This is a genomic window from Fulvivirga sedimenti (assembly GCF_020328055.1).
On the sequence record NZ_JAIXNE010000001.1, the window covers coordinates 519,043 to 749,728 of the forward strand.

General features: G+C 45.5%; 233 protein-coding genes (2 of these 233 running past the window's edge). 128 read left to right on the top strand and 105 right to left on the bottom strand.

The window, feature by feature from the left end; all coding sequences use genetic code 11:
• Both porU2 and LDX50_RS02315 read right to left on the bottom strand, forming a co-directional pair.
• A protein-coding gene (porU2, locus tag LDX50_RS02310; RefSeq protein WP_225696788.1) for a putative type IX secretion system sortase PorU2 crosses the window boundary here: on the bottom strand, positions 1-2,580 show its 5' portion. It extends 2,433 nt beyond the left edge of the window; the window shows 2,580 of its 5,013 coding nt (coding positions 1-2,580); it begins with the start codon at positions 2,578-2,580; its stop codon lies off the left edge, out of view.
• Positions 2,577-3,647 carry a putative type IX sorting system protein PorV2 gene (locus LDX50_RS02315; RefSeq protein ID WP_225696789.1) on the bottom strand — a complete coding sequence of 357 codons (1,071 nt, stop codon included), beginning with the start codon at positions 3,645-3,647 and terminating at the stop codon, positions 2,577-2,579. The genes porU2 and LDX50_RS02315 overlap by 4 nt, the downstream gene beginning before the upstream one ends.
• A 265-nt stretch (positions 3,648-3,912) precedes the next feature.
• Here LDX50_RS02315 and LDX50_RS02320 point away from each other — a divergent pair, with 265 nt between their 5' ends.
• From LDX50_RS02320 to LDX50_RS02360, 9 genes are all read left to right on the top strand, one after another.
• Positions 3,913-4,260: a PadR family transcriptional regulator gene (locus tag LDX50_RS02320; protein WP_225696790.1), complete on the top strand. Its 348-nt coding sequence runs from the start codon at positions 3,913-3,915 to the stop codon at positions 4,258-4,260.
• A gap of 39 nt (positions 4,261-4,299) precedes the next feature.
• Positions 4,300-6,684, top strand: coding sequence for a PspC domain-containing protein (locus LDX50_RS02325; RefSeq protein ID WP_225696791.1), 2,385 nt, complete (start codon positions 4,300-4,302; stop codon positions 6,682-6,684).
• 35 nt (positions 6,685-6,719) lie between these two features.
• A complete protein-coding gene (locus LDX50_RS02330) occupies positions 6,720-7,163 on the top strand; it encodes a carboxypeptidase regulatory-like domain-containing protein (protein WP_225696792.1) in 444 nt (147 codons plus the stop codon).
• Between the two features lie 94 nt (positions 7,164-7,257).
• The gene (locus LDX50_RS02335) at positions 7,258-7,827 is read left to right on the top strand and encodes an RNA polymerase sigma factor (RefSeq protein ID WP_225696793.1); all 570 of its coding nucleotides are present in this window, start codon (positions 7,258-7,260) and stop codon (positions 7,825-7,827) included.
• Between the two features lie 2 nt (positions 7,828-7,829).
• Positions 7,830-8,594, top strand: a complete 765-nt coding sequence (locus LDX50_RS02340) for a hypothetical protein (protein ID WP_225696794.1) — start codon at positions 7,830-7,832, stop codon at positions 8,592-8,594.
• Position 8,595: 1 nt separating this feature from the next.
• Complete coding sequence (locus LDX50_RS02345) at positions 8,596-9,615, top strand: hypothetical protein (protein WP_225696795.1); 1,020 nt, start codon at positions 8,596-8,598, stop codon at positions 9,613-9,615.
• Between the two features lie 40 nt (positions 9,616-9,655).
• Positions 9,656-10,402 (top strand): hypothetical protein, encoded by a 747-nt coding sequence (locus tag LDX50_RS02350; RefSeq protein ID WP_225696796.1) that lies wholly within the window; start codon positions 9,656-9,658, stop codon positions 10,400-10,402.
• 110 nt (positions 10,403-10,512) lie between these two features.
• The gene (trxA, locus tag LDX50_RS02355) at positions 10,513-10,833 is read left to right on the top strand and encodes a thioredoxin (RefSeq protein ID WP_225696797.1); all 321 of its coding nucleotides are present in this window, start codon (positions 10,513-10,515) and stop codon (positions 10,831-10,833) included.
• 241 nt (positions 10,834-11,074) lie between these two features.
• Complete coding sequence (locus tag LDX50_RS02360) at positions 11,075-11,824, top strand: NUDIX hydrolase (RefSeq protein WP_225696798.1); 750 nt, start codon at positions 11,075-11,077, stop codon at positions 11,822-11,824.
• A gap of 1 nt (position 11,825) precedes the next feature.
• Here LDX50_RS02360 and LDX50_RS02365 read toward each other — a convergent pair whose 3' ends face one another.
• Complete coding sequence (locus LDX50_RS02365; RefSeq protein ID WP_225696799.1) at positions 11,826-13,121, bottom strand: amidohydrolase; 1,296 nt, start codon at positions 13,119-13,121, stop codon at positions 11,826-11,828.
• Positions 13,122-13,253: 132 nt separating this feature from the next.
• Here LDX50_RS02365 and LDX50_RS02370 point away from each other — a divergent pair, with 132 nt between their 5' ends.
• Positions 13,254-14,138 carry a cation diffusion facilitator family transporter gene (locus LDX50_RS02370; RefSeq protein WP_225696800.1) on the top strand — a complete coding sequence of 295 codons (885 nt, stop codon included), beginning with the start codon at positions 13,254-13,256 and terminating at the stop codon, positions 14,136-14,138.
• On the opposite strand, the gene LDX50_RS02375 is transcribed toward LDX50_RS02370, so the two are convergent.
• The 14 genes from LDX50_RS02375 to LDX50_RS02440 all read right to left on the bottom strand — a co-directional run bounded on the left by LDX50_RS02375 (position 14,139) and on the right by LDX50_RS02440 (position 25,926).
• Positions 14,139-14,945: a hypothetical protein gene (locus tag LDX50_RS02375; protein ID WP_225696801.1), complete on the bottom strand. Its 807-nt coding sequence runs from the start codon at positions 14,943-14,945 to the stop codon at positions 14,139-14,141. It lies immediately after the preceding gene.
• Positions 14,938-15,837: an ABC transporter ATP-binding protein gene (locus LDX50_RS02380; RefSeq protein WP_225696802.1), complete on the bottom strand. Its 900-nt coding sequence runs from the start codon at positions 15,835-15,837 to the stop codon at positions 14,938-14,940. The genes LDX50_RS02375 and LDX50_RS02380 overlap by 8 nt, the downstream gene beginning before the upstream one ends.
• A gap of 11 nt (positions 15,838-15,848) precedes the next feature.
• On the bottom strand, positions 15,849-16,343 hold the full coding sequence (locus LDX50_RS02385; protein ID WP_225696803.1) for a DUF4252 domain-containing protein: 495 nt from the start codon (positions 16,341-16,343) through the stop codon (positions 15,849-15,851).
• Between the two features lie 63 nt (positions 16,344-16,406).
• Positions 16,407-16,913: a DUF4252 domain-containing protein gene (locus LDX50_RS02390; protein ID WP_225696804.1), complete on the bottom strand. Its 507-nt coding sequence runs from the start codon at positions 16,911-16,913 to the stop codon at positions 16,407-16,409.
• A 45-nt stretch (positions 16,914-16,958) separates the two neighbouring features.
• Positions 16,959-17,477 (bottom strand): DUF4252 domain-containing protein, encoded by a 519-nt coding sequence (locus tag LDX50_RS02395; protein WP_225696805.1) that lies wholly within the window; start codon positions 17,475-17,477, stop codon positions 16,959-16,961.
• Between the two features lie 20 nt (positions 17,478-17,497).
• Positions 17,498-18,049, bottom strand: a complete 552-nt coding sequence (locus LDX50_RS02400) for a hypothetical protein (protein WP_225696806.1) — start codon at positions 18,047-18,049, stop codon at positions 17,498-17,500.
• The gene (locus LDX50_RS02405; protein WP_225696807.1) at positions 18,036-18,554 is read right to left on the bottom strand and encodes an RNA polymerase sigma factor; all 519 of its coding nucleotides are present in this window, start codon (positions 18,552-18,554) and stop codon (positions 18,036-18,038) included. The genes LDX50_RS02400 and LDX50_RS02405 overlap by 14 nt, the downstream gene beginning before the upstream one ends.
• Before the next feature lie 67 nt (positions 18,555-18,621).
• A complete protein-coding gene (gene pdeM, locus LDX50_RS02410) occupies positions 18,622-19,263 on the bottom strand; it encodes a ligase-associated DNA damage response endonuclease PdeM (RefSeq protein WP_225696808.1) in 642 nt (213 codons plus the stop codon).
• Positions 19,264-19,279: 16 nt separating this feature from the next.
• Positions 19,280-21,727 carry a ligase-associated DNA damage response DEXH box helicase gene (locus tag LDX50_RS02415; RefSeq protein ID WP_225696809.1) on the bottom strand — a complete coding sequence of 816 codons (2,448 nt, stop codon included), beginning with the start codon at positions 21,725-21,727 and terminating at the stop codon, positions 19,280-19,282.
• Complete coding sequence (locus LDX50_RS02420) at positions 21,727-22,347, bottom strand: PAS domain-containing protein (RefSeq protein WP_225696810.1); 621 nt, start codon at positions 22,345-22,347, stop codon at positions 21,727-21,729. The genes LDX50_RS02415 and LDX50_RS02420 overlap by 1 nt, the downstream gene beginning before the upstream one ends.
• A gap of 15 nt (positions 22,348-22,362) precedes the next feature.
• On the bottom strand, positions 22,363-22,776 hold the full coding sequence (locus tag LDX50_RS02425; protein ID WP_225696811.1) for a DUF1801 domain-containing protein: 414 nt from the start codon (positions 22,774-22,776) through the stop codon (positions 22,363-22,365).
• 3 nt (positions 22,777-22,779) lie between these two features.
• Entirely contained in the window at positions 22,780-23,214 is a 435-nt protein-coding gene (locus tag LDX50_RS02430; RefSeq protein WP_225696812.1) for an SRPBCC family protein, read from the bottom strand.
• 112 nt (positions 23,215-23,326) lie between these two features.
• Positions 23,327-24,916 (bottom strand): ATP-dependent DNA ligase, encoded by a 1,590-nt coding sequence (locus LDX50_RS02435; RefSeq protein ID WP_225696813.1) that lies wholly within the window; start codon positions 24,914-24,916, stop codon positions 23,327-23,329.
• Positions 24,913-25,926: a ligase-associated DNA damage response exonuclease gene (locus LDX50_RS02440; RefSeq protein WP_225696814.1), complete on the bottom strand. Its 1,014-nt coding sequence runs from the start codon at positions 25,924-25,926 to the stop codon at positions 24,913-24,915. The genes LDX50_RS02435 and LDX50_RS02440 overlap by 4 nt, the downstream gene beginning before the upstream one ends.
• Positions 25,927-25,952: 26 nt before the next feature.
• On the opposite strand from LDX50_RS02440, the gene LDX50_RS02445 reads away from it, so the two are divergent.
• Positions 25,953-26,582, top strand: a complete 630-nt coding sequence (locus tag LDX50_RS02445; protein WP_225696815.1) for a flavin reductase family protein — start codon at positions 25,953-25,955, stop codon at positions 26,580-26,582.
• Positions 26,583-26,585: 3 nt separating this feature from the next.
• On the opposite strand, the gene LDX50_RS02450 is transcribed toward LDX50_RS02445, so the two are convergent.
• Together LDX50_RS02450 and LDX50_RS02455 are read right to left on the bottom strand one after the other, a co-directional pair.
• Entirely contained in the window at positions 26,586-27,098 is a 513-nt protein-coding gene (locus tag LDX50_RS02450; protein WP_225696816.1) for a phosphoglycerate mutase family protein, read from the bottom strand.
• Positions 27,098-27,577, bottom strand: coding sequence for a nuclear transport factor 2 family protein (locus LDX50_RS02455; RefSeq protein WP_225696817.1), 480 nt, complete (start codon positions 27,575-27,577; stop codon positions 27,098-27,100). Before LDX50_RS02455 ends, LDX50_RS02450 begins: the two co-directional genes overlap by 1 nt.
• A 97-nt stretch (positions 27,578-27,674) precedes the next feature.
• Here LDX50_RS02455 and LDX50_RS02460 point away from each other — a divergent pair, with 97 nt between their 5' ends.
• A complete protein-coding gene (locus LDX50_RS02460; RefSeq protein ID WP_225696818.1) occupies positions 27,675-28,217 on the top strand; it encodes an HD domain-containing protein in 543 nt (180 codons plus the stop codon).
• A 64-nt stretch (positions 28,218-28,281) separates the two neighbouring features.
• Positions 28,282-28,404 (top strand): hypothetical protein, encoded by a 123-nt coding sequence (locus LDX50_RS30720; RefSeq protein ID WP_255647311.1) that lies wholly within the window; start codon positions 28,282-28,284, stop codon positions 28,402-28,404.
• A 76-nt stretch (positions 28,405-28,480) separates the two neighbouring features.
• Here the strand turns inward: LDX50_RS30720 and LDX50_RS02465 are convergent, their stop codons facing one another.
• Positions 28,481-28,909, bottom strand: a complete 429-nt coding sequence (locus LDX50_RS02465; RefSeq protein WP_225696819.1) for an FKBP-type peptidyl-prolyl cis-trans isomerase — start codon at positions 28,907-28,909, stop codon at positions 28,481-28,483.
• A gap of 176 nt (positions 28,910-29,085) precedes the next feature.
• Here LDX50_RS02465 and LDX50_RS02470 point away from each other — a divergent pair, with 176 nt between their 5' ends.
• A complete protein-coding gene (locus tag LDX50_RS02470; protein WP_225696820.1) occupies positions 29,086-29,688 on the top strand; it encodes a trimeric intracellular cation channel family protein in 603 nt (200 codons plus the stop codon).
• Here LDX50_RS02470 and LDX50_RS02475 read toward each other — a convergent pair whose 3' ends face one another.
• Complete coding sequence (locus LDX50_RS02475) at positions 29,689-30,210, bottom strand: thioredoxin family protein (RefSeq protein ID WP_225696821.1); 522 nt, start codon at positions 30,208-30,210, stop codon at positions 29,689-29,691.
• 58 nt (positions 30,211-30,268) lie between these two features.
• Positions 30,269-31,177 (bottom strand): tRNA (adenosine(37)-N6)-dimethylallyltransferase MiaA, encoded by a 909-nt coding sequence (miaA, locus tag LDX50_RS02480; RefSeq protein WP_225696822.1) that lies wholly within the window; start codon positions 31,175-31,177, stop codon positions 30,269-30,271.
• A gap of 64 nt (positions 31,178-31,241) precedes the next feature.
• Between miaA and LDX50_RS02485 the strand changes: the two genes are divergently transcribed.
• Genes LDX50_RS02485 through LDX50_RS02505 form a run of 5 tightly spaced genes read left to right on the top strand, consistent with a single transcriptional unit; the run spans position 31,242 to position 34,882 of the window.
• Positions 31,242-31,919 (top strand): Hpt domain-containing protein, encoded by a 678-nt coding sequence (locus LDX50_RS02485; protein WP_225696823.1) that lies wholly within the window; start codon positions 31,242-31,244, stop codon positions 31,917-31,919.
• 6 nt (positions 31,920-31,925) lie between these two features.
• Entirely contained in the window at positions 31,926-32,300 is a 375-nt protein-coding gene (locus LDX50_RS02490; protein ID WP_225696824.1) for a response regulator, read from the top strand.
• Positions 32,297-32,572: a hypothetical protein gene (locus LDX50_RS02495; RefSeq protein WP_225696825.1), complete on the top strand. Its 276-nt coding sequence runs from the start codon at positions 32,297-32,299 to the stop codon at positions 32,570-32,572. Before LDX50_RS02490 ends, LDX50_RS02495 begins: the two co-directional genes overlap by 4 nt.
• On the top strand, positions 32,569-33,339 hold the full coding sequence (locus LDX50_RS02500; RefSeq protein WP_225696826.1) for an MBL fold metallo-hydrolase: 771 nt from the start codon (positions 32,569-32,571) through the stop codon (positions 33,337-33,339). The genes LDX50_RS02495 and LDX50_RS02500 overlap by 4 nt, the downstream gene beginning before the upstream one ends.
• Complete coding sequence (locus LDX50_RS02505) at positions 33,332-34,882, top strand: NFACT RNA binding domain-containing protein (protein WP_225696827.1); 1,551 nt, start codon at positions 33,332-33,334, stop codon at positions 34,880-34,882. The genes LDX50_RS02500 and LDX50_RS02505 overlap by 8 nt, the downstream gene beginning before the upstream one ends.
• On the opposite strand, the gene pyk is transcribed toward LDX50_RS02505, so the two are convergent.
• Both pyk and LDX50_RS02515 read right to left on the bottom strand, forming a co-directional pair.
• Positions 34,879-36,297, bottom strand: coding sequence for a pyruvate kinase (gene pyk / locus LDX50_RS02510; RefSeq protein WP_225696828.1), 1,419 nt, complete (start codon positions 36,295-36,297; stop codon positions 34,879-34,881). The two genes, LDX50_RS02505 and pyk, sit on opposite strands and share 4 nt — an antisense overlap.
• 13 nt (positions 36,298-36,310) lie before the next feature.
• The gene (locus tag LDX50_RS02515; RefSeq protein WP_225696829.1) at positions 36,311-36,727 is read right to left on the bottom strand and encodes an IPExxxVDY family protein; all 417 of its coding nucleotides are present in this window, start codon (positions 36,725-36,727) and stop codon (positions 36,311-36,313) included.
• A 143-nt stretch (positions 36,728-36,870) separates the two neighbouring features.
• On the opposite strand from LDX50_RS02515, the gene LDX50_RS02520 reads away from it, so the two are divergent.
• The 9 genes from LDX50_RS02520 to LDX50_RS02560 all read left to right on the top strand — a co-directional run bounded on the left by LDX50_RS02520 (position 36,871) and on the right by LDX50_RS02560 (position 49,796).
• Positions 36,871-37,110: an acyl carrier protein gene (locus LDX50_RS02520; RefSeq protein ID WP_225696830.1), complete on the top strand. Its 240-nt coding sequence runs from the start codon at positions 36,871-36,873 to the stop codon at positions 37,108-37,110.
• A 41-nt stretch (positions 37,111-37,151) separates the two neighbouring features.
• Complete coding sequence (gene fabF, locus LDX50_RS02525; protein ID WP_225696831.1) at positions 37,152-38,405, top strand: beta-ketoacyl-ACP synthase II; 1,254 nt, start codon at positions 37,152-37,154, stop codon at positions 38,403-38,405.
• On the top strand, positions 38,405-39,148 hold the full coding sequence (gene rnc, locus LDX50_RS02530; RefSeq protein WP_225696832.1) for a ribonuclease III: 744 nt from the start codon (positions 38,405-38,407) through the stop codon (positions 39,146-39,148). Before fabF ends, rnc begins: the two co-directional genes overlap by 1 nt.
• 5 nt (positions 39,149-39,153) lie before the next feature.
• The gene (nadE, locus tag LDX50_RS02535) at positions 39,154-41,001 is read left to right on the top strand and encodes an NAD(+) synthase (RefSeq protein ID WP_225696833.1); all 1,848 of its coding nucleotides are present in this window, start codon (positions 39,154-39,156) and stop codon (positions 40,999-41,001) included.
• A gap of 1 nt (position 41,002) precedes the next feature.
• Entirely contained in the window at positions 41,003-41,644 is a 642-nt protein-coding gene (gene rsmG / locus LDX50_RS02540) for a 16S rRNA (guanine(527)-N(7))-methyltransferase RsmG (RefSeq protein WP_225696834.1), read from the top strand.
• Positions 41,645-41,795: 151 nt separating this feature from the next.
• Entirely contained in the window at positions 41,796-42,995 is a 1,200-nt protein-coding gene (locus tag LDX50_RS02545) for an alpha/beta hydrolase-fold protein (RefSeq protein ID WP_225696835.1), read from the top strand.
• A gap of 121 nt (positions 42,996-43,116) precedes the next feature.
• Positions 43,117-44,772: an aryl-sulfate sulfotransferase gene (locus LDX50_RS02550; protein WP_225696836.1), complete on the top strand. Its 1,656-nt coding sequence runs from the start codon at positions 43,117-43,119 to the stop codon at positions 44,770-44,772.
• Between the two features lie 267 nt (positions 44,773-45,039).
• A complete protein-coding gene (dnaE, locus tag LDX50_RS02555) occupies positions 45,040-49,272 on the top strand; it encodes a DNA polymerase III subunit alpha (RefSeq protein ID WP_225696837.1) in 4,233 nt (1,410 codons plus the stop codon).
• An 11-nt stretch (positions 49,273-49,283) separates the two neighbouring features.
• Positions 49,284-49,796, top strand: a complete 513-nt coding sequence (locus tag LDX50_RS02560; protein WP_225696838.1) for a hypothetical protein — start codon at positions 49,284-49,286, stop codon at positions 49,794-49,796.
• 46 nt (positions 49,797-49,842) lie between these two features.
• Here the strand turns inward: LDX50_RS02560 and LDX50_RS02565 are convergent, their stop codons facing one another.
• Together LDX50_RS02565 and LDX50_RS02570 are read right to left on the bottom strand one after the other, a co-directional pair.
• On the bottom strand, positions 49,843-50,775 hold the full coding sequence (locus LDX50_RS02565; protein WP_225696839.1) for a DUF4097 family beta strand repeat-containing protein: 933 nt from the start codon (positions 50,773-50,775) through the stop codon (positions 49,843-49,845).
• Between the two features lie 109 nt (positions 50,776-50,884).
• Positions 50,885-53,005, bottom strand: a complete 2,121-nt coding sequence (locus LDX50_RS02570) for a tetratricopeptide repeat-containing sensor histidine kinase (RefSeq protein WP_225696840.1) — start codon at positions 53,003-53,005, stop codon at positions 50,885-50,887.
• Positions 53,006-53,161: 156 nt separating this feature from the next.
• On the opposite strand from LDX50_RS02570, the gene LDX50_RS02575 reads away from it, so the two are divergent.
• From LDX50_RS02575 to LDX50_RS02595, 5 genes are all read left to right on the top strand, one after another.
• Positions 53,162-56,287 carry a WD40/YVTN/BNR-like repeat-containing protein gene (locus LDX50_RS02575; RefSeq protein WP_225696841.1) on the top strand — a complete coding sequence of 1,042 codons (3,126 nt, stop codon included), beginning with the start codon at positions 53,162-53,164 and terminating at the stop codon, positions 56,285-56,287.
• A gap of 141 nt (positions 56,288-56,428) precedes the next feature.
• Positions 56,429-58,459 carry a T9SS type A sorting domain-containing protein gene (locus LDX50_RS02580; protein ID WP_225696842.1) on the top strand — a complete coding sequence of 677 codons (2,031 nt, stop codon included), beginning with the start codon at positions 56,429-56,431 and terminating at the stop codon, positions 58,457-58,459.
• Positions 58,460-58,494: 35 nt separating this feature from the next.
• The gene (locus LDX50_RS02585; RefSeq protein ID WP_225696843.1) at positions 58,495-59,013 is read left to right on the top strand and encodes a hypothetical protein; all 519 of its coding nucleotides are present in this window, start codon (positions 58,495-58,497) and stop codon (positions 59,011-59,013) included.
• Between the two features lie 25 nt (positions 59,014-59,038).
• Positions 59,039-59,920, top strand: coding sequence for an SDR family oxidoreductase (locus LDX50_RS02590; protein WP_225696844.1), 882 nt, complete (start codon positions 59,039-59,041; stop codon positions 59,918-59,920).
• 7 nt (positions 59,921-59,927) lie between these two features.
• A complete protein-coding gene (locus tag LDX50_RS02595) occupies positions 59,928-60,860 on the top strand; it encodes an NAD-dependent epimerase/dehydratase family protein (RefSeq protein ID WP_225696845.1) in 933 nt (310 codons plus the stop codon).
• Here the strand turns inward: LDX50_RS02595 and LDX50_RS02600 are convergent.
• The gene (locus tag LDX50_RS02600; RefSeq protein WP_225696846.1) at positions 60,855-61,937 is read right to left on the bottom strand and encodes a glycoside hydrolase family 130 protein; all 1,083 of its coding nucleotides are present in this window, start codon (positions 61,935-61,937) and stop codon (positions 60,855-60,857) included. The genes LDX50_RS02595 and LDX50_RS02600 overlap by 6 nt on opposite strands.
• A gap of 204 nt (positions 61,938-62,141) precedes the next feature.
• Between LDX50_RS02600 and LDX50_RS02605 the strand changes: the two genes are divergently transcribed.
• The 3 genes from LDX50_RS02605 (at position 62,142) to LDX50_RS02615 (ending at position 64,240) form a co-directional block, all read left to right on the top strand.
• On the top strand, positions 62,142-62,900 hold the full coding sequence (locus LDX50_RS02605; protein ID WP_225696847.1) for a GNAT family N-acetyltransferase: 759 nt from the start codon (positions 62,142-62,144) through the stop codon (positions 62,898-62,900).
• Positions 62,901-62,971: 71 nt separating this feature from the next.
• The gene (locus LDX50_RS02610; protein WP_225696848.1) at positions 62,972-63,616 is read left to right on the top strand and encodes a hypothetical protein; all 645 of its coding nucleotides are present in this window, start codon (positions 62,972-62,974) and stop codon (positions 63,614-63,616) included.
• A gap of 81 nt (positions 63,617-63,697) precedes the next feature.
• Positions 63,698-64,240 carry a hypothetical protein gene (locus tag LDX50_RS02615; protein WP_225696849.1) on the top strand — a complete coding sequence of 181 codons (543 nt, stop codon included), beginning with the start codon at positions 63,698-63,700 and terminating at the stop codon, positions 64,238-64,240.
• Between the two features lie 17 nt (positions 64,241-64,257).
• Here the strand turns inward: LDX50_RS02615 and LDX50_RS02620 are convergent, their stop codons facing one another.
• Positions 64,258-65,790, bottom strand: coding sequence for a SulP family inorganic anion transporter (locus tag LDX50_RS02620; protein ID WP_225696850.1), 1,533 nt, complete (start codon positions 65,788-65,790; stop codon positions 64,258-64,260).
• Between the two features lie 210 nt (positions 65,791-66,000).
• Here LDX50_RS02620 and LDX50_RS02625 point away from each other — a divergent pair, with 210 nt between their 5' ends.
• From LDX50_RS02625 to LDX50_RS02640, 4 genes are all read left to right on the top strand, one after another.
• Positions 66,001-67,185 carry a DmpA family aminopeptidase gene (locus LDX50_RS02625; RefSeq protein WP_225696851.1) on the top strand — a complete coding sequence of 395 codons (1,185 nt, stop codon included), beginning with the start codon at positions 66,001-66,003 and terminating at the stop codon, positions 67,183-67,185.
• A 73-nt stretch (positions 67,186-67,258) separates the two neighbouring features.
• Complete coding sequence (locus LDX50_RS02630; protein WP_225696852.1) at positions 67,259-69,712, top strand: S9 family peptidase; 2,454 nt, start codon at positions 67,259-67,261, stop codon at positions 69,710-69,712.
• A gap of 30 nt (positions 69,713-69,742) precedes the next feature.
• Positions 69,743-70,267 (top strand): GNAT family N-acetyltransferase, encoded by a 525-nt coding sequence (locus LDX50_RS02635; RefSeq protein WP_225696853.1) that lies wholly within the window; start codon positions 69,743-69,745, stop codon positions 70,265-70,267.
• 12 nt (positions 70,268-70,279) lie between these two features.
• On the top strand, positions 70,280-71,929 hold the full coding sequence (locus LDX50_RS02640) for an amidohydrolase (protein WP_225696854.1): 1,650 nt from the start codon (positions 70,280-70,282) through the stop codon (positions 71,927-71,929).
• Here LDX50_RS02640 and LDX50_RS02645 read toward each other — a convergent pair whose 3' ends face one another.
• Positions 71,930-72,598 carry a hypothetical protein gene (locus LDX50_RS02645; protein ID WP_225696855.1) on the bottom strand — a complete coding sequence of 223 codons (669 nt, stop codon included), beginning with the start codon at positions 72,596-72,598 and terminating at the stop codon, positions 71,930-71,932.
• Positions 72,599-72,661: 63 nt separating this feature from the next.
• Positions 72,662-74,365, bottom strand: coding sequence for a sulfatase-like hydrolase/transferase (locus LDX50_RS02650; protein WP_225696856.1), 1,704 nt, complete (start codon positions 74,363-74,365; stop codon positions 72,662-72,664).
• A 97-nt stretch (positions 74,366-74,462) separates the two neighbouring features.
• On the opposite strand from LDX50_RS02650, the gene LDX50_RS02655 reads away from it, so the two are divergent.
• Positions 74,463-75,119 (top strand): peroxiredoxin family protein, encoded by a 657-nt coding sequence (locus LDX50_RS02655; RefSeq protein WP_225696857.1) that lies wholly within the window; start codon positions 74,463-74,465, stop codon positions 75,117-75,119.
• A 7-nt stretch (positions 75,120-75,126) separates the two neighbouring features.
• Here the strand turns inward: LDX50_RS02655 and LDX50_RS02660 are convergent, their stop codons facing one another.
• Genes LDX50_RS02660 through LDX50_RS02675 form a run of 4 tightly spaced genes read right to left on the bottom strand, consistent with a single transcriptional unit; the run spans position 75,127 to position 82,925 of the window.
• Positions 75,127-76,773, bottom strand: coding sequence for a dipeptidyl-peptidase 3 family protein (locus tag LDX50_RS02660; protein ID WP_225696858.1), 1,647 nt, complete (start codon positions 76,771-76,773; stop codon positions 75,127-75,129).
• A 53-nt stretch (positions 76,774-76,826) separates the two neighbouring features.
• Complete coding sequence (locus LDX50_RS02665; RefSeq protein ID WP_225696859.1) at positions 76,827-78,218, bottom strand: DUF2231 domain-containing protein; 1,392 nt, start codon at positions 78,216-78,218, stop codon at positions 76,827-76,829.
• 8 nt (positions 78,219-78,226) lie between these two features.
• Positions 78,227-79,657, bottom strand: a complete 1,431-nt coding sequence (locus LDX50_RS02670) for a DUF1501 domain-containing protein (RefSeq protein ID WP_225696860.1) — start codon at positions 79,655-79,657, stop codon at positions 78,227-78,229.
• 1 nt (position 79,658) lies between these two features.
• Positions 79,659-82,925, bottom strand: a complete 3,267-nt coding sequence (locus LDX50_RS02675; protein ID WP_225696861.1) for a DUF1553 domain-containing protein — start codon at positions 82,923-82,925, stop codon at positions 79,659-79,661.
• Positions 82,926-83,245: 320 nt separating this feature from the next.
• On the opposite strand from LDX50_RS02675, the gene LDX50_RS02680 reads away from it, so the two are divergent.
• From LDX50_RS02680 to LDX50_RS02705, 6 genes are all read left to right on the top strand, one after another.
• Positions 83,246-83,638, top strand: a complete 393-nt coding sequence (locus LDX50_RS02680; protein WP_420828558.1) for a pentapeptide repeat-containing protein — start codon at positions 83,246-83,248, stop codon at positions 83,636-83,638.
• Between the two features lie 91 nt (positions 83,639-83,729).
• On the top strand, positions 83,730-84,227 hold the full coding sequence (gene lspA / locus LDX50_RS02685) for a signal peptidase II (protein ID WP_225696863.1): 498 nt from the start codon (positions 83,730-83,732) through the stop codon (positions 84,225-84,227).
• A 92-nt stretch (positions 84,228-84,319) separates the two neighbouring features.
• Positions 84,320-84,721: a hypothetical protein gene (locus LDX50_RS02690; RefSeq protein ID WP_225696864.1), complete on the top strand. Its 402-nt coding sequence runs from the start codon at positions 84,320-84,322 to the stop codon at positions 84,719-84,721.
• 216 nt (positions 84,722-84,937) lie between these two features.
• A complete protein-coding gene (locus tag LDX50_RS02695) occupies positions 84,938-85,495 on the top strand; it encodes a GNAT family N-acetyltransferase (RefSeq protein ID WP_225696865.1) in 558 nt (185 codons plus the stop codon).
• 85 nt (positions 85,496-85,580) lie between these two features.
• A complete protein-coding gene (locus LDX50_RS02700; RefSeq protein ID WP_225696866.1) occupies positions 85,581-87,041 on the top strand; it encodes a cryptochrome/deoxyribodipyrimidine photo-lyase family protein in 1,461 nt (486 codons plus the stop codon).
• Between the two features lie 9 nt (positions 87,042-87,050).
• On the top strand, positions 87,051-87,191 hold the full coding sequence (locus LDX50_RS02705; RefSeq protein WP_225696867.1) for a DUF2256 domain-containing protein: 141 nt from the start codon (positions 87,051-87,053) through the stop codon (positions 87,189-87,191).
• 42 nt (positions 87,192-87,233) lie between these two features.
• On the opposite strand, the gene LDX50_RS02710 is transcribed toward LDX50_RS02705, so the two are convergent.
• Positions 87,234-87,830 carry a hypothetical protein gene (locus tag LDX50_RS02710; protein WP_225696868.1) on the bottom strand — a complete coding sequence of 199 codons (597 nt, stop codon included), beginning with the start codon at positions 87,828-87,830 and terminating at the stop codon, positions 87,234-87,236.
• Between the two features lie 140 nt (positions 87,831-87,970).
• Here LDX50_RS02710 and LDX50_RS02715 point away from each other — a divergent pair, with 140 nt between their 5' ends.
• Together LDX50_RS02715 and LDX50_RS02720 are read left to right on the top strand one after the other, a co-directional pair.
• A complete protein-coding gene (locus LDX50_RS02715; RefSeq protein WP_225696869.1) occupies positions 87,971-89,881 on the top strand; it encodes a sialate O-acetylesterase in 1,911 nt (636 codons plus the stop codon).
• Positions 89,882-89,965: 84 nt separating this feature from the next.
• Entirely contained in the window at positions 89,966-90,667 is a 702-nt protein-coding gene (locus LDX50_RS02720; RefSeq protein ID WP_225696870.1) for a hypothetical protein, read from the top strand.
• 91 nt (positions 90,668-90,758) lie between these two features.
• On the opposite strand, the gene LDX50_RS02725 is transcribed toward LDX50_RS02720, so the two are convergent.
• Positions 90,759-91,826, bottom strand: a complete 1,068-nt coding sequence (locus LDX50_RS02725; protein ID WP_225696871.1) for a hypothetical protein — start codon at positions 91,824-91,826, stop codon at positions 90,759-90,761.
• Between the two features lie 159 nt (positions 91,827-91,985).
• Here LDX50_RS02725 and LDX50_RS02730 point away from each other — a divergent pair, with 159 nt between their 5' ends.
• Positions 91,986-92,759: a hypothetical protein gene (locus LDX50_RS02730; RefSeq protein WP_225696872.1), complete on the top strand. Its 774-nt coding sequence runs from the start codon at positions 91,986-91,988 to the stop codon at positions 92,757-92,759.
• Positions 92,760-92,952: 193 nt separating this feature from the next.
• On the opposite strand, the gene LDX50_RS02735 is transcribed toward LDX50_RS02730, so the two are convergent.
• From LDX50_RS02735 to LDX50_RS02745, 3 genes are read right to left on the bottom strand one after another with little or no spacing between them, the layout of a single operon-like run.
• A complete protein-coding gene (locus tag LDX50_RS02735; protein WP_225696873.1) occupies positions 92,953-93,615 on the bottom strand; it encodes a DUF2306 domain-containing protein in 663 nt (220 codons plus the stop codon).
• Positions 93,615-93,983 (bottom strand): VOC family protein, encoded by a 369-nt coding sequence (locus tag LDX50_RS02740; RefSeq protein WP_225696874.1) that lies wholly within the window; start codon positions 93,981-93,983, stop codon positions 93,615-93,617. The genes LDX50_RS02735 and LDX50_RS02740 overlap by 1 nt, the downstream gene beginning before the upstream one ends.
• A 9-nt stretch (positions 93,984-93,992) precedes the next feature.
• Positions 93,993-95,261 (bottom strand): aminotransferase class V-fold PLP-dependent enzyme, encoded by a 1,269-nt coding sequence (locus tag LDX50_RS02745; protein WP_225696875.1) that lies wholly within the window; start codon positions 95,259-95,261, stop codon positions 93,993-93,995.
• Positions 95,262-95,379: 118 nt separating this feature from the next.
• On the opposite strand from LDX50_RS02745, the gene LDX50_RS02750 reads away from it, so the two are divergent.
• The 5 genes from LDX50_RS02750 to LDX50_RS02770 all read left to right on the top strand — a co-directional run bounded on the left by LDX50_RS02750 (position 95,380) and on the right by LDX50_RS02770 (position 99,184).
• Positions 95,380-96,393, top strand: coding sequence for a hypothetical protein (locus LDX50_RS02750; protein ID WP_225696876.1), 1,014 nt, complete (start codon positions 95,380-95,382; stop codon positions 96,391-96,393).
• A 172-nt stretch (positions 96,394-96,565) separates the two neighbouring features.
• Positions 96,566-97,264 carry a hypothetical protein gene (locus LDX50_RS02755; protein WP_225696877.1) on the top strand — a complete coding sequence of 233 codons (699 nt, stop codon included), beginning with the start codon at positions 96,566-96,568 and terminating at the stop codon, positions 97,262-97,264.
• A gap of 45 nt (positions 97,265-97,309) precedes the next feature.
• On the top strand, positions 97,310-97,951 hold the full coding sequence (locus LDX50_RS02760; RefSeq protein WP_225696878.1) for a hypothetical protein: 642 nt from the start codon (positions 97,310-97,312) through the stop codon (positions 97,949-97,951).
• A gap of 16 nt (positions 97,952-97,967) precedes the next feature.
• A complete protein-coding gene (locus tag LDX50_RS02765) occupies positions 97,968-98,531 on the top strand; it encodes a hypothetical protein (protein ID WP_225696879.1) in 564 nt (187 codons plus the stop codon).
• Positions 98,532-98,791: 260 nt separating this feature from the next.
• A complete protein-coding gene (locus LDX50_RS02770) occupies positions 98,792-99,184 on the top strand; it encodes a DUF7670 domain-containing protein (RefSeq protein ID WP_225696880.1) in 393 nt (130 codons plus the stop codon).
• A 38-nt stretch (positions 99,185-99,222) separates the two neighbouring features.
• On the opposite strand, the gene LDX50_RS02775 is transcribed toward LDX50_RS02770, so the two are convergent.
• From LDX50_RS02775 to LDX50_RS02785, 3 genes are all read right to left on the bottom strand, one after another.
• Positions 99,223-99,663, bottom strand: a complete 441-nt coding sequence (locus LDX50_RS02775; protein WP_225696881.1) for a DinB family protein — start codon at positions 99,661-99,663, stop codon at positions 99,223-99,225.
• Positions 99,664-99,686: 23 nt separating this feature from the next.
• On the bottom strand, positions 99,687-100,625 hold the full coding sequence (locus LDX50_RS02780) for an NAD-dependent epimerase/dehydratase family protein (protein WP_225696882.1): 939 nt from the start codon (positions 100,623-100,625) through the stop codon (positions 99,687-99,689).
• A gap of 101 nt (positions 100,626-100,726) precedes the next feature.
• On the bottom strand, positions 100,727-101,686 hold the full coding sequence (locus LDX50_RS02785) for a TolB family protein (RefSeq protein ID WP_225696883.1): 960 nt from the start codon (positions 101,684-101,686) through the stop codon (positions 100,727-100,729).
• A 222-nt stretch (positions 101,687-101,908) separates the two neighbouring features.
• Between LDX50_RS02785 and LDX50_RS02790 the strand changes: the two genes are divergently transcribed.
• A complete protein-coding gene (locus LDX50_RS02790) occupies positions 101,909-102,145 on the top strand; it encodes a hypothetical protein (RefSeq protein ID WP_225696884.1) in 237 nt (78 codons plus the stop codon).
• Between the two features lie 21 nt (positions 102,146-102,166).
• On the opposite strand, the gene LDX50_RS02795 is transcribed toward LDX50_RS02790, so the two are convergent.
• Positions 102,167-103,513, bottom strand: coding sequence for a transglutaminase-like domain-containing protein (locus LDX50_RS02795; RefSeq protein WP_225696885.1), 1,347 nt, complete (start codon positions 103,511-103,513; stop codon positions 102,167-102,169).
• A 201-nt stretch (positions 103,514-103,714) separates the two neighbouring features.
• Here LDX50_RS02795 and LDX50_RS02800 point away from each other — a divergent pair, with 201 nt between their 5' ends.
• Positions 103,715-103,885, top strand: a complete 171-nt coding sequence (locus LDX50_RS02800) for a hypothetical protein (protein ID WP_225696886.1) — start codon at positions 103,715-103,717, stop codon at positions 103,883-103,885.
• A gap of 399 nt (positions 103,886-104,284) precedes the next feature.
• Here LDX50_RS02800 and LDX50_RS02805 read toward each other — a convergent pair whose 3' ends face one another.
• Positions 104,285-104,539, bottom strand: a complete 255-nt coding sequence (locus LDX50_RS02805) for a hypothetical protein (RefSeq protein ID WP_225696887.1) — start codon at positions 104,537-104,539, stop codon at positions 104,285-104,287.
• A gap of 232 nt (positions 104,540-104,771) precedes the next feature.
• On the opposite strand from LDX50_RS02805, the gene LDX50_RS02810 reads away from it, so the two are divergent.
• Complete coding sequence (locus LDX50_RS02810) at positions 104,772-106,007, top strand: TCR/Tet family MFS transporter (protein WP_225696888.1); 1,236 nt, start codon at positions 104,772-104,774, stop codon at positions 106,005-106,007.
• Between the two features lie 21 nt (positions 106,008-106,028).
• On the opposite strand, the gene LDX50_RS02815 is transcribed toward LDX50_RS02810, so the two are convergent.
• Positions 106,029-107,222 carry a VOC family protein gene (locus tag LDX50_RS02815; RefSeq protein ID WP_225696889.1) on the bottom strand — a complete coding sequence of 398 codons (1,194 nt, stop codon included), beginning with the start codon at positions 107,220-107,222 and terminating at the stop codon, positions 106,029-106,031.
• Positions 107,223-107,342: 120 nt separating this feature from the next.
• Positions 107,343-108,410 carry a ribosome small subunit-dependent GTPase A gene (rsgA, locus tag LDX50_RS02820; protein WP_225696890.1) on the bottom strand — a complete coding sequence of 356 codons (1,068 nt, stop codon included), beginning with the start codon at positions 108,408-108,410 and terminating at the stop codon, positions 107,343-107,345.
• Between the two features lie 386 nt (positions 108,411-108,796).
• Between rsgA and LDX50_RS02825 the strand changes: the two genes are divergently transcribed.
• A complete protein-coding gene (locus tag LDX50_RS02825) occupies positions 108,797-109,099 on the top strand; it encodes a GIY-YIG nuclease family protein (RefSeq protein ID WP_255647312.1) in 303 nt (100 codons plus the stop codon).
• Between the two features lie 94 nt (positions 109,100-109,193).
• Here the strand turns inward: LDX50_RS02825 and LDX50_RS02830 are convergent, their stop codons facing one another.
• The 7 genes from LDX50_RS02830 to LDX50_RS02860 all read right to left on the bottom strand — a co-directional run bounded on the left by LDX50_RS02830 (position 109,194) and on the right by LDX50_RS02860 (position 114,116).
• On the bottom strand, positions 109,194-110,231 hold the full coding sequence (locus tag LDX50_RS02830; protein ID WP_225696892.1) for an endonuclease/exonuclease/phosphatase family protein: 1,038 nt from the start codon (positions 110,229-110,231) through the stop codon (positions 109,194-109,196).
• Between the two features lie 110 nt (positions 110,232-110,341).
• Positions 110,342-111,016 carry a hypothetical protein gene (locus LDX50_RS02835; protein WP_225696893.1) on the bottom strand — a complete coding sequence of 225 codons (675 nt, stop codon included), beginning with the start codon at positions 111,014-111,016 and terminating at the stop codon, positions 110,342-110,344.
• Between the two features lie 328 nt (positions 111,017-111,344).
• Positions 111,345-113,156: a translational GTPase TypA gene (typA, locus tag LDX50_RS02840; protein WP_225696894.1), complete on the bottom strand. Its 1,812-nt coding sequence runs from the start codon at positions 113,154-113,156 to the stop codon at positions 111,345-111,347.
• Positions 113,157-113,447: 291 nt separating this feature from the next.
• A complete protein-coding gene (locus tag LDX50_RS02845) occupies positions 113,448-113,606 on the bottom strand; it encodes a hypothetical protein (RefSeq protein WP_225696895.1) in 159 nt (52 codons plus the stop codon).
• Between the two features lie 22 nt (positions 113,607-113,628).
• Positions 113,629-113,769: a hypothetical protein gene (locus LDX50_RS02850; protein WP_225696896.1), complete on the bottom strand. Its 141-nt coding sequence runs from the start codon at positions 113,767-113,769 to the stop codon at positions 113,629-113,631.
• A 32-nt stretch (positions 113,770-113,801) separates the two neighbouring features.
• Complete coding sequence (locus LDX50_RS02855; protein ID WP_225696897.1) at positions 113,802-113,942, bottom strand: hypothetical protein; 141 nt, start codon at positions 113,940-113,942, stop codon at positions 113,802-113,804.
• Positions 113,943-113,975: 33 nt separating this feature from the next.
• Entirely contained in the window at positions 113,976-114,116 is a 141-nt protein-coding gene (locus LDX50_RS02860) for a hypothetical protein (protein WP_225696898.1), read from the bottom strand.
• Positions 114,117-114,276: 160 nt separating this feature from the next.
• On the opposite strand from LDX50_RS02860, the gene LDX50_RS02865 reads away from it, so the two are divergent.
• From LDX50_RS02865 to LDX50_RS02875, 3 genes are read left to right on the top strand one after another with little or no spacing between them, the layout of a single operon-like run.
• Positions 114,277-116,460 carry a tetratricopeptide repeat-containing sensor histidine kinase gene (locus tag LDX50_RS02865; RefSeq protein WP_225696899.1) on the top strand — a complete coding sequence of 728 codons (2,184 nt, stop codon included), beginning with the start codon at positions 114,277-114,279 and terminating at the stop codon, positions 116,458-116,460.
• A complete protein-coding gene (locus tag LDX50_RS02870; protein ID WP_225696900.1) occupies positions 116,453-116,809 on the top strand; it encodes a hypothetical protein in 357 nt (118 codons plus the stop codon). Before LDX50_RS02865 ends, LDX50_RS02870 begins: the two co-directional genes overlap by 8 nt.
• Complete coding sequence (locus LDX50_RS02875) at positions 116,810-117,205, top strand: response regulator (RefSeq protein ID WP_225696901.1); 396 nt, start codon at positions 116,810-116,812, stop codon at positions 117,203-117,205.
• Between the two features lie 44 nt (positions 117,206-117,249).
• Here LDX50_RS02875 and LDX50_RS02880 read toward each other — a convergent pair whose 3' ends face one another.
• The gene (locus tag LDX50_RS02880) at positions 117,250-119,076 is read right to left on the bottom strand and encodes a beta-N-acetylhexosaminidase (RefSeq protein WP_225696902.1); all 1,827 of its coding nucleotides are present in this window, start codon (positions 119,074-119,076) and stop codon (positions 117,250-117,252) included.
• Between the two features lie 168 nt (positions 119,077-119,244).
• Between LDX50_RS02880 and LDX50_RS02885 the strand changes: the two genes are divergently transcribed.
• Together LDX50_RS02885 and LDX50_RS02890 are read left to right on the top strand one after the other, a co-directional pair.
• A complete protein-coding gene (locus LDX50_RS02885; protein ID WP_225696903.1) occupies positions 119,245-120,348 on the top strand; it encodes a copper resistance protein NlpE N-terminal domain-containing protein in 1,104 nt (367 codons plus the stop codon).
• Between the two features lie 82 nt (positions 120,349-120,430).
• Complete coding sequence (locus tag LDX50_RS02890) at positions 120,431-121,252, top strand: DUF6090 family protein (RefSeq protein ID WP_225696904.1); 822 nt, start codon at positions 120,431-120,433, stop codon at positions 121,250-121,252.
• Between the two features lie 39 nt (positions 121,253-121,291).
• Here LDX50_RS02890 and LDX50_RS02895 read toward each other — a convergent pair whose 3' ends face one another.
• From LDX50_RS02895 to LDX50_RS02910, 4 genes are all read right to left on the bottom strand, one after another.
• Complete coding sequence (locus LDX50_RS02895; RefSeq protein ID WP_225696905.1) at positions 121,292-122,587, bottom strand: acetyl-CoA hydrolase/transferase family protein; 1,296 nt, start codon at positions 122,585-122,587, stop codon at positions 121,292-121,294.
• Positions 122,584-123,159 (bottom strand): hypothetical protein, encoded by a 576-nt coding sequence (locus LDX50_RS02900; RefSeq protein WP_225696906.1) that lies wholly within the window; start codon positions 123,157-123,159, stop codon positions 122,584-122,586. The genes LDX50_RS02895 and LDX50_RS02900 overlap by 4 nt, the downstream gene beginning before the upstream one ends.
• 82 nt (positions 123,160-123,241) lie before the next feature.
• Entirely contained in the window at positions 123,242-124,519 is a 1,278-nt protein-coding gene (locus tag LDX50_RS02905) for a hypothetical protein (RefSeq protein WP_225696907.1), read from the bottom strand.
• Positions 124,520-124,545: 26 nt separating this feature from the next.
• The gene (locus tag LDX50_RS02910; RefSeq protein WP_225696908.1) at positions 124,546-125,115 is read right to left on the bottom strand and encodes a YceI family protein; all 570 of its coding nucleotides are present in this window, start codon (positions 125,113-125,115) and stop codon (positions 124,546-124,548) included.
• 251 nt (positions 125,116-125,366) lie between these two features.
• On the opposite strand from LDX50_RS02910, the gene LDX50_RS02915 reads away from it, so the two are divergent.
• Genes LDX50_RS02915 through cysM form a run of 4 tightly spaced genes read left to right on the top strand, consistent with a single transcriptional unit; the run spans position 125,367 to position 129,387 of the window.
• Complete coding sequence (locus LDX50_RS02915) at positions 125,367-126,374, top strand: haloalkane dehalogenase (RefSeq protein WP_225696909.1); 1,008 nt, start codon at positions 125,367-125,369, stop codon at positions 126,372-126,374.
• Between the two features lie 60 nt (positions 126,375-126,434).
• A complete protein-coding gene (locus LDX50_RS02920) occupies positions 126,435-127,631 on the top strand; it encodes an alkaline phosphatase family protein (protein WP_225696910.1) in 1,197 nt (398 codons plus the stop codon).
• Positions 127,632-127,682: 51 nt separating this feature from the next.
• On the top strand, positions 127,683-128,504 hold the full coding sequence (locus LDX50_RS02925; RefSeq protein WP_225696911.1) for a serine O-acetyltransferase: 822 nt from the start codon (positions 127,683-127,685) through the stop codon (positions 128,502-128,504).
• A gap of 1 nt (position 128,505) precedes the next feature.
• On the top strand, positions 128,506-129,387 hold the full coding sequence (gene cysM / locus LDX50_RS02930; RefSeq protein ID WP_225696912.1) for a cysteine synthase CysM: 882 nt from the start codon (positions 128,506-128,508) through the stop codon (positions 129,385-129,387).
• Here cysM and LDX50_RS02935 read toward each other — a convergent pair whose 3' ends face one another.
• From LDX50_RS02935 to sppA, 3 genes are read right to left on the bottom strand one after another with little or no spacing between them, the layout of a single operon-like run.
• The gene (locus LDX50_RS02935) at positions 129,388-130,011 is read right to left on the bottom strand and encodes a hypothetical protein (protein WP_225696913.1); all 624 of its coding nucleotides are present in this window, start codon (positions 130,009-130,011) and stop codon (positions 129,388-129,390) included.
• 58 nt (positions 130,012-130,069) lie between these two features.
• Complete coding sequence (bioB, locus tag LDX50_RS02940; protein ID WP_225696914.1) at positions 130,070-131,068, bottom strand: biotin synthase BioB; 999 nt, start codon at positions 131,066-131,068, stop codon at positions 130,070-130,072.
• A 43-nt stretch (positions 131,069-131,111) separates the two neighbouring features.
• Positions 131,112-132,839: a signal peptide peptidase SppA gene (gene sppA, locus LDX50_RS02945; protein ID WP_225696915.1), complete on the bottom strand. Its 1,728-nt coding sequence runs from the start codon at positions 132,837-132,839 to the stop codon at positions 131,112-131,114.
• Between the two features lie 71 nt (positions 132,840-132,910).
• On the opposite strand from sppA, the gene folK reads away from it, so the two are divergent.
• Positions 132,911-133,393, top strand: a complete 483-nt coding sequence (gene folK, locus LDX50_RS02950; protein WP_225696916.1) for a 2-amino-4-hydroxy-6-hydroxymethyldihydropteridine diphosphokinase — start codon at positions 132,911-132,913, stop codon at positions 133,391-133,393.
• A gap of 10 nt (positions 133,394-133,403) precedes the next feature.
• On the opposite strand, the gene LDX50_RS02955 is transcribed toward folK, so the two are convergent.
• On the bottom strand, positions 133,404-133,844 hold the full coding sequence (locus tag LDX50_RS02955) for a RidA family protein (RefSeq protein ID WP_225696917.1): 441 nt from the start codon (positions 133,842-133,844) through the stop codon (positions 133,404-133,406).
• A 257-nt stretch (positions 133,845-134,101) separates the two neighbouring features.
• Between LDX50_RS02955 and LDX50_RS02960 the strand changes: the two genes are divergently transcribed.
• From LDX50_RS02960 to LDX50_RS03025, 14 genes are all read left to right on the top strand, one after another.
• The gene (locus LDX50_RS02960) at positions 134,102-135,811 is read left to right on the top strand and encodes a serine hydrolase (RefSeq protein WP_225696918.1); all 1,710 of its coding nucleotides are present in this window, start codon (positions 134,102-134,104) and stop codon (positions 135,809-135,811) included.
• Between the two features lie 175 nt (positions 135,812-135,986).
• Positions 135,987-136,514, top strand: coding sequence for a YybH family protein (locus LDX50_RS02965; protein WP_225696919.1), 528 nt, complete (start codon positions 135,987-135,989; stop codon positions 136,512-136,514).
• A gap of 62 nt (positions 136,515-136,576) precedes the next feature.
• On the top strand, positions 136,577-137,365 hold the full coding sequence (locus tag LDX50_RS02970) for a DUF6090 family protein (RefSeq protein WP_225696920.1): 789 nt from the start codon (positions 136,577-136,579) through the stop codon (positions 137,363-137,365).
• A gap of 33 nt (positions 137,366-137,398) precedes the next feature.
• Positions 137,399-138,136, top strand: a complete 738-nt coding sequence (locus tag LDX50_RS02975) for a hypothetical protein (protein ID WP_225696921.1) — start codon at positions 137,399-137,401, stop codon at positions 138,134-138,136.
• Between the two features lie 30 nt (positions 138,137-138,166).
• Entirely contained in the window at positions 138,167-138,451 is a 285-nt protein-coding gene (locus LDX50_RS02980; protein WP_225696922.1) for a DUF6958 family protein, read from the top strand.
• Positions 138,451-138,912: a hypothetical protein gene (locus LDX50_RS02985; RefSeq protein ID WP_225696923.1), complete on the top strand. Its 462-nt coding sequence runs from the start codon at positions 138,451-138,453 to the stop codon at positions 138,910-138,912. The genes LDX50_RS02980 and LDX50_RS02985 overlap by 1 nt, the downstream gene beginning before the upstream one ends.
• A 121-nt stretch (positions 138,913-139,033) precedes the next feature.
• Complete coding sequence (locus tag LDX50_RS02990) at positions 139,034-139,327, top strand: DUF6958 family protein (RefSeq protein WP_225696924.1); 294 nt, start codon at positions 139,034-139,036, stop codon at positions 139,325-139,327.
• 100 nt (positions 139,328-139,427) lie between these two features.
• The gene (locus LDX50_RS02995; RefSeq protein ID WP_225696925.1) at positions 139,428-140,156 is read left to right on the top strand and encodes an SGNH/GDSL hydrolase family protein; all 729 of its coding nucleotides are present in this window, start codon (positions 139,428-139,430) and stop codon (positions 140,154-140,156) included.
• Between the two features lie 66 nt (positions 140,157-140,222).
• Positions 140,223-141,593 (top strand): APC family permease, encoded by a 1,371-nt coding sequence (locus LDX50_RS03000; RefSeq protein ID WP_225696926.1) that lies wholly within the window; start codon positions 140,223-140,225, stop codon positions 141,591-141,593.
• Between the two features lie 90 nt (positions 141,594-141,683).
• Positions 141,684-142,424, top strand: a complete 741-nt coding sequence (locus tag LDX50_RS03005; RefSeq protein WP_225696927.1) for a DUF6090 family protein — start codon at positions 141,684-141,686, stop codon at positions 142,422-142,424.
• A 10-nt stretch (positions 142,425-142,434) separates the two neighbouring features.
• The gene (locus tag LDX50_RS03010; RefSeq protein WP_225696928.1) at positions 142,435-143,196 is read left to right on the top strand and encodes a DUF6090 family protein; all 762 of its coding nucleotides are present in this window, start codon (positions 142,435-142,437) and stop codon (positions 143,194-143,196) included.
• Between the two features lie 71 nt (positions 143,197-143,267).
• Positions 143,268-144,206 carry a helix-turn-helix transcriptional regulator gene (locus tag LDX50_RS03015; RefSeq protein WP_225696929.1) on the top strand — a complete coding sequence of 313 codons (939 nt, stop codon included), beginning with the start codon at positions 143,268-143,270 and terminating at the stop codon, positions 144,204-144,206.
• Between the two features lie 88 nt (positions 144,207-144,294).
• Complete coding sequence (locus tag LDX50_RS03020; protein ID WP_225696930.1) at positions 144,295-144,879, top strand: nuclear transport factor 2 family protein; 585 nt, start codon at positions 144,295-144,297, stop codon at positions 144,877-144,879.
• 159 nt (positions 144,880-145,038) lie between these two features.
• Positions 145,039-145,671 (top strand): hypothetical protein, encoded by a 633-nt coding sequence (locus tag LDX50_RS03025; protein WP_225696931.1) that lies wholly within the window; start codon positions 145,039-145,041, stop codon positions 145,669-145,671.
• Between the two features lie 288 nt (positions 145,672-145,959).
• Here LDX50_RS03025 and fabD read toward each other — a convergent pair whose 3' ends face one another.
• The 3 genes from fabD to LDX50_RS03040 form a co-directional block, all read right to left on the bottom strand.
• Positions 145,960-146,832, bottom strand: a complete 873-nt coding sequence (fabD, locus tag LDX50_RS03030; RefSeq protein ID WP_225696932.1) for an ACP S-malonyltransferase — start codon at positions 146,830-146,832, stop codon at positions 145,960-145,962.
• Between the two features lie 82 nt (positions 146,833-146,914).
• Complete coding sequence (locus LDX50_RS03035; RefSeq protein ID WP_225696933.1) at positions 146,915-147,346, bottom strand: thiol-disulfide oxidoreductase DCC family protein; 432 nt, start codon at positions 147,344-147,346, stop codon at positions 146,915-146,917.
• On the bottom strand, positions 147,325-150,210 hold the full coding sequence (locus tag LDX50_RS03040; protein WP_225696934.1) for a T9SS type B sorting domain-containing protein: 2,886 nt from the start codon (positions 150,208-150,210) through the stop codon (positions 147,325-147,327). Before LDX50_RS03040 ends, LDX50_RS03035 begins: the two co-directional genes overlap by 22 nt.
• Before the next feature lie 177 nt (positions 150,211-150,387).
• On the opposite strand from LDX50_RS03040, the gene LDX50_RS03045 reads away from it, so the two are divergent.
• Genes LDX50_RS03045 through LDX50_RS03060 form a run of 4 tightly spaced genes read left to right on the top strand, consistent with a single transcriptional unit; the run spans position 150,388 to position 154,055 of the window.
• Positions 150,388-150,624, top strand: coding sequence for a hypothetical protein (locus LDX50_RS03045; RefSeq protein ID WP_225696935.1), 237 nt, complete (start codon positions 150,388-150,390; stop codon positions 150,622-150,624).
• The gene (locus tag LDX50_RS03050; protein WP_225696936.1) at positions 150,581-151,294 is read left to right on the top strand and encodes a hypothetical protein; all 714 of its coding nucleotides are present in this window, start codon (positions 150,581-150,583) and stop codon (positions 151,292-151,294) included. The genes LDX50_RS03045 and LDX50_RS03050 overlap by 44 nt, the downstream gene beginning before the upstream one ends.
• Before the next feature lie 33 nt (positions 151,295-151,327).
• Positions 151,328-153,022, top strand: coding sequence for a 1-acyl-sn-glycerol-3-phosphate acyltransferase (locus LDX50_RS03055; RefSeq protein ID WP_225696937.1), 1,695 nt, complete (start codon positions 151,328-151,330; stop codon positions 153,020-153,022).
• Positions 152,994-154,055, top strand: a complete 1,062-nt coding sequence (locus LDX50_RS03060) for an NAD(P)H-dependent glycerol-3-phosphate dehydrogenase (protein WP_225696938.1) — start codon at positions 152,994-152,996, stop codon at positions 154,053-154,055. The genes LDX50_RS03055 and LDX50_RS03060 overlap by 29 nt, the downstream gene beginning before the upstream one ends.
• Here the strand turns inward: LDX50_RS03060 and LDX50_RS03065 are convergent, their stop codons facing one another.
• The 6 genes from LDX50_RS03065 to rsmA form a co-directional block, all read right to left on the bottom strand.
• A complete protein-coding gene (locus LDX50_RS03065) occupies positions 154,056-154,448 on the bottom strand; it encodes an HIT family protein (protein ID WP_225696939.1) in 393 nt (130 codons plus the stop codon).
• The gene (greA, locus tag LDX50_RS03070; protein WP_225696940.1) at positions 154,448-154,921 is read right to left on the bottom strand and encodes a transcription elongation factor GreA; all 474 of its coding nucleotides are present in this window, start codon (positions 154,919-154,921) and stop codon (positions 154,448-154,450) included. Before greA ends, LDX50_RS03065 begins: the two co-directional genes overlap by 1 nt.
• 127 nt (positions 154,922-155,048) lie before the next feature.
• Entirely contained in the window at positions 155,049-155,891 is an 843-nt protein-coding gene (locus tag LDX50_RS03075; RefSeq protein ID WP_225696941.1) for a pentapeptide repeat-containing protein, read from the bottom strand.
• Between the two features lie 99 nt (positions 155,892-155,990).
• Positions 155,991-156,932 (bottom strand): NAD(P)-dependent oxidoreductase, encoded by a 942-nt coding sequence (locus tag LDX50_RS03080; protein ID WP_225696942.1) that lies wholly within the window; start codon positions 156,930-156,932, stop codon positions 155,991-155,993.
• Positions 156,929-158,278, bottom strand: coding sequence for a magnesium transporter (gene mgtE, locus LDX50_RS03085; protein ID WP_225697568.1), 1,350 nt, complete (start codon positions 158,276-158,278; stop codon positions 156,929-156,931). The genes LDX50_RS03080 and mgtE overlap by 4 nt, the downstream gene beginning before the upstream one ends.
• Complete coding sequence (rsmA, locus tag LDX50_RS03090) at positions 158,278-159,054, bottom strand: 16S rRNA (adenine(1518)-N(6)/adenine(1519)-N(6))-dimethyltransferase RsmA (protein WP_225696943.1); 777 nt, start codon at positions 159,052-159,054, stop codon at positions 158,278-158,280. The genes mgtE and rsmA overlap by 1 nt, the downstream gene beginning before the upstream one ends.
• 80 nt (positions 159,055-159,134) lie before the next feature.
• On the opposite strand from rsmA, the gene pdxA reads away from it, so the two are divergent.
• The 10 genes from pdxA to LDX50_RS03140 all read left to right on the top strand — a co-directional run bounded on the left by pdxA (position 159,135) and on the right by LDX50_RS03140 (position 166,651).
• Complete coding sequence (gene pdxA / locus LDX50_RS03095) at positions 159,135-160,169, top strand: 4-hydroxythreonine-4-phosphate dehydrogenase PdxA (RefSeq protein ID WP_225696944.1); 1,035 nt, start codon at positions 159,135-159,137, stop codon at positions 160,167-160,169.
• A 98-nt stretch (positions 160,170-160,267) separates the two neighbouring features.
• A complete protein-coding gene (locus LDX50_RS03100) occupies positions 160,268-160,654 on the top strand; it encodes a TerB family tellurite resistance protein (RefSeq protein WP_225696945.1) in 387 nt (128 codons plus the stop codon).
• A gap of 100 nt (positions 160,655-160,754) precedes the next feature.
• Positions 160,755-161,276: a YceD family protein gene (locus LDX50_RS03105; RefSeq protein WP_225696946.1), complete on the top strand. Its 522-nt coding sequence runs from the start codon at positions 160,755-160,757 to the stop codon at positions 161,274-161,276.
• A 27-nt stretch (positions 161,277-161,303) separates the two neighbouring features.
• Positions 161,304-161,495: a 50S ribosomal protein L32 gene (gene rpmF / locus LDX50_RS03110; protein ID WP_225696947.1), complete on the top strand. Its 192-nt coding sequence runs from the start codon at positions 161,304-161,306 to the stop codon at positions 161,493-161,495.
• Positions 161,496-161,507: 12 nt separating this feature from the next.
• The gene (plsX, locus tag LDX50_RS03115) at positions 161,508-162,449 is read left to right on the top strand and encodes a phosphate acyltransferase PlsX (protein ID WP_225696948.1); all 942 of its coding nucleotides are present in this window, start codon (positions 161,508-161,510) and stop codon (positions 162,447-162,449) included.
• Between the two features lie 12 nt (positions 162,450-162,461).
• Positions 162,462-163,460 carry a beta-ketoacyl-ACP synthase III gene (locus tag LDX50_RS03120; protein ID WP_225696949.1) on the top strand — a complete coding sequence of 333 codons (999 nt, stop codon included), beginning with the start codon at positions 162,462-162,464 and terminating at the stop codon, positions 163,458-163,460.
• A gap of 45 nt (positions 163,461-163,505) precedes the next feature.
• The gene (gene efp / locus LDX50_RS03125; RefSeq protein ID WP_225696950.1) at positions 163,506-164,072 is read left to right on the top strand and encodes an elongation factor P; all 567 of its coding nucleotides are present in this window, start codon (positions 163,506-163,508) and stop codon (positions 164,070-164,072) included.
• A 22-nt stretch (positions 164,073-164,094) separates the two neighbouring features.
• Positions 164,095-164,574 (top strand): acetyl-CoA carboxylase biotin carboxyl carrier protein, encoded by a 480-nt coding sequence (gene accB / locus LDX50_RS03130; protein ID WP_225696951.1) that lies wholly within the window; start codon positions 164,095-164,097, stop codon positions 164,572-164,574.
• Positions 164,575-164,613: 39 nt separating this feature from the next.
• Positions 164,614-165,957: an acetyl-CoA carboxylase biotin carboxylase subunit gene (gene accC / locus LDX50_RS03135; RefSeq protein WP_225696952.1), complete on the top strand. Its 1,344-nt coding sequence runs from the start codon at positions 164,614-164,616 to the stop codon at positions 165,955-165,957.
• Between the two features lie 16 nt (positions 165,958-165,973).
• Positions 165,974-166,651, top strand: a complete 678-nt coding sequence (locus tag LDX50_RS03140; RefSeq protein ID WP_225696953.1) for an outer membrane beta-barrel protein — start codon at positions 165,974-165,976, stop codon at positions 166,649-166,651.
• On the opposite strand, the gene LDX50_RS03145 is transcribed toward LDX50_RS03140, so the two are convergent.
• Complete coding sequence (locus LDX50_RS03145; RefSeq protein WP_225697569.1) at positions 166,648-167,214, bottom strand: DUF3109 family protein; 567 nt, start codon at positions 167,212-167,214, stop codon at positions 166,648-166,650. The two genes, LDX50_RS03140 and LDX50_RS03145, sit on opposite strands and share 4 nt — an antisense overlap.
• A 118-nt stretch (positions 167,215-167,332) precedes the next feature.
• Between LDX50_RS03145 and LDX50_RS03150 the strand changes: the two genes are divergently transcribed.
• From LDX50_RS03150 to LDX50_RS03165, 4 genes are all read left to right on the top strand, one after another.
• On the top strand, positions 167,333-169,588 hold the full coding sequence (locus tag LDX50_RS03150) for an ATP-dependent helicase (protein WP_225696954.1): 2,256 nt from the start codon (positions 167,333-167,335) through the stop codon (positions 169,586-169,588).
• An 8-nt stretch (positions 169,589-169,596) separates the two neighbouring features.
• Positions 169,597-170,238 (top strand): DUF4290 domain-containing protein, encoded by a 642-nt coding sequence (locus LDX50_RS03155; protein ID WP_225696955.1) that lies wholly within the window; start codon positions 169,597-169,599, stop codon positions 170,236-170,238.
• Positions 170,238-171,545 (top strand): UDP-N-acetylglucosamine 1-carboxyvinyltransferase, encoded by a 1,308-nt coding sequence (gene murA, locus LDX50_RS03160; protein ID WP_225696956.1) that lies wholly within the window; start codon positions 170,238-170,240, stop codon positions 171,543-171,545. The genes LDX50_RS03155 and murA overlap by 1 nt, the downstream gene beginning before the upstream one ends.
• A 65-nt stretch (positions 171,546-171,610) precedes the next feature.
• Positions 171,611-172,426, top strand: a complete 816-nt coding sequence (locus LDX50_RS03165; protein ID WP_225696957.1) for a mechanosensitive ion channel family protein — start codon at positions 171,611-171,613, stop codon at positions 172,424-172,426.
• A gap of 60 nt (positions 172,427-172,486) precedes the next feature.
• Here the strand turns inward: LDX50_RS03165 and LDX50_RS03170 are convergent, their stop codons facing one another.
• Positions 172,487-173,377 (bottom strand): SDR family NAD(P)-dependent oxidoreductase, encoded by an 891-nt coding sequence (locus LDX50_RS03170; protein WP_225696958.1) that lies wholly within the window; start codon positions 173,375-173,377, stop codon positions 172,487-172,489.
• A 115-nt stretch (positions 173,378-173,492) separates the two neighbouring features.
• Between LDX50_RS03170 and LDX50_RS03175 the strand changes: the two genes are divergently transcribed.
• Positions 173,493-173,816: a cupin domain-containing protein gene (locus LDX50_RS03175; protein WP_225696959.1), complete on the top strand. Its 324-nt coding sequence runs from the start codon at positions 173,493-173,495 to the stop codon at positions 173,814-173,816.
• Positions 173,817-173,823: 7 nt separating this feature from the next.
• Positions 173,824-174,837: a DUF481 domain-containing protein gene (locus tag LDX50_RS03180; RefSeq protein WP_225696960.1), complete on the top strand. Its 1,014-nt coding sequence runs from the start codon at positions 173,824-173,826 to the stop codon at positions 174,835-174,837.
• A 193-nt stretch (positions 174,838-175,030) separates the two neighbouring features.
• On the opposite strand, the gene dnaN is transcribed toward LDX50_RS03180, so the two are convergent.
• The 5 genes from dnaN to gldA all read right to left on the bottom strand — a co-directional run bounded on the left by dnaN (position 175,031) and on the right by gldA (position 180,519).
• Positions 175,031-176,155: a DNA polymerase III subunit beta gene (gene dnaN, locus LDX50_RS03185; protein ID WP_225696961.1), complete on the bottom strand. Its 1,125-nt coding sequence runs from the start codon at positions 176,153-176,155 to the stop codon at positions 175,031-175,033.
• Positions 176,156-176,236: 81 nt separating this feature from the next.
• Positions 176,237-177,190, bottom strand: a complete 954-nt coding sequence (locus tag LDX50_RS03190; RefSeq protein ID WP_225696962.1) for a DUF4340 domain-containing protein — start codon at positions 177,188-177,190, stop codon at positions 176,237-176,239.
• Positions 177,174-178,880 carry a gliding motility-associated ABC transporter substrate-binding protein GldG gene (gene gldG / locus LDX50_RS03195; RefSeq protein ID WP_225696963.1) on the bottom strand — a complete coding sequence of 569 codons (1,707 nt, stop codon included), beginning with the start codon at positions 178,878-178,880 and terminating at the stop codon, positions 177,174-177,176. The genes LDX50_RS03190 and gldG overlap by 17 nt, the downstream gene beginning before the upstream one ends.
• The gene (gldF, locus tag LDX50_RS03200; RefSeq protein WP_225696964.1) at positions 178,874-179,602 is read right to left on the bottom strand and encodes a gliding motility-associated ABC transporter permease subunit GldF; all 729 of its coding nucleotides are present in this window, start codon (positions 179,600-179,602) and stop codon (positions 178,874-178,876) included. Before gldF ends, gldG begins: the two co-directional genes overlap by 7 nt.
• 2 nt (positions 179,603-179,604) lie before the next feature.
• Positions 179,605-180,519, bottom strand: a complete 915-nt coding sequence (gldA, locus tag LDX50_RS03205; RefSeq protein ID WP_225696965.1) for a gliding motility-associated ABC transporter ATP-binding subunit GldA — start codon at positions 180,517-180,519, stop codon at positions 179,605-179,607.
• Positions 180,520-180,622: 103 nt separating this feature from the next.
• Here gldA and LDX50_RS03210 point away from each other — a divergent pair, with 103 nt between their 5' ends.
• Positions 180,623-182,044 carry a thioredoxin-like domain-containing protein gene (locus LDX50_RS03210; protein ID WP_225696966.1) on the top strand — a complete coding sequence of 474 codons (1,422 nt, stop codon included), beginning with the start codon at positions 180,623-180,625 and terminating at the stop codon, positions 182,042-182,044.
• A gap of 9 nt (positions 182,045-182,053) precedes the next feature.
• On the opposite strand, the gene LDX50_RS03215 is transcribed toward LDX50_RS03210, so the two are convergent.
• A complete protein-coding gene (locus LDX50_RS03215; RefSeq protein ID WP_225696967.1) occupies positions 182,054-183,028 on the bottom strand; it encodes a polyprenyl synthetase family protein in 975 nt (324 codons plus the stop codon).
• A gap of 64 nt (positions 183,029-183,092) precedes the next feature.
• On the opposite strand from LDX50_RS03215, the gene LDX50_RS03220 reads away from it, so the two are divergent.
• The 3 genes from LDX50_RS03220 to corA all read left to right on the top strand — a co-directional run bounded on the left by LDX50_RS03220 (position 183,093) and on the right by corA (position 185,978).
• On the top strand, positions 183,093-183,956 hold the full coding sequence (locus LDX50_RS03220) for an alpha/beta hydrolase family protein (protein ID WP_225696968.1): 864 nt from the start codon (positions 183,093-183,095) through the stop codon (positions 183,954-183,956).
• Positions 183,957-184,030: 74 nt separating this feature from the next.
• Positions 184,031-184,915: a mechanosensitive ion channel family protein gene (locus LDX50_RS03225; RefSeq protein WP_225696969.1), complete on the top strand. Its 885-nt coding sequence runs from the start codon at positions 184,031-184,033 to the stop codon at positions 184,913-184,915.
• Positions 184,887-185,978, top strand: coding sequence for a magnesium/cobalt transporter CorA (gene corA, locus LDX50_RS03230; protein ID WP_225696970.1), 1,092 nt, complete (start codon positions 184,887-184,889; stop codon positions 185,976-185,978). Before LDX50_RS03225 ends, corA begins: the two co-directional genes overlap by 29 nt.
• Here corA and LDX50_RS03235 read toward each other — a convergent pair whose 3' ends face one another.
• The 8 genes from LDX50_RS03235 to fahA all read right to left on the bottom strand — a co-directional run bounded on the left by LDX50_RS03235 (position 185,979) and on the right by fahA (position 195,198).
• Positions 185,979-186,998, bottom strand: coding sequence for a mechanosensitive ion channel family protein (locus tag LDX50_RS03235; protein ID WP_225696971.1), 1,020 nt, complete (start codon positions 186,996-186,998; stop codon positions 185,979-185,981).
• Position 186,999: 1 nt separating this feature from the next.
• On the bottom strand, positions 187,000-189,996 hold the full coding sequence (locus LDX50_RS03240; protein ID WP_225696972.1) for an ATP-binding protein: 2,997 nt from the start codon (positions 189,994-189,996) through the stop codon (positions 187,000-187,002).
• 36 nt (positions 189,997-190,032) lie between these two features.
• A complete protein-coding gene (locus tag LDX50_RS03245; protein ID WP_225696973.1) occupies positions 190,033-190,974 on the bottom strand; it encodes a succinylglutamate desuccinylase/aspartoacylase family protein in 942 nt (313 codons plus the stop codon).
• Positions 190,974-191,885, bottom strand: a complete 912-nt coding sequence (gene rimK, locus LDX50_RS03250) for a 30S ribosomal protein S6--L-glutamate ligase (protein WP_225696974.1) — start codon at positions 191,883-191,885, stop codon at positions 190,974-190,976. Before rimK ends, LDX50_RS03245 begins: the two co-directional genes overlap by 1 nt.
• 1 nt (position 191,886) lies before the next feature.
• A complete protein-coding gene (locus LDX50_RS03255) occupies positions 191,887-192,333 on the bottom strand; it encodes an ATP-dependent zinc protease family protein (protein WP_225696975.1) in 447 nt (148 codons plus the stop codon).
• A 92-nt stretch (positions 192,334-192,425) separates the two neighbouring features.
• A complete protein-coding gene (locus LDX50_RS03260) occupies positions 192,426-192,935 on the bottom strand; it encodes a DUF2911 domain-containing protein (RefSeq protein ID WP_225696976.1) in 510 nt (169 codons plus the stop codon).
• 98 nt (positions 192,936-193,033) lie between these two features.
• On the bottom strand, positions 193,034-193,918 hold the full coding sequence (locus tag LDX50_RS03265) for a flavin reductase family protein (RefSeq protein ID WP_225696977.1): 885 nt from the start codon (positions 193,916-193,918) through the stop codon (positions 193,034-193,036).
• Positions 193,915-195,198, bottom strand: coding sequence for a fumarylacetoacetase (gene fahA, locus LDX50_RS03270; RefSeq protein WP_225696978.1), 1,284 nt, complete (start codon positions 195,196-195,198; stop codon positions 193,915-193,917). Before fahA ends, LDX50_RS03265 begins: the two co-directional genes overlap by 4 nt.
• 124 nt (positions 195,199-195,322) lie before the next feature.
• Here fahA and LDX50_RS03275 point away from each other — a divergent pair, with 124 nt between their 5' ends.
• Positions 195,323-197,959, top strand: coding sequence for a valine--tRNA ligase (locus tag LDX50_RS03275; protein ID WP_225696979.1), 2,637 nt, complete (start codon positions 195,323-195,325; stop codon positions 197,957-197,959).
• On the opposite strand, the gene LDX50_RS03280 is transcribed toward LDX50_RS03275, so the two are convergent.
• Genes LDX50_RS03280 through porX form a run of 3 tightly spaced genes read right to left on the bottom strand, consistent with a single transcriptional unit; the run spans position 197,960 to position 201,180 of the window.
• Positions 197,960-199,186 (bottom strand): alanine dehydrogenase, encoded by a 1,227-nt coding sequence (locus LDX50_RS03280; protein ID WP_225696980.1) that lies wholly within the window; start codon positions 199,184-199,186, stop codon positions 197,960-197,962. It lies immediately after the preceding gene.
• A complete protein-coding gene (tsaE, locus tag LDX50_RS03285) occupies positions 199,179-199,625 on the bottom strand; it encodes a tRNA (adenosine(37)-N6)-threonylcarbamoyltransferase complex ATPase subunit type 1 TsaE (RefSeq protein ID WP_225696981.1) in 447 nt (148 codons plus the stop codon). The genes LDX50_RS03280 and tsaE overlap by 8 nt, the downstream gene beginning before the upstream one ends.
• Complete coding sequence (gene porX / locus LDX50_RS03290; RefSeq protein ID WP_225696982.1) at positions 199,615-201,180, bottom strand: T9SS response regulator signal transducer PorX; 1,566 nt, start codon at positions 201,178-201,180, stop codon at positions 199,615-199,617. Before porX ends, tsaE begins: the two co-directional genes overlap by 11 nt.
• A 64-nt stretch (positions 201,181-201,244) precedes the next feature.
• Here porX and LDX50_RS03295 point away from each other — a divergent pair, with 64 nt between their 5' ends.
• From LDX50_RS03295 to LDX50_RS03320, 6 genes are all read left to right on the top strand, one after another.
• Positions 201,245-202,474, top strand: a complete 1,230-nt coding sequence (locus LDX50_RS03295) for an HD domain-containing protein (RefSeq protein ID WP_225696983.1) — start codon at positions 201,245-201,247, stop codon at positions 202,472-202,474.
• Between the two features lie 23 nt (positions 202,475-202,497).
• Positions 202,498-203,556 (top strand): UDP-3-O-(3-hydroxymyristoyl)glucosamine N-acyltransferase, encoded by a 1,059-nt coding sequence (gene lpxD / locus LDX50_RS03300; protein ID WP_225696984.1) that lies wholly within the window; start codon positions 202,498-202,500, stop codon positions 203,554-203,556.
• Positions 203,553-204,947: a bifunctional UDP-3-O-[3-hydroxymyristoyl] N-acetylglucosamine deacetylase/3-hydroxyacyl-ACP dehydratase gene (locus LDX50_RS03305; protein ID WP_225696985.1), complete on the top strand. Its 1,395-nt coding sequence runs from the start codon at positions 203,553-203,555 to the stop codon at positions 204,945-204,947. The genes lpxD and LDX50_RS03305 overlap by 4 nt, the downstream gene beginning before the upstream one ends.
• A complete protein-coding gene (lpxA, locus tag LDX50_RS03310) occupies positions 204,944-205,723 on the top strand; it encodes an acyl-ACP--UDP-N-acetylglucosamine O-acyltransferase (protein ID WP_225696986.1) in 780 nt (259 codons plus the stop codon). Before LDX50_RS03305 ends, lpxA begins: the two co-directional genes overlap by 4 nt.
• Before the next feature lies 1 nt (position 205,724).
• Complete coding sequence (locus LDX50_RS03315) at positions 205,725-206,351, top strand: ABC transporter ATP-binding protein (RefSeq protein WP_225696987.1); 627 nt, start codon at positions 205,725-205,727, stop codon at positions 206,349-206,351.
• 105 nt (positions 206,352-206,456) lie between these two features.
• Entirely contained in the window at positions 206,457-206,924 is a 468-nt protein-coding gene (locus LDX50_RS03320) for a hypothetical protein (RefSeq protein ID WP_225696988.1), read from the top strand.
• A 47-nt stretch (positions 206,925-206,971) separates the two neighbouring features.
• Here LDX50_RS03320 and LDX50_RS03325 read toward each other — a convergent pair whose 3' ends face one another.
• Positions 206,972-209,347, bottom strand: coding sequence for an endonuclease MutS2 (locus LDX50_RS03325; protein WP_225696989.1), 2,376 nt, complete (start codon positions 209,345-209,347; stop codon positions 206,972-206,974).
• 1 nt (position 209,348) lies between these two features.
• Positions 209,349-209,735: a DUF4296 domain-containing protein gene (locus LDX50_RS03330; RefSeq protein WP_225696990.1), complete on the bottom strand. Its 387-nt coding sequence runs from the start codon at positions 209,733-209,735 to the stop codon at positions 209,349-209,351.
• A gap of 79 nt (positions 209,736-209,814) precedes the next feature.
• Between LDX50_RS03330 and LDX50_RS03335 the strand changes: the two genes are divergently transcribed.
• Genes LDX50_RS03335 through LDX50_RS03345 form a run of 3 tightly spaced genes read left to right on the top strand, consistent with a single transcriptional unit; the run spans position 209,815 to position 212,630 of the window.
• Entirely contained in the window at positions 209,815-210,693 is an 879-nt protein-coding gene (locus LDX50_RS03335) for a DUF58 domain-containing protein (protein ID WP_225696991.1), read from the top strand.
• Entirely contained in the window at positions 210,686-211,585 is a 900-nt protein-coding gene (locus LDX50_RS03340; RefSeq protein ID WP_225696992.1) for a hypothetical protein, read from the top strand. Before LDX50_RS03335 ends, LDX50_RS03340 begins: the two co-directional genes overlap by 8 nt.
• Positions 211,578-212,630 (top strand): vWA domain-containing protein, encoded by a 1,053-nt coding sequence (locus LDX50_RS03345; RefSeq protein ID WP_225696993.1) that lies wholly within the window; start codon positions 211,578-211,580, stop codon positions 212,628-212,630. The genes LDX50_RS03340 and LDX50_RS03345 overlap by 8 nt, the downstream gene beginning before the upstream one ends.
• On the opposite strand, the gene LDX50_RS03350 is transcribed toward LDX50_RS03345, so the two are convergent.
• A complete protein-coding gene (locus LDX50_RS03350) occupies positions 212,605-214,173 on the bottom strand; it encodes a GH3 family acyl-acid amido synthetase (protein ID WP_225696994.1) in 1,569 nt (522 codons plus the stop codon). The two genes, LDX50_RS03345 and LDX50_RS03350, sit on opposite strands and share 26 nt — an antisense overlap.
• A 64-nt stretch (positions 214,174-214,237) precedes the next feature.
• On the opposite strand from LDX50_RS03350, the gene LDX50_RS03355 reads away from it, so the two are divergent.
• The 3 genes from LDX50_RS03355 to LDX50_RS03365 are packed head-to-tail and all read left to right on the top strand — an operon-like array spanning position 214,238 to position 215,756.
• Entirely contained in the window at positions 214,238-214,906 is a 669-nt protein-coding gene (locus LDX50_RS03355) for a YggS family pyridoxal phosphate-dependent enzyme (protein ID WP_225696995.1), read from the top strand.
• A complete protein-coding gene (locus LDX50_RS03360) occupies positions 214,903-215,289 on the top strand; it encodes a DUF423 domain-containing protein (RefSeq protein WP_225696996.1) in 387 nt (128 codons plus the stop codon). Before LDX50_RS03355 ends, LDX50_RS03360 begins: the two co-directional genes overlap by 4 nt.
• A 5-nt stretch (positions 215,290-215,294) precedes the next feature.
• A complete protein-coding gene (locus LDX50_RS03365; protein WP_225696997.1) occupies positions 215,295-215,756 on the top strand; it encodes a YybH family protein in 462 nt (153 codons plus the stop codon).
• Between the two features lie 54 nt (positions 215,757-215,810).
• Here LDX50_RS03365 and LDX50_RS03370 read toward each other — a convergent pair whose 3' ends face one another.
• The 3 genes from LDX50_RS03370 to LDX50_RS03380 are packed head-to-tail and all read right to left on the bottom strand — an operon-like array spanning position 215,811 to position 218,116.
• Complete coding sequence (locus tag LDX50_RS03370; protein WP_225696998.1) at positions 215,811-216,233, bottom strand: DUF1573 domain-containing protein; 423 nt, start codon at positions 216,231-216,233, stop codon at positions 215,811-215,813.
• 48 nt (positions 216,234-216,281) lie between these two features.
• On the bottom strand, positions 216,282-217,670 hold the full coding sequence (locus tag LDX50_RS03375; RefSeq protein ID WP_225696999.1) for an ATP-dependent DNA helicase: 1,389 nt from the start codon (positions 217,668-217,670) through the stop codon (positions 216,282-216,284).
• Positions 217,671-217,687: 17 nt separating this feature from the next.
• Positions 217,688-218,116: a PaaI family thioesterase gene (locus LDX50_RS03380; protein WP_225697000.1), complete on the bottom strand. Its 429-nt coding sequence runs from the start codon at positions 218,114-218,116 to the stop codon at positions 217,688-217,690.
• Positions 218,117-218,175: 59 nt separating this feature from the next.
• On the opposite strand from LDX50_RS03380, the gene LDX50_RS03385 reads away from it, so the two are divergent.
• The 4 genes from LDX50_RS03385 to coaD all read left to right on the top strand — a co-directional run bounded on the left by LDX50_RS03385 (position 218,176) and on the right by coaD (position 220,901).
• The gene (locus LDX50_RS03385) at positions 218,176-218,655 is read left to right on the top strand and encodes an NUDIX domain-containing protein (RefSeq protein ID WP_225697001.1); all 480 of its coding nucleotides are present in this window, start codon (positions 218,176-218,178) and stop codon (positions 218,653-218,655) included.
• Positions 218,656-218,737: 82 nt separating this feature from the next.
• On the top strand, positions 218,738-219,547 hold the full coding sequence (locus LDX50_RS03390; RefSeq protein WP_225697002.1) for a hypothetical protein: 810 nt from the start codon (positions 218,738-218,740) through the stop codon (positions 219,545-219,547).
• A 2-nt stretch (positions 219,548-219,549) separates the two neighbouring features.
• A complete protein-coding gene (locus tag LDX50_RS03395; RefSeq protein ID WP_225697003.1) occupies positions 219,550-220,440 on the top strand; it encodes a DUF3822 family protein in 891 nt (296 codons plus the stop codon).
• A complete protein-coding gene (gene coaD / locus LDX50_RS03400; RefSeq protein ID WP_225697004.1) occupies positions 220,440-220,901 on the top strand; it encodes a pantetheine-phosphate adenylyltransferase in 462 nt (153 codons plus the stop codon). The genes LDX50_RS03395 and coaD overlap by 1 nt, the downstream gene beginning before the upstream one ends.
• Here the strand turns inward: coaD and LDX50_RS03405 are convergent.
• Positions 220,898-221,593, bottom strand: a complete 696-nt coding sequence (locus tag LDX50_RS03405; RefSeq protein WP_225697005.1) for an NUDIX hydrolase — start codon at positions 221,591-221,593, stop codon at positions 220,898-220,900. The two genes, coaD and LDX50_RS03405, sit on opposite strands and share 4 nt — an antisense overlap.
• A 93-nt stretch (positions 221,594-221,686) precedes the next feature.
• Between LDX50_RS03405 and pyrE the strand changes: the two genes are divergently transcribed.
• Positions 221,687-222,328, top strand: coding sequence for an orotate phosphoribosyltransferase (gene pyrE / locus LDX50_RS03410; RefSeq protein WP_225697006.1), 642 nt, complete (start codon positions 221,687-221,689; stop codon positions 222,326-222,328).
• A gap of 1 nt (position 222,329) precedes the next feature.
• Here the strand turns inward: pyrE and LDX50_RS03415 are convergent, their stop codons facing one another.
• Genes LDX50_RS03415 through LDX50_RS03425 form a run of 3 tightly spaced genes read right to left on the bottom strand, consistent with a single transcriptional unit; the run spans position 222,330 to position 224,891 of the window.
• Positions 222,330-223,106, bottom strand: coding sequence for a TIGR02757 family protein (locus tag LDX50_RS03415; protein ID WP_225697007.1), 777 nt, complete (start codon positions 223,104-223,106; stop codon positions 222,330-222,332).
• 1 nt (position 223,107) lies between these two features.
• The gene (locus tag LDX50_RS03420) at positions 223,108-224,112 is read right to left on the bottom strand and encodes a LysM peptidoglycan-binding domain-containing protein (protein WP_225697008.1); all 1,005 of its coding nucleotides are present in this window, start codon (positions 224,110-224,112) and stop codon (positions 223,108-223,110) included.
• Between the two features lie 2 nt (positions 224,113-224,114).
• The gene (locus LDX50_RS03425; protein WP_225697009.1) at positions 224,115-224,891 is read right to left on the bottom strand and encodes a hypothetical protein; all 777 of its coding nucleotides are present in this window, start codon (positions 224,889-224,891) and stop codon (positions 224,115-224,117) included.
• 60 nt (positions 224,892-224,951) lie between these two features.
• Between LDX50_RS03425 and LDX50_RS03430 the strand changes: the two genes are divergently transcribed.
• The 3 genes from LDX50_RS03430 to LDX50_RS03440 are packed head-to-tail and all read left to right on the top strand — an operon-like array spanning position 224,952 to position 227,605.
• Complete coding sequence (locus tag LDX50_RS03430) at positions 224,952-226,292, top strand: NfeD family protein (RefSeq protein WP_225697010.1); 1,341 nt, start codon at positions 224,952-224,954, stop codon at positions 226,290-226,292.
• Complete coding sequence (gene kdsB, locus LDX50_RS03435) at positions 226,289-227,038, top strand: 3-deoxy-manno-octulosonate cytidylyltransferase (protein ID WP_225697011.1); 750 nt, start codon at positions 226,289-226,291, stop codon at positions 227,036-227,038. The genes LDX50_RS03430 and kdsB overlap by 4 nt, the downstream gene beginning before the upstream one ends.
• A 36-nt stretch (positions 227,039-227,074) precedes the next feature.
• Positions 227,075-227,605: an NADPH-dependent FMN reductase gene (locus LDX50_RS03440; RefSeq protein ID WP_225697012.1), complete on the top strand. Its 531-nt coding sequence runs from the start codon at positions 227,075-227,077 to the stop codon at positions 227,603-227,605.
• Here the strand turns inward: LDX50_RS03440 and LDX50_RS03445 are convergent.
• From LDX50_RS03445 to LDX50_RS03465, 5 genes are all read right to left on the bottom strand, one after another.
• Complete coding sequence (locus LDX50_RS03445) at positions 227,602-228,387, bottom strand: exodeoxyribonuclease III (protein WP_225697013.1); 786 nt, start codon at positions 228,385-228,387, stop codon at positions 227,602-227,604. The two genes, LDX50_RS03440 and LDX50_RS03445, sit on opposite strands and share 4 nt — an antisense overlap.
• Before the next feature lie 24 nt (positions 228,388-228,411).
• On the bottom strand, positions 228,412-229,251 hold the full coding sequence (locus LDX50_RS03450; RefSeq protein WP_225697014.1) for an aminotransferase class IV: 840 nt from the start codon (positions 229,249-229,251) through the stop codon (positions 228,412-228,414).
• Positions 229,252-229,306: 55 nt separating this feature from the next.
• The gene (locus LDX50_RS03455; RefSeq protein ID WP_225697015.1) at positions 229,307-229,726 is read right to left on the bottom strand and encodes a DsrE family protein; all 420 of its coding nucleotides are present in this window, start codon (positions 229,724-229,726) and stop codon (positions 229,307-229,309) included.
• A 64-nt stretch (positions 229,727-229,790) separates the two neighbouring features.
• Entirely contained in the window at positions 229,791-230,465 is a 675-nt protein-coding gene (locus LDX50_RS03460; protein ID WP_225697016.1) for a twin-arginine translocation signal domain-containing protein, read from the bottom strand.
• A 162-nt stretch (positions 230,466-230,627) separates the two neighbouring features.
• On the bottom strand, positions 230,628-230,686 hold the 3' end of the coding sequence (locus LDX50_RS03465; RefSeq protein WP_225697017.1) for a DUF3052 domain-containing protein. 331 nt of this gene lie beyond the right edge of the window; the window shows 59 of its 390 coding nt (coding positions 332-390); the start codon falls outside the window, past its right edge; its stop codon occupies positions 230,628-230,630.

Genomic DNA, 230,686 nt, shown 5'->3' on the forward strand with positions numbered 1-230,686 from the left:
GCCGTTTGGAATGAGAACCCGCAGGGTATCCTGGAAATACACCGGCGCAAAAACCGAATCATAGGAAAGAACTGAATTATCAGGCAATGTGCGCGTCACACGTACCGCAATGGAATCGTTATAGGTCTTACCAAAATTTCGGGTAATAATATTCATGATCAATTCAGGCGTTCGGCTGGTTACAGGTGCCCCATCGGATGCCTCAATGAATAACTGGTTGCTGTTGGTTTCATAGTCAGGCTTTTGCGCTCCAAAGATGGATGCAGCAGGGTCACCGAGCAGAACCATTTGCTGCACTTGTGTAATGGTAAGCGGCGATTCCGCTGTAATATTCATATACCGCCGTGCCACTTCCTGCTGAACGTTCCCGATTGGTTTATTAAAATAAAGTGAGTCCCCAAATGCCGTCTGATAGAAAATATCCGAATAACGACGGAGTGCATATTGAAATCCGAATGAGCTGTGGGCGATAAATCCGATGGCACCCAGGTTACGGCTGGTGATCCAATCCTCCCCAAATACAATATCGGACGCAAAAAACTGGCCTGCCTGACACCCATTTACAAGGAACATGGGATATTTATCGGGGTTATTATATCCAAAATTAGGATCCGTCACAAACCCGATATCAATGTCGGTCACCGACGGGGCCGAATGCCCGAAAAATGTCACAAATCCAAGTCCCGAGTTGATCTCTTCATTGATGTTGATCTCAAATTCGAGATCAAGCCTGTCCTTCTGAATCGTTTGAACATCTCCTCCAAGATAGATATCTTCCGCCACGGCTGCGAACCCATCCATAAAGCTCCTGAACACGAGTAATTCGGTAGCCGAGATCCCTCCGCTCAGATGCAGGAGTCTTTTTCTGAACAAATCATCAAATGGCTGAGATTCCATTGCGATTACCTTTTCGAGGTAGGCAGCCACATCCAGGGATGTATTGGCTGGCAGTCTTCCGGTGGCCACGGCTGCTTCGTAGGTGGTCCCGGCAAGTCCTGCGGTAAAAGCGACATCTGCTCCGGGTGTACCGGCAGTGGGTACAAGGTCACGAATCTGATAGGTACGGCCATTGTCATCCTTGGTCACCTGAAAAAATCCATTCGGATTACGATAAAAATTTTGCTGGGGCTCAAGTCCCTTCCCGGCCAGGAAAAGATATTCAGGCCGGCCTTCAGCCACCAACTTCTTCATGAAATTATAAACCGCAAGCGGTGTGGTTTCCCCATAGCTGAATTGGTCAAACAACTCACGGACATTCACGATCATCGTATCATACCCCCCTCCGGCCTCACTCGCCCTGTAGGTTCCGTATGATTTTACGGGATCCTCATAGCCTAGTGCCGGTGAACGCAAAAAGGAATTTGTTATAATGATGTAATTGGCAGATTGCGGATCCAGTCGACGCATTTTAGCAGGACGTACAAATACAGGCCTGAAATTAGATGTAAGCAAAAGTGTACGTTCAGCCGAGGCATTCTGAACTATCGCATTGATCCCGGATGCGGTACGATTGAACCGGACAATTTCCACGTTTGCAGGATCAGTTACATCAAACATTTCAGAGCCATCAGGAACATTTGCTATCTCTACGTAGGCCTTCGTTCCGGAAGTGGCCGTGAACCGGAACTTACGCTGACCGGCATTTCTCATGTCGGGAGCCCTTGCATAAGAAACACGGGCATAGGAAAGGCTTACCAGGTCATCCTCGCCGCTAACCCCCCGGCAGAATACTGTGATTACCAAATCCCCGGAAGCGGAAAAATCACTCACTAAAAGCGGTGCGGTAATCATTCTTGATTCGTAATCAGCGAAAGTCACAGAACCCAGATTTCGCTGCGATGCGGCTGTAGGGCCGGCACTGATCTCCACTACATGTGTTTCATTATCCCTGCCGGTAATGAGAACTTCCAGTGACGGGACAAGATCAGGACGAGGATCCTGGATTCCACTTACTGAATATAGTACATTCTGACCTTCCTGAATAACCCTTCCCGTCCATCCTTCACCCTGATCAAAGGCCGTAAGGCGTGTTACATCACGCGAATTGAACCGTCGCCCGGGGGCATAGTCATCGGTGATAATACGGCTCAACTCATCCCTGGCATAGTTTTCTGCAGGAAGGTTCGACGTATTATTCTCCTTGTACGCCCGCATGCGCTTACCCTGTTCAAGCGGTGAGAGAGTATAAGTTAAAAAGTAGGCGGTGGAATCAGAAAAGATATTATAAAGTTTGTGGGGCTGAAAAGTGCTCGGGGAATATAAATTTGCATCCAGCGTCCCATCATTTTTGGTTCCATAAAATTCAATAAAGTCGGTGGGATTGAAAACCGCATCCGCCTGTCCCTCCACGTATATAGCCACCTGCGTTCCACGGTGATAGAGCTGAATTCTTCTGGGATCAAGGGATGTCACCGGGAAGCCTGCCAATTCCAGATCGGTATACGAAATTCTGTAAATCCCCTCTTCAGCGGTTTGAATGCGCCAGTATTGCTTATTGTAATCGATCCATTCATCACCATAGGGCTGAGCAAAAACTGAAATACCAGTCAGAATGAACGCTATAATACCGATGCACCTCATTTTTTATCGAATCGAATTGAAATGGAAAACACATGGGAATAAAGCGACTCTGCCTGATTTCCGATATCGGTGAGTGCATAATCGATCTGCACGTTGTTCAGGCGGGCACCTACTCCGAAATTAGGTTGATAGCTGGCATATGTTGAACCGTCGAAATCCTTTATTTGCTGATAATCCCCAACGCCGAGCCGAAGGAATGCAGTTTGTTTGTAGCCAACTTCTACACCCAGGGCCGGATCAATCGAGATGGGGTCCGATTTAATGAGTGTATTTCTCTTACCGTCGAAAGTAGTTATGAAATCGGCCGAAACCAACAGGCTGAAATTGGACAGATCGAAATTCCTTGCTACTCCAAGTATCATTTTAGGCAAGGTGATCTCAACAGAATTCTGGGGTATTTCATTGCCGGTTTGCGTATAAATGCTGGTTACCAGTTCAGCATTGTGCGACCATGCGTTGAATGTACCGGTGATATCCTGAAGCATTACACCGAATTGCCAGCCGCCCGTTTTATACTGCGCACCCAGGTCAATTCCAAATCCCCATGCACTGGCAAAATCCCCGGCGATACGATGTATGACTTTCACATTGGCTCCCAGCTGAAGATTATTCCATTGGGGGATACGCCGTGCATAGCTGAGCAGAAAGGCATAATCCGCAGCAGAGAAAAACCTTATTCGGTCATAGTTAATCGCTCCATTCGCATCATATAAAAAACGCGTATCGGGGATATCATCCACGCCGAATCGGATCACCGACGCGGCGAATGTACTCAAGGAATCCACACGAATTCCAAACCCCGCATAATCGTACTTGGCAATCCCTGCAAAATATTCAGCATGCATCAGCGATACCTGGAAATCCCCGGTCATAGCTGTAAGCCCCGCCGGGTTCCAGTATGCGGAAGTTATGTCTCCAACATGGGCAGTCTGACTTCCCGACATTGCCAGTCCGCGTGCCCCTACACCAATAGAAAGAAATTCATTGCTGTATTTGGGGGTATTGTCCTGACCGGATGCCAGTAAAGGAATGGAGAGAACCAGGAATAAAAATAAATGCTTCCGCATGTGAAAACCGCACAGTCTTTAATGTAAATATATCAATATTTCACAGATCATTACTACAAAGATATCGTCAGTCTCACGTCAATTCAGGGATTTTTTTTCATCGTCACCTCCCCTCAATTCATTGATTTTATATAACTATTACAATTTATAATATAATCTTTCGAATAAAATACAATACAAGCTAATTTTTTTTACTTAGTACTTGGCCATACATAGTACCTTTTACGTATACTTGTATAGGTCAAAAACTTAAAACAATGAAAATATGAATCTGGAGAATACACAAGTGCAGATGCGCAAAGGTATTTTGGAATACTGCATACTGCACATTATCTCGAGGGGCGAAGTCTACGCCTCAGACATGCTGGAGGAACTTACATCCGCCAAGATCATGGTCGTTGAAGGTACCCTGTATCCCCTGCTCACCCGTTTACGGAAGGCAGGGTTAGTCGAGTACAAATGGGTGGAATCGAATGCCGGTCCGCCACGCAAGTACTATACATTAACCGAAAAAGGAGCGGAATTCCTGAGAAGTCTTGATTCCACCTGGAATGAGCTTGTAGGTTCCACGCAGCAAATAACTGGAACATCAAATGCAACGGTTAACGATTAAAGGGTTTCCAAACAACAACAGATCAAAATCTCAATCAAAATGAAAAAGAACATCAGCATAAATATAAGTGGTATCATCTTTCACATCGAAGAAGATGCCTATGAACAATTACGCGATTATCTTCAGAGTATCAACCGGTATTTTTCAAACTTCGATGACAGCGATGAAATCATCGCCGACATTGAAAGCCGGATTGCAGAAATCTTTCTTGCCAAGCTCTCTGAAGAGAAACAGGTCATTACCGCGGAAGATGTCTCCTCTCTGATATCCACCATGGGTAATGTAAGTGACTTTCAGGCCATGGAACAGGATGAACCCGTCGATAGCAGCGCGTCGTCATCTTCTTCATCCTCATCATCAGGAACCTACGAAACAGAAACGAGGCGTTTATATCGCGACGAAAAAGGCAAGATCGTAGGAGGTGTTTGTTCCGGACTTGCTTATTATTTCAACATTGATCCCGTATGGATTCGGCTTCTCATGCTTATTCTCGTACTCGGGTATGGCGTCGGTATCCTTGTCTACATCGTCCTCTGGATCGTTGTACCCGGCAAATACGATCTGCCCGAACAGAAAAGTTATAAGAAGATGTACCGGGATCCGGAAAATCGAGTCCTGGGTGGAGTTTCATCCGGAATCGCTTCCTATTTCGGGGTGGATACCATCATCATCCGGCTGCTCTTTGTGATCTTCACTATTGCCGGCGGCACAGGTATCCTGGCTTATATCGTATTGTGGATCGTCCTGCCTGAGGCACGGACGATCTCCGATAAAGTAAGGATGAAAGGCGATCCTGTAACCCTTTCCAACATCGAATCAAGTGTAAAAAAAAATTTGAATATCGATGAGAAGAAGGAGGAAGATACCATCACCAAAATCCTGCTTTTCCCATTCCGACTGATTGCCACCGTCATTAACGGTATCGGTAAGGTACTCGGTCCCATACTGATGTTCCTGGTGGATGCCATTCGTGTGATCATTGGTATATTCATGGTTTTCCTCGGAGTTGTACTCACCTTCTCATTCATCGTTTCAACATCCGTTGTTTTTGGACTCCTTCAGGATGGCCGCTGGGGTTCAGAGGTCCTTCGGATAAATGATCTCGGCATTCCACTGGATGTGATCAGCAACAGCTTCCCCGTACTTACCGTGATCGCTGTCGGCATCGCTGTGATCATTCCAAGTGTGTTCGTTATCCTGCTCGGTATATCGGTCATTGCCAAGAAGATAATCTTCAATGCCACTACCGGATGGACGTTACTTGCCCTGTTCGTGATCAGTTCGATATTCCTGAGCATTAATATTCCTGCGATCATTTACCAGTTCAAGGAAGAAGGATCCTATGAGGTTGTAAACGAATACAGGCTGGGCGATAAGACCGCTGTGTTCAAAATCAATGAAGTAGGACTGGATGACTACGACGGTGCAGGATTGCGAATCGTCGGAAGTAATGACAGCCTCTACCGCATAACCACAACATACCGCTCTCAGGGCAGCACGCGCAAGCTCGCAGAAGAAAATGCCAGGATGATTTCTTACGGAATCAATGCGGAGGATTCGGTATTCACATTTGATTCCAATATAAAATTCGATGAAGAGGCCATATTCCGCGGACAGCGGGTATTCACAAATGTGTATGTTCCCTATGGCGCTCGTTTCATGATGGATAATTCCCTGCGGTATATTCTTCGAAACAGCCTCTACTCCTATAATTATAACCGTTCGGAACTTAACCAGATGGTTTGGACCATGGATGAAGAAAAAGGACTCGTATGTCTTACCTGTCCGGAGCCGGAGCCTGAACCCGAGCCGACAATGGATGAGGGCGACAGTAGCTCAGAAGGCTTCAGCATCATCCAGCCCGTATCCCCTTTCCGGGAGCTGGAAGTAAGCGGTCCTGCTGTGGTAAATATCATGCGCGGAGATGAGTTTAAAATCCTCATCAACGAGGGAAGTGACGAGGCCTGGAATGAAACGAAAATGGATCAGGATAATGTGAGACTTCGCCTGGAAGTTGGTGAAACAAACGAATCGCTGGCATTCACCATTACAGTCCCCGACCTGGAAAGCATCATTCTGGCCGGATCATCCCGTGCCATTGTTACGGATCTTCAGCAAAACTTCTTCCGAATTGTGATGGAAGACAACAGTTCACTGATTGCCGATATCGATGTTCAGGAAGTAGAGATCGAACTGGAAGACAATGCTACAGCAGAGCTGCATGGCTCCGGCAGGGATCTTGATGCGGACATCCAGGGATTTTCAGAACTGAATGCATTTGAATATACCGTCAACACAGCCACAATACGGGCCCGTGGAAAATCAAAAGGTGAAATACTGTCAAACGGCAGGGTATATCTTGATAAAAATATGACCAGTCAGGTAGATGTTCAGGGAAATGCCCAAATAATCACCGAAGATTAGGTCATCAAACATTTGAAATACATTAAATTAGGGCTATGAAAATCGCAATTTACATAGCCCTGATTTTTTTTATGTCGGCCTGCCATCCGCCCCAATCAAAAAATGACGGTATTCTTGCCGGACAGCTTGTATGGATAACGGGCAACCAGATGCCCGGACCCGATAAAAAACCGTCCTCCGGAAACGGGGTCCAACGGGTTGTGCTCATCTACCCGCCCACTCTTCGGAGCGATTGCGAAATGAATCCGAATGGATTGTATACACAGGTTCCAGGAAATCCCGTCGCTACCGTTTTGTCGGATACCGACGGCACCTTCATCATTCACCTGCCTGAAGGCACCTACAGCGTTCTTACCCGTGAGGAAGAAGGCATGTTTGCTGGCGTTTTTGACGGCAACGGAACTCTGAATCCTGTGCTGATTGAAAAACGCGACACAACAGAACTCCGTATCGAAATCAACTATAGCGCCGCTTACTAGGCCCTATCCGGGTTGATTTGAAGATTTCATAAAAAGTTTTGGTGCCCGTGCAACCTACCCATGCTATATTGCATCTTCCCCCTGAAGCACCATTATGAAACTAAAGATTTACCAGTCTTCAGAAGAAAAACTCATCATGAAATGCCGGGAAAATGATCCGGCATCACAGCGTATGCTGTATGATCAGTATGCTTCTAAAATGCTGGGGGTTTGCCGTCGGTATATTAACGATGCAGACCAGGCGGAAGATGTGATGATCACAGGTTTCATCAAGGTTTTCAAAAACCTGGCACAATTCAAATTTGAAGGAAGTTTTGAAGGATGGGTTCGCAGGATCATGGTGAACGAATCATTGTCCTTTATAAGAAAGAATAAGAATATGTACCTGGAGGTTGACATCGAATATGCACAGCGTGAACCGGATTATTCCCAGCTTGATCATCACTTGCAGGCAGAAGATCTGCTGGCACTGATCGATCAGCTACCGACTGGCTACCGAACCGTATTCAACCTCTATGCGATTGAAGGCTACTCCCACAAGGAAATAGCTGACCAATTGAAGATCAGTGAGAATACCAGCAAATCGCAATTGAGCAGGGCGCGCGCATTATTGCAACGTCATCTGTTGAAAAGTGAGGAGCTGCTGGAAAAAAAATTAAAATAGTTATGAGTGATCAGGATTTAGATAAATTATTCAGGAGCAAGCTGGAGGATATTAAAAAGGATCCTTCACCACGGGCCTGGGATCAGATAAGTGAGGCCCTTCCCCAAAGGAAACGAGGCGGCTTCTTCTTCCGTATAGCAGCTACGATCCTTTTACTGATGGCTGCAGGATCGGTAATGTGGTACCTGGGCCAGGACAGTCCTGAACCAACACTTGCCGTCAACACACCGGTCTCAAGACCTGTGGAAATTCCTGCTATCAGCGAGGATTCAGCGAACACAACATCGGAACAAACCGAAGAAACCGTTCAACGGGAAATATCAAAAGCAGACGTTCCATCCGGACAGAAAACCCAGGCATCATCCAACAAGCCTGCTGATACTGCGCCCTTGCTTATTGAAGAAACTGATTCACCAGAAAAAATTACAAAAAAGGAAATAGTTCCGGATCAGACAGTAGAAGTATCAGAGCCTTTGATCGCTTCTACGGAAACACCTGAATTGAACAACGCGGGGACCGCCTCCTCAGAAACCACGGTAACGGGTCAGACACTCAGTTTCAATATCGACGATTTCGAATCGGCAGAGAAGACGACGGCCGTCATGGCCAGTGCAGAACCTGCAGCCCAGGATCCCGATGAAGAGGGTCTTAAAAAATTCTGGAATGTGCTGAAAAAAGTAAAGGAACCCGAAGCGGGCCTCGGGGAATTACGGGATCTGAAAAATAATCTCCTTGCATTTGGTAAAGAAAAAAATGAAACCGATTAACATGAAAAAGATCGTAATCACTGCGCTGATATTTGTCCTGGCAGCAGGCTTGCAGGCGCAATCGACAGAATCATCACCAGCAACGCCGGCAACACCTTCCATACCTGCAGCTCCATCATTGGAGAAAAGTGATACTGTGAAGGTTGATACCGTAGTGATCGAGGTAGGAAAAAGCAGTATTCTGTTTATTATCCGCGATAAGAAGGATCTGGAAAAACTGCAGACGTATGATCTGAATAAAATTGTGGATGACCTCCAGCTTCGACTGGACCCGGAGGCGCAGCAGCAGGTGATCATAGCGGCGGATACGCTAACAGAAATGGAGGAACCCGAAGTTTCCAATACTGAATTCAGCTACGAGAAGCCCAGGGGACTTCGCCATTATTTTAACATTGATCTCGGGTTCAACAATTACCTGGGACCTGACGGCTTCCCGGATGAATCAAATGCACCATATACTGTACGGCCATGGGGTTCCTGGTATGTAGCACTGGGTTCGGTGAACGAAGCCTATCTCAGCCGCGGCGTTTCGCTACAATTTGGGGCCAATTTGAGCTGGTATAATTTCAAATTCCAGAATGATGCCATGTATGTGATCCGCGAAGCTGACGGTGTCGATTTTGTCGAGAATCCTGAGATGCTGGATGCGAATTTTAAGAAAAGTAAACTCACCGTTGCCTATATCAACGCCTCACTTGTACCGGTCTTTCACTTCGGCAGGAAGAAGTACCGCGACGGATGGAGGGTATGGGATCACGGACCGCAGGCAGGATTCCGGCTGGGTGCCGGCGCTTATGCAGGATATCGGATCGGAAGCTATAGCAAGGTAAAATACAGTATGGATGGCACAGAGAAACGCAAGGATCATGACAGCTTCTACCTCGAAAATTTCCGTTACGGTGTGCGCGTTCAGCTTGGATTTGGTGACACAGATATTTTCTTCAACTATGATCTGAATAACCTTTTCCAGGAGGGCAACGGACCCGAGCTCAATGCTTTTAGTTTTGGAATCATCTTTTAATACATCAAATAACAAATAACAACGTCAAAAACTCAATATTATGAAAACTACAATGTACTTCATTCTACTGCTTGTGCTGTCAGGTCAGGTCGCCTTTGCGCAGGATCAGGAAGAAAACAAACACGAATACAAACATCGCGGAGGAACGCACAATCATTTTGATATCGACCTGGGGTTAAATAACTGGCTGGAAGACGGCAGCAATCCGGGAGGTGCCGCTTACGAGGTAAAACCCTGGGGATCGTGGTATGTTGCTTTGAAATCAATTAACGACACCCACACCGGCGGTAAATTCCACCTCCTTTGGGGACCGGATGTGAGCTTCTATACCTTCAAATTTCAGGATCCATCCGTTCGTTTAACAAAAACAGATAATGAAGTGATCTTCAGCCGCGAAGATATCTCCGGGGCACGAAAGAGTAAACTTGAAGTCATCTATCTTGGCTTCAGCGTGGTGCCTATGTTACAGTTTGGTGACCGGCACGGTCATTCACACTGGGATCATGGTGATTTTGCCTTCGGCTCAAATTCCGGCGGATTCAGGGTCGGAGTGGGCGCGTATGGAGGGTATAGAATCGGTAGCAAGGTAAAATACGTGGTGAATTCAGATGGCAAAAACAAAGACAAGGATCACGATAACTTTTTTCTGGAGAACTGGAGATACGGGCTGCGTTTCCAGGCAGGATTCAGGGAAGTGGATTTCTTTTTTAATTATGATCTGAATGAAATATTCAGCGAAGGTCGCGGACCAGCACTCAATGCGATCAGTTTTGGCGTCATTCTTTAGCGATAGTTGTCACCTATGAGACCATCAATATTAATTATAGGATGAATGCGTCCCGCAGGAACCAAAAGTTTTTATATTTGCGTTCTCAGTGTGTAACAAAATATCAAAGAATGAAACCTTTAGAAATAACAGATGCCAACTTCGAGGAAATCATAAAGAGCGACAAGCCTGTATTGGTTGACTTCTGGGCAGAATGGTGCGGACCATGTAAAATGATCGGGCCGGTTGTAGAAGAACTTGCCAATGATTACGATGGCAGAGCAGTAATCGGCAAAGTGAACGTCGATGAAAATCCGAACGTATCTGTAAAATTTGGCATTCGCAGCATCCCTACCCTCCTCGTTTTTAAAAATGGCGAGATTGTAGACAAACAAATTGGCGCGGTTCCTAAGGGAGTTCTGAGTCAGAAACTGGATGCACAGTTGGCGTAAAACCCCGCGAGCACATTAAAAAAGGCCATCCATATGGATGGCCTTTTTTTGTTGGTTAAGGTTTCAAAAACCGGCCATCAAGTCAGAGAATCAATGGCCGGCCAGTAAATCGACAATTTAAGGTATACTGATATTATGTGGTTGATTTACTCAAAGTTATGGTATATTAACACTCTGTGTCAATAGGACGCAATGTATTATTAATTTTGGAATATTGCTATCCGGTACGCATATTTATTTGGTGAAATCCTGTTTAGAAAATTCCGGGTACATACCCAACTTATCGGTTGACTGTGTGATTTTTGGTTTTGATCATGAAAACCTGAATGTGCTCCTCCTTAAAATAAAGGGGCAGGCTGATTGGTCCCTCCCGGGTGGCTTCATCAAATATGATGAAGGTGTGGATGGAGCTGCCAAACGTGTCCTGATAGAGCGAACAAAGCTGAAGGATATATTTCTCACTCAATTTCACCTGTTCGGATCAGCGTCGAGGGACAACAGCAGTTTACTCGAAAAAATGAATCAGAACGATCTGCTTACCGATGATATGTTTAGTTTTCTGAATACACGGTTCCTGACAACGGGATATTATGCCCTGGTAAAGCAACAGGATGCAGATATTTCGGCAGATGAATTTACTTCGGAATGTGCATGGTTTAACGTGAATGAACTTCCGGGTCTGATTATGGACCACCGGGAGATTATTAATAAGGCGTTGATGTTTCTGCAATCGGGATTAAATAATCAACCAGTGGGCCTGAACCTTCTTCCGAAGAAATTCACCATGACCGAATTGCAACGCCTTTATGAGGCCATCCTTGGGAAGCCTCTCGACCGAAGGAATTTTTCACGTAAGATATTACGTTTTGGTATCCTGAAAAAATTGAATGAACGCAGAACCGGAGTGGCACATAAGTCACCCCAGCTCTACGCTTTTGATTTGATTCCTTACACAAAGGCCCTGGATGAGGGCCTGACTCAAACGTGGTAGGTTAATCTGCGCTGTACAAATAATTGAGCGCAAGCATTGAAAGCGCCTTCACCCCAACTTCCAGTCGGCTATCGTCCACATAAAAATCAGGTGTGTGGTGCGGAGCGGCATCCTCAACAGCAACTCCTTCGGGCATTCCACCCAGCCAGAAATACAACCCGGGAGCTTCCTTTGCAAACAGGGCAAAGTCTTCAGCTCCGGTTACAGCCTTTCTCAGTTCAACGTTTTCTTTGCCTGCGGCCCACTCCAGGGCAGGCAGCATCCTTGCCGTCAATTCAGGATCGTTGTAGGTCACAGGGTTTCCGGGATAAATGGTTACTTCAGCCGTCGCTCCCATGCTTTCAGCGATCTTGGTCGCTTTGAGCCTGATCTGCTCCTCAATTATAAGCCGCATGTCCTCATCAAGTGAACGGAAAGTGCCATCCAGCATCACCTCCTCCGGTATAATATTATTCCTTACACCCCCGTGAATACTACCTACAGAAACCACGGCTGCCTCATTCACCAATTCCATTTTCCGGCTTACAATGGTCTGAAGGCCGTTAATAATTTGGGCTGCGGTAACGATGGGATCTGTACCCTCCCAGGGATAGGCACCATGAACCTGTTCGCCTTTAACTTTAATCGTATACCGGTTGGAACTGGCCATTGCCCCGCCAGGTTTGTAGGTTAGCTTACCAACTTCTGTTTGCGAGTTAATATGCAAACCAAATATTGCACTTACTCCCTGCATCACGCCTTCTTTGATCATCAGTTCGGCTCCACCTTCTTCGCCGGCCGGTGCACCTTCTTCTGCCGGCTGGAAAATGAATTTTACCGTTCCGGGAATATCCTTCTTCATTCCAGCGAGAATTTCTGCCACTCCCATTAAAATGGCTACATGGGTATCATGTCCGCAGGCGTGCATTACACCCACTTCCTGCCCTTCGTATTCGCTTTTCTGTACAGATTTAAATGGAATATCAACCCGCTCTACCACAGGCAAGCCATCCATATCTGCACGCAAAGCTACAGTAGGCCCGGGCTTATCTCCTTTTAATATTCCAATAACTCCCGTATGGGCCACTCCCGTCTGAACTTCAATTCCCAATGATCGCAGGTGCTCAGCCACTTTCTCAGCAGTCCTGAATTCCCGGTTGGAAAGTTCTGCATTCTGGTGAATATCACGTCGCCATTCAATCACCTTAGGATCTACACGATCCGCTTCTGCACTCACCCTTTCGTAGAGTTTCTTATTCTGCGCCATGGCAGCAGATGTTAAAATGAATGCCAGAAAGAAGTAGAAATATTTTTTCATAGGGTTCCTTTTTTTGGAGAAATTTAAGGGTTTGCATCGAGAATTAAATCGTATGGTTTGAATTATTTGTACCGGTAAACAAATATCCTCCATGAATCAGTAACTCTTGACACACTCCTGTATCTTTGCCGCATGGCAGAAAATCAGCAAAAAGCCATACGCACCACCTATTTCAGCATTGTTGGAAATACGTTGCTTGCCGGTATAAAATTCCTGACAGGATTTTTCGGCAACTCCTATGCCCTTATAGCCGATGCTATTGAATCTACCACAGACATTTTTTCATCACTGCTGGTTCTGCTGGGTCTTAAATATGCCAGTCGTCCAGCTGATAAAAACCACCCGTACGGCCATGGCAAGGCAGAACCCCTGATCACTTTCGTCGTCGTTCTTTTCCTGGTGGTTTCAGCACTGATCATCGCACATGAAAGCATTCAGCACATCAGAACACCCCACAAAACCCCGGAACCTTATACGCTGATCGTGCTGGGGATCATCATCGTTATCAAAGAAATATCGTATCGCGTTGTGGCACGAAAAGGGAGAGAGACCGGAAGTACTGCCCTTACTGCGGATGCATGGCATCACCGCAGTGACGCGATTACATCATTGACGGCTTTTGCGGGTATATCGATTGCGCTGATATTCGGCAAGGGGTATGAAACGGCCGACGACTGGGCGGCCCTGGTTGCGTCGGGTTTCATAATTTACAATGCCTATCTGATCTTCCGGCCTGCACTCGGCGAGATTATGGACGAACATCAGTATGACGATTTTGTGGATGACATCCGCAACGAATCGGTTAAAGTGCGAGGGGTTCTGGCTACGGAAAAATGCTACGTACGTAAATTAGGCATGACCTATCATGTCGATCTTCATGCGATTGTTGATGCGAACATAACGGTAAAGCAAGGACACGACATTTCACATGCCTTAAAAGATCACCTGATGGCCAGATTTCCTGAGATCGCCGACGTGCTCATTCATATTGAGCCAGAAGGGGCCTATCACAGTTAGTTATAAATCTGATTTCCTCAGATTCCGGTAAAGCAGAAATACAAACAGCGAAATATAACCTAGTACGATCACGAGAGCCGTATAAGGAATATAATCGGCAATTTCCTGGAACCAGTACCTTGGAAACGGCACATCGATCAGGTTGGCCGCCGCCTGCATGGGCAGCAGATCACCGATCCAGGACACCTCATCCGGAATATTGGCAATAATGATGAATTCGATCGGGCGCCAGATCAGCAGTATAAAAACCGTAAGCGCTGATCGCTTCAGAAATGTAGTCAGGAAAAAAGCCAGTACCAGGTACAGGAGCATGTCAAGGAAATAGGCAAACACAAACTCCATCCCGTCCAGTACATATTTCATTTCAATTTCCGGCGTGTAAATCATCCCCGTAAGCAACCCGGTAATGAAGACCACTGCCGAACCCGCTATTGCCAGCAAAACGACAGTGGATAACTTGGATACCAGGAATTCCCATCTGCTGAACCCATCTATGATATTTTGCCTGACAGTCTTGTAGCTGTATTCATTCGATATCGAAATAATCACAATAATCGCCAGGAAGATCTTCATGATGGGCAGCGTATATACATAGGTTATATTCTGCCAGATATCCGGAAAGTACAGGATCGGAATACGCATGGGGTCAAACCCGTCGAAATCTGCACCCTTGGTCTTGAGCCATTTCAAAAATTCAATGACTGTAATGGGAATGCTGATAATCAAAAACCCATACAGGAGCGTCAGAACCCAGAATGGTCTGTAGTTAGCCAGTTTTCTCAGGTCAATTCGTAGCAGTCTAAGCATGATCGGATTCGGCTAAAAGTTCAAGGAATTGTTTTTCGAGGCTCTTACGCTGGGTAACCAGGTGATTCGCCGTAATACCCTGCTGATGCAGATAGGCGTTAAGATGTCCGGCATCGTGTCCTTCGGTGAGCGTTACCATATAGCCATGAAGATCGCGTTCGGTTTTTGAGGCACCCTGGTAGGTTTCCAGCGCCTTTTCGAGTTCCGGAGAGTCCGACTTTACTTCCACCTGAACCAGGCCGGCACTAACTTCCTCTACCATCCCTGAATAGAGCAGGGATCCTCTTTTCAATACACAGAAATGACTGCAAACTTTCTGTACCTCATCCAGCAAATGACTTGCGAGGATGATTGTTTTGCCTTCCAGGGCGATCTGCTTGATCAGTTCACGGATCTCCGCAATACCCTGTGGATCAAGTCCGTTTGTAGGCTCATCGAGTATCATCACCTCCGGGTCGCACAACAGTGCCGAAGCAATAGATAGCCGTTGTTTCATACCCAGGCTGTACGTACGGTATTTATCATCCCGCCGCTCGTATAACTCAACCTTTTTAAGCACTGGCTCGATGTTCGAAGTGGGAGCCCCCTTAATGTCGGCAACAATCTCGAGGTTCTTAATCGCGGATAGATAGGGGTAGAAAATGGGTGTTTCCAGGATGGCACCGATTTTTTTGCGAACCTGGTTATTCCCCTGTTCGCCGAACCAGAGGTATTCGCCGCCGGTACGGTTGATCACATCCAGAATAATGCCCAATGTGGTGGTCTTACCGCTCCCATTGGGACCCAGTATGCCAAATACACTTCCTTTTTCAACCGTCAGCGACAAATCATTCACGGCCGTGATCCGGCCGTAACGTTTGGTGAGGTTTTTAATTTCAAGAACAGCAGTCAACTTATTTGATTTTAATCCCAGTTTAAATCCAGATCTTCTGTTGAACGCACATAATTCATGAGTTCAGCGACGCGATCCAGCGGTACAGCGCCTTTTATGTCAAGAATGGCAAAGTCATCGTCATTATCGAGAAGAATTACCAGCCCTTTAGTTACCTTATCTTTCTCCTTAATGAATACATTCAGGTTGGAGCCCTCCGAACGAATGGTCATCAGGTCCTCAAACTCTTCATTATGATATTTCCCAACCAGGTCCTTATACTGGTTTTTGTCAAAATCCGATTCCGACTTTGAGATCCTGAGAAACTTCATTTTCTCAATATCCCGGATCAGTTCATCCAGCTGGGGGTTGTCCTTCATGTTAAGCATCCGCAGCGAATTACGATAGAAGAAAAGTGCCATCGCCTCTTCATGATCTTCGTGGAATTGGTTTGTGGTCTCACTCTGAGCCATCAAAAGGGGCATCTGAACAAGGAATGCCACAGCAAGAAGGAATAATCTTTTCATGATTTCCGGTATAACAAGAACAATCCCTCCTGGGAGGGATTGCCTTAATTTAATGAATTAATTTTAATCGATGTCGATATTGCCGTGGTTGCGGGCAAGGTAGGCCAGGTCCGACATATTCAGTACCCCGTCGATTTCCAGCATGGTGAAATCATTCTCCTCCTGGATGAGGACATACATGTTGCGCACCTCTTTCTCGTCGCCCTGTGCAAGGAAGTATACGTGATCCTGACCGTCACGCACCTGCATCAATTCATCGTATTTCTCGCTGATAAGATCCTTTCTTAGTTTCAGGATTGCATCAGGCTGAAGGCCCGAGCGATAAACAGGTACCGAGATGATCTTCATGGAATTGATGTTCTTGGCAATACGCGCCATAGCCTGGGCTTCTTCATCCCCTTCTTCTGCAGCCTCAGCAATATTGGCAAACAGGTTAAACAGGCTTCCGCTGATACTTACCACGGTTGCATCGCGATCATCCTTATACTTTTCCTGGAATTCGGCAGCGCTTTTACTTTGTGAATAAACTGCCGTTGATGCAAAAAGAAGTACTATTAATAAATTTTTCATGGTTGTCGTTATTTTATTTTGAGTTGTAATTATTTTCTGTTGTTGTTAGTTTTTGTCGTTGAGCTTCTCAAGGCCTTCAAGCCCGTCGATATCCATGCCTTTTGAAAGGCGGGCAATTTGTTTCAGATCGATATCCCCCACCAGGCTCATGATGAAGAACTCTTCATTTCCGCCCATGACCATTAAAAGTTCATTGATAATGCCATTCTTTTCCTTGATCATGAATTTCATATCTGTATCCTCATCACGAACCGACATCAGTTCATCATATTCTTTTGCCGGAAGCAATGAAAAGGCTTCTTTATAAAGTGCTTTGCCATTGGTGATATCATCCTTTGCCAGGATTTTCAAACCATCAAGCTTCGAGATGGCTTCCATCAGTTCTTTATCATCCGGGTCTTCCATATCCAGGTCTGTAAATAAGCTGAACATTCGCTTGGTGATTTGTACATGTGTAAAGCTGTCGTCATCTTCATATTTGCTGAAGAACTTTGTGATCGCGTCCTGGGCGCTCAGCTGCAGGGCCATCATCATTACTATTGAAAGGGTTACTATCTTTTTCATCGTTTTTATATTCTGAGTTTTTATTTCTTAATATTTTTCTGATCTGCATCTTCATTGCGGACCATTTCCTGTGCTTCATTAAATACTGCCATTTTTCCAACCTGCTCGGTTCCCTTATTCATTGACTTGGAAAGCATCAGGAGGGCAGCCTTGGTCTGTTCGTACGCTTCGCGTGCTTCCTGGACCGACTCACTTTCGGCAATCGGCTGATTTATTTCCTCACGATTACTGAGGTATTCGTCACGGGCAAAGTAAACAGCCGTTACGAGTACAAGGATTACGGCGGCCACTTTGCTGATATCCTGCCACATCCGGCGAACCCGGCCAGACTTCTGTACCTCGGTTTGCCCCTCAATTTCATGTACCTGTTCCAGGATCCGGTGATCAAAAAACTCACCAAGACGTCCTTCCTCCCGTTCTTCACGGAAGTAGGTGAACAATACCGCTTCTTTTCTCCATTTCTCAGGAACATTCCCGGACTGAAAGAAGGCTTTCAGCTCGCGTTCCTCCTCAAGAGTCGTTTCGCATTCCCAATATCGGGTGAGCAGTTCTTCTATTCTATTGTAGTCCATATTCTGTCGTATTTATCAGGTGTTCCCTGATTTGTTTTCTTGCGCGGAAGAGATTTACTTTCACCTGGCTCATGTCGAGCTCCAGGATATCTCCTATTTCCTTATAGCTGTATCCTTCAATATCCCTGAGCTGCATCACATGCCGCTGTTTATCAGGTAGTCTTTCCATTAATTTCCGGATCATCCGCATGGTATCTTTTGTTTCTGCAGATTTGTAAGGTGTCGCGTCGTCCGTGGCACCGATATCAAATCCTTCCTCGAATGAATCTGTCATTCGCCGTTGTCTGGATTTCAGCTTGTCGTAAGAGAGGTTACGCGTAACCCGCATACACCAGGCTTCCATATTTTCCAGCTCATCCATTGTGTCATGCCTGTCCCAAACTTTTATGAGCACTTCCTGCACGACATCCTGTGCTTCTGAATCATCACCCAGCAACCTGTAAGCAAACCTGTACAGTTTATTCTTTACAGGTAAAACACGTGATTTAAAAGCTTCTAAACTCATGATTCAAATAGGAGACGACTGTAACAGAGAGATGTTACAACATAATAAAAAAAAATTTCAAAAAGGCCTATTTTACCCTGATTACGCGGTTTTCAGCGATAATAAAAATTTGATCCTCCTCTTTCGGTTTCATGGGATGCGTACCGGTAAAGGCACCAAATGCCGGTAAGATCCCCTGTCGGCTCCCGAAAAAGAAGCAGGGGAACCTCAGTCGCTGTCTGCCCTTTCCAAACATCCTCACACCCGGATGGATATGTCCGGCGATATTGTATCCCTCAAAATCTTCCAGTGGTTCATGTGAAAGCAGAAACGGACCGATTTCCAGGGTAGGGTCATGCAGCTTCAGGCGATGCTTTTCATACTGATGCCGGCTCATGATATCATGATTGCCCATCACCAACTCAAAGCTGATCCCGGGATAATGACTCAGTACCTGTCCGAACGCTTCCCACTCATCATTATAATGGCTATGGAAGAGGTCGCCCAGAAACAGTACGCGGTCGGGCTCACATGACCGAATGAGTGAGATCATACGGTTTAAGTTCTCCTCATTGGGTTGATCGGGTAGCGCCACTCCGGATCTCCGGAAATGGTTGATCTTCCCCAAATGCAGGTCTGCGATCATCAGAATCTTCTCTGGTTGCCAGAAAAGTGCCTTTTCGGGGAGCAGTATACACTCAGTTCCTTCCAGTTCAACCCTCATTTCCATTGCACAAAACTAGTTCTCAGTCTTCAAATTGCAACTCCATTCTTCGGATTCTGTCTTCCAGCTTTTCGGAGGTCAGCTTATCCCTGCTAAGGCGGTCTACCATGATCGGGAAGGCGAAGGGCGTTGCTTTCCTGGGTTCACGGACAATAATGCGCTGCTGATTTATACGATCCAGCGCCTTGCGCATACGTGCCTCCTCAAGCTGAAAATCCATGACCTCCTCGTAAGCTTGCAGCAACAACAGGTTATCCGATTCATATTCGTGGAATACATCGAAAAACAACTGTGAAGATGATTGCAGGTGCCGGTCCTTCAGGGGCTTTCCCGGATAGCCCTTAAATACAAGTCCGGCAATAGATGCAATATCCCGGAACCTCCGCCTGGCCATTTCCACAGAATTAATACTGGCCTGAATATCGGCCCAAAGGTTATCGGTGGAAAGGACGTCCGTTTCAAGTGCCTCCAGGTACGGGATTTCCTGGTCTGAAAGCAATTCAAACCCGTAATCATTCATGGCAATACTGAAACTGATCGGCGCCATACGGGAAATGCGATGGGCTACTACAGCGGCGATACCTTCGTGGACCAGGCGTCCTTCGAAGGGGTACATCACCAGGTGATATCCCTCTTCACTCGCAAAGTATTCAACCAAAAATTCATCCTTTGCCGGCAGGTGGGATCTTTCTTTCTGAATTTGCATCAGGGGCTTCAGAAAAATAAGTTCCTCGTCGGTGAGGGAATCAGGTCTTGTAATCTCATCAAGTTTCTTGCGGAGCATAACCGACATCTGTGAACTCAGCGGCATCCGGCCACCCTGCCAGGAAGGAACGGCTCCCGATTTACGATTGGAATTGCGCACCTGGGCGGTCATTTCCTTGATACGCACCAATTCAAGATTCCGGCCGGCAAACCAGAAAACATCTCCCGGGGATAAGCGGGAAATAAACCATTCTTCAATCGTGCCGATATATTTACCCGAAAGGTATTTCACATGGATGGCCGAGTCGCTCACGATGGTACCGATAGACAGACGGTGACGGTAGGCAATTCGCCGGTTGTTAACCTTATATTTTCCATCTTCCCGTTCAACCTTCCGAAATTCGTCATAAGCCGTAAGTGAATTACCACCCGTCGTCACAAAGTTGAGAAGCCAGCGCCATTCCTCTGGCGATACGCTTTCAAAGCTGAAAGTAGAGGTAATCTCCTTGTATAATTGTTCGGAATCGAATCCTTCAGAAACCGCAAGGGTTACGAGATACTGCGCAAGTACGTCAAAAGAGCGAATATAGGGAATGCGGTCCTCCACCACACTTTCATCTATTGCGCTGCGCAGTGCGGCGGCTTCTATGAGCTCAAGGGAATGGGTGGGCACAAAATAGATCTTGCTCCTGGCTCCCGGCTGGTGACCTGACCTACCGGCGCGCTGCATGAAACGGGCTACTCCTTTCGGACTGCCTACCTGGATAATCGTTTCCACAGGTCTGAAGTCAACTCCCAGATCCAGCGAAGAGGTACAAACTACGGCTTTAAGCTGTTCCTCGTGAAGGGCATTTTCAACCCAATCCCTCAGTTCACGACTAATACTTCCGTGATGCATAGCCATAACACCGGCCAGCTCGGGTGCACGTTGCAATAGCTTCTGATACCATATTTCAGCGAATGATCGTGTATTGGTGAATATCAGGGTACTTCGGCTTTCCTTGATTATTGGAATAACCTTGTCAATCAACTTTGCTCCCAGGTGTCCGGCCCACGGCAGCTCTTCGACAGAATCAGGCAACACAGACTCTACCTCTATCACCTTGCGAATGTTAGCTCTGATCATCCTGAAGGGCTTATTATGCATATCAGTGCCCAGCAGGGCGTGCAATGCCTGGTCCATATTTCCGATTGTAGCAGAAATACCCCAGATACGCAGGCCTGGAGCAACATGTTTAAGGCGGGAAAGTGCCAGTTCCATCTGAACACCCCGTTTGGAGCCCAGTAATTCATGCCATTCATCACAAACCACTGTTTTCAAATTCTTAAAGTAGTTGGGATAACCTTTCTGGGCAAGTAAGAGATGAAGGCTTTCAGGGGTGGTAATAAGAAAGTGGGGCGGGTTTTTTTTCATGCGTTCCCGTTCTTTTGTGGACGTATCACCGGTGCGAAGCGCCACATCCCATTCAAGGTTCATGCCGTGTGCAGCTCTTTCGACTGCCAGGAATATTTCACGTGCCAGTGCCTTGATAGGTGTAATCCAAATGGCCACCAGTCCTTTCGGCTTTTCTCCCCTCATATAGTCCATCATAATCGGAATAGCAAGCGAATAAGTCTTACCACTGCCGGTTGGGGCATTCACAAGTCCGTTCTCCCCATTCATATAAGCATTCCATGCTTCTCTCTGAAAAGGAAAAACCTCCCACCCTTTTGACGAGAACCAGGATTCAGCAGGTTTCAAATAAATTGCATTGTTTTCCTTCACTAATCCCACTCTTTTTCCTCTTGATCAGGATTGATCAGTTCACCTACTACATTGTCCAGCTTTTCAACAGCCGAACACAGGTGTTGGAGAAGATCCTGATAGTAATCCTCAATCATACCCTTATCCTTCATTAAATTCGTAAGTCCCAGAATCGAGGCAACCGGTCCTCTGAGATCATGCGCATTGCGATAGGAGATTTCATCCAGCTGTGCTACGCGACGCGCAAGTTCTTCCTGTATAGATACCATCTCTGTTACATCCTGGGCAACGGAAGTGATTTTTGCTGGCTTACCATTCTCATCCCATTCCGAAACCAGTTTCCTGGTATATCCCCAAATGTACCTGCCATCCTTTCGTTTATACCGGATGATCATTTCTATGATCTGCCCAGGCCTGCTTGCCATAATTTCCTCCATCTTGGCATCCGCTACCTCGATATCATCCGGATGAATGATCATTCGGTTGAAATCATGAGCAAAGGATTTCATTTCAGCTTCCGAATAACCCAAAATTTTACCGGCAAGGCCGGAAGAATATAGTAATGCGTGATTTTTAAGATCATATGAAGCAAATTCGATGTGGGATACAGCAATGACGGACTGAATGAAATTTCGGGGCATAACAGGAGTGGGTTGTCAGGAATATTTCTTTTTCAGATCGGCAACGGATTCTCGCAAAATAACTTCAAGCACATCGATGTCGATATCTGATAAACGTTTAACGTAAAGACATGAAACACTGTTCTTACTTTTACCAAGCTTTTTGAGCTGCCGCTCATATTTGGAAAACCCATCCATAATATAAATCGTCAGATTCTGTTTTCGGGGTGAGAAACCGGTGAGGAACCAATCCCCTTCACGGCCGCTGGCATAAACGTAGTGGTACTTACCGAATCCAACAATACTGTCGCCCCACATAACCGGTTTAGAACCAGTAATCTGCTTCATCAATTTTAGTAATACTTCTGCGTCAGCCCGCTTTTCAGGGTCCACTACAGAACCTATGAACTCCTTCACGGAACCATCATTTGGAGTTGTTTTTAATGACATATGCTATTTACTTTCAACAAACTCCTTGAACTGCTTTAAATATTTATCTGATTCCTTCTGAAACGAACCCGGCATAAGCCAGCCCATAATCTTCATGAATCCGGAAAGTTTAAATTCCTGTTCACTGGTGTAGCGCGTTCGTTTTTCATTGATGGGTTCAAAAATATTTTTTGAAATATTAACGACCCCATTCGTTTCATAGGTACCCGTAAATTCATGGGGAAGATCACGTTTAACTACTGTTTCTATCATTTCGATATCCCGTTTACCCATTTTGTAATGAAGTTTTGCCCTGGCACCCGGCTGCCCGGGTGTTCCGCTTATATGTTCATAACTGAGTAATCCTGGTTGCCAATACTTCAAATTATCAGGATTATCGAATAAACGAATCACTTCCTCGATCGGCTTATCGATATCAATGCTGCATGTGTATTTCATGATTTCAGGTGAATAGTTCATAAACAAAATACAATATTTTGGCCAAAAAGCATATCACAAAGGCCGTATTTAACCGGCACCACAGGGACATCAGGAGGGGTGTAAATCTGGTCTAGTCGGCGTATAATTTCAGGAGATCCTGCAAATCGGAGAGGGTATTGGCCTCTGCCGCCTTTTTGTCACGGCGCCAGCGCTTTATCCTTGGAAAACGTAAGGCAATCCCTGATTTATGTCGGGCGGATTTATGTATACCTTCAAAAGCGATCTCAAAAACAAGCTCGGGAGTTACACTTCGCACCGGTCCGAATCGATCTATCGTATTTTTGCGGATAAACGCATCGACCTCTGCAATTTCTTTATCTGTAAGTCCCGAATATGCCTTGGTAAACGGAACAAGTGAAGAACCGTTCCAAACCGCGAATGTGTAATCGGTATACAAATTGGCCCTTCGGCCATGGCCCCGCATTGCGTAAATCATCACAGCATCTATGGTAAGCGGATCCACTTTCCATTTCCACCAGTCCCCTTTTTTTCTTCCATCACGGTAGGGAGCATCGAGATGCTTGAGCATAAGTCCTTCACTTTGGAAGGAGCGGGCGCTATTCCTTATTTCTGCCAGTTCACCCCAGGAAGAAAACTCAACCTGTTCCGAAATCTTAACCACCTCATGGCCGGGGATAATCAAATCTTCAAGTAATGCTCTCCGCTCCCTGAAGGGCAGTGATCGGATATCGCGCCCTTCGAATTCGAGTAAATCATAACACTTAAAGATCACCGGGGTTGATGCAAGTATTGCGGCCGTCAGGTTTTTTCTCCCAATACGGGTCTGTAACTTTTGAAATGATAATGCCCTGCCGTTTTTAAAGGGGAGAATCTCGCCGTCCAGTACGGTTCCGCCGGGTAACATCGTAGCGAGCATATCAAATTCAGGATACTTTTCTGTCACCAGCTCTTCACCCCTCGACCAGACGAAATGCTCGCCTCCCCGAATAATGATTTGTCCCCTGATTCCATCCCATTTGAATTCGGCAGACCAATCACTTGCAAGTCCAAGCTGAGCAACCGGGGTCTCCAGTGCATAGGCCAGATAAAAGGGGTATGGTTTCGAAAGGTCATCGCCGGGATCAGGGGTAAGGATTAGTTCCTCAAAGGTGGTGGTCTCCGGATCCCAATTACCCATCAGACGATGGGCAAGCACACTTTCATCGATACCGGTATGCGCATGCAGCGCACGCACGAGTAATTTCTGTGAAACACCCACACGAAATCCGCCGGTAAGTATCTTATGTAAGGTAAATCGTTCCATCCGATTCAACCTTCTCCATGCATCAAGAAGAGCCGCTCTTCTATCATCCTCCTCCATTGACTTCATTTCTATCACGCGACGAACCCAGTACGACAGGCTTTCGGCCGACGCTTGTTCGGGCTCAGGCAATATTCCCGCCACGGTTTCTGCAAGATCACCTACCACATGATGTGTTTCGTCAACCAACCAGAAAGGAAGTCCGGCAACTTCGGCCGCCCACTCCTTCAACCGGGTTGAGTTCACCGGTCTTTTTGGCCGCCTGTGAGACAGAAGGGCGATTGTCCATAGTTTATCGGTTCCATCCACGCGGTCAAAGAACTGCCTCAACGCTGCAATTTTTGCCAATGTGCTATTGGTCTGATCGAGTTCGGTATAGAGGTCGGCAAATGCTTTCATGTAACATCATTTACTTCCCCTTCAAATTCGGTTTTCGCCTCCATGGCATCCAGCCCCTGTTCAACCAACCAGCGGCTGTAGAGGTTTGTATACCCGTGGGTAGTAATGATCCGGCTGGCACCGGTGGCACTCACGGCTGCATTTAATCCGTCCCAATCGGCATGATCCGAGAGAACAAACCCACGGTCTGCGGCCCTTCTCCTGCGGGCACCTCTCAGGGCCATCCACCCGGAAGCCATCGCCACTGAATAGGGTTTGAATCGCTGAAGCCAGGAAGTACCGACGGATGAAGGTGTTGTAAGAATCAGTGAACCCTCAAATATTCTCTTTTTCATATCCGCCTCCACACGTTGTGTTTCCGGAAGCGTAATTCCCTGTGCACGAATGATTTCGTTCACATTTTCTATCGCACCATGTGTGAATACCGGTCCGATAGACTGATCCAAACCAAACAGCAGGCGCTGAGCCTTCCCAAGTGCATACCCTGTTAAAATACTCACCTTTCCTGCATCCTTGTTTTCCTGCCACCACTGGTTGATCTCAGCGAATACTTCTGCCTGATCCTTCCACTGATAGATTGGCAAACCAAATGTACATTCGGTGATAAAAACGTTGCACGGTACAGGCTCAAAAGGCGTGGACAATCCGTCATTTTCCAGTTTATAGTCACCCGACACAACCCACACTTCGCCTTTATATTCTACACGTACCTGTGCTGATCCGATTATATGTCCTGCGGGATGAAAGGAAAACTTTACGCCATTTATGGTTTGGGCGGAACCGAATGGCAGGGTTTGTATCCGGATCTCATTTCCAAGTCTGTACCGTATGATTGGCGCGGCTTCAGGCGTGGCAAGATAATATTGATGCCCGGGACGGCTGTGGTCGGCATGCCCATGGGTGATCAGTGCCTTTTTGACCGGTTTCCAAGGGTCGATATACACATCGGCATGTGAACAATAAATTCCTTTTTCTGTAAATTCCAGTAAACCCATTTGAAATATAAACAAGGCCTGTAATTTAATGTTAAAACGCTATGGATCTCAAATATTTCGACTTGAAAGCGATTCTGGATATGGACGACATGTTCAGGAGGTATTTCATGAACACGGCCGAGGGCTTTAAAAATGCCGCACTTCTTGGAACTGCGAACAGTGACGGGTTAACGAACCTGGCAATTTTTAATTCTGTAGTTCATATCGGCGCCTCGCCGCCCCTGATCGGCTTTATTCACAGACCTGTTACAGTTCCCAAGCAAACATTCACCAACATTCAGCAAACGGGATCGTTCACTATCAACCTGATCACAAAAGGCATCTACAAGAAGGCGCATCAAACATCTGCGCGGTATGCTCCCGATATCTCAGAATTTGAAGCCACTGACCTGCAGGCAGAATTTGGAAGAAAAGTGAAGGCGCCCTATGTAGCTGAAAGTCCGGTTCGGTTTGGTATGTCTCTCGAGGAGATTATCCCGATTCGTTCGAATGGTACGTATCTGGTGATCGGTAAGGTTCAGGAGATGTTCATTCGGAAGGATCTTATTGCAGATGATGGCAATGTTGAGTTGCACAAAGCCGATATCATTGCTGTGAGCGGACTGGACAACTATTATCTACCTGAATTAATTGAGCGTTTGCCGTATGCTAAAGTTCCGGCAACCACGTAGACATCATTTCACACCATCGTCAGCACCATATTTCAGGGGTAGAACCTGAACAACTCCCCCATGCATAATAACAAAGAAAAGGTTATCATAATCGGCATCTGTAAACGGCTCGTAATTCGTTGTACCGGTGAGCATGTTCAGCATGGCAGGCACGGTATTAGAGTGGCCTGAAAAAAGAATGGTCTTTCCCTGATTGGATTCAATGATCTCTTTGATGGCTGCTTCGTCGAAAGGAGAATACTCCAGTATTTCCAGGTTCCTGGCCGACGCAATGCCCTGGATGGTGTTCCTTGTACGAAGGTAGGGAGTTGAATAGAGGACATCGATATCAACATTTTCAAGTGCATGCGAAAGGGCTTGTTGTCGGGCTTTACCTTCCGGCGACAGGTCGGGATTGTTCGTAGATGCGGTCATATCCTTCTCAGCATGCCGAACCAGAATAACCGTTGTGAAATCCTGCGCTCCGGCAAAAAGAGAGCTCAATACAAGCAGTAATACTATTCCAACAATTTTCATCAATTTTCTCCCTTCACATAATCCGGAATATCACACTCCTTACGCCGGGTATCCGACACATGAAAAACCTTCCATGCATTACCATCATGGTAGAGCTGAAAGGCATCTACCCCGCAATGACTGTAATTTTCACCAACATACAATGCATAGCTGGTCCATACCGTCGCCAGGTTGTCATCGATCTTCACTTCTGTATCCCAGATGCGCTCATCAAGCATTTCTTCACGTGGGGTGCCAATGGCGTTCAGCCACTGCTGCAGGCTTCCCTCCCTGAGGGTAGATTTGCCGTCCTTATCGTAAAAAACAGATAACATAGTTGCGTCACGCACGAAATGAGATGCAACTTTTGAAGAATCCCCTTCCCTCATACCATCAAAAATACTCAGAATGATGGCCGAAACTTTTATCTCTTCAGACTGTGCGAAGGTGCTGCAGAAAGGAGTATACAGCATAATGATTATTATGAAAAACTTTTTCATTGGGATGAATTTATGTGTTAGATACGAAATTAACAGAAGAGTAATCTGTAATTTTCCGTTAACGGTACGATTTGATGTTCAACGTAAATGTAAAAAAATGACCATTCATGATGCGGAAAAAATACTGGAAGAAATGACCGAAACGGAGAGCCTCCTCCTGCATGCACAAACAGTGGCGCATGTGATGCAGCAGTATGCATCAAGATTCAACGAAGATCCTGAAGAATGGTATGTTACTGGTCTGTTGCATGATGCCGACTATGAAAAGTACCCGGAACAGCACCCTTCTATCATTGTGGAGAAATTAAATTCGTTGGGTGAGGACAAAATAGCCCATGCAATTTCGGCCCATTATACAAAGTGGAACGTCCCCTATAACAATACCCTTGACAAGGCACTGCTGGCATGTGATGAACTTACCGGTTTCATTATTGCATGCGCCCGGGTGAGGCCTGAAGGGCTGAACGGATTAACACCGAAATCGGTCAAGAAGAAACTGAAGCAAAAAAGCTTCGCCGCCAAGGTAGAGCGAGACGAAATTGAAGCGGGCATAAATATGCTGGGGGTGGATATGGATGAACATATCCGCTTTATCATCGAGTCCCTTCAGAACTGCGATGCGGTTAAAGAAGCCCTGTAGACTTTCGGATTATTCAAATATTCTCCTAAATTTGACCCAGCATTGAATTAAAAGAACAGGATACATGGAACAGTATGTCGCAGACGGTGCAAACCTATTTATAACGATTGTCGCATGTCTTATTGGCTTTGCCGCAGCCGTGGGATTCCTTGATTTCAAGAAGACCGATAAAGAGCAGGAGCATTAATTGCATAGAAGATTGGGCCTCAGGGCCAAAAAAAAGCCGGACGTTTGCCCGGCTTTTTTATTTTGATCCGTTTTGATTAGTTGATCTCTACCAATTCAAGATCAAAAATCAGGTCTTTTCCTGCAAGTGGATGATTCGCATCTATTTCAATACTCTCAGTTTCTACTTTAGTAACGCGAACCGGAATGGACTGACCATTTGGCTGCTGCATTCCAAGCTGCTGACCAATTTCAGGATTAAGTCCTTCGGGAAGCTGCGTTTTAGGAACAGAGATCACCATCTCTTCATTGTGTTCGCCATAGGCTTCAGCACTGGGAATTTCAGCTGTTTTGCTTTCACCCACTTTCATTCCGGTAACGGCTGCGTCAAATCCTGCAATCATCATACCTGCACCTAATTCAAATTCCAGGGGCTCACGATCTCTCGAAGAATCGAAAACTGATCCGTCTGTGAGCTTGCCGGTATAATGTACTTTTACTCTGTCGCCTTTCTTTGCTTCAGACATAATAATATTTTTAAATGATATATACTTGTTACCTTGATTTTCAAGGAAATGCAAAGTTACGGAATCAGGCCGGCTGAAAAAAATATTATCAGCTCCTGATCACCTGAATCGCCATAAATCGGGGATAATCTCAGCTGAGTATTTTTATTTTACCGAATTGGCGCTAAACTCGCACTATGGATTTTCTGTACGCCCTGGAAATGATCGGTACCTTCGTTTTCGCCATCAGCGGAATTCGGCTGGCGGCAAAAAAAGACATGGATCTTTTTGGGGCGGCGGTAATTGGTTTTGTCACCGCTGTTGGCGGGGGAACTACACGGGATGTGATCCTGGGAGCTTACCCGGTAGTTTGGGTGGAAGACCTGAACTATCCACTGGTTATTTTTCTGGCGCTTCCGTTTACGCTCCTTTTCAGAAAATATTTGGTGCAGATGCACCGGACTATTTTCATTTTCGATACCATTGGTATCGCATTATTTACGATCAGCGGAATGCAGAAGGTAATTCTACTGGGCTATCATCCCTCTATTGCTATTTTGATGGGAATGGTCTCAGCCACGGTAGGAGGTGTAATACGGGATATTCTTTGCAATGAAATTCCCCTCATATTCAGAAAGGAAATATATGCCACCGCCTGCCTGGCAGGGGCATTAACATTTTATATACTCGAGGAATCGGGTAGTCCGACAAATTTGAATTTTGTGATCACTGTATTACTCATTGTTGCTATCAGGATCATCGCCATTAAAAAGAATCTTGCTTTCCCAAAAATGAAATGATCATTTTGTATAATTCTTCTCGAATTCCTTCCAGGAGGTTTCCTGGTAATGATCATCCCCAAAATACGTAACTACCTTCTGGAAAAAATCAGGTTTGTGGTACCCGGGAACCGGACTGATGATACGGAAGTCTTCATCCAGAAATACGACCGTAGGAAAACTTAATTTATTATTTAACAAACCAGCGGCCAGCTCATGGTACCCGCGACTTCCGGAACTTACGAAACTGTAGGTTGCCCCACGGAATGAAACATCTTCCTTCTGTTCTGCATTGAATTTTACCGGGTAAAAATTATCGTTCAGGTAAGCGGCTATTTCCGGATCGCTGAAGGTATTTTTATCCATTACCTTGCACCATCCGCACCAGTCGGTGTAGACATCAATAAATATTTTCTTCTTTTCAGTTTTCGAAAGTTCTACCGCTTCTTCAAAGGTAAGCCACCGGACCTTTTCTTGCGAAAATGCCACGGTACTGCTGATGATTAAAATGAAGGCAGCGACTAAAAGCTTTTTGCAGGTCATAAAGTATTTCCGTTTACGGATAAAGAACGCCAGAATTATCCAAAAAATTTCATTGAAATTACGTTAAACCTGTCATTTGTGTTACATACCGGTGTATCTCATCCTTATTTTCGGGATGAAACCAGGTCATATTTCCGTATTTGCGGAACCAGGTAAGTTGTCGCTTGGCATAACGGCGACTGTTCTGTTGAATCGCCTGAATTGCTTCTTCCCTTGTCAGGCTCCCGTCTATGAAGTCAAAAATTTCCTGGTATCCCACGGTCTTCAGCGCATAATGATTGCGGTAAGGGTATAACGCGGCGGCTTCATCGAAAAGGCCATTTTCCACCATCCGGGTCACCCTGCGATCGATCCGCTCATACAGCCATTTACGATCAGCATCCAGCCCGATGGATACTATCCTGTGCGGAAGCGGGTCTCCCTTATCAGACCTGAATGAACTGAAGGGCTTGCCGGTCCCAAGTGTAACTTCCAGTGCACGGATTATTCGCTGCGGATTATGGGTGTCTGCTTCCTTCATAAATTCGGGATCCAGGGTAGCCAGACGTGCTTTCAGCGGGGCCAGTCCGTCAACATTAAACTCCTCATTCAGTTCTTCCCGAATAGCCGGGTCTATATTAGGAATATTCGGAATACCTTCCAGGAAAGCCTTCAGATAAAGCCCTGAACCTCCCACGGTGATCACCACCTTATGATGTTGAAAAAGCGCTGCCAGGCGGGCACGCGCAGCACGACTAAAATCGCCAGCGGTGAAAAGATCGGTAATGCTATGACTGTTTATGAAATGATGCGGGATCCGGGAAAGCTCTTCTTCCGAAGGCTTTGCAGTTCCAACTGTCATTTCCCGGTAACACTGCCGCGAATCCGCTGAAATGATTTCTGTATTCAGCCATTCCGCCAACTCAATGGAAAGGTCGGTTTTACCTATGGCGGTGGGACCACCAATCACTATAAGAATACCCTCCATTACACAAAGTAGTCTTTTTTTCTCCTTACCTGCAATTTCCCATAAACTTACTATCTTAGAACATATGGGGATGATTTCAGATAAAAAACTCTTGTATCACTTCGAGAACGATGAACTCAGAACTTTCTGCGAAGAGGCCCTGGGTGCCTCAAACCTTGAAGCATACGACCCGGGTTCCCTTAAAACCGCCGACGTTGTACTATCTGATCTGGGGCTGCATAAAGAAGTAACACTACCCGGATACGTGCCGGTAGTTTTATTTATCGATGATGAGACACCCTTCCCTCCTACATATTATACGCGTGAAATTGATCCTGCCATTACGGTTGATCAACTAAACGAGGAAATTGAATCGGTGATTTCCATGGCAGGCATTGGCCGGTCAATTGGCCTTTCAGATTTGCATATTCTGAACATGGATATACTGGAATCACTTTCGAATCTGGGTTCTACAGAAATGGTTGTGAACGGACTGAATCGATTCATTAAGAATACCACATTACAGCTAAATGAGTGCCGCTCGCTTCACATGCGTGGAGAATATGAGCAAATCCGGTTTATCATGCATGCCATGAAAGGGAATGCGGCCACGCTAGGCGGGGAACAAATCACGCGTCTATGTGGATTCATGGAAGAAGAGTTGAAGTCGGAAAATTATTCTAACTTTGAAGATAAGCTGAACCTGGCCTACACACTGCTGGCTTCTTTCAGTTTTATGTCGAATGGTTGGTATGAAAAGTGATTCATTATGGGGAAAAGAATACTACTTGCCGACGACAGCCCGGTTCTTCAGTCTCTGACAAAAAAGATTCTAGAAGTACAGGGGTATGCATTTCAAGGTGTGAAGAATGGAGGAAAGGTCATTGAGCTGATTGAAACCGGTGACTTTGATCTTTTAATACTGGATATCATCCTTCCGGATGCCAACGGAATGGAACTAGCGCGTGAAATCCGAAAATCAAAAGACCCACATGTGGCATCTTTGCCCATCATAGGTATTTCCGGGAATTACATGAATTATTCGGATGCTGATTTCGCCGATGCCGGAATGAACAAATTTCTGCTAAAACCGCTTAATTACGACGAGTTGCTTGTCGCCATAAAAACACTTATTGAGGTATGAATATTAAATATTCCAATCATTTTCTCCGAAAACTGGAAGAACTCATTGGTGAAACCGACTATATCCTGCGATATGAAAAGGGAAATTTCAAGTCGGGCTGGTGTGTACTCCGGGACACCAAAGTGATTGTCGTAAATAAATTCTATGCCACCGATGGCAAGATCAATTGCCTGCTGGACATCATTAAGTCGGTCGACCTGAACGCAGAAAAGCTTTCGGAGAAGAACAGGAAGCTTTACCAGGAATTGGCACAAATAGAATTGGAACTGTGAGAATAACCTTTCTCGGTACCGGAACCTCCCAGGGCGTTCCAGTGATTGCCTGCAATTGTGAGGTCTGTGCGTCACTGGATTTTCGGGATAAGCGGCTGCGCACATCCATCCACATTGAAACAGGAAATAAAAGTATCGTGATCGATACAGGTCCGGATTTCCGGCAACAGATGCTGCGGGCACGTATCGATCACCTCGATGCCGTTGTATTCACACATGAGCATAAGGATCATACTGCAGGTCTGGACGATGTTAGGGCATTTAATTTCCGGCAGGGTGGTGATATGCCGATATACGGTACAGACCGGGTGATCCAACAACTGAAGAAGGAATTTGGCTATGCCTTTGCCGAAAAGAAATATCCGGGTGTTCCACGGATCAAAACCATCGAAATCAGGAATGAGGCATTTTCTGTAGAGGGTGTCAACTTTTTACCGGTGGAGGTCCTCCATTATAAACTTCCTGTATTTGGCTTCAGGGTCGGTGATTTCACCTACATCACCGATGCCAATGCCATCCCGGCAGAGGAGTTTGAAAAAATTCGAAACACCAGGGTGCTTGTGCTGAATGCACTGCAAAAAGAATCACACATTTCTCATTTTACCCTGGAGGAAGCACTGGAAATTGCACGCGAAGTAAATGCCGAAAAAACATATTTTACCCACATCTCACATCGGTTGGGGACACATCATGAAATATCCGCTGATTTACCAGCCAATGTGGAACTGGCGTATGATGGTTTAACCATTGAAATAGACGGTGCATAACAATTATTTTTTTCTGAGGTCACTCGTCCCTGCTCTGGAAGGAAAAGTAAGGGGCAAACAACTTGTTTCCTGCTATTCCCAGGAAAAGGATGAATTGATGCTGGTATTTAGTGACCAGTCGGAGGAGTTTATCATCCGCGCGCACTTTTTGCCCTCGTTTTCCTGTCTGTATTTCCCTGAGCAGCACGCACGTGCAAAACGAAATACAATCGATCTGTTTCCTGAAATACTACACCAGACGGTTGAAAAGGTACGATGCCATAAAAATGAGCGGGCACTAACCCTTTTTCTCAGCGGGACCTGGAGTATCACTTTTAAACTTTTCGGAAACCGCGCCAACGTCATTATTCATTCGGGAAATAACCCGGTTCGGATTTTTCGAACTGTATTGAAGAATGATATGGATGTTCAGCTTCCTGATCTGGACCGGGATCTTGATCTGTCGTTCGATGCATTTATGGCTGTCGATGGAAATCCCACAAAATTCCTTCCCACACTCGGTAAAATGGGCAGGGAATATTTATTCATGCAGGGTTACAAAAAGCGATCCCTGGAGGAGCAGTACAGGGAAATTATGGATTTGATCCATTCACTGGAAACACCGGTTTTCCATATCACCGACTGGCAGGAACAGATCGTCCTTTCACTTTTCAGACTGGGCAATGTAAGAAGAACCTTTAACGATCCGATCGAGGCACTGAATGAATTTTATCTGACCTATCAACGGGAAGGAAATTTATTGCGGGAAAAAAGGCGTGCAGGAGATGTGCTGAGAAAAGATCTCGAACGTTCTCTTCGGTACATTGAGAAGAACCAGATCAAACTCATTGAAATTCGAGATCAGACGAATTATCGTCAGATGGCTGATTTGATCATGGCCCATATGCATGAAATCCGGCAAGGCGAGAAACTGATAACTGTTCCTGATTTCTACCAGAACAACGTACCGGTCGAAATAAAGCTTAAACCCGATCTTTCGCCGCAGAAAAATGCCGAGAACTACTACCGCAAGGCAAAAAATCAACATCTTGAAACTGACAGGCTCGAGAAGAACATCCGGACGAAAAAGCAACAGATGGAGGAGCAAAAAGCGCTGTTGGACAAAATTGAATCCGCCGAAACGGTGCGGGATCTAAAGAAGATCGTATCCCGCGAATTGCCTGAAAACGACAATGACGGCCATTCCAGGCCTTTTCATGTATTTACATATATGGGTTTCCAGGTCTGGCTGGGCAAAAGCGGCAAGGCAAATGACCAGATGCTCAGGTTGAGCCATAAAGACGACCTGTGGTTACATGCGAAGGATGTTGCCGGCGCACATGTCATCATTAAACACAATCCGGGAACAGGATTTCCTGCCGGCGTAAAAGAAAAGGCCGCCTCCCTGGCAGCCTTTCATTCCAAACGGAAAAATGATTCTATGTGTCCTGTAATTGCAACCCCCCGAAAATTCATCCGAAAGCGGAAAGGTGCACCCGCCGGGGAGGTGGCTGTGGACCGTGAAGAGGAAATATTACTCGTTTCTCCGGAAAACTGGGATTAATCCGCCACGTTTAGCTTCATTGCATTCGTCCTGCCCCGATCGTGGAGCGGCATACTTGCGGTGGTAATGAAAACGTCTCCCTTGGTAATATGTCCTTTCTGCATCAGAATATTTTCAATATCCTCGAAAGTCTTGTCGGTAGATTCTTCTGAGTCGTAATAGCATCCCCGCACTCCCCAAATCAGATTCATTTTATTCAGTAAGGGTTTGTTATGGGTAAAGATGAAAATATTTGCTTTCGGCCGGTGCGATGCCAGTTTGAATGCGGTGTAACCCGATGCAGTCATTCCAATGATCGCTTTTGCATTTGAAATTTCAGCAAGCTGGCAGGCCGATTTAATGATACTGTCGTTATAAAATAAGGGATCCTCCTCATCTAGCTTGTAATGCTTGAAATAAACGTTGGCTTTATTCTCCACATTAATGATCGTTCTGATCATGCTTCGTATCACTGCAACCGGATAACTTCCCGCGGCTGTTTCTGCCGAGAGCATCAATGCATCTGCTCCATCCATCACTGCGTTGGCCACATCATTGGTCTCAGCACGTGTAGGTCTGGGGTTATCGATCATACTCTCCATCATTTGTGTTGCGATAATCACTGGTTTTGATGCGAGGTTACATTTTTGGACGAGCATCTTTTGAACCATGGGCACTTCCTCCATCGGAATTTCAACACCCAGATCACCGCGGGCTACCATAATGGCATCAGTCACTTCAATAATTTCATCGATGTTCTTCAATGCCTCGGGTTTTTCAATCTTTGCCACGATCCTGCAATCCTTTCCTGCGGCACGTATACGTTGCCTAAGGTCGTGAATATCCTCAGCGGAGCGAACAAATGAGAGCGCAATCCAGTCCACATCCTGTTCCAGTCCGAATTCAAGATCTTCAAGGTCCTTTTCCGTTAGGGAGGGTGCTGAGACATGCGTATTGGGAAGATTAATTCCCTTCCTGGGCTTGAGTTTACCTCCGTGAATCACCTTTGTGATAACATCATTACCTTCTTTGGCAGTTACAACAAGTTCGATCTTACCGTCATCGATAAGAATTTCATCTCCAATTGACACGTCTGTAGCCATGCCTTTATATACAGTGCTTGCCTTTTTACCATTTCCAACCATTTCCTCGGTCGTGATTGTAAATGCAGCTCCTTCAACTAATTTGGCTCCTTTCTCAACCTCTCCCACCCGAATTTTTGGTCCCTGCAGGTCCTGAAGCAAACTTACTGTCAGGTCAAGTTCTTCATTCAATTCCCGTACGAGACGGATTACCTCACGGTGCTGGTCATGTGTTCCATGCGAAAAGTTGAGCCTGAAGACATTCACTCCGGCCTTCATTAACGCTCTCAACATTTCTTTGCTGTTCGACGCAGGGCCGACAGTCGCAACTATTTTTGTTCTGTTAAATTCCATATTTGTGGTTCTTCTATTCGAGGAAATTATCCCTTGATTTCAGGGTTTTCACATCGAGTGCGCCAATATATTCAATCAAATCAACTTCACGGAGGACTTTAACCATTTCTTTTAATGCAAACGATTGCGAATCGGAAGGTAATTTAATAAGATAATCGAAATGGGGATATTCCGGTATGAGGAATTGGGAGTCCTGGCTGACCGACCGGTTTCGGTATAACCAGAATTGCGTATCGGGTTCTCCGTGTGTGTATACTTCAAATGACAGGGGTTCCTGAAGCAAATCAAGCCTGTAATCAGCTCTTTTAATAAGGTTTATTGCAAGTTTCTGATTAATCGCCCAGGCCAGTTTATAGAACTTCACAGAAGAAGATATTCCAAGCAGGTGGAAGGCATAATCGTATTCAATTACCAGTCTATTCTTCTTCATTCTGTAAAAATAGTCACAAAATCGTAGTAAAACCCCCAATTTTGTGCCTATTTGGGGGGTCGATAAGTTTAAAAAAATTGTTTGACATTAAACCATAATATGCATTTCTTTGCAGATATTTTAACAATTAAATTTTTACAAGTATGTCTGAAATAGCGCAAAAAGTAAAGTCAATCATCATTGATAAGCTGGGAGTTGAGGAATCTGAAGTTACTCCGGAGGCAAGTTTCACAAATGACCTGGGAGCAGATTCGCTGGACACGGTTGAATTGATTATGGAATTCGAGAAAGAATTCAATATTTCAATTCCGGATGATCAGGCAGAAAACATCGGCACTGTAGGACAGGCCATCTCTTACCTGGAAGAAAACGTTAAAGGATAATTCCTTTCAGAAATAGCACACACCCCACCTAACTTTTTTTTATGGCACTGAGGAGAGTAGTAGTAACAGGAATAGGTGCATTAACGCCCGTTGGAAACACCGCCCCGGAATATTGGGAAGGTTTGATCAATGGAGTAAGCGGTGCCGCACCCATCACCCGTTTCGACGCTTCAAAATTCAGAACACAGTTCGCTTGTGAGATCAAGGACTATGATGAACTGAATTACTTTGATCGCAAAGAAGCCAGAAAAATGGATCCTTTCACTCAATATGCATTGGTTGTGGCTGAGGAAGCCATGAAGGATTCAGGTATTGATACTGAGAAAATCGACCTGAATAAAGCCGGTGTTATCTGGGGGTCAGGTATAGGTGGTTTGAAAACATTTCAGGATGAAGTAAAGAGTTATACCTTGAATGATTTTACGCCAAGGTTTAACCCTTTCTTCATCCCGAAAATGATTGCCGACATCAGTGCCGGGTACATTTCTATAAAATATGGCTTTCACGGGCCAAATTTTGTAACTGTATCGGCGTGTGCGTCGGCTACCAACGCCATCATTGATGCGTTGAATTATATCCGGTTGGGGCATATGGATGTAGCCATTACCGGAGGCAGTGAAGCAGCCGTTACCGAAGCCGGTATCGGAGGATTCAATGCGATGAAAGCCCTTTCGGAGCGAAATGATTCGCCCTCTACAGCCTCCAGGCCCTTTGATAAGGATCGGGACGGATTTGTACTTGGTGAAGGTGCAGCCGCACTCATACTCGAGGAATATGAGCATGCAAAAGCGCGTGGAGCCCGTATTTATGCAGAACTAATCGGGGGTGGTATGTCGGCAGATGCCTATCATATAACAGCCCCTCATCCTGAAGGTCTTGGTGCGACCAATGTAATGATCAACGCCCTCAGGGATGCGAACATAACCCCTAAGGACGTGGATTACATCAATGTCCATGGTACCTCTACCCCACTGGGTGATATCAGTGAATCACTGGCGATTAAAAAAGTTTTCGGCGAACACGCCTATAACCTGAATATCAGTTCAACCAAATCGATGACAGGCCACCTGCTGGGTGCAGCCGGAGCCATTGAAGCGGTTGCCTCGATCCTTTCCATTACAGACGGTATCGTACCACCCACCATCAATCATTTCACAGATGATGAGGGGCTTGATAATAAACTGAACTTTACCTTTAACAAGGCACAGAAAAGAGAGGTGAATGTTGCGCTGAGCAACACCTTTGGATTCGGAGGACACAATACCTCTATTATATTCAAGAAATTTGCTGAATAGTGCTGCGAAGGGTGCGAAAGCTGCACAACCTGTTTATTATTCGGTCACCCGAAGACAAACGGCTGTTGCGGGCTGTTCGTAATATTACTGGTATCACACCTGTTCAGCTTGATCTCTATCATTTGGCAGTACGCCATAGTTCCACGGCGCGGGAAAACAATAAGGGCATCAGGGAATCCAATGAACGACTGGAATACCTGGGTGATGCCGTACTTGGAACCGTCATAGCCGACTACCTCTTCAAAAAATACCCCTTTAAGGATGAAGGTTTTTTAACTGAAATCCGGTCGCGTCTTGTAAACCGCGAATCACTTAATGTGCTCGGGAGAAAAGTGGGTATCGATGAGGTATTAAGTTTTGATAGCCGGCACCAGGGCCGCTTTTCCCATAAATCACTTTACGGAGATGCGCTGGAAGCGCTTATCGGAGCGGTTTATCTCGACCAGGGATATCGAAAAAGTCAGAAATTCATACTCAATAAGCTGATTCTTCCTTACTTTGACATAGAAGAAGTGGTTCGAATGAACCCCAATTTCAAAAGTACGTTAATCGAGTGGTCCCAAAAGGAGAACAAAGTCCTGGAATTCCGCATTATTGATGTTAAACATCATGGAAACCATCGTGAATTTACGGCATGCGTATATATCGATGAAGAAGAATACGGAACCGGTTTTGGCTTTAGTAAAAAGAAAGCAGAACAGGACGCGGCTCTGAAGACCTGTGAATTGCTGAAATTAATCTGATTCCTGTGCCTGAACTCAAACTTGCCGGTGCGACGGTAAATCAAATTCCCATCAATTGGGAAAATAACCGGAAAAACATCCTGGATGCCATTGCCATGGCAAAAAAAGAGAAGGTAGATATTCTTTGTCTTCCCGAACTGTGTATTACCGGATATGGGTGTGAGGACTTATTTCTCGGGGAATGGATCTATGACCGTGCCTTCAGCGAACTCGAATCCATTATTCCACACTGTACAGGGATCACGGTTGCCATCGGATTCCCTCTCGCATTCGATACCCGACATTACAACACCACGTGCGTGGTTAAGGATGGCCGACCGGTTGGCGTATATGCTAAACAGTTTCTGGCCAATGACGGCGTTCATTATGAACCGCGCTGGTTCTCCCCCTGGCCGGTTGGGGAGGAGGCTACAGTACGTATTTGCGGACAGGATGTTCCTTTAGGCGATGTTACCTTCCAACTGCATGGTGCACACATCGGTTTCGAGATTTGTGAGGATGCCTGGCGACAGAACCGGCCCGCATGCCGATTGGTGGAGAAAGGTGTGAATCTTATCCTAAACCCAAGTGCCAGTCATTTTGCCTTTCATAAGACACTGCTCAGGGAAGAATTGATTGTTTCGAGCAGTCTCGACTTCAAATGCACCTATGTGTACGCAAACCTCCTCGGAAACGAGGCTGGCAGAATGATCTATGACGGGGAAATTCTGATCGCCCACCATGGACGTCTTGCAGCACGCAATAAATGGCTGTCATTCCAGCCGGTTGAATTGCTCACAGCAACGGTAGATGTAGGAAATCCGGATGCAGAATTTCCAGGACCCCGGGAATATGAACGCAGGAAAGAATATGAATTTGTACAGGCAGAGTCACTGGCATTATTCGACTACATGCGGAAAAGCCATAGTCAGGGCTTCGTCCTTTCGTTGAGCGGCGGTGCCGACAGCTCTACCATTGCTGTTCTGGTTCGTGAGATGGTGAGGAGAGGTATTGAAGCACTCGGACTGGAAACATTTCTACTCCGGTCGGGACTGCGCCTACCTGCCACCAGTTCCGAAAAGGACATCATGGAGTATATTCTTACAACCGCATATCAGGGTACGGTGAATTCTTCCCAGAGCACGTTTGATTCTGCCAGGATGCTGGCTGCAGAATTGGGTGCCACCTTTCATTCATGGAAAATTGATGATGAAGTAAAGACATATACCGGGAAGATTGAAAAATCGATCGGTCGCCCGCTTACATGGGCCCAGGATGACATTACTTTACAGAACATCCAGGCACGGGCGCGTTCTCCCATTATCTGGATGCTGGCAAATATCAACAATGCACTGTTACTAACCACCAGCAACCGCAGCGAGGGTGATGTAGGCTATGCAACGATGGATGGAGATACCAGCGGAAGCATTGCTCCGATCGCTGCTGTGGACAAGGCTTTCATAATCCATTGGCTGAAATGGGCGGAGCGGGAGCTGGGATATTCTTCTCTCTCACATGTGAACAACCTTCAGCCCAGTGCAGAACTCAGGCCGCTGCAGCAGACCCAGACCGATGAGGACGACCTGATGCCCTATACGATCCTGGTTGAAATTGAAAAGCTCGCCATCCGCGACCATATGTCACCCGTTGAGGTATACGACATCCTGAAACTTCAGAACCTGGAACCGAATGACCTGCTAAAATCCCATATTAGCAAATTTTACCGTCTATGGAGCCGAAATCAGTGGAAGCGTGAACGCATCGCACCCTCTTTCCACCTCGATGATTTCAATGTTGATCCGCGCACCTGGTGCCGGTTCCCGATTTTATCGGGCAGTTATACCGAAGAATTAAAGCAACTGCAGGAGGCCTGATATGGATAGTTCAAAAATAGTCGAAAGGTATTTTAATGGCTTATCTGATGTTCAAAAGGATCAATTTCAACAACTGGGGGCTCTTTATGCGGAATGGAACCAGCAGATCAATGTGATCTCGAGAAAAGATACCGATCATTTTTACGAGCACCACGTACTGCATTCACTCGGAATCGCCAGGATCATTTCTTTCGAACCAGGCACAAAAATCCTGGATGTAGGAACTGGTGGTGGATTTCCTGGAATACCACTGGCCATCCTTTTCCCGGATTGCCGATTTCACCTGGTTGACAGTATCGGAAAAAAGATAAAAGTAGTGAATGCCGTTGCCGACTCGCTTGGTTTATCGAATGTTAGCGCAGAAGCCATCCGGGCAGAACAGGTGAAAGGGAAATATGATTTCGTGGTAAGCCGTGCTGTAACTCGGATGAAACCTTTTCTTCAATGGGTGTCCAATAAAATCTCACATGAACAACGTAATGGGTTACCCAACGGTGTGTTGTATCTGAAAGGTGGTGACCTGTCGGATGAAATGAGTGAGATTAAACGGAATTTCGAGATCTTCGATTTGTCGGATTATTACACCGAAGACTTTTTCGAAACGAAAAAAGTGGTGTATGTGCAGCTCACCAGCCATAAATAACCAGATGACTTTCATTTGTCCGTCCAGGAAACGATTTTCCCCAAATTAAGGGGTTTGGGGTGGACGATGTAAAATCTATTTTATTCATGAGGCATTTTGTTTCCGTTATTTATGAATAAATTTTGTAATTTCTCCGCAAAAAGCGTCTCATATGAAAACCCGTATTCTTTTCCTTTTACTATTAATAATTCCCGCCGGCATTCAGGCCCAGGATCCGGAAGAAATCATCATTGGCGAAAAGCTAACTGTTCACTCTAATATTCTCAACGAAGACCGCAAGATCTGGATCAGTACCCCGGAGAGTTACGAAGGAAACACCAACCTTTATCCGGTTATGTATTTGCTCGACGGTGACGGTCATTTTCATCATACAACAGGGATTGTACAGTTTCTGAGTTCAAACGGTATCATGCCCGAAATGATCATTGTGGGCATTACAAATACCGATCGCACAAGGGATATGACTCCCGCACTTGATGAGCCTGATTCCATGATAGCACGTATGTCCCCAACAGCTGGTGGAGCAGATAACTTCCTTGCTTTTATCCGGGATGAGCTCATGCCATTCATTAACAAGGAGTATCGGACAGCACCCTACAAAATTTTGGTTGGTCATTCATTGGGCGGACTGGTTGCAGCTCATACCCTGATCACGCAACCGGAGCTGTTCAACGCCTATATCGCGATCAGTCCGAGTTTATGGTACGGAAATCAGTCGTTGATCGAACCAGCCGAAAAAATGTTAACAGAGCGCGAAGAACTCAATGTGTCGTTCTTCATGACCATAGGGGATGAAGGAGGCAGCATGCTGGGCGGGGCTATGAAACTGGCGGCACTTTTTGAAGAACATCCCATTTCCGGTTTTGAACACAAATTCATTCCAATGCCGGAAGAATCACATGGATCCATTCCACATCGCAGCACCTATCAGGGCCTTGAGTTTATTTACAATGATTTCCAGCCACCACTGCCCCGAACTTATGAAGAATTCCAGGCTTCGCTGGCCACAGAAGGGGCAAGTGGTCTCATGAACCGGGTAAGTGATCATTATTCAAAACTTTCAAAAAAGTATGGCTATATGGTAAGTGATGAGGCTACCATTAATCAGCTTGGCTATATTTTTATGCAGGAACAACGGATGGACGATGCATTACTGGCATTCAGAATGAATACGGAAAAGTATCCTGACTCCGCAAATGCGTTTGACAGCCTTGGCGACGGGTACAGGGCAGCGGGAGATTCTGAAAATGCTATTGAAAGTTATAAGAAAGCAGTATCACTTGCGAAAAAGAGCGGTCATCCCGTTGGGGCCATTTCAGCAGTCAAACTGGCAGAGGTTAAGGCAGAATAATTCATCAAAAAAATACTCACGATCAAATAGTTAGATTATTTATTAGATAAATTTTGTACTTTGTTGGACGTAACATCTCCTCCAACAAGGGGTAAATCTTCTACTAACCTAACTCAACCCAATGAATCTAATGCATTACCGTGTGAGCAATTTGAATTTTCTAATTGCTGCAGTACTTCTTTGTGTTTTCGGCTGTAGTAGTCCGCCGGAAATCACTGAGCTAACCCTGATCAATAATCCAAACGAACGCGTTCCGCTTGCCGGAATCCTGAGTTTTAATTCAGATAAACCAGTCGTAGCCACCATTACCATCGATGACGGAGAACATCGGCAAACCATCACTCCCGATGAAACGCCAATGACATCCCATACCATTCCGGTTTTAGGTATGCGGCCCGATAGAGAGTATAGTGTCATTTTATCAATTCATGAAGACAAAGGAGAGGTGATCACTGTCGATACACTTTCAATTAAAACACCTCCCCTTCCGGATGATTTTCCTCCAATAACTCTCACCACAAGTGAAAAAGAGTCTCTTGAACCCGGCGTGACCATGATGAATTTGTTCCGATGGACCGGGCCTTTTGATGATGATACTGATTGGGGCCTCCTTGTTGCACTTGACTCAGAAGGTGAAGTTGTGTGGTACTATCAGACAGATTACGGCATTAGCGAAGGACGCAGAATGCAGAGCGGTAATTTATTCTATTATGGTGAAGTTGACGGAAGATTGTTTGAGATAGATATGTTGGGCAATACGGTGAATGAATGGCATACAACAGGTGCCATGGTAAAGCCGGTTTCGGAAAATAGCCGGGCGGTGGACACGGATAGTTTCCATCATGATGTACTGCAGTTACCCTCCGGAAATTTCCTTGGAATCGGACTGGAAGTAATTGAATTTGAAGATTTTCCAATCGAATACCCACCGAGCACAAAACGGGGTAAGGTAAATGCGGCAAGCGATGTGCTTATTGAATTTGCGCCGGACGGAAGTACGGTTCGCAAATGGTCGGTCGCCAATATATTAGACCCCGAACGTCTCGGAACCGGATCGTTGGGTACTGATTTCTATGAAAAGGTTTATGAGAATAAATACGATTCTCTGTCGCTGCCAATCGACATTACCCATTCCAATGCAATTTATTACGATGAAGCCAATGACGCAGCAATCGTATCATCCTATCAGCAATGTGTCATATACAAGGTCGACATGAAAACAGGTGAACTGATTTGGCTATTGGGTGATTCCTATGGATGGGATGAACCCTGGGCAGAAAAGCTCCTGAAACCTGTAGGAGATGTTACCTGGCCCTGCCATCAGCATGGCCTGGAGCTGACCCCCCGCGGTACACTATTGCTGTTTGATAACGGGGCGGGCAGAAACATTGCCGGTCAGCCCGGCCTGACGCCCGACAAAATGTACAGCCGTGCTGTTGAATATAAAATAGACGAAGAGAATGGGACGATTGAGCAGGTTTGGACATATGGTCCGGAACAGGAGCACTTTAGTTCGGTATTTATTTGCGATGCCGACTACATGCTGGAAACGGGCAACGTCCTGATTACGGATGGAGGCCGTTTCATGGATGAAAATGGTGAACCCATGAATACATTTGGTGGCCATCAATGGGGCCGGGTTTTTGAAGTTACCTATGGTGATGATACCAGAAAGGTATGGGAAGTGGTAATTAAGGATCCTGAAAAACGCTTTTCAATCTACCGGGCACAACGACTAAAAAGTCTCTACCCAAAACATGATCGTCCAATAGGATAAAATAAAAAAGCGGGCTCAGGCCCGCTTTTTAAGCAAAATGATCTCTTCAACCAAGGTTGAACGGTTAGTGCGTCAAAGATTATAAAATTTCCGGCCAATTTCATACCTGTTTCCGGGTATTATCCTGATTAACACTTATTTAGAATTTTCTAAATACCGTCGGCTTTTTTTTGAATAAAATGACGAGTCAAGTCCGCCCGATTTCCGATATTAGAAGTCAGGTTCGATTCAATTCGGGCACTCATCTACCACTACGAAGACGCGGGCATGTATTTAGTATTTGACACGGAAACTACCGGTTTACCACACAATTATAACGCACCCATTACAGATCTGGACAACTGGCCCAGGCTTGTTCAGATCGCATGGCAGCTGCATGATGCCACTGGAAAACTCATCTCGAACAATAACCTGATCGTCCGTCCGGACGGTTTCACAATTCCGTACAATTCTGAAAAAATACATGGCATTTCAACCAAGCGAGCCCTTGATGAAGGTCTTCCCCTTTCGGATGTACTTGCGCAGTTCTGGACGGATTTCAACAAAGCCGAATTTGTAGTTGGACACAATGTTGAATTTGATCAGCACATCGTAGGTGCCGAACTTGTGCGGGTTGACCGCCAGAAAGATGGAGACGCATTGATGGAAAGTCCGTCAATTGACACCTCCCGTGTTTCTGTTGAATACTGCCAGCTTCCGGGAGGAATAGGAGGCCGTTTAAAGGAACCCAAGCTCATCGAACTTCATGAAAAGTTATTCGGTGAGGGATTTGGAGATGCACATGATGCAGCATATGATGTAGATGCTACGGCCAAATGCTTCTTTGAACTGATCCGAATACAGGTGGTTGATCCTGCTCCGGGTCTTACGGCAGATGAGGTTATTTATGAAGCCCCTAAGCTGGACGATGCGAATTTTGCCCGGCAAAAAAAGGTATCACGAAAAAACATGGGGGGCGATGAAGAGGCTGCCCGGGAAATTGCAGCACCGTTTGCCCATCTGCATGTTCATACGCAGTTCTCGGTTTTAAATGCGACTCCGAATGTAAAGGCTCTTGTAAGCAAGGCAAAGCAACTGAATATGCCTGCCATAGGCATCACAGATTTGGGCAATATGTTCGGTGCCTTCAAATTTGTCCGTGAAGCTATTAACAATGACATAAAGCCTGTCGTAGGATGTGAATTTTATGTTGCAGAAGAGCGTCAGAAAACCAAATTCACGAAGGATAATCCTGACAAGCGTTACAATCAGGTTCTGATCGCTAAAAACAAAAATGGTTATCACAACCTCGCCAAACTCAGTTCGCTGGCCTATACGGAGGGGTTGTATGGCATTTACCCCCGAATAGATAAGGAGCTTATCAGGGAATATTCAAACGACCTTATTGCTCTTACAGGAGGACTCAACAGTGAAATTCCCTATCTGATCCTGAATGTAGGTGAACACCAGGCTGAGGAGGCCTTCCAATGGTACCTGGATATTTTCCGTGATGACTTCTACATAGAATTGAACCGACACCAACTTGAGGAAGAAAACAGGGTTAATGAGGTCCTGCTCGATTTTGCCAATAAGTACAACGTGAAGGTAATCGCGGCAAATGAGGCCTATTACCTCGACAGGGATGAAGCAGAAGCGCATGATGTTTTATTATGCGTAAAAGAAGGCGAGTTGAAGTCTACTCCTATTGGTCGTGGAAGAGGCTTTCGGTATGGTTTCAGCAACAACGAATATTATTTCAAATCGCAGGAAGAAATGAAAACGCTGTTCAGCGATCTGCCTGAAGCCATCGAGAATATTTCCGGGTTGCTGGATAAAATTGAGGTTTATAAGCTGGACAGGGAGGTATTGCTGCCCGCCTTCGGCATACCGGAAGAGTTCATGGATCCGCTGGATCAGGAGGATGGTGGAAAACGTGGTGAAAACGCTTATTTGCGTCATCTTACTTATGAAGGGGCTGCCAGACGTTACCCGGAGGTTACCGATGAGATTAGGGAAAGGCTCGATTTTGAACTTGAAACTATCAGGAATACAGGCTATCCGGGATACTTTCTTATCGTTCAGGATTTCACCCGAAAAGCTCGGGAAATGGGCGTTGCTGTAGGTCCTGGCCGGGGTTCTGCCGCTGGATCGGCGGTTGCCTATTGCATTGGAATCACCAATGTGGATCCCATCGAATACGACCTGCTGTTTGAGCGATTTCTTAACCCCGACCGGGTTTCATTACCTGATATTGATATTGATTTTGATGATGAAGGCCGTGATAAGGTAATCCAGTACGTGATTGACAAATATGGCAAAAATCAGGTAGCACAAATCATCACCTATGGAACGATGGCAGCCAAGTCATCGATACGAGACGCGGCACGTGTAATGGAATTGTCATTGCCGGAAGCCAATGACCTTGCCAAACTGATTCCGGAACGGCCGGGCACTTCATTGGATAAGGCATTTAAGGAAGTTCCGGAGCTGGAGGAAATCCGGAAAGGAAAGGATTTGAAGTCCCGGGTATTACAGCAAGCACGTGTACTCGAAGGATCTGTGCGAAATACCGGAACCCACGCCTGCGGAGTTATCATAACACCGGATGATCTCACCAAATTCATTCCTGTATCCACTTCGAAGGATTCCGAAATGCTCATTACGCAATTCGATAACAGCGTCGTGGAAAGTGCAGGTATGTTGAAAATGGATTTTCTGGGTCTGAAGACCCTCACCATTATCAAAACGGCTATTACCAACATTAAGCAGCGACACGGTGTCGAGATTGATATTGACAAGATTCCTCTTGATGACACGCTTACCTATGAATTGTATCAGCGTGGGGAAACGAATGGTACTTTTCAGTTCGAATCACCCGGAATGCAAAAACACCTGCGCGGATTAAAGCCCGATAAATTCGAGGATTTAATTGCGATGAACGCCCTTTACCGGCCGGGTCCGATGGAATACATTCCGAACTTTATTTCCCGAAAGCACGGTGAGGAAGATATTACTTACGATATCCCGGACATGGAGGAATTCCTGGCAGAGACGTACGGGATTACCGTTTACCAGGAGCAGGTTATGCTGCTGTCACAGAAACTGGCAGGGTTTTCCAAAGGTGATGCCGACGTTCTGCGGAAGGCAATGGGTAAAAAGATCTTTGCCCTCCTGGAGAAACTCAAACCAAAGTTCATTGAAGGCGGCAAGGAACGCGGCCATGACCCGGAAGTACTTGAGAAAGTATGGAAAGACTGGGAAGCTTTCGCTGCATATGCGTTTAATAAATCACATTCGACCTGTTATTCACTTGTTGCATATCAGACCGCTTATTTGAAAGCGCATTATCCGGCCGAATACATGGCGGCGGTGCTCACCCATAACCAAAGCAACATAGAAAAAATCACCTTCTTCATGGAGGAATGCCGCAGCCTGGGAATCAAGGTTCTTGGTCCGCACATTAATGAATCCATGGTGAACTTTGCTGTTAACAAGGAAGGTGAGATTCGTTTTGGGCTGGGAGCCATCAAGGGAAGTGGCGAGGCAGCTGTTGAATCGATCATTGAGGAACGGGAGGAGAACGGGCCATTCAGGGATATCTTTGATTTCGCGGAACGCATCAACGTTCGAAGTGTGAATAAGAAAACTTTTGAATGCCTTGCAATGTCAGGTGCATTTGATTGTTTCGGCGAATTTCATCGCAGACAATACCTGCAGGCGCCGGAAGGCGATCAGACACTGATAGAAAAGGTGATTAAATACGCCAACAAAATGCAGCTGGAAGCTGAGAGTGCTCAGGCCTCACTTTTTGGCGGCGATACAGGTGTGGCAACACCAAAGCCCAAGATTACACCCATTGAACCGTTTGGTGAGATCGAAAAACTGAATATTGAGAAAGAGGTAGTCGGACTGTATATTTCAGGGCACCCTCTGGATAAGTTTTCCTTTGAAATCTCAAACTTCTGCAATACGCAGCTCTCTGATTTGAACGATCTTGACTCACTGCAAAATAAGGAAATCCGACTGGCCGGAATCGTGGCAGATTTTGCCCACCGGACCACGAAGGGAGGCAAGCCATTTGGAACACTTACACTCGAGGACTATAATGGTAGCTTCACCTTCTTCCTCTTCGGCGACGACTACATCAAATTCAAGGAGTACATGATGAAAGGGTGGTTCCTGTTTCTTCAGGGCTCAGTTATGGCTCAGCGGTGGGGTAACAACCGTCTTGAATTTAAAATTCGGACGATAGAACTCCTGAACGACCTTCGTGAAAAACGAACAAAGGGCATTGAATTAAATCTTCATGTTCAGGATGTAAACCTCCGTGTAATTGATCAGATTGAAAAAATTTGCGAAAATCATAAGGGGCAATGCTCTGTTCAGGTGAATATTCTGGATGAAAAGGAAGAAATTCAGGTAGGTCTTGTATCACGCAGGTTTACCGTAGATCCGAATAATGATTTGATATCCGATATCAAGAAAATTCCTGAAATAAATTGCCGTTTGGTGCTTTCGTGATAATTTGACGTATGGGAAGGAATATAACATATACACTGATGGTCCTGATGCTTCTTTCAGCCTGTACTCCGACTGAAAAAGAAACGGAAACGGAATCTCCCCCGCCGCCTCCACGTGAACGAGCCATCATTTATGATTCTACGGGCATCGCGATAGATTCGGTTGATATCCCGGTAACGGAGCAACAGCTGCCGGTAAAACTGGATTGCAGAAAAGTGAGCCAACCCGATGCGGATTTCCCCCTTTATGAGGTTTCCCTATATGCCCTCAATACACGGATACCATTGGATACAATTCATTCCTGCACCAGTTTCAACGGTGACCAATATGATGAATTTGAGATACCGTCTGAAGCACTCTCCGCCTGCGGAGGCTGGTTCAAAGGAGTGGGCGAATATTTTTACCTGATGGATGAAAACACCGACCTTGTTGTTTATGCCGTTTGGCTCAAAGAGGAGCAGACAACCAATCGATATCCATACAGGGAAGTATACCGGTTAAAGCTGCCTGCCCTTGAACAATAAAAGGCGAACAGTTAAACTATTCGCCTTTCAATATGAACAATGTTGCTTATTTTATCTGAGCTGTTCCAGATCCTGTTCCAAGTGAAATTTCAACCTTGTTTCCGCTTCCCAGAGACGCGTATTTCTTCATAATAATTCGATTTCCCTCTTCAACCTCCTCTTCCTTGTCGAATTTAAAGGGAGCTGTGATCTTCCCGTTTTTCTTGCTGGCAGACATCACGATATCAGCATTTAAGGCATGGCCATTCCTGTCAAGAACCGAATTACCCGAACCGCTATTCATGGACAATGCATGAGCTGGTGTTGCACCAAGCTTCACACTTACATCTCCTGATCCTGAGTTGAATGCACTGTTTCCCGCCAGAATAAAATTGGTAATCCGAATGTTTCCGCTTCCAACATTTCCTTTTATTTCGGCCTGAACGTTGTTGAATGCAATAGTACCTGAACCACAATTCACCTTAATCGTACCTTTGACCTCATCGCCTGAAATACTACCGCTTCCGGTATTGGCTTTGAAGTCCCCGTTGAAATTATCAAGTTCTATATCACCTGATCCCGTTGTCGAGGTTATATTTCCGGAAACATTATTCATTTCAATATCCCCTGAACCGCTGATGGAAGTCAGGTCAATTGTAAGGTTTTCGATCTCGATATCACCCGAGCCGGCAGTATATTTGAGTTTGGTATTATCCGGAATGCTGAGTGTCCAGTTCATATCACCCCTGGGTCTCTTATCATTATCACGGATCACCAGTTTGCCATTGCGATGTTCAACAATCGGTTCATAATCAGAACCCAATGTATGATCCAGCGTTACCGTGACACTTGTTCCGGAAGATTTGACAACACGGCAGTCTGCGCTACCTGTTGTTAACTGAATTTCATCTATTCCAGAGAAGCTCTGTTCAAATTTTTGGCCGTAGATCATTGCAACGCTAATGAGCATCACAAATAGAAATGTCGTTGTTTTTTTCATTGTGTCGTTAAAGATTTTGAGTATTCCCCGTAAAGACAGAATAAAGATTTCGTGGTTGCACGACAATGATAATTTTTTTTGAAATACGCCTGGAACAGAAGACGTGAGATTACTTATTGCGAAGTATTTCCTCCTGTTTCTTATAGGCTGGGAACCGTATGATAAATTCACTGCCCTCTCCGGGCTTGGAAATCAATTCTATCTCACCTTCCAGACTATCTACCAGTATTTTAACAATCGCCAGTCCAAGGCCGTTCGAAGATTCGCCAGCAGTAGGCTGAGCACTCAGGCGGGCAAATTTATGATAGAGATTTTCCCGATCCTTTTCGCTGAATCCCGGCCCAAAATCCTTTACCGACACATAGGGAACACCGTCCCGTTTGCCGCCGCTTAAAATAACCTCTTTACCGGGGTTTGAGAATTTTATAGCATTTGAAATTAAATTATCAAGAATTCTGGACAGGTAGGAAGGATCCGCCGGAATAAAGATATCATCATCGAGCAATACCTTTAATTTGATATGCTTGGATTCAGCTTCTGTCCGGAAATTCTCCTTTTTCTCATTAAGTTGATTAATAAGTGATAACTCCGACATGGAAGGTTTTCTCTCCTCATCACTGAATGCACTCACCTCCAGCAGATCTCGTATCAGGTTTAAACCGTTGATGGTAGAATTGTCCAGCATGTGTGTATATTTCCTTTGCTCTTCGGTAAGATCGGTCAATTCCATGAGCTGCGTCAATCCCTTAATGCGATTAAATGGCGCTTTCAGATCGTGCGCCAGGATATTCATCAATGTATCCTTCTCATTATTCAACGCCTTGAGCCGCTCATTGCGTGATCTGAGTTTTTCATTCTGATGTGCGATCTGCTCATTTTGATTCTTAATTTCCTCACGTTGTTTTGCGATGAAATTATTCTTCTGAATTAATTTTCTATTCGCATCAAGGCGTTTTTTATTCATCAGGTACAAAATGAGCACAATAATAGCCGCTGCCAGAATCCCTACCAACAAGAGAACATTTTGCATGCGGAGCCGGGCTTCTGTGGCTTCATTCATGGCATTTTCTGCCATTAACAACTGATTTTCCTTCTCTTTGGACTCTATCTCAATGCGTGCTTCCAGTCGTTCGATAAGGCGCGCATTTTCAGCACTTTCCAGCGTTTTGTCCAATTCATGATGCCGCCTGAATTTATCAAAAGCAAGTTCATTCCGTCCGGTCGCCTTGTAAAGCATTGCCTGATAATAGGATGCCTCCCTATCGAGAGAGAGATCATTCGAATTTTCCAGTTCCACCATCAATTCGTCGAAATATGCTTCCGATTCAGCAAATCGGTTCAGCCGGAACAGCAATTTTCCAAAAATCAGATTGGTACGGTTTTCCAGGTCCTGATTGTTAATCTGCCGCTCAATTTTTTGCGCCTTCCTGGCTTCTGCCAACGCAAGTTCATACCGATCCTGCATGCAATACGCATCCGCCATACCGAGATAAATATTCGACATCATCGCGAAATCCTGAATGGCTGAAGCCCTCAGCATCGACTCTTCATAATATTGGACAACCTTCTCGAAATCACCCTGCTTCATATAGATCTCCGCCATTTCATTCAGTACGGAGATCTGTCCGTGCGTATTATTCACCGATTCGCGCAACTCAAGGGCTTTCTGAGTCATTTGAAGTGCCTTATCATAATTACTCTGCGAAAGGTATAATTCCGCAAGGCTCTTATAACCATAGGACATGGCATCCTTATCATTCAGCTTTTCAAAGATCTCAATAGCCTTGATATAGTCATCATATGATCTGGCATGATCGCCCTGAAGGGAATAGAAGCGGCCCATGTTATTCAATGAATGCGCTACCTGCATCGAATCCCCCTGGTTCATCGCCAGATCGTATGCTTGCTGGTAATATTCATAAGCCTTCAGGTCATCACCTTTGTAGTGATATGCCACCCCCATGAAATTAAAGACTTTCGGAAGGTCTTCACCGTTTTCCTTATCGTCCACCATAGACATGATTTCCCTCAAATAGTACAGGGTGCTGTCGGGCTGTGATTTTCTGTATTCCCAGGAAAGGGAAAACAGGATTTCCCGTCGATTTTCATTTTCCGCATAGATTAATTCTTCCTTGAGGCTGTCTATAACCAGATAATCCTGTGGAAATCCGACGAACGGTATTGCCAAAAAAATAAGCGCTAAAAAATACGTACTAACAGCTCTGGGCATTTTCTGGATAGATGAAAAATCATTGGGTCTTACCGACCTGCAAGATAGTAATCAGATCACGAATATAAAATTTTAATACCGTTGATATAATTCAATCAACCGGTAGCGTAATTTTCGCTAAATTCCGTCTGATTCACAACTAAAACAGAGACCCAAATGAGAATAATATTACTTCTGTTGAGCATTGCATTATGTTGCACCGAAATCAGCACGGCGGATGCGCAACGAAAGAAACAAGATAAAAATCCCACATTGCGGTATGATACAAGTCTTTACCATGGCATGAAATGGAGGCTTGTAGGACCTTTCAGAGGCGGACGGAGCGCGGCTGTAACCGGAGTCGCCGGTAAACCAAATTTATATTATTTCGGATCTACCGGCGGTGGGGTCTGGAAAACCACGGATGCTGGAAATTCCTGGGAAAACATTTCCGACGGCTATTTTGGAGGGTCAATTGGTGCTGTAGCAGTAAGCGAATGGGACCCGAACGTTATCTATGTTGGTGGCGGAGAGAAAACAGTCCGTGGTAACGTCTCATCCGGTACGGGGTTATGGAAGTCGGTGGATGCTGGTAAGACCTGGAACTCTCTCGGATTTGAAAATGCGCGGCACATTCCCAGAATTCGAATTCACCCTAAAAACCCGGATATAGCTTTTGTAGCTGTGCTGGGTGATTTGTATAAATCCTCTACAGATCGTGGCATATACAAAACAACAGATGGCGGAAAGTCCTGGGAGAAAAAACTTTATGTAAATCCCGACGCCGGAATCGTAGACCTGGTCATGGACCCGAATAATCCGCGAATTCTGTATGCAACCAGCTGGCGAATCCGCAGAACACCGTACAGTCTGGAGAGTGGCGGCGAGGGCTCATCCATCTGGAAAAGTACCGATGAAGGAGAAACCTGGACGGAATTGAAGGGTAACAGCGGTCTTCCGGACGGAATCTGGGGTATTTCAGGAATTACCGTTTCACCTGTTAATTCAAATAGGGTTTGGGCTATCATCGAAAATCTTGAAGGTGGCGTTTTCCGGTCTGATGATGCCGGAAAAACATGGAGAAAAACGAATTCCGACAGAAGCCTGCGTCAGCGTGCGTGGTATTACACCCGGATCTATGCGGACACCGAAGATGAAGATATGGTTTATGTATTGAACGTTAACTATCATCGCTCAAAAGACGGTGGACGGACGTTCCAATCATTCAATGCCCCGCACGGGGATCATCATGATCTTTGGATTGACCCGAATGACCCGTTGAGGATGATCATCGGGGACGACGGCGGAGCGCAGATTTCCTTTGACGGCGGTGAAAACTGGACGGATTACAATACTCAGCCCACTGCTCAGTTTTATCGTGTGACGACCGACAATCATTTTCCATACCGCATTTACGGTGCTCAGCAGGATAACTCAACTGTACGCATAGCTCATCGAACCGATGGCTTCGGGATCGGAGAACAGGACTGGGAATCAACCGCAGGAGGAGAAAGCGCTCATATCGCAGTAGACCCGGAAAATAATGATATTGTTTACGGCGGCAGTTACGGCGGATTTCTGACCCGCGTAAATCATTCCACCGGAGAAGTTCGTGCCATCAATGTCTGGCCGGACAACCCGATGGGTCATGGCGCAAAAGACCTGAAATACAGGTTTCAGTGGAATTTCCCAATCTTCTTCTCACCTCACAATCCTGATAAGTTATACGCAGCCTCGAATTATCTGCATGTAACATATGATGAAGGTCAGAGTTGGGAAACGATCAGTCCTGACCTTACTGTCGGAGACACATCCAAACTGGGCCCTTCAGGAGGACCTATTACAAAGGATAATACAAGCGTGGAATATTATGCCACCATATTCGCAGCAGCGGAATCAACGTTGGAAGAGGGGGTGATCTGGACCGGGTCTGATGACGGTAAAATTCATATAACCACCAATGGCGGCCAGGAATGGAAAGATGTAACACCTGCAGGAATGCCTCAATGGATGATGATTAACAGCATTGATCCCCACCCGACATTAAAGGGAGGGGCATATGTTGCCGGAACACGTTATAAACTGGGCGACTATACTCCCTATTTGTATAAGACTACTGATTATGGACAAACATGGACACGCATTACCAACGGCATCGGAAATGAGCACTTTACCCGGGTTGTCCGTGCAGATCCTGCACGTCAGGGGCTCCTGTATGCCGGAACAGAGTATGGCATGTATATCTCGTTTGACGATGGCGCATCCTGGGAACCGTTTCAACTCAACCTTCCTGTTGTTCCCGTTACCGATCTGACGATTAAAAACAATAACCTCATTGCTGCGACACAGGGCCGGAGTTTCTGGATGATTGATGATCTCAGCATTCTCCACCAGTTGAATGATCAGACAGCCTCTTCCGAAGCATTCCTCTTCAAACCAATGGACGCCTACCGAATGGATGGCGGAGGTGGCCGTGCATCCCGAACCCGGGGAACGAATCATCCCGGTGGTGTACTCGTTAATTACTATTTAAAGGATACGGTAAGCACAGACACCATTCGGATCGAGTTCCTTGAAAAGGGCGGAAAAATGATTGCCGCCTACAGCACTCATCCGGATAAGAAGGCAAAGGAGAATAAGCTTTCCACAGTGCCCGGACTGAACAGCATGAGCTGGAACATGCGCTATCCCGGTGCGGATGACTTCGATGGCATGATCCTCTGGTGGTCATCCCTGAGTGGCCCGAAAGCATTGCCGGGTGAATATACCGTTCGTATGACCCGTAACGGAACATCACTGGATCAGTCATTCAAAATTGTAAAGGATCCAAGGTCTGGTGCCACGCAGGAAGATTTGCAACTGCAGTTCACGTTTCTGAATGAAGTTGTTACCAAACTTTCGGAAACCAATAATGCCATCGCGGATATCCGCAAGGTGCGCAGCCAGATAACTGATGTGAAGAGCCGTATGGAGGGAGATGAGTTCGAGGAGATACGCAAAAAGGCAGACGAAATCCTGAAAGAAATGAAAGGGATCGAAGAGCGTCTTTATCAGACGAAGAACCGGAGTGGTCAGGATCCACTTAATTATCCGATCCGGTTGAACAATAAGCTCGGCCATCTGAATTCGCTCGAAGGTTTGGGAGATTCCCGTCCGACCGACCAGGCCATTGCATTTAAAAAGGAGGTAACGGCGATGATCGACGAGGAGCTGAGCAAGTTTGAAAAGATCAAAACTACCGATATCCCGGAGTTAAACAGGCTTGTCAAGGCCCAACAGGTTGATGCGATAAAAATAGACTGATAAAAGGGCCCCGAACGGGGCCTTTTTTAATTTGGAATAAAAACTTTTTATCTGCCTATACCCTTGAGATTTAAAGTATTAGTCAGTTCATAAATTATATTGTAGCAAGTTTTGTATCTTTATTAGTGTCTAAAAAATGTGATGTTGAAACTCGCCATCAATATATTTTTGTTAGCAGCAGTTTGTGCGCTTTCCAATGTATCTGTCGCACAAATTAATTTCGTTGAAAAATCCTGTACGAATTGCGGCACCTACCAGGGAAGATATTTTATTTATCTACCCAGTGGTTATGACATTAATAAGCCCGGGGGTTACCCGTTAATTGTCCATCTTCATGGACAAAGCCAGGCTGAAAGAGTAATTAACAACGTTACTTACCCGCCAAATCCGTTGGGTGTTGGACTGGGATATGAATTACGAAACAACAGAAGGACTGTATTTGATCAATACGAAGGAGATTTTATTATTGCCCTGCCAGCCGAACAAAGCACTGAAGACTGGGATGTTGATAATAATAAGTTATTCCTGGATTACCTCAAGGGAAATCCGGCCTACAACATCGATGAAAACCGTGTATTTTTTGTCGGGGTAAGTATGGGCGCAAAGGGGTCCTGGGATTATGCTATGAAATATCCGGAAGATGTTGCAGCTATTGTCCCATTAATGGGAGGATCAAACCCGATTTACGAATATTGCAACATGGTAAATATTCCTGTATGGGCATTTCATGGTACTTTTGACGGGAATTTTCCGATCGCAGGCGACAGTCCGGCCGGCAGGTATGGTCCGATTAAATCATTCAACACAATTGAATCTGAGTGTACCCCTAATGTGCCCTATGAATTAGTCGTACTGGAAAGTATACGACACCAGGGCTGGAATGAAATTGCTGGAGGTACGAGTGGATTTGACATTTTTGAGTGGCTACTTCAGATTAATGGAACAATAGACGACAACGGACAACGAGCTGTGCCTATTATAGAAGGCTCACCCATTATCAACATAGGTCCTGACAGAACTTTTGTCGCCCCTATTTCAAAAGTTACTGTGGATGCCTATGTGTTTGACCCCGATGGCGGACCTGTTACTAATCTGTCCTGGAATATTACCCCGTCAGCTACGATAACACAATTTGGCCGAAGGGTAGAAATTACAGATCTGGCCGCTAATGATTATACACTTACTTTAACCGCAATTGATAATGATGGCCAATCGAAGAGTAAATCTGTAACTCTTTCTGTTGTCAATAGTGTCTCTCCAACAACTCCCCTGATAGATCGGGTTGAACTATATGAACAAGTCGGAAACACGAATAATTTTCAATTTGTCACTAACTTGGGTGACTATCAAAATCTTGTGCTCAACAATTTGGGTGAATTCAGATTGCGTGTATTTGGTAATAGTGAAACTACAAGGGCTACCGTTGGATTAAGCGATAATCACAATCTGACTTCATGGAACACCCCATTCTATATGGGAGGTATTAATGGCGGAAATCCTGTTTTCATACCAGAAGAAGGTCGTTTCACACTTAATGTATTCGGCAGAACAGGGAACAACGAATTCAGTGAGGGAACTCCCGGACCCACCCGACAATTCATCATGGAAATTTCATTGAATCCGCTGCCTGTAAAATTCATCGGTTTTAACGGCAAATCTACCCTGAATGGTGTCAACTTAAAATGGCTTACTACCGATGAAGAAAACAATAGCCACTTTGAGGTTTATCGCAAAAGAGAGGGTGGTGAATTTCAAAAACTTGGCGAAGTCCCCCGAACCTCAAACCCCTCCTTGATCAATGAATATGGCTTCACCGACTATGAAGCGGAAGGAGGCATCTTCTACTACCAGGTAAAAAGCGTAGATTTCGACGGCCATTTTGATCTGACGGAAATCATACGTGTGGATGTTGAATCTGCAAAAAACCAGTATTATCTGTATCCAAATCCCGTGGTTAATACAACCCTTTCGATCCGTATACCAGACGCGAAAGTAGGTAAGCCCATACAAATCACGGTACGAAATGCTTCCGGAAAGGAAGTGGGGCTGATGGAAACCAGCGGCATTAACCAGGTTCAGCAATTGGATGTAAGCAACCTGCCTTCCGGATTATATCATACCCGCATCTTTCAGGACGGCGAAGTTCATACACTCCGCTTTATCCGAAAATAAAGTAAATTGCCGCGTTCGCGGAAGCAATCTGATGCATGGATAGTAAACCCAAAATTACCCTTCGTCTCACCCAGTTCGACTGGTTATTGGAAACATTGGCTCTCACCGCATTGCTGATCTGCATCTCATTTACCATCTACATTTATCCAAGCGTTCCGCAGATGGTCTCCCGGTATATCGGTATTTCCGGGGCTCCCGTAGGTTATTACAGCCGAAACCTGCTGTGGACCTTCCCGTTACTGAGTATTCTCCTGTATTCACTTGTTTCGTGGGTCAACCGACGGCCGCACCTGTATAATTATCCCAGGGAAATTACGGCGGACAATGCAATTCACTTCTACCTCCTGGCATGCCGCTGGGTACGGCTGGTAAAGCTAATTTTTATGGGTGGGTTTGCATATACAACTTTACTGGTCCTACGCTCCTATTCCCGAATGGAAAAACTGCCCGACGACTACTGGATCCTGGCAGGAGCTGCTCTGATTCTTGCTGCTGTAATCATTCAGATCCTTCGGTTCAGGCGGAATAAAAAAACTTCCGGACAACGGAGGTAATACTTTATAATGAATAACTTTAACTATGACGAACATGAAAGGAATGCTTCAGGAAGATAGCCTGAAAGGCAAAAATATCATTGTTACAGGTGGAGGGACAGGATTGGGCCGGAGTATGGCCACATACTTCCTCGAACTTGGCGCGAATGTAGTGATCACAAGTCGGAAAATGGAGGTGCTGGAGGCAGCTGCTGAAGAAATGAAAGCTGAAACCGGTGGAAATGTATTACCCGTTGCATGTGACGTACGCGCCTATGATCAGATCACCGATATGATGAAGACGAGCCGGGACACTTTTGGGAATATTCACGGAGTCCTAAACAATGCGGCAGGGAATTTCATCAGTCCGACCGAACGGCTTTCCCACAGAGCATTTGATATTGTGATCGATATCGTATTACGCGGAACATATAACATGACACTGTCGGCCGGCAAACACTGGATCGAAAACAAACAAAAAGGTGTATTCCTGAATATTGTAACTACTTATGCATGGACAGGATCAGGATACGTGGTGCCTTCTGCCTGTGCTAAAGCAGGCGTACTTGCACTTACCAGGTCGCTGGCATCGGAATGGGGCAAATACGGCATCAGATCAAATGCTATCGCACCTGGTCCGTTCCCTACCAAAGGTGCCTGGGAACGTCTTTTCCCCGGAAATGTCGCCGAAGAGATCGATCCGCTAAAACGAATACCGTTAGGCCGGTTTGGCGAACATCAGGAGCTTGCAAATCTTGCCGCATATCTGATGTCTGATTATTCCGCCTATATCAACGGAGAGGTAATTACCATCGATGGAGGTGAATGGCTCAAAGGTGCGGGCGAGTTCAATTCGCTGGATGCCATAACCAGCGAGATGTGGGATAACCTGGAAGCCATGCGGCGAGACAAGAAATCATCCAAATAATTTTACTATGCAAACGATATTAGGATCCGGAGGGGCAATCAGCACTAGCCTGGCTAAAGCGCTAACACGTTTTACAAAAAAGATAAGGCTCGTCTCCCGCAATCCAAAAGCTGTCAATGAATCGGATGAAATAGTTGCAGCGGATCTCACCAATGCAGAACAGACATCCCTTGCTGTTGAAGGAAGCGAAGTGGTTTACCTGGTGGCCGGTCTGCAGTATGACATCAGCATATGGAGGGAAAAATGGCCACTCATCATGCGGAATGTGATCAATGCCTGTGAAAAACACGGGAGCAAACTTGTGTTCTTTGATAACATCTACATGTATGATCCAAATTCACTTTATTTCATGACAGAAGAAACCCCGGTAAATCCTTCGAGTAAAAAGGGGATGGTTCGGAAAAAAATTGCAGAAATGGTTCTTCAGGCCCACAAAGACGGAAGGATTGAGGCACTCATAGCCCGGTCGGCAGATTTCTACGGTCCGGGAATCGACAAAACCAGCATGCTTAACGAAACTGTGATCAAACCCCTGGCACAAGGTAAAAAAGCCAATTGGATGGGTGGATTGAACTTTAAACATTCTTTTACCTATACTCCGGATGCCGGAGCAGCCACTGCCCTGCTGGGCAATGCGCCATCGGCATACGGACAGGTATGGCACCTTCCTACCGCATCAGAGCCTCCTACCGGAAAGGAATGGGTCGAGATGACGGCCGCTGAATTTGGGGTAAAGCCAAGAGTTCAGGCTGCTCCGGGCTGGTTGATTTCATTGATCGGACTCTTCAATCCACTCATGAGGGAACTGGCCGAAATGATGTATCAATATGATCGGGACTATGTATTCAGCAGCGCGAAATTTGAAGAAGCGTTTGACATGCAACCCACACCCTACAAGGAAGGTCTGCGCAAAGTGATTCAACACGATCACAAATTATAACTCCTCACTTACCGCAACTGCAATTCTGGAATCGGCCGTACCGTAATAAAGAAACCATTTGCCGTTGAAATGAACCAGGCCCTCCACAAAGCAAACCTGGTTTACTTCCCCTTCCATCTCATAGGGCTTATCGGGATAAATAAAATAATCATCGGTCCGGTTGATGAGCTTCCATGGCTCATCAATGCTGAACAGGGCCTGACCGGCAGCGTAGGTAAATTTTGGCAAGTCCGGGTCATTATTATTTGCGGCATTACTGGCGTTATAAATTAGCAAAACCCCCTCATCCCTAATCAATGCATACGGACCGGGTTCCACAAGGCGGCTGTCAAAATATCCCGGGCGTGGATTCAATACTGAGAACAATTCACCATTTTCTTCATTAATCAGCGGGGACCAGTGTATCCCATCCGGAGACCGCGCCATAAAAAGGTCGGTATCCCCGAAATACATCCAGTAATAATTATTAATTTTTGTCGCAATCACCTCATCTCCTTCCAGCCTGGAAACTACCGCGCCTGATTTTGACCAGGTATCACGATAAACGGAATCTGCCAGCACCGGACCATGACGCTCCCATGTAATGAGATCACGGGATGAGGCGAGGCACAAGCGTGCCGTTTTACCATCATAAGCCGTATAGGTGAGCAGGTATCTTCCGTCACCACCTTTAACAATTCTGGGATCTTCCACACCTCCCGGCCATTCCAGCGATGAATACTCATCCATTTCAGGAAAAAATACCGGCTCAGCAGGTCGGCTAAAATGAAGACCATCTGTACTGGTCGCAATCGCAATTCTGGATGTCATTGCCGAATCCTGTGCCCTGTAAAAAAGGTGGACAATACCATCCTTTACCACAGCCGCCGGGTTGAGTACGTTACGTTCTTCCCAGTGTACAATTGCATTGGAGATGGGACATTCAAAAACAGCAATTTGAGATGGCTCAAGTATTGGATTCAGGCTGTCGGCTTTCACAAAGCCCAATAACCAGGGATCCTGAGAATTTTCCCTGATCCCATTACACGAAAAGACCAAAAAAGCGACCGCCAGAATAAGAATTTTGTTTACAGACATGGTAAATGCAAGATACACCTGCAACACCTGAATGCATAGTCCAGGAGCATACTTATTACAACTTACATGAGGTTACATTATCCGAAGTCATACGATTAAACAGTGATCCTGCTTTGTGATTTTACTTACAGAAGCGAATAAAATTGCGTATATTTGCGCTTTAATCGGCATTTCGCCACATGTTTCACCCAAAAATACAAGTCTATGGTTCTCGGCACGGAAATCGCCCACAACTTTCACTTACATGCCTATGCGGTACCATCAAGAATGAATGGTGTAGAGGTGATTCATGGTAACAGTCTGACTCAGACGCTGAGCGGTCTTGCCTCCGACACATTCAATATAGTTTACATTTCAAATGGCAACCGGCTGACATTACCAGAAATGAAGGAAACCCTGGGGAAATATAATGGTCATCCTTATACGATCTGGGTGAATGAGCAGGAAATGATCAAGAAGGTGAGAGCCATCATAAAAGCTACCGGCCTTAAGGAGGTAAGTGAAGAGCCGGGTATGCTGCTCGAACTGGATTCTTACAGCACTGTAAAAATCAAGGATAAGATCGAAAAGGCGACTACGACCGAACAAATCGAATATGTTGGTCGAAACCTGGCAAAATCAGTAAAACCTGTTGACAACGAAATCAAGAAATACTACAACAAGGCTTCGGAAGTCATTCTTAACGGTTTCGAAACCGACTTTTATCTGTACTATGATAACAACGAACCTGTAGGGGTGATTGAGGTATTTCCATCTTCAAGTGAAACGGTTGGCATATACAACCTGAGTGTTGAAAAGAAGCACCGTGGTAAGGGAATCGCCACCCGTTTGTTGCAATACGTACTGAATGAATTGAAATCGGCCAATTATAAATATGCAGTCCTCCAGGCGGAAGACGAGGCGATTTCCATTTACGAGCGTATTGGTTTTCGTCCGGTTACAAGATTTTACGAGTTTCGTTAATAATTCCCCCCGTTTGGGTGATTCACAGCTTACCTGTTACCTGTAGCTTTACGGGTCATTAAGGTAGTGTCATGTACCGTAAAATAATCTGCGTCCTTTTCCTTTATATACCTATAGCCTCCTACTGCCAGACAGGAAATTATTCGGCTGAAATTCCACCAAATGCCGTATTCGTATCCGGAGTCGTAAAACTGAATGACGCCACCCCAAAACCCGCAATGCTCTTCTTTAGCCGCACAGAACAGCGGCTATATGTTCTGAAAGAAGACAAAGTCTCCAAATATTCAGCAAGTGAAGTGGCTTCATTCCTCCTTCAAACAGATAGGGGGACCGTACATGAACAGGAAAAACTATTCATTTCATGGAAATTTAAGCGTGATTGGCCCTCCTATGAGAAAATGACATTTTTCGAAGTTCTGGGTGATTTCCACAGATGCGCCCTGGTTGCCGCCGACCGGTATCCACGGGTAACAGATGCCTATCCTGATTCAAGTGAAGTGTTTGTAGCGCAGATAACGCAGGGAATTTCATATTATATCATATTACCAGGAGGCAAGGTGGTACCGTATGAACGCAACACAATAGACCACTACCTGGAGATCATTCTGGAAAGTGATTACAGTGATGTAATGAGGTATGCATTTGAAAATGGATTGAGATCAACCCGGCTGGAGGATCTCATAACCATTCTTCGGTTTGCCGCTCAACTGCAGTAAGAGGAATAATGCCAGCCATTTTAGAGAATTGTAGACGATTATTGGTGGATTTTTAATAATTTATAGAACCAGAATAAAAAGTTGAATCAGAAAGAACACATCCAATACGCAGTCATCACTTTTTTGGCTGTGATTTTCATTTTCCTCTCACATGAATTTATTCACTGGCTGACAGGTGAATTGCTTCAGTATGAAATGGGTATGTCACTCAATTCGGCATTTCCGGTCGACAGCAAATACAGAACACCAGGCGATTATCAGTTAGTATCTCTGTCAGGACCTATTCTCACCTTGCTGGAAATGATATTATTTACATATTTAATGATCAAGACCCGCAACTACTGGTTTTTCCCCTTTGTTTTCCTGTGCTTTTACATGACATTGCTGTCGGGCATATTTAACCTTTTTAACCCGAACGACCTGGGCCGCGTGAGCCGGTATATAGGCATCGGTTTGTACACATTGCCAGCCATAGCTGTGATCATCCAGTTTTTCATTATGGACTATGCCGTGAAAAAGGCGGGAATCATGCAAAAACTAATCTTAATTACGGTCTTCTGGGGAATTCTGTTCAGCTCCATTCTTATCCTGGTAAATCAGAATTTTAAAATCCGAATACTATAACGGGGACCAGTCCTGCCCTACTCCACCTTATCGATTACAAGTTTATAGGTGGGATCTTCCATTACATTCACGTCGATTATATCTTCCGCATTGTTCAGGAGTTTCCGGCAATCCGGACTAAGATGTTTCAAATGCACCTTTTTCCCTACTTTCAGGTAGCGTTCGGTCAACTTACTCAGGGCTTCAATGGCCGACATATCAACCACGCGACTTTCGGCAAAGTCAATAATAACCTCATCAGGGTCATTCAATACATCAAATTTATCATTAAACACTGCAATTGAACCAAAGAAGAGAGGTCCGTAAATCTCATAGTGCTTCACTCCGTCTGCATCCACATGTTTTCTCGCCCGAATCCTCTTCGCATTATCCCAGGCAAAAACCAGGGCTGCAATGATCACGCCGGTAAGAACTGCCAGTGCAAGATTATGCAGCAGTGCCGTTACAAGAGTCACTGTAACCATTACAAATATGTCTGACTTAGGCATTCTGTTGAAGGTGCGTAAACTCGCCCATTCAAACGTACCGATTGCCACCATGATCATCAGACCAGTGAGAGCTGCCATGGGCATTTTCTCTATCAAATCGGCGCCAAACATAATAAACACAAGCAGCATAACTGCCGCTACAATTCCTGAAAGCCTTGCGCGCGCACCAGCGGAAATATTGATCAGACTTTGCCCGATCATCGCACATCCTCCCATTCCCGAGAAAAATCCGGAAAATATATTTGCCAACCCCTGCGCAACAGCTTCCTTGTTTCCGCGTCCGCGTGTTTCAGTGATTTCGTCAATTATATTGAGGGTAAGAAGACTTTCAATCAGACCCACTCCCGCCATAATGCCTGCATATGGAAATATGATTACCAGTGTTTCCCAGCTAAAAGGCAGATCCGGGATATGAAAAGGAGGAAAGCCTCCGGAAATTGACGCGATGTCCCCTACTGTGCGTGTATCGATGCCAAGAAAAACCACCAGCGCAAAAACGGTAAGAATGGCTGCAAGTGAAGCTGGTACGGCCTTCGTCAGTTTCGGCAACCCCCAGATAATAAGCATCGTGACCAATACGAGGGCCAGCAGGATGAACAATGCATCACCCGTTAACCAGTTTCCGGATGTATCTTTAAACTGATCGAGCTGTGACATAAAGATGATTATGGCCAGGCCATTCACAAATCCGAAAATTACCGGCTGAGGAACCAGTCTCATGAATTTTCCAAGTCTCAAAAACCCTGCTCCCATCTGCATGATTCCGGCAAGGATCACGGTTGCAAAAATATATTCCGGTCCGTGTGATGCTGCCAGAGCCACAAGTACAATTGCTACCGCACCCGTTGCCCCCGAGATCATACCCGGCCGGCCTCCAAGGATCGATGTCACAAGTCCCATCATAAAGGCTGCGTACAATCCTGTGAGCGGCGACAGGCCGGCGATCATGGCAAACGCAACTGCTTCCGGTATCAATGCCATCGCCACGGTGAGACCTGAAAGGATTTCAGTCTTGTAGTCTACCTTCTGTGTAAGATCAAAAAGATTAAAGTATTTTTTCATGGTCAGCTGTTTCTCCACATCCCTGTGAAATTCATCCCCTGTATTGAGTTGGATAATTTTTGAAAAAGGGTGCAAAGGTAGACCAATCTGTGCGCATTCGCACCATGCACGGAAAAAGATCTCTGGTGTTGAGGAATATCCTAAACCTGTCGGAAATTTTGATTAATTTCCATCAACCACATTTAATTTCATTTTAACAAATTTACCGCAATGCCAAAGAGCCTCCTGACCGTAGGTCTACTCCTGTTCATACTTCCATCTTTTCTTTTTTCACAAAAACCACGGGCCAGAGACCTGGGTATTCCTTTCACAGGTGAAACCGGACCTTTGAATGCCATCACCGATGTAGCCGGCGTCGAAGTGGGGCACAGCACCATCATACGCGGGACAGGTGAAAACAAGGTGGGCGAAGGTCCTGTACGAACCGGTGTAACCGCCATTTTCCCACGTGGAAAGGAAGGAAAGTTTAACCCGGTCTATGCCAACTGGTATAGCCTGAACGGAAATGGCGAAATGACAGGAACCACGTGGGTAACAGAATCCGGATTTCTCGAGACCCCAATTATGATCACCAATACCAACAGCGTAGGCGTTGTTCGGGATGCAGTTTTAAAATGGTTTGTTGAAACCGATTGGTATAAAGGTGAGGACTGGTGGTATACCTACCCCGTGGTAGCGGAGACCTATGACGGTTTTTTAAATGATATTTATGGGTTTCATGTAAAAGAAGAACATGTAAGTGAGGCGATTACCAACGCCAAAAACGGACCCGTAGCTGAAGGCAACGTAGGAGGCGGCACTGGCATGATGTGCCTTGGGTTCAAGGGAGGAATCGGAACATCCTCACGAATCATAACAATGGGATCCGAAACCTATACGCTCGGGGCACTGGTCCAGTCAAATTTCGGGTCGAAACGAAACCTCACCATTGCCGGTGTACCTGTTGGCATGGAACTCCTTGATACCCTGAATTATGTTTTTAATGCTCCGCCCCAATCACGCCGTCAGGAGGGTGACGGATCAATTATCGTTATTGTAGCAACAGATGCCCCTTTACTTCCGCACCAGCTAAAACGGATTGCGCAGCGTATACCGCTGGGAATAGGTGTTGTTGGCGGTCGTGGAAGTAATGGATCCGGTGATATTTTTCTTGCATTTTCTACTGCGAACAGCAATGCATTCAGCAGGGAACCCGGCACAGAATCCGTAGAAACACTTTCCAATGATCGAATCACGCCGCTATTTGAGGCAACTGTACAAGCAGTCGAAGAAGCAATCATCAACGCCATGGTCGCTGCAGAAACCATGGAAGGCATTAATGGAAATAAAGCTTATGGATTACCGCACGACCTTTTGATAAAGGTCCTGAAGAAGTACAACCGGATCAGTGAGTAACTTACCTGCATTATTGCGTATCTTTATTTCTGCAAACGATCTGTATTTTGAACACCAAACCACACGCTAGCTCATGAGAATCGTACTTACTTTGCTTGTTTTAATTATCTCCTCCGGAATTTATGGCCAGGAGGCCCTCACCTATCAAAAACCACCGAAAGAAATACTGGATCTTGTTGATGTACCCCTGGCTCCTTCGGTCCTGCTGGATGAAAAAAAAGAATATATGGTTTTCCTGTATCGGGATGCGTATACAACCATTGCAGATCTTTCACGGGAAGAGTTGCGGTTAGCGGGCTTACGCATCGATCCCAAAACCAATATTGGAAGCCGCGTTCGTTATGTGAATAATGTGAGCGTTCAAAAAATTAAGGACGGTGAGGCCATTCCCGTGAAGGGTCTTCCTGAAAATCCGAGGCTCACCAACTTCAGCTGGTCTCCGGATCAGACTATGATCGCTATGACCCACACCACCGATGAGCATGTTGAATTGTGGGTTTTGGATCTGAAAAGCGCATCAGCGCGACGTCTCACATCAAAACCCGTCAATGCTAACATGGGTGATGTGATCAATTGGTTTGAAGATGGCTCATCATTATTGGTAAAATTCATTGCTTCAGACCGTAAGCCCCTGATCAATACCGAAACTTCCACCCCTTCGGGACCAACCATTTCGGTGAATGATGGAAAGAAGGCACAAAACAGAACTTATCAGGATCTCCTGAAAAACAAGAATGACGAATTTAATTTTGAACAACTCGCACTTTCGGAATTATGGAAAGTGAAGATGGATGGTACGACTGAAAAATGGCTGGGAAGTAACATGTACAGCAGTATCAGCTTTTCTCCGGATGGAAATTATGTGATGGTTGAAACAGTAAAGCGGCCTTTTTCCTATCTGGTGCCATACTACCGTTTTCCAGCCACGACAGCGATATATGCAAATGATGCAAAGATGGTTTCCACTGTTCTTGAGGTACCTCTCATTGAGGATCTCCCGCAAGGATTTATGGCAACCCGTACCGGTCGCCGAAATATGAACTGGAGGGCCGACCGTCCGGCGACACTTGTCTTCGCTGAAGCACTGGACGGGGGAGATCCGGAAAATGAAGTTCCATTCCGTGACCAGGTATTCACGCTCGAAGCGCCTTTTAATGGAAAGCCCACTCCTTTGGTTAAGACCATCAACCGCTTCAACGGAATCATGTGGGGCAATGAAAATATTGCCCTTGTATATGATAATTGGTGGAATACCCGGAATACGAAGACCTACATTTTCGATCCTTCCAATCCGTCAAAGGATCCGGAAATTCTTTATGACCGAAACTATCAGGACCGGTACAGCGATCCAGGAAGGTTTGTTACAGAACAGAACGAATGGGGAAGCTATGTGATGGCAATAGACGGTAACGACGTTTTCCTGATCGGTGACGGATACTCTGAAGAAGGGCAGTTTCCTTTCGTTGATAAGCTGAATCTCAAAAGCAGGGAGACCACCCGGCTATATACTTCCACCTTTACCGATAAACTTGAAAACCTGAGTGATTATTCACCGGGAAAAAACAGGCTTCTCGTGCGAATTGAGTCGCCTACCGAATATCCCAATTACTATTTCAGGGACCTGAAAAGTAACAAGACCGAACAACTGACTAATTTCGCGAATCCGTTCAAAAGCCTCCAGGATGTGCATAAGGAGGTCATCACATACAAACGGGCCGACGGACTGGAATTGTCCGGTACATTATACCTGCCGGTGGGTTATGACAGAACCAGTGGAGAAAAGCTTCCGATGATTCTGTGGGCGTACCCACGGGAATACAAGGACAAAGCAAGTGCTGCCCAGAATACGCAAAATCCCAATGAGTTCACCTATCCGTATTGGGGATCCCCCGTATACTGGGTAACCCGGGGTTATGCAGTCCTGGATGATGCGGCTTTCCCCATCATTGGAGAGGGAGATGAAGAACCAAACGACTCTTTCCGTGAACAGCTGGTCTCGAATGCAAAAGCCGCCATTGATGCGGTGGATGATATGGGATATATCGATCGAAACCGTGTAGCCGTGGGTGGTCACAGCTACGGCGCTTTCATGGTGGCAAACCTGCTTTCACATTCAAACCTGTTTGCTGCAGGAATTGCAAGAAGCGGAGCATACAACAGAACCCTCACCCCCTTTGGTTTCCAAAGTGAAGAACGATCGTACTGGGAGGCGCCTGAAGTTTATTATACCATGTCGCCATTCATGCATGCCGACAAGATGAAAACCCCGCTGCTGCTGGTACACGGAGAAGCAGATAACAACTCCGGAACTTATCCCCTGCAAAGTGAGCGCTATTTCAATGCCCTCAAGGGCCTTGGGGCCACTGCAAGGCTTGTGATGCTCCCAAAGGAAAGTCATGGATATCAGGCAAAGGAAAGTATTTTGCACCTTTTGTGGGAACAGGATCAGTGGCTTGAAACCTATGTGAAGAATAAGCCCGCAGAGCCTGTGCTACCTGAAAATACCGATGTTACCAACGATCAGTAAACAAGTGCAGATTCTGTTGATTGTCGGGGTATGTCTAACATCCATTTGAAACCTGTACTTGCCAGCGAAATAGGGGAATTGGCGGAAATCAGTTACCGGACATTCGATGAGGCCTTCAGGCATTTGAACAACCCGGATGATTTCAATGCCTTTATCGCTGAAGCGTTTACTATTGAAAAGATTTCCCATGAGTTTCACAATCCTGAGGTGGAATTCTATTTCGCAAATGCCGGCGATGAGCGGGCCGGATATATGAAGCTCAATCATGGTAATGCCCAAACCGAACATGAACTTGACAATGCGCTTGAAATTGAACGCATTTATGTGGACAGTAAATTTCAGGGAATGAAAATCGGCGAATTCATGGTAAACTTTGCCATTGAAAAGGCGCTTCAAAAAAAACATGACTGGATTTGGCTTGGGGTCTGGGAAAAGAATACCAGGGCCATCCAATTTTATGAACGTCATGCATTTATCAAATTCAGTAAGCATACCTTCATCATTGGAAACGATCCGCAGACAGATATCCTGATGCGGCGGAGCCTTAACCTCTAACCTAAAGCCTGAATGAAAAATCATCTTAGAAGTACCATACTTATCCTCACAATATTCTGTACGATCATTGCCTGTAAACCGGATCCTGCAGAAACAGTTGTATCCGGAAAAATATGGACGGGCAATCCGGAAATGCCTTTTGCTGAATCCATGGCCATAAAGGATGGTAAAATCCTGGATATTGGCACCAAAGACCAAATAACAAAGTATATCGGGGAAAAAACCGGAGTATTCGACCACCCTGAGGGCCTGATCACACCCGGGTTCATTGATTCACATGTTCATTTTTTAACAGGCGGTTTTCGTTTGTCTTCCGTACAGCTCAGAGATGCACAAACCCCGGAGGAATTCGTCAATAGAATTCAGGAATATGCGGCAACAGTACCGGCCGGTACATGGATCATGGGCGGAGACTGGGATCATGAAAACTGGGGCGGAATCCTGCCCTCGAGGGAATGGATTGATTCGGTTACTGCAGATCACCCCGTCTGGATTACACGCCTCGACGGACATATGTCACTGGCCAATTCAAAAGCACTGGAATTGGTAGGAATTGATAGAAGCATTCAAAATGTGGAAGGCGGAATGATCGTTCGCAATGAAAATGGTGAATTAACAGGTATCTTTAAGGATAACGCCGCTTTTTTGGTAGAAGAAAACATCCCGGAGAGATCAGCTGCCGATAAAGACAGGGCGCTTCAGGCAGCCATGCGTTATGTAGCTGAGAACGGTGTTACCACCGTCCATGATGTGTCTGCAGATCCTGAAATTTACCAGCGGGCAATGCAAAACAATGAGCTGAAAACAAGAATCTATGCAATAACATTCCTATCCAAATGGCAGTTACTGAACGATTATATTAAAGATAACGGCCGCGGCAATGAATGGCTGTACTTTGGAGGATTGAAAGGATTCGTTGACGGTTCGCTCGGGTCGCATACGGCGGCTTTCTTTAAGCCATATTCCGATTTACCCGCAGATTCAGGTTTGCTGCTTAATCCGGAAAAAGATCTGTACAAGTGGATTTCATCTGCCGATTCCGCCGGACTTCAGGTAATGATCCATGCCATAGGGGACCGGGCCATCAATACCCTGCTGAATATTTATGAACGTGTTGCGACTGAGAACGGGCCTCGTGACCGCCGGTTCAGAATTGAACATGCCCAGCACATAGCTCCTCAGGATATTTCCAGGTTCGCAGAACTGGATGTTATTCCGAGCATGCAGCCATACCACGCGATTGATGATGGCAGATGGGCGGAAAAACTTATCGGACCTGAACGGATCAAAACTACTTATGCCTTTAAATCCCTGTTTGATTCTGGCGCACAGCCCGCTTTCGGCAGTGACTGGTTTGTCGCACCTCCTCTTCCTTTAGAAGGAATTTATGCAGCAGTTACCCGACGCACCCTGGATGATCAGAATCCGACCGGCTGGGTACCGGAACAAAAAATAAGCGTAGAACAAGCGCTGACTGCTTATACCCGAAATGCCTCCCGAGCAGGATTCAGTGAAACAAGAACAGGAATGCTGGCAACACAAATGCTGGCTGATTTTGTCGTAATAGATCGTGACTTGTTTTCAATTGAGGCAGAAGAAATCCGCGATGCACAAATTCTCGAGACCTGGATTGATGGTAAACCAGTGTTCACCCGGGAATAATTAATACAACCGTACCATAATGCCCACCTGCGGGATCAGCATACGTGGATAAGTTGTTCTGTAGGAATATTCCAGCTGGTCTATATCGGATGTGTCGATGGTATGCGGATCCACGTGTTTTACTTTGCCACTGAAGATAAGTTTGCAGCTTGCCCTCAGGACCACCGAACCTTTCCCCCACTGGAAACCAGGCACGAACCCAATATTTGGCGTGACTTTCGATTTGTGATAGATGATCTCATTCTCAAAATCATTGAATAATAACTCAAAAAATGAGCGGTTCGACTTTGTTGAAACATTGAGTACACTCAATCCTGCCATCATTCCAATAAAGGGCTCAAATTTTCCCAACCGTGGCACATATACTGCAATGGCATCAACCGTGGTAAAATGGAAAACAGTCTTTACATCAAAATCATCTCCATTGATGAGCATCTCATCCCTGACCTTCGCATATCGTATTGTACCAACATCCAGTCCGAACGACCATGCTCCGTCCACCGAAGGAACGTAGGTTGCATAAACTGAAAAGCCGGGAGAAGACTGTAAATCCCCCAGCTGATCCCGGAATGCGCCAAGAGGGACACCATAGGACATGTCAACACCGAAATGAACGCCATCCTCCCGATCCTGCGCAAGAAGATCAGCTCCGGTCAGAATAATCAGCATTGGTATCATCACGAACCTTAGCATCTCATATTAGTCGGTTGTATCTGCGTTTATTACAGCAAATTAGTTGCCAACATTTTTTTTGAACAGGATAATTTCACTTCGTAAAAATCCGGGTCTGTGAGCTACAGCCTCAATTTCAGTTCCCGGATTTGAAGGGAAGGGTTTTGAATAAATTTCCCAGGCGGAATTTACTTCTGTTCCACCGGAAATCCTATAGCCCACCGAGGCTCCCGGAGTGCGGCATTGTATGATAATTTGTCCGTCCCTATCCACGCCGATCTCCGGGTTTGCTGTTCGGGGCTGTGCACCATCCGGCCAAATCTTAGCAATCAGATCACTTTCCTGAATCAGGCCGGTATCTTCAAACCCGGAAAGCCATGTATCCATGGCAGTTCTCATTTCTTCAAGTACCGGCGCATAGGATTGATCCTGCGCCAGGTTTGTCAGTTCAAAGGGATCGTTCTTCAGATCATACAATTCTTCCGGCTCCTTCACAGGATCAAACCAACGGGCCTGTTCCGGAGTAAGATTTCCTTCTTCCCTCAGCCTGAGTAATTCCTGCATGATGGACATTTGCTTCCTGTATGAAAGGTCAAGATAAACCGGCTGATCGGTCATATAATTTCTGATGTATTTAAAACGGTCATTCCGCACGAATCTTCGCCTGTCATATTTTTCATCAAATCGGTCGGCAGCGCCAAAAACGAAAGCAGGCTCTTCAGTACGCGCATATTTCCCCATGAAAGCCGTACCATCCATGTAGGCTGGTGGTTGGATCCCTGCAAGACTTAGCATCGTTGGCGCCAGATCAATGAAACTAATCATTCGGTCATCCCGCATTCCGGCAAACTCGCCGCCCGGGAATCGTATGATCATTGGCACCTTAACACCGCTTTCGTATAAAGCCCGTTTTTGTCGTGGCAGCGGCCCGCCATGATCAGAATACCAGATAACTATGGTACTGTCAAGTAAGCCGTCTGATTCCAGCTCTTTCAGCACCCTGCCAACCTGGAAATCCATCTCCAGAATATTGCTGTACATTCTTCGCACATCAACTTTCGCAGCCTCAGTATCGGGAAGATAGGGCGGGACTGGCACCTTGAGCGAACGGGCAACCCAAAGACTGTCTTCTGCCTTGGCCCAGATCCGTGACTCATGGGTTACCTCGAAATTAATAACCGAAAAAAAGGGCTGTCCTTTTTTCCTGTTCCGCCAGGTGGCTTTCCGACTGTTATCATCCCAGGCAGTCATCGTCTTCCTGAATTGATAATCCTGTTTATTGTTGTTGGTACAGTAATAGCCTGCCTCTCTCAGCAATTCACTGAACATCTTAACTCCCTCCATTGGGATTGCTTCATACGCCTGAAGGCCCGGCGGCATGTATTGGGCATAGGCTGCGATTGTTGCCTGTGGAATATCATCTGAATACCACGGACCGGTACGCATATGGCTCGCACCGATGTGGTTTGCGTACATGCCCGTTATTATTGCCGCGCGGGCAGGAGCACAAACAGGATGAGGCGTGAAGAAATTATCATAAACCACTCCTTCTCCGGCGAGTTGATCCAGGACCGGTGTAACAATGGTGGAATCTCCGTACGGCGGAATAGTTGGTGACATATCCTCCGCGACAAGCCATAATATGTTGGGCCTGAAATCCGGTGAAGGGTTGATCACCTGCGCAGGAATTGTCTCATTCCGTTCACCGGAACAACCTAAAAGTAAAAATACAATCGCGAGGAGCGGAAAAGATATAACTTTCATATTTCAAGATACAAAATCATCGAGCATTGGCATCAATAGATATTTCCTTTTTAATGTGGTCTGCAGTTTGTAATTTCATGAGGTAACATCCCTGATCATGAAAATATTACTGTTATTCCTGTCAATCTTGTTTTGTACCCCCTCGTTAGCCCAGAAAGAAGTGAGAATGGCCGGCGACACAACCAATGAGAAGTTCATGAACTCGGTGAGAACCCTGGAAAAACAGGGCTGGAAGGTGGAGATCGTTTCGGAATCGGAGATAACCAACAGCCAGGCAAAGAGATCCTCAGTCAGGGAAAATTATGTTGGCAAACAGGTACCTTCCTTCATTCTTTCGGATATCAACGGAAACAATATATCTTCTGAAGACCTGAAAGGAAAGGCTGTTCACATTAATTTCTGGAGTGTCACCTGTGCACCCTGCATCGAGGAATTTCCTGAGCTTAACAAACTCCGTGAAAAATACCAGGAAGATGGCGTGGTCTTCCTGGCTATTGCCCCGGAATCAAAAACCAAAGTGAACAAGGTGCTTGAAAAGAATCCGTTAAACTATACTGTGATCGCTGATGCCGCGAATTATTTTAAAGAAGTCGGCATCAGCGGCTACCCTGTGAACTTCTTCGTGAACAGCAACGGCATCATCACCGAAGTAGCAGAAGGAAGCCGCTATAAAGGTGAAATGATTGACGGTAAGATGGAAATGATCCCTGATAATTTCAACACCTACAACAAAATCATCAAAAACCTGGACTGAGTTTCATTCAAAGCCCGAGCACGTCCACGCCCTGATTAAATACAATATCAACCGGGATTCCCAGAGCAGAAAGTCTGTCAAGATCCAACTGCAACTCATTACCTATCACGGCCTTTTCATTTACAAGCGCAGCAGCTGCATCATAATCACCATTACCCTGGATTGTGAGGATTTCATTGCTTAGCGCATTCATGGCTTCCTGCATTTTATCAAAATCAATCGAATAGTAGCCTGACTCGGCATTTTTTGAAAACGCCCCCATGTCCTGGAAGTAATTAAATCTTATCATATTGGCTTTTCCGTGTGCGCTGCTTGCACCAAATCTTACAGATCTGAAAATACTTGCCATGAAGGTCACATAATGCGACATCAGGTCCTCATCAATCTCGCCTTTTTCATGCAGGGCCGTCACCATGTATAAGCCCAGTACGTCTGCCTTACCTTCCTCCAGGGCCGAGGCATGTTCCTTGAGACTTTCACGAACGGTTCCGCTCCCATTCACGGTATTCTTTATTCCAAGTCCGTGAGCAACCTCATGAAACATTGTGTTCCCGAAAAAGGCATCAAACGAAATGTATTGCCGTTGAGAAGGATCAATGAGCTCCTTGGCTAATGGAACAAGAATCTCATCGAATTTGGCCCTCATAGCGTTTTTCAACTGGGACCGACGTGTACCTTTTTCAAGCTGCACCTTTTCATCATTGGGCAGGTTAACGGCAATGGTTTTGGAACCCGCATTGCAGTCTCCCGCATAGTAGACAACATCATAGGCATTCAGCTGTGATTCACTGCCGGGTTCCTCGGCTTTATATGTTTCATCAACGGGTAGTCCGCGCTGCAACTCAGGAAGCATAGCCGCATATTTATCCAGTCGTGCGCTCCATTCTTTATCTTTAACCAGCACATAGGTTTCGAAGGCAGCCTTATAGCCGAACAGTTGGTCTTCATAGGTTTCGATCGGACCGGTTATGATGTCGATCGAGTTGGATTTCATATCCATCCATGCAATATCACTCGCATAATAATCATTACTCAACAACGCATCCGCACGCAAAAACAAATACTTGCTGAATGCCTCGTCATCAGTGAGTTCACCTGCCTGCCTCAGCAATCCTGCCGCCTTTTGCAAAGATTCGCCGTAGGCTTGCGAGTAAGGGATCGAATAAAGCTCCCCGTTTTCATTCCGTCGTAATATGGTGTACAACGATGTTTTATCAGCAATGGAAGCCTGTTCGAATTCCTCCTTTGTCATATCCTCAGGATAGAAATTAGCCCCGGCCGGTTTCTCCCCTACTCCGTCGATGAACGGCTTATTATTATCGAGGCGATCCCACGGACCGTAATTAATTCTCGCATATTCCTGTAATCCGCCACTTACCGCAGAAATGAGTGAATCCTTCTTTCCATATGCCTGCTCCCAGAATAGCTCATCCATGATTTGCGCAACTTCGATGAGGATAGGTATGACCTTTTTATCATTATCACTGAGTACCGTCAAATCCGTCGTAAGAGACACATCGGTATACTTGGACAGAAGTGCTTCCGTACCGGAAGTTTCGGCAGGAGGTGCCTCAGATGATTGATCATTTGAAGATTCTGAGCTGCATGCGATACATGCCAGCACGATAAGCAGTAAGTAGGATATATTTTTCATGGCCTTGTTGATTTACGACCAATTTAATAAATCCTTTCGTGTTTCGGGAATGATTATTTCGATGTGGCCACTGCCGTCGAATCTATGGGAGCAAACGAGAATCCGCGTTCTATCCTGATATGGGGATATTTGCTAACAGACTGTTCCACAAACTCCTCGGTAACCTGCGTTTCCCAGACATAAATCCTGTTCAGAGATGGCAATTCCAGCAATTTTTCCAGTCCGGAATCTGTTATTTGAGTGCCATAAATATTCAGCGTTTCCAGGTGTTCAAGATTGCTGATGAACGCCGCACCCTCGTCTGTTATGGGGTTATCGTGGATGTCGAGGCGGACCAGATTTGTGAAGGCTGCCAGGCCGCTAAGGCCCTCATCTGTTAGTTTCTTTCCATGAAGATCGGCAAAAACAATGTGTGAACCTGCCCGTGAAAGCGTTTCCATATCCTCTGCAGTAAGACTATCACCGGTGAATCTCACATCCAGGAAATTATTTGACTCAGCCAAGTGATTTGCCACAAACCCGCGCGCGAAGAGCTCCTGAAGGATGGTTACATCGATACTATCGATAGTTACCCGTTCATAATAAGGCTTTGGCGTATAATCCAGGCCGTAGTCCCGGTTAAGCAAGACAGCCAGCTCTTCATTGATCTCCTGGTAATCAAACCGCATGGCACTATCGGCACCCTGTTCAATCCAATACTTCAGGATCATGATCTCTGTATAATTAAGTGGATCTCCGCTTGGGGGCATAAATTTTCGATCTGAAACAGGAAGACTTATCCGACGGAATATTTCGCTGTTGGCAATACTTTGTCCCGTCACCGGGGTACCCGTCTCCGCCTCTTCAAAAAGATAGTCATACCTGGTCGCATCAAACCCCCCGAATGCCTCCTTTCCCGCGTGGCATGAGACACACTTTTGATCAAGGATTGGCTTAATGATATCATTATATATAACAATTGAATCTGGATGCAGATCTGAAAGGTTAGAACCTTGATCTACATTTACAAGGCGCTGAACAAATGCCGGGGCATATTCAAAAAGGTAGTCTTCGCCATGTGTTAAATTTCCCCCGAAATGACCGGTCACCCCGACAAGAGTCGTAAGAGCGAGTGTCGACAGGATCGAAATGGGCGGACTTATTTCAGGTTTTCGCTTCAGAAAATAAAGAACCAAAGCACCCAACATAGTACTTATGCCGAGCCATTTGTGCAAAGAAAGGGCCTCGGTGGGATAAGCGTTGCTTTGAGAAAGAAGCAATCCGGAGATAACCGCAAACACTGCAGCAAAAAAACCGATGAGGTAGCTTAATTTAATGGGCTTATCAAGCGAATCGTTCTTTCGGATAAATCCGATCAGTTCCAGGAGAAACCCCAGAATGATCATACCAATGGGAAGATGTACGAATATCGGGTGAAACCGCCCGGCGAAAAGTTCGAATTCCATAAATCAGATCAGGTGAGAATATCTTTAACAACTTTACCATGCACATCAGTCAGCCTGAAGCGACGTCCCTGGAATTTATAGGTAAGCCGTTCGTGATCAATACCCAGAATGTGCATTAATGTAGCGTTCAGGTCATGAATGTGCACGGGGTTTTCGGTAATATGATATCCAAAATCATCTGTCTCTCCGAAGGTAAATCCTTTCTTTACGCCAGCTCCCGCCATCAGAATAGTAAAGGCGTCGGAATGATGATCCCGTCCGAAATTATCCTTGGTCAGCTCTCCTTGTGAGAAGCTGGTACGTCCGAATTCTCCTCCCCAGATCACCAGGGTATCTTCAAGAAGACCGCGTTGCTTCAGGTCCATGATCAGGGCTGCAGATCCCTGGTCAACCTCCTGGCATCGCTTGCGAATACCTTTCGGCAAATTGGAGTGATGATCCCATCCCCCGTGATATAACTGGATAAAGCGGACGCCACGCTCCGCAAGACGGCGTGCAAGAAGGCAATTGGCCGCAAAGGTGCCGGGCTTTTTACTGTCCTCACCATACATTTCATAAATATAGTCGGGCTCTTCTTCCACATTCATTACTTCAGGAACGGATGTCTGCATGCGGAAGGCCATTTCATATTGCGCCATTTTGGCTGTGATAGTGGGATCTTCCCATTCATCATACCCGTTTTTCTGCAGTTTCTGAAGGTAATCCAGCTGCTCCCGCCGGGTGGCTTCCTCAACTCCCGGAGGATTCGTGAGATATAGTACAGCATCCTTGCCACTTCTGAATCTTACGCCCTGGTATTCGGCCGGCAGGAATCCACTTGAATACAATCGTGAGAAACCGCCTTCATTGCCCTTGGTCATCAAAACGATGTAATTGGGAAGGTTCTCATTTTCCGTTCCAAGTCCGTAGCTCACCCAGGACCCAAAGGTTGGTCTCCCAGGAATTTCTGAGCCCGTATGCGTAAACATCTGGGCAGGTTCGTGCTGAACGGATTCTGTAAACATAGATTTTACCATGCATAGCTCATCGCATGTCTGTGACATGTAGGGCAACAAATCGCTCATCCACATCCCGCTCTGTCCGCGCTGTTTAAAATCGACCAATCCCTTAACGATCGGCAATGTAGCCTGTGTAGCGCTGGTAGATGTGAGACGGTCGCCCAGAACGCTGTCCGGCAATTCCTGCCCATGCATTTTATGCAGGAGCGGTTTATAGTCGAACAGGTCAATCTGCGAAGGGGCCCCAATCATATTCAGATAGATAATACGTTTTGCCCTTGGCGCAAAATGAGGTCCCCGAACTCCACTGGCAAGTGCATTGCCCAGTGCAGAAGCAGGGTTCAGCAGGGAGGCAAAAGAAAGTGCCCCAAGTCCGAGCGAGGCCTTTGTGAAAAAGTCCCGTCGTGTTATGGGTTTATGATCGTGATCGTGACAATGCATATTATCTTTTCATATAAGATTCGTCGTAATTAAGTATGGTGTTCGCCACCAGGGTAAGGGCTGCGGTCTTGTTTTTATCCAGCGACTCATCCCATTTCTTATCACCTATGGACAATAATGAATCCGCCATAGCCGGATTGGTTTCAAAACGTTTAAGCGATGCCTGATAATGCTCTACGAGCACATCCAGCTGCTGATCCGATGGGTGCATGCCGGTCGATAACCTGAAGGCATAGCTGATCTGGTTGGGAAGTTCATCCGGAGATTCCTTCTGAACCCGTTCAGAAAGAACTCTTGAGGCCTCCACAATTTGTGGATCATTCAACAAAGTAAGTGCCTGTAGCGGGGAATTGGTTATATCCCTCCTGATCAGACAATATTCCCTGGCGGTTGCATCGAAATTCGTCATGAACGGATGAGGGGCAAAACGTCGTACAAAGGTATATAAACTTCTTCGGTACAGATTTTCCGCCGAATCACGCTCATACTTCATTAGCTGGAAGGAGGTCTGACTTAACTCATCCCATAATCCGTCGGGCTGGTACGGCTTTACACTTGGTCCGCCCACGTGTTCATGAAGCAAACCGCTTACAGCAAGTGCATTGTCCCGTATAACTTCTGCAGGCCAGCGATAGGAATTGCTGTGCGACAGGTAAATATTTCCCGGATCCTGCTCAATGATATGCTTTGGCGCAAAAGAAGACTGACGATACGTTGCTGACATCACCATCATTTTGATGGTTCTGCCTACATCCCAGCCATTCTCAATGAAGTCGGCCGCCAACCAGTCGAGCAATTCCGGATGGGTAGGCCGTTCGCCCTGATTTCCAAAGTCCTCAGGTGTACCTACAAGACCCCTTCCAAAAATCATTTGCCAGTAACGGTTAATGGCTACACGTGATGTAAGCGGGTTTTGCGGGTTCGTCAGCCACTGAGCCAGTCCAAGCCTGTTCCTGGGATAATCCTCCGTAAAGGGCAACACATGTTCCGGAGTCCCGGGTTCGACGACCTCAAGGTGTTCATTGTAAAGTCCTCTGTCAAGAATGTACGTCTTCCTGGGGTTTTTCATTTCTTCCATGACCATCACCTGCTTCACACTGTCGATGATAGTGGTTCGCTGCATTCTGATTTCACGAAGTTTAGCGGCCTGCTGCTGAATGGCCGGGTCATGCAGAACGGCATACTCTTTTTCCCAGCTTTCCGGAATTTTGACAGGAACGTTGTTTGCCAGGGATGCCATTTCAAGTTGAGACAGCTGTCGGTTAAAAATCCGCACATCATCAATCATTCCCTCGAATAAACCGACATCAAAAGTCCAGATTCTTTTGCTCCTGCCCACCATGACCGGAATCGTGTCGGTCTTCATGGTATACCCTCGTACAGGTTTCATGGAACGTTTTAACCTGTCTTCCTTAAGTTTCATGGCGACCTTCTTGCCATTCAGGTAAATGGAAACTCCATCGGCGCTTTGTTTTCCATCATAGGTAAAGCCAATCTGGTGCCATTGATCAGGAGTCACCGTTTCTTCCGATACTACATGAATAAAGTCATCCGGCAGACGATGTATCAGGCGAACAGAAATATGGGCAGTTGAATCAAGTGCCAGCTCCCAGCCACGGTAATCAGCGATATAGGGCCCGCTGTTGCCAATGATGGTTTGGGTCGGCCCCTTGCCAGATCGGGTAGTATTGGCCCAGACATTTACAGAAAAAGGGTCATAATGGTTGAACTCACCTATCTCGTTTAATTCTACATAATCGTACTCGTCATTCAGAACGAGTGCGTTACCGAACTTACCTTCAGCCAGGTCGACATTCAGCGTACCCTCTGCCTTTTTATTGCCGTCGAGTAATTTAATATCCTCGTATTCCTTCTTGGCCTTTTTATTTTTCTTTTTGATCTCCTTTTTGTAATCCTCAATCTTGTCAAATGGATAATGGCCTATTTGTCCGTCGATCTTTCCATCCGGATCAAATGATGCGAGGTACTGCCGGATATTTTCGATTTGTTCAGCGCTTTTATGAAGCGCATCCTCTTCTGCATTGATCACGAACTCCAGGGAATCAAATTTCTTCTTCTGATCCTCGTCGAACAACAGCAAGGTAGGTGCACGGTCTGCATCGGTGGGTGACAATCCACGCTCTTCGGTGGTATTGAAAAAAGCAGAGAGCTGGTAGTATTCTTTCTGACTAATCGGATCAAATTTATGATCATGACAACGGGCACATTCAATGGTCAGCCCGAGGAATGCCGTACCTGCCATACCTGTCCGCTCCGCAATATATTCAACCCTGAATTCCTCATCAATGGACCCCTGTGATACTTCCAGCGGGTTCATGCGGTTAAAGGCTGTGGCAATACGTGTCTCGCGGGTAGGGTTTTCAATCAGATCCCCGGCAAGTTGATAAGTGATGAATTTGTCGTAGGAAAGGTTTTCCTTAAAGGCTGAAATCACCCAGTCCCGGTATGGCCATGAGGTACGGGCGCCATCAAAGGAAACACCCTGCGAGTCGGCATAGCGGGCCACATCCAGCCATTCAAGTGTCATTCGTTCCGCATAGGCATCCGAGGCCATCAGCCGGTCGACTACCTTTTCATAGGCATCCGGAGATTCATCGGACAGAAAAGCATCTATCTCCCCGACGGTAGGAGGCAGACCGGTAAGATCAATTGTTACCCTTCGGATTAATCGTTCACGTTCAGTTTCATCGGAAGGTTCAAGTCCCGCTTGTGCAAGTTTCTCCTGAATAAACTGATCGATGGGGTTCACGGTTTTCCATCCTTTTTGAGCAGTTGGAATCTCCGGTTTCTCAAGTGGAATCAGGGACCAGTGCGGTTTCCATTCAGCCCCCTGATCAAGCCATTTGGCAATGATCGCAATTTCTTCTGGTGTCATGGATAACTCCGAATCCGGCGGAGGCATCATGTATTCAGGATCGGAACTTATGAGACGGTGAAAAACTTCGCTCTTCGACAAGCTTCCTTTAACGAGCGCGTAGTTGCCGCTTTTGAGTTTTCGGAATGCTTCCTCTTCAATATCCAGCCGGAGATCAGCCTTGCGGGAATTCTCATCCGGACCGTGACACTGATAGCACCGGTCTGAAAGTATGGGTTTTACATCAAAATTATAATCGATGCGTTCCGGAAGGTTTTCATAGGCAAGGTCCACTTCTTCCGGAAGGTCTGGCTTGCAACCAGTGAGGACATAAATACAGATGACAATGGACCATAAAAATGATCCTCTGATGGAAAGGGAAGGGTTGATCATGTTAGGTGTTAAGGCCAAAAAAGCACTATTGAATACAATGTAATGATTTTTTTCAGGATTACCATCAGGAAATTATGAGTACTAAACTTTTATTTTATTCATAATCAATCAGTTCCGCGATGGTATGCTGTTTTATAAATTTGAGTATGGCTGAATATTATACGGATAAAATTTTTGATGGAACCGCTTTTCCTGAGCCCCCGGCGGGCGAGTTCGATTCTTGCACGTTTCGCAATTGCAACTGGAGCAACAAAATACTGAATCAGAATGTATATACGGATTGTCAGTTCCTGGATTGTGACCTTTCAAACATTCATGTTATGGACACTACCTTTTCTGATTCGGTATTTACCCGCTGTAAAATGATGGGGGTCCGTTTCGATGAGTGCAACAGCTACCTGTTCTCTGTTTCTTTCCATGAATGCCGTCTCGACCTGTCTTCCTTTTTCAACAGAAGGATGAAGCGCACCCCTATCCAGTCGTGCAGCCTGAAGGAATGTGATTTTTCAAGTGCGGACCTGAGCGAAACCGCATTTCATGAATGTGACCTGGAAGGAGCCGTATTTGAAAATTCCATTCTCGAGAAATGTGACTTTCAGACAGCAGGGAAGTATATAATTGACCCGGAGAGGAACCGATTGAAAAACGCAATCTTTTCTGCTCATAACCTGGAGGGCTTGCTGATGAAGTATCATATCAGAGTTAAAAGATGAAGTGCATGATTTTGCCCGGCGGGTAATTGATTCAATTTTATAGGGCTGAATTATCGGGAAGTTGTATTTTTGAAACTGTCGAATTTACTGTATGAATCAACTTACCCGCAATATCATTCTTCTCCTCCTTTTACTGGCTAATGTAGGCTGTGATCAACTAAGCAAGGGCATTGCACGTGAACAACTTGATTATCACCGGCAAACAGAAGTTTTAGGAAGTTTTCTATCATTAATCAAGATTGAAAACACAGGAGCCTTCCTGAGTTTAGGTCATAACTGGCCGGAATGGATCCGTCTTACCCTGCTTACATTCCTTCCCATATTTTTTCTTTCGGCCGGACTGTACATTTTACTGACAAACAGAAAAATGAGCCTGTTAACAGCATCCGGACTGGGATTCATGCTGGGTGGTGGCATTGGAAATATGATCGACCGGTTGCTTTATGGATCCGTTACCGACTTTCTGCACATGGACCTGGGCCTTTTTCGCACCGGTATATTCAACCTGGCTGACGTTTCCATTATGGTGGGTGTCGGGCTCATGATCCTAGATCAGTTCATCACTAAAAATAAGGTGGAAACTATTTAAGTTTAGTTCAGGGAACCCGGAAAGACCTGTAAAAACACGATTCACTTCTGGCATTTTATTTGTGATTACTGGAGTAATAAATCACACCGCTTATGAAGGCCTTCACCCTACTCATCATAACCTCTTTCTTTGTTTTTGTTGCTAATGCCCAGGTGTTCGTCAACCAGACCAACATTAACCTCGAACCCGCTACGTATTGTTCAGTAAGGCTCGGTAGCGGCCTTTTCATGAACGGTTACCATGCCTTTGTAGATTACGGACAGTCTGTTCAAAACTCAAGGAATCGCGTCATGACCGATGAATATGGAGAAAAAATGGTATTACATTCGAAAATACATCTACTGAATTTCATGGCATCCAACGGCTGGAAATTCGTGGAAGTCCTTGAGGATTCTGACGAAGATGGAACCTCATTTAACTATGTCTTTCGCAAGGAAGACACCCTGATCACCAAACTGAGCATGGAGGAATGGGACTGCATTCCCCAACTTTAACGCTCAGCAACTGCCATTTGGTAAAGACCTCAGATAAGTCAACCCACACAGAAGAAGATCTGATGGACTCAATTTCAACATAGCTAAACCTCGCAATGCCGACACATGAGTTGATTATGGAAATCCGGGAAAACGATAATTTTTTTCAGGTCCGTTGCAATCAGGAACATTAATAACATTAAATTTTACTGAAGAAGAAACAAACCCGTTTGTCAAATGAAGTACTTACTGGAAGGCAAGGAAAGTGAGCGGCTGTTTTTCCGAAAGGTTGATCCGTCCGATTTTGACATCTGGCTGGCATTTCATGAATCACCGTTGACGCATATTCACTGGAATGAGCACCGGGAATCACCCCGCCGACAGTGTGAACTTTGGTTTGAGAAGCAGCGACACCGATACGAAAATGACCTCGGAGGCATGAATTCACTCATCGAAAAAACAAGTGGAAAACTCATCGGTTATTGCGGATTACTGGTTCAGGAGGTAGACGAGACCACCGAGCTGGAGATTGGTTATTCATTGCTGCCGGAATACTGGAACCGGGGCTATGCATCGGAAGCTGCCATATTTTGTCGGAACCAGGCTTTTGAGAATGATTGGTGGGGGTCTGTTATATCCATCATTGCCCTCACCAATATTCCTTCGCAAAAAGTTGCCATGAAAAATGGCATGCATCTGGAAAAAACCACGAAATATAAGGACAATGCCGTTTATATTTTCAGAATTAAAAAGAAGGAATGGCAGGACTTGTCAACACATCCTGCTGAATCCTGAACTTCTCCGACTCTCTTCAGAATACAACAAGTTAAGCCAAACTATTTTGCAGGTTCAATGTTCCAAAATCGGATAGGAACAGAAAATGAAAACTCCGCTAAATATCGTCTGGCTGAAAAGGGATCTTCGATTACAGGATCACCTGCCATTCAGTGCTGCTGAAGAGGCCACTGAGGAATACATTGCTATCTATATTTTTGAGCCCTCGGCAATCGCACACCCGGACTGCTCCCTGCGGCACCTGCAATTCATTTATCATTCAATACAGGAAATGAATCAAACCTTAAAGCATTTTCAACGAGAGGTTTTGATTTTCCATGCCGAGGCATCTGTCGTATTTGCGCACCTGAGTGAAATATATGATCTACAGCGGGTTTTCTCCTACCAGGAAAGTGGAATCATGAATACGTGGGTCCGTGACCGGCAAGTCGCGGAATTTCTGCAGTCCAACGACATCATTTGGCATGAATTTCAAAGAGACGGGGTGATCCGCGGTATTCCAAACAGATCGGGTTGGGATAAAAAGTGGTATTCCTGTATGAACGAGTCGATCATCGAAAATCGGTTTACACGAAGTCGCATCGAACGCGATACATACCCATTTCAATTGGACAGCAAAATGGAAAAAGCGCTATCCGGTTACCCGCAGGAGTTTCAGAAACCCGGAGAAGTTCATGCCTGGAAATACCTGAAATCATTTTGCGAGGGAAGGGGCAACAACTATTCAAGACATATATCCAAACCGGCAGAGAGCAGAAAATCATGTGGAAGAATTTCGCCCTACCTGGCATGGGGTAATATCTCTGTAAAGCAGGCATACCAGTTCGTGAAAAATCATCCGAATTACAGCCTGCATAAAAGAAGTTTTGGCGGATTTCTCACGCGGCTGAAGTGGCGCTGCCATTTTATTCAAAAGTTTGAAAATGAGTGTGAATATGAAACCCGGTGTGTGAACCGTGGGTATGAAAGCCTGGAGCACGAGAATAATGACGCCCTGATTCTCGCATGGAAGGAAGGTAAGACCGGATTTCCGCTGGTGGATGCCTGCATGCGTTGTTTAAAGTCCACCGGATGGATCAATTTCAGAATGAGAGCAATGCTGGTTTCCGTGTTATGTTTCCATTTAGATTCTGACTGGCGAGAGGGTGTTTATCACCTGGCCAATCTATTCCTGGATTATGAGCCTGGCATTCACTACACGCAATTCCAGATGCAGGCGGGGGTGACAGGGATTAATACCGTGCGCATGTATAATCCGGTTAAACAATCACAGGACCATGACCCCAACGGCGATTTTATTAAAACCTGGGTTCCGGAATTAAAGGATTTTCCAAGAGCCTTCATTCATGAACCCTGGAAGATGTCTGAACTGGACAAAGGGCTTTTTGGGCTACAATCTGATTACCCACAGCCGATCGTGGACTTAAAAACACGAAGTGAGCAGGCCCGAAAGAAAATATGGGGGCACCGAAAATCTCCACAGGTAAAAAAGGAGAACGAGAGAATTATTCGCCTTCATACGAGAAACAGATCTCTGAAAAGTTAACAGGTTGGTATGAAAAAAAGTGATTTACCCGTTAAAACCTGTCCGGTATGCAACCGTCCCTTTACGTGGCGCAAAAAGTGGAAAAAGGATTGGGAGGATGTAAAATACTGCAGTGAACGATGCAGGCGCAATAAAAGCAAACCGGATTGATCCAATTCCATGTTGAAGAGGTTCACATGTGCGCGGTTAAACTCATAATGAGAATTGAACCGGGTCTGTTGTAATGGTCAACGCATCGACGCCTTCGCCCGAGAATTCGAACTCAATTGTAAAAGTAAATTCTTCCGGGCTTAATGGCGGTACCTCCGGATACAGTAAAAATTCAAAGGGAATAAATTCGCCCAATGCGGCCCATTCATTCACCGGCAAGGTCCCCCGAATGAATCCATAGTCATAAGCCGCCATCGTGAAAAGTGCCGAGAGATCTGCCCCGGCCGGATGACCAGGATTATAATTCTTATCGGCGATAATTCTGACAGACCGCAAATTGGTAATGATAATCGGCTCTGGTGGTGAGCAGGCATACGCCTTATTTCCCATTACCGATTCGTTTTGTGCGATCACTTCGGTATCACTTGTGAAATGAATGGCAAAAGATTCAAATGGAATGACCCCTCCACTCCATGGAAGTAATTCTTCTGCTTCAAAATCAAAAAGAGTAATCTCAGATTCAAGAGATTGTAGCCTGTATTGATACGGACCGAATTCCCCGCAGTCGTCTCCCACACAGCCACCAAGATTCAACCCGGCAAAAATCAACACATAAACAAAAATCACTTTTCTCACCATAATTGAAAATTAAGAAAATACAGCTACCTGGTAAAATCAATGTGATTCGTATTTAACACATTGAACATCAGTGTTGCTGAATTAAACTTCAAATACTCGTATAATTTATTATATTGAATTAATCCAAAAATCTCTTCCTTATGACCCTGCGATTTATTCTCATTCTGCTTTTCTCATCGACTTTAAGTAACAACTACGCCCAGCTTTCCGTCGCGGAAATATTCACCAGCAACATGGTCCTTCAGCGCGATCAACCCATCCACGTATGGGGCTGGACCGGCCCGAATGAAACTGTAACCGTTTCTTTCAACGGAAAATCATATTCAGCACTCAGCACAGCCGATGGCTCCTGGCATGTGGAGATGCCGGCATTACCTGCCGGCGGTCCGCACGACATGAAGGTCATCAGTTCTTCCGAAGAAATAAACTTTGAGAACATCCTCATGGGTGACGTCTGGCTCTGCAGCGGTCAGTCCAACATGGAATGGATTGTCGCCAATTCAAACAATGCTGAATACGAAATTAACAACTCCGACCACCCTACCATACGACACTACAAGGTAGAACATAGTTGGAGCAAAAATAAGGAAGAACATCTTGAAGGCGGGCCCTGGCAAATCGCCGGACCGTCGACTACTGGGAATTTCTCAGCCGTGGGTTATTTCTTTGCCCGCGAACTGCAGAAACACGAAAATGTACCTATCGGACTACTTAACTCTTCCTGGGGAGGCAGCCGGATCGAACCATGGATGCGAATCGAATCGGTACGTGAATTCCTTGATGAAGATCTGGACACGTTCCTGGAAAGGAAGGAGCGTGAAGCCAGGGAAATCCAGGCCCGAATGGAAGAAAAAATCCGGGGCTTTGAGAATGATGCAGAAATACAATCGGCGTTGGCAGACGGATATGACGATTCAGGCTGGGACTCCATCGAACTGCCCGGACTTTGGGAAGAATCGGGATATGACGGACTGGACGGAATCGTCTGGGTCAGGAAAATAATCACACTTTCTGAGGAAGAAGCACAAAGCGGTTTAACCCTTCACCTTGCCATGGTTGATGATGCAGATGAGACCTTTGTAAATGGCCAGTCGGTAGGTTCAATGAAAGGGTGGAATGCCGAGCGGGTTTACAACGTTCCTGCTTCTGCGTTGAAAAAGGGTGATAATATTCTCATGATACAGATCACTGATACTGGCGGTGGTGGCGGTGTACATGGCGATCCCTCACAACTTTATTATACCTCTTCTACAGGGGATCATTCGATGGCGGGTTCATGGAAATTTAATGTTCAGGAGGCACGGGCGGTTTCCGCGGGCATGGCACCCAATCAAACGCCCACGGTTCTCTATAATAAGATGATTCATCCCATCATTAATTTTCCGATCAAGGGTGTACTTTGGTACCAGGGGGAGTCCAACTCGGGTGAAGCAAGTGCATTTGTCTACCGCGATATATTCAAGACCATGATTTCCGATTGGAGGGAATTATGGGGAATGGGTGATTTTCCTTTCCTCTGGGTTCAACTGGCAAATTTCATGGCCGCTGATGAAGAGCCTGCGGAGAGCAGCTGGGCCGTGCTCAGGGAATCACAATCTGCTGCGCTTGAACTTGAGAATACCGGTGAGGCGGTTATTATCGATATCGGTGAGGCAGGTGATATCCATCCCAGAAATAAGCAGGATGTCGGACTGCGGTTATCCCTTGCTGCCCGTAAGGTGGCCTACGGTGAAGATATCGAGTACTCCGGACCTGTGTTTAAATCAGCAAAAAAGAAGGGGAATGAGGTCATTCTTACCTTCGATCATGTTGGTTCCGGACTTATGTCTAAATCAGATAACGGATCAGTAGGTGGCTTTGCTATTGCCGGTGCTGATGGAAAATTTGTATGGGCCAGCGCAGAAATTGAAGGAAACAAGGTAAGACTACATGCCGAAGCAATTTCAGACCCGGTTCATGTTCGATATGCATGGGGCAATAATCCGGATAAGGCCAACCTGTACAATAAGGAAGGGTTGCCAGCACGGCCGTTCAGAGCAGATGTAAAGTAATAAGAAGAATGCAGGCCACCCCAAACCCCTTATTGTGGGGAAAATAGTTCACTTGCCGGACATTCAAAATCCGTTTGACTTACGATGAATCGAAAGTATTTCATATTGCCAATATTTTTGATCAGTACTGTTCTTTTTGCTCAGGAGAATTCATCGTTTAACCCTCCGTATTATCTAGCGATGCTTCCAACGGATTCAATTGCATTTCCCTCGATTTACGGTGATCAGTCCTCAAGGGATTCTGTTTACGCTGATGCTAATGATTTTTTTGTAAGTGAATTCAGCCTTGAGAAATATCTTCTGAAGAAACAGACGATTGATTTTCTTCTGCGAATTGACAGCAGCTGGCAAATAAGACTAACGAATGACAGTATAGTTAACCTCAAGCCTGAGAGGGAATATGGTATATCCCATTATTTTTTTGAGCACTATTACCCCGATCAGGAACTCATTGTTTTTAAGATCCTTCAGTATGAAGGCGGTGGGTATCGACTTTATAATCGGAAAACAGGTGAAAGTATTTGGACAAACGCGCCACCCGTTTTTTCTCCCGATTTTCGATATTTCATCTGTCTTAGCGGTGATTACGGATACCTGGACAACGGAATTGAACTGTACGAAATACGTGGTGATCGGGCTAATTTAATTTTGAGCTATGATCCGGGAATGGCGCCCCTTCGTGTCAAGTGGGAAGATCCCTCACATTTAGTGCTAGAGATGTTAAATTACAGTATTATGCCACGGGAATACCAACATTTCAGGGCTGAAATCAAGAAAAACAAATAAAGGCAGGCCACCCCAAACCCCTTATTGTGGGGAAAATCATGATTCAAGCGGACATTCTGAAATGAACGGTTTGATTTATTTCAGCGGCTGACTACTTCTCAAAAAATTGTAATGTACCCTTACCGGTCCGTTCATTGCGTATCATGACCTTAAAAAAATGGACGCCTTCCTCACGGAACCGCATGATCCTGTAGGTAACACTTCCATTTTTAGCCGCATCGAATGTAAACCGGTTCGTGGTGAGCAACCGGTCCTCATCTGCGTCCCAAAGCTCGATCAGAATCGGATCACCGTTACGAAAATCAAGGTTTAAAGTAATATTATTCTCGGGTGCTTCTGCCAGCGCAATCTTATCGATGCGGGCGGTTACATTCCCCACCAGCAAGCGTTTTGATTGGCCGCTCGCCACAACCCGGTAGTCGGCCTGGTCTGTAAACAGAGTATCGATCAACAGGTAACGAAGACGGCTGTCACCCATGGCATTTCTCTCGTGGGGGAGTTGTGCCCTTAACTCAAATTGTTCACCCGTACGTTTCCAAATCTCGTAACCGTTCAATTCATTCCCCATATCCTCCGGTATTTCCCAGGTGATTTCGGCGACCCTTAAATTCATCCTCACCTCCACCTCTGTCATCTCAGGTTCAGCAACCGGCAGACCTTTCGGCGTGTCACTCAGCTCGATGGCAAAAGAACACAGGTCGTGAAGATATCCGTCGACATTCAGCAAGTACTTCACGCCTGGCGAGAGAGCTGGCAGACGGATGAAAATATCATCCTTGTTGCCGTCGGAATAGCAAGTCACCAGCTCATACGTCTTTGGAACACAGGGCTCACCGGTAAAGATCAGCACCTGTACTCCCCAAATATCCTTGCATTCCTGTCCGGATACATTAATGAAATACTCCCCGCCTTCTTCTACAGAAAATTCAAACCACTGATCATTGTGGAACTTCACACAGGAACGTGTAAGATCCTGGTTCAGGCACTTCCACTGAACAGTGGAATTAATGGTATTGGATCCGATCGGTTCATTCATGTTCAGTACCAGCCGGTTTTCAATATCATCGTTCACTACCTGCGCCTGAACACTGGCACAGGAAAGAATAATACAGAAAACAACTGCCAGCCATGACTTACAGAACATAGGGATCATAAACATTATTGGAACTTCTAAGGTATGATTTTTTCAAAATTCGGTGATGCTACTTTCGGCAGAAAGGTTACTTCTCTGATGTTTTTACTATCAACAGGTACCTGAATACTTTTTGTAACGGGCTCATAATGAGCAAATTTTATTTTTTAACAAACACTCAGGGCTATGAAAACAATAAGATTAGTTATAGGGACAGCACTTCTGCTGCTCATGATTACTGCGAATGCGCAGGACAAAAAAATTGCGGTCGTAACGTTCTATGTCGACAAATACATCAACGCCGACAAGATCGTTGAGGAGGCCCGAAGTCAGACCTATGAAATGACCAAGAACGATGATCCCCGGTTCGATCTGAGACCGGTGCTGCAGGAATTTCACACTCATTTTCTGGAGGATTATGCCCGTAAATTCCCTTTCGAGATTATCGAAGAAGACAAGGTTCTGAACCATCCCAAGTATATTGCCTATTCCGGACTCGATGGCGTTGAAGATGCCGATGACCAGGATAGCCTGGAGGAAGAGATCACAGACCGGTTTATTGCCATCGACGGTTATAACGTCCTGCTCACAGGAGGAAACCTCCTTCGCAGCTGGCGAACCGAATCACATATGGTAAAGATCCTCGAAGACCTGGATGTCGATGGAGTGATGTTCGTTTCCATGTATTATCAATGGGAGCCAAAAGTGGCTCTTGGCGGTTTGGGAAATGCGGGAATCAGGGCATTTATTAACGTGGACCTGTACAACAAGGAAGCCAAAAAAGTCTTCAGTATGACCGAGTATGCAACTTCCAAAAAAGGTGTTGCACTCATCAATGGTATTCCTGTACTGGACTACAAAAAGCTGATGCCGCTGTGTGAGAATGCCACCGAGGAACTTCAGGATGACCTGGACAAAAAACTTGCGAAGCTGGTAAATAAGGTGGATAAGAAATTATAGAGCCTTATACACAGATTGACTAATCTGAATTTATGCGACCCCCGCTGACGCAGGGGTCGTTTTTTATTCTGTAACCTGGCTCACATATTTGACCCACGCTATCGCATGGGTCATCACACAAATCCTGAAACATTTAATAATACCCGATATTGCCTGGAGTATTGCTGCACTTTTCACATGAGCGGCCGGACAACTACTTCCTGCGCACTGCTCCGGCCGGTCTGAAAGTAACCCAAATCATAAAGCCAATGATGATCAATATCCCCAGTACAGAAGGTAAAAACTGACTGTATGGTTGGTATTGATCGAGTACGGTTCCTGTAAATGCGGAGAGCAGGGCAGCAAAAGCGCTTGTCATTTTGTAAATATGTTCGTACAGCCATATCCTTTTTTCAGAATAGGTCGACTGCGGAATCAGGTACTTGCAAAAATCATATATGATCACGACCAGCAGGGCTCCGACCGTACTATAAATGATGACTGGCGACCAGATCATTCCGATTTCCCTGAAATAGTAGAGGAAATATACAAGGACCATGAGTGTTAAAATACCTACCAGGATATCAGTGATATTGACCTGATTATTCTTCAGTTTTAAAACCCGAAAGCCGGAGTAGGCCACATACCCGCTCAGTACCGTAATGACCAGCAGAAAGGTATTCCTGCCAAAAATAAAAACGCCGAGCAGACCTGTAACGATGACGACACTGATAACTTTTAGAAACAATCGGCCAGCGCGTCTGTGAAGCTTTCCTCCTTTTTTGCTTAGCAGTGCAATCGAGCCGAGCAGTAAGGCAATACTGCCGGATAAGACGTGAAGGTAAATATTCAAAGTATGCCAGGCTTCCATGTTCATCAGGCATCCTGAACAAAGAAAATGGCATTATCATTCAGATCATAGAATCCGAATTCATGTGTACCCCAAGGTGTATTCATCCGGAGCTTTTCTGGTTTGATAGTTCCGCGCTCCACAAATTCCTCGAAATATGGTTTGATGTCTGCCACAAAGATCTTCATGACAGATCCTCCCGTGATGGGGTCCTCCTCGTTACCGTGATGGAACTGAAGATGAAATTCCAGGTTCTCCCGCACCAGTCCGGCATATCCACTGTCACCGAAAACACGCCTGAACCCGGCATATTTTTCATACCATTTCAAATCGCGTTCGATATCCAGTGAAGGGAGAACAGGGACAATAAAACGGGCGGCTGAAGCTGTATTCATAATAAATTATTATCGTGATGAAATATTTCGTATCCCATCAAGAAATACGTCTAAATCCCCTGTCCCGTTATACAAATTAGGTGTGACCCGAACCACAACCTGATCTTTGAGTCGGCGGATGACTGTAAAAACACCAAAATCTTCATCGAGCAGGCGCACGAGGTCATAACTGTCCATCCCATCCATTTTAAAACTTGCGATTGCACAACTCTGTTCGGGGTCTGAAGGTGTAACAACCTCCACACGGTCAATTTTAGCCGCTTGAGACGTCCAGTAGTTTTGCAAATACCGCAGTCTCTTTTCTTTCACGGGAATGGTCACCATACGGTTAAAGTCGGCCGACGCTTTCAGCGTCATCACCACGGGTGCAGCAGGCGTTCCGAAATGGCCAAGCTTAAGTATATCATCCGGCTCATGGGAAGCATCACCATACAGCGGCCTGATCTCCGGGATCTTTTCCTTTCGGATATAAAGCAATCCGGCACCCAGCGGATTACTGAACCATTTATGGAGGTTCACAGCAATGAAATCTGCATCCAGATCAGTCATTTTATAATCAACCTGGGCAAAACTATGAGCGGCATCAACAATTACCGCGACGCCTTTTTCGCGGGCCTTCCGACTTATATCGGCGACCGGAATTATTAGACCGGTCAGGTGGTTCAGGTGCGTGAGCAATATGCATTTAGTGCGGGGCGTGATGGCATTCATGTAAATTTGTATCACCTGCTCCGGATTTTCCGGTATGAGCGGGATATCAACGTAGACAAGTTCAATGCCCTTTGTTTTTTCAAGCATCTGGTACGTTTCGATCATGCTGTGATAATCATGATGCTGAAGGATAACCTGATCTCCTTTTTGCAGGTCCATCCCCTGTATCAGGATATTGAGGGCCTCGGTGGCATTTCGGGTAAGCAATAGTTCCCCCGGATTTGCACCAGTAATTTCATAGATGGCATCCATCGAGTCGGCAAAATTCCCGGGATAGAAACGTTGACGCATAAAACGTGAAGAGTTCCTGTTCACATAATCAGCATTTTCATGGTAGGCAGCGATTACGGATCGGGGCTGGACCCCGAAATAGCCATTCTCAAGGTTGATGAAATCCCGGTTTACATCGTAATGGGCATGCGCGAACTCTCTCCAGTATGCTTCATCAGCCGGATCAGCCAAGGGATCTGCAAACGGATTTTTGTTGGGCGATGCCACCGACAATGATGGCAGTGAGAGTGCCCCGATGGTCATCCCGAGACGGTGAAGGATCGTTCTTCGGTTCATAATGAAAGGTACAAATTTTAATGAAGCATGAAAAAAGGATTTGCCCGGGATAAATCATTCATTAGGTTGTTATTCTTATAAGTGACGGGTAATTTTAACTAATCAAATGCTCCTGCCGATGCCCAACGTACTATCCTTTTCAAAAAACCAGGTCGTCGCAATTATCATCCCGACCCTGATGCTGGGAGCGCTGGCTACCATCATGACAACGGTGAATCTTAAAGGAGACAATTTGCTGCAATTAGGATTAACCGCCGATCTGCTGCTCACTGTTCCCCTGGTATATTTCCTGCTAATCAGGACCACCAACATTCCAAAAACTACAGTTATTCCGGTTATGATTATCGGACTCATATTGGGCTCTTATTTACTGCCTGCTGACGGGCAGCAATATTTATCCCTCTTCAGGACCTGGGCACTACCGGTTATCGAGCTCACGGTTCTTTCATTACTTGTTTATAAACTTCACAAAGCTTTCAGAAGGTATAAGGAATTGAAGGGCACCAGTCCTGATTTTTTCACCACGTTGAAAAGTGTCTGCCGGGAAATCCTTCCCCAAAAACTGGTATTGCCTTTTGCGACCGAAATTGGCGTCTTCTACTATGGTTTTTTCTACTGGAAGAATAAATCACACCTTGAAAATGAATTTACCTGTCATAAGGAAAGCGGCGCGCAGGTGTTACTCGCCGGACTCATCCTCATTCTTGGAATCGAAACGGTAGCACTCCATTTTTTACTGGGCCTGTGGAGCACAACTGCCGCCTGGGTCCTTACCGCGATTAGCATCTATTCCGCTATTCAGGTATTCGGAATTATCCGTTCCCTGCCGAAACGTCCCATACATATTGAAGACGGTAATCTTATGCTGCGTTGGGGAATACTGAATGAAGCGGAGATCCCACTGGAAGATATCACTGCCATTGAACTGTCAAATGCTGAGATGGATAGAAATGATCGCGTTCGGTCCCTCTCTCCACTAAGCCAGGTTGAAGGACATAATGTTATCCTCCGGCTAAAACGCGAAAATGTACTGACAGGATTTTATGGGATCAAGAGAACGTTTGACGTGCTTGCCTTGCACATGGATAATCCAGCTGAATTCAAGGAGAAACTTGAATCGGCAATGAACTGAATGGAGGGAAATACCCCCTCACTATTAAAAATTAGTTCTTTTACCCAGAACCAGATGTCAATAAATTCATTCGAAATTGGCGGAATCCAAAAAGAAGTGATTTGACGAACCCGGTACCGGAAATACTTGTTTTATATTCGAAGAAAACTCAATACGGGAAGGGCGTATCTGAGTGGACGATCGCATGTATTACCATGATTCACCCGGCGGCACAAGAAAGATAATTGTAAACGCAATACAACGTATTACTTTTTTTGCCCTTTTAATACCTGTTCTCCTTATTGCGTCATGCAGTGACGAAGAAATTTCACCCGAACCGCTTATCGTTACCGACTTCTTACCACTTATCGAAGGGAATCAATGGACATACAGGGTGGAGGGAATTTCTGAGAACGGAGAAGTTACCTCGAACTATGTTGAAAGATGGAGGGTCAACGAGCAGTCTTTCATTGAAATATACCGTGTCACTAATTCAGAAGAGGAATATACTGGTTATAAAGCCATCTTCCCTTATAATGACCAGGAGATCAGGGATATGATAGGGACATATATAAGTCTCGCACATTTAAGTGTTACTTCAGACAGCCTGGTACCAGTGGCAAGCGACAATATAAACATCTTACGACAACGCTGGATACGTGGGGGATTGATTACGTTATCAACATCCTTTGGAAAACGAGATTGCATATGCGTAAAAACTGCCTACTATTTTAGTCCGGTAGATAACTGGCAGGAACAATACGACTATTTCTGCAAAGGGATAGGTATATATCTTCGCGAGAAGAAATATTACACAATTGATGAATTCGGAAACGTTTATTCATGGTTTACGTGGAAGAGAACTATGACCAGCAATCAGTTATCCGGGTAATTGATAAGTTGGTTATCTTTACTTACATCCATAATTTCAGACGTTATGCTCATTCCAAAATATTTTCTTCTTTTCTTCATTATGCTCAACTTGCAGGCTCACGCTCAACAGAAGGTTCATCTGGCTGATATGTTTCGTGAAGATAAAATCAGCCCGGTCAACCGGGAAATCTCGCTGTATGATGAGCATGGTGTTGAAATGGATGCCCGGGACAGTGACGGATTGGGAATTATTCAGGGGGTTGAATTTAAAACGGGAACCATCGAAATCGAACTTTTAGGAGAGAACAATCCGGGGAAAAGTTTTATTGGGGTGGCTTTCAATATTCAGGATAACGAAACGTATGAAGCTGTTTATTTTCGTCCGTTCAACTTCGTTGCTGAGGAAGAAATCAGGAGAGCCCATATGGTGCAATATATTTTTCATCCTGAGTTTACCTGGCGCAAGCTTCGGGAAGAGCGCACAGGCGAATTTGAGAAAGAAATACCAGATCCCCCGGACCCTGATAATTGGTTCAGGGCAGTTATCAGGGTGAGTGAAACCCGCGTGGAGGTTTTCGTGGAAGGAAGTCCTGATCCCGTACTGGTAGTTGATCGTTTAAATTCTACCTCTTCAGGTAAAATCGCCATATGGACAGGATTTGGGTCCTCAGGGCGGTTCAGAAATTTAGTTATCAAGTCGGAATAGAAACAACTCATCCAGCATGAAAAATAAGTTTGGAGATTTCATCATACAGGTCATTACCGTCATGATTGGCGTATTTCTGGGTTTTGTGGTATCGAATTGGTCTGAAGCAAAAAAAGAACAGACCAGGGCCAGTGCGCTCATGAAAAATATCTCAACAGAAATTCAAACAAACAAAGCAAGTGTTGAAAGGGTAATTGATTATCACCGAATGGTTCTTGACAGTTCGCGGTATTATTTTAATCAGCCAACCATTACCAACTATAAGCCTGAATTTTTCAAGGGTGTGAATACGATTTCATTTTACAACAGTGCTTTTGAGACCGGCATTCAAACCGGCTTGATCAATGAAATTTCCATAGACAAAATTCAGAAGCTTAATGAAGTGTACACTCAACAGCGGTCGTATGAGGATTTTTCCAACCTGTTGTTATCGGGTTTGATCACCATGGATTTTAACAATGGCGAGGAATCAACACGGAAAATCCTGATGTACCTGTCGATATCAATGATGGATGTAGTGATCAAAGAGGAGCAGCTACTCGAAAGTTATGACAAAGCCCTGGAATTGATCCAGGAGTGAGGCTGATTATGGGAAGGTTAAAGGGCTCTGCGAAACCTTCTTACGGCTGAAATCCCCAACCTGTTTAAAGTTCCAATAAACGTTGTTCGCTCACGTAGATTAAGTGTGACCACAGGTGACAGGGTGCAGGATTATGACTCCCCCATTAGGGCAAGAATGAAGGCCTGAATACAAACTGATTTCACGTGGTAATACCAGCATTTTTTTGTAAATTATATATAGGATCTGACGGGGTTTTTTCAACGCAAAAGATGGAAAAAATGAAAAAAAAGATCCTCATATTTCACTGGCTGCCACGAATACTAGGGATTATCGCAATACTGTTCATCAGTCTTTTCGCGGCAGATGCATTTGGTCCCGGACGGAGCATATGGGAACAAATCCTCGCATTCATCATCCATCTCATTCCTTCATTCATTCTCACCGCTCTCTTAATGATTGCCTGGAAATGGGAGCTTGCAGGAGGAATTATCTTCTTGATCATCGGACTCGGATTAAGTCCGTTCGTCTTCATGCATAACTACCAAATGAATAATTCTATCTGGATGAGCCTCGGAATCATTATGCTGCTTACATTCCCTTTCGCACTGGTGGGTGCCCTGTTTATAGCCAGCTATAGGATTAAAAAACGCAATCCACCCATAAATACATAAACTCTGTCCGCTGTCTTTGCTTTGGAAAGCAATCACAATTAAACGCCTCTTTCGAGGGTAAGCGAAATCTGACCGCAATGATGTGAATTATGAAACAGGATATGCCCAAAAAGCCGGGCATTACTCACTGTACCGAAGAATGGCGTCTGGACTTCTTCCGACCAGAATGAGTCGGGCTTTTCATTGACCACATCGATCAACATCTGGTATCCATCACGGATGAGTTCCCGGCTCGTTTTAACATCGTATTCCTTTCCCGAATCGGTTTGCCCCATAGTGGTATTCTGCACATCGGTCGGAACGCCAAAAAACATACCGAACATATTCATGGTCTCACCCATATGACGCAAAATAAATCCGATCGACGCACATTTTTCATTCAGTCGGAATTGCGCATTTTCCTGCGCTACGCGGTCGAGGGCGTAGCTGCTTGTGACTCGATTCTGATGAATCAAGTCCAGTAAAACAGTTCGTTGCATTGTTAAATCTGGGGAATTAGTGACTATCCTGCAAACTCATGCAACGGAACACTGGCCGGTTTAAATTCCATGCCCAGATCCTGTTTTGCGAGCGCATTGCTGTATACGATGGCCGGTCCGATCACAGGTTCCTGATCATTCAGAATCCGGTGAATATCCGATACACGGTAACTTTCACTGGATAACAGGTATTTCTTCCCGTGCAATCCGTTTAAAATGGCTGCCTTATAAACGCCCTCGGCGACATCAGCGACATCGACGAGCGCAAAATAGATATCATTATCATAGAACATCTGGAAAAACGGGTTCGGCGCAATCTTATTCTTAAACAGGAACTGGATTCCCATCGAGGTGGAATCCTGGCGGGCCGACAGCGCATTGCCCATAACGCCCACAGGGCATACTGTGACTATTTCAAAGCTGAGATCAGGGTTTTCCCGGATGAATTTTTCAACGGTCTGATTGGCAATAAACTTTGCCTGTGCGTAGGGATGGCCTTCCTCACTCATGAACAACGTATCCTCCTCACTGATTACGTCACCCTCGTTCTTTCCATCAGGAAGCAATGGAAAATTCGTATTATGGGCCGCTACTGAAGCAATGAAAACAACTTTTTCAATACCCGGAGTTTGCTGAACAGCTGCCAGGAAATTCTCTGTTCCCTTGATGGTCGGATCGAATAATTCAGATTGTGGGTCCTGCACATCCAGCTGAAAGGGCGTTCCGCCATGAATAACGATCTGACATCCTTGCAGAAAGGGGCCCAGCTGACCTGTATTTGTAACGTCCAGTTCAACGATTTCCAGGTTTTCAGCATGGGGAAGCTGCAACAGGTGTTCATATTTCTCGGGTTTTGAGAGATCGGTGACAGATACTTTTACCTGATAACCTTCTTCCAAAAACTTCTTTGTATTGTAGCTGCCAATAAAGCCGGCGCCACCGATAATTCCTACTTTTTTCATGTTGGTTGGGTTTGATGTAACAGAACAGGCAATGGACGACTGCCTGACATTCATCAAGTTACTGAAAAATCAGGAATAAAATATCTCAGCGACAACCGAATTTAGTTACTGAATATCTGTTCGAGATTCAGATACCGGGTTTCAATAAAATAAATATCCCATTCCCTGTATTCATAATTACCCAGATTCTCGGCACGGTTGAAAAAGAAATATTTCCCATCACGTGAAAACCGCGGGCCGCTTTCTTCATTTTCTGAATTCACTACCGAAATGGGGCGCGCCTTGCTCCACCCCTCACCATTGCGTCGCGAAACCCAAAGGTCTTCTCCGCCTGCCCCACCCGGGGCGCCATACGAATTAAATACCAGGTACTTACCATCGGGCGACACAACTGCCGAATACACCCAGTATTTTTCATCATCAAAGAGTCCGGTGATCTCCACCGGCTCTGAAAATAACCCATTCCTGTAGCTGACCTGGTACAGTTTGACGGCCGAAGTTCCGCGAACCATCGTTGTATACAAAAAGGTCTCATTATCCAGGGCAAAGAAAAAGTTGTTGTTCGATGAAGGCCATTCTTCCCCTTCCTCCTGAACATCATTGATCGGGAACGGCAGGGGCTCAGGATCGCTCCATCCTTCAGCCGTCTTTACCATCATCCAGATGTTCATATCAAAGTTGCCCAAATTCGGTTTACCGGGTATGGGCCGTTCAGACCCAAAGAAGAAAAGTTGATCATCGGGCGTAATGGAAGGCGCCTCATCGCGGTCGGTTGAAAATTCTTCGATCACAGGTTCCTTCCAGGCCCCGTTCACAAATTCCGTCACATAAATCTTCTGTTTTTGCTCTGGTGCCCTACGGGCAAACCAGGCCTTCAAGCCATCGGCTGAAAACATGATAGAAAATTCGCTGTTGCCCTCGGTTGAAATGATTCCGGGAGCAAAAGGCTCCGGCTGCCGGATTACCTTATCAGCATATACAAGATCATTCGAAGTTTCGGCCGGTCCGCAACCTGCAAAAAGGAGAAACGGTAGAAAAACAGCAATTTTAACGAGGTTCATAACGAATTGAATGGTAGTGATTGAATTAAGCAATATATCAGCGGTTTTGTTCTCTTTAAACCATTTATTCCATGAAGACATCAAATATTCTGCGATCCCTTACCCGGTTCATATGGTCCATTATCCATTTATGCCTGAATAAGGCATTTTAACTAATTCATAAATTCTTATTCCATAATTCCACTATCTTTGCAGACAAATTGACACTAAACATTAATTTTTATGAAATTACCTAAACTGAAATCAATCTTTTTTGCACTTTTTGTGCTGTTGTTCGCGTCATCAATGACTTTCATCTCATGTACCCCAAAGGAAACCAATACTGAAGAGGTTGAAGAGGTGACCGTGGAAGAAGTAACAGAAGAAGCAGAGCATCCAACCGAGGCTGAAGAAGCGGGAGAAGAACACCCTACTGATAGCACAGCTTCAGAAGAAGGTGAGCACCCTTCAGAAGACTAGTCTGAATAAGTTCATAGAGCTTTAAATAACAGGCTCCGTACGCGCGAAGGTGAAGGTGGTCTCGACATAATCGGGCTCACCTTCAACTTCCAGTACAGGATAGGCCAGAAAATTAACCGGGCCGCCTTCCGGCATTGGATCAGGCTTGATGTCCCTGCCCTTGCTAAACTCAATCCTGTTCGCAGGATGATGCCCAAAATAATACGTAGCCAGCGCGCTGTATTTATTTGCTTCACTGATATCCACGGGCCACCATTTTCCTTCTGCGTAAAACTCCGCCCAGCAATGATATCCGTCAACACCCCCCTCATTTCTTTCTGATGGTATGGCCGCGCCCACGGCAAACCTGGCGGGAATACCGGCCGACCGTGCAAGTGAAATAAAATAGGAATGAAATTCGGTGCAGTTGCCCGACTTTGAATCACAGGCATAATTCGCATCGCCGGTGCCATATACACCTTCCTTCGCATAACGCATTTCGTCAATTACGTGATCGTATAACGCGCGGGCCTTGGTAAGCGGACTGTTGGCCTGTTTCTGACTGATGACATCTGCTGAAATGATCGAAAAGCGGTCTCCTACCGGCATAAGCGCCGATGGCAGAAGATATTTCAATGTATCGGGATTTTCTTCGATATATGTGCCCTTTTCCCTGCGTACCACATTATATTCAATAATAATTTCCTGGTTACTGTGTTCCGGCTTCAGGGCAATATGAAGGACCTTGTTCCCATACTCCTGTTCGGTGACAATCTCCTGGTCTCCGGGCGACTGTATCGACAGCAATTCAATATCCTGGAATTCATCGCTCTGCGCAATGGGAATCCATATATGTCCGGGTCCGGAAATATTGGCCAGCCTGGCGGAATAGGTAAAATTAAATTTGTCGGTACCCTCAACCACCCCGAGCAGATCGTTGGAGGCATTTTCAACAGCTACCGTATACCATGTCTTGTCTTCTGCCTGCTTCCAGGTGTAATAGGGCTTTCCATTGAGCTTATGCACATCCGTGCTGGTAACCTTCATATTCCCGGGCTCACCCTCAAGGAAGAAATCGACATCATATACATCACCACCCTCAGTGGCCAGATCAACACAGGCAAAGAATCTATTCTGACCGAGAACGGAGAGGTATTCGGTATGTACGCGTACGAGTTTGAGCTTCAGATCCACCGAATCATTATGAATCGGGAAATAACCATCACCCGCCTTTGTAATGGCATCGATGTTCTCCCTGATTCCGGCATCCACTTCCTGGATGGTTACCCTGGCTTTCTTTTGCGGTTTTTCCTTTTCTGCAGGAGCATTACAGGAAATAACGAAAAGGGCGAGTGAGATACAGCTGACAGCGAATGATAATCGGGACATGAGAATTGAATTAATAGGGTTAAAAGTAAGGAATCGAGCATATATCTCCATGCAACATGGGGAAATAACAAATTGACGAAGAGATTCAGGCCTGGTGGCTCATAATTTCGTAACAACCTGATGTTCATCATAGGTTAATTCAGGGAATATGTGGATTTTATAAGAGGCTTTGAACGGCCTGAATACGTTAATCACAAAATCATGAAAAATTTATCAACAGTATTCCTGGTCTTCGCTGTCATATCAGTGGTGATTGCGCTATATCAATTTATAGTTGATCACTATTTTGAAGGAATATTGAGTTTAGTCTATACCGTCGCATTCCTATTTGGCGCATATGTGAACAGGTACCGACAGCCAGGACATCATTAGAAGCTAACATGGATGCAGACTCAAGGCATTCAGGGCTGACCTATTCTGTAATTAATGAATTGAATTACTCTACAGAGTTCGAATTATATTCTTTTCAAGGGTGAAACTATATATCAAGTTTACCTGGATCCTGACGGGAATCAAAAAGCGCGATTAGTTCTATATGCTCCTGATTCACACGGTAGTAAATGATGGTCTGTTTGGTAACGAGGCATCGCCTCAAGGATTTCATTCTATTAGATTCGGGAAATATATCCGGACTTCTCGAAATTACGCCAAGGACAGTCTCAAACCTGAGATGAAATTTCCTAAGAACTTTGGCACCCCATTCGGCATCCAAATAATCAAGAAGTTTCAGCTAATCATTTTTAAATTATGGAGACCATACAAAGGGCTTACTCACAAATTATACTTTTGACGAATCTCCTGCATTACCTGATCATGAGATATGCCCTCATTTTTGTTTAGCTCTGATAATCCTTTCTTGATCGACTTTCGAGTGGTTTCATCAGTCTCATCCCACCAGTCCATTTGCCTTGATTCTTTCAACGCTATAAACTCTTTAATGACAGCCGTATCATTTAAACCAGCCAGCCATTCAATCAGACGTAATTTTTCTTTATGGATATCCATTTTTAAACCCGTTGCCTTCATACAAATTAATTATTTATTAAGACTTACTCACCAATTGTGTGGAAAAGTTAACCTATCCCCATCCGTGTCAATATCATTCTGAACTACCAGAGGTAATGGTAAAATAATTTAATCATTAACAAGAAAATTAAAATGACGGACATCAGATGCCCGAGAACCATTTCCTCCCGCCAATTCTTCTCCAGCTTCATGAATAATATACCCGTCTATTTCACTATATTCGGCCCTTCCCATGGCCAAGAACAAAAAAGCTGCCCTCGGTTTCATCTTTGTCACCCTGTTCATCGATGTGACAGGGATCGGTATTATCATCCCGATCATACCCGATCTGATCAATGAACTCACCGGGGCGTCCGTAAGTGAATCGGCGGCCATCGGCGGATGGCTTGTCTTTGCCTACGCCGTCATGCAATTCATTTTCGCGCCTATACTGGGCGGACTTAGTGATCAGTACGGACGAAGAAGTGTGATCCTGATCTCCCTGTTCGGGTTTGGCATCGACTATATCTTCACCGCACTGGCACCTACCCTGGCATGGCTTTTCGTTGGCCGGATCATTGCCGGAATCATGGGCTCCAGCTTCACCACCGCATCGGCCTACATCGCCGATATCAGCGCTCCCGAAGACCGGTCGAAGAACTTCGGACTCATTGGTGCGGCATTCGGTCTCGGATTTATCGTTGGTCCGTCCATCGGCGGCATCCTGGGTGAGTTTGGAACCCGGGTTCCTTTTTACGGCGCGGCAATCCTGACACTCGTCAACTGGCTTTATGGATATTTCATCCTGCCGGAATCTCTTGCACCCGAAAACAGGCGGAAGTTCAGCTGGAAACGGGCTAACCCGGTAGGCACACTGGTACAGCTCAGAAAATACCCGGTGATCATCGGTTTGGCTGGCTCACTCCTGCTCATTTACCTTGCAGCGCATGCCACGCAAAGCACCTGGCCATACTATACGAAGGAGCGTTTCGACTGGAACCCAGCCTGGATCGGGTATTCCCTTACTTTCGTGGGCATTATGGTGGCCTTTGTTCAGGGCGTACTCATCCGATGGCTGATGCCCATCCTCGGACAAAACAGATCTGTATTCATTGGTTTGTTTCTATATTCCATCGGATTTATACTTTTCGGCCTCGCCACGCATGAATGGATGATGTTTGCCTTTACAGTGGTCTATACGCTTGGCGGTATCGCCGGACCGGCACTGCAGGGTATCATGTCGAATGAAGTCCCCCTCAGTGCCCAGGGCGAACTCCAGGGCGGCCTCACCAGCCTGATCAGTATAACCTCCATTATCGGTCCGCCCCTGATGACCACCATATTCTACTACTTCACCAGCGCAAACCCGTTCGATATCTACCTGCCCGGCGCGCCTTTTTTCCTGGGTGCCATCCTCACCCTGCTAAGCCTGTTGCTGTCCTACCGGGCGTTGTCGGTGAAGACAACCAGATCTACCTTGATTGAATAAATTGGTTTTGAAAAAATTTAACTAATCAGATCCACCATCAGAATTTATGTGATACCGGTATCGTTCCGGACCTGTAAATGATCCAGCCGTATATTGAAAACCCATCCAGTGTTGCGCATAAGCATCAATTCTTTCAAGTTCCCGAATATTCCATTGGATTTCAACGGCCTTCTCATCCGCATAATCTTCCATGCCCCGGCGCTCGTCCACCAGTCCGATAAAGCCCGTTTCTGATGTTTGGTAAATCTTTGTCCACCCCTGATCCGCGACCAGGCGAAAACCCAGCACCTCTTCGTAAAATCGCTGCATCCCCAGCACATCCCGATGATAGGTCCATGTGATCGAACCGTAAAATGCACCTGCTGATGCCTTGATCCGCGGCAAATCAGAAAGCACCGCCATAAACAGTTCATTTTCCGGATGCTGTTTGAACTGCTCAAACTCGAGCAGGTATCCTCCCGGATCGATCGCTACGAATCCATCGTGCGGACCGCCATCCTTTGGTTTATACGTGTATTTAATCGGAACATCCTTTTGCTGAAGATGGGCATACCACTCCGGCAGCTGATCGGTGAGAAAAGCAATCGCCGTGGACTTCGGCTGATCAGCCGGGTGCTCATCACTCACCGGGTGAAGTGCCAGAAAGGCATCGGCACTTACCTGTACGGTCGTGGAATCCACCATCTGCATTCCCAGCACATCCTTGTAAAACGAAAACGCTTCCTGCAAATCTTCATAATAGAGATGCGTTACCTGCCGCTCCACTACATTCAGTGCCAGGTTTTGATAGTTGGCATTCTTGTGCAGCAAGGAATTGATTCCCTGCGGACTGTAACCCATCAGTCTTCCCAGCCGACGGGCCAGCGCTTCCCGGGCTTCATCTGATTTGGCATCGGCCTTCCACTGGAGGTATTGTTCCAGCCGGTCATCGCGGTAGATCAGAATAATCGATTTTTCTCCTGTATCAGGAAACAACATACTGCCCGGAAAGTCATCTTCCCTGTACAGCAGAACCTCGTAGTCTTCGGCGATTTCATTGAAACGATTCCATGCGGCATCTACATCTGCGGCATCCATCGGATAATGAAATGCAATGGGTTTAGCGTCGCTGGCCACCATCTCACAAAAAACCTCAAAGGCCTCCAGGTGATACGGGTCCCGGGGAGCGCACGAAATCATGACAAAGCCAGTCAGAAGGAACAGCAAATATTTCATAGTATCATCTCAGGTTTCCTGGCATTCAATTTATCAGCATTGTCAGACCTTAGCAAGGACAGTAAGAATAGAAATACATTTTTAATGTTGATCAGATTTATTGAACAGGCGAATTACTACTCAAAACTTCTTCCTTTTCCGGTGTGCCTTTACTTCCTTGAACATCTTGCCCATGATCTTATCCTTCTTGTGTTTTTCACGGATCGACGTGGTGAAACGCGCATTTTCACGTTCCATTTTGTGGAAATTTTCCAATGCCTGTTCGTCCAGTTCCCCGTTCCTTACCGCCTCGAGCACTGCGCATCCGACCTCGGAAGTGTGGGTGCAATCGGTAAATTTGCATTGACCTGCCAGGGCATAAATCGTTCCGAAGGTGCTTTCAAGTCCTGATTGTCCGTCTGTTATCCCTACCTCCCGCATACCGGGATTGTCGATGAGGATACCCCCGTTCACCATCGGGATCAGCTCCCTGTGCGTGGTCACATGTTTTCCCCGGTCAATCATTTCACTGATCTCACCAATCTCCATTCGAACCTCTCCGCTGAGGCTGTTGATCAACGAGGATTTCCCCACACCTGATGAACCCAGCAGGCAGTAAGTCTTCCCTTTGAGGATATGCTTTTTTAGGTCGTCGATTCCCTGACCGGACAGGTTACTGACGGCCAGCAACGGCACCTCAGGAATCCTTGTCCTGATCCTGTCCAGCAGCTGCTGCACTTCGGGTTGAGTTATTAGGTCGGTCTTGGTAAGAATGATCATCGGCTCAATCCCGGACGCATGGCAGAGGGTAAGGTATCGTTCCACCCGGTTGATGTTGAAATCACGGTTGACCGAAAGAACAATAATACCCACATCGATATTGGTTGCGATGATCTGTTTTTCCCCGAATTTGCCAACCGCCTGACGCTCCAGGATAGAATATCGCGGAAGGACCGCATGAATCAGCGCCTTTCCCTCATCGTAGGGCGACATAGCAACCCAGTCACCCACGGCAGGAAGATCGCTGCGGGATTCGGCCGAAAACCGCAGATTGCCCAGCAGCTCACATTCCAGCATGCCCTGCTCCGACTGCACGTGATACCGTTCCCGGTGTTCGGAGGCGACCCTGCCGATCATGAAAGGTTCGAGGTTATGGGACTTGCGGTAATTTTCCAAATCCGGGCGATATCCTAATTCTTCGAGGGTCATTATTATCTTCAGACTGTTAACTTTTCCACGTAACGAGCCTCACCATGTTCTCAGTGTTTTTAATAATTTAACACCTTTTCCAATACAATCCTGTGTTTACAGTGAATTCCATTCTCAATTATTGGATCACTGTAATTTCTGACAAAGTAATTTCTTTCGATCCACACCTCTTTTTCGTCATCCCCACCTTCGCTTTGCTATGGTGGGCACCCCTGTGATTCCCCCGAGCATAGGCAGTGAGGTAAGACCCGAGAGTTTGTGTAAAGGATGACAATCCTCCTTCCTTCGTCATCCCTGCGGTACTCCCGGGCGTACCCAATAAGGTACGACCCGGGAGTCGAGCGGGGATCTATACACTTTGTCCGTGCAGTTCTTTTATTTTGATTATGCGAGGTTATGGAGGATATATTTACATAATGAGTAATCGAAAAAGAACGGTCCTTTACACAGGTGTTTCGAGTAGCTTGTATTCTCGTGTCTCACAGCACAAATGGGGTGTAGGATCGGCCTTCACATCACGGTATAAATGCTATGATCTTTTGTATTTTGAAACATTTGGTTCTATAAATGAGGCTATCTATCGGGAGAAACAATTGAAGCATTGGAAACGGGAATGGAAATGGAATCTCATTGCTGAGAAAAATCCCGGGCTTGTTGATCTGTATGAAGAGATAAGGGGGTATGATTAGATCCCCGCCCGACTCCCGGGATGTCCAAAGGACACCCAGGAGTACCGCAGGGATGACGAAAAAATGGTGTGGCACAGGATACAAAAGACTCGTTCTATCCCTTGAGTGAATTCAGGTAATCATCCGTGTTGTTGATACCCAGTTCGACCCACATTGGCAGGTGATCAGACATTTGGTGAGTGCGCCAGTAGGTCTTGTAGTACAGCGTTTTATTCTCGCGGGGATTTCCGCTGCTGGTTGTATGATAGGCATCCCCCATATCGGCCACATAGTGCTGCTCATCTTCCAGTCGGTATACATGTTCATAGAAATCAAATACTCCGGCATCATAAAGTTTGAATTTTCCCTTAAAGGCGATCTGGTCATAAAATTTATTCTGAGGCACATTTGATCCGGGTATGGTCTGCAATTCTTCGGGGATATAAAAGGTAGAGTGTTCGAGCAGGGCCTGGTATACCTCGTCATTACGCTGGAAGATATTAAAGTCCCCCAGCATGACAATATTCCGGCTCCAGCTCTTTTTGTCATTCGCCCGGTTGGCCAGGAATTTGGCAAGGCTGATGATCTCGGCTTTCCGGACCGGATCTGTACTGCTTGAACTGCCGTACAGGATGTGCACCGTGGTAAGTATAAAATCAGTCCATCCCGCCCTGAACCCTGCGAGGTAGGGAGTCCGGACGATCTGCGCAGAAGGTACCGTTTGCCCATTCACCTTTAGTGGAGGAATAACGATCTCCCCGGCCAGGCCGGCAAAGCGGACCTTTCGTGAATCATACAAAAAAGCCAGCCTTTCATCATTTCCCGCGTCTCCTTCGGTGGTATCGGTGAAGATGTACTTCCAATCGCCGCCGAGTAGCTTTACCACTTTGTTCAGCGCCTGCAGATCCCGGTTTACTTCCTGTACGGCGACCAGGTCGAAATGACTGATGATTTCTGCGATATAATGGAGCGGTTCATCGCCCCGGTAACCATATGCTTTCTTGTCAAAATCCCTGATATTCCAGGAGGCCAGCAACAGTGAATCTCTAAGGTTGCGTGTCGGGATATTCTTGTACAATCCCTGGCGGAGGGATAAAAGTCGGTCAAGGACAAAAGGATTGTCCTTGAGAAATGAAGTGTTGTAAAAAGGCATGGCTATATTGTTTTACAACAATTTCGCAGAATATTAGGATAAATGCCTCACCTGAAATAGGTAATTCTCCAACCGGGGGCAACAATTCAAGGATGGTAAAAACAATAACCCTACCTCCCGAACAAGGACGCCGCCAGCGTCTGCCAGCTTTCCGAAAAGGCATACGCCGATCCCCCGAACATCAGTATCAGCAGGAATGCGATGGACATCCAGGTGGATTTATAGACCTTCCCGTACTTCCGGAAATCATACACCGGCAGGGCAAGGATAAAGATCAGCCAGAAAGGGAGTGTGACAAAATCATTGATGTCGAAGATCCTCAGGATTCTCACCAGTGCCGGGGAAAGCATGGCCACCGAGGCGACCAGCATCAGGCGTTTATGGATATCCGGTTTCTTCCGGTTGATGATGGCCAGTGTGTAAAATAGTCCGAAAAGGAACATCCCCGAAAAATTGCCGAACAAGGTAAGGGCTTCCCCCTCGCCCTGGAAATTGCCGATAGCGATCAGGATTCCCGAGATCACCAGGACAATGGCCAGTAAAATACTCATCAGTCCGAGTTTCATATGGACCTGAATGTTGCCGGTGCGCACCAGCCGGGTTTGCCAGGAAAAAAGTGAATACCACAGCAGCATCGAAATACCATGGGTCACGATGACGGGCATGGAGGCATCCAGGTGATAGTTCCTTAGCAGGATGTTCAAGCCGAATGCCAGCACCACAGTAAGCAGGAGAACGATACTGAAATAATAAAAGAACGGTTCTCCCCTGGTTGGTTTTTTCATGGTAGTTAGGTTGAGGTGGCAAACGGCAGCAATATAGTTTTTAAAGTGAATAAATCACTTGCCGACCGCCAATGATCGCGAAAACAAATAACAGATTTCTCCGGCCAGACCCGGGCTGATTATTCAATATTCTTCAAAAAATGAACGACCTCTTCCTCTTCCCAGAATCCAACCTTCTTATGAAATTCTCTGGACTCTATGTGGGTAAGCCATGTATCGGAACCAATTTGCGAACACCCATTCTCCTTGCACCGTTGTTCATCCATACAAAAGAAAAGCCCCGGAAATCTATATTCCCGAGGCTTTTTCTAATTATTAGTATTTAGTCCTACGAACTCAATGCCGCATTCCCAGCCCTTTTCCGCTCGTTTTCGGTTAACAAAATCTTCCGCATACGGATTGACTTAGGTGTAACCTCCAGGTATTCGTCCTTCTGGATATATTCCAGGGCCTCTTCCAGTGAGAATTTCTTTGCAGGAGCAATCTTAACGTTGTTGTCCGAGCCTGAAGCGCGCATGTTAGTCAGCTTCTTGCCCTTCTGCACGTTCACCACCAGGTCATTCTCACGCGAGTGCTCCCCGATTACCTGCCCTTCATACAGATCATCCCCCGGATCCACGAAGAATACACCGCGGTCCTGGAGCTTGTCGATCGAATAGGCCGTGGCCGGACCGCTTTCCATCGCGATCAGTGAACCGTTGATACGGCCGGGGATCTCGCCCTTGAACGGCGCGTAGTGACTAAACCGGTGTGTCATGATCGCTTCACCTGCCGTAGAGGTCAGTACATTATTACGCAATCCTATAATTCCACGTGCGGGAATATCGAATTCCAGGTGCTGCAGATCGCCCTTCGGCTCCATGATCTTCAGCTCACCCTTCCGCTGCGTGACCAGCTCGATTACCTTGCCCGACGTTTCCTGCGGTACATCGACCACCAGGTGCTCGATAGGTTCCGACTTCACACCGTCAATTTCCTTGATCAGTACCTGGGGCTGACCCACCTGCAGTTCGTATCCTTCACGACGCATGGTCTCGATCAGTACCGACAAGTGAAGTATACCTCGCCCGAATACATTGAATTTGTCTTCCGAAGAAGTTTCCTCAATCCGCAGCGCTAAATTCTTCTCCGTTTCGCGGAATAAGCGATCACGCAGGTGACGCGAAGTCACGAACTTGCCTTCCTTTCCGAAGAAAGGTGAGTTGTTAATGGTAAAAAGCATACTCATCGTAGGCTCGTCAATAGCAATACGAGGTATGATGTCTGGATTTTCCATCGTGGTGACGGTATCTCCCAGGTCAAAATCCTCAATTCCCACCAATGCACAGATATCTCCCGATCCAACACTTTCCACCTTGGTCTTGCCAAGGCCCTCAAAGGTCTGCACCTCACGGATCTTGATCCGCTTCAGACTTCCGTCCTTCTTGCTCAATGCCAGGTTGGCGCCTTCTTTGATTTCGCCTCGCTTCACGCGGCCAATGGCGATGCGGCCTACATAGTTGGAGTAATCCAGCGACGTAATCTGCATCTGCGGATCCCCTTCCGAAACTGGTGCCGGTGGAATAAACTCAACAATTGCGTCGAGCAGGGGAGTTATGGAATCCGTCTGCTGTTTCCAGTCGGTGCTCATCCAGCCGTGTTTCGACGAACCGTACAGGGTCTGGAAATCCAGCTGATCCTCGGTGGCATCCAGGTTGAACATCAGGTCGAACACCTGTTCGTGCACTTCATCCGGACGGCAGTTCTCCTTGTCCACCTTATTAATAACAACAATGGGCTTCAGGCCGAGTGACAATGCCTTGCTTAGTACAAAGCGTGTCTGCGGCATAGGACCTTCAAAAGCATCCACGAGGAGGAGAACGCCATCAGCCATCTTTAATACACGCTCTACCTCGCCTCCAAAATCGGAGTGACCGGGTGTATCAATGATATTAATCTTGATGCCTTTATAACGAACGGATACGTTCTTGGAAGTAATAGTGATGCCCCGCTCCTTTTCCAGGTCCTGGTTATCAAGGATGAGATCTCCTGTTTCAGTTCCTTCCCGGAATATCTGTGAGGCGTGAATAATTTTGTCAACCAGCGTGGTCTTACCGTGATCGACGTGGGCGATGATCGCCACATTTCTAATGGATTGCATAGCTTCTTTTTACGAGGTGCAAAGCTACGCTAATTTGTTGGATAGTGAAACCCCCGGAACAGGGGTAATTTTGATGTACCTTTTATAGCAAAAATTAACCATTTTTACCATGTAAGGTTTTAATGGTTTTTCAACTTTTCGACTACCAAACTTAAAGTATTACTTTAAATGGTAGGTGATGTAAGATTAATAAGCGGGTTACCTTCAGTGAGTTATGGTCGTTTATTTAAATTATTCACTTAATGTGAAATTTCTTACATTCTTATTACAACCGTTTTAGCTCACTGAAGATCACCATCTTACCTTATCTTCTTTAGTGATCCCGTTGGATGAAGGGACCTTAGTGATAACAGGTTTCTTTGTTTTCGTTGTTACAGGCTGCTGCTTTTCAACAAAGCCCATTGAAACCATTACCAGGAGGAGGAGTGCAGTTAAAATTTGATTTTTCATAATCGGTTTCAGTTTCAAATGGTTACCAGTTCTTTTCGTCCTTGGTTGCTCCTTTAGCCATATCCTTCTTTTCGGTGTTTGGCTCAATTGACTCTTCTGAGCATCCTGTGAAAATTCCTGAGAACAGTACAAATACGAGTGCGGCGAGTAATTTTGTCTTCATGGTTTTATTATTTAATGCTTTTAAATTGAATGTTACCAGTTCTTTTCGTCCTTGGTTGCCCCTTTGGCCATATCCTTCTTTTCGGTGTTTGGCTCAATCGACTCTTCTGAACAGGCGGTAAAAATTCCTGAGAACAATACGAAGGCGAGGGCGGCGAGTAATTTTGTCTTCATGGGTTTATTGGTTTTAGCTGAATGAAGAATGTTTTACCAGTTCTTTTCGTCCTTGGTTGCTCCTTTGGCCATATCCTTCTTTTCGGTGTTTGGCTCGATTGTTTCTTCTGAACAGGCGGTAAAAATTCCTGAGAACAATACGAAGGCGAGGGCGGCGAGTAATTTAGTTTTCATGGGTTTATTGGTTTTAGTTGTACATTTAATTAAATTCAATTTTTTAAATATTTGTACTACTTCTTACATCACTGTTATGTCCCAATCTGGGAGCCAACGTTTGTTTGTCGGCGAGTACATTTCAAAGATGTGAGGTATTTTTTTGGGAAACTTGCAAATAATGAATACGACCTTACTAGCGTTATTTCTTAAGGGGCTTGTCAAAATAAGGTGTAAACATTACTCCTTATTCATTGTAATGTTTTTGTGTAATTCTACTCAAATAATTGCACAAGAAGAACCATTTACTAATGTCGAGTCCTCTTCTTACCAGAATGACTCCGCATTGGCATACTTTCATTTTAAACGTTTTGAAGCTAATGTAAAGGCGTTAAATGACTCGGCAATATTTCATGCACGCCAGAGTAAGGCTTTGGCAGAAAAAATCAACGATAGCCTCTTGATAGTTAGGTCTGCTTATGCACTTGGATTCTTATTTAAAGAACGCGGTAATTATCAGGTTGCTCAAAACTATTACTTAGAGTCACTTAAAATCGCCGAGGGTCATAAAAATGATTTCTCCTATTCAGAAAGAGTTAAGTCGATATATAACGGGTTAGGGTTAGCGTATTATAATGATGGGATATATCAAGAAGCTTTGAGAGCCTACTTTAAAAGTATAGATATTCGAAAAGCTGAAATAAATGAAGGTCTCAGCAGGAAAGATGCAAACCTAGGTTTATCATACACCAATCTAGGGTTAGTTTATTACAAACTTGGTGACTTAGAAAGAGCAATTGATTATCAGCATCAAGCTTTGAAAGAGTATATTGATGTTAACGCGAATGATCTTGCCGAAAATTATGTCAACCTTGGCTTAGCATATTCTCAAATGGTGAATTATGCCAAACGGTATGAAGGTGATTACTCTGAGAAGATGATCATCGATAGTGCTATTTATTACTTCCAAAAAGCAAATCTAAGATGCGAGTATTTCGAAGAGTGCTCCCCAAATACTCAGTTTGAAATGTTCAATGGACTCGGTTTAGTTTATGAAAAAATAGATTTGATTGATTCTTCATTATATTATTTGAATAAAGCTGGCGAAGCATTTCCTAGTGCTCCTAATAGAGTTATTGTCCTTCACAATAAATCTCAAGTTGAGTTAAATAAAAAAAATTATTCTGAAAGTATCTATTTTGCTGATCAGGCACAATTAATAATTGACAGTGCCGAATTAAAAAGTCTCAAACCAACAAATTATTATTTATTTGCCGAAATCTACGAGAAGCAAAAAAATTACAAGAAAGCTTATAAATATTATCGCTCCTATGATTCTCTTGATCAGCTTTTGTTTAATGAAAAGGTTTTAAGTGGAACTAAATCTTTGGAAATCGAATACGCTGAAAGTTCAAATTTACAACAGATAAGGGAGCAAAAATCAAAAATTAAAGAGCAAGAAAAATCTTTGCTTCTTTCCGCTATTATTATTGGCCTTATTTCTTTTATTGGGATTATATTATATCGAAATAATCTTCAGCGTAAAAAGGCCAACAACCAACTCTTCCAGGCCAATAAAATTATTGAGGAACAGAATCAGCAATTAAAAAACATGAATAATGTGCTGGAGGAACGGGTCCGGGAGCGCACCAAGGAGTTGAAAACAGCCAACGTAGCACTGAAACAATCCAACATGGAGCTGGATAACTTTATTTATAAGACCTCCCATGATATTCGCGGTCCGCTCGCCACTCTCCAGGGAATTTGCAATGTTGCTTTGATGGATGTTCAGGATGCCAAGTCCATTGATTATCTGCAAAAACTGGGCAAAACCGCCTCTCGCTTGAATGAAATCCTGTCGAAACTCCTGGTGATCAATCAGATCAATAACTCGGTAATATCGCAGGACCCCATAGATTTCGAATTGATCGTGGATCACGTGGTACAGGATAACAGAAAGACCAATGCCGCTGATATTGCAGTTATCAAGGAAATTAATCCTCAGATGAAATTTCTAAGTGACCACGATCTTATTAAGATTATCATTGCCAACCTGGTCAATAACGCATTTAAATTCTATAATCAGTCATCCCGGGTTGAAAGTTTTGTGAAGATCGGCATTGATAGTGACCGTATCAATCTCAATATTAGCATTGTCGACAACGGTATTGGCATTGATGAGCAAGTTGGGGATAAGATCTTTGAGATTTTCTCCAAGGCTTCAGAAATGTCAGATTCTGCCGGATTGGGTCTTTACCTGGTAAAACTATCGGTTGAAAAATTGAAAGGTCGGATCATATTGAAACGAACCAGAGAAGGATATACTGAATTTAAAGTTAAGATTCCTCTGAATCAAGATGACTAATTATTTTATAAGTTACAGTCTCAAAAGGGATGAATTAATTTTTCTTGGAAAAGTTTTAGACCAACGTAGAATGTTCTTTAAGGTTTTTAATAAGTCCAAGCCATCTAAAGATCATTTAAATATTAAACGGAAAATATTAAGCGGAATAAATTTTGAAGACACAGTAAGCACTATTTCATTCCAAAAAAGGGAATTGGCATATCTAAATAATGTGCTTCTTCAATATTTCATAAGTCTTCTGAAAAATGACTTATTCCAGGACGAAAAACAATACATACATCTGTTAAAAGAATTTACCGAAAAATTGGGTGAAAATAATATTAAAGTTTTTGATGAATTATTCAACTAAATGACTCCCAGCAAATACATACTTATTATTGATGATGATTTAGACATTGTTCATACAATTAAGGATCAAATATTTAGTGTTTTTGGTACTGAATTTAAATATGAAACTGCTGGTTCAGGCGAAGAAGGTATTAGTTTGGTTAAAGAGATAATACTTGAAGAAATTGATATTTTAATAACAATATCAGACTGGTTAATGCCTGGTATGAAAGGAGATGAATTTCTCATTACTTTGCATAAAATAGTGCCTGATGCAATAAAAATAATGATTACTGGGCACGCAACAGAAGATGCAATCCAAAGAGCTTACAAGGAAGCAAATCTATATCAATTATTTGCAAAGCCCTGGAATAAAAATGAACTGATAAGTGCAATTAAAAAACAAATAGAGGATTGAACGTCAGGCTAAAACCATAAAACAAAAATAATTATATTCCTAACCTACCTTACCCGTTCAGCCAGTTCTTCCCTTGTAAGCGTAAGCATTCGTCCAAGCTGTTCTCCTTCACGGAAGGTTGCCGTACGCAGCCAGATACGCGCATCCGGAATTTCAAACGGGCCCGTGTATTTCGTGCCATGGGAGTCCGGGAAGGTGCCGTCCATCGAATAGTATACGTCCGCGCCTGGAACGACGGTCGAGATCTCACACATTAGCTTGTCTCCCTCCTTTTTCACCCGGATGATCGGTTCATACACCGCGGTACTGATCGGAATATCCCGCTGCTTAAACACATCAAAATGGGCTTCCACGCGGCGCTCAAAGTCGGCCCAGTTCTTCTTCTCCTTCGGGCTCCAGGTCGATTCCACCACAGCAAACGCGCGTGGATAGGTCATATACAGAGCATACCGAAACGTAGGGATTTGTTCGGTCCACAGGTTTCCCTGTCCGCCCATTACGAGTTCCTCCACAGCTCCTTCGGGGACGGGTTCGAATTCATAGGTCTTCTGAAGCGACAGGCTCGCGTAGATCGGAACTTCCACGCTCCGGTCTCCCTGGGTGTAGTCGAGGTACGTATGAGTTGTAGGTGACATAACCACCTTGTGTCCTTCCTGAGTGGCTTCGATACCGCCCTTCACACCGCGCCAGCTCATTACTGCAGCGCCTTTCGCCAGTCCGCCTTCCAGGATCTCATCCCATCCGATCATTTTCTTGCCTTTGGAGGAGATGATCTTTTCCACGCGTTTCATGAAATAGCTTTGGAGTTCTTCGCCGGTTTCCAGCTTTTCCTTCTTCATCAGCTTCTGGTTGGCCGGGTCTTCGAGCCAGAAGTGGTGGTCGCATTCGTCACCGCCGGCATGGATGTATTCTCCCGGGAAGAGCATGGCAACTTCGGTGAATACGTCGTCGAGAAATTTAAAGACTTCCTCGTCGGCCGGGTTGAGGGTATTTTCAATCAGCATTTTAAACTCGCCGTTCCCATACCATTCCGAAAAAGCCGTTCCGGGGTTTACGAATTTGGGCTCCTTCAGTGTTGAAAGTTCGGGGTAAGCTGCCAGTGCCGCCATGCTGTGGCCGGGAACGTCGATTTCGGGTACGATGGTGATCTGCCGGTCTTTCGCATACTGCACCACCTCACGGATATCCTCATGGGTATAGAATCCTCCATAGGGTGTGGGTTCCCCGGGCTGGGGATCTTTGCGGGAGTTGAAGTACCCGACGCGTTCCACGCGCCATGCACCTACCTCGGTGAGTTTGGGGCGCGATTTGATCTCGATCCGCCAGCCGTTGTCATCGGTCAGATGCCAGTGAAACACATTAAACTTATATTCTGCCATCAGGTCGATGTACTGCATCACCTCTTCCTTGGTGAAGAAATGACGGCTTACATCGAGCATGAGTCCGCGCCATTCAAAGCGCGGATAATCGGTAATCGTACAGGCTTCAATCTGTTTATCCCCGATCAGTTGGCGTAATGTCTGTACGCCATAGAAAGCACCTGCCGGTGTATTGGCGGTAACGGTGATGCCTTCGGGTGCGGCATTCAGGGTATACCCCTCCTCCCCGATCGCCGGATCCGCCTTTTTATTCAGCACAAAGGAGACTACCACATTTCCGTTGGTGGCGATGTCGTGGTTGGTGAAGACTCCATCCACAAAATTTTTCATGGCCGACAGCTCCGATGGCAGGGAAATGCTGACGCCGGAGGAAAGGTCGACCGTGGCGCCGCTGGCGCTGTAGGATACGGGTGCGGGAATGATGTTGTGCTGGGAATAAAGAAGGCTGCTCACAAAAAGAAGCAGTACTGCTAGGATGGCATGATGTCTCATAGGGCTTATAAAGTTCTTATTGGTAACGAATTTATAAAATACCGCAAAAATCCGCTCCTGGTTTTAGATGACCGGCGCTGGGCTTCCATGAGCAGATGGGGGTGACAGTCAGAAATTCATGTTCTGCCAACCTCCTTAAAATCTTGAAAAAATCTGTAACTTTCTTCCATGAGAATTTTCACTTTCGCATTGTTTATATGGCTCGCAGGTTGTTCCACTACCCCGGAATACAGCGAAAATCCCATGCTGGCCCAGCGCGTCGCGGGGGTGTACAGCGGCAACCTGCCGTGTGATGATTGCGATGGCATCCGCTACCGGCTGGTTCTGAAGTCGGATCACACCTATGATGCCCAGCGGATCTACCAGGGATCAACCGATGAGCCGGTGCTGACATCGGGGTCCTATGTTTTTGCCGACAGCACGCTCCGACTGGACGGAATGACGGACATGAACCTGTTTGCGGTGGGCAATGCATCACTTTACATGCTTTCCGAAACCGGGGAGTTTTCAGAAGATGAACGATATACGCTTATGAAACTTTCAAGAGATGCTGGCACGCCCGAACCATCGGCCGAACAGGCAGAGGGCAATGATCCATGGATCCGGCAATACCGGGAGGGCATTGATTTCTATGCTACCGGAAATGAGCCATTCTGGAACGTGCAAATGGATTTCGACAAATTCATCAAATTCACCCGGATGGGCGGCCCGGAAATCACCCTCCCTCCTGTCGAGGGCATCCGCGCCCAGGATGCGAATGTAATCCTGTACCGGGGCGAGACCGAGACCGGCTCACTGGACGTGACTATACTTCAGCAGAGCTGTACCGATAATATGAGCGGCGCCCAGCGTCCGTTTAAAGTGCGTGTTCGCTACAAAACGGGTGACGATGAAGATTTTACCGAGCTGGAGGGCTGCGGCAATTACGTGGCCAATCCCCGGCTGCACAATATCTGGGCGGTGGTTTCGGTGAATGACGTTGCCCTAGACCCGGAGCAGTACACGGGCGGTATTCCCCGTTTAGAGCTATTCACTGCTGAAGGGCGCGTGCTGGGTTTCGACGGGTGCAACACCTTCAATGGATCCTTCTACGAGAAGGACCAGCAGCTGTACTTCTCAGCACTAATGTCGACCCTGATGGCCTGTATGGACATCCCCGATTCACAGGTTCCGGCCTTGCTGAGTTCCAAACGGTTCGATTACGCATTTGAAGACGGGATGCTGGTGCTCACAAGGGGGAATGAGCGTGTTGTGCTCCGTAATATCGATTAGAAGGATGTGTATCGATTCGGACCGAAGATACACGTTGGAATTATTACCGTAAATTTTTCTTCAGTTTAGCAACCCCTGTCAGATGATAAAATTCTTTAGAAAAATCAGACAAAAGTTCCTTTCAGAAGGCAAAACAGGACAGTATCTGAAATACGCATTTGGAGAAATCATACTTGTTGTGATTGGGATTTTGATTGCCCTGCAAATCAACAACTGGAATCAGGATCGACTTCTGAGGCATCAAATGAAGGCAAATCTCACAAACCTGGCCTCAGCGATTAAACAGGATTATGACCTTCTGAAAGCAATTGAAGAATCGAATGACTTCAGGTCTAATTCATTAGTGCAAATACTCAAATGGACTGAAGCTCAGGAAGCAGTTTCTAATCGCAGTGACCTGGTTGTGGCAGAAAGAGATACGACACCTGTAAAACTGACGAGCACCTTAATATGGGACAAAGAGGTGCCTGAAACATTCAACAAGGATTTTTTTACGGAAACATTTATATGGATAGGTCGACCCCGGAAGATGATCGTTCAGTATTATGCGATGGAGGAATTAAAAAATTCAGGGTTGTATTCCAGTTTAGAAAATCAACAATTAAAGGACTTATTAAATGAGTACTATACCGGTTTGAAGTGGGGTTTTGGAGGAGATGAATATGAACAAAATGATGCGTTAGCCGACTTAAGCAATTATGTAAGGGATAATTATTATCTTATGCTGAGCGATATACCTCTGGTGAATGAGCCATTAGCACTTATAAAAAATGACCCGGGCTTAGTGGTAAGAATCAGGGATGTGCAGGGTTCAGCCGCCTGGAGATTAATTATGGCTAAAACCAGCAAAATCAGGGCAGAAGTATTACTGAAGGAACTACAGGCAGAAATTAACAAACTGTAGTACTGATCCGAAATCAACCGTTCAAATATCACAATTCCCTCAAAACCGCTTAAACCGTTCAAAAGCCGCCTTTTCCAGCTCCTCGCGCTTCGATGGATGGGCAATCTCGATAAGGGCCTTTGCCCGCTGTCGCAGGTTCAGTCCGTACAAATGCGCGATCCCAAACTCCGTTACGATGTAGTGCACGTGCGCGCGCGTTGTGGTTACACTGGCGCCTTCCTTCAGGAACGGCGTGATCTTGGATATTCCCTTGTTGGTAATGGATGGCAGGGCGATAATGGCCTTGCCGCCGGGTGACAGCGATGCCCCGCGGATAAAATCCATTTGTCCGCCTACCCCCGAATACTGGAACGTACCAATGGAATCTGCGCATACCTGGCCGGTGAGGTCGATCTCGATAGCGCTGTTGATCGCGGTCACCTTGGGGTTCCTCCGGATGACAGCCGTATCGTTGGTGTACGAGGCGGTCTTCATCTGGATCATGGGGTTGTCGTGAATGAATTCATAGAACTCAGCATCTCCGAGGGCGAAGCAGGCAACGATTTTACCCGGACTGGTGATTTTATTTTCACCGGTGATCACGCCTTTCTTGATCAGGGGAACGAGACCATTGGTAAACATCTCTGTATGTACGCCCAGCCGGCGCCGGTCCTCGAGCTGTTCGAGCACGGCATTGGGAATACCGCCGATACCCATCTGCAGGGTAGCTCCGTCTTCGACGAGTTCTGCGACATGCTTGCCGATCTTTCGTTCCTGGTCGGAAAGTGGAGCTGATTGCAGCACACCAATGGGATGGTCGGTTTGCACAGCAAAGTCGATCTGTCGCACCGAGATAATGGCATCGCCAAACATACGCGGCACATAGGGATTGACCTCCGCGATTACCAGGTCTGCCGCCTGGATGGCTGGCAGGGTTATGTCTACCGAAGTTCCCAGGGAGCATAATCCGTGTTTATCGGGCGGCGACACCTGGATGAGGGCAACGTTGATGGGAAGTATTTTACGACGGAAGAGCTGATGGATTTCCGACAGGAAGATCGGAATATAATCTCCATAGCCGTCATCGACGTGCTTCCGCACATTGCCTCCCAGGAAGAAGCTGTTCAGGTGAAAGCTTTCACGACACTTTTCAGCCAAATAGGGCGCATCCCCTTCGGTATGCAGGTGTACCAGCTCGACATTGCGGAGTTCATCGGCACGCGCCACCATTTTTTCAACCAGCAATTCAGGGGTCATTGCGGCACCCTGAACAAACACACGCTGATTCGAGCCGATGTGTTTTACGGCCTCCTCGGCGGTCACCCATTGAAATGAGTGCGTGGAATAACTGCTCATATAATTTTTCGGATAATGAGATTGAAGGAGATGTCGAGCATCTCGTTTACCTTGACCATACCCATGAATTTAACGGGCGGTTCGAGGTTGAAATCGACGAAGCTTACCTGGCTTTTTCCTGAACAAATAAGGGTTCGTTCGTCATCATGCACTTCCACCGGAATGCGGTACCCACTTTTAACACCGGCAAGCACAATTGCTATATTGGCAATGAATTTGCCATCACCAATGGGTTCAATTGTTTCGAGGATCATTCGAAGATAGGGATGGTCATCCGCCTGGAGGAGTTCCCTGAATTCGCGGGTCATCTGGTTGATTCCGCAGTCAAAGTCTTTCACACGGATCTTGAGGGATGCGTTGGTGAGGTGCACAACCTTATCCTCGTTAGTCATGGTTATCTCAACGGTATCCTTATCAAGGGTTTCACATTGCGCACAAAGGAATTTATTGATATTGGTCTTGCCGTGAATATTCAGCGAACTTGCCGGGTCGACCATGATGGAAACCGTTTTCTGACAGAAAGCGCAGGCTCCGGCTAATGACAGGACGACTATAAAAAGAAATGTTTTCACGGGGTTAAGGATATCTTCAGTTAAGATAACAAATCAAAGGCCGGGAATATTCCCCGGCCTTCGAAAATTTATGCATTCTATTCTAGAAACTGATGGCTGCTTCGATAACGATTCCGTCAAAGCTTGCACCGTCATATTTGGATGATTGCCATCCGTCGCCTTTGTATTCCTGGTTTACGTATTCGATTTTGGCAAGGATGTTCTTGGTAAGATACCAGCCACCACCGATATTGATCCGGTTGATCTTTATTTCAGGGTCACCTTCGTTCCGTTCGCCACTTATTGCGTTGTAACGTCCGCCGATGTAGAGTTGATCACGTCCACCGAAGCGATACAGGGCTTCTGCTGCTACCTGGTTGAAGTTACCATTACCCTGGTCTTCTCCATTGTTGATGATTTCATAGAGTCCGAAGAATTCCAATCCGCCAAGTTTGAATGAAGGAGCCAGTTGGATCGCTGTCATTTGTCGGAATCTTGGGTTAAAGCGTGGTTCGAAGTCACTGCCGCTTGCATTTCCTTCACCGTCAACCGCCCAAAGAACACCGTAGTAACGTCCACCAGCACGGTCACCACCGAAGAGGTAGGTTCCTGTAGAAGTTCCATTGTTGGTATACCATGATCCTGTGATCCGGAAGAAGTTGTCCTCGTCACCTATTGGCATTTGATAACCCAGTTTTCCGTAGAAAGACATTTTATTATCAGTATTGTCATTTACGATCACGTTCTGGTTGAGTTTACCATTGGACAAACCGAGTACCACGATGAAGTTGCCGGGGAGTAAGGTTACTTCACCAAACGCTTCAGTTGTAAAGGAGTCCATGATCAGGTTACCTACGAAGGGGTTATAAATCGCACGGGCGTTGTCTGAGCGACGGAAGTGCCAGTCGCCGTAATTAAGCTCATCGAGACCAACAGTGATTCGGGCAATCTTCATGAAGTTTTCCGCGAAACCCGGCTTAATGAAGTCCAGTTTGTCAATCTGCAGGTATCCACCCTTTACCCATGCTTCCTCGTGGTGACGAGAAGAAAGATATGTACGCAAGTGCATGCGAACACCATCATACAGCTGAACGTCAAGGTTCAGGTTGGCAGTGGGCAGGTTGAAGTTACCTCCCATGTCGGCAAGGTTGCCGGCAAGGTTATCCTGGCTCAGGCCCTGGAACTGAATAGCGAAGTCACCTCCTACGCGAACCTGCAGTCCGTCGTATCCTACGGTATCTGTTTTGGACACTTCATATACATTAAGTCCTCGCGCATCATTATATCTGAAATACTGGAGGTTGCGGTTAAACTGCGCGGTGGCAGTGCTGGCCACCATGGCCAGTAAACCGATAAGCAAGATGATTGATTTAGTTTTCATGATTTGTATTGTTATAATCTAACGTCTTATTTTTTGTAATTCACGGTGTATTTGACAGTAATTTCGTCGCCTGTTTTTATGGATCCGAACATAGCGGTCGGTGGTTCAATATTGAACTGTGTCATCTTCATCGGATAGTTTCCTTCAAATTTCACAGTGCTTCCTGATACGGTCGCCATGACGTCCATATCCACAGACTTGGTGGTTCCTGCGATCGACAGGTCACCGGTTGTTGAAACTTTGAATTTTCCTCCACCTGCGTCGGAAATTCCGTTGACTTTTTTGAGCGTGTAGGTAATGTTGGGATACTTGTCCTCGTTCAATGCCTTGTAGGTGTTTTTGTCCATACCACTCTTGTGGCTTTTCAGTCCGTCTACAACAACTGTAAAGCTCAGCGACTTAACGGCCTCGAGCTTACCGGCAGCATCAATCGAAGCGCTTCCTTTCATACCTTCCGCCTCAATCTCCCAGTCATGCAAAGTGGAAGTACCCTCGACCACGAGGGATGAGGACGATGCGTCCAGCGAATACTGGGAATAACCCCAGGCTGGCACCAGCATTAGAAATAGAATTGCGATTTGATTTAACTTTCTCATGGTGTTTCCCTGTTTGACACTTCAATATTAGGCCATAAATAATGCCAAAATCATGACACTTATCATGTATTCGGGTGATATACAACTCAATACCCATATGATATTTATTGTCTTTTCTCACTCTTCAGGAATTCCATTTTATAAATCATTGATTATATGGTATTTACACGAACTTTACTCCGTTTATAGAATATGTTGTAACTTCATTATTGGCTTTCTCGTTATATTCGCAGTAATCATTTTGTGGAAGCATGAGGAGTTTTGGTGTCTTATTGAGCTTTATATTAGGAGTATCCTGTACCCCGCGTGAATTGTCTACTTCCCTGCAGGGAGAAGTACGTATGGATTTTGAAAATCTTCAGATTCTGCGCACACCAGACGAGCGATTCGCCGATATCAGCAATTTCGACTACCCGTCGCACTACGCCGTGGTGGACGGCGACATCCGTATGCATTACCTGGATATCAATCCGAACGGTGAAAACATTATTGTGCTGGTACACGGTGAACCCACCTGGGGTTATACCTTCAGATCCATGATCCCCGGTTTTATTGAAGCCAATTACCGCGTGATCGTTCCGGATCTGATCGGGTTCGGAAAGTCGGACAAACTACAGCAAGATTCCGACTACACCTATGCCCGTCACGTACAGTGGCTGAAGACTCTGCTGTTCAACGAGCTCCACCTCGATAACATTCACTTATTCATACATGGCTGGGGCGGACTGATTGGTCTGCGCATCGTGGGCGAAGTGCCCGAGCGCTTTGCAACCGTTATCGCCAGCAATACCGGGCTCCCCACCGGCGATGAAATTCCCAATGAAAGTTTTATCGCCTGGCAGGAAGAATCTCGGAATTATGAGAAATTTCCGGTAGCAGAACTGATCCAGGAGCAAACTACTGTAGATCTTACCTGGCAGGACCTGGCAGCCTTTGATGCGCCTTTCCCTACAGAAGCACATAAATCAGGTGTTCGCTCAGCGCCCATGCTGGTACCTACCACACCGGATAATCCGGCAAGTGAAGCCAACCGCCATGCCTGGGCCCGGCTGCGGGAATTTAACAAGCCGTTCCTTACCGTTTTCTCCCCGACCGATAACTTCTCCAGCGGGTGGGCACGCAGTCTGCGGGAAAAAATACCGGGGGCAAAAAATCAGCCCCATATCTATATGGCTGGCACAGGACATTTTATCGAAGAAGATATGGGTGATGAAATGGCCCTGCACATTATCTCCTTTATCGCCAATTCGAAAGAATAATTTCACACTTCCTTTTTATAAATCGTCGCAAAAAGCCAGCAGATATTTTATAATTGCAATATGAAGTTACTGTTAGCGAGTGTCTTATTAGTTTTCTCATTGCATTTGAGCGCCCAGGAGTCCTACGTTTTACTGGTCTCTTTTGATGGCTTCCGCTACGACCACGCCGAACATTACAAGCTTCCGCATTTCCTTCAGCTCGCTAAAGAAGGCGCCACTGCCCCCTTCATGCGCCCCAGCTACCCCAGCAAAACCTTTCCTAATCATTATACGCTGGTTACAGGTCTTTATCCGGGGAACCACGGACTGGTTGATAATGCATTTTATGATCGGGAAGAACAGGTCTTCTACCGTACCAATAACCGGGACATCGTGGAAGATGCCGCATTCTATGGCGGCACGCCCATCTGGCAGCATGCACAGAATAACGGACTGCGGTCGGCATCCTATTTCTGGGTAGGCTCTGAAGCTCCTGTGCTGGGGAAATACCCCGACATATACAAGATTTACGACCATGATTTTCCGAATGACCAACGTATTGATTCGGTTTTCAGCTGGTTCGCATTACCCAAAAAGGAACGTCCGAGTGTCGTTACACTTTACTTCTCCATCGTAGATTCGGAAAGTCATGACTTCGGTCCGAACAGCGAGGAAAACCACCAAACCCTCCTGGAGGCCGACCGGCTGCTGGGCAGGCTGATGGAAGGTATACAGAAAAGCGGATTGCCCATTAACCTGATCGTGGTTTCCGATCATGGCATGTATGAAATGAAATACGATGTGGATACCTATATCGACCTGGGAGACCTGATCACCTTCCCCAGGGATGCAGTGAAAATGTCCAACAGTGAAACGCACATACACCTCTATGTGAATGATCCTGACGATACCGGCTGGATATATGACCGGCTTAAGTCGCAGGAAAAAAATTACAAGGTATACCTGCGCGATGAAATCCCTGCATTGTGGCATTATTCTTCCAACCCGCGCATCGGTGATTTACTGCTCGTGGCGAGTCCGGGACATGCCTTCCGTGTCGCCTCCCGAAACGAGACCTATGGCACCCACGGCTTTGATCCCTATACCGTACCTGAAATGGGTGCTATCTTCTATGCCTGGGGACCGAATATCAAACCCGGCTCCAGTGTTCCCGGGTTTCAGAATATACATGTGTTCCCATTCATGTGCCGTATCCTGGGTATTGAACCTCCGGAATGCGACGGCGACGTGGCAGTACTCGAACCTTTGCTGAAATAGCAAGGGAACTAAAGTGCCATTTGTACGTTTAAACTAGTAATATAACGTACTATGGACGAATCATTCATCAACCAGCTTTGGCACAGTCACCAGGAATGCACAAAATGCCCTCCTGCCCATGAGGTAAGGAATTTTTACCGTGGACTTCTGGGCCTCCTCTTTCCACCATTTGCCGAAAAATCGCTTACCGATGTACAGTCCATCCATGTACGTGTTGATGAATTACGCGTGATGCTCAGAAGGATTCTGTACCGCAACCTGCTGGAATCCGAGGAACAAAAGATTGAGAATGCCTTTTTCAGCCGCCTGCCGAACATATATGAATCGATCCAGAAAGACATCACCGCCATGTACGAGGGTGACCCCGCAGCGCGCTCGCGGGATGAGGTGATACGTGCCTATCCGGGGTTTTATGCGATCTCCGCCTACCGTATAGCGCATGCACTGGCCGACCTGGGAGTGGAAACCATTCCAAGGATGATCACAGAACATGCCCATGGCATTACCGGTATCGATATCCATCCACTGGCTGAGATCGGTGAATATTTCTGTATCGACCATGGAACGGGCGTGGTAATCGGCGAAACAACCCATATAGGCAATCACGTAAAGATATACCAGGGTGTTACACTGGGTGCGTTAAGCGTAAGCAAGGAAGACGCAAGTACCAAGCGGCATCCTACTATTGAGGATGGTGTGGTGCTGTATGCCGGCGCGACTATCCTGGGCGGAAGCACCGTCATTGGATCAGGATCTGTGATCGGTGGAAATGTCTGGCTCACCCAAAGCGTACCCCCGAATTCAAAAATTTATTACAAAGCGACCATGTCCCATACCAATGAAGGGACAAGCGACATGGTAATCATAAAATAATATGAGTACACTCTTTGAGCTCATCGGTAATACACCGTTGATAGAACTTCAGCATATACCCGTTAAAAAAAACGTTTCTATATATGGTAAGCTGGAAGGCAATAATCCCGGCGGAAGTGTGAAGGACCGGGCTGCCTATGGCATGATCAAGGGAGCCCTGGACCGCGGGGAGATCAAACGGGGCGACCGACTTGTGGAAGCGACCAGCGGCAACACGGGCATCGCACTGGCGATGATCGCCCAGACTATGGGATTGAAGATGACGCTGCTGATGCCTGAAAAGGCCACCCGGGAACGCATCCTGGCGATGAAAGCCTACGGTGCGGAAGTGATTCTCACCCCGGGCGACAAGACCATTGAATATTCGCGCGAGGTGGCAGAGAAGATGGCAGAGGAAGATGGCTATTTCATGCTCAACCAGTTCGCCAATCCCGATAATTATGGAATGCATTATAAGACCACCGGACCGGAGATCTGGCGGGATACCCATGGAAAGGTGACGCATTTCGTTTCTGCCATGGGAACCACCGGAACGATCATGGGTGTGTCAAGGTATCTTAAGGAACAGAATCCCGCCGTTCAGATCGTGGGAACGCAGCCCACCGAAGGGTCCAGTATCCCCGGAATACGGCGTTGGTCTCCGGAATTCCTTCCGAAAATATTTGAACCCGAACGGGTCGACCGTATCATTGATGTTAGTGAGGACGAAGCCACCCGAATGGCCAGGAGACTGGCGCGGGAAGAAGGTGTACTCTCTGGAATGAGCAGCGGCGGTGCACTGACCGCCGCTTTAAAACTTGCTGATGAGCTCGATGAGGGCACGATCGTCTTTATCGTTTGCGACAGGGGCGACCGGTACCTCAGCTCAGATCTTTTCGACTGATTATTTTTCAGCCAGTGGTTGCCAGATGGAATCATCCACCTCCATACCCTGCTGGGCCATGGCCATCTTCAGGAACTGGTTGAAATCCATTCCGCTCTGCTGGATGATCTGGTTCAGCTGGCCTTCACTCATGTTTTCCAGTGAGCTCATGTCAATCTTCCAGTCGGAACCCTCCTGAACAAAATTGATGCTCATCGGCAGTGCCTGTCCGTTCGCTGTAACCTGGCCCTGGGCCGTGTTATCATCCACGCTCATTACATCACCGATACCGAGCATTTGGATCTGCTGGCTATTCTGCTTGTTGTTGTCGATGTTGTAACGGAAGAAGCTTTCTCCGTCCATTCCAATGAGGTCTTCCTTGGGGATTCTTACGCGGGTTCCGAGTACGCCTATTTTCTGAATTAACGGTAAGGCTGCTACCTTGGCGCTATCGGCATACAGGACCATGTCGAGCATGTTTGAATAATACTCCATGGATGACGCAGAGGTCAGTGCCAGAACAGCATCGGTATTACCCTCAACCATGGCTGCTTTAAAGGAATCAAATGTCGCTTTTACTTCTTCCTCCTGAGCGAAGAGAACTGCCGGAAATAAAAACAACAGGGATAGTACTAACTTTTTCATATGTTTCTTTTTTGTGTCCTGCTGCAAGTTTCATTCCAGACAGGTGTGTGTGTTTAATTTATTGTTGTGGAATTTGTTCAAATTTTACTGCGGGACCATCCTTGAATGCCTTTCGGGGCTTCAGATTCAGCACCTGGAACATCTCCTTATCCTGAACCACTTCAGGGTTGGGAGTTGTGAGTAATTTATCACCTGCGAATATGGAGTTTGCCCCCGCCATGAAGCAAAGTGCCTGTTCTTCCAGGTTCATTCGCACGCGACCTGCCGACAGGCGCACCATGGCTTTCGGCATGATGATACGGGCGGTGGCGATCATACGCACCATTTCCCAGACGCTCACACGGGGTTGTTTTTCCAGGGGCGTACCTTCTACAGGAACCAGTGCATTCACCGGAACGGATTCCGGATGCTCGGGCAATGTGGCAAGCGTATGCAGCATGCCGATCCTGTCGGAATGACCCTCTCCCATACCGATTATCCCGCCTGAGCATACGGAGATTTCCGCATTGCGAACATTCTCCAGGGTATCCAGCCGGTCGTCATAGGTTCGTGTGGAGATAATTTCCTCATAATGCTCCTCGCTGGTATCCAGGTTATGGTTGTAGGCATACAAGCCGGCATCTTTCAGCTTTTTCGCCTGTTCGTCGGTAAGCATGCCCAACGTACAGCATACTTCCATGCCCAGTGAGGAAACACCGCGCACCATGTCCAGCACCCGGTCGAAGTCGCGGTTGTCCCGTACTTCACGCCAGGCAGCACCCATACAAAAGCGTGTACTGCCGGATTCCCTGGCCTCAAGGGCTTTCTGGATCACCTCTTCGGTGGGAAGAAGCTTGTGGACTTTTACATCGGTATGATATCGGGCGGCCTGAGGGCAGTACGCGCAGTCTTCCGGACAGCCGCCGGTCTTGACCGACAGCAGCGTGCATACCTGCACTTCTCCTGACTCGTGATATTGCCGGTGAACAGTTGCGGCGCGATACATCAGATCAAGAACAGGACTGTTATAGATCTCTGCGATCTCCTCCCTTGACCAGTCGTTTCTAAGTTCATTCATACCAGCAAATTAGCAGGAAAGGCTCAATTGAACCAACGTATTTCTAATGAATTTCAATTTTATATGGCAAACGCGCCTGAACACCCGTCAGCGTTTCCATTTTCTTCAATTCACGCACTACGGGGTACAGCGCTCCTAATTCCTTTTGCATGACTTCCGCCTGCGCATCCTCCGTACCCATCAGAATTTCAAAGAAAGTTTTCTGTGGCGGATAGAAACGAAGCCTGTAGTCATCGGCAACACCTGCCTTTTCTGCGGCGAGCGTAACTGCCGTATTAAAATCACCAAGTATATCGACCAGGCCATTTTGCAGGGCCTGCTCCCCGGTCCATACCCGCCCGGAAGCAATGGCGCGGATAGCCTCCTCGCTCATGCCGCGGCCTTCCGCCGCTTTTCGAATGAAAGTATCGTAGTTTTTATTGACTTCCGACTGGATAATGGCCCTTTCATTGGGCGTCACCGGCCGGTCTGAGGTATATAGATCGGAATACACGCCTGTGGACACACCATCCACGGTGAGACCGAGTTTATCATTCATCAGCTCCTGTATATTGAACAGGATGGAAAAGATGCCTATGGATCCGGTAATGGTGTTGGGTTGCGCGACGATGGTATCGCACGCCATGGCGATGTAATAACCTCCGGAGGCGGCGTAATCCGACATCGAGGCAATCACGGGTTTCACCTCAGCGGTGAGCTTAACCTCACGCCAGATCGCGTCGGATGCCAGGTAGCTTCCGCCCGGAGAGTTCACCCTGAGTACAACGGCTTTGATAGCATCATTTTCCCGAAGTTCACGGATGGTTTTTACAAACTGATCCGACCCAATCACATCCCAGTTGCCGGGTCCGCCCACAATATCCCCGGATGCAATTACCACCCCTATCCGGCTCTTTCCGGTTCCGAAGGTAGCATAGCTGTTTTGATAATCGCTGTAGGAAACAAGGTTCAGCTTTTCCACGCCGAGGGTTTCGGTAAGTCTGGTGCGAACTTCATCGGAATACGCAAGTTTATCCACCAGTCCCATGGCCAGCGCATCCTGCGGATTATGAACGAGCATGCTGTCGTTCATGGTACGCACCCGGTCAGGAGAAAGGTTCCGGGATTCGGCAACGGATGAAAGCATATGATTATTGAGGCTGGCAAGCAGTTGCTTCATCTGAAGTTCATTTTCCTCGCTCATGTCTTCACGGATAAAGGGCTCCACGGCACTCTTGAAGTCGCCTACACGGAAAATCTGGGGTTCAATGCCCACTTTGTCGAACATACCTTTCAAAAAGAGAATATTGGCACTAAGTCCGTTGAATTCCAGCGATCCCTCCGGATGGAGCATGACCTCGTCGGCCACCGAGGCCAGGTAGTAACCGCCTTCACCATAGTTTTCAGCATATGCTTTCACGAATTTGCCCGACGATTTAAATTCAGCGAGCATCATCCTCACTTCTTCGAGGCTGGCCATTCCGGCCATAAAGCCGTCCATATCCAGCAGAACTCCTTTGATCTTGTCATCAGTGGCCGCATGGTCCAGTGCTTCGCGCAATTCCTGGAGTCCGATCGACGATGAAGGACCTGGAGCAAACCCGAATTCCTCGAACGGGTTTTCCATTTCCCGTTCGGTTACAGGTTTGGTAAACTTCAGGTGAAGTACGGAATTTTCTTTTACCTCGGTAAGTTGTTCACTGTTCACAATGGATCCGATCAGAAAGAGGATGCCCAGTGAAAACAGGATCAATGCCAGCAAACTGGCGAGTAAATTTCGAAGGAATTTCATATATAAGCCTAACTTGAAGTATACAAAAGTAACGTTTCATCAATCGTTTGTTCTTACATTTATCCAATATTATGACAGACGGAATATTTCTACTTTTAGGCTGCAATATCGGTGATCGAATTCAACGTTTCAGGGAGGCGGAAGAGCAACTTGCCCTGCGGCAGGTATACGTTCTTCAGCGTTCATCAATGTACGAAACAGCGGCCTGGGGACCAATACCGCAGGATGATTTTCTGAATTGCGTGGTGCAGGTGCGCACCAAGCATCCGCCGCTGGAACTACTGGATATCATCCTGGAAACGGAAGAGGCCATGGGTCGGAAGAGAACTGAAAAATGGGGACCCCGACTGATTGATATTGATATCCTCTACTACAATGATGAGGTGATACGAACTGATGCGCTGAGCCTTCCCCACCCTTTTATTGCCGAGCGCCGGTTCACGCTTGAGCCACTGGCTGAAATCGCCGGGGATTTCATTCATCCGGTGTTAAAAAAGGATCAGCGGACCCTGCTGGCTGAATGCCCGGATCCGCTGGAAGTAAAAAGGATCTGATTTTCTGTGGTTATTCTACCGTAGCGATACATTCAATTTCAACCTTTGCCCCCATGGCAAGTCCGGTTGTGGCGAATGCGCTCCGGGCGGGTTTATGTTTTGGGAAAAATTTAACATACGCACTGCTCATTCTTGCCCAGTCGTCGATATCTGCCAGCATGCAGGTACACTTGATCACATTCTCCATGGAAGAACCATTGGCTTCGAGGATTTTCTGAATATTGAGCATGGTTTGGGTGGTCTCGGGAATGATACCCCCTTTGATGACTTCCCCGTTTTCCAGTTCACCGATCTGACCGGAGACGAATAACAGGTCGCCATAACGTACAGCCTGTGAAAAGGGCAGGTTCCGGCTGGCATGCTGATCGGTCTGGATAAAGACAGCCTCCGGCTTCTGAGTCTCGACACAGCCGGCCGCAAGAAAAATTACTGACAGTAAAATATATTTCATGGGTTATAATTTATTTGTAAACTTCAAGATAAAACCTGGAGATGAATATATCATGATAAATACAAATAAGGGAATGGTTTTGCAGCCAAAGCTTAGGTATGGGGACATATACTTCTGCATGCTAAACATGCCGGATCAAATGAGCAGGGGGCAATAGCAGTATTACCTTATAAATCTTTTTATCCGGAGCGCATACACTCCGGAAATGTTTTCATCAACGCCGGTTTTTGTTAAATTCACCAGCTAACCCCCTCAATATGAAAAAATTATTCCCTTTGTTATTTTTAACCGTTGTTGTTATCGGATGTAATACACCCACCCCTCAGGACAGTTCAATCGCCGACAACATCGACTCGCTGATGAATTTCTCCTATGAAAATGGCCTGTTCAACGGAAACATACTGGTTGCTCAGAATGACAAGATCGTTTACAGAAACGCCTTTGGATATGCTGATTTTGATAAGAACGAGCAGTTGAATCCTGAATCTTCCTTTTATTTAGCATCGGTTTCAAAACAGTTTACCGCCATGGCCATCATGATTCTGAAAGAAAGAGGCCAACTGTCCTATGAGGATAAACTTTCTGATTATTTTCCTGATTTTCCTGATTACGCAAATAGGATTACGATCAGACACATGTTGACGCATACGTCGGGAATCCCTGACTATTTCAGACTAGGTGCCTACGAACCTGGTGTAAAAAATGATGACGTTTATAAGGTTCTTATCGAACAGGAAGAATTAGACTTTGAACCCGGAACCCAATATTCCTACAGTAATGGCGGTTATGTTATGCTCTCTATGATCGCAGAAAAGGCCAGCGGGGAACCGTTTCACGAGTTTATGAAAACGAATGTTTTTACTCCGTTAGAAATGAATCAATCCCTCGTTTATGATCTGTCGGAACCCGCGGTTAATAACAGGGCTGTCGGGTACAATGCAGCCGGAGAATTGGATGACTATGACATTTTTACAACAGGAGATGGCGGTATCTATTCCAACCTCGACGATTTATTTAAATGGGACCAGGGGTTAAGAGACTACAAACTGGTTTCCATGGAAACGATGAATGAAGCGTTTCAGCCTTATATTCTCACTTCCGGAGATACATCGAACTATGGATTTGGCTGGGGAATCAATCAAAAGAAACATTTTGTGCAACATTCCGGGGGATTATCCGGGTACAGAACCTACATCAGGCGGTACCTGGATACGGGTAATGCGTTCATACTGTTGACAAATAAGGGTAATTCGTTCGCAATGCAGGAGATCAATACCGCGCTGGATAATATTCTGGCGAAACAAGAGTTCGAACTACCCGAAATTCCCCTGGCCATCCAGATTTCCGCACTCATTGAAAGTGAAGGAATTGACAAGGCGGTCGAAGAAACGAAGAATCGTTATGCCCAGCAACCCGATAGAAATGAATACGACGAGGAAGGCATTAATACGTTAGGATATACCTACCTCCGGGGTGATGACATTCAAACTGCTTTAAAATTATTCAAACTAAATACTGAATTAAGGCCTAATTCAGGTAATGCCTATGATAGTTATGCAGAAGGGCTATTAGTGAGCGGGGACACCACCGGATCAATTGAGAATTATAAAGTTTCGGTGACAATGAATCCAAATAATCAAAATGGTATCGACGTGTTGGAATCATTAGGTGTTGATACAAGTAATTTACTTCCTGAAATCGAACTTTCTGAAGAACAACTTAATGAATTTGTCGGCAGTTACGAATTGGAAGCTGACTTCATTTTACAGATTCTGAGAGAAGGCGATCAACTATTTATTCATCCAAGCGGACAAAACAAAAGTGAGCTGTTTGCTTCCTCAGAATCCAAATTTTACAGTAAGATCGTTGATGCACAGATCACCTTCAATAAGGATGCATCCGGCAAGGTTGTGAGCCTCACACTACACCAGGGAGGGGATTATGAGGCGCCGAGGATGAGTGAGTGACGATAACGTTTCAAACTTTAGTAAATGGGGCTAATTGAAAGTAAAAATAATGTAAGGATGAAAAACATCCCAACAGAACAGAAGCAGCTAAAGAGGGTGAAAGGCTCTGAGCAGGCAAGCCTGACGGCATGGTTCTCACTTCGTTGGCTGTAATTCAAATTAAAAATAGAGAATTATGAGAACAACATTATTACTAGGATTTATTGCAGTACTTACATTTTCGTGCCAAAACAATGATCAAAAGTCTCAGGAAATAGATCGAAAACAAATTGAAAATGAGTTGAAAGCATCAATCGAATCAAGATTTTTTGCATGGCAGGAAAATGATTATGATACCTATCTGGCAGGATATCATGTCGATTGGAAGCGTTGGGGAATGCGAGAGGATGTATTAAATACCTATTCTGATATGCGTGGGTTTTGGGATAATATGAAAGCCAATGAGGAGTCGCAGGAGATGGAAATTAATTTAGTAGATTTTCACCTAATTGGTGACGGTAATGCAGCGTTAGTTCATTATACGGCTACAGAAACTTTTAAATGGATTGGACCTGAGAACCAAAGAGGCTGGAAGACAGGTGATATATACAAAGGGATTATGCGTTGGAGTGACGTAATGGTTAAAGAAGATGGGAAGTGGTTATGCATTGGTGGCCATAGAGACCTGAGCCAACCAGCAGCTCAGCTTATCAAATTAAATTGAGAAACTGCCGCCAACGATGCATATAGGCAAATTGTAGCTTCATTATAGCCAACCATTAACCAATGATAAAATTCTTTAGAAGAATCAGAAAAACCCTATTCTCCGAAAACACGCCTGGCGGACCGTCAGGTAAATTCGGTAAATATCTCCTTTACGCTATCGGTGAAATTGCACTTGTGATGATAGGGATTCTTTTGGCATTACAAGTCAACAATTGGAACGAGCAAAGAAAAGCAGACAAGGCAGAGAGCAAGGCATTGGTAGCCCTGAAGAATGAATTTGAACTAAATATTGAAAGATTAGAATTCATATGTGCAGAGCGCGATTCCGCTCAGGAAGACAGGAGAGCGCACTATGATATCATTGCTAATGATACGATCCCAATAGAAACAAAGGTCAGATCAAACGTAAAGGGGTATTTTGGAGGTCGCTGGGCTATTCAGAATACAGTTCTTAATGGGTTGGTAAACTCTGGTGCAATTGATAATATAAAAAACGATTCATTAAAAACACTCCTTACCTTATGGCCAAACATGGTCCAAAGATGGATTGCCGCGGAAGATAAATACAATTCCCTGAAAGAACGGATGCAGGATTATGAAAGAACCCGATTACGGCAAGGAATACCAAATCGATTAAACGACAAAAGGGGGTACACTTTTAAGGACTCCTGGGAGCAATATTATTCACGGAAGGCATTCATCGTAAACGATTTGGAATACCAAAACTTCGTGGCATCGGATATTGAAATGTTGTATCAGCAGTCTATAATTTGTAATAGAATTATGCAGAATTACAACCAAATTATTACTGCCCTGAATTCTGAAATTCAGAATAGAAAAATCAAATAAATCCAGTGCCGGGAATATTAAAAAAAGGAGCAAATGGATATTCGAAAAATAATGAGGACCAGCAGGTCTTTACTAATCATAAAATTGACGATTGGAATTATTTTCGCTGCTTCTGGTCAAATAAAAAATGACGAGGATATTTTTTATGTGCTAAATGTCTCGGGCGCGGATTTATATGAAAATTCATCATTAGATTCCAGGATAATGGGAAAACTAAAAGTCGGAGAAATGATTGTCGCAAGTGAAATTTTAAGGACCAGGCATTCGAAGAAAATAGGTGAAGAATTTTACCTGGATGGTTATTTTATTAAAATAAGGAATGAGGATTCTTATAAATATGTATTCAGTGCAGACCTGACTAAATTCAAACCAGTAATGAGAGATGTATATAAAGGAATATTGATTCCAGATATAAATGGCGAAAAGATTAACGACCGGATTGTAAAAAGAACTGAAAAATACGGTGACGCAGTTTATGAGTTAGAAGACATAATAACCGAATACGAGAATGTAACATATACCTACACCGCCTTTGATGGTTGCTTTGACCATATTTATGCGTATCGGAATTTAACACTAAGTGAAGTTTATCACCTATTAACCATTCATCATCTGAACATTAATGAAACCGAATTAGAAATACTTTTTCCTAGATTTATTGAAAAACGTGGAAATGAATACCTTTTTCAAGGTGAAGGGGCAACTGAAGACTTAAAACTAACGGAAAATGAGGATGGCTCGCTTAGCATATCGTCTTACGATTGTACTTAAATAAAAGTCAGCTGAAAAATAAGCCTGATCATGAAAGATGAAACAATACAGACACTTCATCCTGTCGCCGGAAAAACAAATAAGCGCATTTCGCTGAAGAAGTACGAAATAATTAAGGAAAACATTCTTTCTATCCTGGCTGAATCTGAACCGACCCATACTGAGCTTATGGAAGAGTTGTATTCACGTATTAAAGACACCTTTGAGGGAGGAGTTCAGTGGTACGGCGAAACTGTTAAACTTGACCTGGAAGCCAGAAAAATAATTGAGCGTACTGAAAAAAAGCCAGAAAGGTACAGAATAATAAAAACGTGATGAATTTAGAAGATATAGTACTGATCAGTGAACTGATCGCTTCCATAGCGGTAGTGATCACTTTGGTTTATCTGGCGAAACAGGTAAGGCAGAATACGCGCGTGAACAGGGCGGCCGCCCGCCATTCCCTATCGGAATTCGCACTGGAATTAACAAAATTCAGGGCAGAACACGCCGACCGATGGGTAAAAGTAAACGAGCAAAATGATTTAAGTCCGGGTGATATAGAATTCAGAAAGTGGAATCATATGATGCTGTTGCTGCATGCGGAAACCTATTTTCATCAGCATAAATTAGATCTTATGCCCGACACTCATTGGAATAACTACACAAAATTTGTCATCGCCGGGTTAGACTCACCCGGTTTTGAGGATTACTGGAATGAAGTGGGATTCGCTTTTTCGGAAGATTTCTCCCTATGGCTGAACAAGGTATTTGAAGAACACAACATCAAGAAATGACGATTGTAAACATCGTCAATAATTTAGTTGCCTGATCAAACGGCCATTTCGGTTTTATATGAATTCACGTTGGAAAACCCACACCTCTCAGGTTGGCGTTTGTTAAATAATTCATTCAAAAATGAAAGAAGAATATATCCAGACACTTCATCCTATCGCAGGCAAAACAAATAAGCGCATATCGCTGAAGAAGTACGAAATAATTAAGGAAAACATTCTTTCCATCCTGGCTGAATCTGAACCGACCCATACCGAGCTTATGGAAGAGCTGTATTCACGGGTTAAAGACACCTTTGACGGAGGGGTCCAGTGGTATGGTGAAACCGTTAAACTTGACCTGGAAGCCAGAACGATTATTGAGCGGACAAAGACAAAACCTGAAAAATATAAATTAATTAAACCAGCACATCGCTAGGAGACTAAAAACAATGCATTACAACAGCTGTAATTCAGCGCCTTGATTGCTATGGATTTTATGACGAATTTGACCATTCCGAGTTAAAATCCACAGCATTATGAAAAGAGGTATTATCTGTTCGACCGTTCTGGTTTTGTCCGTTCTTCTTTGCACCTTCTCAAGCAGAGTTTTTTCGCAAAATAAGTCTGACTTATCACTTAAAGAATCGTTTAATTATGGAAAGTCGGTAGCCGTTTTCGGTGGCTCCGTTTCGGTGATCCCCCCAAGCGACAGTGCAAAGATCTTATGGGAGAAATACCTGGGAATGACCATCACAAATTACGGGGTTCCCGGCGCGGGATTCTCTTCATTGCAAGGGAAATCTCTTCAGCAACAGGTTGATGAAGCAGGCGTGTTTGATATTTATATCCTATGGGCATCAACCAATGATTATACCAATAAGAGGGAGATAGGATCTTACACAGATTATACTGAATTTGACGGTTACGACGAGGAAAAACTGATTACCCAGGCAGGGGGAATTAACTATTGTATAAAAAAAATATACGAAATTAATCCCCGTGCTACCATCTATTTCTTTACATCAAGTAAAGCATTCAACGACAGGGGCGCATATGATCCTTTTTATGATTATGGGATGGTTGAATATGTAGAAATGCAAAAGATGATCTGTGAACTTCACGGCATACCATTTCTTGATCAGTTTACATTAGGAGGCTATAACATATTCAATAAGGATTTATATTACAGGGACCCTATTCATATGAATGCGCTGGGCTACAAAAAGTTGGGTGAATTACAGGTGTCATTCTTAGCTTTTCCATAGAAACTTGAAATACTATTCGATTAAAACCTCAACAAACAGAATCAGGCATGGCTCACAATTTCATCAATGAATAACCCTAAGAACCCCACCCTTAAGCGCACTTTAGGTCTTTCTTCGCTCATAGCGATTTGCGTTGGAGTAGTTGTTGGTCAGGGTCCTTTAATTACGATTTTGCCGGGTGTAGGAATAAATCCTTCCGGATTTCTTGTTGCCATACTTATCGCTTTCGTGCTTGCGCTTGGGTACGTTTTTACATTTACTGAACTCGCCCTGATGATGCCTAAGGCCGGAGGAATCAGCACCTACACCGAAGTTGCGATAGGTCATCTGCCCGCTATCGTGATAACGATTACGGGCTATCTGGGCATTGCTGTTTTTGCGGGGGCAGCAGATCTCTTCCTGCTGGATTACGTTATGGATGCGCTTTATCCGGACACATTTGGCCGCTTCGGACTCTGGGTTTACATAGCCATTATTGTCTTAAATATCCTGGGCATAGAAGTATTTGCAACCGTTCAAAACCTGCTGGCATTCATAATGCTGGCTGCATTAGTTGTTATCGGTATTGCCGGAATAAGCAGTTCAGAGACTCAGGATATTCCGTTTAATGAGATGCTGGCTGGCTTTGCATCATTGGACTGGAGTATACTTTCGCTGACAGTCCTTGCTGTTTGGGCATTTGTGGGAATGGAATTTGTTTGTCCGTTGGTTGAGGAAACAAAACAACCCGAACGGAACCTGCCCAGGGCGATGATTATTTCTTGCTTCATCCTGTTATTCGTTTACGGATCGATTGCCCTGGCTGGCTACCACAAAGTTCCGGGCAATGAATTGGTGGAATCTTCCATTCCTCACTGGCTCCTGGTTAAATCCATTTTCGGGGAAAATGCCAGGTTACTGATGGCTATTCTTGCCATTACGGCCGCTGCAACCTGTTTTAGTACCGGAATAGCCTCCATCTCGCGAATGATGTATGGTATGGCGAAAAACAATCAATTACCTTCGGTATTTAAGCTCGTTCATCCCAAATTCAAAACCCCCTGGTTTGGTATCATTTTCCAGTGCAGCCTGGCATTGGCCGTATATCTGATTTTTCAGGACTCACAGAATGTGGTTATCCTGTTGATGATATCCTGCTCCGCCATTTTTCTCATGATATACATTATGGCTCACGTTGACCTGATTATTTTAAGAAAAAAATATCCGGATTTCCCTCGCCCCTATCGATCACCCTTATTTCCTATATTTCAAATACTTGGCATCATTGGAATGATCTACCTGCTCATTAACAATTCACCTTCTCCCGAAATGACCAGAAGTGTGTATCTGAATGCCGGTTTGTTCACCGGGGTCACAACAGTATTTGCGGTGCTATGGATTAAATACAGGATGAAGAAGCCCTATTTTAAAGGGGAGTCCATTGAGAAAATATTATAATTCGAAAATATAAGAGGAGCCAGTCGGCAGACAGGCCTCAAAGCCTAAAATATGATAAAATTTTTCAGACGAATACGCCAAAATCTGCTTATGGAAAATAAAAAAGGAAGTGCCGACTGGCCGGGTGGCCTGCCTGCCGGCAAGGCAGGTAGGTATTTGAAATATGCCATTGGAGAAATTATTCTCGTAGTGATTGGCATTCTGATTGCCCTTCAGATCAATACCTGGAATCAAAACAGGATCGACAGAAACGAAGAGAAAGAAATTATTGCAAAACTTCATAAAGACTTCAAAGAGAATAAAATGATCATTCAGGGCTTCATTCAAACCAACAAAGATGAAATGAATGCCCAAATGGTACTGATGGATTTGATCGGAGCATCCGGCGAGGAACTGTCAAAATACAATTTAGACAGTTTATTCTATGTTTCTTTTGGAGCTAATGAACTGGCTTTTGCCGACAATACCCTTAAAAACATCATGCAAAGTGGCCAATTAACGCTACTTAAAAATGAAGAAATCAATGTGCTGTTGTATAAATGGAATGTATTATCGGAGATCAGGAAAATCAGAATGGAGAAGTTGGATACATGGGTTAATGACAAGTTCATCCCGTATTTATTGTCCAAAATATCATTTAAGCAAATGGATGTGGCCGACAATTTACCATGGAGCGGCAAGTCCAAAGTTAAACCCGAGTATTATCCGTTATTCCAGGAAGTGGAGTTTGAAAATTTTTTAGACAATAATCTGTGGTTTCATCAGCAAATACTGGAAAGGTGTGATGAAACAGAGATGCTGATCGATGAAATTATTAATGCCACAAAATAAATCGACCTGAATGATAAAATTCTTTAGAAACATCCGAAGACAGCTATTATCTGAAAACCCGCCTGCCGGACGGTCAGGTAAATTCAGCAAATACCTTCTTTATGCAGTTGGCGAAATTGTTCTGGTTGTCATCGGAATATTAATCGCGCTGCAAATTAATCTGTGGAATGAAGGCAGAAAAGAATTCATTAAGTCGAAGGCCTTGCTGGAGGAATTCAAAAAAGATCTCGTTAGAGACACCCTGGAATCAAACTATGTAACCGGAAAATTGAAACAACAGGTAAAAATTGAAGCCTGGGCCCTGGGTTTGACCTCCTATAATAGCAATCAAACTGACAGCCTGAGACGCGTCTTTTTCGGTCCGTATTTTCAACAACCCATTACGGTTCGAACATTCAATAAATTGCAGAATTCCGAGAATCCTAACCTGACTGGTTTTGAAAACCTGCAAAATGAACTAACCAAATACTACACCGATACCAAATACCTTGTAGATGCGTACAATGATGAGGAGAAGCATTACGCATTTGAAAACGAAATAAATCAAATTATTCGGTCGAAACTGGAAATCAATTTAAACGAATTTCCCATGCTTCCTGAGGAAACCAGCCAGGATAGAAAACTCATTGACTTTGTCCAGAGTATTGAGGGAAGGAATTATATCAAGGAGAATTATATTCGCAGAAAAAGTATGATTGATTATTTTGAGAATGTAAAACAGGAAGCAACTGCATTGATACATCGTATAAATGAAAGCCTTGAATCATCCTGATAACTCAATTACTTTGCCTGCCAGGAACGCTCTCTCCAGGTAGCGGGAAAATCCAGAATAAATTTTGTGATATGGACGTCCAGATTGACATCACCCAAAACATAAAAGATCAGTTTGACCGATATTTTAATCTGACGAAAACTAAAACCGGATTTCGGCCGAATCCGGCTATTATTGATGGTGAAATGGAGTACGTTGAATTCCCTGGTGAACTGGAGTTTTACTACTTTCATCAATCCCAATTCAGGGTTCCGGTCAATATGAAATCTGTCAACCCGCCGGATACAAATTGGTTTCTGATCCACATTAATTTGTCCAAAGTTAAGCAGGAAAAAAAAGTAGGAGACGAAACCATTGAATTTTTAAGATACTCACCTATCGGCATTTTGCTGTATGGCCCTGATCTGGAAATTATCACTCCCATTCCTCCGAATGTTGATTCGGAATTGGCTTCCATACATTTCAGTGATACATTCCTGAAATCTTATTTTGAGGACTGGGAAAGCATAATAGACAGGGATAAGAGTTTGGTATATGAAGACCTGGATCCTGTACTGGAAAGCAAGCTGTCAATTGCCCTTTCAGCCATGAACAATAAAATTAAATGCCACGGGCTTCTGCTTGATTTTATGCAGCACTTTTTCGATAAACTTAGAAGTCACCAAAAAGGTGTGAATCCTGGAAAACTTCATCCTGAGGATCTCCGGAGGATCTTTCAAATATCAACGAAATTACGAAATCCCACTACCCCGCAGATTCCCACACTTACAGAGCTTGCGAACACAGCCAATATGGGAAAATCAAAATTTAAGGCTTCGTTTAAACAGGTATTTGGTCTTCCCCCCATCGAATATCATAATCGAGTTAGAATGGAATATGCCAGGATAGAAATTCAGAACAAAGGTAAAAGTCCGACCGAAGTAAGTTATATACTGGGCTATTCCCACCCTTCAAACTTCACAAAGGCATACAAAAAATATTTTGGGGTGCTTCCTTCAGAGTCGAATTGATGTTTTCGTCCAATTGCACTAATCAAGCGGCTTTTGGCATTAATGCATGATAGTCCGTGTGCCATAGTTTGCATAAAAAAAGACGATCATGAGAAAAATGGTATTATTACTGACTATCTGCCTGAGCACACAGGTGATTCATTCACAAAACAGCACCAATTCCCAAAATAGTCCTGAAGCCAACAAGGCTATTGCACGGGCATTCTACGAAGATTTGTGGTTCTCTAACAACACAGAGAATTATAAAAAATATGTTGCGGATCACTATGTGGTTCATGACATTGGTGATCGAAAAGGAGTTACAGAAGCTGCCATTGAGCAAAAAAATATTGCCGATTTCTTCTGGGAGAATGGGGAGCTTGGCGGTAAAATTAATTACCAGGTGGCGGAAGGAAATTTAGTTGTCACGCATTGGACTTCCTCGTTTGATAACCCAAAAACACTGTTAGGTCGTTTCATACTTGGTACTACAAAACCATTCAACATTATCAATGTATTCAGGATAGAAGATGGTAAAATCGTTGAATTCTGGAATCACAGGCATGATATTGAAACTCCTCAAACACTAAGATTTGTATTTCAAGGCCTGCTTACAGGGCTGGTCATTGCCTTGATCCCAACTTTCCTGTTCCTTAGAACAAGAAAGCAATTGAGAAAGGCGTTGAATTCTTAAGATCCGGATGCCAGAGTTTAAAGTGAAATAAATTAAGTAATTTGATCCGGAAAAATTTAACAATTAGATAAAGGTCTAAACCTTATTCCGTTCCTTCTTTTCAGCATATTCACATACGAAGACTTGTTCCTTTCGCTTATTGAAATGAATCCCTGATCCATGAAAAAAATAATACTGATCTCCTTCTTCATCTTTGCGAACAGCCTGCTGGAATCCTGTATTCAAAAAGAAGGCACTTTATGTTACCAGCTGGACTTTTCCTCCATCAGGAACTATTCGCTTAGCAATAACAGCACAGTCGGTTCCGGGGAAACGGTAACAGCTAATGAATATGCACTTTTGCTGGATACAAATAGCAGCGGTAAATATTGTCTCCAAAAAACCAATTTCGGGGGAAATTTGAGAGCTGATTTAGCCTATTCACTAACAGATAAAATAAAAACCATTTCGATAAGAAGTAGCACTGATCTAAACTCAACTTATCCGGCTGGAAGTGAGTTGAAGGACTTGTTCATTCCGATTTCCGTGGCTCCGGGCTGCCAGGATGCTTTGGATTGCTCGTACAATTATTATAATGAATCCCTGATTCAAACACTTGAAGAAGCACTTAATGGTGTAATGGGAGAAAATATTTTCCTCGATAGCAGATCTGAAAGCGAATCAAGCCTGTATTTATTCGCCCTCAGAACGAACGAGGTGATTACTCCGAACCAGCATCAAATCACGGTGCAAATAGAGTTTCAAAGCGGCCAATCATCCGAATTTACTACCGGGGAAATCTTGCTGAACTAGGGTATGCTTGGGCATACCCCGCAAACCCCCTATACAAGGGGCAAAATATGTTCTCATGCGGACAATTGAAACCAGTTGCCTGGAATATTATGGGCCTGGAAAATTGGCTGACCTGCCCTAAATATGACTTGTGGGTGTGAGTGCGAGAGTGAGTGTAAATTCGAGAGCGAGAGTTGATCAAAACCAGTCCACCCCAAACCCCTTATTGTGGGGAAAATACTTCCTTCAACGGTCAAATGAAAATGGCACGCATTCCGCGTGCCATCAAAATAAAGTTCCAGGCTAAATTCAGATCGATTCTACTTCCGCCTCAGGTGCGATCTTGCGGATCAGTCCCTGGAGAACCTTGCCCGGACCGCATTCGATGAACTTAGTGGCACCTTCCTCAACCATCTTCTGAACTGATTGCGTCCACCTTACAGGGGCAGTGAGCTGTATGATCAGCTGTTCCCTGATCGCCGCCACATCAGTAGACGGAAGTGCATTGGCATTCTGATAAACAGGGCAAATAGGTGTATTGAAAGTCGTCGACTCAATCGCTGCCGCAAGCTCTGCACGTGCCGGCTCCATCAGGGGTGAATGAAACGCTCCGCCTACAGGCAACGGCAGCGCCCGCTTCGCACCGGCCTCTTTCATCTTTTCACAGGCGATCTCGATTCCGGCATTTGAGCCGGAAATTACCAGCTGTCCCGGGCAGTTATAGTTGGCCGCCACGACAACCTCATCAATGCCCGCGCAAACGTCCTCCACAACCTTGTCGTCCAGACCAAGGATCGCTGCCATCGTAGACGGATTGATCTCACAGGCCTTTTGCATCGCCAGTGCACGCTGAAAAACGAGCTTCAGTCCGTCCTCAAAATCAAGGGTCTTATTTGCCACAAGTGCGGAAAACTCTCCAAGTGAATGGCCCGCTACCATGTCAGGAGCAAAATTATCAGAAGTTAATGCCAGGATTACAGAATGAAGGAAGATCGCCGGTTGGGTCACCCGCGTTTGCTTCAACTCATCTGCCGTGCCTTCAAACATAATATCCGTGATCCGGAAACCGAGGATTTCATTGGCGCGCTCAAAAAGTGCGCGTGCCTGCTCATTTTGCTCGTAAAGATCTTTGCCCATACCGGGAAACTGGGCACCCTGGCCCGGAAATACATATGCTGTCATAGGTTGGTGTTTAATCTGATGGTCGCAAAGTTAGGGATTTCTGATCCGATCCAAAAACAGAAAAACCGGCAAAAGAAGCATGTCAGATGAATCGCTCCTTCAGCTCCGGCGTGGGAAGCCGGCAAACATCCCGTTTGCCAAACCACCGGTAACGGTTACGTGCTACCCAGCGGTAAACTGCATTCCGGAATCCCCGGGGAAAAACCTTGAATACCTTCAGCGTCGGCCACGCCCCTCCCATCAGACCCGCAATCTCAAGTACCGCGTCGCTTTCGGAAAGCACCCGGCCGTCCCCTGTAAGTAAAACGACACTTTCAGGATTCTCACCCGTAATGATCTCAGGATAGGGAGCAAGTAATTCACGGGCACTGTCAGACTGTAGCGAGGAAAATTTGAATAATCCTTTAGTGTCCCGGTCGATGATGAAATTCACAAACCCGTTACAAAGGTTACATACACCGTCAAAGAAAATGATGTGAGAAGCCGAATCTCCTAGCGTAGGATCTGAACCCATCCCTTTATCGTCTGTTTGGCAGTTGAAGGATCCACTACATCGAAAGTCACCTCCGCCTGGTAATAATAAACACCAGATGCCACCTCTTTTCCGTCATCACTGATACCATCCCAGTCGATATAGATCGAATTGGAATTTTCATCGGTGCGCTCAGAATCACCAAATCCAGTATACGTGTAAACAACGCCACCCCAACGGTTGTAGATCGTTACGTCCACCCGCTTTACAAAGCGTGCACACTTGGATGCATCCACATCACCGCACCGGCCAAATCCTGATTCGTCCACACCTCCACGATCACTGTAGGCGCTGAATACATCATTGCAGCCATCACCGTTCGGCGTGAAGACGTTGGGCAGTTCATAATACGGACAGTTATCCACGCATATCTCCTCGCTGAATTCACCAACATTATTGGAGCGGTCGATCGCCCTTACTTTGTAACAACCTTTGAAAGATGTGAGTGGTTGACCGTTCACATCTGTACTGTGAATAAAGGATTCCGTAGTCGAAGTTCCGATCAAACGATACTCACTGTTCGTGTCCGGTTTGTACCAGATCTCGTAGAAACGGATATCATTCTGACAGTTACTTCCGAAATCAGTTTCCCAGTTCAGGTCGTTACTGAAATTATCAAAGCTGCAGGAAGCTGTGGCGAGAAACTCTTCGCACGACGGCTTGTCCACGGTAATCACAGGAGCACACGGAGGAATAGAATCGCTCGGCTGTGTACAGGTGATCTGGGAATAATTCAGCAGCGGTGTTGTGATATTCGGATTTCCGTAGGTACCCTTGGTTAACACGCGGTAGCAATATACCAGGTTGTTATCCAGCGGACCAGCATCCAGATACTGGAAACCGTTTCCATTCACATCAACGCGGGCAATTAATACGAGGTCTTCCTCAGAATCCCCTTCCAAACCACGGTAGATCAGGTGCTCGGAGCCCGGAGGCGAGGCGATCACATTAGACCACGGCACCTGGGCATTCCAGTTCAACCCGATCTGCTGAAACAGTGGCGTAGGCTCAAGACGAACAGTTGATGCCTGTTCAGAAAACAGTGGATCATTGCTGCCACCTGGTCCGTTGGGAATTTCCAGACGAATCCTGTAGTTGTAAACAAGATCACGTGTATTCAATCCGGTATCACGGATTCCAAGACTGTCGGTAGTCGCACTGTTAATGGTAACGGTTGCCACCTCCACAAAACCACCAGAATTATTGGCACCTTCGTTACGCTCAATTATATATCGATATGGATGCGGATATACATTCGGATCCAGATCCTGTGGAAATGGCTCACGCCACCCGACAATGATTTCTCCGTCGGTTGTACCGGTCTTGTCAATCGACACATGGGTAATGATCGGCTTGTCTGCCGGAACAAATTCATAACACACCTCGTCGGAAACAATACTGCGTGGCGCCCCGGTTGTGGGAAATACTGCTACAATCCGGTAACAGTATTTGGCCGCTGCCACAAGATTATTATCCTTGAAGCTGGTTGCGTCGATAGGTGCGGTTCCGATCAGCTCATAGCCCGCTCCTTCCCTGATCCCGGTTTCACATTCATCCGGCATATAGGGGTTCGAGTCGATCCTTCGCCAGATCTCAAAACTGCTCGCAATATCTCTTCCCAGGTTATCCTGGCATATCTGATTATATCGCTCCCAGTTCAGCAGCAATCCCTGTCCGTCCTGGGTGACGCCGGTAACTTCCGGACTCGGTCCGACCACCGTTATATTCCATGTGGCGAAACTCACCAGGCTTGGCTGTTTTATAGGCGGACTGCCGGTTCTCGGAGGTTTATCCGTGATTTTAAATACGACCTGATATGCATTGGTCCGTACATCAGCACAGGTAGTCTGCCACTGAAAATTCAATCTTGCGCCATTGGGTGAAACGGATTGGAATCTCGCTGGATCAGGAGAGATTGTAACATTTCCATTATTCAGGATTTCACTGAAAACCTCGATTTTCACACTGTCAAAATCGGGATCAAAACCCAGTATCTCGGCATCAATGAGCGTACCAGCCTCCACACAAATGTCATCGGGAATTTCCAGTTCAGGGCGCTCATTATCGCAATCTTCCACGATAATCTGCATATCCCGTGTAACATAGCCCAGCTGTACATATTCACCATCGAGCTTTCTGTATTCCTTCACAATAAAGGCAACCGTATATTCGCCCGTGATCGTAGGCGCATTCCATTCCAGATCACCTGTTATGGGATCAATGGAAAATGTAGCCGCACCGGTTTCATCCTCATTGCTGTCACTCAGATCAGCAGGATCTACCCAGTTGTCTACGTTCGTATCTTTTTCTTTTTTCGGAATTACTAATTCAAAGGCAATACTGTCACCATCGGGATCAAATGCGCCTGGATTATGGAAGAAAGCCACACCCGGACAGGCCCTGTCGATCGGTGGAATCAGCAGCACCGGACTGTTATTACACCCGACGAACGGGCTGATGATGATCTGTGTCTCAACGTAGAATGTGGTATTTACCGAATTACCAACGTTTACGATATCGTCATTCCGGTTTGGCTCGAGATAGCCAATTTTATAAACACCGGGGGAGGAATAGGTATATTCTATGGAAAAAGAAGCAATCCCGACTTCCGGTCCCAGGTCGGGCCGGGTATCCTCCTCTATGGTCGGGAGGACCACAGGATCCGTTCCGTCACCGAAAAACAGGAACCCGTCACCAAAATTGATATCCGAACCCGTATCAGTGAAAACTGTGATCGTGATCTTGACCGTCAGGCTTCCGCAGCCATCCACTTTCTCAACTGTAATTTCTCCGGCACGAAGGTGCGTCGCATAGGTAGATGTCGCCGAAATCAGTAATATTCCCATTACCAAAACGGCACGCAACCATGTAAAAAGCCTCTTGTATATCTTCAAATCAGGAAACAATGCTTCTAATCTCGCTTATGTGAACATTAAATTTAAAGAATAAGTTACAATATTTGTCTAAAGTTTTGTTGCCTTGTTGACAAATCAATGAATTAACGAATTCTATACCCTGATAGTATGCGAGTTATCGGAGATATCCCCCACGAACTATATAAAATAAGCCTTTTCGATTGGAATGGTAAATTCATCATCAAGATCGAAAGCGGCCCGTATGAACAATCCTTTAAGATTGATCAGATGGATATTAGTGAAACCGACATCCCTCAACTCATGGATACGACGTTCATGAAGGGTGTAACCCGTCGGTTTCATGAAATGCACATGGAAATGGCATCGGCAATGGAAAGACTCTGAAATGTTCGTTGAAGGATCTCCTGTTATCGCCCGCTGTCCGCTGGGACAATCCAAAAACCCGTCTTCGGAAGTATTCCTGACGATGGGTGGCATTGTTGTTCGTCATAACGGCAATAAAATGGAGGTTTTTCCGCGGGAGCAGATCAAACAACTGGTAATCCGCCACCGCATATTATGGCTTCCCCTGGTGATAGGTGGAATCATCACTCCCCTCGCACTCGTAGCACTCATCAAGACATTCGGGGCATTCTGGATCCTTCTGATGGTGGTCCTGGGCGGACTATTCCTGATGTATTATGGTTACACCGGAACCGATGCGCTTACGGTATCCACGACCGTGAAAGACTATGACTTTTTCGTCTCCTCCACCTCTCCCTACCTGAAGGCCTTTGTCCAGTTCGCCGGGGCACAGCTGCGAAATAATGATCCGTTTGTTTACCTGGCACCCGGAAAAGATGTTAGCAATGAAATTTCTCAGACCGGGATCGTTCCGGAGGGAACACAAATTTATTTGTCACGGGCTGAAGTACCTTTCGGACATAAGATCCTGGGGATGAATGCACGGGAAAATGAAATCCATCTTCGGTTTGAGATAAACGAACCCCTCACGCATGCCGCAGCCTTTCTGCAAAAGTCGATACCCGCCCACCTATTTCAAGAAGTTGAATAAAAACTACCTATATTTACTTCAAAGTGTCGTAGTATGGCAGAGGCATTAACGGACAAACCCACTCGTAACAAAAAATACAAACCCATTCTTCCCGGAACGGCCGACTGGCCCGTTGTCCGCCTGTCCAAGAACCGAAAGCAGTTCATCGAATACGTTGCACAAACAACGATTGAACGCATCATTGCGGCCAATAAGGGCAAGGAAGAGCTGAGGGAGGAGCTTGAATCTACGCTTTACCTCGAGAAGCTTCGGATAAAACAAAATCCGTGGAAAGTAGACCCGCCGGATGAATCAAAGTTTTGGTCAGGCGTAAAGAACGATCTTGTAGATCTTGTAGGGGGACAAAATACTGTTGAAAAGGAACGTAAAATACTGGGGCGGATTGTGCACCGTTATGCGAACGAGATAGCGGGTAACTTTAAGCAAAGTCATTATAAAATGGCGCGTGAGATGGTGAAATTCGGATTCGCCCGCCTCCTTAACGCCACCCGTGTAAAGCGCTTCGGCGCATTCTTCCGGAATGAATACACACTGCGCGACAAGATCCAGATCATCGGCAAAACTAAGCAACTTCGTAAGCTGGCAAAGATCGGAACCGTAGTGATGGTACCAACCCATTTCAGCAATCTCGACTCCATCCTGATCGGTTGGATCATTCACTCCCTGGGACTTCCGGCATTTATTTATGGTGCCGGTCTGAATTTGTTCAACATCAAGATCTTTGCCTACTTCATGAATAGCCTCGGGGCTTACAAGGTCGACCGGAGAAAGAAGAATCCCATCTACCTTGAAACCCTGAAAACCTACAGCATGCTGGCAATTCAGGAAGGAGCCCACAGTCTTTTCTTCCCCGGAGGAACCCGTTCCCGGTCTGGAAAAATTGAAACGCACCTTAAGCTTGGCCTGCTCGGGACAGCGATGGAAGCCCAGCGCGGCCTGTACATGGAAAATACAGCTGGCAGCCCGCGAAAGATATTTATTGTACCTGTTACCCTCAACTACAACTTTGTGCTGGAAGCACCGAGTCTCATCAAGCAGTACCTGGCTATGAAAGGGCAGGAACGTTTCTACATTGAAACAGATGAATTTTCAACTTCCTACAAAATGACCAAATTCCTTTTCAAGTTTTTTGCCAAGGGGTCCGACATATCGGTTTCCATAGGCCCGGGCCTTGATCTGATGGGGAATTATGTGGATAACAAGGGACGCAGCATCGACCGGCAGGGACGCTTCATTGATACCCGGGATTATTTCTTGACAGACGGGAAAATCACAGCCAACCAGCAACGTGAAGCTGAATATACACGACAACTGGCCGAGGTGATTGTTAAGGAATATCACCGCATCAATCGCGTTTTTGCAAGCCACCTGGTGGCTTTCACCGCCTTTACCATCTGGCGCAAACGCTATAATAAACTGGATCTGTATGACTTCCTGCGTATACCGGAAGAAGAACTGTTTATCACCTACAAGGAATTCAGGGACGAATTCGATCATATGCGGAAAGAAGTTCTCAAGCTAAAGAAACAGGGGAAACTGAATATCGCCCCTCATATGCGTGGTGATCTCGACGAGGTAATTAAGTTCGGAATCGAAAATGTTGGAATGTACCATGCCAAACGCCCGCTAATATTCAATAAACAGGGTGACATCATTACCTCAGACCTGACCACTTTGTATTACTATCACAACCGAATGGATGGCTATGACCTCGAATCAAAAGTATAACAAGCCTGTTGCTGTTATAGGCGCCGGGAGTTTTGGTTCTGTGATTGCCAACCTTCTGGCCCAGCAAAGCGAAGTACTGCTGTACGCACGCGACCCCGCGGTGGTTGAAAAGATCGCACACACCCGGGAGCACCGCGGTCAGGCGCTTAACAGGAATATTACCCCCACAGGCGATCTCATGCATATTGCGAATAGCTGTGATGTGATCTTTCCAATTGTACCTTCATCCGCCTTCAGGCAGGTGATGCAACAGCTGTCCCCCTATCTCCACCCTTATCATATCCTTATTCACGGAACCAAGGGACTTGACATAAATTTACCGGAAGGCACAAACCTGGATGATCAGCCCAAACTGAGCCGTGAATATATCCGGACCATGAGCGAGGTGATCACCGAAGAAAGCGTGGTCGTGCGCATTGGCTGCCTGGCAGGTCCGAACCTTGCCGGTGAAATGGCCGCTGGTCAGCCGGCTGCAACTGTTGTAGCCAGCCGCTTCAAAGAGGTTATTGATATCGGGGAGCAACTGCTTAGATCCGACAATTTCCAGGTTTACGGAAACTACGATCTCATCGGAATCGAGTTGGCAGGCGTACTTAAAAACATTATTGCCATAGCTTCGGGCGCGTTGAGTGGCCTTGGTTTAGGTGACAATGCGCTGGGGCTGTTGATCAGCCGGGGCATGGTGGAGATGATCTATCTCGGAAAAGCCCTGGGTGGAAATGTGGAAGCCTTCCTGGGGCTGGCTGGGATTGGTGATTTGGTAGCAACCTGCAGCAGTACCCAGAGCCGGAACTTCACCGTAGGTTACAGACTGGCACGCGGTGAGCAGCTCGATGATGTAATAGCCTCCATGGAAGAGGTGGCAGAAGGTGTAAACACCATACGTATTACCAAAAAACTCATTTCACACTATAAATTAAGGGCTCCGATTACCGAAGCCCTTCATGAAGTACTATTTGAGGGGATGCCCGCAGAACGGGCACTGCAATTCCTGATGCGCTATCCCTATAATGTGGATATCGACTTTATCTGATCAGAGGAACGACCGGATCTTCTCTGCCATAGCCGACAATTCATCGCCGGAAGGATTCATCTTGGGTCTGGAAAAATTGATGTCACCCATCGAGTTCATAGGAATCAGGTGTACATGCGTATGCGGAACTTCCAGTCCGATCACCGAAATCCCTATCCGCAGGCAGGGAACTGCCTGTTCGACAGCCAGTCCAACTTTTTGCGCAAATAACATGAGATCACCCAACGTTTTCTCATCAAGGTCAAAAATATAGTCAACCTCTTCCTTCGGGATGACAAGAGTATGACCCATGACCAGTGGATTTATGTCGAGGATAGCAATAAACCTGTCATCTTCGGCAATGATATGCCCGGGTATTTCCCTGTTAATGATTCGTGTAAATATAGTAGCCATCAGGCGCCGATTTCCATTACTTCAAATTCCATCTCTCCTCCAGGTGTCTGAATTTTGGTGGTCTCACCAGGTTTTTTACCCAAAAGCCCTTTGCCAATCGGCGACTGCAGGGAGATTTTTCCTGCCTTAAGATCAGCCTCTTCTTCGGAAACGAGCGTGTAAGTGAAAACCGCACCGTTCTTCCGGTTTTTGATCTTTACCTTGGATAGAATGCTCACCTTGGAATGGTCCAGGGTGCTTTCGTCGATCAGACGTGCATTGGCAACAATTTCTTCAAGCTGTGCGATCTTCGCTTCCAGATGTCCTTGTGCATCCTTTGCCGCATCATACTCGGCATTTTCACTGAGATCCCCTTTATCGCGGGCTTCGGCGATTTGACGTGCGATATCTGAACGTCCCTTGGTCTTCAGTTCATTTAGCTCATTTCTGAGTTTTTCCAGGCCCTCTTTCGTGTAATAAGACACTTTGCTCATTTCTCTTTTTCTTTACTCCGGCTATATAAACAAACAACGGTCTCCAGGAGAAACCGTCGCATTCAATTTCGTTTTACGTTAATACAAAGTTAATGTTAATCCGGCGATTTACAAACAGGAAGCCGATCTACTTACCCACCAGTTCCGGAATTTGATGACTGATCTGATCCATGATTTCAGGATCTAACTGGGCCAGATAGAGGGTTTTAGCTTTCATGAGTTGTTCAGCCGTCAAACCCTTGGCACCCCGAAGATCAGCCTTGTACAGACTGGCATTTTCAAAGTTTGCCCCGGTAAGATAACAGTTTTTCAACGAAGCTTCCATCAGAAATGCATTCCTGAAATCCGCCTTGATCAGAAACGCATTTTCAAGGTCGGCCTTGATCAGATAGGAGTTTCTGAAATTGGCTCCGCTGGCATAGGCTCCGTTGAGTTGCGCCTGATTCAGATTAGAATTTTCGAGATTCGTCTGGTTCATCCGCGCATTCTCTAAATTCGTCTCTATGAGGAAGGCATTCGAAATATTGGCCGAATTCATATTCGACCCGGCAAGATTCACATAATTGAGATTAGTTCGGGTAAGATAACAGTTTACGAGGTTCACCTCATTGATCCCATGACGATTGAGTCGTTTAATGTTACCTACGGTCCGGAATGCGGCTTCGTCTGATTCCCACAGGCGGAAATCATCAATTTCATCCTTGTAGGTGCGAATTCGCTGCCGAACCTCGCCGTTTTTGTTTAACCAGAATATCAGGATACCGATTACAGCAATATCGAATAGCATTCCATGCGCTTCGGCCATAACCTGTGCGAAGAAATTATTAAAATCTGCCAGGTAGTATTTGAGGCTGAAACCAATGACCACAATGGTGAGAAACAGCAATACCAGTGCCGATGTAAGAATAGGCTTTTCAATAATTGCATTGATCCGGTCTCTGATTCGCTCTCCCTGCCTCAAAAAAAACATAAAAAATAAGATGATGGTTGTAAAAAAATAACATCCGTAACCCATGGATTCAGCTACCGGACATTTTGTAACTCTTTATACCAGCAATATCTTAAAATTTTATGAAAGGCCGGGCAGGATTTCGGCCAGTTTGGCGGTTAAAACCTCGTTTATTCTTACATATGACTCAAAAGTCCAGCCTCCGACGTGAGGCGAGAGCAATACATCATCCCGCCTCGCCAGGGCTTCAAGTGTTTCCTTCTGTTCCCGGGTGAGTGTATTCAGTTTTTCGTTTTCAAGCACATCCAATGCCGCTCCCCTGAGTTTTCCTGTCTGAAGACCATTCAGAACCGCTGAGAGGGAAACAATCTCGCCCCGGGCCGTATTCAACAGGTAAACGGGCTTGACAAATGAATCCAGAAATACGTCATTAACCATCCCGTTGGTTTCTTCAGTAAGCGGAATATGAAGGCTTACAACATCTGCCTCCTCAAAGATCCTGTCCATGCCAGAGATTGTACAAAATCGGTCGGCATAGTTCTCTTTGTACTTATCATAGGCCAAAACATTACATTCCATGCCCGATAATTTCCGCGCAAAGGTCATTCCCATATTGCCATATCCAATGATACCAACTGTTTTTCCAGCCAGTTCATAGCCGCGGTTCCCTTCCCTGTCCCAGGTGAATCCGCGCACCTCCCTGTCTGCCTTCATGAGATTATTCATCAATGCCAGCAGCATGCCGAGCGTCTGCTCACCTACCGCATTGCGATTTCCTTCAGGGGCATTGATAATCTCAATTCCCCGTTGCTTCAGTACTTCCTCATCAAGGTTATCGATTCCGGCACCAGCGCGGGCCACAAATTTAAGTCGGCCGCTTCCTGCCAGGAGATCTGCATCGATACGTGTCTTACTGCGGATAATAATGCCGTCCAGTTCGGGCAGCATGGCCTTGATCTCATCACGCCGGATCTCCGGATTATAGTGATATTGAATTCCCAGACCTTCCAGCATGGGAAAAAGACTTTCATGCATCGTATCAGCAACAAGACAAGTGATCATGACAGGAAAAGATGAACGGTGTAGAAATAAATACCGAGACCCAGGAGATCATTTATCGTAGTAATGAACGGACCAGAAGCCAGGGCAGGGTTAAATCCGAAACTATCCAGAATGAGGGGTGTGATGGTGCCCATGAAAGAAGCAACCAGTACAACACAAAAAAGTGCGCAGGAGACAATGATAGAAAGACTAATCTCACCACCCGTGATCATATTAAAACCGTATACCAACAGCGCCAGTACCAGTCCGTTCAACGCAGCGACCAGCAATACCTTTAGCAGTCGGCGTACCAGGCTTTCGCTAAAGGCCGACGGATTCGCGAGGGTTTGAAGCACAATTGATGAGGACTGGATTCCCACATTTCCTCCTGTTGCCTGAATCAGCGGTATAAAAAAGGCAATGGCGGTTATACGAATCAGCTCCGCCTCGAATACGCCCATGAATTTGGCACTTACAAATCCGCCCACCACTCCGATGATCAGCCAGGGCAGACGGGCACGGGTGAGCATCCAGACACTGTCATCTTCCTCCACATCCTCAGAGATACCCGACATGATCTGGCGTTCTTCCTCGGCAATCTCCGAAATCACATCCACAACATCATCGATTGTAATGCGGCCGAGAAGTTTCCCTTGCACATTCACGACCGGAACAGCCTCAAAATCATATTTACGCATAACCTGGGCAACTTCCTCGACCGACATGTACGTTTCAACAGCGATCACGTCAGTTTCATAAATGTCTTCAACACGTTTCTCATTCGTGGCGAGAATCAGTTTCTTCAGGGATACCTTGCCGATCAGCTTCTCCTCATTATCTACCACATAAATCTGGAAGATCTTCTCCACATTTTCAGCCTGGCGGCGAATTTCTTCAATACACCGGTCTATCGACCAGTTGACATTTGCCTTGATAAGCTCCTTTGCCATGAGACCGCCGGCGATATCATCCTCATACCGCAAAAGATCCAGGATATTGGCTTCCTTCTCCTGGTTATCCAGCCCGGCGATAACCTCCTCCCGTTCTTTTACAGGAAGCTCATTCAGGATATCCACGGCGTCATCAGAATCGAGATAATTTACGATCTCCGTGATCTGCGGGGTATCGAACGCCCGGAGAAATTTTTCCCGGGTGTCCTCGTCAAGGTCGTTAATGATTTCCGCCCTGATCTCAGGGTCGAGAAGGTCTATTACATACTTGGAATCGTCGGTATCAAACTCGTTCAGAAGCGTACTAACATCCGCTGAATTAACACCTTCGAGTGTTTGCACAATAAAGGCGTCATCGTGATTATCAACCGCATGCTGCAGTCGTTCACGATACTCCTTTGATAGTTCAAATTGCATCAGCTCTTCCAAGACTGCAACTGTTTTGTGAGTTCTACAAATTCGTCGACGGAAAGTTGTTCTGCCCGGGCTCCGAGGGTCGAATCCGGAACAGAATCAAACGGTAAATTTAGAGGTTTTAATGCGTTTCGCAATGTTTTTCTGCGGTTTTGAAAGCCCTGTTTTACGATTTGCCGGAACAGTATTTCATCGCACCCGAGAGAAGTAACCGAATTCCTGCGCAGGCGTATCACACCCGAACGGACCTTCGGCGGGGGATTGAAAACATGGGGTTCCACCGTGAATAAATATTCCATATCATAATATGCCTGCAGAAAGACACTCAGGATTCCGTAGTCCCTGTTTCCGGGTGGAGAGACAAGTCGCTCTGCAACCTCCTTCTGGAGCATGCCCACCACTTCCATCACCTGGTCCCTGTGTTCCAGAACCTTAAAAAAGATCTGCGAAGAAATGTTGTAGGGGAAATTTCCGATGATGGCAAACGGCTCCTGCATCAACGAAGTCAGGTCCATCCGCAGGAAGTCTCCCTCAATCAACACGAAATCAGAATGGTCAAAATTCTTTTTGAGATACGCGACAGACTCCCGGTCGAGCTCAACCAGGGTAAGCCTCCCCCTCCATTGCTCGAGAAGGTGACGGGTGAGTACGCCCGTACCCGGCCCGATTTCCAGGACTTGTGAAAAAAGACCGTCGGCCGACAAGGAAAAAGCGATACGCCGCGCAATCTGCTCGTCTTTCAAAAAATGTTGTCCAAGGTGCTTCTTCGCTCTTACCATGTTTTTTTCTCTGGAGCAAAATCATGTAAATTGCAATGGAAATGCGGCAGATTTTGTGCGGGCTAAAGTAAGTAAAAATAATGAGCACTCATTCGAAATATAAGGAGAAACCCGTAATAGGGATTACACTGGGAGATATTAATGGCATCGGACCTGAGGTCGTCATAAAAGCGCTGGCCGATAACCGGATTCTGAATTACATGACCCCGGTCATCTATGGTTCCACCAAGGTTCTGGCCTTTTACCGGAAAGCCCTGAATATCGAAAATTTCAATTATTCCTCCTTCAAAAATGAAGTGCAGCATAAGAACATCAATGTGGTTAACTGCTGGGACGAAATGCTGCCCATCGAAATGGGGCAAGTTACAGAGTCGGGCGGCACAAGTTCATTCATGGCACTGGAACAAAGCGTAAAAGACCTTAATGCCGGTATTATCGACGCGGTGGTGACCGCTCCGATTAACAAGCATAACATTCAGCGTGACGAATTCAGGTTTGCCGGACATACCGAATATTTTGCCTCGGCGTTCGGTGCGCAGGACAGTCTGATGTTCATGGTTTCGGAAGATCTGCGCATCGGCGTGGTTACCGGTCACATCCCATTGAAAGATGTGAGCAAAAAACTCACCAAAGGCCTCATTAGCCGGAAGCTTAAAATTATGGAAACCTCACTGCGGGAGGATTTTGGGATTGGAAAGCCAAAAATTGCGGTACTCGGACTGAACCCGCATGCAGGTGAGGACGGGTTACTGGGCACTGAAGACCAGGAAGTGATTGCGCCGGTCATAAAGGAATTCAAAGACAAAGGCAAGCTGGTATTCGGGCCGTTTCCTGCAGATGGTTTCTTTGGCAAAGGGCAGTACCGCAACTATGACGGCATTCTGGCCATGTATCATGATCAGGGTCTGATCCCGTTCAAGACGATTGCCTCACAGCAGGGTGTAAACTTTACGGCGGGATTACCCATCATTCGAACTTCACCCGATCACGGTACGGCGTATGACCTTGCCGGTAAGAACGCGGCGAATGAAAATTCAATGCGTGCTGCTATTTTCATGGCCTACGATATTCTCAAAGTAAGGATGAAGAATATGCCCGTTGCTGCCGCAGATTGAAAATATTTCAATTATTTTACCACTAAAGCCCGCTGTAATCATAATTCTTGCTTAATTTTCTTTGAATTATTTATATTTAGCCAGAAATCGGTTGTCCTATGGACATTGTAACACGGAAACAACTCAACATACTCATACAACTTGCCCAGGCCGATAAGCATTTCTCTGAGAAAGAACGGGAACTGATTTATAACCTGGCAAGGAAGAAGAATTTTCCGCCTGAGGGTGTCCGTGAATTAATCCGCGAACCTGAACCTATCGGATCATTTGGCGCATTAAGTGAAAATCAGCGATTTGATTACCTGTATAATTGCATCGATCTGATGCTCATCGATAAAAAGATTTTCGACAGTGAACTGCTGTTTTGCCATAACATCGCTATCAAACTGGATTTTAAGAAATCGGTTGTCGACTACCTGAAGGATAATCTGCATCAGCATGAATATGATGAACTGAAGCATATTGTATTCAGAGATTTCACCTGAGCTTTTCTGTCTATTTTCGAGTCATTCTAATTTTTCGATTCAATATTTACTATTTCAAGAATATTCTTAACTTTGCAACCTTAAATTACCGGGAAAGGCCGTGAAGTCGAAAGAAAAGTATTCCGTTGATATTTTCCGCCTCAAACCAGGAACATATTCGTATGAGTTTGGTATTGACGCGGACTTATTTCAGCAGTTTGAGGGAAGCCCGGTAACAAATGCGTCTGGAAAAGTATTTCTGACTTTAACAAAGCAGGAATCGCTGATCCGGGCGGAAATGGACTTTAAAGTGGGTCTTCCGTTGGTATGCGACCGCAGTTTGCGTGAGTTTACCTACGACATGAACGAAGCGCATGAGGTGCTTTTCAAGTTTGGTGATGAAGAGATGGAGATGGATGATGATGTGTATATCATCACCCGCAATACACAGCGGATCGACTTCTCCGGTTTCATTTATGAGTTCATAATTCTGGCAGTCCCGATGAAAAAGGTTCATCCGGATCTGGAAGATGAATCTGAAGAGGAGATTATATATACCTCCGAAACAGAGCATACTGAAGATAATGACAGCGACGAGACGGATCCCCGGTGGGAAATGTTGAAAAAGCTGAAAAAGAATTAAAAATAACAAGTAGAAAATAACAGAGAGATGGCGCATCCGAAGAGAAAAATATCTAAAACCCGCAGGGACAAGCGTAGAACCCATTACAAAGCGACAGCAAAGCAGCTGGCGATCTGCCCTACAACCGGTGAACATCACCTGCCGCACCGTGCATTCTGGCACGAAGGCAAACTTTACTACAAAGGTAAAGTGGTGATGGAGAAGGAAGTTCTGGCATAAGAATCTGGAATTTTGAAAATTGCCGTAGATGCAATGGGTGGAGATTTTGCCCCTGACGCAACAATTCAGGGTGCAGGACTTGCCGTAAAGCAATTTGCGGAAGAGGACCGGCTGGTCCTGATCGGAATTGAGGACGTTGTCCGGCAAAAGCTGGAGCAATTTAACATCAGCGACGATCGTATAGAAATTCTCCACGCACCGGATGTCATCGATATGGGTGAACATCCGACCCGCGCAATTTCACAGAAACAGAATGCCAGCATACCTGTTGGCTTCCGCCTTCTCAAAAGCCGGGAAGTACAGGGCTTCTGCAGTGCGGGTAATACAGGAGCCATGCACGTAGGGGCCATGTTTTCAATTAAAGCAATTGAAGGTGTAATTCGCCCGGGAATCGCTGGTTTCGTACCGAAAGAAAACGGAGGCTTTGGCATTATTATGGACGTTGGGGCAAATGCAGATTGCAAGCCGGACGTCCTTTTTCAGTTTGGGGAGATTGGTTCGATGTATGCCAATCGGGTCCTGGGAATTGATGAACCGAAGGTAGGCCTTATGAACCTCGGAGAAGAGGAACAAAAAGGGACACTTCTCATGCAAGCCGCCCACCAGCTGTTCAAAATCACGAATAAGGTAAATTTTATAGGCAATATCGAAGGCTGTGACGTCTTTAATGACAAGGCCGACGTAATCGTTTGCGACGGATTTACAGGTAATGTAATTCTGAAACTCGCAGAATCATTTTTTGATATGATTCAGTCCAGGAAAATCAGGAATGAATATTTCGACCGGTTTAATTATGAAGAAATCGGTGGAAGTCCTATACTTGGTGTGAATGGAAATGTGGTCATCGGCCATGGAAAATCCAGTCCGAAAGCGATTGAGAATATGATCATGCTGACGCACAGAATGGCTGAATCGAATCTCTATCTGACATTAAAAGAATATTTTACAGACTAAAAAGGCGCACCTATGGCAAAAATAAGAGCAGCCATCACCGGAGTACAGGGATATGTCCCGGATTATGTTCTCACCAATGCTGAACTTGAAACAATGGTTGAAACCAGCGATGAATGGATCACCTCCCGTACCGGGATTAAGGAACGGCGGATCCTGAAGGGTGAAGGCCAGGGAACATCAGTTATGGCTTCGGAAGCAGCTCGCAAATTGCTGGAGAAAACCAATACCAATCCTGAGGATATTGAACTGATCGTTTGCGCCACGGTAACGCCCGATATGGTTTTCCCTGCTACTGCGAACCTGGTATCCGACAGCATCGGTGCCACAAACGCCTTCAGCTTTGATGTAAGCGCTGCCTGCAGCGGATTTATCTACGCGCTCACGGTAGGTGCGAAATTCATTGAAAGCGGCACACACAAGAAAGTAATGGTGATCGGGGCTGATAAGATGTCATCAATCATAGACTATACTGACCGTACTACCTGTATCATTTTCGGCGACGGTGCCGGCGCGGTTCTTCTGGAGCCAACGACCGAGGAAGTGGGAATCATGGATGCCATTCATAAAGCCGACGGCTCGGGAGCTGAATTTCTTAAAATGAAAGCCGGAGGAAGCCGCTATCCTGCTTCCATTGAAACGGTTCAGGCACGTGAACACTTCGCCCGTCAGGATGGGGCAACCGTATTTAAATTTGCGGTAACCAATATGGCTGACTACGCCGCGAAGATCATGGAAAGAAACGACCTTAAGTCGGAAGATATCTCCTGGCTTGTAGCCCACCAGGCAAACAAGCGGATCATCGATGCAACCGCAAACCGCATGGGAATCAATGACGACAAGGTCATGATGAATATAGAACGCTACGGAAATACGACCGCGGCCACTATCCCACTCTTGCTTTGGGATTATGAAAAACAACTCCACAAAGGTGATAACTTAATTCTTGCTGCATTTGGCGGAGGATTTACCTGGGGAGCTATGTACGTAAAATGGGCCTACGATTCAGAATAGGTTCCATTTATCAATTGATTTTGTAACTTAGTATAAACTCGTCGTATGGCTACAACCGCCGATTTTAAAAATGGTCTTTGTCTGGAATACAATAACGATCTTTATACCATCGTGGAATTCCAGCATGTAAAGCCGGGTAAGGGACCCGCTTTCGTAAGAACAAAGCTGAAAAGCCTTACCACCGGTAAGGTGATTGAGAACACATTTAATGCCGGAGTCAAAATTACCACGGCACGTGTAGAACGCCGTCCGCATCAGTTTCTTTACAAAGATGACCTGGGATGCCACATGATGGACAGCAATACCTTTGAACAGATCATTGTGGATGAATCCCTGATCGACAATTCACAGCTGATGAAGGAGGGCCAGGAAGTGGATGTAATTTATCATGCTGAAAAAGAAGCGATCCTTGGATGTGAACTGCCACCGTTCGTTGAGCTGGAAATAACCTACAGCGAACCCGGACTGAAGGGTGATACCGCGACCAACGCAACAAAACCGGCAACACTGGAAACAGGAGCAGAAATTCAGGTACCTCTTTTCATTAATGAAGGAGACAAAATAAAGATTGATACACGCACAAATTCCTATTCGGAACGCGTAAAGGAATAAATCATACCCTAACAGACTTGCTATGAAAACCAAAGAAATCCGAGACCTTATAGACTTCATTTCCCAGACCGGACTTAATGAAGTAAATATTGAGACCGAGGAACTGAAGCTATCGGTGAAACGAGAAGCGGATCACCCGCACAGCTACATCGAGGCCGCTCCGGTTCAGATGGCCGCTCCGGCTCCCGCAGCCGCTCCTGCCGCTCAGTCTGCTGCTCCGGCCGAGACAAAACCTGCAGAAGCCGCTTCAGATACCAGCAAATACCTGGAAATTAAATCTCCCATGATCGGGACATTCTACCGCTCACCTAATCCGGATTCCCCGGCATTTGTTGCTGTCGGCGATAAAGTCGAAGTGGGCTCTACCGTCTGTATCGTTGAGGCTATGAAACTCTTCAATGAGATTGAATCGGAAGTCGCGGGAACCATCGTAAAAGTTATGGTGGAAAATTCATCACCTGTTGAATATGACCAGGTGCTGTTCCTTGTTGATCCTTCGTGATCTGTAACCAACATTTAATATTCACAAAAACAAAAAACTGTGTTTAATAAAATACTGATTGCAAATCGTGGGGAAATTGCACTGCGTATCATTCGCACTTGCAAGGAAATGAATATTAGGACCGTGGCTGTTTATTCCACCGCGGATAAAGATAGTCTCCATGTCCGGTTTGCCGACGAAGCTGTTTGTATTGGACGGGCTCCCAGTAGCGAGTCGTACCTGAATATTCCGAATATCATTGCTGCGGCAGAAATCACCAATGCAGATGCCATACATCCCGGATACGGATTTTTGGCTGAAAATGCAGAATTCAGCGCAGTCTGTGAGGAATACAACATCAAATTCATTGGTGCTTCTCCCGATATGATCAACAGGATGGGGGATAAAGCCACTGCAAAAGCGACGATGCGCGCAGCAGGCGTCCCTACTGTTCCGGGTTCAGAAGGTCTCCTATCCTCGGTCGAGGAAGGACTGAAACTGGCAAAAAAGATAAAATATCCTGTAATTCTGAAAGCCACCGCAGGCGGCGGCGGCCGGGGGATGCGAATCGTTCGGAACGACGGTGAATTTAAGAAAGGATGGGATTCAGCCCGCCAGGAAGCGGGTGCCGCATTCGGCAATGATGGTCTCTACCTTGAGAAATTTGTTGAAGAACCCAGGCATATCGAAATTCAGGTAATCGGCGATAAAAATGGAAGAGTTTGCCACCTCTCGGAACGTGATTGCTCGATCCAGCGTCGTCATCAGAAACTAATCGAGGAAACACCATCCCCGGTCATGACCCCTGAATTACGTGAACGCATGGGACAAGCGGCTATCAAGGGCGCTGAAGCCATCAAATATGAAGGCGCAGGTACTGTTGAATTCCTGGTGGATAAACATGGTGAATTCTTCTTTATGGAGATGAACACGAGGATCCAGGTGGAACATCCCATAACAGAAGAAGTGACCGACTTCGACCTGATCAAGGAACAGATCAAGGTAGCAGCCGGAATCGAAATTTCTGGAAAGAACTATACCCCGAAGCTCTACGCAATGGAATGCCGTATCAACGCGGAGGATCCGGGCAATAACTTCAGACCTTCTCCTGGGAAAATCACCAACCTCCACCTGCCCGGTGGACACGGTGTACGGATCGACAGTCACGTGTATGCTGGCTATACCATCCCGCCGAACTATGATTCGATGATCGCAAAGCTTATTGTAAGCGGTCAGTCGCGGGCGGAGGTAATTACCCGCATGAAGCGTGCATTATCCGAATTCGTTATTGAAGGAATTAAGACAACCATTCCTTTCCATCTGAGACTGATGGATAATGAAAAATTCAAGGAAGGTGATTTCACTACAAAATTCATGGATGATTTCGATCTGAGTGGATTGTAAAATATCATATCAACGTATGTACCGAAGCATTCCTTCAACGAAAGGGATGCTTCTGCTTTTTCTGGTCATCCTGGGTTCTGCCCGGATTCAGGCACAGGATCAAAAAGCCGGATCATGGCTGCATGTCGGATTTGAAATACCTGCCTATGCCGGCGATCTGAATAAATATGCCCAGTTTAACGGGGCATTTGCCATGGGTTTCCGCCTGAATCACAAGGAACGGCTGAACGGCCAGTTCACCTTTCTTATCGGTACGGTGAAGGGTGAGAACCGCAGACTTGATATCCCGCCATCTGCCATCGCCCCGAACCGGTTTTTCTCTACCTCACTGATTGAATTCTCCTATCAGGTCAATTATCACCTGATCAAAACACCAAACTTTGGCCTGTACATTGGGCAGGGCATTGGACTGCTCAGATTTGATCCGCGGGATGAAAATGATGAGTCACTGTCTGGTCAGCCAGACACCCGTGCCGAAGGTGAAAGTTATCGCAATATCACGCTCATGCTCCCTACGAAAGTAGGTGTGCAATATGTTTTCGATAATCATTTTGGTGTTGGATTCGAAGCCGGATGGCATAATCCGCTCACCGACTACCTGGATAACATTTCTGATCTCGGTACCGGCGGCAGTGATAACATCCTTGGCTTCCGGATTAGTCTGCTGATCCCCCTCTCCTACGATGAACTCTAGCCCTCCTTCTCAATCAGGGCAACAAGTCCGTCAAACCACACTTCGCCGTATTTCCGCACAAGAGCGTCACGCAGAAATTTATAAACCGGCACGTGAAGTTCGTTGCCAAGATCACAAGCCGGACTGCAAATAGACCAGCGGTCATAGTTGGCTGCCTCAAATTCGTCATAGCGGGTAATCCTGATCGGGTATAAATGGCAGCTGATGGGTTTCTTAAATGAAACCTTGCCATCGTTGTACGCCTGCTCAATCCCACATTTGAGAATACCCCGATCGTCATAGATGGCATAGGCGCATTCCCTGCCCCCAATCGTCGGCGTACTGTAATCGCCGTCCTCATCAAGAATATAGGGCCCTTGCTCGAGGATAGCATTCTTTCCTTCTTCGCTCAGATAAGGCATCACATCTTCTGTAATTTTCTCCATTACCGAAAGCTCATCTGCTTCAAGCGGGGCGCCCAGGTCTCCCTCCACGCAGCACGCACCCTTGCACTTTTCCAGGTTGCAAACGAAGAATTTATCCTTCACATCATCCGATAAAATAACCTTACCATGTTCGATCATAACAGCGCAAAGATAAATCATTTGGTATTCCTGATTTTATGATGTCCGATTAAATTGGTAAACAGGGATTAATTAGTAACTTTTGCAGTGGAAATTTGTCCATGATATTTGTCGCAGAATGGAGTATTTGAAGAGTCTAAATGAACCCCAGCATGAAGGGGTCGTCAACACCGAAGGGCCCACGATGATTATTGCAGGTGCAGGGTCTGGAAAAACAAGGGTCCTTACCTACAGAATAGCTTACCTGATCGATCATAAGGGAGTTGATCCCTTCAATATTCTGGCACTTACGTTTACCAATAAAGCCGCGCGTGAGATGCGCGAACGTATTGAAAGAGTTGCCGGAAATGACGCAAGAAACCTGTGGATGGGCACATTTCACTCCGTTTTTGCACGTATTCTGCGTGCCGAGGCCGACCGCCTTGGATATCCGAGCAATTTCACGATCTACGATACCGATGATTCCAAGTCACTGATCAAGTCGATCGTTAAGGAAATGCAGCTTGACGACAAGGTGTACAAGCCAAATGTGGTCTTTAACCGCATCTCAGCGGCAAAGAACCGTCTCATATCCTGGCGGGAATACCTCAACAATCCGGTTTACCAGGCCGATGATGAGAGCAATATGAAACCTGAGCTGGGTAAGATCTATAAAACGTATTCAGAGCGCTGCTTTAAAGCCGGCGCTATGGATTTTGATGATCTGCTTTTTAATACGAATGTTCTTTTTAAGGATCATATCGATGTGCTGAATAAATATCAGCAGAGGTTCCACTACGTCATGGTGGATGAGTTTCAGGACACCAACATTTCCCAATACCTCATTACTCGGAAATTATCAGCAGTACGGCAGAATATCGCCGTGGTGGGAGACGATGCACAGAGTATTTATGCCTTCAGGGGGGCCGATATCCAGAACATCCTGAATTTCGAAAAAGACTACCCCGACCTGCGGGTGATCAAGCTGGAACAGAACTACCGTTCCACACAGACTATTGTGAATGCAGCGAATTCAGTCATAAAAAAGAATAAAGCCCAGTTGCCTAAAAAGGTCTGGACCTCGAATGATGAGGGATCACTTATCGAACTGCTGCGTGCCACTTCAGATAATGAAGAAGGCAAACTGGTGGCCTCTTCCATTTTTGAAGAGAAGATGCAGCATCAGATCCATAACAGTGAAGTTGCCATTCTCTATCGCACAAACAGCCAGTCAAGGGCCATTGAAGAGGCGCTGCGGCGAATGAATATCAAATACAAGATTATCGGTGGTGTATCCTTCTACCAGCGTAAGGAGATCAAGGATCTGATGGCCTATTTACGGTTCACCATGAATCCGAAAGACGAAGAATCATTCAAGCGCATCATTAATTATCCAAAGCGAGGTATTGGAGCCTCTACGGTAGACAAGATCATCGTTGCGGCCAATGATCACGGGATATCCGTTTGGGAGGTACTGGAAAATGCCAGTCATTTTCTGGATGGCAGGGCTGCCGCTGCCGTGGCTGACTTCCACGTGATGATTCGACGGTTTCAGCATGAGATCACACAGCAGGACGCCTATGAGGCAGCCAGTCAGATCGCCAAGAGCAGCGGCATCCTGCGGGAGCTTTATGAAGATAAAACTGTAGAGGGTCTGAACCGTTACGAAAACGTGATGGAACTCCTCAATGCCATCAAGGAATTCACAGATGATGAGGAGAAGGAAGACCGCAGCCTTGGGGCCTTCCTGCAGGAAGTCGCGTTGATTACCGGGCTGGATAATGAAAAGGACGATGATGGTGATAAGGTAACCCTGATGACCATTCATATGGCTAAGGGCCTTGAATTCAACCATGTATATATCGTGGGATTGGAGGAAGATCTGTTTCCGTCACAAATGATGCTGAACAGCCGGGCCGACCTGGAAGAAGAGCGCCGTTTGTTCTACGTGGCCATCACCCGTGCAAAATCTAAATTATTCCTGGCGTACGCTCTTACCCGGTACCGCTTCGGTCGGTTGAAAAACTGCGAACCGAGCCGGTTCCTTGAAGAAATTGACCCTTCGTATGTGAAGGTGAGCAAAAAATTCTCACGGGATACAACACCCCTTCCGAATGATAGCTATGCAAAATCATTCGTTTCGGGTATGAAGAAAACTACATCGTCTACCCCTGTAAGGAAAAAATCCAATTACCAGCCATCGGCCGACTTCACCCCGAGTGACACAAGCAACCTGCAGGCTGGCATGCGGGTGGAACATCCAAAATTCGGATACGGCAAGGTTCTGGAGATGGATGAGAGCGGTGCAAACCGCAAGGCCAAGGTTAGTTTTGATGACTTTGGAGAAAAGACTTTATTACTTAGCTTTGCTAAACTTAAAATACACGAGAATTAACGGCCATTATGATATATAACACGAGCCAGAGTCAGATAGTCCTGAAAGAATACGGACGCAACATCCAAAATATTGTTGAATTCATAAAGACAGTTGAGGACAAGGAAAAGAGAACGGAATTGGCTCATGTCACGATCGAGCTTATGAAGCAGATCGCTCCCGCAGTGAAGGAAACAACCGAGACGAACCAGAAACTTTGGGATGATATGTACATCATCGCCGACTTCGATCTGGATATTGACAGTCCGTACCCTATGCCTGAAAGGGAAGTACTGGCAAAAAAACCTCAGCGAATGCCCTACGTGAGCAACCGCATCAAGTATAAGCACTATGGTCGTAACCTGGAGCTGCTCGTTAAAGAGGCACTCAAGAAAGAAGATCCGACAGAGCGTGAGAACGCCATCATTTACATCGGTAAACTGATGAAGTCATTTTACACCAGCTGGAACAAGGAGGTTATTGATGACGCAGTGATACTGGACAACATCAAAGCGATATCCGATGGAAAGCTTGATATTGATCTTGGTAAGGTGAAAGAGGATAACCTGTTCGAGAAGCTCTACAAAACAAAACCCCGTAAGGCGAGCTCACAGCGATCCTCCCAGGGAAAATCTAAAGGCAATTCTAACCGACGCAGAAGAAGAAATTAATGAGTTCTTTCCGAATTAAAGGGGGCAGTGCCCTGAAGGGTGAAATTATACCCCAGGGAGCAAAAAACGAAGCCCTTCAAATCATATCGGCGACCCTGTTAACCGCCGAACCTGTTACACTTCATAAAATTCCCAATATCAGGGACGTAAACAAGCTCATCGAACTCATCGGTGATATGGGTGCGGAAGTGGAAAAACTGGATGAGGAATCGTACCGCATCACAGCTAAGGAAATCAACGTAGAATTTCTGGAAAGTAAGGAATACAAGGAAAAAGCCGCATCCCTGCGAGGATCCATAATGATCCTGGGGCCGCTTTTGGCGAGATATGGCAAAGCGAAAATACCAAAGCCGGGAGGAGATAAAATCGGTCGCCGCAGATTGGATACGCACTTCCTGGGATTTCAGGCATTGGGCGCGAAGTTTAATTATTCAAGCAAGGACGCCTTCTACTCGATCGATGCTACCGACCTGAACGGGAAGTACATCCATCTTGATGAGGCATCGGTGACCGGAACCGCCAATATTATTATGGCGGCCGTATTGTCGAAGGGAACAACAACTCTCTACAATGCAGCATGCGAGCCTTACATTCAGCAGTTATGCCGTATGCTCAACCGTATGGGAGCAAAAATATCCGGCCTCGGATCAAACCTCCTGCACATCGAAGGTGTTAAGCAGTTAGGTGGAACAGAACATACACTGCTTCCGGATATGATTGAGGTGGGTAGCTTCATTGGTCTCGCGGCCATGACCCAGTCCGAAATTACCATCAAAGGAGCAGGTGTTGAGCACCTTGGGTTAATTCCTGAGGTATTCCGACGGCTGGGAATCCAGATGGTGATTCAGAATGATGATATCATCATTCCTGCGCAGAAGCATTACGAGATCGATACCTTCATTGATGGTTCGATCATGACCGTTGCCGATGCACCCTGGCCAGGTTTTACGCCTGATTTGCTGAGTATCGTGCTGGTTACTGCCATCCAGGCAAAGGGAACTGTTCTTGTACATCAGAAGATGTTTGAGAGCCGTTTGTTTTTTGTCGATAAGCTTATCGACATGGGGGCTCAGATCATTCTTTGTGATCCCCACAGGGCTACCGTAATCGGACTGGACAGAAAACAAAATCTGCGTGGTATTAAAATGTCATCCCCCGATATTCGCGCAGGTGTATCACTTCTGATAGCGGCCTTGTCAGCTGAAGGGGAAAGTGTGATATCCAATGTTGAGCAGATCGATCGCGGATATCAGAATATTGACGCACGCCTCAAGGCTCTTGGGGCCAACATAGAGCGGTTGGACTAGAAATCGTGCCCTTGGCGGCAGCGGTTTGAAATTATCTGAAATTAAAATCAAACCGATACTACACTATGGATCAAATTCGAGAATTCTTTCAGAATTACGGACTTTACGAAATCGTCCTTGCCCTGGGTAAGGCAATTTTAGTACTGGTTATAGGGTTTCCGATAAGAAACTTTCTAACCAGGGCTATAAATAATATCATGAAAAAACGGGAGATCGACGAATCTCTCAGACCTTTCCTCAAAAGTCTGTTTAAAAGCACGCTTACAGTCCTCATTCTGATTACCGCCGCATCATTCGTGGGGATTGAAACAACCTCTTTCGTAGCCATTCTTGGTGCCGCCGGTCTGGCAATCGGCCTGGCATTACAGGGAACACTTCAAAACTTCGCCGGGGGCGTTATAATTTTAGTATTACGTCCATTTAAAGTGGGCGATTATGTAGAAGCTGCCGGTCAAGCAGGAACAGTTCGTGAGATTCAAATCTTTAATACCATCCTTACTACTCCTGATAACGTTCGGATCACCATTCCCAATGGAAAGCTTTCAAATGACAATATTAAAAACTATTCAGCTGAGGAAACACGTCGTGTTGACATGGTATTCGGAATAGGTTATGGCGATGATATCAAGAAAACCAAGGATCTTCTGATGCAAATGGTGAAAAGCGACGAAAGGATTCTTGCAGAACCCGCACCCCAGGTAGTGGTTGCAGAACTTGCCGATAGTTCCGTCAATTTTAAAGTGAGGCCCTGGGTAGCCAATGCCGATTACTGGAATGTATATTTTGATTTCCATGAAAGGGTGAAAAAGGAATTCGATGCAGCAGGGATTTCCATTCCGTTTCCGCAGAGAGATGTTCATCTGTTTCAGGAAACAGCGTAAACGCAATCACAATATTAAGAATGAGAATGAGAATGAGGCCATCAGTTTGATGGCCTTTTTTTATCCAAGAAATGTTCTCACTTGTTCACCACTCCAGTCCCAGAGATCTGCAGCAAGATTATCATCCAACGCATATTCACTCCATGGCCTCGTTTTGCGCTCATACCAGTATTTACCCGACGGCAAAGGTTCTTTCTCAGCAGCCAGCCAAATGGAAGTGTCTGCACCATCGTACGGCGTTTTCAGCGTCCCTGAAACATAGCCAAGCCAGGCTACAGGTTTCAGTAAGCTCTTGGCAATCTTCGGAACGCGACGATAAAAAAGATCAGAGTTTACCACACCGGGATGTACCGCTGCCGTGAAAAGAAATTCCCGGTAGATCCGGTTGATATAACGTGTTAACAGCATCTGCGCGAGCTTGGATTCCTTGTAAGATTGGAGCGGTGAATATTGATCTTTAGAAACTTTCGCAATCTCACTGAACATCTTCAGGGATCCGCTCTTTGCCCTCTCCCCTAACATGGATGTAACCTGGATCAGCCTGGGGCTGTCTGCATCCTGCAAATAGGGCATCATTAATCGCGTCAAAAGGTAATGGGATAGATAATTCACCTGGAACTGAAGTTCAAAGCCATTCTCTGTAATTGTATAGGGGGCATTCATGACACCCGCATTACAGAGCAACACATCCAAACGATCATATTTCAGTCCGAAATCAATGGCAAATTGAAGAACTGAATCAAAAGAAGCCAGATCAAGTAACATGGGAAAGGCTTTCCCGGTTGCACCGGATTCTTCACACATTGCATTGATGGTGCTGGAGGCCCAGTCGATCTTTCCCTCGAATCGACCTGTGAGGATCACATGATAACCCTGAAGGGCAAGAGATCTTGCACTTTGAAAGCCAATACCCGTATTGGCACCAGTTATGACAGCCAGCCGGTTTTCCATTTAAACAATTATGTAGAATAATAAGTTACAAATTATAATTCTAAGCATGAACCACTTATTGCGATTTTTAGAATAGACCATTAACTTGTTTCTTCGACGGATTTAATAATGAACTATGAAATACCTGATCGATTATAATACACTGGAAAAAAAGCAGCTCTTTCCCGGTATAACCGCTTCGATTGCACATGCGGATAATTTCACCCTGACACGCGTGACCCTGGAGAAAGGAGCGCATTTACCTGAACACTCGCATCCGCATCAGCAATGGACGCATGTCCTCTCAGGGGAACTGGAGATGGAAGTGGAAGGGGAAGTTCTGCAACTGAGTCCGGGAATGACGGCAACCATTCCCTCGAATGTAAAACATTCAGGCTATGCCAAAACAGAATGTATTGTGATTGATGTATTTAACCCAACACGTGACGATCTTAAATAAAATAAACATGAAAAAAAATCTACTTCTACTCACTTTTTCACTCTTTTCAATTTCCCTTTTCGCCCAGCAACCTGATAGCATTGTCTTTAAGAATGGCAATTTCATTGTTGGAGAAATAAAGTCTATGGATCGGGGAATCATCCAGATTGAAACCGATTACAGTGATTCAGATTTTAAAATTGAATGGGAAGGAATCGGTTATATGTCGACCAAATCCCTGCTGCTGGTTTCCACCACAGACGGAAGGCGTTTATATGGAACAATTGAATCTGTCGACAATAATTCGGTAAGTGTTACATCGGTTGAAGGTGAAACCACCATTGTTCCGTTTAATGAAATCGTCTTTCTCAAATCAGTTGACCAGGGGTTTCTTGACAGACTTTATGCAGCCATCGACCTTGGTTACAGCCTCACTAAGGCACGTAATCAACGTCAGTTTACTATCCGCAGTAGTGCTGGCTACATTGCAGAACGATGGTCGCTCGATGCTACCTATAACAGCCTTTCAAGTAAACAGGATGAAGTAGAAGATATAAAACGTACAGACGGATTGGTCAGTTTCAGGTATGTTCTGCCAAGAGAATGGTTTGCTATTGCACAGCTCGATTTCCTGTCGAACACCGAACAGCTACTGGATCTGCGAACAAACACAAAAGTAGGAATTGGAAAATACATTCTTCGCACCAACCAGTATTACTGGGGATTCATGGGTGGTGTATCCTTTAACAATGAGAATTATCAGATCGATGATGATGACCGTCAAAGTGAGGAAGCCTGGTTTGCTACAGAGCTCAACCTCTACGACATAGGCGACTTCAGCCTGCTAACCAAGGCCACGGTATACCCAAGTCTTTCCGAATCCAACCGCGTGCGCTTTGACTTCAACATAGATCTCAAATACGATTTGCCATTAGATTTTTATATCAAATCCGGCCTTACACTCAACTATGATAATCAGCCTGTCATGAACGCAACCAAGGCGGATTATGTATGGCAGACTACATTTGGGTGGGAATGGTGAGCGCTCACTGCCTTCAGTGGACAGTGGAGCACTGCGTTCAGTGGACAGTGGAGCATTGCACTCAGTGGGTTAGGAGTTGTTAGTAATTAAGTCTTGTATCTATTCTTTACAATACTCAAATTATTCACTATAAACTAAACAACATACTGTTCCACTGAACAAAGTGTTCCACTAAACGAAGTGTTCCACTGCTCTAAACGTAGTTATTCAGCATCACAGGCATCACCAGCATCAGGATATCCTCATTATCATCCTTTTCTTCGGGAACGATAAGTCCTGCCTTGTTGGGCTGTGATAGATGCAGTTCGATGCGGTCTGAGTGAAGGTTATTCAGCATCTCGATCAGGAACCGCGCATTGAAGCCGATTTCAATATCGCCTCCATCGTGTTCGCAGGAAAGACGTTCATTTGCTTCGTTGGCGAAATCCAGATCCTCTGCAGAAATCTGCAGTTCGCTTCCGGTGATTTTCAGTCGAACCTGGTGTGTCGTTTTGTTGGCATAGATTGCGATACGCTTCAGGGAACTAAGGAATTCCTGACGGTTGATCACCATCTTATTTTGGTTATCAGAAGGAATTACATTCTCATAATCCGGGAATCGCTCATCAATCAGACGACAAATCATGCGGATATTCCCAAAATGGAAGAATGCATTGGACATATTGAACTCCACGGAAACATTCGTATTCTCCGAGGGTAGTGTACTTTTCAGAAGATTCAACGCCTTCCTGGGGATAATGATGGCATTGCCATTGTCGGAAGCCACGTCCACCCGACGATAACGGATCAACCGATGTCCGTCGGTCGACACAAAGGTCGTATTCGTATCTGTAAGATTCATATATACCCCTGTCATTGCCGGCCTCAGTTCATCATTGCTCGTAGCAAAGATCGTATTGTTGATTGCGCTGGACAGAATTTCAGTAGACATGTTCACGCTGAAATCGTCGCTCACAGCAGGCACTTTGGGAAAATCAGTTGCATTTTCGCCAGCTAACTTATACCGACCGTTGTCGGAGCTGATCTCAACACTGTACGAATCCTCATCAATGGAGAATGTCACAGGCTGTTCCGGCAAATTCTTAAGAGTCTCAAGAAGAATCTTCGCTGGTACGGCAATGTTGCCGCTTTCACGGGATTCAACTTCAAGTTCAGTGATCATGGATGTTTGCAGGTCAGAGGCCGTAACCACAAGTTTGCCCTCCGAAATTTCAAACAGGAAGTTCTCGAGAATCGGAACTACAGGATTGGTTGTAATTACACCATTGATACTCGAAAGCTGTTTGAGCAATGCTGAAGAGGAAACGATAAATTTCATGTAGGGTTCGTTATGCAGTGATTGTTAAAACTGGGTAAAGTTAAAAATAAAATCATTTATTGGAAACGCGCGCCATGATTATTAGGGCGTCTCTTTTTCCACGAAAAATTTACGTGGTCTCAGAATCTTCCTGAGGGCATCAAATTGTGCCAGCGCATACTGTGACGAGTCGATACGGATCAGTATTTCCGACTTACCCGGAAGCGTGCCCAGAACTTCCATCAGATAGCGATTATCACCCACATCCCGTACTGTAATCTGAGCCTCAAGCTTATATTGCAGGGTGTCATATTGCGCGGCTTCCGATGGAAAAAGGAAATCATTGACATACAGCAGGGAAAGATCATCCAGAAAATTCGTAAGCTTCGTGGTATCGGTTTTTGCCAGCTGTTCAATACTGTAAAATCCATCCTTTGAGGATATATCAAAACCATTTCCTGAATTGGCCGGATATTCTACATGAACATCCTTGAGGTTACGCCAGTTGAAGTCATACACCCGGGGATACCGCCATCCATTTTCATCGAGCTCATAGATGCCTGCCAGATAACTACGGTAGCCTGGAATCTCCATAAGAAAAACAGGTTCCCCGGGAGCTGAACGGTAATACGTGATCCCGCGGTCTTCATGGCCGCCTACCTCAAATTGCTTAACCAACTCATTACCTTCATAAAAATTAGCTCGTACACTGTTTTCATCCATCCAACTCTGAAGAGAATCCAGCTGGGTACGAGCCGCCTTGCGGCGAACCATCGCCTGCTTCAATATTGCAAACAGCACACTGATCCGCTGGGGATCCGCCTTGTACTTTCCATTAAGCATCCATTGCCCGTTGACAAACGCCAATGTATCTGAAGCATTCCTGCGCTCCAGCACAACTGCATCAATCCTTGACGGGTCATCATAGGTAAAAATATCCCTGTCGACATCCAGCTTGCTTCCGGACTCACCTGTGAGTCCCAGTACGACCGCTGCGATCACGAGGATCAATAACAGGCCTAACAGACGAAGGTTTTTCTTACGCTGCATCATCATTCGTTTTAAAACCTGTGAATTTTCTCTTTCTCCAATAGCTTCTCACAATTCCGAAAATTATGAGGATAAGTACCGGCACAATCAGGTTAATGATTTGCCAGTATGTCCGCTCATTCGCAATTTTCACCTTATCGAGCGGACGTATTTCAATTTCCTTATTTCTTGCGGTGATCAGACCTTTCTCATCAATCATGAAATGAAGTGCATTCATAAGGAGATCCTCATTACCAAAAGTGGTTTGCTCAAATGGATCATAACCCAGCACCTGCGGCATTCCGTTTCTCGTGTTAATGTCATTCCGTGCAATATCTCCATCTCCGATCACCAGCAGTTTTGCATCATCCGAAGACCGGGCAATGAAAGAGGATTCATCTGTCCCTTCGGGCTTATACCGGTTTTCATACAACGATCTGAATTCACCCTCGATCAGGTAAGCCACCGGAAGATTTTTCTGGGTGAGCTTATCAGGTGAAAGGTTTTCCCGAAGATCCTGAATCGAAACCTTGACAGGTGCAGAAAGTGATCTTGAATAATCGGATGTAAACATCAGCGGGGTCTTTCGCAGACCTTCAGCTTTCACAGTGTCGATGGTGCTCATGAAACGCCCCTTTACGGCATTCAAATTGTTAGTGACGGGATGATCTGCAAACCGGTTAATCAATGGATAGAAGGGCCATTGAATCAGCTGTATCTGGGGCTGGTCTCCCATGGAACCTATTACGATAGGATATTTTGCACTCGAGATATCCTGAATGAGTGTATTATTCACCCGAATTCCATACCTGAAAAGCTGGTCATCAATATTCAGATCAAACGGAAATGCATAATTGAACTCGTTGCTCGCACTGTCCATATTGGCCTGAAGCTTATCGATGAGCATCAGAACCTTGCCGCCAGACATGAGATACTGGTCGAGGGCGTACTTTTCACGTTCATTGAAAGGCTGTTCCGGTTTGGCAATGATCATGGCCGACAGGGCGCCTAAATCGTCTGAACCCAGCCGGATGTCACGAAGTGTGTAATGCTTTTGAACCGCCAGCTCAAGTCCGGCCGATTCCAGTGAATCCAATTCACCATGTCCCTTCACGATACCAACCTGCTTTTGCTCTATGTTGGTGAGCTCAAAAATCGCCGAAGCCAGGGAATATTCGATCGACTCGATACTTTCATTCAGCTTTTCTTCAGGAGAGCTGGCCTGGTTTCCCCTGAGCAGCATGACGCCCCGTTCGGCACCGCCATAGGATATGATCGCTCCGGGGAAGATCAGGCGTTCATTTCGCTGTCCATCCTTTTCTTCAATGATATTGGTAGGCTGAATACCAAGCTGGGAAAGGGATTGCATGAATTGATTCCGCGCGCTTTCACCCAGGGCGGCACTCGGATCTTTAAATGTATACTGAACATTATTCCCCGAATAGATGCGGAACTCCTCCAGTGTCTCCCGAACCGAGCGCTGCAGGCGCTTAAACCCGGCATTCAATTCACCATCCAGGAATACCTCCACGTACACGACATCATCAAGATTTTCAAGCATCTGCCGTGTTGCGGGTTTGATGGTATATCGTCCTTCCGAGGTAAGATCGAAACGATGAAAATACCGGGATGCCAGCAGGTTGAGCACCACAAGAGCGGCAATGCCTACTGCCAGCTTTAAAATACTCTCCAGTTTTCTGCTTTCCAGACTTACCATCTTCTGCTACCTAAAATGACCCGTGTGAGTAGAAGCATTACTACAATCACACTTAAAAAATAAACTAAATCTCGTGTGTCCAGAAGACCCCGGCTCATGGCATTATAATGATACAGAATACCCAGCTGTTCAAGCCAGCCCGACCAGGCACCCCATACATTCACCGATGCCAGGGAATCAAATCCGCTGTAAAGAATGAAACACAGGAACACAGCAATGATGAAAGAAACGATCTGATTGGTACTGATGGCCGACGAGAATATACCTACTGAGGTAAAAACAGCACCCAGCAATACCAGGCCTACGTAACTGCCCATAACCCCGGCTGAATCGACATTACCCGGAGGGTTTCCCAGTTGATATACAGAAAAATAGTAGATGAGTGTAGGCGCAACGGCCAGAAGCACCAACAGCCAACCGGAAAGGAACTTACCGATAATAATATCCCAGTCGGTGAGCGGCTTTGTCAGCAGCAGTTCGATCGTTCCGGTTTTCTTCTCCTCGGCGAACATCCTCATTGTGATGGCCGGGATCAGAAACATGAGTACAAACGGGCCCAGTGAAAACAATGTCTGCATATCGGCATATCCGTAGTCAAGCACCGATGTCTCGGGGAAAACCCACATCAGCAACCCGATCCCCGTTAAAAAAACACTGATCACGATATACGCGATGAGTGAATTAAGGAATGTATTTACTTCTTTTTGAAAAACCTGAAACATATCTATGACCTGGTCAATCGCTGAAAAATCTTTTCTATACTTTCTTCTTCCTGACGCATGCCAATCAGTGTAAGGCCCTGCTCAGTTGCCAGTTTGAAAATCTGCGGACGGACATCACTCGTTGCAGATGACTCAACCACATAAATGCCTTTTCCGGCATGTGAAACAGTTAATATCCCCTCAAGCTGCTCCATTGCGGTAACGTCAATCTCGTTCGAAAACTCAACGGTTATGACGATTGTCTCGGCCGGTACCGCTTTTAACTGATCGATGCGGTCATTCGCAACAATTTTGCCTTTATTGATTACGATCACACGGTCACATAATGCCTGAACCTCCTGCATGATGTGCGTACTGAAGAGAACCGTTTTCTGCGCACTAACCTGTTTGATAACTTTCCTGATCTCAACAATCTGGTTAGGATCCAGGCCCGTGGTGGGCTCATCGAGTATCAACACTCTCGGATCGTGTATGAGGGCCTGTGCAAGACCTACGCGTTGGCGATACCCTTTCGAAAGTGCTTCAATCTTTTTATTCTGTTCCCGCGTCAAGCCGCAAAGTTCAATCATTTCACTTACCCGGTCCGATAATTTCTTCCCCCTCAGATTGTACAGACTACCCACAAATGCTAGGTACTCGCGCACATACATTTCCAGGTATAACGGGTTGTGTTCCGGAAGATATCCAATGGAACGTTTCACTTCCAGGGGTTGTTCCATCACATGGTGGCCGCATACGGTTACGTCACCGGATGTTGGTGGAAGAAAACACGTTGCTATTTTCATGGTCGTGGACTTGCCGGCACCATTTGGTCCGAGAAAGCCCAGAATCTCACCTTCCTTTACATCAAACGATATATCATCAATAGCACGCTGCTCGCCGAAAATTTTGGTGAGATTTTTGACAGATATTGACATATTCAATAAATACGGTAAAAATATTAACACGGTCTGTATACTTCAATTTTTTTGGCAGAAACATAAATTGAAAGTATCATTGGACCGGAATCCGAAAACAAAAATGAAAGATATAAAATTATTTCTTAAAGGCTGCGGAATTTTACTGGCTTTTATTCTTGGAACGGGCACAATTTACGCACAGGAAGGATATCGCATTGAAGTAGAGATCGGCGGAGCCGATTCAAATCCACTGATCATGGGTAATTTCTTTGGTGAAGGGACCTATGTGGTAGATACCTCAATTTTTGAAAACGGTGTACATGTGTTTTCCGGAAATGAATCTCTTCCGGAAGGAATGTATTTTATGGCCCGCAGTAAATCCAGGCTTTTTGATTTCATCGTATACAAGGATCAGCATTTCAAATTAAAAACCGAAGGCCCGGACATGGTGATGAACCTGTCTGTAGCCGGTGATACGGATAATCAGCTCTTTTTTGATGATATGAAATTCAATGCTGCCCGCAATGGAGAGGCTGCACCCTACCTCACGGTTCTCGAGGATTCTTCAGCTACCGCAGCAGACCGCACCGCAGCGCAGCTAAGCCTCTCAGCAATCAATGACAGTGTTTTGGAACATCAGCAAGCGATCATTGAAGCCCACCCTGAAAGCTTCATGGCCAAGTTGTTCAGGGCACAAATGCGCGAAAGACTTCCTGAAACAGAAAATTCCGATGACCCGGATGCGGCATTTAACTACTACAAGATGCATTACTGGGATCATTTCGATCTTTCCGATCCAACTTTCCTGCGGCTTAACCAGCCCCTGTACCGGGATAAGCTGGATACGTATTTCGACAGGCTTGTGATTCAAACTCCTGACAGCATCATCGGGGAGATAGACCGGCTTGCCCAGGTAGCCAAACAGAATCCCGAAACGTACAAATATTTCGTGTGGGCGCTCACCCTGAAATATCAGAACCCCAGAATTATGGGACTTGATGAAGTATTCGTCCACATGAACGACACGTATTTCGCCTCGGGTGAAATGAACTACTGGGCCAATGCCCAGCTTCGTAAAAATGTCCAGGAATACGCTGATCAGCTCCGGAATACCCTCATTGGCAAAAAGGCCCCGAATCTGGTCATGCAGGATGCCAATCTGGAAAAACGGAGCTTGTATGATATCACCAATACATATACGGTTGTATACTTTTTTGATCCCGATTGTCAGCACTGCAAAATAGCCACGCCTGTTCTTGACGAATTATATGATTCCCGTAAATTCGACATGGAGGTATTTGCTGTAAGTACAGATACGTCAATGGTTAAAATGAAGGACTATATCAAGACTATGGATTTGAGCTGGATTACGGTTAACGGCCCAAGGACTTTTACTGAGCCATACTATAAACTGTATGATGCCATGACTACGCCAACCTTTTACATCCTGGACAGGAATAAAACGATCATTGCCAAGAAATTACCTGTTGAACAGATAGAACAGTTCATCAGCAACTACGAGGGCCGCAGAAAAGAAGAATAAACCGACAGGTTATTTTTTCCGCTCAATGGTGAATTGAACGAGGTCCATCAATGACTGACGGTATTCCGATTCCGGAAATTGTGCAAGAATATCCATGGCTTCACCGTAATAACGATTCATCACATCAGTGGCATATTCTATACCGCCGTGGTCCTTCACATATGCAATCACTTCATTCACCTTTTTCCGGTTCTCATTATGTCGGCGAACGATGTTGATGAGTCGGCGTTTATCAGACCAGGACGCATGCTGAAGGGTATAGATCAGCGGCAGTGTCATCTTCTTCTCGCGAATATCAATTCCAAGAGGTTTGCCTATTTCCGTTTCACCGTAGTCAAAAAGATCATCCTTGATCTGGAAGGCCATCCCCACTTTTTCGCCGAATACGCGCATAGTCTCAATTTCTTCCGGACCCTTACCTGCCGAAGACGCCCCAACCGCGCAGCAGGATGCGATTAATGATGCGGTTTTCTGACGGATAATGTCGTAGTAAATTTCTTCGGTGATATCCAGGTTGCGGGCCTTTTCCATCTGCAGCAACTCCCCCTCACTCATCATTTTCACAGCACTGCTTACAATCTTCAGGAGATCAAAGTCACCGTTATCTACCGACAGCAGCAGACCGCGCGACAACAGGTAATCTCCAACCAGTACAGCGACCTTATTTTTCCATAGAGCATTGATCGAAAAAAATCCCCGCCGGTAATTCGCGTCGTCCACCACGTCATCATGAACCAGCGTCGCGGTATGAAGTAATTCAATGAGTGATGCACCACGATAGGTTGATTCATTGATCGCACCACAGGTTCCGGCGCTTAAAAAGACAAACATCGGCCTCATCTGCTTGCCTTTGCGCTTTACGATATAACTCATAATTTTGTCCAGCAACAGGACTTTGGTTTTCATCGATGCCCTGAATTTGGACTCGAATTCCTCCATTTGGACCGCAATCGGTGCCTTTATATCGTTTAAACTTACTGCCATTCTGACAACTTGGCTACAATTATAGTTATGAATACTCCCTAATCAAAATATAATCATTTACCCTATGAAATTGTTCAAAGAAGTTATTTTGAAAGGCAGTGAACACGGCAGACTTTTCACTGTGGACATCAGTTGGAAAACGACGAAATCCAGGAAACCCGTCATTGTCTTTGTTCACGGCTTTAAGGGATTTAAGGATTGGGGTACATTCCCGAAAGTTGCCGACTATTTCGCAGATAATGACTATGTCTTTGTGAAAATGAACCTGTCCCATAATGGGGTTTCACCTGAAAGTCCGATCGATTATGATGATCTTAATGCGTTCTCAGAGAACACCTTCACCAAGGAATTACAGGACATCCGGCAAGTCGTAGATTTTATCCAGTCTCAAAATCTGCCTGTGCCATCCGACGAAGCTGATACAAACCAGATATTCATGCTGGGCCACAGCCGGGGAGCCGCGGTGGCATTGCTGCATTCATCAATGGACGACCGCATTCGCCGGGTATGCGGATGGGGGGCAGTGGTCGACCTGGAAAGCCGCTGGCCGGAGCATTTGCTGAAGATTTGGAAACAACAGGGCGTAATGTATATTCCAAATTCCAGAACCGGACAGGACATGCCGATGAAATACGACATTGTCGAGGATTATTTTGAAAACCGAAAAAGTTATCACATTCCTTCGGCACTGGAACGGATCAAAGCACCGGTTTTACTGATCCATGGAACTGCGGACGAAACTGTGCCGTTCGGGGAAACATCAGCCGTTCTTAAAAAACTCAAAAACAGTGAACATATTCAATTCTCAATAATCGATGATGCGAATCATGTATTTGGAGCGAGCCACCCCTACTCCCAACCTGAATTACCCGAACACACTGAAACGATGATTCACATGACCAATCGTTTTTTCCGTACCGGTAAATAAATCATTTAAAAACATTTGGAATATCCCTGCGTATCGTTCACATTTATCATGCATCTTTTGATGGTTTCACATATATGGAAATAACTATTCCCGACAACTCATTTCTGCACTATTTCCTGATCAGTGCCCTCATTCTGTTTATCGCATTCCTGATAACAAGAATCCTTCGGGTTTTTCTTACCCGGTTCCTGAAAACAGCATCAGCGCTCATCAAAGTAGATCATACCAAGTACAATTTCATTAAAAATGCAGTCAGTTTCATCGTATTCCTGGGCGCATTTATTGTGATTTTCTATCTGGTGCCGGGTTTACGGGATTATGGCGTAACCTTATTTGCCGGTGCCGGCGTGCTCGCGGCCATTGTCGGATTTGCATCCCAGTCTGCCTTTTCGAACATAATCGGGGGCATATTCCTGGTTATATTCAAACCCTTCCGGGTTGATGACCTCATTTCTGTGGGGACAAATACAGGCCGCGTGGAAGACATAACCCTGCGTCATACCGTAATCCGTAATTTCGAAAACCGCCGAATTGTAATTCCCAATGCCATCATCAGTAATGAGACTATTGTGAATTCAACCATTGTTGAGGAAAAGATCTGCCAGTTTTATGAAATTGGTGTTTCTTATGATGCAAATGCCGAACGGGCCATGGAAATCATTCGGGAAGAGGCGGAGAGTCACCCGAACTGCATCGATAACCGCAAGGAAGAAGAAATTCAAAAAAATGAACCGATCGTCGCCGTCAGAATAATCGGTTTTGGTGACAGCAGTGTAAACCTCCGCGCATGGATATGGAGTAATTCGCCCACCGAAGCCTTTATGTTAAAATGCGACCTGAACAGATCTGTAAAAAAACGTTTCGACCAGGAGGGAATTGAAATACCTTTCCCATACAGGACACTGGTCTTCAAAAACAACCCCCCTAACGATGCAAGTGCATTTACCGAAAATACCTAAGACCTTTCGCAAGAAGTCGAAAACTGTTTCCAAAGCCGGTCTCCCACCTGGCACACTGGTTCACATCGGTCCGAAGAAAACGGAAAAGCAGCTGGTGGAACTCATACAGTTCGATCAAAATGAACTTATTGAGACCGATAGTAATAACGCCACGGAAATCCTGGAAAAGGTAAACCCGGAGAAAGTAAACTGGATAAACATTGACGGATTGCACAATATTGATCTTATCCAGCAATTAGGAAACCATTTTCACTTAAGTCCGCTCATGCTGGAGGATATCCTGAATACGGAGCAGCGGCCAAAGCTGGAGGAATATGATGGCGTGCTTTTCCTGCCGATGAAGGCATTGAATACGCTCAGTGGTAATCAAATTGAGTACGAACAAATAAGTTTTGTGCTGGGCTCAAACTATATTCTCTCTTTTCAGGAAAAAGAGGGCGACCTTTTCGACCAGCTAAGAAACAGAATTTCAGATCCGGCAAACCGGGTTCGGAGTAAAAATGTAGACTACCTGTTCTACCGGCTGATCGATACCGTTGTGGACAATTATTATATCGTTATGGAGCACATCGGTGAACAAATTGAGGATATAGAAGAAGAAGTTTATCTAAATCCAACGAGTCGCACGATGCAGCGAATTCAGGATGTGAAAAAGGAACTGATTATCCTTCGAAAATCCCTCTATCCAATTCGTGAAGCTATCTCAAGCCTGCTTCGAAATGATTACAAGGTAATTCTGCCCGAAAATCGCACTTTCTACAACGATGTTTACGATCATATTATTCAGCTGATCGACATGTTTGAAACCTACAGGGACCTCATTTCAAACCTGATGGACATGTACATGTCAACCATCAGCAACAAGATGAATGAGATTATGAAAGTCCTGACGATTATTTCAACCATCTTCATCCCACTTAGTTTTATTGCCGGAGTCTACGGTATGAATTTTCAGCATATGCCGGAACTCAACTGGCGTTATGGCTATTTCGCAATTCTCGGATTGATGCTCACTATTCTGGGTGGAATGCTGTTTTATTTTCGTAGGAAAAAGTGGCTTTGATCAGAACATCTCCTTTGGATCAATCAGGTGCTGCTTTAGCAGTTCCCGCATGATAATCTCCGTCATGTCACTCTTAAAGGCCATTTCATTGCGAATATCGGAAACATAGGCTTTTACTGCCATTTTCATCACAGAGCGCCGATCCTTAAGTTCGTTGGAGAACAGGACGGCAATAGGTTTATTTAAATATATAAATCTTGATACCTGGGCCGCTTCAATGGCCACCTGCCTGATCCGTTGCGTATCTGCGGTGAGCGGAAGATAAATGTCTGCCTGTACCTGACAGTTTGCTTCTCCATTATTGGCATTGCTTACCGAATTATTCATTAATTCTCCATTCGGAATCGACACGAGTGAATCACCGGGAGTTACAACCCTGGTACTGCGCAGTCCGATTTCCACCACTTCGCCATAATGATCGCCGATCTGAATCTTGTCACCCAACTGAAACGGCCTGTCGAAAAGGATCATGATCCCACCGAACATGTTTTTCAATATATCCTGTGCGGCGAAGCCTACAGCGATTGCAACAGACGCTGCAATCGCATAAATGGTGGTTGCAGGTGGTTGAATGATCGCACCGACGATAAAAACGATGATGATGATCCAACCAAAAATGCGTACGATAGGAATTAGACCCTTGATCGTGATCCTGTGATGGGCACTCCGTTCAGCAAATCGTGCAATCAGGTTCGACAGGAACCGGATGATAAGAAATCCGATGAGAACAACAACGACCGAATACAGGATCTTACTGAAGGAGATCAACCGGAAGATCTCCTTAGGGTCAATTTCCCCTTCTTCCGGAGTTTTGGCGTCCTCTTTAACTTCCGGCTCTTCCGTTTGAGTCTGTTTCGCTTTTACAGCTTTTTCGAGAGAATCATAGCGCGCGTCCAACTGTTCGTCGATAAGCGAGTCATACGTTTCAATATCAGGTTGGGCAACGGGTTCACCAGCATTCTCCTTCTTACAACCAAAGAAAAGCAGCCCTGAAAAGAGTATGATAAGTATCCGGTTCATGCTAATGAATTATGTTTTTGGCTTTCAGTAAATTGATTGTCTGACGATAGAGCAATGGGTTAACAACATATTGATCCTCATCCATGATCAGAATTCCGTCTTCGTACATGGGATGCAGAATAGCGCGCGCGCGAGGAAGCGACATACTCATGGCCTGCATGAAATTCGCTTCACTCATACCCTCATGAAGGATAAGCGTTGCAAGGCCAAAAAGCTTGTCTCCGGATATATTTTCCAGAAAACTAAAATCAAAATCCTTTAGTGAGCCAATAACGATGGCATCGTCAGTAATTTCCTTGGTGGACCTCAACCAGTAAATTAACGCAAGACTAACATTGTTCTGAGCAATGCGGTTCAGGTCGGCAAAATAACTTTCCTCGAGGAAGGCCTGCCGTTCCGGTTCGGTCATTTTCTTATATTTTTTGCGCAGAAGGTCTGAGGCCGAAGGTCTGAATTGAAGGTTATAACCGCTAACCTTATGACGTTTCCTGATGATATTCACTATGCTCTTGGCATCGAAATTCTGTAAACGAATGATATAACCGAAATGATCGGAAAGCTGTATGGTCTTATCCAGAAAATTCCATGCATATTCTGTATACCCGAGGATCCAGAAAATTTGACGGCTGGTATGTGCGATAAGTTCTGAAATGGCCCGCATGGCTTCAAAACCGCCGATCTGTTTCATAAAACAGTTTTGAGCCCCTTCAATGATGATCACACGTTTGGGATCATTTGATAAAACCATCAGAAGCTCATCAAAGGTTTTAGCGTCCGTGTCCAGGCCTTCATTTAGAAATTCCAGAAGATGATCCCGGCTGAAAATCGTCCCCGTCGCCGTAAGACGGTGTACTTTGCTTCCTGTCGCCAGCTGTTCCAGGTAAAAATTTAAAAGCGTAGTCATCCCACTGCCCTTCTCCCCAACAATGGCGGTACTGGCAAACCTGCCTTTCATCCAGTTGTTATAGGCATTATGTAATTGCTGCAGCTCCGCATTCCTGCCCGCGAAGAAATTCTCGTCGGTAAGCGCGTCGGCTTTGAACAACCGTTGGTAAACAAAGGGCAGGCGCTGCACCGACTGCCGGGTTTCGGCAAGAAAATCTGCCAGCTCTGCTGACAAAGGGACATCTGCCTGGCTGATGCCAAAACGCTTGTACTGGACATCAATCCAGCTACGTCCCTCCTGATAATATTTCTTACCTTCCTGAATCCAGAAAGGAATAAGCTGACGCCCTCTTTCCAGAACCCGCTGATGGAGAAATTTGCTTTTTTCAATGGCCGCACCTTTCATCATCCGTACACGGATGGCAGTGATGTTGTCATTATCAGTAAATTTCTTAAGCTCCTCAAAGAAAACCGTCAGGGCCGTATTCAGCTCCTTGTCAACGAGACTTTTCATCTCGGCAAAGGCAGTCTCAATCTCGGTTATCTGCTTAATGGTTCGCTCCAAGCCCTCCCTTGCGATATCCCCTGGTTCACTATCGGGATTTTCCTCTTCAAAGAGTGAAATTGCAGATTCCAGGTTAAATTCAGCGATCTGGCCAAGGAAAGAAACATTATTCTGAATGGTGCTCAGCTTATCGGTGATTTGAATCTTTATTTGTCTCGTTTGCTTTAGCAATTGGGGATACGATTCAAAGTTGATCAGTTCCCCGGGAGAAAAATTATTAATACCGGAACTGCTCGTTGGCTTGCAGAAATCCACATCACTCTTAATATGTCGTGCGGTTTCTATTTCGGCTATCAGACGATCAATCTTCGATTCAATGTTATTTACAAGAGAAGGCAGATCCTGACTTAAGATCGCATCATTAAGCACACCTAAATGCTCATCGCTCATTTCGCGCCGCAGAATAGCCCGCTGGCGTTCTATTTCAGCGCGAAGTGTTTCAGGAGTTGCTGATTTTATGGTTTCGAGCGCCTTCGTGAGGTTATCTTTCCAAGGCCCGAAGGTTTTAAGAATTGTCTGATCGATTCGCGTGTCAAACCTCTTGGTTGACAAGCGATACTCCAGCATGGTGTTGAATATGACCTGGTACAGGTCAATATCTATTCCCCAGTCGTCAGACATGAGCAAAAATGTATTTTGCCAGCGCCCGTGATGTTTCAGGTAAATCTGGTCATTACGCTCATGCTCGCGGATCAGATGCGCAGAATTGAATTTTCGGTTGGAAAGTTCAATCGTTCCGCACCGCACATAATCATCACTGTACTCTTCGTAAATTTCATCAAGCACATTCAGTGCACCTTCCTCAAGAAGGGGACGAATTGACTCTATTTCCTCGATGGCTTTACTGGTAGAGTCGAAAATAGCCTCATCCACGGAAAATTCACCGCCATTGACCACATCGCCCATCATTTTATCTATTTCCACATCATGCTCCCACATTACCAGCGATGTGGATGACATTTTCTCATATACCTGGTCCTTCTGATCGATCAATCGGGAAATCAGTTCTTCTTTCAGGTAAAACTCGGTGAGATTGCGTAACAGTACTTTGTGATTCCACCGTCGGATAAGCAACGGTTCTTTGCCTGCCAGGCGACGGAAAAGATTCACCACCCGCTTGGGAAAGGTGGATATACCGTAAAATATTCTTTTGAAGGGCTTTAAAAACTTGATAAAAAGAGTATCCTCAGGTCGCCATTTAAAACGATCTGTTTCCTGCTCGCGGGAGAGATCCACAGGCAGCGTGGCAAGATACTTGTCGGCCGCCTTCACAAACCCTTCAAATTCCTCATCAAATCCGGCAGGATCCCCAATATTGAACCGGCGATCCACGGCCTCCTTCAGCTTCTCCTTGTAAGCAACTACAAAGTTCAGCTTTTTGCCAAGCTCTGTCTGATCACGTACGTAGGTATTAAGCCGTCGCTGAAGATCATCGACTTCATTCAGAAACTTCACCTGCCTGTCTATTTTTCCATATAGAACCGGCAGGTATTCCTGGATCATGATCTCCCGAAAGCGTTCATAATACTCCTGCAACTCTGCATTCATGTTGGTAAGATATTAAAAAATTAGGATTTGAATTGATCAGAAAGCACCTATATGCAGGAGAGCATCTCCCATATTTACAACAGGATAATTATTTATGGCAATGATAAATCCATTCTCTGTGCACTTTACCGCTTTTTCCGACTGTCCGTAAGGATCTGAAATAAACCCGAGAACCTCACCTTTTTTCACCGCATCCCCATTTCGCACACGGGTGTGATGCATGCCCGACATACGAGCCCGGATCCACATAGTCCGCCTGAGGATTCTGGTTTCAATATCTACTTCAGGAGCGTCATCCCGCATATCGAGGAACTTCATTACACGACGAATTCCATCCGAACCCATGTCTACAACCTGTTTTCGAAGCCTGAGCGTCTGGCCGCCCTCAAAGACAAGAATTGGCTTACCCATCTTTGATGCTGTTTTTCTCAATGACTTCTCACGAAATGGTGCATATATCGTAAAAGGAGCAGCGAAAGCCTTTGCCAATGCCATTTCCTGTTCATCTTCAAATGTTCCGCGGATTTGTGGAAAATTATTCAGACTTGCACCTCCGGTATGAAAATCGATCCCGTAATCTACCTGTGGCAGGATCTGCGTTGTAAAGAAGTGGGCCACACGGCTTGCAAGCGATCCTGTTGCACTTCCGGGAAATGAACGGTTAAGGTCCTTCCCGTCAGGTAAACCACGGGAATGATTAATGAACCCGTAAACATTGAAAACAGGAATAGCGATCACTGTTCCCCTGTCGGGATGGTATATATCATTCTTGATCGCCCGTCGTACAATTTCAATACCGTTGGTTTCATCTCCGTGCATTCCTGCCATGAGCAATAATACAGGGCCGTCTTTCTTCGACCTGCTCACAAAAATGGGTATTGTGATTGGGGTTCTTGTAGGAAGCCTTCCTATCAGGGCGTTGATCTGGACCTGTTCTCCGGGCAGGATGGTAGTTCCGTCAATTACAATTTTATCCATCAGGCGTTCACCTTATCTTTTTGTATTCTTCTGCGCGGTCCCCCGTTTCTTTCAAGATAGTCTACGATCTTGCCCGCAATGTCGATACCCGTAGACTTCTCGATCCCTTCCAGCCCGGGAGAACTGTTCACTTCAAGGATCAGCGGACCCCGCGATGACTGCAGCATATCTACCCCAGCGACACCTAATCCCATCTTCTCTGCCGCCTTTATCGCAGCACTCTTTTCAGCACGCTTTAACCTGATAATTGACGACGAACCTCCCCGATGCAAATTGGATCGGAATTCACCTTCTTTTGCCTGGCGCTTCATCGCTCCAACGACTTCACCGTCAACAACGAAAGCGCGAATATCTGCCCCGCCCGCTTCTTTAATGTATTCCTGAATAATCACACGCGCTTTTAGCCCATGGAATGCCTCGATCACAGAAACGGCCGCCTTCCTGTTCTCGGCAAGGACCACACCCAGACCCTGGGTACCTTCCAGAAGCTTGATGATCACCGGCGCACCGCCCACAGCATCAATGATTCCGTCGGTATCCTGCGAATAATTGGTGAAAACAGTTTTTGGCAGACCCATGCCGGCACGGGAAAGAATTTGAAGACTGCGTAATTTGTCCCTGGAACGAATGAGTGCCTGAGATTCAACGGCCGTAAAAACTTTCATCATTTCGAATTGGCGAACTACTGCAGAGCCATAGAATGTCACCGAAGCACCAATCCTCGGCACAATAGCATCGAGATAATCAAGATTTCTCCCTTTGTAAATAACGGTTGGCTGATTTTTTTCAATTACAAGGTTACACTTGAGGTGATCAATCACTTCCGCATCATGACCACGTTGCTCAATGGCCTCAACAAGGCGTCGGGTGGAATATAGCTGACTGTTTCGGGATAAGATTCCGATCTTCATGTTATTTCTTTTTAGATTTTTGTTTGTAGGACAAGTTTCGCTTTGAAACATCTACAATAAAGCCCTTCGACAGAAGCTTCCTTCCCAGCAGAATTGGAAACTTTAAATTTCCCCTGTCACTAAGGGAGAGTTCTGCTACGAACTGATGCCCAAACAATGTGACATGCGTGGTAATGATATAACGTTCCTCTGTTTCTCCAAAAGAGTTCTTGATCTCCCTCCTGTCATAATGCTCAAAATAAAACGATTTATCATTGTAATCCGGATGTGTAGGATCCAACAGGGTAAAATGCAATACCTTCTTTCCATCCCTTACAATCTCTTCTGCATGATGATAATGAATGGCAGAAGTAAAGGCTCCTGTGTCGATTTTAGCATCCAGATTAAATAAATGCAGGTCGGGCAAGTCAATTTTATCACTCCTGCCAATGATGTATTTGTCCGTCATTCAATAAAATTGTGGGCAAAAGATACTTGAAACTGCGGACATAAAAAAAGCGAACCTTTTCAGGTCCGCTTTTTCTCTGTATAAACTATTTACTAACCTTTCACCTTAAATTTCACTTCCGTGTTTTCCCAGGCCAACGACACGTGATCCCCTTCTGCGGATATAGTGAATGTTTCTACGAAGTCCCCCGTCTTACCTGCAGGAACCTCCACTCTCAGTGCGTCCTTGTCATCAGAATACTGTGTACCCCACTGACCGGTCGCACTATTAAAAATTATAACCCAATTTTTTTCTCCGGGTATGGTATACATACTATATGACCCCTTGGCTAACTTCTTTCCTTCAATGGTCACATCCTTGTCAAAAGAAATAATGGTAGCTGCATTTGCACCTGTTCTCCATACCTCACCGTAGGGTACCAGACCTCCCATCACACTTCTGCCGCGGGCAGAAGGCTGACTATATTTTATTTCCACATTGGCACCGCCAACTTTGGCGTTTACCGTTGCGGGCGGACTTTTCATTTGTTGCTGGGCAGTGGCAAAATCAGAAAAGCCTACGATGCAAAGACCACTTAAAACGATTGATAAAAGAATTCTCATAATGTTAATTGGTTGGTGTGTATAATGGTAACGTAAACCTCATACTTAAGGTTAAACCACACACAAAACATTTTGTTACGAGAATCTCGAATTTTTTTTCAGATAGCGCGACGATTGTCATAAAGGAGACATTGCCACGCCCTGTTCAGGTCACCTTTGGCCAGATAGCCGGAGGCAAGTGTATGCATCCGCTCAAGAATATCATTGTCGTCAACATTCAGGAAAAGCGATCCAATCTCTGCCTGAACCGCAGCATCCTTAAGCGGAATCTCTTCAACATTTGCGAGTCGGGCCAGCTCATTGCCCGTAAGAATAGTACTTTCCCTGATATCAGCAGGCAGCTGGTCGATACCCACACCCTTGTTGCGAACCGGTTTTGGAATCTCAAAGATCGAGTCTCCGGATGCCCTGCAATAGTAATTTCCCCCCATACGCGCCACCGCATCCAGTTTTAGCGGATCAATCTGCTTGTTTCCGTCCAGTACATCCTCGCTGATATGCATTAAAAGTACTTCACATATCACCAGGTTTCCTGCACCTCCCTGTTCACCCAGCGGACGAACTTCGTTGACACGACATTCAAATGCAACGGGCGACTCCCCCACCCGTGGAGGCCTCACCAAATCGGAGCGTACCGGGGTTAAACCCGCCTTCACAAATTCATTCACACCTTTGTCATATTCGGTGCTTGCCAGGGACATCTGTTCTACGATGGCATAGTTAACAACATTGATTACCACCTCATCAACATCCAATACATTCTCATACGTATGCTTGGTAGTGTTATCGCGACCACGCCGCGCCGGAGAGAATATAAGTATGGGCGGGTTCGACCCAAAGCAGTTAAAGAAACTGAACGGACTCAGATTTACATTACCTTCCTTATCAATCGTAGAGGCAAAGGCAATCGGACGCGGCACTACAGCACCCAGCAGGTAGGAATGCAACTCCGGAATTGACAATTCTTTGGGATTTATGATCATGGCAGTGATACAGCAGGTAAAACTCTTGTCCGAACCTCTCCAAAACCGATTCTCAGCCCATCCTTTTTTGCATAACCCCGCATAATAACCTCATCACCATCTTCAATAAAAACCCGCTTTGATCCATCGTTCATTGTTACGGGACGGGTTCCCTTCCATGCAAGTTCCAGCATACTGCCATAGGAATCTTCTGTGGGGCCGCTAATCGTACCTGACGCATACATATCCCCCACCTGGATATTGCAACCGTTAATGGTATGGTGTGCAAGTTGCTGACAAACATTCCAGTACATATGTCTGAAATTACTTCGGCAAACAACTGTCTCACTCGAATTTTCAGGCTTTATGGATACTTCAAGCTGAATATCAAAATTATGCATGCCTTCAAAGGAGAGGTAGGGAAGAACCGGAGAATCCTGTTTCGGGCCTTCTGTACGAAAGGAATCCAGTGCCTCGAGTGTCACAATCCATGGTGAGATTGATGAAGCAAAATTCTTTGCTAAAAATGGTCCTAATGGAACATATTCCCATACCTGTATATCACGTGCCGACCAATCATTAAAAAGAACAAATCCAAATATATAATCCTCGGCATCAGTCGTGGGAACGGGCGTACCCAATGGATTTTCCCTACCGGTCACAAACGCCATCTCAAGCTCGAAATCAAGACGTTTCGACGGTCCGAATACTGGCTTATCAGCCTCGGGAGGCTTCGTTTGCCCATGCGGACGATGGATGGGAATTCCTGAGGGAATAATGGAGGAAGCCCGTCCGTGATATCCTACAGGCAAGTGTTTCCAGTTAGGAAGCAATGCATTTTCAGGGTCACGAAACATAGTTCCGACGTTTGTCGCATGTTCCTTGCTTGAATAAAAATCGGTATAATTTCCAACCTTAACCGGCATAAGCATCTCTACTTCATCCCTATGGATGAGTGCCATCTCAACCGCAGTCTTATTATCACGCAGCAGAGGATTGTCGGCCTGTAACAGATCCATGATCCTCAGACGAACGGCATTCGTGATTCGCTTTCCCTGTGCGATAAAATCATTCAATGATGATTGATTGAAAATTCCCTGCGGTAGTCTTAGTCCATCCAGAAACCCGCCTTCATGCAAATAGGTGAGATCGAGGACATAATCACCGATCGCAACACCGGCACCGGGTTCCAGGTATTCTGTTTGAAATATGCCGAATGGCAGATTCTGGATGGGGAAATCAGAATGTTCAGGTACTTCTACCCATGATTTTAATGTTGGATCTTTTGGATTTTTAGCCATGACAGGTCTGTTTTGAACAAAGTTAGTATTCCTGTTTTCAAAAGAAAATTCACTGGCAAGAACCTGAAGCCCTTCCGTAAATTTTGGTTAATTTTGCCGCCTGAACTGATTAACTCATCTTCCTATGGCGTTGTCCACAAAATATGATCCTTCTGAGGTAGAAGATAAATGGTATAAGTACTGGCTTGACCAGGATTTCTTTCATTCCGAACCAAATCCCGAAAAAGAGCCATACACCATTGTGATTCCCCCGCCTAACGTAACCGGTGTACTTCATATGGGCCATATGCTCAACAATACCATTCAGGATGTGCTTATCAGAAAGGCAAGAATGGAGGGAAAGGAAGCATGCTGGGTGCCTGGCACAGACCATGCATCTATCGCCACCGAGGCAAAGGTTGTTGCCATGCTGAAGGAAAAAGGAATTGAAAAGAATTCCATTTCGCGGGAAGAATTTCTTGAACATGCATGGGAATGGAAGGAAAAATATGGTGGCATTATTTTACAACAGCTTCGCAAGCTGGGCGCTTCCTGTGACTGGGCCAGAACCCGTTTCACCATGGAGGAAACGCTTTCAAAGGCGGTAATCGGGGTTTTTACTGATTTATATAATAAAGGTTTGATTTACCGCGGCATACGCATGGTAAACTGGGATCCGGTAGGTAAAACCGCGCTTTCTGACGACGAAGTAATTCATCGGGAGGTACAATCAAAATTGTACTACCTCAAATATTTTATCGAAGGTTCCGATGACTACGTAACCATTGCTACCACACGGCCTGAGACCATCCTTGGTGATACTGCGGTTTGTGTTCATCCCGAAGACAAGCGTTATCATCACCTGAAGGGTAAGCGGGTAGTTGTTCCCCTCATCAACCGGTCAGTACCGGTAATTCAGGACGAATATGTTTCCATGGAATTTGGAACTGGCTGTCTTAAGATCACACCGGCACATGATATCAATGATTACGAACTCGGCATCAAGCATAACCTGGAATCCATCGATATTCTTAACGACGATGGCACACTCAACGAAAAGGCACAGCTCTACATCGGCGAGGACCGGTTTGTGGTTCGTAAAAAAATTGCAAAGGAACTTGAGGCCAGCGGGCACCTGGATAAGGTGGAGGATTATGTGAATAATGTTGGCTTTTCAGAGCGTACGGATGCGGTGATCGAGCCGAAGCTATCAATGCAGTGGTTCCTGAAAATGGACGAGATCACCAAGCCGGCGCTGAAGAACGTCATGGACGACACCATCCAGCTGATCCCCCCTAAATTTAAAAATACCTACCGACACTGGATGGAAAACGTCCGGGATTGGTGTATATCAAGGCAGCTTTGGTGGGGTCAGCAGATTCCGGCATATTATCTTCCCAATGGAAAGTTTGTGGTGGCAGAAACTCCGGAAAAGGCGCTTGAACTGGCAAGAGAAATCACACCCGGGCTGTTGATGGATGACCTGCGTCAGGACGAGGATGTGCTGGACACCTGGTTTTCATCCTGGCTCTGGCCCATCACGGTATTTGATGGCTTTGAGGACCCGGATAATGAGGATATCTCCTATTATTATCCCACAAACGACCTGGTTACTGCCCCGGAAATTTTGTTTTTCTGGGTGGCGAGGATGATTATAGCCGGTTATGAATACCGCGGAGATAAGCCTTTCCGCAATGTGTACCTCACAGGTATTGTACGTGACAAGCAGGGACGAAAGATGTCCAAGTCACTTGGAAACTCTCCCGATCCGCTGGAACTGATCAGGGAATATGGTGCGGATGGAGTACGTACAGGCATGTTATTTTCATCTCCGGCAGGAAACGATTTATTGTTTGATGTTAAACTGTGTGAACAGGGAAGAAATTTCGCTAATAAAATATGGAATGCATTCCGGCTTGTAAAGGGCTGGCAGGTGGACGATAACATCGATGATGATGATGTTAACCTCACCAGCATCGCGTGGTTTGAAGCCCGCTTTCATCAGGCATTGGAAGAGATGGAAGATCACTTTTCAAAATTCCGTATTTCAGATGCATTAATGACGGTCTACAAGCTCATCTGGAACGATTTCTGCTCCTGGTACCTGGAAATGGTGAAGCCACCGTTTGGTGAACCCGTTGATCGAAAGACGTATGAGGCTACTGTGGGCTTTTTCGAGCAGTTATTGAAGGTTCTTCACCCCTTTATGCCGTTTATCACCGAGGAATTATACCATGAACTGCGTGAGCGCACCGATAAGAATGATTGCATCATTGTTGCGGAGTGGCCGCGTTCAGCACATTACGACACATCCTTGTTAAATGCAGCCGACATTACTTTTGAGCTCATTACACAAATCCGAAATCTGCGAAACAGCCAGGGTATTTCACCAAAGGAAAGTTTCGAGCTCTATGTTCAGACCGACCATTTTGACCAGTATATACCCTTTTCCTCCGTTGTGATGAAACTGGCTAATCTGTCTGACTTTCAACCGACAGAAGAGCCGATGGATGAGGCGAGCAGTTTTGTACTAAACGGGGATTCCTTCTTTATTCCGATGGGAGGTCTTGTGGATGTTGAGAAGGAGATAGACGAGCTGAAAAAGGAGCTGGATTACACGCGGGGTTTCCTGAAAAGCGTGGATGGCAAATTGCGAAACGAACGATTTGTAAACAACGCCCCGGAAAAAGTTGTGGAAATGGAGCGTCAGAAAAAAGCGGATGCCGAAGCCAAGATCAGTGCGATTGAAGCAAGGCTTGAAGCCCTCTCAGGCAGAGGATAATCAAAACCGTGCAGCCATTAGCAGTCCGAGATCTTTATGTTTCATGCCGAATTTTCTGGCGATGGTCTCATTTGTCAGGCTGCCCTTGTAGGTATATACGCCCTTCATAAACCATTTATGGGAGAAGATCATTTCTTCAATTCCACCCTCTTCAGCCGCGCGGAGAATGGTGGGTGTGAAGATATTGCTCAGTGCAGTGGTTGCTGTATGGGCGACACGTGAGGCAATATTGGGCACACAATAATGGACCACATTGTATTTCCTGAAGATTGGTTGGTCCAGGGTGGTCATTTCAGAAGTTTCCACAACCCCGCCCTGGTCAATGCTCAGATCTATGATAACTGAATTGTCCTTCATGGCAGCGACCATTTCCTCGGTAACGACAAACCGCATCCGACCTTTCTCTGCACGCAGGGCACCAATTACCACATCTGCGTGACGTAATGATTCGGCGAGTGTTACCGTATCTATCGTGCTAGTATAGATCGGGTGGCCAAGCGCATGTTTTAATCGGCGCAGTTTATAGAGGTGGTTGTCAAAAATCTGCACATCAGCTCCAACACCAAGAGCCGCCCGCGCGGCATATTCAGCCACGGTACCTGCTCCGATAATTACCACTTTTGTGGGCGGAACCCCGGTTATTCCTCCCAGAATTACACCCTTTCCGCCATTGCTGCTGCTGAGATACTCGGAGGCAATGTTCATAACAGTGCTTCCGGCAATTTCGCTCATGGCACGGATGATTGGCATACCGCCTGCCTTATCTTCAATAAATTCAAAACCAAGTGCCGTAATTCCCCTGCGATTCAGCGCATTAATATAGTCAGGATTTTGATTGCCGATCTGAACAGCAGAGATCAGCGTTTGGCCCTTTTTCATCAATTCAACTTCCTCGAGTGTTGGAGGTTCAATTTTCAGAATTGCCTGTGCTTTGTAAACCTCTTCGGCCGAATAAACGATCTTCGCCCCAGCCTCGCTGTAGTCTTTATCGGTGAATTTGGAACCCAGGCCTGCTTTTGTTTCGACCCAAATTTCATGACCATTGGCTGCCAGTAATTTTACGGCATCCGGAGTCAGGCTGATCCGCCGCTCCTGCAGGGAGATCTCATTGGGAAGTCCGAGGAAAAATGAATGCTTTTTCTTCTGCAGCGGATATAGCTTTTCCTGGGGATATAAAGACGTTTCCTTAGCTAACTGGGCAAAACCGGAGGATTCCTTACTACTCATACATGCGCATTTCAAGACGCCTGGTGGTCGGTGATGCTGCCTGTATGTTTACTGTAACATATTGACCGGGCAATAACCGCTCTACCTTTTGTGGCCATTCAATAAAACAATATTTTCCCGAATCGAAATATTCAACAGCACCAATGTCTTCCGCCTCACTCTCATCGTTTATGCGATAAAAATCAAAGTGATAATAGCTTTCCCCATCCCCATCAACGTATTCATTCACAATGCCGTATGTCGGGCTGGCAACGGTATCCTTAATTCCCAGGACCGCAGCCATTGATTTTATAAACGTTGTCTTACCTGCGCCCATATCTCCTAAAAACAGCCAGACCCGCTGATTACCAGCGGCTTTCAGCATTTTTGAGGCTGCTTTTTCCAGATCCTTAAGTCCGACATCATCTATGGTCAGGACGGGGTTCCGGCTATTTACCATATTTCGAAGTTAGTGAAATTATCGGAATAATCATTTCCTCCATCGAGACGCCTCCATGCTGGAAAGTGTCACGATAATAGTTCGCATAGTAGTTATAATTATTCGGATAAGCGAAGAACTGGTCTTCGGTTGCGAACACATATGTAGTGGATACATTGGTTCTTGGCAGGTGCAGTTTTTCCGGTTTGGGCACTACCATGATCTTATCCGATCCTTCATATCCGAGATTTTTACCCTGCTTATACCGAAGGTTAGTATTCGTATTTCTATCCCCGACAATACGGAAGGGACGCTTAACCCGGATGGTGCCATGATCCGTCGTAATGATCAGGCGACCTCCTAGTTCTGCAATCTGACGAATGGCATCCAACAAGGGTGAATGCTCAATCCAGGATCGGGTAATTGACCGGTATGCAGATTCATCCGGCGCCAGTTCGCGCACCATAGCCATATCGGTTCTGGCGTGGGAAAGCATGTCGACAAAATTATATACGATCACATTTAGATCGTTATTCATCAGGTTTCTGATTGAATCAGCCAGTGTTTTACCTTCAGAAGCCTTCTTTATCTTGTGATAACTGAATTTCATCTGAAGGTTATTTCGCTGGATCTGCTTTTCAAGAAACTCATCCTCATGATTATTCTTGCCATCTTCCTGGTCCTCGCCAACCCATAGGTATGGGTATTTCTCGGCCATTTCAAGTGGCAGGAGTCCTGAAAAAATTGCATTCCTCGAATATGCTGTTGTCGTAGGCAGGATAGAATAATACAAATCTTCCTCGTCGATGTTAAAATGCTCCTGAATCGATGGCTGGATCATACGCCACTGATCATAACGAAGATTATCGATGACCAGGAAGAATACAGGCGCGCCTTTTCCAACTTCGGGAAACACCCATTTTTTCATTAGAAGGTGCGACAGCAATGGCCGGTCGACATCGGGATCATTTAGCCAGGATTCGTAGTTATCATTGATGAATCTGGAAAAACTTGCGTTCGCCTCCTCTTTCTGCATGGTAAAAACCTCTGCCATACTTTTATTCTCGGTTTCGTCGATTTCCAGTTCCCAATACACCAGTTTCCGGTAAATAGCCGCCCATTCCTCGTGGTCGAGATCATCATGAAATGCCATGCTGATGTTGCGGAATTCCTGTTGATAGCTGAGGTTTGTTTTTTCCGTGATAAGTCTTTTGTTATCGAGGATTTTCTTTACCGATAACAGGATCTGACTGGGATTCAGTGGTTTGATAAGATAATCAGCGATCTTGGCACCAATAGCTTCTTCCATGATCTGTTCCTCCTCATTCTTGGTGATCATGATCACCGGCAGATTCGGACGGAGGGATTTGATCTGATTAAGTGCTTCAAGACCCGACATACCCGGCATATTTTCATCCAGAAAAACAACATCATAATTGGTCTCCTCACACTTTTCAATGGCATCTGTGCCGCTGTTTACCGGCGTGATATCATATCCCTTGTTTTCAAGAAAAAGTATGTGCGGCTTTAAAAGATCTATTTCATCATCAGCCCATAAAATCGAATATCTTTGCATCCTGTAATAATTCCTTTCTAAATTTACTTACCTGTTAAAGCTAACGCAATAATCGTACAAGAGATTGAACAAAAAGAAAATATTTAACGATCCGGTTTATGGATTCGTACAAATTAAGAGCGATCTCATCTTTGATATCATCGAACATCCCGTGTTTCAGCGGTTACGAAGGATCAAACAGCTAGGGCTTACAGACCTGGTGTATCCGGGTGCGCTGCATACGCGCTTTCATCATGCTATTGGGGCAATGCACCTGATGTCGATGGCGCTGGAATCCCTGCGCAGCAAGGGCATAGAAATCAGTGACGACGAATTTGAAGCATGCCAGGTGGCCATACTGTTGCATGATATCGGTCATGGCCCATTTTCCCATGCGCTGGAATTCAGCCTGCTTAAAGGGGTATCCCATGAGAGTATTTCTTTTCAGTTCATGAAGATGCTTAATCGGGAATTTGATAATCGTCTTGATCTGGCTTTGCGGATTTTTCAAAATACATATTCAAGGCGGTTCTTTCACCAGCTAGTCTCCAGTCAGCTCGACATGGACAGGCTGGACTATCTGAAGCGGGACAGCTTTTTTACGGGTGTTTCTGAAGGAGCGATCGGCCTGGAGCGAATTATCAGCATGTTGCATGTGGTAGATGACCAGGTAGTGGTTGAAGAAAAAGGTATATACAGTATTGAGAATTTTCTGAATGCGCGCCGACTCATGTACTGGCAGGTGTATCTGCATAAAACCTCGGTAAGCGCAGAGAAGATGCTTATTAATCTGATCACACGAGCCAAGGAACTGGTAGAGAATGGCACAGACCTTCCTGCTTCCCCGGCACTCGGCCGGTTTCTGAAGTACCGCTACCAGATTACCGATTTTCAGCAGGACCAGGAGTTACTCCAAACCTATGGCAAACTTGACGACTCAGACATTTGGGGCGCTATAAAATACTGGCAGGACAATCCGGACAAGATCCTGTCGATGCTTAGCCGAATGTTGCTGGAACGAAGACTGTTCGGAATACAGTTGACCAATGACCCGATTTCAAAAGAAGAATTAAAGCAACTCAGGCATCGAATCGCTGAAAAATACGGTCTCTATCGTTCGGAATCCCGCTACCTGATGTCGCATGGCGACGTAACCAATAAAGCCTATATCGCAGAAGGGCAAAAAATCAATATCCTCACGAAGAAAGGCAAGGTGCTGGATATCGCAGAAGCGGCTGATTTACCTAACATTACAGCAATGAGCAAAATTGTAAAGAAATACTATCTATGCTCTCCTAAAAATGTATCTTTGTGACTATTATCTTCACCGTAAACTGAATGCAATTCACCATACGACAGATCGCCTCACTTATCGGCGCTGAGATTGAAGGGGACGATACACAGCCCATTCACATGCTCGCAAAGATTCAGGATGCAAAGCCTGGCCAAATATCATTTCTGTCGAACCCGAAGTACGAAAACTTTATTTACGATTCGAAAGCCTCGGCCGTTATCGTTTCCAAAAATTTCGAGCCTAAGGAAAAGGTTCCCGCTACACTTCTGCGCGTGGAAGATCCGTACAATAGTTTTACCATATTGCTGGAGGAGTATCATAAGTTTATTTCCTTCCAGCGTTCAGGGATTGAATCACCGAGCTTCATCGGTGAGAATTCAAAAACGGGAGATAGAATTTACCGGGGTGCGTTTAGCTATATTGGCAAAAATGTGACCATCGGAAATGATGTGAAAATTTACCCGAATTGTTTTATCGGGGACAATGTGACGATTGGCGACAGTACTATTTTGCATTCAGGGGTAAAGATTTACGACGGAACCCGGATCGGACAATTCTGCGTGATCCATGCTGGCTGTGTTATCGGGAGCGATGGTTTCGGATTTGCTCCGCAGGAGGATGGATCCTATCGCACCATACCCCAAATGGGACATGTCATTGTAGGTAATCATGTAGATATTGGGGCAAATACTGTTATTGATTGCGCAACAATGCACGGTGATGCCACCCGTATCGGCAATGGCGTAAAACTTGACAACCTGATTCAAATCGCACACAACGTGGAGATCGGGGATCATACGGTAATCGCAGCCCAGACGGGCATCAGTGGTTCCACTAAGATTGGAAAGGGAAGTACAATTGCCGGGCAGGTAGGAATCGCCGGCCACCTGGTTTTTGGAGACAAGACACGAATGGCGGCAAAATCGGGGCTGATCAAATCCTATCCCGACGGTAACATTGATCTTATGGGAGCACCGGCAATGCCCATCAAGGATTATTTACGCGCATATGCCGTTTTCAGGAAGCTTCCGGACCTGAATGCCCGATTAAAGGAATTGGAGGAAAAAGTGGTAAATTTGCCGACCTTTGACAAGAGATCATGAATATTAAACAGCATACAATAAAGAAATCGGTAACCCTTTCGGGAGTAGGCCTTCATACGGGAGTGGAAACAAATATGACCTTTCTGCCCGCCAAAGCGGGGCATGGCATAAAGTTTCAGCGTATCGACCTGGAAGGACAGCCGATTGTAGATGCAGATGTGGACAATGTGGTAGATCTTTCCCGTGGAACAACCATCGAGCAAAGCGGAGCCCGTGTATCCACCGTCGAACATACGCTTGCTGCATTGGTCGGGCTGGAAATCGACAATGTGCTCATACAGCTTGACGGGCCTGAAGCCCCCATCATGGATGGAAGCTCCATACAGTTTGTTGAAATCCTGAAGGAAGCCGGAACAGAAGAACAGAATGCCCTGCGTGATTTCTATGAAGTACAGGACAGTCTTTTCTACAGGGACGCCTCAAGGGATGTGGAAATTGCCGCACTGCCCCTGGATGATTACCGGGTGACGGTAATGATCGACTACAATTCACCGGTTCTGGGAAGTCAGCATGCCTCCCTTACCAATATCAGTCAGTTCGAAAAAGAAATTGCTGCCTGCCGTACTTTTTGTTTTCTTCATGAGCTTGAAATGCTTCACAAGAACAACCTGGTAAAAGGAGGTGATCTGAATAACGCAATTGTGGTTGTTGACCGGATCGTCGAGGAACATGAACTGGCCAGTATTGCCAAATTATTTAATAAGCCGAAGGTTGAAGTTAAAAAAGAAGGCATCCTGAATAATGTTGAGCTTCGTTACAGAAATGAGCCGGCCCGGCACAAATTACTGGATGTTATGGGTGATCTGGCCCTGGCGGGTCGTCCTATAAAGGCCCAGATACTTGCAGCCCGCCCGGGACATGCCGCAAATGTGGCATTTGCCAAAAAACTGAAGCGGGCAATGGAAAAGGAATCCAAGCAAAATGTCCCCCGCTATAATCCGAATTTACCACCGGTACTGGATATAAACCAGATTGTAAATATCCTGCCACACCGTTATCCGTTTTTGCTGATTGACAAGATCATTCACCTGGATGAAGAGAGTGTTGCCGGAGTGAAAAATGTGTCATTCAATGAACATTTCTTTCTCGGTCATTTTCCCGGAAACCCTGTAATGCCCGGAGTGCTTCAGGTGGAAGCTATGGCACAGATAGGAGGAATACTTGTATTGAATACAGTTCCCGACCCTGAAAACTACTGGACGTATTTTCTCAGTATTGAGAACTTCAGATTCAGAAAAATGGTACTTCCCGGAGATACCCTCGTAATCAAATGTGATCTGCTGGCCCCTATCAAACGAGGAATAGCCAAAATGTCCGGAAGGGCATATGTTGGCAACACCCTTGTCTGTGAAGGAACAATGACTGCCAGTATAGTTAGAAAAGAAGTATGAACCAACCATTAGCATACATACATCCGCAGGCAAAAATTGCCCGCAATGTTGTGATTGAACCTTTTTCGACCATCCATAAAAATGTTGAGATCGATGAAGGAACATGGATAGGACCGAATGTCACCATTTTCGAAGGGGCCCGGATCGGAAAAAATGTGAAGATCTACCCAGGAGCTTCCATATCTTCTGTACCCCAGGATCTTAAGTATGCAGGTGAAGACACCGAAACTTTCATTGGCGACAATACTGTAATTCGCGAATATGTCACCATAAGCCGCGGTACCAATGATAAGTGGAAAACTGTCGTGGGAAGCAACTGCCTTCTGATGGCATATGTGCATATCGCCCATGACTGTATTGTAGGTAACAATTGCATTTTGGCTAACGCCGTACAGATGGCAGGACACGTGAACGTGGAAGACTATGCTATAATTGGTGGTTCAAGCGCCCTTCACCAATTCGTAAAAGTTGGAGCTCATGTCATGATTTCAGGCGGATCACTTGTTAGAAAAGATGTACCGCCCTATACCAAAGCAGCCCGTGAACCACTAACCTACTGCGGGATTAATTCGATCGGACTGCGCAGACGCGGATTCAGTCCGGAGAAGATTGGCGAAATACAGGAAATTTATCGCTACCTGTTCATGAAAGGCCTGAATAACTCCAAGGCGCTCGACCTCATCGAAGTAGAGCTTCCACCATCCAAAGAACGTGATGAAATCATCAATTTCATCCGTAATTCAGATCGTGGTGTAATGAAAGGGTATTCCTACTAAAATGGACATCCGGATATCCGGACTAAGCAAACGATTTAACCGTGAATGGCTGTTTTCGGGAATGGATCATTCATTTTCCGAAGGGGATTCCTATGCAATAACAGGAGCCAACGGAAGCGGGAAATCTACTTTTCTTCAGATCATTGCCGGCTTCCAGCTTCCCAGCGAGGGAACTGTTGAATGGTTTGAAAATAATATACCCGTGCCGGCAGAAACGGTATATCAGCGAATCGCCATTGCCGCGCCCTACATGGAGCTTGTAGAGGAATTTACGCTGAAAGAAATGCTCTCATTCCATTTTAGTTTCAAGTCCGTTAGAAATGGATATTCCATCCAGGATCTGATCGACATTGGCTACTTTACTGACACAGTAAATAAGCCCGTACGGAATTTTTCAAGCGGGATGAAACAGCGACTTAAAATACTTCTTGCTTTGTATACGGATGTCCCTCTTGTATTTTTGGACGAGCCAACCACCAACATGGATGAATATGGTACCAAATGGTATCTACAGCAGGTTGAAACGCTGAATATTCCAACAATATTGGTAGCCTCAAATCAGCCACATGAGTATACCTTTTGCAATAAAAAACTGATTATTAGTGACTACAAACCGGCAAACAAATGACAAATACATTACATATGCCGATTAATAATATGTTTATGACACTGTCGAAAGGCAGATTCAAAGATTTTTTTTCTATATTTCCAGCGTGATTAAATAACATTATTGATGAAAAAACTGAATTATCTTTTTAGTCTGATAGTATTGATTTCATTTTTAGGATTCATCAGTTGTGGCGGTGATGGAGGAAATGACCCGACAATTGCTGAACAGCAGTTGGCAAATATCGTAGGGACATGGGCTACTACCACATCAAGTGATGTGAAATTGAATAACAATGATGCCCCGGGCGACTGGTCTAATTTCAGCATAACTTTTACTCAGCAAAAAGGTGTGTCAGTTGCCGGAGCCCCTACCAGTGAGGTAGATATATTCGCCATATCAAGCTATGAAACACAGGGTTCAAGTGCCACAAGTTTCACCGTGGTGTTCAATAATGATGTGAATGAAACTGCCACTGTCAACATCAACGGGTCGAATATGACCATGTCATTTACACTTGATGAAGGCGATAAACTTGGCGCTAAAGTATTAAGCGTCGAGGGAACATGGAACTTCAGCCTCGTCAAGCAATAAACACAGAAAAGCATTGATTTTGAAGCCTCCTTTCCCGGAGGCTTTTTTTATTTAAGCTCTGCGATCGTTATCCCTGAACCTCCACGTTCCACGTGTTCATCACGGACCGACTGTACGTTTGGATACGATTTAAGATGGTTTCTGATCAATGTGCGTAATATACCATCACCCTTTCCATGAAGGATTCTTAATTCATTCGCATTAAACAGAATCGCATCATCGATAAACTTATCCACGAGCCCGAGTGCTTCATCGCCCCTCCTGCCTCGAATATCCAGCGTATGGTTAAAACCTGCGAGTTTCTGGTTCATATCGACATTGCTGCGGATCGCCGCCAGTCCCCTTGTTGATTTCTTTGCTTCCGTCTTTGAGATCTTCTCCAGCTGATTCTTTTTAACAAGGGTTTTCAGCGCTCCCACCTGTACTTCGATGTTGTTGCCACGGATCGACAATACTTCTCCAACCACATCCTTGCCCATCAGACGAACCATATCACCGGGCGCCACCTTCTCCACCGGAGATGGGTCTTGTATATCACCAGGCACATTTACCTTTTTCTTAAGTGTCTCCAGGCGCTCACGCATGCGCTTTGTTTCCTTCTTCTCCGCTTTGTTTTCCTTGATGTGACGGATGGTCTTTTCGATTTCGCGATTGGTTTCCTTTAAAAGGCTGCTTGCCTCCTCTTTTGCCCTGGCAATAATCTCCTTCTTATTCTTTTCAAGGTCTGAAGACAATGCCAGGTATTTTTCCTGTAATTCCTTTGCTTCCTTCTCGCGTTCAGCAAGGGCCAGGTCCCTGGATCTGATCTGCTGTTCCTGTTTCTCGAGTTTCAGAATAAGCTCGTCCACATTCACCTGCTTTTGACCGATGAGTTGCCGTGCATACGATATGATACCCGCCGGCAGCCCGATCTTCCGGGCAACTTCAAATGAAAAGGAACTTCCGGGCATGCCCACCTGAAGTTCGTACAACGGCTCAAGTTCATTAACGTCATACTTCATTGCCCCGTTAATAACCGATTCATGCTCTTCGGCATACCGCTTGATATTGCTGTAATGAGTGGTAATGATACCCCGGCATCCCAATCCGATGAGGCTATCAAGAATTCCCTCGGCAATGGCCCCGCCAAATTGAGGGTCTGTTCCAGTGCCAAACTCATCTATCAAAACCAGGCTGTCGCGCCGTGCATTCTCCATGAAATTCTTCATGAGCGTCAGGTGAGAACTATAGGTACTCAAATCATTCTCGATCGACTGTTCATCCCCAATATCCAGAAAGATATCTTTGAACAAACCGATCCGCGAGGACTCATCAACCGGAATGAGCAATCCGCTTTGCCACATGTATTGAATAAGTCCGACTGTTTTAAGGCTCACCGACTTACCCCCGGCATTCGGACCGGAAATGATGATCATTCGGTTTTGGTCATTCAGACCTAGTGATACGGGTACGACAGCACGTCCCGACTTGCGGTAATTCAGGAAGAGAAGAGGATGACGGGCATCCACAACATCAAATTCCGGACCATCAGTAAATGAAGGAAAGGTACATTCCAGTTCCCTTGCAAGCCTGGCTTTCGATCGAATAAAATCGAATTCGCCTAAAAGATTTGAAATTGAAGCCAATGCCGGAAGATGGATCCTTGTTTCATCAGTTAGCCTGATTAAAATTTTAACGACTTCCCGTTTTTCTGCATACTCCAGCTCCCGGAGTTCATTATTGCTGTCCAGTACAGCAGCCGGTTCCAGGTATACGGTTTGTCCGGTGGCAGATTCATCATGAATAAAGCCCTTGATCCTGCGTTTATATTCTGCCAGGACAGGAATAACCATTCGTCCATCACGCACTGTAATGGATGCTTTTTCGGGCACCATGCCATTTTTTACCGCCTCTCTGAATATCTTGTCAAGGTTCTTGCGTAGTTGTATCCGTTCCTGATCCAATGCTTTCCGGATTCGCTGCAATTCCGGACTTGCATTGTTCTTAACATGACCTTCGTCTGAAATGACATGCCTGATAATTTTTTCCAGCGTACCCTGATCTTCAATATTCTGAACAAGATGATATAACTCCGGATAGGATTCCCTCTTACCTTTTAAAAACCGTATGACACCGGATACAGCCTCCATTGATTGCAGGATCTCCAAAAATTCAACAGGTTCCAAAAATGCCCCCGGTGTTTTTGCGCGCTTTAAAGCATCCCGCAGATCATGAATATTGCGCAGTGGGAATGATTCCCCGCTTTCTAGGATTCGTACAAATTCATCTGTTTGCCCGAGTAATGATTTTACCCTCTTATGGTCATCATGAAATGCCATGGCATCAACCTGCTCCGATCCCTGAACAGACTGACAACCGGATCGCAGAATTTCACGAATGCGGTCAAACCCGAGTTTACTCTCTATATCTTGTGGGACCAGCATATTAATTCTCGGGAGGTAAAGAATTATCGGGACGCGACAACTTACGTTCCTGAAGACTCAGGCTGTCCACAACTGCTTCAAAAATGAGCCTGAGCTCGTCAGGATGTTCAAAATAATACTGCATACTAAGGAGATAAACCGAGTCATTTGTCCCGTGTCGTTCAAGAATATCATTCTCCACCAGATTAAATATTTGTTGTGATGAATCGTAGGTAACAGACAGGGAGGACACACGTGCCTCCGTAACATACACATCTTTTAGGATCGCTACCATCACTTCAGAGTTAAGCAATCCATCGGGCTGAACGGATGTCTTTTTCTCCTTACACCCGAAAACTAACCCGATCACGAGCAGGAACATATGAAATATCATAGATTTTCCGTTCATGGATAAAATGTTCCTATCAGTTGATCGCATTTTTTAGTCAGTAATATATTATACAAATTTGTACCTCATCCATTTACGAATGAAAGATCTCCTTAAAAAGCTACGAAAATACGAAATACAGATCAGAAAGGCTATCAACAGCCAGATGCAGGGTGACTTTCATTCCATCTTCAAAGGATCCGGACTTGAATTTGATGATGTCCGCACCTATCAGTATGGCGATGACATCCGGACAATCGACTGGAACGTAAGCGCCAAAGGGCACGGAACCTTCGTAAAAACATTCCGGGAGGAGAAGGAACAGACTGTATTTTTCATACTGGATGTAAGTGCATCTCAGGATATCGGCCAGCCAGGCCATCAAAAAGTGGATGTTGGTAAGGAAATTTGCGGGGTATTGGCCCTTTCCGCAGCAAAAGAGGGCAGCCAGGTGGGGCTTATATGTTTTTCTGACCAGAACGAGAAATATGTAAAGCCAGCAAAAGGCCCGTCACAGGCCTATCACATCATTCACACCCTGGTTAATTTAAAGCCAAGATCGAAGAAAACAGACCTGGCAAAGGCAATTCTTACGACGCTCAACATCATCAAGCGGAGGACTGTGATGATTTTCATCAGTGACTTTATCGATGAAAATTATTTTCACAACCTGAAGGGTCTGGCGCGAAAACATGACCTGGTGATGATCAGGCTAACCGATAAACGTGAAACGGATTTGCCTAAACTGGGAATTGTTCCGGTATATGATAAGGAAAGTGGCGATACTGTTTGGGTTAATACATCTTTTGGTAACTTCAGGAGCCGAATTTCACAGGATTACACAAATAATCAGGAAGAGCTGGCCAAATTTGCGCGGAAACATCAGATAAACTTCGTTTCGATTGATACCGGCGAAGATTATGTTCCGAAATTGTTGAAGTTGTTTAAAATCCGAAACAAGAGTTTGAAACGTGTTTAAGAGAGGGATAGTAGTCATACTTTTCTTATGGTCTGCCGTTTTGCAGGCCCAGGAATTACCCCCTCGGGGACAGTTCCTTGCCGATAGTCTGAAGATCGGTGAGCCGGTGCCATACACCCTGGGCTACCGGTATGATGCTACGCGTGACGTGATTTTCCCTGATTCACTTTTCAATTTTGAACCATTCGAACTGGATCATAAGGAATATTTTCCCACGCAAACGCGAAATGGAATTAGCTACGACAGCGCAGTTTACTACCTGTCTTATTTTGAACTCGACACCTTTCAGATCTATTCGCTGCCGGTCTTTGAAATCATTAACGGTGATTCCACCCGGCTCATCCCACAAGCGGATACGATATTCCTGAAGCAAGTAGTTACCGAAGTGCCGGATTCGCTGGCTGTGGAAGCCATGCCTCTGATTGAGAATACCGACTATATCCAGGTTCCCTTTGCTTTCAATTATCCCTATGCCATCATCGGGCTGATAATTTTTGTGATCGTCATGGTGCTGGTCATCGTATTTTTCGGAAAGTCGATCAGGAATGCCTGGAAAGTATTCTGGCTGAAGAGAAGACACCATAAATTCATGGAGAAATACAACCGACTTACACAGGAAAAATCGGATGATTTCCGAAAGCAGGCAGAAAAAATAATTATCATGTGGAAAAAATATCTTCAACAGCTCGAGGAATTTCCATATACAAGCTTAACGACAAAGGAATTGGTGCGTGATCACCCCGACACACATCTTGGAAATGCATTACATTCGATTGATGCGGCCATGTACAACCCCAGGGAAACGGGCCTGGATGAGGCGTCTTTTTTAACCCTCAGGGATTATGCTGTAAACAGGTTTGAGCGCAAAGTGAAAGAGTTGAACAATGACTGACGCACAATTATCCGATATACCCTGGTATTCCATTAACTGGTTTATGCCGTCTACCTGGCAGCAATTCACGTGGGAAAATCCGTGGGTACTGTACCTCCTATGGCTCATTCCATTGGTCATATTACTGCGTTGGGTATTCAATTATTATCTCAAACAGAAATTGCCCATTGCCGTTAAAAGCAGCCATGTACGATCCAGCCTTACTAATTTGGTGCGTGTAATCCCGGATCTGCTCATGATGGCCATGCTGGCATTTCTCCTGGTTGCTCTTGCCAGGCCGCAAAAGACCAATGAAAAAGTTGAACAATGGACTGAAGGTATAGATATCATCCTGGTGATTGACATTTCCCAATCCATGCAAATTGAAGATTTCCGTCCTAACCGGCTCGAAGCAGCAAAAGAGGTTGCGATTAATTTCATTAATGGCCGTTTTCAGGACAGGATCGGACTTGTTATTTTCTCAGGTGATGCATACTCCCTTTCTCCCCTGACTACTGATTATGAACTGCTCAAAAGTTATATCGACGAGATTGGCTTTGATATGATTGAAAACAGGGGAACAGCGATTGGAAGCGCGCTTGCTGTCGCTACCAATCGTATGCGTGAATCTGAATCCTCATCGAAAGTCGTTATACTCCTGAGCGACGGGGACAATACGGCGGGAAACATCGATCCGGTCACCGCTGCCAACATCGCTGCAGCCTATGACATTAAAATGTACACGATCGCAATCGGCAAGGAAGGTAAAGTTCCGCTGGGAACTGATTTCTTCGGACGCCCGAGGATGGTTGAAAACACGATGGATGAGACCACTCTTCGTGAGATCGCACGTATCGGTCAGGGTGAATTTTTCCGGGTTTCAGATAACCAGGCACTTTCCCGCGTTTTTTCCCTGATTGATGAATATGAAAAAGCAGAAATCAAAGAGACCCGATATAAGGACACCACAGATTTTTACAGACCCTATTTATACTGGGCTATCTGTGTTTTTCTGTTGTGGTTGCTACTGAAATCTACGTTCATCTCGAATGTACTCCAGGACTGATCTGCCTGGATTCGATGAAAGCCTTCCATTCCTGATACATTTCTGATTTAATCACCCTTGGGAATTTGTGCTGACCACCTGTTTTGCCAATCTTTTCCATAAATGAATAAAAGTATTCCAGGGGAAGTACATCAACGATAACCTCCTTTAATGCGGCGCTGCGTTCTGTACAGTAGTCATCGTTCAACTTACATAAAAAATGATCAAGCCGGTCCCGAACCACCGATGAATCCATAGGAGTCTCTACTCCTACAAACCAGTGATGGGCAAATAAAGTATCATAGGGAATTCCCGCCACGGTAAATTCCCGGATCTCAACATCCAGCTCATCCGACACCATTTCTATGGCCTTATTCATATTGTCGACCGACAGATGTTCCCCACACATACTTAAAAAATGCTTGGTTCGTCCGGTTATCACAATTTCGCTCTCTTCCACCGACTGGAAACGGATCACATCACCGATGAGGTATCGCCATGTTCCTGCATTGGTCGAGATGACCAGTGCATAATCCTGACCTGGCACTACCTGATCAATCATGACGGCTTCGGCGCCTTCGCGGACTTCGCCATTTTCATCAAAATTTTGCTCATTGAAAGGTATGAATTCATGGAAAATCCCATTGTTCAGCACCAGCCGCATGGCTTTGTGATCCGGCTTGGTTTGAAATGCAATAAACCCCTCGGAAGCAAGATAGGTTTCAATATAAAAGATCTTACGCCCGAGCAGTTTTCCGAAGCTTTTTCTGTACGGATCAAAACTCACCCCTCCATGTACATACACCTCAAGGTGTGGCCACAATTCATGGATATTTGAAATATTGTAATATGCAATGATCTTTTCCATCAGCAGCTGAACCCAGGCCGGAACGCCAACGATTATACTGATATTCCATTGATGAGCCCTTCGGCAAATCTCATTCAGCTTCTCATCCCAGTTCCTTTCCCTCGAAATGGCCTTCCCTGGTTTATAGAACCGCTGAAACCAAAACGGAAGGTTGGCGGCCTGAATGCCGCTGAGATCGCCTTCAAAATAGCTTCCATGTTTATGAAGATCTGTGCTGCCGCCCAGCATCAGGATCCCTCCTTCAAAAGTCTCAGGGGCCAGGTCATACTTTGACAGCGTGAGAATCTGCCGTATGCTTGTCTTCTGCATTGATTTCTTCATTTCCCTGGTGACGGGAATATACTTCGAACTGGCATCGGAGGTGCCTGAACTCAACGCAAAAAAACGTACTTTACCCGGCCAGCACACATCGGCCTCCCCTGTCCTGCTTCTGTACCACCATTCACTCGCTATCTTCTGGTAGTTATGCAGCGGAACAGTGGATTTATATACATCATAGAATTGCCTTTGATCCTTTGCCCGGAAGTTTTTCAGAATCTTTGTAAACTGATATTTCTTTCCAAACTGGGTAAATGAACCATTGATCAATAACTTCCTCAGCTGAGATCGTTGTAATTCAAAAGCGTCACTGAAATCCTGCTCGAGACTTTCTCTGATCCGTATTCCGTTTTTTAATAAAGTCCCCAGAAAAGGCATATGCTCTGATTCAAATTGGTTTAATTTGTTATCGCAATGATCTAATAAAGTTTAGTAAAAACACATGGATATCAAAGCAAATATTCTCGATTTACATGATTCTCTGGATACCCAGGATGTGGTTCTTGTTGCCGTTAGTAAAACAAAGCCCACAGAGACAATCATGGAAGCCTATGCGGCCGGGCAGCGCGACTTCGGGGAAAATAAAGTGCAGGAGCTGACCGATAAAGCAGAGCAATTGCCGAAAGATATCCGGTGGCACATGATCGGACACCTTCAGCGAAACAAAGTAAAGTACATTGTCCCTTTTGTTTACCTGATCCATTCAGTGGACAGCCTCAGGCTGTTACGAATGATCAACAAAGAGGCGGGAAAGGCCGGAAAAATTGTAGATTGCCTGATCCAGATACATATCGCTGAAGAAGATACCAAGTATGGTTTTGATGAAACAGAATTATCGGATGCCCTGGCCGAGATGAAAGACTTGCCAAATGTTCGAATCAGGGGATTAATGGGCATGGCAACCTTTACTGATGATTCGACACAGATCAGGCGTGAATTCGCGACATTAAAAAAGCTGTTCGATAGCACCTCTCAGCGTGATCTTCCGGAGGGAACGACAATGGAAATCCTTTCTATGGGTATGTCAGGGGATTATGAACTGGCGATTGAGGAAGGCAGTACCATGGTTCGTATTGGAAGTGCCATATTTGGTGAAAGGAATATGCCATGAACGCACGATATACATTACTAATTGCAGGTGTTTCGGGAGCCATGGCGGTTGGCCTGGGAGCTTTCGGAGCTCATGCACTTGAAAGTATGCTAATGGAATCGGGCCGCCTTGACACTTATGAAACCGCTGTTAAATATCACTACTATCACAGCCTGTTGCTCATGATGCTTGGATTGCTTCGGTTGTCCCATCATTCAATGCCCCATCTGAAAACTGCCATCCATTGCTGTATGGCCGGTATTATTATCTTCAGCGGCAGCCTTTATATCTTATGTTTAACGGGTTCAGACTGGCTTGGCGCCGTTACGCCGATTGGCGGGTTGCTCCTGATCTCCTCATGGCTCCTAACAGGCGTAGGCGCCTGGAAACACTTCAAAGAATAACGTTCATGAAACACAAGGGCATCTTACTCATTGTAATCTGGCTGTTGCTGCTGGCCAGACCTGATATGCACGCGCAACTTGCACCGGTTTCGATTGCCGATAAACAGGCGATATCAGACGTGATGACAGCTCAGCAGAATGCATGGAACAAGGGTAACATAGAAGTATTCATGGAAGGATACTGGAAATCTGACAGCCTTCTTTTCGTAGGTGCGACCGGTCCTATCTATGGCTGGCAAACGACACTGACAAACTACCTGGAACGATATCCTGACAGGACCTCCATGGGGGAACTGAATTTTGAGATATCGGAAATACGCATATTGGAGCAGGATCATGCCCGGCTTCTGGGCAAATTTCACCTCAAACGTACAATAGGAGATGTATCCGGTTATTTCACGCTGATATTCTACCGTTTTCCCGACGGATGGAAAATCATCAGCGACCAGACCTCCGCAGGAAATTAAAAAAGCAGCAAACCTGGATTGATTTGCTGCTTTGAGAATTTATCCGACTGATTTCTAGTTACTTCCTGTGTCGTCCTTCTTAGGAAGAACATTGGTAACAATGCTTACCCTGGCACGTGGATTGGTCGCATTGGAAACAATCGTAACAATTTTATTCTGACGGCCCATTTTTCCGGCACTGTTGAATGTGATGGTCATGGATGAAGACTGCCCGGGAGCGATAGGTTCCCTCGGCCACTTGCTTGCTGTACATCCGCAGGTCACCTGCACATTGGAAATGATCAGGGCTTCATTCCCTGTGTTTTCAAAGGTAAAGATATGTTCCACCTTATCACCCTGATAGATATCTCCAAAATCGAATGTTTCCTCAGCAAACGTGATTTCTGGTCCGTTAGCCGGTGCCGATTCTGTTTTTTCCTGCGCAATTGCCCCGGCGATCACAAATATTCCGAAGATAAAAGTCATTAAAGTTTTCATATGTAATTGAATTTTGAAACCTGTTCACATCCGTCTGTTACTTTCATATTAAACGGAATTAAAAAAATTTTGATGGAAATTTACTAAAAAAAGTTGATCCGTTGCGCGTGTTACGGCAGTATACAACCAACGCACGTAGGATTCTTCCACTGATTGTTCCTCTTTTATATATCCCTGATCCACAAAAACCGCATTCCACTGCCCTCCCTGGGATTTATGACAGGTAAGAGCATAGGCAAACTTCACCTGCAATGCATTCAGGTAAGGATCTTTTTTGATCATTTCGCGACGTTCCCGGCGAGAAGGTATATCAGCATATTCTTCACTTACCAGCTGATAAAGTGCTTCCTCCTTTTCCTTTGAAAGTGAAGGTGTATCCTCATACAATGTATCCAGAATAACTTTAGCCTCGAAAGATTCCTCTGTTGGATAGTCAACCAGGCGCAGCATCAGCGTGGCGTATCGTAATCCGTGCATCTCCTCGAAAGAAACGATCTTCATTACTTCGGCAAAATCGCCGTTAGCTACAAACCCTCCCTTTTCATTCGGCGTGAACAGGTAATTGTTGCGAACGATCATCAATATCTCTCCTGCTTCCAGCTCATTTTCATAAAAATGGATCTGTCGGCGGATATATTGATTGTATTGATTGGCAGATCGGTTAGAACGACAAATAATAATCGAATTTTCAACCCCATAGGTATCATACGCATAGCGGAGGCCTTCTTCCAGGCGCTCACCCGTCATCCTGAATATATCAGAAAAGCCGCGTGTCTGAAATTGAATTTCCTGCTCCTTCACAGCAAGTACACTACGTAACATGGTCGCATTAAAAAGGATCCCCGATTTCTCCTCCTGCCGCATAACTTCGGTAAGTTCTACCTCATATACCTCGGCACCCATTTCACGTTCAAGATATTCGCGGTTCAGGGCCGGACTGAGTTCCTGTCCTACCGGCGGAAGCTGTGCGCTGTCGCCAATTAAAATTAAACGGTTTCCCGCAAACTGATGGAAAAAATAGGTAAACAGATCCGATAACAATCCACGACTTCCGAAGCCCTTTTCCTCAAAAATCATGGATGCCTCATCCACAATGCCAACCATATGTTCAGTACGTGACTTCTGAACCTCAAATGACATCCCCAATCCATCCAATTTTTGACGGTAAATGCGCTTGTGGATGGTAAATGCCATACGATGGGCATATTTCGACATCACCTTCGCAGCCCTTCCGGTGGGTGCCATCAACACATATTTCTGTGAGAAATAGGGCAAGGATTGCACTAATGTACTTACCAGCGTGGTCTTACCGGTACCTGCATACCCTTTTAGCAGCAAAACCGGTCTTGGGTGAGTCGACTGAAGAAATCTTTCGGCTATCTGAAAAAAACGGGTTTGCCCGTCCGTTGGCTGAAACGGAAAGGTTTTTCGCAGCATATGCGACAGTGTTGCACTCATTTCAGATCTCCCGGCGACAGCACAACCATTGTTGTAGTGGCTTTTGCGATCAGAACTTCACCTGATTCCCGAATATCATACACCTCAGCTTCACAGAACTGAAGTTTTTTGCCGGATTTCAGAACCCAGCCTACCGACCTGAGTTTTTTGCCCACGCCCGGATTTAAATAGGATACCTTTATTTCCCCTGTTACAACATGGTGATCCGGCTGAACCATTGTATAAGCAGCGAAGCCTGCTGTAATATCAGCCAGCGTTGCAATTACACCGCCGTGAACCAATCCTTTTTGCTGGTGATGGATCTGTTCTACTTCCAGGACGCCTTCGGTTCGGCCTTCCTCAATCACATTCAGATCAAAACCAATATGTTTCATGAAATATTGACGTTCGAGGAAGGTCTTTACACGTTGTTTATAGTCATTCATAGTATAAAATTTCAGCGCTAAGTTAACCAAATCCCGTGCTTGTGATTAACTTGAACCGCATGAATCCGGAGTTATCTCAAAAATTTGGAAACAGGATACGCGTTCGTGTGTGCGGCTTGTTGTTTGATGATGAGCGACTGCTGCTGGTTCGCCATAGCGGAATCGGTCAGGAAAATATTCTATGGATCCCACCGGGAGGGGGCGTAGACTTTGGGGAGCGTCTTGAAGACGCCCTGATCCGTGAATTTGAAGAAGAAACCGGGATGAGGATATCCGTCGACCGCCTGCTAACCATGCATGAATATATCGAACCCCCATTACATGCCATCGAGTTTTTCTTCCTGGTAACCGCCAATCCTCACCAAATACCGGCTAAAGGAACGGATCCCGAACTAAAAGAAAAACAGATCATTCAGGAGGTAAAATATGTGACTTTTAAAGAACTGGCGGTTATGCCAGGCAGATTCAAGCATCAAATTTTAAGAAAAATTGACAGTGCGGGTGCATTATTAAATCTTGAGCGACACTTTAAATTCTGACAATGTTTGCTTAAAATAGCATCTTGATTCGTTATGTAATACTTGTTAAATTCTTTATTATTGCAATAAAATTTCCCGAGACATGAGCGTCACCAAAATACTTTCAATTGTTTTCCTGATTATTAGCCTTGGTCTTGCCTGGTACCTTGGCAGCAGCATAAAACACTCAATCGATGAAAGGAAACTTATCGCACAGCGAGAAAATGCCATCATTGAAAAACTCAAATTGATCAGGGAAGCTGAAATCGTTTTCCAGGAAGTGAACGGTAATTACACCTCCGACTGGAATAAACTGATTGATTTCATCAAGAATGGTGAGGTTCCAATCATTGAGAAAAAAGAAACGATCATTACACTTGATTATGGTGCTGACAGTGTTGTTGTGGAATTTGATACCCTGGAAATCATCCCTGCCAAAGAAAGGATCTTCCGCCAATCACACAGTGTACTTGCCGCCAACGACGGTGTATTCCGTGGATTTGAGCTTTCTGTAGGTCAAATGGCCGAACAGGGCAACGTTGCCTACCGTTTACTGCAGAGTGGAAAGGTAGTTGAACACAAATTCAAAGAAAGCGGGGAAGTAACTAATACTCAACCTATTCAGAGCGGACAGCGACTTACCAAAGGCGACTTATTAATGACGCTTGTAGAAACCAAATTTGATCCAAATACAAACCTGGACAGACTCATGTTCGTTCCGGGCTATGAGAATGTTCAGTTTGAAATATACGCGGATGAAGTAACCAAAGGTAATGTTCAGGTAGACGTTATTGAAGTACGTAATACCAAGCCTTTTGATCCGAACCGAAGCGAAAGTAATGACGCTACCAACAAGAAACCTCTGCGTTTCGGATCACGGACTGACGTTACAACCGCAGGTAACTGGGAATAATTTTGGAATCAGCTACAGCCACGAAATTTAAGCTTATACATCAGGTTAAAGACGACAAATTTGATGTCGATAACCTTCATCAGTATAATCTTTTGCTTCAGGTTGGGCCTCGTGATCTTCAGATCGCAGTGGTCGATAGTGTCAGCAATCAGTGTCTGATCCTGGAAGATTATATTCTTGCCAGTGTAAAATCATATGCCGAGCTGCAGTCACTCCTGGAGGAAATTTTTGAAAATCATCACCTGCTAACGGCCGGATTCTGGAAGAAAGTTCGGATTGCCGTTAAAAACAATAAATTCAGCCTGGTTCCGTCAAGCCTGTTTGTAAAGACAAACCTGAAGGAATACCTCAGCCTGAATTCTAAAATTAATCCGGAAAAGGAAGAGTTATTATATTACAAGCATATTCAAACAGACGCAATCTGCGTCTTCGCAGTGAATAAGCAAATGTATAACTGGTTCAAAAGTTTATACCCAAATACAGAACTTGGTTTTATTCATCAGTCAAGTGCATTGATCGAAGGGGTGATTAATTATGCTTCTCAGCATAGTAAAAACAGCATGTACCTCTATATCGACCGATTTAAGCTGCACCTGGTGACCCTCAAGAACAATAAGCTGGAATATTACAATCAGTTCGTCATCAAAGAATTCAGCGAGTATATCAAGTACATCATGCTTGTGATGAAAGGACTCCAGCGCGAACAGCAAACAAGCGACGTGGTGCTTTGGGGGTATCTGGGCAGGGAATCAGCGCACTACAATGAATTTTATAAGTACATAAAGAACATTTCCTTCGGTGACAGGCCAAACTATCTGAAATATGGCTATGTCTTTGATGAAGTCCAGGATCATCAATACCTGGATCTTTACAGCATTCACCTATGTGACTGATGAAGAAAAGAATCGCCATTTTTCCCGGTTCTTTTGACCCCTTTACCAAGGGACATGAAGATATTGTGCTGAGGGGTCTTGAAATGTTCGATGAGATTATCATCGCTATCGGACATAATTCCAAAAAGAATTTACGGTATTTCGCGGTTGATAAAATGACCCGGTATATTGAAAAGGCATTTGACGGAAATCAACGTGTTCGTGTAATGGTATATAACGAACTCACTGCAGATCTGGCCAAACGCTATGATGCACGCTTTTTGCTTCGGGGACTTCGGAATACAACCGACTTTGAATACGAAAACAGTATCTCACAGGTAAACCGCCACCTGAATAAAGATCTTGAAAGTGTATTTCTGATTACTTCACCACAATATGCGGCTATCAGCTCGACAATTATCCGCGAAGTTCATCGCTACGGCGGGGATATTTCTGAATATCTGCCGTATTCAATCGATTAGGACTCCTTCTCCTCGAGTTTCTCTTTTTCCTTCCGGTAATAAACATCAAATACAAAACTGATCGATTTATAGGAATGCTGCAGCGCATGATATACCTCTTTGGGTGACATCCAACGAACTTCTTCGATGTCTTCCTCAATTTGAGGCTTCATCTTATCATGCTTAACGATGTCCATTGCATACCAAACCGTCTTTTTCAGGATCTTTCGGCGTTTCATTGTATAGGTATGCCAGGTTGTGCAAATCTTATCATGGACCTCCACCTTTATGTTGCATTCTTCCTCTACCTCCCGCTGTGCCGCCAGACGATGATTTTCTCCCTTGTCCAGCTTTCCTTTGGGCAGATCCCACTTCTTCAGACGGTAGATCATGAGCATCTTTTCTCCTTTTCTGATCAATCCACCTGCCGCCTTGATAATCTTGAATTTCCGCTTCAGGAATTTTTTCATTCCATCATAATCATCCACTGAAACAGTTACATTGATAAGACCCTGCGGAGTAGTGTAATCCAGCAAATCCAGAATTACATCAAGATCTTCTTCCTTCGCGTGCTTGATGGCAACACGATGGAGCAATTTTGCCGGGGTGATGGGTTCATTTGCCGCATTGATTATCAGATTATAATCCCGCTTATGGAGTGAGGTCGTCGCATGAACAATCCGTACAGGAATATCATTGATGAAAAGATTCATCACAAATTTTTAGAGTACCTATTCTCACAAATCAATGAAATATTATTTATGACACAAATAGATAATGCGTTTTTTAATCAATAATTTAGCCGCATGGAAATTTATGCCCCTACCGGTAAAACTGTCGCGGCCGCCCTGCTTGATATCCAGGCCATCAAACTGAATCTGAATCAGCCTTTTACGTGGGCTTCTGGCTGGAAATCTCCTATTTATTGCGACAACCGCCTTTCATTATCCTATCCGGACATCCGATCCATGATCAGGGAAAATCTTTCCGAATTGATCCGGTTACGTTTTCCGGATGCTAGTGTAATTGCGGGAGTTGCCACAGCAGGGATTCCTCAGGGTGTACTGGTTGCCGATTCACTCGATCTTCCTTTCGTTTATGTCCGCTCTAAACCGAAAGGACACGGCATGGAAAACATGATAGAAGGAAAAGTGGAAGCAGGTCAGAAAGTTGTACTGGTAGAAGACCTTGTGAGCACCGGAGGCAGCTCACTGAAAGCAGCGCAGGCGCTTATTGAAGCAGGTGTTGAGGTCCTCGGCATGGTAGGCATATTTACCTATGGCTTTGATGTTGCAAAATCCAATTTTGAGACCGCAAATATCCCGCTTATTTGCCTCAGCAGTTATACATACCTGCTTGAAGAGGCCCTGGATCGGGATTACATCAAAGAAGATCAACTAAAGTCATTGCATACCTGGAGAACCGACCCGGCGAACTGGAAAGGTTAGCCTATCGCACCGACCAAATATCTTTTTTTTCCTCAATGCCCAATCCAAACAGGGCAAAATCAAATCGCACAGGATCGTGGGGATCAAATTGTCTGAGCGCTTCAGTGAGTTCCATTGCGGTTTGCCAGTCAACCTGACGTCGCTGAATCAGCCCCAGCCTGCGCGCTACCCGTTCGACATGTACGTCACACGGACAAATAAGCTCTGATGCTTCAATACGATTCCACAATCCAAAGTCTACACCCCGGTTATCTTTACGCACCATCCACCTGAGAAACATATTAATCCGTTTGCATGCACTTTTTCGGGCAGGTGTGGCAATGTGCTTGCGCGTTCTGACGGGAAAATCAGGCAATGAAAAAAAATAATCGTGGAATCGCGACAACGATACTTCCATATCTGCAGCCGGCAGAAAGGCATCTTCAAGGCTATCATGATGGTTATAGTGGTGCCTGAAAAAGGCTATGAAATAAAGCAGGTCGGTGAAATTGAAGGTGCGGTGCACGAAACCTTCAAGGTTACGTAATTCCTCTTCGCTGTGATGAAGAACAAACTCATAGGGTTCATTGTCCATGCGTTCCATGAGTTCCATGGATTTGGATATGATGGTTTTGCGTTGCCCCCAGGCCATTATGGCCGCGAAAAATCCGGCAATTTCTATATCCTGTTTTTTAGTAAACTGGTGGGGAACGGAGATTGGATCATCCGGAATAAAACCGGGCACATTATACTCATCCGCCTTCTCATTCAGGAAATCGCCGATCTCTTCAAAATCCATTTTAAGGAATGAACGATATAGTCACACGGAAGCGTGCGTCGATGGCACCCAGCTGATCGTAGGCAGATCTTGAAATTTTAATAAGAATATTCCGGTTGGCTCCCGAATCCGGAAGCTTTCCAATAACGCGCACAAAAACCTCCTGCCCGTTCATTTCATTTCGAACCCGCATGATCGTACCCACTTTGGCAGTACGATGAAGTGCCAGATACTTCCTGTTGTTTGAAGATCCCTCTATAAGTTCGGCGAGTCCGTTCTCCTCAACCTCCTCGAAATTGGCATTTTCCCGTGACAACGGTGTGCCGGTGTCTGCATAAATAACCTCCGTTTCCTTTACCGGATCGGTTGCGGGCTCTTCCTTTGGTACTTTTTTACCCACGATCAACTGTTGTCCGATTGAAATATCATTAACCGAAAGATCATTCCATTCACGAAGTTGCTCAAGGGGCACTTCCAGTGTTCTGGAAATGGAATAAAGTGTTTCACCTGCCTTTACTACATGGTAAATATATTCGCCATTCTGAGATGGAGTGACAGCAATCACCTTTGAAGAAGAATCAGATGTTGTATTATCTGTGTCGGATGGATATATGATCAACTCCTGCCCGATATCCAGGATGTTGGTTGATATCCTGTTCCATTTCTTCACATCTTCCGAAGACACGCCATACGACCTCGAAATAGAATATAACGTTTCCTGAGGTTTCACAATATGAACAATTCGACCGTCTTCTGCGGGGACTTTTTCTACGGCCGAAGGGATTTTTAAAATCTCACCTATGTTCAGTCCGAATTCTGCCGACGGATTCACGCCAATAATTGCTTTAATGGCAACATTATACCGCCTCGAAAGAGAATACAGCGTTTCTTTTTCCTCTACCTGGTGAAGGATATAAACTTTATCACCAATTCTTTCGAGTCCGATAGAATCCTGAACACCTACCGATCGGGCATTGGTAAGGGATACTGACGCAAGGATGATGAGGAGCATTAAAAAAATTCGCATCTCTATTCTTTAGGTAAAGCGTAAACGAAAAAATGTCGCTTTTCTTTTACAAAGATAAGATTCTGTTTATAAAAGAGGAAGGGTGGGTCGGCAATTCCTTTTAGATCTTTTCCCAGAATTTCTTCCAGTCCGATATTCCCTGATCCGTTCATCGCTATAAGGTGCAGTGCAAGTTCCCTGCCACCTTTGGTGTAATAACTAAATACGATGAAATCATTGCCTTCCAGGTAATCGATTGCCCGAACGGGGGTTATTTCTCTTTGATCGTTCAGGTAATTTGCAATCTCATTGAAATAGTCGGTTCCCTCCATATAGTGCACCGGAATTTCAATTCCACCCGAATTCGACGTCTCTCCCGGTTTAGTCGCGATAACCGAACCCTGCCGGATATCTACAGAAACCCGGTTATTTTCCAAATCAGAACAAACAAAGGAATTCTCCTGTCGACCTTCAAAACGAAGATCCGCTTTCCGCCAAAGTATGCTTCCTTTGGCAACTGAAAATAAAGTCAGCGAAGATTTGTCAGGGTTAAGGTTTTCATCATATTCCTGTATCAGCAGAAGTTCTGAATTAACATAAACAACCTGGCTGAACCAGGGTGGATTATCAATCGGTAAATGCGTGATGTGCAGGGTACTCAGCGAAACCGAATAATAATCAAGGGATTCGGTTTCCGGATTGCGGGTTTCAATGAGCAGGCTATCCTGTGAATCCAGGGCATAAATGTTCCACACATCCTGATCGAAACTCTCTGAAAATTTAACAGCCCATTTTCCCACTTGAATTTTTCTGTGTTAATTTATCGTTTACCAAAAATAAAGGCTTCATTGCAAACCATAATGTTCAGACAGCTATTATTACTTTTATTTCTTCTCATCCCGGTTTGGAGTCAGGCCCAGGACGAAAAGCCACTTGTCATGACGTTGGATATTCGCGATGATATAGATCCGCGGATGAACCGATATGTTTCTCTGGCATTGGATCATGCAAAAGAAATTGAGGCAGATATCATCATCATTCACATGGACACATATGGTGGTGCAGTTACAGACGCGAAAGATATCGTAGAGAATATTCTGGCCTTTGAAAAGCCTGTTTGGGTATTTATTGATAAGGACGCCGCCTCGGCAGGGGCACTGATTTCCATTGCTTGCGACAGTATTTATATGGCTCCCGGATCCAGTATCGGTGCGGCTACGGTTGTTACGATGGATGGTGCGGCAGCCCCCGACAAATATCAATCCTATATGCGCGGAACCATGCGTTCACTTGCGGATGAAAAGGGACGAGATCCGCGAATCGCAGAAGGCATGGTCGATGAATCAATTGAGATTGAAGGTGTGACCAAGGCTGGTGAAGTTATCACTTTTTCCACCTTTGAAGCTATTGAATTTGGATTTTGCGAGGGCAAGGTGGATAACATCGACGAAATTCTCACAAAAAATGGTATCGTTGATTATGAGTTGGTAGCATTTGAACTGCCCGGCAGTGAACGCATTATTGCCTTCTTTTTGAATCCTGTGGTAAGCGGTCTGCTCATTCTGATCATTATCGGAGGCATCTGGTTTGAATTGCAAACACCCGGAATCGGCTTTCCCATAGCTGCTGCCGTAGTAGCAGCGATCCTTTATTTTACACCCTACTACCTTAACGGGCTGGCAGCGAATTGGGAGATCATTTTATTTTTCCTCGGAATTATTTTGATCCTGCTGGAGGTCTTTGTAATCCCCGGGTTCGGCATTGCGGGAATAAGCGGAATTATCCTGACACTCGGATCGCTGATCCTTGTAATGGTGAATAATGACCTGTTCGACTTCTCGTTCGTGGGAATTGGTGATCTGGCAGCCGCCGCAGCGGCAGTACTGGTCGGAACATTGGGTGGTATGGTTGTTCTGTTTATCCTTGGCATTCGATTCACCGAAAGCAAGGCGTTTTCCCGCGTCGCCCTGATGGAGACAATGGCTAAAAGCGAGGGTTATGCAAGCAAATTCAGAGAAGATTCCCTTACCGGAGCAGTTGGAACGGCTTACACGGTTCTTCGTCCCAGCGGGAAAGTTCAGGTGGGTGATGAAATCTACGATGCCTATACCCGCGGAGAATACATCGATAAAGGCAGGGAAATTGAGGTAATTGAAGATGCCGGTGCTTCCCTAAAAGTTCGTGAAAGGATGAAAGCATGAAAATAACAGGAATCATCCCGGCCAGGTATGAGTCTTCTCGTTTGCCCGGAAAAGCACTCGAAATGATTGGAGACAAGCCCATGATCATGCATGTTTATGAGCAAGCCATAAAAGCCGAAATGATCAGCAAGGTTGTGGTGGCAACCGACGATCACCGAATTCTGGATGTCTTGCTTGAGGCCGGTATACCTGTGGTTATGACCGCCAGAAGTCATAAAAGCGGGACAGACCGATGTCATGAAGCTGTCACCCAACTAAATGAGGATGCCGAATACATTGTAAATATTCAGGGTGATGAGCCTTTCATTGATCCTGCCCAAATCGATTTGCTGGCACGCCTCTGTAATGGCAAAAATGAAATCGCAACCCTGGTCACCCGGCTTCAGGACGACAGTGATCTTCAAAATCCAAATATCGTGAAAGTAGTCCGGTCGATATCCGGAAAGGCCCTCTATTTCAGCCGCTCCCCCATTCCCTATTTCAGGGACCCGGAATCTTCTGAATGGACCTCCCAGTTCACATACTGGCGGCATCTTGGAATGTATGCATATCGCAGAGACATATTGCAAGAGATAAGCGCGCTAAAGTCAGGAAAGCTGGAATCGGCAGAATCCCTTGAACAACTACGGTGGCTTGAGAATGATTTCTCCATTGTAACTGCCGATACGGGAATTTCCACACTGGGTGTGGATACACCGGATGATCTGGAAAAAGCACGAAAGATCTGGGAAGGAAAACAAAACTGAGCCAAATCGGTTGTAGAGCTAGAAAAACGAATCGACATGCATGAAATTCTGGTAGTCTGCGGAACAAATCGTAATGAATCTGTTTCCATGCAGATGGCACAATACTATGTGGAACTCCTGAAAAAATCGGGCATTACAGCCGGACTTATCGATCTGAAGGATTTACCGGAGGATTTCGCCTTTTCGGCACTTTACGAGAATTCGGGTAAAAATAAAGCCTTTAATCCACTCAGGGATGAAATGCTTCATGCCAAAAAGTTTGTGTTCATCGTACCCGAATACAATGGCTCCTTCCCCGGAGTATTGAAAACTTTTATCGATGGTCTCCAGTATCCGCTAACCTTCAGGGACAAAAAGTGCGCACTGGTAGGAATCTCTTCTGGAAATCAGGGCGGCGGACTTGCACTGAGTCACCTGACCGATATCCTCAATTATTGTGGCACCCATGTGCTGGCACTTAAACCGAAGCTGGCCTTTATTGAAAAACACTTTAAAGAAGGCATGATCCAAAACCCACTTTACCAGGAATTGCTTGAGACACAGGTTCAAAAACTGATAGAATTTTAAGGCGCCTCGATCCACAATTCAACCGGACAATGATCCGAGCCCATGAACTCAGGTCTGATCACAACATCGTCGATCTTTGGTAGTATATTCTCACTGGCCAGGAAGTAATCAATCCGCCACCCAACATTTCGGGATCGCGCATTGAACATATAGTTCCAATAAGTGTAGGCCCCTTCCTGATCCGGATACAGATGTCTGAATACATCAATAAAACCATTTTTGATAATATTCGTCAACCCATCAATTTCCTGCTGGGTATAACCGGATGACTTATTATAATTCTGCTTTGGACGGGCAAGGTCAATCTCACTGTGCGCCACATTCAGGTCGCCGGCAACAATTACCGGTTTTGATGCTTCCAGTGCCTTGAGGTACTGTAAGAAGTCACGATCCCATTCCTGACGGTAGTCCAGTCGTTTTAACCCCTGTCCGGAATTGGGAGTATATACATTTACCAGAAAGAAATCACCAAATTCAGCAGCCAGCACACGTCCTTCCTGGTCATGTTCTGCCATACCCATGTCTTCCTGAATGCCAATAACCGGAATTCTTGAAATCACCGCAGTGCCACTGTATCCTTTCCGCGCCTTAGATTCATTAGCATATATCTCAAAACCACTATCCAGTGAAACCAATGCCTCCTTTACTTCATCGGCAGTTGCCTTGGTCTCCTGAAGGCATAGCACATCACTGTTAAGTTCATTGAAGCTCGATTCAAACTCCTTTTTCATAATGGCACGTATGCCATTCACATTCCAGGTTGCCAGTTTAATTTTACTCATACCTCGAAGATGCCGTATGTGGTACTAAATATCAAGTTTCGGGGAATACTCCTGATCTCTTTTTTGCAGCAAATACATAAGTTTCCGCGTCACCTGCCCAACATTGCCATCTGAGACGGGGCTATGATCAATCCGGGAAACAGGCAAAATTCGCTTAATGGTGGAAGTAATGAACACCTCGTCTGCCTCTTTCAGGAATTGAAGACTGAAATCTTCGGCTCTTACCTCCATAATTCCAGATGCTATTTCCAAAACCCTTTTACGTGTTATTCCATGTAAAATATCTGAAACAGGCGTATACAGGATATCATTTGAAATGCAAAAGACATTACTGCGTGTGCATTCAGACACAGCTCCCCAGAAATGATATAGAATCTCGGTTGCTCCCTGCCGCTTCATTTCCGGAGCCATATATACGGCATTCATGTAATTCACCGACTTAAATGTGGCCAGCTCCCTGCGATATTCCAAACTGATAATAGATGTTCCGTTTTCATACAATAAGGGGTTCGGTTCGCTGAAACGCTCCTGGGTTATAATAATATTTGCCTCTGACGGGGTGAACCCATCGGGCGATGATCCACCCGTAACTACAATACGAATTCCGGAAGCCCCTTTTAAGTTGTTGGCCTCAACAAGCTGCTGAATTTGTTGAATCAGGGTATTCTTATCCTGGTTGATGACAAGATTCAATCCCCTGATTCCCGTAAACAGCCGGTCGGCATGATCCTGGAGGTAGAGGCAAGTATTGTCTTTGACGCGAAAAAAATCGAAAAGGCCATAACCACGGCGCAGCGTGAGATCATTCACAGGAATGAACGCGGATTCCTGCCTGACCAGGTTTCCATTCAGCAAACAAAACATAGGCAATCAATTAATCGCAAGTGATTGACCAAATTATGTATTAATTACAAATATTCTATTGATGGGCTTCTTTAATGTATGCCCAGCCGTCATTCTGTTTCATGACGATTTCCATTATGCCGTCAGGGACAGTTCCAACCCCGGGAATGAGGTCTGCTTTTGTCTTTCCGTACTTCTTCAATGTCATTTCACACACATAGAAGTTTACGTTCGGTTTTGCGAGGAGCGCGGAGATTTCCGGGGCGACGGTTGACTTCTCGGGCAGGAGCATAGGAAGTGATTTACCATAGGAAACCAATTCAAATTGTGCATTGGGGTAGGCATCGGTCATTAGCTGCAGATGACGGATAGCCGACTGGTGCGTGCCATCATCAGCCGATGTGATATCGAAAACAATGCGTATGGGTTTCTCCTGGGCAGATGCGCTGATGGCGACAATAAAAATAAAAGCGAAAATGAAATATAGTCGGTTCATGGAAGGTAAAGTTTAATGTAAAAAAGAATTCCAGTGCAGACACTGGAATTCCCTGTGTTAGATTCTAGCCTCCGGCATATATATAGCCGCAGTTATGCTCATGTGCTCGTCCGAGTGCCCAAACACCCGAAGGAACCACCTGAATACCGGGAAGTACTCCCGAAATCCAGTCCTTCGTGACTTCTTCCGGGTTCATATTCATTTGCTGGGCAACAGCTCCGCTGTAAACAGATATCGCCAGTTCGCAAACACAATACATGATTCCCCGATCTATTTGCTTCTTGATACCATCGATCACCGGCAACGGCATATCTCCTTCCTGGGGCTCATAATACGGATTGCGGAGCGAAGGTTTTGATGTTTTTTGATCATTCATGTTGAACACCTGGCCAAAGTTATACTTTTGCCACAGTCTGTCTTCCATGGCCAGCGGAATGGCATTGTGGCGAAGAACCACTACCGCGGTCATATCTTCATCCGCGGTTCCTGTCTGGTTATTAGTCATGTAGAAAGCCCATGGCCAGATTATTGGAAATCCGTCATGGATTTCAGGAGCATCATAAACGATCCTGTGATCGCCTTTCACGCCTTCAAACCATGCATCTGCAGCATGTGCCGATTTTTTTACCGGCTTGGCATTCGCCTGTGATAGAAAAGGAACGGTCATACCGGTAAGACTTGCCGTAGCAGCGAGCGTACCAATGAATTTCCTTCTTGATTTTACATCTGATGTTAGCATTTTTTTGGTTGTTTTGGTTAGTCTGATAAGTACCTGAAAATGATACCACTATATAAAGTAACGACTTTCAATCCTGAAGTAATAACACGATTGTTTCAAAAACTACCATAATTTGCCCACTTGAAATCACCATCAGACTACATGTGAGGAGGAACCCTGTTGTTAATTTTTACGGTTCTTTACCCGACGAACAAACTTTAGGGCAGACCAGACCTCGTCTA

What these genes read in the sequence shown, in the direction of transcription:
- LDX50_RS02315 (WP_225696789.1), bottom strand. Translation starts at nt 3,647, where the DNA reads ATGCGGAAGCATTTATTTTTATTCCTGGTTCTCTCCATTCCTTTACTG.
- LDX50_RS02320 (WP_225696790.1), top strand. Translation starts at nt 3,913, where the DNA reads ATGAATCTGGAGAATACACAAGTGCAGATGCGCAAAGGTATTTTGGAA.
- LDX50_RS02325 (WP_225696791.1), top strand. Translation starts at nt 4,300, where the DNA reads ATGAAAAAGAACATCAGCATAAATATAAGTGGTATCATCTTTCACATC.
- LDX50_RS02330 (WP_225696792.1), top strand. Translation starts at nt 6,720, where the DNA reads ATGAAAATCGCAATTTACATAGCCCTGATTTTTTTTATGTCGGCCTGC.
- LDX50_RS02335 (WP_225696793.1), top strand. Translation starts at nt 7,258, where the DNA reads ATGAAACTAAAGATTTACCAGTCTTCAGAAGAAAAACTCATCATGAAA.
- LDX50_RS02340 (WP_225696794.1), top strand. Translation starts at nt 7,830, where the DNA reads ATGAGTGATCAGGATTTAGATAAATTATTCAGGAGCAAGCTGGAGGAT.
- LDX50_RS02345 (WP_225696795.1), top strand. Translation starts at nt 8,596, where the DNA reads ATGAAAAAGATCGTAATCACTGCGCTGATATTTGTCCTGGCAGCAGGC.
- LDX50_RS02350 (WP_225696796.1), top strand. Translation starts at nt 9,656, where the DNA reads ATGAAAACTACAATGTACTTCATTCTACTGCTTGTGCTGTCAGGTCAG.
- trxA (WP_225696797.1), top strand. Translation starts at nt 10,513, where the DNA reads ATGAAACCTTTAGAAATAACAGATGCCAACTTCGAGGAAATCATAAAG.
- LDX50_RS02365 (WP_225696799.1), bottom strand. Translation starts at nt 13,121, where the DNA reads ATGAAAAAATATTTCTACTTCTTTCTGGCATTCATTTTAACATCTGCT.
- LDX50_RS02370 (WP_225696800.1), top strand. Translation starts at nt 13,254, where the DNA reads ATGGCAGAAAATCAGCAAAAAGCCATACGCACCACCTATTTCAGCATT.
- LDX50_RS02375 (WP_225696801.1), bottom strand. Translation starts at nt 14,945, where the DNA reads ATGCTTAGACTGCTACGAATTGACCTGAGAAAACTGGCTAACTACAGA.
- LDX50_RS02385 (WP_225696803.1), bottom strand. Translation starts at nt 16,343, where the DNA reads ATGAAAAGATTATTCCTTCTTGCTGTGGCATTCCTTGTTCAGATGCCC.
- LDX50_RS02390 (WP_225696804.1), bottom strand. Translation starts at nt 16,913, where the DNA reads ATGAAAAATTTATTAATAGTACTTCTTTTTGCATCAACGGCAGTTTAT.
- LDX50_RS02395 (WP_225696805.1), bottom strand. Translation starts at nt 17,477, where the DNA reads ATGAAAAAGATAGTAACCCTTTCAATAGTAATGATGATGGCCCTGCAG.
- LDX50_RS02400 (WP_225696806.1), bottom strand. Translation starts at nt 18,049, where the DNA reads ATGGACTACAATAGAATAGAAGAACTGCTCACCCGATATTGGGAATGC.
- LDX50_RS02405 (WP_225696807.1), bottom strand. Translation starts at nt 18,554, where the DNA reads ATGAGTTTAGAAGCTTTTAAATCACGTGTTTTACCTGTAAAGAATAAA.
- pdeM (WP_225696808.1), bottom strand. Translation starts at nt 19,263, where the DNA reads ATGGAAATGAGGGTTGAACTGGAAGGAACTGAGTGTATACTGCTCCCC.
- LDX50_RS02420 (WP_225696810.1), bottom strand. Translation starts at nt 22,347, where the DNA reads ATGCCCCGAAATTTCATTCAGTCCGTCATTGCTGTATCCCACATCGAA.
- LDX50_RS02425 (WP_225696811.1), bottom strand. Translation starts at nt 22,776, where the DNA reads ATGTCATTAAAAACAACTCCAAATGATGGTTCCGTGAAGGAGTTCATA.
- LDX50_RS02430 (WP_225696812.1), bottom strand. Translation starts at nt 23,214, where the DNA reads ATGAAATACACATGCAGCATTGATATCGATAAGCCGATCGAGGAAGTG.
- LDX50_RS02435 (WP_225696813.1), bottom strand. Translation starts at nt 24,916, where the DNA reads ATGAAAGCATTTGCCGACCTCTATACCGAACTCGATCAGACCAATAGC.
- LDX50_RS02445 (WP_225696815.1), top strand. Translation starts at nt 25,953, where the DNA reads ATGGATCTCAAATATTTCGACTTGAAAGCGATTCTGGATATGGACGAC.
- LDX50_RS02450 (WP_225696816.1), bottom strand. Translation starts at nt 27,098, where the DNA reads ATGAAAATTGTTGGAATAGTATTACTGCTTGTATTGAGCTCTCTTTTT.
- LDX50_RS02455 (WP_225696817.1), bottom strand. Translation starts at nt 27,577, where the DNA reads ATGAAAAAGTTTTTCATAATAATCATTATGCTGTATACTCCTTTCTGC.
- LDX50_RS02460 (WP_225696818.1), top strand. Translation starts at nt 27,675, where the DNA reads ATGACCATTCATGATGCGGAAAAAATACTGGAAGAAATGACCGAAACG.
- LDX50_RS30720 (WP_255647311.1), top strand. Translation starts at nt 28,282, where the DNA reads ATGGAACAGTATGTCGCAGACGGTGCAAACCTATTTATAACGATTGTC.
- LDX50_RS02465 (WP_225696819.1), bottom strand. Translation starts at nt 28,909, where the DNA reads ATGTCTGAAGCAAAGAAAGGCGACAGAGTAAAAGTACATTATACCGGC.
- LDX50_RS02470 (WP_225696820.1), top strand. Translation starts at nt 29,086, where the DNA reads ATGGATTTTCTGTACGCCCTGGAAATGATCGGTACCTTCGTTTTCGCC.
- LDX50_RS02475 (WP_225696821.1), bottom strand. Translation starts at nt 30,210, where the DNA reads ATGACCTGCAAAAAGCTTTTAGTCGCTGCCTTCATTTTAATCATCAGC.
- miaA (WP_225696822.1), bottom strand. Translation starts at nt 31,177, where the DNA reads ATGGAGGGTATTCTTATAGTGATTGGTGGTCCCACCGCCATAGGTAAA.
- LDX50_RS02485 (WP_225696823.1), top strand. Translation starts at nt 31,242, where the DNA reads ATGGGGATGATTTCAGATAAAAAACTCTTGTATCACTTCGAGAACGAT.
- LDX50_RS02490 (WP_225696824.1), top strand. Translation starts at nt 31,926, where the DNA reads ATGGGGAAAAGAATACTACTTGCCGACGACAGCCCGGTTCTTCAGTCT.
- LDX50_RS02495 (WP_225696825.1), top strand. Translation starts at nt 32,297, where the DNA reads ATGAATATTAAATATTCCAATCATTTTCTCCGAAAACTGGAAGAACTC.
- pyk (WP_225696828.1), bottom strand. Translation starts at nt 36,297, where the DNA reads ATGGAATTTAACAGAACAAAAATAGTTGCGACTGTCGGCCCTGCGTCG.
- LDX50_RS02515 (WP_225696829.1), bottom strand. Translation starts at nt 36,727, where the DNA reads ATGAAGAAGAATAGACTGGTAATTGAATACGATTATGCCTTCCACCTG.
- LDX50_RS02520 (WP_225696830.1), top strand. Translation starts at nt 36,871, where the DNA reads ATGTCTGAAATAGCGCAAAAAGTAAAGTCAATCATCATTGATAAGCTG.
- fabF (WP_225696831.1), top strand. Translation starts at nt 37,152, where the DNA reads ATGGCACTGAGGAGAGTAGTAGTAACAGGAATAGGTGCATTAACGCCC.
- rsmG (WP_225696834.1), top strand. Translation starts at nt 41,003, where the DNA reads ATGGATAGTTCAAAAATAGTCGAAAGGTATTTTAATGGCTTATCTGAT.
- LDX50_RS02545 (WP_225696835.1), top strand. Translation starts at nt 41,796, where the DNA reads ATGAAAACCCGTATTCTTTTCCTTTTACTATTAATAATTCCCGCCGGC.
- LDX50_RS02550 (WP_225696836.1), top strand. Translation starts at nt 43,117, where the DNA reads ATGAATCTAATGCATTACCGTGTGAGCAATTTGAATTTTCTAATTGCT.
- dnaE (WP_225696837.1), top strand. Translation starts at nt 45,040, where the DNA reads ATGTATTTAGTATTTGACACGGAAACTACCGGTTTACCACACAATTAT.
- LDX50_RS02560 (WP_225696838.1), top strand. Translation starts at nt 49,284, where the DNA reads ATGGGAAGGAATATAACATATACACTGATGGTCCTGATGCTTCTTTCA.
- LDX50_RS02565 (WP_225696839.1), bottom strand. Translation starts at nt 50,775, where the DNA reads ATGAAAAAAACAACGACATTTCTATTTGTGATGCTCATTAGCGTTGCA.
- LDX50_RS02570 (WP_225696840.1), bottom strand. Translation starts at nt 53,005, where the DNA reads ATGCCCAGAGCTGTTAGTACGTATTTTTTAGCGCTTATTTTTTTGGCA.
- LDX50_RS02575 (WP_225696841.1), top strand. Translation starts at nt 53,162, where the DNA reads ATGAGAATAATATTACTTCTGTTGAGCATTGCATTATGTTGCACCGAA.
- LDX50_RS02580 (WP_225696842.1), top strand. Translation starts at nt 56,429, where the DNA reads ATGTTGAAACTCGCCATCAATATATTTTTGTTAGCAGCAGTTTGTGCG.
- LDX50_RS02585 (WP_225696843.1), top strand. Translation starts at nt 58,495, where the DNA reads ATGGATAGTAAACCCAAAATTACCCTTCGTCTCACCCAGTTCGACTGG.
- LDX50_RS02590 (WP_225696844.1), top strand. Translation starts at nt 59,039, where the DNA reads ATGACGAACATGAAAGGAATGCTTCAGGAAGATAGCCTGAAAGGCAAA.
- LDX50_RS02595 (WP_225696845.1), top strand. Translation starts at nt 59,928, where the DNA reads ATGCAAACGATATTAGGATCCGGAGGGGCAATCAGCACTAGCCTGGCT.
- LDX50_RS02600 (WP_225696846.1), bottom strand. Translation starts at nt 61,937, where the DNA reads ATGTCTGTAAACAAAATTCTTATTCTGGCGGTCGCTTTTTTGGTCTTT.
- LDX50_RS02605 (WP_225696847.1), top strand. Translation starts at nt 62,142, where the DNA reads ATGGTTCTCGGCACGGAAATCGCCCACAACTTTCACTTACATGCCTAT.
- LDX50_RS02610 (WP_225696848.1), top strand. Translation starts at nt 62,972, where the DNA reads ATGTACCGTAAAATAATCTGCGTCCTTTTCCTTTATATACCTATAGCC.
- LDX50_RS02620 (WP_225696850.1), bottom strand. Translation starts at nt 65,790, where the DNA reads ATGAAAAAATACTTTAATCTTTTTGATCTTACACAGAAGGTAGACTAC.
- LDX50_RS02625 (WP_225696851.1), top strand. Translation starts at nt 66,001, where the DNA reads ATGCCAAAGAGCCTCCTGACCGTAGGTCTACTCCTGTTCATACTTCCA.
- LDX50_RS02630 (WP_225696852.1), top strand. Translation starts at nt 67,259, where the DNA reads ATGAGAATCGTACTTACTTTGCTTGTTTTAATTATCTCCTCCGGAATT.
- LDX50_RS02635 (WP_225696853.1), top strand. Translation starts at nt 69,743, where the DNA reads ATGTCTAACATCCATTTGAAACCTGTACTTGCCAGCGAAATAGGGGAA.
- LDX50_RS02640 (WP_225696854.1), top strand. Translation starts at nt 70,280, where the DNA reads ATGAAAAATCATCTTAGAAGTACCATACTTATCCTCACAATATTCTGT.
- LDX50_RS02645 (WP_225696855.1), bottom strand. Translation starts at nt 72,598, where the DNA reads ATGCTGATTATTCTGACCGGAGCTGATCTTCTTGCGCAGGATCGGGAG.
- LDX50_RS02650 (WP_225696856.1), bottom strand. Translation starts at nt 74,365, where the DNA reads ATGAAAGTTATATCTTTTCCGCTCCTCGCGATTGTATTTTTACTTTTA.
- LDX50_RS02655 (WP_225696857.1), top strand. Translation starts at nt 74,463, where the DNA reads ATGAAAATATTACTGTTATTCCTGTCAATCTTGTTTTGTACCCCCTCG.
- LDX50_RS02660 (WP_225696858.1), bottom strand. Translation starts at nt 76,773, where the DNA reads ATGAAAAATATATCCTACTTACTGCTTATCGTGCTGGCATGTATCGCA.
- LDX50_RS02665 (WP_225696859.1), bottom strand. Translation starts at nt 78,218, where the DNA reads ATGGAATTCGAACTTTTCGCCGGGCGGTTTCACCCGATATTCGTACAT.
- LDX50_RS02670 (WP_225696860.1), bottom strand. Translation starts at nt 79,657, where the DNA reads ATGCATTGTCACGATCACGATCATAAACCCATAACACGACGGGACTTT.
- LDX50_RS02675 (WP_225696861.1), bottom strand. Translation starts at nt 82,925, where the DNA reads ATGATCAACCCTTCCCTTTCCATCAGAGGATCATTTTTATGGTCCATT.
- LDX50_RS02680 (WP_420828558.1), top strand. Translation starts at nt 83,246, where the DNA reads ATGGACACTACCTTTTCTGATTCGGTATTTACCCGCTGTAAAATGATG.
- lspA (WP_225696863.1), top strand. Translation starts at nt 83,730, where the DNA reads ATGAATCAACTTACCCGCAATATCATTCTTCTCCTCCTTTTACTGGCT.
- LDX50_RS02690 (WP_225696864.1), top strand. Translation starts at nt 84,320, where the DNA reads ATGAAGGCCTTCACCCTACTCATCATAACCTCTTTCTTTGTTTTTGTT.
- LDX50_RS02695 (WP_225696865.1), top strand. Translation starts at nt 84,938, where the DNA reads ATGAAGTACTTACTGGAAGGCAAGGAAAGTGAGCGGCTGTTTTTCCGA.
- LDX50_RS02700 (WP_225696866.1), top strand. Translation starts at nt 85,581, where the DNA reads ATGAAAACTCCGCTAAATATCGTCTGGCTGAAAAGGGATCTTCGATTA.
- LDX50_RS02705 (WP_225696867.1), top strand. Translation starts at nt 87,051, where the DNA reads ATGAAAAAAAGTGATTTACCCGTTAAAACCTGTCCGGTATGCAACCGT.
- LDX50_RS02710 (WP_225696868.1), bottom strand. Translation starts at nt 87,830, where the DNA reads ATGGTGAGAAAAGTGATTTTTGTTTATGTGTTGATTTTTGCCGGGTTG.
- LDX50_RS02715 (WP_225696869.1), top strand. Translation starts at nt 87,971, where the DNA reads ATGACCCTGCGATTTATTCTCATTCTGCTTTTCTCATCGACTTTAAGT.
- LDX50_RS02720 (WP_225696870.1), top strand. Translation starts at nt 89,966, where the DNA reads ATGAATCGAAAGTATTTCATATTGCCAATATTTTTGATCAGTACTGTT.
- LDX50_RS02725 (WP_225696871.1), bottom strand. Translation starts at nt 91,826, where the DNA reads ATGTTTATGATCCCTATGTTCTGTAAGTCATGGCTGGCAGTTGTTTTC.
- LDX50_RS02730 (WP_225696872.1), top strand. Translation starts at nt 91,986, where the DNA reads ATGAAAACAATAAGATTAGTTATAGGGACAGCACTTCTGCTGCTCATG.
- LDX50_RS02735 (WP_225696873.1), bottom strand. Translation starts at nt 93,615, where the DNA reads ATGAACATGGAAGCCTGGCATACTTTGAATATTTACCTTCACGTCTTA.
- LDX50_RS02740 (WP_225696874.1), bottom strand. Translation starts at nt 93,983, where the DNA reads ATGAATACAGCTTCAGCCGCCCGTTTTATTGTCCCTGTTCTCCCTTCA.
- LDX50_RS02745 (WP_225696875.1), bottom strand. Translation starts at nt 95,261, where the DNA reads ATGAACCGAAGAACGATCCTTCACCGTCTCGGGATGACCATCGGGGCA.
- LDX50_RS02750 (WP_225696876.1), top strand. Translation starts at nt 95,380, where the DNA reads ATGCCCAACGTACTATCCTTTTCAAAAAACCAGGTCGTCGCAATTATC.
- LDX50_RS02760 (WP_225696878.1), top strand. Translation starts at nt 97,310, where the DNA reads ATGCTCATTCCAAAATATTTTCTTCTTTTCTTCATTATGCTCAACTTG.
- LDX50_RS02765 (WP_225696879.1), top strand. Translation starts at nt 97,968, where the DNA reads ATGAAAAATAAGTTTGGAGATTTCATCATACAGGTCATTACCGTCATG.
- LDX50_RS02770 (WP_225696880.1), top strand. Translation starts at nt 98,792, where the DNA reads ATGAAAAAAAAGATCCTCATATTTCACTGGCTGCCACGAATACTAGGG.
- LDX50_RS02775 (WP_225696881.1), bottom strand. Translation starts at nt 99,663, where the DNA reads ATGCAACGAACTGTTTTACTGGACTTGATTCATCAGAATCGAGTCACA.
- LDX50_RS02780 (WP_225696882.1), bottom strand. Translation starts at nt 100,625, where the DNA reads ATGAAAAAAGTAGGAATTATCGGTGGCGCCGGCTTTATTGGCAGCTAC.
- LDX50_RS02785 (WP_225696883.1), bottom strand. Translation starts at nt 101,686, where the DNA reads ATGAACCTCGTTAAAATTGCTGTTTTTCTACCGTTTCTCCTTTTTGCA.
- LDX50_RS02790 (WP_225696884.1), top strand. Translation starts at nt 101,909, where the DNA reads ATGAAATTACCTAAACTGAAATCAATCTTTTTTGCACTTTTTGTGCTG.
- LDX50_RS02795 (WP_225696885.1), bottom strand. Translation starts at nt 103,513, where the DNA reads ATGTCCCGATTATCATTCGCTGTCAGCTGTATCTCACTCGCCCTTTTC.
- LDX50_RS02800 (WP_225696886.1), top strand. Translation starts at nt 103,715, where the DNA reads ATGAAAAATTTATCAACAGTATTCCTGGTCTTCGCTGTCATATCAGTG.
- LDX50_RS02805 (WP_225696887.1), bottom strand. Translation starts at nt 104,539, where the DNA reads ATGAAGGCAACGGGTTTAAAAATGGATATCCATAAAGAAAAATTACGT.
- LDX50_RS02810 (WP_225696888.1), top strand. Translation starts at nt 104,772, where the DNA reads ATGGCCAAGAACAAAAAAGCTGCCCTCGGTTTCATCTTTGTCACCCTG.
- LDX50_RS02815 (WP_225696889.1), bottom strand. Translation starts at nt 107,222, where the DNA reads ATGAAATATTTGCTGTTCCTTCTGACTGGCTTTGTCATGATTTCGTGC.
- rsgA (WP_225696890.1), bottom strand. Translation starts at nt 108,410, where the DNA reads ATGACCCTCGAAGAATTAGGATATCGCCCGGATTTGGAAAATTACCGC.
- LDX50_RS02825 (WP_255647312.1), top strand. Translation starts at nt 108,797, where the DNA reads ATGCGAGGTTATGGAGGATATATTTACATAATGAGTAATCGAAAAAGA.
- LDX50_RS02830 (WP_225696892.1), bottom strand. Translation starts at nt 110,231, where the DNA reads ATGCCTTTTTACAACACTTCATTTCTCAAGGACAATCCTTTTGTCCTT.
- LDX50_RS02835 (WP_225696893.1), bottom strand. Translation starts at nt 111,016, where the DNA reads ATGAAAAAACCAACCAGGGGAGAACCGTTCTTTTATTATTTCAGTATC.
- typA (WP_225696894.1), bottom strand. Translation starts at nt 113,156, where the DNA reads ATGCAATCCATTAGAAATGTGGCGATCATCGCCCACGTCGATCACGGT.
- LDX50_RS02845 (WP_225696895.1), bottom strand. Translation starts at nt 113,606, where the DNA reads ATGAAAAATCAAATTTTAACTGCACTCCTCCTCCTGGTAATGGTTTCA.
- LDX50_RS02850 (WP_225696896.1), bottom strand. Translation starts at nt 113,769, where the DNA reads ATGAAGACAAAATTACTCGCCGCACTCGTATTTGTACTGTTCTCAGGA.
- LDX50_RS02855 (WP_225696897.1), bottom strand. Translation starts at nt 113,942, where the DNA reads ATGAAGACAAAATTACTCGCCGCCCTCGCCTTCGTATTGTTCTCAGGA.
- LDX50_RS02860 (WP_225696898.1), bottom strand. Translation starts at nt 114,116, where the DNA reads ATGAAAACTAAATTACTCGCCGCCCTCGCCTTCGTATTGTTCTCAGGA.
- LDX50_RS02865 (WP_225696899.1), top strand. Translation starts at nt 114,277, where the DNA reads ATGAATACGACCTTACTAGCGTTATTTCTTAAGGGGCTTGTCAAAATA.
- LDX50_RS02870 (WP_225696900.1), top strand. Translation starts at nt 116,453, where the DNA reads ATGACTAATTATTTTATAAGTTACAGTCTCAAAAGGGATGAATTAATT.
- LDX50_RS02875 (WP_225696901.1), top strand. Translation starts at nt 116,810, where the DNA reads ATGACTCCCAGCAAATACATACTTATTATTGATGATGATTTAGACATT.
- LDX50_RS02880 (WP_225696902.1), bottom strand. Translation starts at nt 119,076, where the DNA reads ATGAGACATCATGCCATCCTAGCAGTACTGCTTCTTTTTGTGAGCAGC.
- LDX50_RS02885 (WP_225696903.1), top strand. Translation starts at nt 119,245, where the DNA reads ATGAGAATTTTCACTTTCGCATTGTTTATATGGCTCGCAGGTTGTTCC.
- LDX50_RS02890 (WP_225696904.1), top strand. Translation starts at nt 120,431, where the DNA reads ATGATAAAATTCTTTAGAAAAATCAGACAAAAGTTCCTTTCAGAAGGC.
- LDX50_RS02895 (WP_225696905.1), bottom strand. Translation starts at nt 122,587, where the DNA reads ATGAGCAGTTATTCCACGCACTCATTTCAATGGGTGACCGCCGAGGAG.
- LDX50_RS02905 (WP_225696907.1), bottom strand. Translation starts at nt 124,519, where the DNA reads ATGAAAACTAAATCAATCATCTTGCTTATCGGTTTACTGGCCATGGTG.
- LDX50_RS02910 (WP_225696908.1), bottom strand. Translation starts at nt 125,115, where the DNA reads ATGAGAAAGTTAAATCAAATCGCAATTCTATTTCTAATGCTGGTGCCA.
- LDX50_RS02915 (WP_225696909.1), top strand. Translation starts at nt 125,367, where the DNA reads ATGAGGAGTTTTGGTGTCTTATTGAGCTTTATATTAGGAGTATCCTGT.
- LDX50_RS02920 (WP_225696910.1), top strand. Translation starts at nt 126,435, where the DNA reads ATGAAGTTACTGTTAGCGAGTGTCTTATTAGTTTTCTCATTGCATTTG.
- LDX50_RS02925 (WP_225696911.1), top strand. Translation starts at nt 127,683, where the DNA reads ATGGACGAATCATTCATCAACCAGCTTTGGCACAGTCACCAGGAATGC.
- cysM (WP_225696912.1), top strand. Translation starts at nt 128,506, where the DNA reads ATGAGTACACTCTTTGAGCTCATCGGTAATACACCGTTGATAGAACTT.
- LDX50_RS02935 (WP_225696913.1), bottom strand. Translation starts at nt 130,011, where the DNA reads ATGAAAAAGTTAGTACTATCCCTGTTGTTTTTATTTCCGGCAGTTCTC.
- bioB (WP_225696914.1), bottom strand. Translation starts at nt 131,068, where the DNA reads ATGAATGAACTTAGAAACGACTGGTCAAGGGAGGAGATCGCAGAGATC.
- sppA (WP_225696915.1), bottom strand. Translation starts at nt 132,839, where the DNA reads ATGAAATTCCTTCGAAATTTACTCGCCAGTTTGCTGGCATTGATCCTG.
- folK (WP_225696916.1), top strand. Translation starts at nt 132,911, where the DNA reads ATGACAGACGGAATATTTCTACTTTTAGGCTGCAATATCGGTGATCGA.
- LDX50_RS02955 (WP_225696917.1), bottom strand. Translation starts at nt 133,844, where the DNA reads ATGAAATATATTTTACTGTCAGTAATTTTTCTTGCGGCCGGCTGTGTC.
- LDX50_RS02960 (WP_225696918.1), top strand. Translation starts at nt 134,102, where the DNA reads ATGAAAAAATTATTCCCTTTGTTATTTTTAACCGTTGTTGTTATCGGA.
- LDX50_RS02965 (WP_225696919.1), top strand. Translation starts at nt 135,987, where the DNA reads ATGAGAACAACATTATTACTAGGATTTATTGCAGTACTTACATTTTCG.
- LDX50_RS02970 (WP_225696920.1), top strand. Translation starts at nt 136,577, where the DNA reads ATGATAAAATTCTTTAGAAGAATCAGAAAAACCCTATTCTCCGAAAAC.
- LDX50_RS02975 (WP_225696921.1), top strand. Translation starts at nt 137,399, where the DNA reads ATGGATATTCGAAAAATAATGAGGACCAGCAGGTCTTTACTAATCATA.
- LDX50_RS02980 (WP_225696922.1), top strand. Translation starts at nt 138,167, where the DNA reads ATGAAAGATGAAACAATACAGACACTTCATCCTGTCGCCGGAAAAACA.
- LDX50_RS02985 (WP_225696923.1), top strand. Translation starts at nt 138,451, where the DNA reads ATGAATTTAGAAGATATAGTACTGATCAGTGAACTGATCGCTTCCATA.
- LDX50_RS02990 (WP_225696924.1), top strand. Translation starts at nt 139,034, where the DNA reads ATGAAAGAAGAATATATCCAGACACTTCATCCTATCGCAGGCAAAACA.
- LDX50_RS02995 (WP_225696925.1), top strand. Translation starts at nt 139,428, where the DNA reads ATGAAAAGAGGTATTATCTGTTCGACCGTTCTGGTTTTGTCCGTTCTT.
- LDX50_RS03000 (WP_225696926.1), top strand. Translation starts at nt 140,223, where the DNA reads ATGAATAACCCTAAGAACCCCACCCTTAAGCGCACTTTAGGTCTTTCT.
- LDX50_RS03005 (WP_225696927.1), top strand. Translation starts at nt 141,684, where the DNA reads ATGGAAAATAAAAAAGGAAGTGCCGACTGGCCGGGTGGCCTGCCTGCC.
- LDX50_RS03010 (WP_225696928.1), top strand. Translation starts at nt 142,435, where the DNA reads ATGATAAAATTCTTTAGAAACATCCGAAGACAGCTATTATCTGAAAAC.
- LDX50_RS03015 (WP_225696929.1), top strand. Translation starts at nt 143,268, where the DNA reads ATGGACGTCCAGATTGACATCACCCAAAACATAAAAGATCAGTTTGAC.
- LDX50_RS03020 (WP_225696930.1), top strand. Translation starts at nt 144,295, where the DNA reads ATGAGAAAAATGGTATTATTACTGACTATCTGCCTGAGCACACAGGTG.
- LDX50_RS03025 (WP_225696931.1), top strand. Translation starts at nt 145,039, where the DNA reads ATGAAAAAAATAATACTGATCTCCTTCTTCATCTTTGCGAACAGCCTG.
- fabD (WP_225696932.1), bottom strand. Translation starts at nt 146,832, where the DNA reads ATGACAGCATATGTATTTCCGGGCCAGGGTGCCCAGTTTCCCGGTATG.
- LDX50_RS03035 (WP_225696933.1), bottom strand. Translation starts at nt 147,346, where the DNA reads ATGGGTTCAGATCCTACGCTAGGAGATTCGGCTTCTCACATCATTTTC.
- LDX50_RS03040 (WP_225696934.1), bottom strand. Translation starts at nt 150,210, where the DNA reads ATGGGAATATTACTGATTTCGGCGACATCTACCTATGCGACGCACCTT.
- LDX50_RS03045 (WP_225696935.1), top strand. Translation starts at nt 150,388, where the DNA reads ATGCGAGTTATCGGAGATATCCCCCACGAACTATATAAAATAAGCCTT.
- LDX50_RS03050 (WP_225696936.1), top strand. Translation starts at nt 150,581, where the DNA reads ATGAAATGCACATGGAAATGGCATCGGCAATGGAAAGACTCTGAAATG.
- LDX50_RS03055 (WP_225696937.1), top strand. Translation starts at nt 151,328, where the DNA reads ATGGCAGAGGCATTAACGGACAAACCCACTCGTAACAAAAAATACAAA.
- LDX50_RS03060 (WP_225696938.1), top strand. Translation starts at nt 152,994, where the DNA reads ATGGCTATGACCTCGAATCAAAAGTATAACAAGCCTGTTGCTGTTATA.
- LDX50_RS03065 (WP_225696939.1), bottom strand. Translation starts at nt 154,448, where the DNA reads ATGGCTACTATATTTACACGAATCATTAACAGGGAAATACCCGGGCAT.
- greA (WP_225696940.1), bottom strand. Translation starts at nt 154,921, where the DNA reads ATGAGCAAAGTGTCTTATTACACGAAAGAGGGCCTGGAAAAACTCAGA.
- LDX50_RS03075 (WP_225696941.1), bottom strand. Translation starts at nt 155,891, where the DNA reads ATGTTTTTTTTGAGGCAGGGAGAGCGAATCAGAGACCGGATCAATGCA.
- LDX50_RS03080 (WP_225696942.1), bottom strand. Translation starts at nt 156,932, where the DNA reads ATGATCACTTGTCTTGTTGCTGATACGATGCATGAAAGTCTTTTTCCC.
- mgtE (WP_225697568.1), bottom strand. Translation starts at nt 158,278, where the DNA reads ATGCAATTTGAACTATCAAAGGAGTATCGTGAACGACTGCAGCATGCG.
- rsmA (WP_225696943.1), bottom strand. Translation starts at nt 159,054, where the DNA reads ATGGTAAGAGCGAAGAAGCACCTTGGACAACATTTTTTGAAAGACGAG.
- pdxA (WP_225696944.1), top strand. Translation starts at nt 159,135, where the DNA reads ATGAGCACTCATTCGAAATATAAGGAGAAACCCGTAATAGGGATTACA.
- LDX50_RS03100 (WP_225696945.1), top strand. Translation starts at nt 160,268, where the DNA reads ATGGACATTGTAACACGGAAACAACTCAACATACTCATACAACTTGCC.
- rpmF (WP_225696947.1), top strand. Translation starts at nt 161,304, where the DNA reads ATGGCGCATCCGAAGAGAAAAATATCTAAAACCCGCAGGGACAAGCGT.
- LDX50_RS03120 (WP_225696949.1), top strand. Translation starts at nt 162,462, where the DNA reads ATGGCAAAAATAAGAGCAGCCATCACCGGAGTACAGGGATATGTCCCG.
- efp (WP_225696950.1), top strand. Translation starts at nt 163,506, where the DNA reads ATGGCTACAACCGCCGATTTTAAAAATGGTCTTTGTCTGGAATACAAT.
- accB (WP_225696951.1), top strand. Translation starts at nt 164,095, where the DNA reads ATGAAAACCAAAGAAATCCGAGACCTTATAGACTTCATTTCCCAGACC.
- LDX50_RS03140 (WP_225696953.1), top strand. Translation starts at nt 165,974, where the DNA reads ATGTACCGAAGCATTCCTTCAACGAAAGGGATGCTTCTGCTTTTTCTG.
- LDX50_RS03145 (WP_225697569.1), bottom strand. Translation starts at nt 167,214, where the DNA reads ATGATCGAACATGGTAAGGTTATTTTATCGGATGATGTGAAGGATAAA.
- LDX50_RS03150 (WP_225696954.1), top strand. Translation starts at nt 167,333, where the DNA reads ATGGAGTATTTGAAGAGTCTAAATGAACCCCAGCATGAAGGGGTCGTC.
- LDX50_RS03155 (WP_225696955.1), top strand. Translation starts at nt 169,597, where the DNA reads ATGATATATAACACGAGCCAGAGTCAGATAGTCCTGAAAGAATACGGA.
- murA (WP_225696956.1), top strand. Translation starts at nt 170,238, where the DNA reads ATGAGTTCTTTCCGAATTAAAGGGGGCAGTGCCCTGAAGGGTGAAATT.
- LDX50_RS03165 (WP_225696957.1), top strand. Translation starts at nt 171,611, where the DNA reads ATGGATCAAATTCGAGAATTCTTTCAGAATTACGGACTTTACGAAATC.
- LDX50_RS03170 (WP_225696958.1), bottom strand. Translation starts at nt 173,377, where the DNA reads ATGGAAAACCGGCTGGCTGTCATAACTGGTGCCAATACGGGTATTGGC.
- LDX50_RS03175 (WP_225696959.1), top strand. Translation starts at nt 173,493, where the DNA reads ATGAAATACCTGATCGATTATAATACACTGGAAAAAAAGCAGCTCTTT.
- LDX50_RS03180 (WP_225696960.1), top strand. Translation starts at nt 173,824, where the DNA reads ATGAAAAAAAATCTACTTCTACTCACTTTTTCACTCTTTTCAATTTCC.
- dnaN (WP_225696961.1), bottom strand. Translation starts at nt 176,155, where the DNA reads ATGAAATTTATCGTTTCCTCTTCAGCATTGCTCAAACAGCTTTCGAGT.
- LDX50_RS03190 (WP_225696962.1), bottom strand. Translation starts at nt 177,190, where the DNA reads ATGATGATGCAGCGTAAGAAAAACCTTCGTCTGTTAGGCCTGTTATTG.
- gldG (WP_225696963.1), bottom strand. Translation starts at nt 178,880, where the DNA reads ATGGTAAGTCTGGAAAGCAGAAAACTGGAGAGTATTTTAAAGCTGGCA.
- gldF (WP_225696964.1), bottom strand. Translation starts at nt 179,602, where the DNA reads ATGTTTCAGGTTTTTCAAAAAGAAGTAAATACATTCCTTAATTCACTC.
- gldA (WP_225696965.1), bottom strand. Translation starts at nt 180,519, where the DNA reads ATGTCAATATCTGTCAAAAATCTCACCAAAATTTTCGGCGAGCAGCGT.
- LDX50_RS03210 (WP_225696966.1), top strand. Translation starts at nt 180,623, where the DNA reads ATGAAAGATATAAAATTATTTCTTAAAGGCTGCGGAATTTTACTGGCT.
- LDX50_RS03215 (WP_225696967.1), bottom strand. Translation starts at nt 183,028, where the DNA reads ATGGCAGTAAGTTTAAACGATATAAAGGCACCGATTGCGGTCCAAATG.
- LDX50_RS03220 (WP_225696968.1), top strand. Translation starts at nt 183,093, where the DNA reads ATGAAATTGTTCAAAGAAGTTATTTTGAAAGGCAGTGAACACGGCAGA.
- LDX50_RS03225 (WP_225696969.1), top strand. Translation starts at nt 184,031, where the DNA reads ATGGAAATAACTATTCCCGACAACTCATTTCTGCACTATTTCCTGATC.
- corA (WP_225696970.1), top strand. Translation starts at nt 184,887, where the DNA reads ATGCAAGTGCATTTACCGAAAATACCTAAGACCTTTCGCAAGAAGTCG.
- LDX50_RS03235 (WP_225696971.1), bottom strand. Translation starts at nt 186,998, where the DNA reads ATGAACCGGATACTTATCATACTCTTTTCAGGGCTGCTTTTCTTTGGT.
- LDX50_RS03240 (WP_225696972.1), bottom strand. Translation starts at nt 189,996, where the DNA reads ATGAATGCAGAGTTGCAGGAGTATTATGAACGCTTTCGGGAGATCATG.
- LDX50_RS03245 (WP_225696973.1), bottom strand. Translation starts at nt 190,974, where the DNA reads ATGGATAAAATTGTAATTGACGGAACTACCATCCTGCCCGGAGAACAG.
- rimK (WP_225696974.1), bottom strand. Translation starts at nt 191,885, where the DNA reads ATGAAGATCGGAATCTTATCCCGAAACAGTCAGCTATATTCCACCCGA.
- LDX50_RS03255 (WP_225696975.1), bottom strand. Translation starts at nt 192,333, where the DNA reads ATGACGGACAAATACATCATTGGCAGGAGTGATAAAATTGACTTGCCC.
- LDX50_RS03260 (WP_225696976.1), bottom strand. Translation starts at nt 192,935, where the DNA reads ATGAGAATTCTTTTATCAATCGTTTTAAGTGGTCTTTGCATCGTAGGC.
- LDX50_RS03265 (WP_225696977.1), bottom strand. Translation starts at nt 193,918, where the DNA reads ATGATCATAAATCCCAAAGAATTGTCAATTCCGGAGTTGCATTCCTAC.
- fahA (WP_225696978.1), bottom strand. Translation starts at nt 195,198, where the DNA reads ATGGCTAAAAATCCAAAAGATCCAACATTAAAATCATGGGTAGAAGTA.
- LDX50_RS03275 (WP_225696979.1), top strand. Translation starts at nt 195,323, where the DNA reads ATGGCGTTGTCCACAAAATATGATCCTTCTGAGGTAGAAGATAAATGG.
- LDX50_RS03280 (WP_225696980.1), bottom strand. Translation starts at nt 199,186, where the DNA reads ATGAGTAGTAAGGAATCCTCCGGTTTTGCCCAGTTAGCTAAGGAAACG.
- tsaE (WP_225696981.1), bottom strand. Translation starts at nt 199,625, where the DNA reads ATGGTAAATAGCCGGAACCCCGTCCTGACCATAGATGATGTCGGACTT.
- porX (WP_225696982.1), bottom strand. Translation starts at nt 201,180, where the DNA reads ATGCAAAGATATTCGATTTTATGGGCTGATGATGAAATAGATCTTTTA.
- lpxD (WP_225696984.1), top strand. Translation starts at nt 202,498, where the DNA reads ATGCAATTCACCATACGACAGATCGCCTCACTTATCGGCGCTGAGATT.
- LDX50_RS03305 (WP_225696985.1), top strand. Translation starts at nt 203,553, where the DNA reads ATGAATATTAAACAGCATACAATAAAGAAATCGGTAACCCTTTCGGGA.
- lpxA (WP_225696986.1), top strand. Translation starts at nt 204,944, where the DNA reads ATGAACCAACCATTAGCATACATACATCCGCAGGCAAAAATTGCCCGC.
- LDX50_RS03315 (WP_225696987.1), top strand. Translation starts at nt 205,725, where the DNA reads ATGGACATCCGGATATCCGGACTAAGCAAACGATTTAACCGTGAATGG.
- LDX50_RS03320 (WP_225696988.1), top strand. Translation starts at nt 206,457, where the DNA reads ATGAAAAAACTGAATTATCTTTTTAGTCTGATAGTATTGATTTCATTT.
- LDX50_RS03325 (WP_225696989.1), bottom strand. Translation starts at nt 209,347, where the DNA reads ATGCTGGTCCCACAAGATATAGAGAGTAAACTCGGGTTTGACCGCATT.
- LDX50_RS03330 (WP_225696990.1), bottom strand. Translation starts at nt 209,735, where the DNA reads ATGAACGGAAAATCTATGATATTTCATATGTTCCTGCTCGTGATCGGG.
- LDX50_RS03335 (WP_225696991.1), top strand. Translation starts at nt 209,815, where the DNA reads ATGAAAGATCTCCTTAAAAAGCTACGAAAATACGAAATACAGATCAGA.
- LDX50_RS03345 (WP_225696993.1), top strand. Translation starts at nt 211,578, where the DNA reads ATGACTGACGCACAATTATCCGATATACCCTGGTATTCCATTAACTGG.
- LDX50_RS03350 (WP_225696994.1), bottom strand. Translation starts at nt 214,173, where the DNA reads ATGCCTTTTCTGGGGACTTTATTAAAAAACGGAATACGGATCAGAGAA.
- LDX50_RS03355 (WP_225696995.1), top strand. Translation starts at nt 214,238, where the DNA reads ATGGATATCAAAGCAAATATTCTCGATTTACATGATTCTCTGGATACC.
- LDX50_RS03360 (WP_225696996.1), top strand. Translation starts at nt 214,903, where the DNA reads ATGAACGCACGATATACATTACTAATTGCAGGTGTTTCGGGAGCCATG.
- LDX50_RS03365 (WP_225696997.1), top strand. Translation starts at nt 215,295, where the DNA reads ATGAAACACAAGGGCATCTTACTCATTGTAATCTGGCTGTTGCTGCTG.
- LDX50_RS03370 (WP_225696998.1), bottom strand. Translation starts at nt 216,233, where the DNA reads ATGAAAACTTTAATGACTTTTATCTTCGGAATATTTGTGATCGCCGGG.
- LDX50_RS03375 (WP_225696999.1), bottom strand. Translation starts at nt 217,670, where the DNA reads ATGCTGCGAAAAACCTTTCCGTTTCAGCCAACGGACGGGCAAACCCGT.
- LDX50_RS03380 (WP_225697000.1), bottom strand. Translation starts at nt 218,116, where the DNA reads ATGAATGACTATAAACAACGTGTAAAGACCTTCCTCGAACGTCAATAT.
- LDX50_RS03385 (WP_225697001.1), top strand. Translation starts at nt 218,176, where the DNA reads ATGAATCCGGAGTTATCTCAAAAATTTGGAAACAGGATACGCGTTCGT.
- LDX50_RS03390 (WP_225697002.1), top strand. Translation starts at nt 218,738, where the DNA reads ATGAGCGTCACCAAAATACTTTCAATTGTTTTCCTGATTATTAGCCTT.
- coaD (WP_225697004.1), top strand. Translation starts at nt 220,440, where the DNA reads ATGAAGAAAAGAATCGCCATTTTTCCCGGTTCTTTTGACCCCTTTACC.
- LDX50_RS03405 (WP_225697005.1), bottom strand. Translation starts at nt 221,593, where the DNA reads ATGAATCTTTTCATCAATGATATTCCTGTACGGATTGTTCATGCGACG.
- pyrE (WP_225697006.1), top strand. Translation starts at nt 221,687, where the DNA reads ATGGAAATTTATGCCCCTACCGGTAAAACTGTCGCGGCCGCCCTGCTT.
- LDX50_RS03415 (WP_225697007.1), bottom strand. Translation starts at nt 223,106, where the DNA reads ATGGATTTTGAAGAGATCGGCGATTTCCTGAATGAGAAGGCGGATGAG.
- LDX50_RS03420 (WP_225697008.1), bottom strand. Translation starts at nt 224,112, where the DNA reads ATGCGAATTTTTTTAATGCTCCTCATCATCCTTGCGTCAGTATCCCTT.
- LDX50_RS03430 (WP_225697010.1), top strand. Translation starts at nt 224,952, where the DNA reads ATGTTCAGACAGCTATTATTACTTTTATTTCTTCTCATCCCGGTTTGG.
- kdsB (WP_225697011.1), top strand. Translation starts at nt 226,289, where the DNA reads ATGAAAATAACAGGAATCATCCCGGCCAGGTATGAGTCTTCTCGTTTG.
- LDX50_RS03440 (WP_225697012.1), top strand. Translation starts at nt 227,075, where the DNA reads ATGCATGAAATTCTGGTAGTCTGCGGAACAAATCGTAATGAATCTGTT.
- LDX50_RS03445 (WP_225697013.1), bottom strand. Translation starts at nt 228,387, where the DNA reads ATGAGTAAAATTAAACTGGCAACCTGGAATGTGAATGGCATACGTGCC.
- LDX50_RS03450 (WP_225697014.1), bottom strand. Translation starts at nt 229,251, where the DNA reads ATGTTTTGTTTGCTGAATGGAAACCTGGTCAGGCAGGAATCCGCGTTC.
- LDX50_RS03455 (WP_225697015.1), bottom strand. Translation starts at nt 229,726, where the DNA reads ATGAACCGACTATATTTCATTTTCGCTTTTATTTTTATTGTCGCCATC.
- LDX50_RS03460 (WP_225697016.1), bottom strand. Translation starts at nt 230,465, where the DNA reads ATGCTAACATCAGATGTAAAATCAAGAAGGAAATTCATTGGTACGCTC.